The organism is Kluyvera ascorbata (genome assembly GCF_023195735.1).
Classification (GTDB): domain Bacteria; phylum Pseudomonadota; class Gammaproteobacteria; order Enterobacterales; family Enterobacteriaceae; genus Kluyvera; species Kluyvera ascorbata.
Window position 1 is genome coordinate 4,423,077 of record NZ_CP096201.1, and the last position, 228,977, is coordinate 4,652,053.

Annotated in this window: 219 protein-coding genes, 4 tRNA genes and 9 pseudogenes (2 of these 232 cut by a window edge); 124 read left to right on the top strand and 108 right to left on the bottom strand. The window is 54.4% G+C overall.

The window, feature by feature from the left end:
- The 3 genes from MY052_RS21105 to rraB form a co-directional block, all read right to left on the bottom strand.
- On the bottom strand, nt 1–764 hold the 5' portion of the coding sequence (locus MY052_RS21105; protein ID WP_248537820.1) for a topoisomerase II. Its footprint begins 67 nt before the window's first position; only the first 764 of its 831 coding nucleotides appear in the window; it begins with the start codon at nt 762–764; the stop codon falls past the left edge of the window.
- 113 nt (nt 765–877) lie between these two features.
- The gene (gene miaE, locus MY052_RS21110; protein WP_123651197.1) at nt 878–1,636 is read right to left on the bottom strand and encodes a tRNA isopentenyl-2-thiomethyl-A-37 hydroxylase MiaE; all 759 of its coding nucleotides are present in this window, start codon (nt 1,634–1,636) and stop codon (nt 878–880) included.
- A 52-nt stretch (nt 1,637–1,688) separates the two neighbouring features.
- The gene (gene rraB, locus MY052_RS21115; RefSeq protein WP_035892780.1) at nt 1,689–2,111 is read right to left on the bottom strand and encodes a ribonuclease E inhibitor RraB; all 423 of its coding nucleotides are present in this window, start codon (nt 2,109–2,111) and stop codon (nt 1,689–1,691) included.
- A 95-nt stretch (nt 2,112–2,206) separates the two neighbouring features.
- On the opposite strand from rraB, the gene argL reads away from it, so the two are divergent.
- A complete protein-coding gene (gene argL, locus MY052_RS24350; protein ID WP_373995169.1) occupies nt 2,207–2,302 on the top strand; it encodes a putative translational regulatory protein ArgL in 96 nt (31 codons plus the stop codon).
- Nucleotides 2,272–3,276, top strand: coding sequence for an ornithine carbamoyltransferase (gene argF / locus MY052_RS21120; RefSeq protein ID WP_035892779.1), 1,005 nt, complete (start codon nt 2,272–2,274; stop codon nt 3,274–3,276). Before argL ends, argF begins: the two co-directional genes overlap by 31 nt.
- 118 nt (nt 3,277–3,394) lie before the next feature.
- Here argF and MY052_RS21125 read toward each other — a convergent pair whose 3' ends face one another.
- Entirely contained in the window at nt 3,395–3,847 is a 453-nt protein-coding gene (locus tag MY052_RS21125; protein ID WP_035892777.1) for a YhcH/YjgK/YiaL family protein, read from the bottom strand.
- 263 nt (nt 3,848–4,110) lie between these two features.
- On the opposite strand from MY052_RS21125, the gene MY052_RS21130 reads away from it, so the two are divergent.
- The 4 genes from MY052_RS21130 (at nt 4,111) to ridA (ending at nt 6,122) form a co-directional block, all read left to right on the top strand.
- Nucleotides 4,111–4,215, top strand: a complete 105-nt coding sequence (locus tag MY052_RS21130; RefSeq protein WP_072351778.1) for a pyrBI operon leader peptide — start codon at nt 4,111–4,113, stop codon at nt 4,213–4,215.
- Between the two features lie 36 nt (nt 4,216–4,251).
- Complete coding sequence (pyrB, locus tag MY052_RS21135) at nt 4,252–5,187, top strand: aspartate carbamoyltransferase (protein WP_035892776.1); 936 nt, start codon at nt 4,252–4,254, stop codon at nt 5,185–5,187.
- Nucleotides 5,188–5,200: 13 nt separating this feature from the next.
- Nucleotides 5,201–5,662 (top strand): aspartate carbamoyltransferase regulatory subunit, encoded by a 462-nt coding sequence (pyrI, locus tag MY052_RS21140; protein WP_123651198.1) that lies wholly within the window; start codon nt 5,201–5,203, stop codon nt 5,660–5,662.
- A gap of 73 nt (nt 5,663–5,735) precedes the next feature.
- Nucleotides 5,736–6,122: a 2-iminobutanoate/2-iminopropanoate deaminase gene (gene ridA, locus MY052_RS21145; protein ID WP_035892774.1), complete on the top strand. Its 387-nt coding sequence runs from the start codon at nt 5,736–5,738 to the stop codon at nt 6,120–6,122.
- A gap of 114 nt (nt 6,123–6,236) precedes the next feature.
- Here ridA and mgtA read toward each other — a convergent pair whose 3' ends face one another.
- Nucleotides 6,237–8,945 carry a magnesium-translocating P-type ATPase gene (gene mgtA / locus MY052_RS21150; protein ID WP_248537821.1) on the bottom strand — a complete coding sequence of 903 codons (2,709 nt, stop codon included), beginning with the start codon at nt 8,943–8,945 and terminating at the stop codon, nt 6,237–6,239.
- A 354-nt stretch (nt 8,946–9,299) separates the two neighbouring features.
- Between mgtA and treR the strand changes: the two genes are divergently transcribed.
- From treR to nrdG, 6 genes are all read left to right on the top strand, one after another.
- Nucleotides 9,300–10,247: a trehalose operon repressor TreR gene (treR, locus tag MY052_RS21155; RefSeq protein WP_248537822.1), complete on the top strand. Its 948-nt coding sequence runs from the start codon at nt 9,300–9,302 to the stop codon at nt 10,245–10,247.
- Between the two features lie 193 nt (nt 10,248–10,440).
- Nucleotides 10,441–11,862, top strand: a complete 1,422-nt coding sequence (gene treB / locus MY052_RS21160) for a PTS trehalose transporter subunit IIBC (protein ID WP_035892770.1) — start codon at nt 10,441–10,443, stop codon at nt 11,860–11,862.
- Nucleotides 11,863–11,918: 56 nt separating this feature from the next.
- Nucleotides 11,919–13,562, top strand: coding sequence for an alpha,alpha-phosphotrehalase (gene treC / locus MY052_RS21165; protein ID WP_248537823.1), 1,644 nt, complete (start codon nt 11,919–11,921; stop codon nt 13,560–13,562).
- A gap of 396 nt (nt 13,563–13,958) precedes the next feature.
- On the top strand, nt 13,959–16,097 hold the full coding sequence (gene nrdD, locus MY052_RS21170; protein ID WP_248537824.1) for an anaerobic ribonucleoside-triphosphate reductase: 2,139 nt from the start codon (nt 13,959–13,961) through the stop codon (nt 16,095–16,097).
- A 36-nt stretch (nt 16,098–16,133) separates the two neighbouring features.
- Nucleotides 16,134–16,448 carry a hypothetical protein gene (locus MY052_RS21175; protein ID WP_248537825.1) on the top strand — a complete coding sequence of 105 codons (315 nt, stop codon included), beginning with the start codon at nt 16,134–16,136 and terminating at the stop codon, nt 16,446–16,448.
- On the top strand, nt 16,449–16,913 hold the full coding sequence (gene nrdG / locus MY052_RS21180; RefSeq protein ID WP_035892766.1) for an anaerobic ribonucleoside-triphosphate reductase-activating protein: 465 nt from the start codon (nt 16,449–16,451) through the stop codon (nt 16,911–16,913).
- Nucleotides 16,914–16,916: 3 nt separating this feature from the next.
- Here nrdG and MY052_RS21185 read toward each other — a convergent pair whose 3' ends face one another.
- The 14 genes from MY052_RS21185 to pmbA all read right to left on the bottom strand — a co-directional run bounded on the left by MY052_RS21185 (nt 16,917) and on the right by pmbA (nt 28,290).
- Entirely contained in the window at nt 16,917–17,201 is a 285-nt protein-coding gene (locus MY052_RS21185; protein ID WP_202216672.1) for a type II toxin-antitoxin system RelE family toxin, read from the bottom strand.
- Nucleotides 17,191–17,433, bottom strand: a complete 243-nt coding sequence (locus MY052_RS21190) for a type II toxin-antitoxin system RelB/DinJ family antitoxin (RefSeq protein WP_035892763.1) — start codon at nt 17,431–17,433, stop codon at nt 17,191–17,193. Before MY052_RS21190 ends, MY052_RS21185 begins: the two co-directional genes overlap by 11 nt.
- A gap of 77 nt (nt 17,434–17,510) precedes the next feature.
- Complete coding sequence (locus MY052_RS21195) at nt 17,511–19,421, bottom strand: BglG family transcription antiterminator (RefSeq protein WP_248537826.1); 1,911 nt, start codon at nt 19,419–19,421, stop codon at nt 17,511–17,513.
- Between the two features lie 22 nt (nt 19,422–19,443).
- Nucleotides 19,444–20,595 (bottom strand): lactonase family protein, encoded by a 1,152-nt coding sequence (locus MY052_RS21200; protein WP_248537827.1) that lies wholly within the window; start codon nt 20,593–20,595, stop codon nt 19,444–19,446.
- Nucleotides 20,596–20,730: 135 nt separating this feature from the next.
- The gene (gene dagF / locus MY052_RS21205; RefSeq protein ID WP_035892759.1) at nt 20,731–21,471 is read right to left on the bottom strand and encodes a 2-dehydro-3-deoxy-phosphogluconate aldolase; all 741 of its coding nucleotides are present in this window, start codon (nt 21,469–21,471) and stop codon (nt 20,731–20,733) included.
- Nucleotides 21,468–22,586: a DgaE family pyridoxal phosphate-dependent ammonia lyase gene (locus MY052_RS21210; protein WP_123651110.1), complete on the bottom strand. Its 1,119-nt coding sequence runs from the start codon at nt 22,584–22,586 to the stop codon at nt 21,468–21,470. Before MY052_RS21210 ends, dagF begins: the two co-directional genes overlap by 4 nt.
- A complete protein-coding gene (locus tag MY052_RS21215; protein ID WP_035892757.1) occupies nt 22,570–23,703 on the bottom strand; it encodes an amidohydrolase/deacetylase family metallohydrolase in 1,134 nt (377 codons plus the stop codon). Before MY052_RS21215 ends, MY052_RS21210 begins: the two co-directional genes overlap by 17 nt.
- Nucleotides 23,704–23,745: 42 nt before the next feature.
- Nucleotides 23,746–24,390 carry a DUF4310 family protein gene (locus tag MY052_RS21220; RefSeq protein WP_035892755.1) on the bottom strand — a complete coding sequence of 215 codons (645 nt, stop codon included), beginning with the start codon at nt 24,388–24,390 and terminating at the stop codon, nt 23,746–23,748.
- A 12-nt stretch (nt 24,391–24,402) separates the two neighbouring features.
- The gene (locus MY052_RS21225) at nt 24,403–25,179 is read right to left on the bottom strand and encodes a DUF4311 domain-containing protein (protein WP_123651112.1); all 777 of its coding nucleotides are present in this window, start codon (nt 25,177–25,179) and stop codon (nt 24,403–24,405) included.
- A 21-nt stretch (nt 25,180–25,200) separates the two neighbouring features.
- Nucleotides 25,201–25,500 (bottom strand): DUF4312 family protein, encoded by a 300-nt coding sequence (locus tag MY052_RS21230; protein ID WP_035892752.1) that lies wholly within the window; start codon nt 25,498–25,500, stop codon nt 25,201–25,203.
- Nucleotide 25,501: 1 nt separating this feature from the next.
- A complete protein-coding gene (locus tag MY052_RS21235; protein ID WP_004206501.1) occupies nt 25,502–25,864 on the bottom strand; it encodes an SFCGS family glycine-rich protein in 363 nt (120 codons plus the stop codon).
- Between the two features lie 10 nt (nt 25,865–25,874).
- The gene (locus tag MY052_RS21240; RefSeq protein WP_035892751.1) at nt 25,875–26,213 is read right to left on the bottom strand and encodes a glycine dehydrogenase; all 339 of its coding nucleotides are present in this window, start codon (nt 26,211–26,213) and stop codon (nt 25,875–25,877) included.
- Between the two features lie 289 nt (nt 26,214–26,502).
- Nucleotides 26,503–26,889, bottom strand: coding sequence for a cytochrome b562 (cybC, locus tag MY052_RS21245; RefSeq protein ID WP_035892750.1), 387 nt, complete (start codon nt 26,887–26,889; stop codon nt 26,503–26,505).
- A 60-nt stretch (nt 26,890–26,949) separates the two neighbouring features.
- Complete coding sequence (pmbA, locus tag MY052_RS21250) at nt 26,950–28,290, bottom strand: metalloprotease PmbA (RefSeq protein WP_248537828.1); 1,341 nt, start codon at nt 28,288–28,290, stop codon at nt 26,950–26,952.
- A 106-nt stretch (nt 28,291–28,396) separates the two neighbouring features.
- On the opposite strand from pmbA, the gene yjgA reads away from it, so the two are divergent.
- On the top strand, nt 28,397–28,948 hold the full coding sequence (gene yjgA / locus MY052_RS21255) for a ribosome biogenesis factor YjgA (RefSeq protein WP_035892747.1): 552 nt from the start codon (nt 28,397–28,399) through the stop codon (nt 28,946–28,948).
- A 194-nt stretch (nt 28,949–29,142) separates the two neighbouring features.
- Nucleotides 29,143–29,571: a DUF2628 domain-containing protein gene (locus tag MY052_RS21260; protein WP_248537829.1), complete on the top strand. Its 429-nt coding sequence runs from the start codon at nt 29,143–29,145 to the stop codon at nt 29,569–29,571.
- 35 nt (nt 29,572–29,606) lie between these two features.
- Here the strand turns inward: MY052_RS21260 and MY052_RS21265 are convergent, their stop codons facing one another.
- The 3 genes from MY052_RS21265 to mpl form a co-directional block, all read right to left on the bottom strand.
- The gene (locus tag MY052_RS21265) at nt 29,607–29,966 is read right to left on the bottom strand and encodes a hypothetical protein (RefSeq protein ID WP_248537830.1); all 360 of its coding nucleotides are present in this window, start codon (nt 29,964–29,966) and stop codon (nt 29,607–29,609) included.
- 184 nt (nt 29,967–30,150) lie between these two features.
- Entirely contained in the window at nt 30,151–30,672 is a 522-nt protein-coding gene (locus MY052_RS21270) for a GNAT family N-acetyltransferase (protein ID WP_035892745.1), read from the bottom strand.
- Between the two features lie 173 nt (nt 30,673–30,845).
- Nucleotides 30,846–32,216 (bottom strand): UDP-N-acetylmuramate:L-alanyl-gamma-D-glutamyl-meso-diaminopimelate ligase, encoded by a 1,371-nt coding sequence (gene mpl, locus MY052_RS21275; RefSeq protein ID WP_035892744.1) that lies wholly within the window; start codon nt 32,214–32,216, stop codon nt 30,846–30,848.
- 176 nt (nt 32,217–32,392) lie between these two features.
- On the opposite strand from mpl, the gene fbp reads away from it, so the two are divergent.
- Nucleotides 32,393–33,391 carry a class 1 fructose-bisphosphatase gene (fbp, locus tag MY052_RS21280; protein WP_035892743.1) on the top strand — a complete coding sequence of 333 codons (999 nt, stop codon included), beginning with the start codon at nt 32,393–32,395 and terminating at the stop codon, nt 33,389–33,391.
- Nucleotides 33,392–33,506: 115 nt separating this feature from the next.
- Here the strand turns inward: fbp and MY052_RS21285 are convergent, their stop codons facing one another.
- The 5 genes from MY052_RS21285 to ytfQ form a co-directional block, all read right to left on the bottom strand.
- Nucleotides 33,507–35,069: a methyl-accepting chemotaxis protein gene (locus MY052_RS21285; RefSeq protein WP_248538977.1), complete on the bottom strand. Its 1,563-nt coding sequence runs from the start codon at nt 35,067–35,069 to the stop codon at nt 33,507–33,509.
- Between the two features lie 86 nt (nt 35,070–35,155).
- Nucleotides 35,156–36,157, bottom strand: coding sequence for a galactofuranose ABC transporter, permease protein YjfF (yjfF, locus tag MY052_RS21290; RefSeq protein ID WP_035896259.1), 1,002 nt, complete (start codon nt 36,155–36,157; stop codon nt 35,156–35,158).
- Nucleotides 36,144–37,169, bottom strand: coding sequence for a galactofuranose ABC transporter, ATP-binding protein YtfT (ytfT, locus tag MY052_RS21295; protein ID WP_115074784.1), 1,026 nt, complete (start codon nt 37,167–37,169; stop codon nt 36,144–36,146). Before ytfT ends, yjfF begins: the two co-directional genes overlap by 14 nt.
- Nucleotides 37,170–37,179: 10 nt before the next feature.
- Nucleotides 37,180–38,682 carry a galactofuranose ABC transporter, ATP-binding protein YtfR gene (ytfR, locus tag MY052_RS21300; protein ID WP_202216684.1) on the bottom strand — a complete coding sequence of 501 codons (1,503 nt, stop codon included), beginning with the start codon at nt 38,680–38,682 and terminating at the stop codon, nt 37,180–37,182.
- A 103-nt stretch (nt 38,683–38,785) separates the two neighbouring features.
- Nucleotides 38,786–39,742: a galactofuranose ABC transporter, galactofuranose-binding protein YtfQ gene (gene ytfQ / locus MY052_RS21305; RefSeq protein WP_123651118.1), complete on the bottom strand. Its 957-nt coding sequence runs from the start codon at nt 39,740–39,742 to the stop codon at nt 38,786–38,788.
- A 402-nt stretch (nt 39,743–40,144) separates the two neighbouring features.
- Between ytfQ and ppa the strand changes: the two genes are divergently transcribed.
- Nucleotides 40,145–40,672: an inorganic diphosphatase gene (gene ppa / locus MY052_RS21310; protein WP_123651119.1), complete on the top strand. Its 528-nt coding sequence runs from the start codon at nt 40,145–40,147 to the stop codon at nt 40,670–40,672.
- A gap of 145 nt (nt 40,673–40,817) precedes the next feature.
- Here ppa and MY052_RS21315 read toward each other — a convergent pair whose 3' ends face one another.
- From MY052_RS21315 to tamA, 3 genes are read right to left on the bottom strand one after another with little or no spacing between them, the layout of a single operon-like run.
- Entirely contained in the window at nt 40,818–41,162 is a 345-nt protein-coding gene (locus tag MY052_RS21315; RefSeq protein ID WP_035896263.1) for a gamma-glutamylcyclotransferase family protein, read from the bottom strand.
- A gap of 2 nt (nt 41,163–41,164) precedes the next feature.
- Nucleotides 41,165–44,941 carry an autotransporter assembly complex protein TamB gene (gene tamB, locus MY052_RS21320; protein ID WP_248537831.1) on the bottom strand — a complete coding sequence of 1,259 codons (3,777 nt, stop codon included), beginning with the start codon at nt 44,939–44,941 and terminating at the stop codon, nt 41,165–41,167.
- Nucleotides 44,938–46,671, bottom strand: a complete 1,734-nt coding sequence (gene tamA / locus MY052_RS21325) for an autotransporter assembly complex protein TamA (RefSeq protein ID WP_035896265.1) — start codon at nt 46,669–46,671, stop codon at nt 44,938–44,940. The genes tamB and tamA overlap by 4 nt, the downstream gene beginning before the upstream one ends.
- Nucleotides 46,672–46,940: 269 nt before the next feature.
- Between tamA and msrA the strand changes: the two genes are divergently transcribed.
- On the top strand, nt 46,941–47,585 hold the full coding sequence (gene msrA / locus MY052_RS21330; protein ID WP_035896266.1) for a peptide-methionine (S)-S-oxide reductase MsrA: 645 nt from the start codon (nt 46,941–46,943) through the stop codon (nt 47,583–47,585).
- Here msrA and MY052_RS21335 read toward each other — a convergent pair.
- Nucleotides 47,582–48,640, bottom strand: coding sequence for a LacI family DNA-binding transcriptional regulator (locus MY052_RS21335; protein WP_248537832.1), 1,059 nt, complete (start codon nt 48,638–48,640; stop codon nt 47,582–47,584). The genes msrA and MY052_RS21335 overlap by 4 nt on opposite strands.
- A 191-nt stretch (nt 48,641–48,831) precedes the next feature.
- On the opposite strand from MY052_RS21335, the gene MY052_RS21340 reads away from it, so the two are divergent.
- The 6 genes from MY052_RS21340 (at nt 48,832) to paeA (ending at nt 56,494) form a co-directional block, all read left to right on the top strand.
- The gene (locus MY052_RS21340) at nt 48,832–49,986 is read left to right on the top strand and encodes a Gfo/Idh/MocA family protein (protein WP_035896267.1); all 1,155 of its coding nucleotides are present in this window, start codon (nt 48,832–48,834) and stop codon (nt 49,984–49,986) included.
- Between the two features lie 19 nt (nt 49,987–50,005).
- Nucleotides 50,006–51,184, top strand: a complete 1,179-nt coding sequence (locus MY052_RS21345; protein ID WP_035896268.1) for a Gfo/Idh/MocA family protein — start codon at nt 50,006–50,008, stop codon at nt 51,182–51,184.
- 2 nt (nt 51,185–51,186) lie between these two features.
- Nucleotides 51,187–52,254: a Gfo/Idh/MocA family protein gene (locus MY052_RS21350; RefSeq protein ID WP_202216689.1), complete on the top strand. Its 1,068-nt coding sequence runs from the start codon at nt 51,187–51,189 to the stop codon at nt 52,252–52,254.
- A gap of 12 nt (nt 52,255–52,266) precedes the next feature.
- Entirely contained in the window at nt 52,267–53,286 is a 1,020-nt protein-coding gene (locus tag MY052_RS21355; protein WP_248537833.1) for a Gfo/Idh/MocA family protein, read from the top strand.
- Nucleotides 53,287–53,377: 91 nt separating this feature from the next.
- A complete protein-coding gene (locus tag MY052_RS21360) occupies nt 53,378–54,922 on the top strand; it encodes an MFS transporter (protein WP_248537834.1) in 1,545 nt (514 codons plus the stop codon).
- Nucleotides 54,923–55,150: 228 nt separating this feature from the next.
- Entirely contained in the window at nt 55,151–56,494 is a 1,344-nt protein-coding gene (gene paeA / locus MY052_RS21365) for a polyamine export protein PaeA (protein WP_035893244.1), read from the top strand.
- Between the two features lie 70 nt (nt 56,495–56,564).
- On the opposite strand, the gene MY052_RS21370 is transcribed toward paeA, so the two are convergent.
- Nucleotides 56,565–56,771 carry a DUF1107 domain-containing protein gene (locus MY052_RS21370; protein WP_035893246.1) on the bottom strand — a complete coding sequence of 69 codons (207 nt, stop codon included), beginning with the start codon at nt 56,769–56,771 and terminating at the stop codon, nt 56,565–56,567.
- 321 nt (nt 56,772–57,092) lie between these two features.
- Here MY052_RS21370 and MY052_RS21375 point away from each other — a divergent pair, with 321 nt between their 5' ends.
- Nucleotides 57,093–57,647 carry a YtfJ family protein gene (locus MY052_RS21375; protein ID WP_123651128.1) on the top strand — a complete coding sequence of 185 codons (555 nt, stop codon included), beginning with the start codon at nt 57,093–57,095 and terminating at the stop codon, nt 57,645–57,647.
- Here MY052_RS21375 and cysQ read toward each other — a convergent pair.
- Complete coding sequence (gene cysQ / locus MY052_RS21380; protein ID WP_035893252.1) at nt 57,644–58,390, bottom strand: 3'(2'),5'-bisphosphate nucleotidase CysQ; 747 nt, start codon at nt 58,388–58,390, stop codon at nt 57,644–57,646. The genes MY052_RS21375 and cysQ overlap by 4 nt on opposite strands.
- Before the next feature lie 212 nt (nt 58,391–58,602).
- Here cysQ and MY052_RS21385 point away from each other — a divergent pair, with 212 nt between their 5' ends.
- Nucleotides 58,603–60,546, top strand: coding sequence for a bifunctional 2',3'-cyclic-nucleotide 2'-phosphodiesterase/3'-nucleotidase (locus MY052_RS21385; RefSeq protein WP_248537835.1), 1,944 nt, complete (start codon nt 58,603–58,605; stop codon nt 60,544–60,546).
- Between the two features lie 68 nt (nt 60,547–60,614).
- On the opposite strand, the gene MY052_RS21390 is transcribed toward MY052_RS21385, so the two are convergent.
- Nucleotides 60,615–61,001 carry a winged helix-turn-helix transcriptional regulator gene (locus tag MY052_RS21390; RefSeq protein ID WP_035893256.1) on the bottom strand — a complete coding sequence of 129 codons (387 nt, stop codon included), beginning with the start codon at nt 60,999–61,001 and terminating at the stop codon, nt 60,615–60,617.
- 84 nt (nt 61,002–61,085) lie between these two features.
- On the opposite strand from MY052_RS21390, the pseudogene MY052_RS21395 reads away from it, so the two are divergent.
- From MY052_RS21395 to MY052_RS21405, 3 genes and pseudogenes are all read left to right on the top strand, one after another.
- Nucleotides 61,086–61,934: pseudogene (locus tag MY052_RS21395) on the top strand (SDR family oxidoreductase).
- Nucleotides 61,935–62,015: 81 nt separating this feature from the next.
- The gene (locus MY052_RS21400) at nt 62,016–62,840 is read left to right on the top strand and encodes a helix-turn-helix transcriptional regulator (RefSeq protein ID WP_248537836.1); all 825 of its coding nucleotides are present in this window, start codon (nt 62,016–62,018) and stop codon (nt 62,838–62,840) included.
- 76 nt (nt 62,841–62,916) lie between these two features.
- Nucleotides 62,917–63,882: a DMT family transporter gene (locus tag MY052_RS21405; protein WP_248537837.1), complete on the top strand. Its 966-nt coding sequence runs from the start codon at nt 62,917–62,919 to the stop codon at nt 63,880–63,882.
- 3 nt (nt 63,883–63,885) lie between these two features.
- Here MY052_RS21405 and MY052_RS21410 read toward each other — a convergent pair whose 3' ends face one another.
- Nucleotides 63,886–65,535 carry a methyl-accepting chemotaxis protein gene (locus tag MY052_RS21410; protein WP_248537838.1) on the bottom strand — a complete coding sequence of 550 codons (1,650 nt, stop codon included), beginning with the start codon at nt 65,533–65,535 and terminating at the stop codon, nt 63,886–63,888.
- A gap of 230 nt (nt 65,536–65,765) precedes the next feature.
- Here MY052_RS21410 and ytfE point away from each other — a divergent pair, with 230 nt between their 5' ends.
- The gene (gene ytfE / locus MY052_RS21415; RefSeq protein ID WP_035893265.1) at nt 65,766–66,428 is read left to right on the top strand and encodes an iron-sulfur cluster repair protein YtfE; all 663 of its coding nucleotides are present in this window, start codon (nt 65,766–65,768) and stop codon (nt 66,426–66,428) included.
- A gap of 36 nt (nt 66,429–66,464) precedes the next feature.
- On the opposite strand, the gene nudI is transcribed toward ytfE, so the two are convergent.
- From nudI to fklB, 3 genes are all read right to left on the bottom strand, one after another.
- A complete protein-coding gene (gene nudI, locus MY052_RS21420) occupies nt 66,465–66,890 on the bottom strand; it encodes a nucleoside triphosphatase NudI (RefSeq protein WP_248537839.1) in 426 nt (141 codons plus the stop codon).
- A 163-nt stretch (nt 66,891–67,053) separates the two neighbouring features.
- Nucleotides 67,054–68,460, bottom strand: a complete 1,407-nt coding sequence (gene cycA / locus MY052_RS21425; protein ID WP_035893269.1) for a D-serine/D-alanine/glycine transporter — start codon at nt 68,458–68,460, stop codon at nt 67,054–67,056.
- Between the two features lie 302 nt (nt 68,461–68,762).
- Nucleotides 68,763–69,383 carry a BamJ family beta-barrel-assembly machinery protein gene (gene fklB / locus MY052_RS21430; protein WP_035893271.1) on the bottom strand — a complete coding sequence of 207 codons (621 nt, stop codon included), beginning with the start codon at nt 69,381–69,383 and terminating at the stop codon, nt 68,763–68,765.
- A gap of 210 nt (nt 69,384–69,593) precedes the next feature.
- Here fklB and MY052_RS21435 point away from each other — a divergent pair, with 210 nt between their 5' ends.
- Entirely contained in the window at nt 69,594–70,235 is a 642-nt protein-coding gene (locus MY052_RS21435) for an OapA family protein (protein ID WP_035893272.1), read from the top strand.
- 86 nt (nt 70,236–70,321) lie between these two features.
- Here the strand turns inward: MY052_RS21435 and MY052_RS21440 are convergent, their stop codons facing one another.
- The 5 genes from MY052_RS21440 to rpsF all read right to left on the bottom strand — a co-directional run bounded on the left by MY052_RS21440 (nt 70,322) and on the right by rpsF (nt 72,832).
- Complete coding sequence (locus MY052_RS21440) at nt 70,322–71,248, bottom strand: DMT family transporter (RefSeq protein WP_248537840.1); 927 nt, start codon at nt 71,246–71,248, stop codon at nt 70,322–70,324.
- Nucleotides 71,249–71,394: 146 nt separating this feature from the next.
- Nucleotides 71,395–71,844, bottom strand: coding sequence for a 50S ribosomal protein L9 (gene rplI, locus MY052_RS21445; protein ID WP_035893274.1), 450 nt, complete (start codon nt 71,842–71,844; stop codon nt 71,395–71,397).
- Nucleotides 71,845–71,883: 39 nt separating this feature from the next.
- Nucleotides 71,884–72,111: a 30S ribosomal protein S18 gene (gene rpsR, locus MY052_RS21450; protein ID WP_002210155.1), complete on the bottom strand. Its 228-nt coding sequence runs from the start codon at nt 72,109–72,111 to the stop codon at nt 71,884–71,886.
- A gap of 4 nt (nt 72,112–72,115) precedes the next feature.
- Nucleotides 72,116–72,430, bottom strand: coding sequence for a primosomal replication protein N (gene priB, locus MY052_RS21455; protein WP_035893276.1), 315 nt, complete (start codon nt 72,428–72,430; stop codon nt 72,116–72,118).
- A gap of 6 nt (nt 72,431–72,436) precedes the next feature.
- Nucleotides 72,437–72,832 carry a 30S ribosomal protein S6 gene (gene rpsF / locus MY052_RS21460; RefSeq protein WP_035893279.1) on the bottom strand — a complete coding sequence of 132 codons (396 nt, stop codon included), beginning with the start codon at nt 72,830–72,832 and terminating at the stop codon, nt 72,437–72,439.
- Between the two features lie 340 nt (nt 72,833–73,172).
- Here rpsF and MY052_RS21465 point away from each other — a divergent pair, with 340 nt between their 5' ends.
- Nucleotides 73,173–73,448, top strand: a complete 276-nt coding sequence (locus tag MY052_RS21465) for a YdgH/BhsA/McbA family protein (protein WP_248537841.1) — start codon at nt 73,173–73,175, stop codon at nt 73,446–73,448.
- Nucleotides 73,449–73,574: 126 nt separating this feature from the next.
- Here the strand turns inward: MY052_RS21465 and MY052_RS21470 are convergent, their stop codons facing one another.
- Genes MY052_RS21470 through ulaA form a run of 6 tightly spaced genes read right to left on the bottom strand, consistent with a single transcriptional unit; the run spans nt 73,575 to nt 77,985 of the window.
- The gene (locus MY052_RS21470; RefSeq protein WP_248537842.1) at nt 73,575–74,258 is read right to left on the bottom strand and encodes an L-ribulose-5-phosphate 4-epimerase; all 684 of its coding nucleotides are present in this window, start codon (nt 74,256–74,258) and stop codon (nt 73,575–73,577) included.
- Nucleotides 74,258–75,112, bottom strand: a complete 855-nt coding sequence (locus MY052_RS21475; protein ID WP_248537843.1) for an L-ribulose-5-phosphate 3-epimerase — start codon at nt 75,110–75,112, stop codon at nt 74,258–74,260. The genes MY052_RS21470 and MY052_RS21475 overlap by 1 nt, the downstream gene beginning before the upstream one ends.
- Nucleotides 75,113–75,121: 9 nt before the next feature.
- On the bottom strand, nt 75,122–75,772 hold the full coding sequence (ulaD, locus tag MY052_RS21480) for a 3-keto-L-gulonate-6-phosphate decarboxylase UlaD (protein ID WP_035893286.1): 651 nt from the start codon (nt 75,770–75,772) through the stop codon (nt 75,122–75,124).
- A 13-nt stretch (nt 75,773–75,785) separates the two neighbouring features.
- On the bottom strand, nt 75,786–76,256 hold the full coding sequence (gene ulaC / locus MY052_RS21485; RefSeq protein WP_035893289.1) for a PTS ascorbate transporter subunit IIA: 471 nt from the start codon (nt 76,254–76,256) through the stop codon (nt 75,786–75,788).
- 9 nt (nt 76,257–76,265) lie between these two features.
- Nucleotides 76,266–76,571: a PTS ascorbate transporter subunit IIB gene (gene ulaB / locus MY052_RS21490; protein ID WP_035893290.1), complete on the bottom strand. Its 306-nt coding sequence runs from the start codon at nt 76,569–76,571 to the stop codon at nt 76,266–76,268.
- A 13-nt stretch (nt 76,572–76,584) separates the two neighbouring features.
- Nucleotides 76,585–77,985: a PTS ascorbate transporter subunit IIC gene (gene ulaA, locus MY052_RS21495; RefSeq protein ID WP_123651139.1), complete on the bottom strand. Its 1,401-nt coding sequence runs from the start codon at nt 77,983–77,985 to the stop codon at nt 76,585–76,587.
- Between the two features lie 362 nt (nt 77,986–78,347).
- On the opposite strand from ulaA, the gene ulaG reads away from it, so the two are divergent.
- Both ulaG and ulaR read left to right on the top strand, forming a co-directional pair.
- Nucleotides 78,348–79,412 (top strand): L-ascorbate 6-phosphate lactonase, encoded by a 1,065-nt coding sequence (ulaG, locus tag MY052_RS21500; protein ID WP_248537844.1) that lies wholly within the window; start codon nt 78,348–78,350, stop codon nt 79,410–79,412.
- 121 nt (nt 79,413–79,533) lie between these two features.
- The gene (gene ulaR, locus MY052_RS21505) at nt 79,534–80,289 is read left to right on the top strand and encodes an HTH-type transcriptional regulator UlaR (protein ID WP_123651140.1); all 756 of its coding nucleotides are present in this window, start codon (nt 79,534–79,536) and stop codon (nt 80,287–80,289) included.
- Here ulaR and yjfP read toward each other — a convergent pair.
- Nucleotides 80,286–81,023 (bottom strand): esterase, encoded by a 738-nt coding sequence (gene yjfP / locus MY052_RS21510; protein WP_248537845.1) that lies wholly within the window; start codon nt 81,021–81,023, stop codon nt 80,286–80,288. The two genes, ulaR and yjfP, sit on opposite strands and share 4 nt — an antisense overlap.
- 206 nt (nt 81,024–81,229) lie before the next feature.
- Here yjfP and bsmA point away from each other — a divergent pair, with 206 nt between their 5' ends.
- Nucleotides 81,230–81,538 carry a biofilm peroxide resistance protein BsmA gene (gene bsmA, locus MY052_RS21515; protein WP_248537846.1) on the top strand — a complete coding sequence of 103 codons (309 nt, stop codon included), beginning with the start codon at nt 81,230–81,232 and terminating at the stop codon, nt 81,536–81,538.
- A 116-nt stretch (nt 81,539–81,654) separates the two neighbouring features.
- A complete protein-coding gene (gene yjfN, locus MY052_RS21520; protein ID WP_072011369.1) occupies nt 81,655–81,942 on the top strand; it encodes a DUF1471 family protease activator YjfN in 288 nt (95 codons plus the stop codon).
- 61 nt (nt 81,943–82,003) lie between these two features.
- Here the strand turns inward: yjfN and MY052_RS21525 are convergent, their stop codons facing one another.
- From MY052_RS21525 to nnr, 15 genes are all read right to left on the bottom strand, one after another.
- Nucleotides 82,004–83,626, bottom strand: a complete 1,623-nt coding sequence (locus tag MY052_RS21525) for an isovaleryl-CoA dehydrogenase (protein WP_248537847.1) — start codon at nt 83,624–83,626, stop codon at nt 82,004–82,006.
- A gap of 108 nt (nt 83,627–83,734) precedes the next feature.
- Nucleotides 83,735–84,466 carry a 23S rRNA (guanosine(2251)-2'-O)-methyltransferase RlmB gene (gene rlmB / locus MY052_RS21530; RefSeq protein ID WP_035893302.1) on the bottom strand — a complete coding sequence of 244 codons (732 nt, stop codon included), beginning with the start codon at nt 84,464–84,466 and terminating at the stop codon, nt 83,735–83,737.
- Between the two features lie 121 nt (nt 84,467–84,587).
- Nucleotides 84,588–87,044: a ribonuclease R gene (gene rnr / locus MY052_RS21535; RefSeq protein ID WP_202216700.1), complete on the bottom strand. Its 2,457-nt coding sequence runs from the start codon at nt 87,042–87,044 to the stop codon at nt 84,588–84,590.
- Between the two features lie 38 nt (nt 87,045–87,082).
- Entirely contained in the window at nt 87,083–87,508 is a 426-nt protein-coding gene (nsrR, locus tag MY052_RS21540; protein WP_035893314.1) for a nitric oxide-sensing transcriptional repressor NsrR, read from the bottom strand.
- Nucleotides 87,509–87,736: 228 nt separating this feature from the next.
- Nucleotides 87,737–89,035, bottom strand: a complete 1,299-nt coding sequence (gene purA / locus MY052_RS21545) for an adenylosuccinate synthase (protein ID WP_035893315.1) — start codon at nt 89,033–89,035, stop codon at nt 87,737–87,739.
- Nucleotides 89,036–89,137: 102 nt separating this feature from the next.
- The gene (locus tag MY052_RS21550) at nt 89,138–89,335 is read right to left on the bottom strand and encodes a DUF2065 domain-containing protein (RefSeq protein ID WP_035893317.1); all 198 of its coding nucleotides are present in this window, start codon (nt 89,333–89,335) and stop codon (nt 89,138–89,140) included.
- A gap of 71 nt (nt 89,336–89,406) precedes the next feature.
- Nucleotides 89,407–90,411, bottom strand: coding sequence for a protease modulator HflC (gene hflC, locus MY052_RS21555; RefSeq protein ID WP_035893319.1), 1,005 nt, complete (start codon nt 90,409–90,411; stop codon nt 89,407–89,409).
- Nucleotides 90,412–90,413: 2 nt separating this feature from the next.
- Entirely contained in the window at nt 90,414–91,676 is a 1,263-nt protein-coding gene (gene hflK, locus MY052_RS21560) for an FtsH protease activity modulator HflK (RefSeq protein WP_035893322.1), read from the bottom strand.
- A 155-nt stretch (nt 91,677–91,831) separates the two neighbouring features.
- The gene (gene hflX / locus MY052_RS21565; protein WP_035893324.1) at nt 91,832–93,112 is read right to left on the bottom strand and encodes a ribosome rescue GTPase HflX; all 1,281 of its coding nucleotides are present in this window, start codon (nt 93,110–93,112) and stop codon (nt 91,832–91,834) included.
- Between the two features lie 75 nt (nt 93,113–93,187).
- A complete protein-coding gene (hfq, locus tag MY052_RS21570; protein ID WP_035893326.1) occupies nt 93,188–93,493 on the bottom strand; it encodes an RNA chaperone Hfq in 306 nt (101 codons plus the stop codon).
- Between the two features lie 134 nt (nt 93,494–93,627).
- Nucleotides 93,628–94,578, bottom strand: a complete 951-nt coding sequence (gene miaA / locus MY052_RS21575; protein WP_123651144.1) for a tRNA (adenosine(37)-N6)-dimethylallyltransferase MiaA — start codon at nt 94,576–94,578, stop codon at nt 93,628–93,630.
- Nucleotides 94,571–96,436: a DNA mismatch repair endonuclease MutL gene (gene mutL, locus MY052_RS21580; RefSeq protein ID WP_248537848.1), complete on the bottom strand. Its 1,866-nt coding sequence runs from the start codon at nt 96,434–96,436 to the stop codon at nt 94,571–94,573. Before mutL ends, miaA begins: the two co-directional genes overlap by 8 nt.
- A gap of 9 nt (nt 96,437–96,445) precedes the next feature.
- Nucleotides 96,446–97,825 carry an N-acetylmuramoyl-L-alanine amidase AmiB gene (gene amiB / locus MY052_RS21585; RefSeq protein ID WP_202216702.1) on the bottom strand — a complete coding sequence of 460 codons (1,380 nt, stop codon included), beginning with the start codon at nt 97,823–97,825 and terminating at the stop codon, nt 96,446–96,448.
- Between the two features lie 16 nt (nt 97,826–97,841).
- A complete protein-coding gene (gene tsaE / locus MY052_RS21590; RefSeq protein WP_123651147.1) occupies nt 97,842–98,303 on the bottom strand; it encodes a tRNA (adenosine(37)-N6)-threonylcarbamoyltransferase complex ATPase subunit type 1 TsaE in 462 nt (153 codons plus the stop codon).
- Nucleotides 98,296–99,822 (bottom strand): bifunctional ADP-dependent NAD(P)H-hydrate dehydratase/NAD(P)H-hydrate epimerase, encoded by a 1,527-nt coding sequence (nnr, locus tag MY052_RS21595; protein ID WP_248537849.1) that lies wholly within the window; start codon nt 99,820–99,822, stop codon nt 98,296–98,298. The genes tsaE and nnr overlap by 8 nt, the downstream gene beginning before the upstream one ends.
- On the opposite strand from nnr, the gene queG reads away from it, so the two are divergent.
- Nucleotides 99,821–100,960, top strand: coding sequence for a tRNA epoxyqueuosine(34) reductase QueG (gene queG, locus MY052_RS21600; protein ID WP_248537850.1), 1,140 nt, complete (start codon nt 99,821–99,823; stop codon nt 100,958–100,960). The two genes, nnr and queG, sit on opposite strands and share 2 nt — an antisense overlap.
- Before the next feature lie 269 nt (nt 100,961–101,229).
- On the opposite strand, the gene MY052_RS21605 is transcribed toward queG, so the two are convergent.
- From MY052_RS21605 to orn, 4 genes are all read right to left on the bottom strand, one after another.
- Nucleotides 101,230–101,305: transfer RNA gene (locus MY052_RS21605), tRNA-Gly, on the bottom strand.
- A gap of 33 nt (nt 101,306–101,338) precedes the next feature.
- Nucleotides 101,339–101,414, bottom strand: a tRNA-Gly gene (locus MY052_RS21610).
- 34 nt (nt 101,415–101,448) lie between these two features.
- Nucleotides 101,449–101,524: transfer RNA gene (locus tag MY052_RS21615), tRNA-Gly, on the bottom strand.
- A gap of 180 nt (nt 101,525–101,704) precedes the next feature.
- Nucleotides 101,705–102,250 carry an oligoribonuclease gene (gene orn / locus MY052_RS21620; protein ID WP_035894216.1) on the bottom strand — a complete coding sequence of 182 codons (546 nt, stop codon included), beginning with the start codon at nt 102,248–102,250 and terminating at the stop codon, nt 101,705–101,707.
- 106 nt (nt 102,251–102,356) lie between these two features.
- Between orn and rsgA the strand changes: the two genes are divergently transcribed.
- The 3 genes from rsgA to mscM all read left to right on the top strand — a co-directional run bounded on the left by rsgA (nt 102,357) and on the right by mscM (nt 107,900).
- Nucleotides 102,357–103,412 carry a small ribosomal subunit biogenesis GTPase RsgA gene (gene rsgA, locus MY052_RS21625; RefSeq protein ID WP_035894217.1) on the top strand — a complete coding sequence of 352 codons (1,056 nt, stop codon included), beginning with the start codon at nt 102,357–102,359 and terminating at the stop codon, nt 103,410–103,412.
- A 119-nt stretch (nt 103,413–103,531) separates the two neighbouring features.
- Nucleotides 103,532–104,563 carry an archaetidylserine decarboxylase gene (asd, locus tag MY052_RS21630; protein WP_123651150.1) on the top strand — a complete coding sequence of 344 codons (1,032 nt, stop codon included), beginning with the start codon at nt 103,532–103,534 and terminating at the stop codon, nt 104,561–104,563.
- A gap of 19 nt (nt 104,564–104,582) precedes the next feature.
- Nucleotides 104,583–107,900 (top strand): miniconductance mechanosensitive channel MscM, encoded by a 3,318-nt coding sequence (gene mscM / locus MY052_RS21635; protein ID WP_248537851.1) that lies wholly within the window; start codon nt 104,583–104,585, stop codon nt 107,898–107,900.
- Nucleotides 107,901–107,984: 84 nt separating this feature from the next.
- On the opposite strand, the gene yjeM is transcribed toward mscM, so the two are convergent.
- Complete coding sequence (gene yjeM / locus MY052_RS21640) at nt 107,985–109,487, bottom strand: glutamate/gamma-aminobutyrate family transporter YjeM (RefSeq protein WP_248537852.1); 1,503 nt, start codon at nt 109,485–109,487, stop codon at nt 107,985–107,987.
- Between the two features lie 214 nt (nt 109,488–109,701).
- Nucleotides 109,702–110,679: an elongation factor P--(R)-beta-lysine ligase gene (gene epmA, locus MY052_RS21645; RefSeq protein ID WP_202216706.1), complete on the bottom strand. Its 978-nt coding sequence runs from the start codon at nt 110,677–110,679 to the stop codon at nt 109,702–109,704.
- 311 nt (nt 110,680–110,990) lie between these two features.
- Here epmA and frdA point away from each other — a divergent pair, with 311 nt between their 5' ends.
- The 4 genes from frdA to frdD are packed head-to-tail and all read left to right on the top strand — an operon-like array spanning nt 110,991 to nt 114,284.
- Nucleotides 110,991–112,781 carry a fumarate reductase (quinol) flavoprotein subunit gene (gene frdA / locus MY052_RS21650; protein ID WP_248537853.1) on the top strand — a complete coding sequence of 597 codons (1,791 nt, stop codon included), beginning with the start codon at nt 110,991–110,993 and terminating at the stop codon, nt 112,779–112,781.
- A complete protein-coding gene (locus tag MY052_RS21655) occupies nt 112,774–113,508 on the top strand; it encodes a succinate dehydrogenase/fumarate reductase iron-sulfur subunit (RefSeq protein ID WP_115074771.1) in 735 nt (244 codons plus the stop codon). Before frdA ends, MY052_RS21655 begins: the two co-directional genes overlap by 8 nt.
- Nucleotides 113,509–113,518: 10 nt before the next feature.
- Nucleotides 113,519–113,914, top strand: a complete 396-nt coding sequence (gene frdC / locus MY052_RS21660; protein WP_123651200.1) for a fumarate reductase subunit FrdC — start codon at nt 113,519–113,521, stop codon at nt 113,912–113,914.
- A 10-nt stretch (nt 113,915–113,924) separates the two neighbouring features.
- Nucleotides 113,925–114,284, top strand: a complete 360-nt coding sequence (gene frdD, locus MY052_RS21665) for a fumarate reductase subunit FrdD (RefSeq protein WP_035894225.1) — start codon at nt 113,925–113,927, stop codon at nt 114,282–114,284.
- Nucleotides 114,285–114,368: 84 nt separating this feature from the next.
- On the opposite strand, the gene sugE is transcribed toward frdD, so the two are convergent.
- The 3 genes from sugE to efp form a co-directional block, all read right to left on the bottom strand.
- Nucleotides 114,369–114,686 (bottom strand): quaternary ammonium compound efflux SMR transporter SugE, encoded by a 318-nt coding sequence (sugE, locus tag MY052_RS21670; protein WP_035894227.1) that lies wholly within the window; start codon nt 114,684–114,686, stop codon nt 114,369–114,371.
- Between the two features lie 141 nt (nt 114,687–114,827).
- Complete coding sequence (gene ecnB, locus MY052_RS21675) at nt 114,828–114,974, bottom strand: lipoprotein toxin entericidin B (RefSeq protein WP_035894229.1); 147 nt, start codon at nt 114,972–114,974, stop codon at nt 114,828–114,830.
- Between the two features lie 182 nt (nt 114,975–115,156).
- Nucleotides 115,157–115,723, bottom strand: coding sequence for an elongation factor P (efp, locus tag MY052_RS21680; RefSeq protein ID WP_035894230.1), 567 nt, complete (start codon nt 115,721–115,723; stop codon nt 115,157–115,159).
- 40 nt (nt 115,724–115,763) lie between these two features.
- On the opposite strand from efp, the gene epmB reads away from it, so the two are divergent.
- Nucleotides 115,764–116,792 (top strand): EF-P beta-lysylation protein EpmB, encoded by a 1,029-nt coding sequence (epmB, locus tag MY052_RS21685; protein WP_202216708.1) that lies wholly within the window; start codon nt 115,764–115,766, stop codon nt 116,790–116,792.
- A gap of 149 nt (nt 116,793–116,941) precedes the next feature.
- Nucleotides 116,942–117,805 (top strand): YjeJ family protein, encoded by an 864-nt coding sequence (gene yjeJ / locus MY052_RS21690; RefSeq protein ID WP_202216709.1) that lies wholly within the window; start codon nt 116,942–116,944, stop codon nt 117,803–117,805.
- A gap of 43 nt (nt 117,806–117,848) precedes the next feature.
- Here the strand turns inward: yjeJ and MY052_RS21695 are convergent, their stop codons facing one another.
- The 3 genes from MY052_RS21695 to MY052_RS21705 form a co-directional block, all read right to left on the bottom strand.
- The gene (locus MY052_RS21695) at nt 117,849–118,202 is read right to left on the bottom strand and encodes a DUF4156 domain-containing protein (protein ID WP_035894232.1); all 354 of its coding nucleotides are present in this window, start codon (nt 118,200–118,202) and stop codon (nt 117,849–117,851) included.
- Between the two features lie 133 nt (nt 118,203–118,335).
- Complete coding sequence (gene groL, locus MY052_RS21700; protein WP_035894234.1) at nt 118,336–119,982, bottom strand: chaperonin GroEL; 1,647 nt, start codon at nt 119,980–119,982, stop codon at nt 118,336–118,338.
- A 33-nt stretch (nt 119,983–120,015) separates the two neighbouring features.
- Complete coding sequence (locus MY052_RS21705; RefSeq protein ID WP_003855929.1) at nt 120,016–120,309, bottom strand: co-chaperone GroES; 294 nt, start codon at nt 120,307–120,309, stop codon at nt 120,016–120,018.
- A 254-nt stretch (nt 120,310–120,563) separates the two neighbouring features.
- Between MY052_RS21705 and yjeH the strand changes: the two genes are divergently transcribed.
- Nucleotides 120,564–121,799: an L-methionine/branched-chain amino acid transporter gene (gene yjeH, locus MY052_RS21710; RefSeq protein ID WP_123651156.1), complete on the top strand. Its 1,236-nt coding sequence runs from the start codon at nt 120,564–120,566 to the stop codon at nt 121,797–121,799.
- Between the two features lie 62 nt (nt 121,800–121,861).
- Here the strand turns inward: yjeH and MY052_RS21715 are convergent, their stop codons facing one another.
- Nucleotides 121,862–122,338 carry an FxsA family protein gene (locus MY052_RS21715; protein ID WP_248537854.1) on the bottom strand — a complete coding sequence of 159 codons (477 nt, stop codon included), beginning with the start codon at nt 122,336–122,338 and terminating at the stop codon, nt 121,862–121,864.
- Nucleotides 122,339–122,675: 337 nt separating this feature from the next.
- On the opposite strand from MY052_RS21715, the gene aspA reads away from it, so the two are divergent.
- The 23 genes and pseudogenes from aspA (at nt 122,676) to MY052_RS21830 (ending at nt 152,113) form a co-directional block, all read left to right on the top strand.
- Nucleotides 122,676–124,112, top strand: a complete 1,437-nt coding sequence (gene aspA / locus MY052_RS21720; protein ID WP_035894237.1) for an aspartate ammonia-lyase — start codon at nt 122,676–122,678, stop codon at nt 124,110–124,112.
- Nucleotides 124,113–124,222: 110 nt separating this feature from the next.
- A complete protein-coding gene (locus MY052_RS21725) occupies nt 124,223–125,524 on the top strand; it encodes an anaerobic C4-dicarboxylate transporter (RefSeq protein WP_248537855.1) in 1,302 nt (433 codons plus the stop codon).
- A gap of 105 nt (nt 125,525–125,629) precedes the next feature.
- Nucleotides 125,630–125,953: a divalent cation tolerance protein CutA gene (cutA, locus tag MY052_RS21730; protein WP_035894239.1), complete on the top strand. Its 324-nt coding sequence runs from the start codon at nt 125,630–125,632 to the stop codon at nt 125,951–125,953.
- Entirely contained in the window at nt 125,929–127,635 is a 1,707-nt protein-coding gene (locus tag MY052_RS21735) for a protein-disulfide reductase DsbD (protein WP_248537856.1), read from the top strand. Before cutA ends, MY052_RS21735 begins: the two co-directional genes overlap by 25 nt.
- Nucleotides 127,636–127,677: 42 nt before the next feature.
- Nucleotides 127,678–128,253 (top strand): transcriptional regulator, encoded by a 576-nt coding sequence (locus MY052_RS21740; RefSeq protein WP_248537857.1) that lies wholly within the window; start codon nt 127,678–127,680, stop codon nt 128,251–128,253.
- Nucleotides 128,254–128,381: 128 nt separating this feature from the next.
- Nucleotides 128,382–128,457: transfer RNA gene (locus tag MY052_RS21745), tRNA-Phe, on the top strand.
- 195 nt (nt 128,458–128,652) lie between these two features.
- Nucleotides 128,653–129,084: pseudogene (locus MY052_RS21750) on the top strand (tyrosine-type recombinase/integrase); the annotation flags it as partial.
- 91 nt (nt 129,085–129,175) lie between these two features.
- Nucleotides 129,176–130,404, top strand: a protein-coding gene (locus tag MY052_RS21755) for an IS3-like element ISEc36 family transposase (RefSeq protein WP_154298512.1) whose coding sequence is annotated in 2 segments (ribosomal slippage) — nt 129,176–129,491 and nt 129,491–130,404 — 1,230 coding nt in all. Because the reading frame shifts where the segments join, the coding sequence is not laid out codon by codon here.
- 4 nt (nt 130,405–130,408) lie between these two features.
- Nucleotides 130,409–131,242 (top strand): annotated as a pseudogene (locus tag MY052_RS21760) (tyrosine-type recombinase/integrase); the annotation flags it as partial.
- 206 nt (nt 131,243–131,448) lie between these two features.
- Nucleotides 131,449–132,510 (top strand): nucleoid-associated protein, encoded by a 1,062-nt coding sequence (locus MY052_RS21765; RefSeq protein WP_248537858.1) that lies wholly within the window; start codon nt 131,449–131,451, stop codon nt 132,508–132,510.
- Nucleotides 132,482–133,966: a hypothetical protein gene (locus tag MY052_RS21770; RefSeq protein ID WP_040232075.1), complete on the top strand. Its 1,485-nt coding sequence runs from the start codon at nt 132,482–132,484 to the stop codon at nt 133,964–133,966. Before MY052_RS21765 ends, MY052_RS21770 begins: the two co-directional genes overlap by 29 nt.
- 1,294 nt (nt 133,967–135,260) lie before the next feature.
- Entirely contained in the window at nt 135,261–135,998 is a 738-nt protein-coding gene (locus MY052_RS21775; RefSeq protein ID WP_040232073.1) for a coiled-coil domain-containing protein, read from the top strand.
- A 79-nt stretch (nt 135,999–136,077) separates the two neighbouring features.
- Complete coding sequence (locus MY052_RS21780; protein ID WP_023288353.1) at nt 136,078–136,560, top strand: hypothetical protein; 483 nt, start codon at nt 136,078–136,080, stop codon at nt 136,558–136,560.
- A gap of 81 nt (nt 136,561–136,641) precedes the next feature.
- The gene (locus MY052_RS21785) at nt 136,642–137,754 is read left to right on the top strand and encodes a tellurite resistance domain protein (protein WP_073970863.1); all 1,113 of its coding nucleotides are present in this window, start codon (nt 136,642–136,644) and stop codon (nt 137,752–137,754) included.
- 49 nt (nt 137,755–137,803) lie between these two features.
- Complete coding sequence (locus MY052_RS21790; RefSeq protein ID WP_047358976.1) at nt 137,804–139,249, top strand: SrfA family protein; 1,446 nt, start codon at nt 137,804–137,806, stop codon at nt 139,247–139,249.
- Nucleotides 139,250–139,266: 17 nt separating this feature from the next.
- Nucleotides 139,267–142,335, top strand: a complete 3,069-nt coding sequence (locus MY052_RS21795) for a virulence factor SrfB (RefSeq protein WP_040232067.1) — start codon at nt 139,267–139,269, stop codon at nt 142,333–142,335.
- The gene (locus MY052_RS21800) at nt 142,335–145,049 is read left to right on the top strand and encodes a putative virulence factor (protein WP_047358975.1); all 2,715 of its coding nucleotides are present in this window, start codon (nt 142,335–142,337) and stop codon (nt 145,047–145,049) included. The genes MY052_RS21795 and MY052_RS21800 overlap by 1 nt, the downstream gene beginning before the upstream one ends.
- The gene (locus MY052_RS21805) at nt 145,043–146,062 is read left to right on the top strand and encodes a hypothetical protein (RefSeq protein ID WP_040232063.1); all 1,020 of its coding nucleotides are present in this window, start codon (nt 145,043–145,045) and stop codon (nt 146,060–146,062) included. The genes MY052_RS21800 and MY052_RS21805 overlap by 7 nt, the downstream gene beginning before the upstream one ends.
- Nucleotides 146,059–148,026: a vWA domain-containing protein gene (locus MY052_RS21810; RefSeq protein ID WP_040232062.1), complete on the top strand. Its 1,968-nt coding sequence runs from the start codon at nt 146,059–146,061 to the stop codon at nt 148,024–148,026. Before MY052_RS21805 ends, MY052_RS21810 begins: the two co-directional genes overlap by 4 nt.
- The gene (locus tag MY052_RS21815) at nt 148,026–148,751 is read left to right on the top strand and encodes an ABC transporter ATP-binding protein (RefSeq protein WP_047358974.1); all 726 of its coding nucleotides are present in this window, start codon (nt 148,026–148,028) and stop codon (nt 148,749–148,751) included. Before MY052_RS21810 ends, MY052_RS21815 begins: the two co-directional genes overlap by 1 nt.
- Nucleotides 148,741–149,955 (top strand): ABC transporter permease, encoded by a 1,215-nt coding sequence (locus MY052_RS21820; RefSeq protein ID WP_040232058.1) that lies wholly within the window; start codon nt 148,741–148,743, stop codon nt 149,953–149,955. Before MY052_RS21815 ends, MY052_RS21820 begins: the two co-directional genes overlap by 11 nt.
- A 50-nt stretch (nt 149,956–150,005) precedes the next feature.
- Nucleotides 150,006–151,574, top strand: coding sequence for a formylglycine-generating enzyme family protein (locus MY052_RS21825; protein WP_047358973.1), 1,569 nt, complete (start codon nt 150,006–150,008; stop codon nt 151,572–151,574).
- A gap of 35 nt (nt 151,575–151,609) precedes the next feature.
- On the top strand, nt 151,610–152,113 hold the full coding sequence (locus MY052_RS21830; RefSeq protein WP_040232055.1) for a hypothetical protein: 504 nt from the start codon (nt 151,610–151,612) through the stop codon (nt 152,111–152,113).
- Nucleotides 152,114–152,172: 59 nt separating this feature from the next.
- On the opposite strand, the gene MY052_RS21835 is transcribed toward MY052_RS21830, so the two are convergent.
- Nucleotides 152,173–152,628 carry an IrmA family protein gene (locus tag MY052_RS21835; RefSeq protein ID WP_047363966.1) on the bottom strand — a complete coding sequence of 152 codons (456 nt, stop codon included), beginning with the start codon at nt 152,626–152,628 and terminating at the stop codon, nt 152,173–152,175.
- 533 nt (nt 152,629–153,161) lie between these two features.
- On the opposite strand from MY052_RS21835, the pseudogene MY052_RS21840 reads away from it, so the two are divergent.
- Nucleotides 153,162–153,410, top strand: a pseudogene (locus MY052_RS21840) (transposase); the annotation flags it as partial.
- A 9-nt stretch (nt 153,411–153,419) separates the two neighbouring features.
- On the opposite strand, the gene MY052_RS21845 reads toward MY052_RS21840, so the two are convergent.
- A complete protein-coding gene (locus tag MY052_RS21845; protein ID WP_040063370.1) occupies nt 153,420–154,571 on the bottom strand; it encodes an IS30 family transposase in 1,152 nt (383 codons plus the stop codon).
- Nucleotides 154,572–154,635: 64 nt separating this feature from the next.
- Here MY052_RS21845 and MY052_RS21850 point away from each other — a divergent pair.
- Nucleotides 154,636–155,240, top strand: a pseudogene (locus tag MY052_RS21850) (IS3 family transposase); the annotation flags it as partial.
- A 165-nt stretch (nt 155,241–155,405) separates the two neighbouring features.
- Here MY052_RS21850 and MY052_RS21855 read toward each other — a convergent pair.
- The 6 genes and pseudogenes from MY052_RS21855 to MY052_RS21880 form a co-directional block, all read right to left on the bottom strand.
- The gene (locus MY052_RS21855; RefSeq protein ID WP_003029591.1) at nt 155,406–156,410 is read right to left on the bottom strand and encodes a LacI family DNA-binding transcriptional regulator; all 1,005 of its coding nucleotides are present in this window, start codon (nt 156,408–156,410) and stop codon (nt 155,406–155,408) included.
- Between the two features lie 29 nt (nt 156,411–156,439).
- Entirely contained in the window at nt 156,440–157,840 is a 1,401-nt protein-coding gene (locus tag MY052_RS21860) for a sucrose-6-phosphate hydrolase (RefSeq protein ID WP_040232051.1), read from the bottom strand.
- Nucleotides 157,840–159,210, bottom strand: a complete 1,371-nt coding sequence (locus tag MY052_RS21865) for a sucrose-specific PTS transporter subunit IIBC (RefSeq protein WP_181502094.1) — start codon at nt 159,208–159,210, stop codon at nt 157,840–157,842. Before MY052_RS21865 ends, MY052_RS21860 begins: the two co-directional genes overlap by 1 nt.
- Before the next feature lie 137 nt (nt 159,211–159,347).
- Nucleotides 159,348–160,865 carry a carbohydrate porin gene (locus tag MY052_RS21870; protein WP_248537859.1) on the bottom strand — a complete coding sequence of 506 codons (1,518 nt, stop codon included), beginning with the start codon at nt 160,863–160,865 and terminating at the stop codon, nt 159,348–159,350.
- A gap of 165 nt (nt 160,866–161,030) precedes the next feature.
- Nucleotides 161,031–161,954 carry an aminoimidazole riboside kinase gene (locus MY052_RS21875; protein WP_047359077.1) on the bottom strand — a complete coding sequence of 308 codons (924 nt, stop codon included), beginning with the start codon at nt 161,952–161,954 and terminating at the stop codon, nt 161,031–161,033.
- A 249-nt stretch (nt 161,955–162,203) separates the two neighbouring features.
- A pseudogene (locus tag MY052_RS21880) lies at nt 162,204–162,650 on the bottom strand (IS3 family transposase); the annotation flags it as partial.
- An 80-nt stretch (nt 162,651–162,730) separates the two neighbouring features.
- Here MY052_RS21880 and MY052_RS21885 point away from each other — a divergent pair.
- The 5 genes and pseudogenes from MY052_RS21885 (at nt 162,731) to arsC (ending at nt 166,524) form a co-directional block, all read left to right on the top strand.
- Nucleotides 162,731–163,842 (top strand): IS3 family transposase gene (locus MY052_RS21885; protein WP_088569337.1). Its coding sequence is split into 2 segments (ribosomal slippage): nt 162,731–162,992 and nt 162,992–163,842, totalling 1,113 coding nucleotides; the frame shifts between segments, so codons are not numbered across the junction.
- Between the two features lie 210 nt (nt 163,843–164,052).
- A complete protein-coding gene (gene arsR / locus MY052_RS21890; RefSeq protein WP_000060257.1) occupies nt 164,053–164,403 on the top strand; it encodes an As(III)-sensing metalloregulatory transcriptional repressor ArsR in 351 nt (116 codons plus the stop codon).
- Between the two features lie 47 nt (nt 164,404–164,450).
- Nucleotides 164,451–164,675, top strand: a pseudogene (gene arsD / locus MY052_RS21895) (arsenite efflux transporter metallochaperone ArsD); the annotation flags it as partial.
- Between the two features lie 121 nt (nt 164,676–164,796).
- Nucleotides 164,797–166,086, top strand: a complete 1,290-nt coding sequence (gene arsB, locus MY052_RS21900) for an arsenite efflux transporter membrane subunit ArsB (protein WP_040232041.1) — start codon at nt 164,797–164,799, stop codon at nt 166,084–166,086.
- 12 nt (nt 166,087–166,098) lie between these two features.
- A complete protein-coding gene (gene arsC / locus MY052_RS21905) occupies nt 166,099–166,524 on the top strand; it encodes a glutaredoxin-dependent arsenate reductase (RefSeq protein WP_040232040.1) in 426 nt (141 codons plus the stop codon).
- A 151-nt stretch (nt 166,525–166,675) separates the two neighbouring features.
- On the opposite strand, the gene MY052_RS21910 is transcribed toward arsC, so the two are convergent.
- Complete coding sequence (locus tag MY052_RS21910; protein WP_035897671.1) at nt 166,676–167,575, bottom strand: LysR family transcriptional regulator; 900 nt, start codon at nt 167,573–167,575, stop codon at nt 166,676–166,678.
- A gap of 227 nt (nt 167,576–167,802) precedes the next feature.
- Between MY052_RS21910 and MY052_RS21915 the strand changes: the two genes are divergently transcribed.
- The 5 genes from MY052_RS21915 to MY052_RS21935 all read left to right on the top strand — a co-directional run bounded on the left by MY052_RS21915 (nt 167,803) and on the right by MY052_RS21935 (nt 172,618).
- Nucleotides 167,803–168,153: a cyclophilin-like fold protein gene (locus tag MY052_RS21915; RefSeq protein WP_080172362.1), complete on the top strand. Its 351-nt coding sequence runs from the start codon at nt 167,803–167,805 to the stop codon at nt 168,151–168,153.
- Between the two features lie 127 nt (nt 168,154–168,280).
- Nucleotides 168,281–169,498 carry an MFS transporter gene (locus tag MY052_RS21920; RefSeq protein ID WP_073970858.1) on the top strand — a complete coding sequence of 406 codons (1,218 nt, stop codon included), beginning with the start codon at nt 168,281–168,283 and terminating at the stop codon, nt 169,496–169,498.
- Between the two features lie 16 nt (nt 169,499–169,514).
- Nucleotides 169,515–170,561 (top strand): NAD(P)-dependent alcohol dehydrogenase, encoded by a 1,047-nt coding sequence (locus MY052_RS21925; RefSeq protein ID WP_045325187.1) that lies wholly within the window; start codon nt 169,515–169,517, stop codon nt 170,559–170,561.
- A 16-nt stretch (nt 170,562–170,577) separates the two neighbouring features.
- Nucleotides 170,578–171,606, top strand: coding sequence for an alpha/beta hydrolase (locus tag MY052_RS21930; RefSeq protein WP_047359075.1), 1,029 nt, complete (start codon nt 170,578–170,580; stop codon nt 171,604–171,606).
- Nucleotides 171,607–171,631: 25 nt separating this feature from the next.
- Nucleotides 171,632–172,618, top strand: a complete 987-nt coding sequence (locus MY052_RS21935; RefSeq protein ID WP_047359074.1) for an aldo/keto reductase — start codon at nt 171,632–171,634, stop codon at nt 172,616–172,618.
- A gap of 127 nt (nt 172,619–172,745) precedes the next feature.
- On the opposite strand, the gene MY052_RS21940 is transcribed toward MY052_RS21935, so the two are convergent.
- The 5 genes and pseudogenes from MY052_RS21940 to MY052_RS21960 all read right to left on the bottom strand — a co-directional run bounded on the left by MY052_RS21940 (nt 172,746) and on the right by MY052_RS21960 (nt 176,135).
- Nucleotides 172,746–173,906, bottom strand: a complete 1,161-nt coding sequence (locus tag MY052_RS21940; RefSeq protein ID WP_115074693.1) for an IS30 family transposase — start codon at nt 173,904–173,906, stop codon at nt 172,746–172,748.
- 143 nt (nt 173,907–174,049) lie between these two features.
- A pseudogene (locus tag MY052_RS21945) lies at nt 174,050–174,169 on the bottom strand (alpha/beta hydrolase); the annotation flags it as partial.
- Nucleotides 174,169–175,007 (bottom strand): annotated as a pseudogene (locus MY052_RS21950) (multidrug effflux MFS transporter); the annotation flags it as partial. The pseudogenes MY052_RS21945 and MY052_RS21950, both read right to left, overlap by 1 nt.
- 231 nt (nt 175,008–175,238) lie before the next feature.
- Nucleotides 175,239–175,445, bottom strand: coding sequence for a helix-turn-helix transcriptional regulator (locus MY052_RS21955; RefSeq protein WP_047359073.1), 207 nt, complete (start codon nt 175,443–175,445; stop codon nt 175,239–175,241).
- A gap of 102 nt (nt 175,446–175,547) precedes the next feature.
- A complete protein-coding gene (locus MY052_RS21960) occupies nt 175,548–176,135 on the bottom strand; it encodes a YagK/YfjJ domain-containing protein (protein WP_047359072.1) in 588 nt (195 codons plus the stop codon).
- 596 nt (nt 176,136–176,731) lie between these two features.
- Between MY052_RS21960 and MY052_RS21965 the strand changes: the two genes are divergently transcribed.
- The 16 genes from MY052_RS21965 to MY052_RS22040 all read left to right on the top strand — a co-directional run bounded on the left by MY052_RS21965 (nt 176,732) and on the right by MY052_RS22040 (nt 186,861).
- Nucleotides 176,732–177,919 carry a hypothetical protein gene (locus tag MY052_RS21965; RefSeq protein WP_047359071.1) on the top strand — a complete coding sequence of 396 codons (1,188 nt, stop codon included), beginning with the start codon at nt 176,732–176,734 and terminating at the stop codon, nt 177,917–177,919.
- A 104-nt stretch (nt 177,920–178,023) separates the two neighbouring features.
- The gene (locus MY052_RS21970; protein WP_047359070.1) at nt 178,024–178,887 is read left to right on the top strand and encodes a GTPase family protein; all 864 of its coding nucleotides are present in this window, start codon (nt 178,024–178,026) and stop codon (nt 178,885–178,887) included.
- Between the two features lie 91 nt (nt 178,888–178,978).
- Nucleotides 178,979–179,800, top strand: a complete 822-nt coding sequence (locus tag MY052_RS21975) for a DUF932 domain-containing protein (protein ID WP_032751326.1) — start codon at nt 178,979–178,981, stop codon at nt 179,798–179,800.
- 215 nt (nt 179,801–180,015) lie between these two features.
- On the top strand, nt 180,016–180,717 hold the full coding sequence (locus MY052_RS21980) for a DeoR family transcriptional regulator (protein ID WP_047359069.1): 702 nt from the start codon (nt 180,016–180,018) through the stop codon (nt 180,715–180,717).
- Between the two features lie 38 nt (nt 180,718–180,755).
- Nucleotides 180,756–181,595, top strand: coding sequence for a hypothetical protein (locus tag MY052_RS21985; RefSeq protein ID WP_131797571.1), 840 nt, complete (start codon nt 180,756–180,758; stop codon nt 181,593–181,595).
- A 21-nt stretch (nt 181,596–181,616) separates the two neighbouring features.
- Nucleotides 181,617–182,090: a hypothetical protein gene (locus tag MY052_RS21990; protein ID WP_181502091.1), complete on the top strand. Its 474-nt coding sequence runs from the start codon at nt 181,617–181,619 to the stop codon at nt 182,088–182,090.
- Between the two features lie 77 nt (nt 182,091–182,167).
- Nucleotides 182,168–182,407 (top strand): DUF905 domain-containing protein, encoded by a 240-nt coding sequence (locus MY052_RS21995; protein WP_047359067.1) that lies wholly within the window; start codon nt 182,168–182,170, stop codon nt 182,405–182,407.
- A 96-nt stretch (nt 182,408–182,503) separates the two neighbouring features.
- Nucleotides 182,504–182,965, top strand: coding sequence for an antirestriction protein (locus MY052_RS22000; protein ID WP_047359066.1), 462 nt, complete (start codon nt 182,504–182,506; stop codon nt 182,963–182,965).
- 11 nt (nt 182,966–182,976) lie between these two features.
- The gene (gene radC / locus MY052_RS22005) at nt 182,977–183,456 is read left to right on the top strand and encodes a RadC family protein (RefSeq protein ID WP_047359065.1); all 480 of its coding nucleotides are present in this window, start codon (nt 182,977–182,979) and stop codon (nt 183,454–183,456) included.
- Between the two features lie 20 nt (nt 183,457–183,476).
- The gene (locus MY052_RS22010; RefSeq protein ID WP_000691982.1) at nt 183,477–183,698 is read left to right on the top strand and encodes a DUF987 domain-containing protein; all 222 of its coding nucleotides are present in this window, start codon (nt 183,477–183,479) and stop codon (nt 183,696–183,698) included.
- A gap of 23 nt (nt 183,699–183,721) precedes the next feature.
- The gene (locus tag MY052_RS22015; RefSeq protein ID WP_047363950.1) at nt 183,722–184,081 is read left to right on the top strand and encodes a type IV toxin-antitoxin system YeeU family antitoxin; all 360 of its coding nucleotides are present in this window, start codon (nt 183,722–183,724) and stop codon (nt 184,079–184,081) included.
- A gap of 51 nt (nt 184,082–184,132) precedes the next feature.
- A complete protein-coding gene (locus tag MY052_RS22020) occupies nt 184,133–184,510 on the top strand; it encodes a TA system toxin CbtA family protein (protein ID WP_047359063.1) in 378 nt (125 codons plus the stop codon).
- The gene (locus MY052_RS22025; protein ID WP_248537860.1) at nt 184,507–184,998 is read left to right on the top strand and encodes a DUF5983 family protein; all 492 of its coding nucleotides are present in this window, start codon (nt 184,507–184,509) and stop codon (nt 184,996–184,998) included. Before MY052_RS22020 ends, MY052_RS22025 begins: the two co-directional genes overlap by 4 nt.
- Before the next feature lie 28 nt (nt 184,999–185,026).
- The gene (locus tag MY052_RS22030) at nt 185,027–185,230 is read left to right on the top strand and encodes a DUF957 domain-containing protein (protein ID WP_047359061.1); all 204 of its coding nucleotides are present in this window, start codon (nt 185,027–185,029) and stop codon (nt 185,228–185,230) included.
- A 78-nt stretch (nt 185,231–185,308) separates the two neighbouring features.
- Nucleotides 185,309–186,157, top strand: a complete 849-nt coding sequence (locus MY052_RS22035; RefSeq protein WP_088732394.1) for a DUF4942 domain-containing protein — start codon at nt 185,309–185,311, stop codon at nt 186,155–186,157.
- Nucleotides 186,158–186,684: 527 nt separating this feature from the next.
- The gene (locus MY052_RS22040) at nt 186,685–186,861 is read left to right on the top strand and encodes a hypothetical protein (protein WP_202216712.1); all 177 of its coding nucleotides are present in this window, start codon (nt 186,685–186,687) and stop codon (nt 186,859–186,861) included.
- Between the two features lie 100 nt (nt 186,862–186,961).
- Here MY052_RS22040 and MY052_RS22045 read toward each other — a convergent pair whose 3' ends face one another.
- Nucleotides 186,962–188,104 carry a trans-sulfuration enzyme family protein gene (locus MY052_RS22045; protein WP_202216713.1) on the bottom strand — a complete coding sequence of 381 codons (1,143 nt, stop codon included), beginning with the start codon at nt 188,102–188,104 and terminating at the stop codon, nt 186,962–186,964.
- 10 nt (nt 188,105–188,114) lie between these two features.
- Nucleotides 188,115–189,485: a pyridoxal-phosphate dependent enzyme gene (locus MY052_RS22050; RefSeq protein WP_202216714.1), complete on the bottom strand. Its 1,371-nt coding sequence runs from the start codon at nt 189,483–189,485 to the stop codon at nt 188,115–188,117.
- 395 nt (nt 189,486–189,880) lie between these two features.
- On the opposite strand from MY052_RS22050, the gene MY052_RS22055 reads away from it, so the two are divergent.
- The 3 genes from MY052_RS22055 to MY052_RS22065 are packed head-to-tail and all read left to right on the top strand — an operon-like array spanning nt 189,881 to nt 192,394.
- A complete protein-coding gene (locus tag MY052_RS22055; RefSeq protein WP_248537861.1) occupies nt 189,881–190,900 on the top strand; it encodes a methionine ABC transporter ATP-binding protein in 1,020 nt (339 codons plus the stop codon).
- Nucleotides 190,893–191,561 carry a methionine ABC transporter permease gene (locus MY052_RS22060; protein WP_123651164.1) on the top strand — a complete coding sequence of 223 codons (669 nt, stop codon included), beginning with the start codon at nt 190,893–190,895 and terminating at the stop codon, nt 191,559–191,561. The genes MY052_RS22055 and MY052_RS22060 overlap by 8 nt, the downstream gene beginning before the upstream one ends.
- Nucleotides 191,562–191,581: 20 nt before the next feature.
- Nucleotides 191,582–192,394: a MetQ/NlpA family ABC transporter substrate-binding protein gene (locus MY052_RS22065; RefSeq protein WP_039077131.1), complete on the top strand. Its 813-nt coding sequence runs from the start codon at nt 191,582–191,584 to the stop codon at nt 192,392–192,394.
- Between the two features lie 194 nt (nt 192,395–192,588).
- Here MY052_RS22065 and MY052_RS22070 read toward each other — a convergent pair whose 3' ends face one another.
- The 6 genes from MY052_RS22070 to MY052_RS22095 all read right to left on the bottom strand — a co-directional run bounded on the left by MY052_RS22070 (nt 192,589) and on the right by MY052_RS22095 (nt 197,809).
- Nucleotides 192,589–193,218, bottom strand: coding sequence for a DUF1109 domain-containing protein (locus MY052_RS22070; protein WP_248537862.1), 630 nt, complete (start codon nt 193,216–193,218; stop codon nt 192,589–192,591).
- The gene (locus MY052_RS22075) at nt 193,205–193,762 is read right to left on the bottom strand and encodes a sigma-70 family RNA polymerase sigma factor (protein ID WP_202216716.1); all 558 of its coding nucleotides are present in this window, start codon (nt 193,760–193,762) and stop codon (nt 193,205–193,207) included. The genes MY052_RS22070 and MY052_RS22075 overlap by 14 nt, the downstream gene beginning before the upstream one ends.
- A gap of 20 nt (nt 193,763–193,782) precedes the next feature.
- On the bottom strand, nt 193,783–195,015 hold the full coding sequence (locus tag MY052_RS22080; protein WP_202216717.1) for a protein-disulfide reductase DsbD family protein: 1,233 nt from the start codon (nt 195,013–195,015) through the stop codon (nt 193,783–193,785).
- A gap of 20 nt (nt 195,016–195,035) precedes the next feature.
- Nucleotides 195,036–195,587, bottom strand: a complete 552-nt coding sequence (locus MY052_RS22085; protein WP_227675119.1) for a peroxiredoxin — start codon at nt 195,585–195,587, stop codon at nt 195,036–195,038.
- Nucleotides 195,588–195,909: 322 nt separating this feature from the next.
- On the bottom strand, nt 195,910–197,481 hold the full coding sequence (locus MY052_RS22090; protein WP_248537863.1) for a hypothetical protein: 1,572 nt from the start codon (nt 197,479–197,481) through the stop codon (nt 195,910–195,912).
- Nucleotides 197,474–197,809, bottom strand: coding sequence for a DMT family transporter (locus MY052_RS22095; RefSeq protein WP_248537864.1), 336 nt, complete (start codon nt 197,807–197,809; stop codon nt 197,474–197,476). The genes MY052_RS22090 and MY052_RS22095 overlap by 8 nt, the downstream gene beginning before the upstream one ends.
- A gap of 215 nt (nt 197,810–198,024) precedes the next feature.
- Here MY052_RS22095 and MY052_RS22100 point away from each other — a divergent pair, with 215 nt between their 5' ends.
- Nucleotides 198,025–198,543 carry a UbiA family prenyltransferase gene (locus MY052_RS22100; protein ID WP_248537865.1) on the top strand — a complete coding sequence of 173 codons (519 nt, stop codon included), beginning with the start codon at nt 198,025–198,027 and terminating at the stop codon, nt 198,541–198,543.
- Nucleotides 198,544–198,569: 26 nt separating this feature from the next.
- On the opposite strand, the gene MY052_RS22105 is transcribed toward MY052_RS22100, so the two are convergent.
- Nucleotides 198,570–199,690 (bottom strand): IS3-like element ISSen4 family transposase gene (locus MY052_RS22105; protein ID WP_248537866.1). Its coding sequence is split into 2 segments (ribosomal slippage): nt 198,570–199,432 and nt 199,432–199,690, totalling 1,122 coding nucleotides; the frame shifts between segments, so codons are not numbered across the junction.
- Nucleotides 199,691–199,711: 21 nt separating this feature from the next.
- Between MY052_RS22105 and MY052_RS22110 the strand changes: the two genes are divergently transcribed.
- Both MY052_RS22110 and MY052_RS22115 read left to right on the top strand, forming a co-directional pair.
- Nucleotides 199,712–200,149 carry a UbiA prenyltransferase family protein gene (locus tag MY052_RS22110; protein WP_248537867.1) on the top strand — a complete coding sequence of 146 codons (438 nt, stop codon included), beginning with the start codon at nt 199,712–199,714 and terminating at the stop codon, nt 200,147–200,149.
- A gap of 2 nt (nt 200,150–200,151) precedes the next feature.
- On the top strand, nt 200,152–200,574 hold the full coding sequence (locus tag MY052_RS22115) for a divergent PAP2 family protein (RefSeq protein WP_202216721.1): 423 nt from the start codon (nt 200,152–200,154) through the stop codon (nt 200,572–200,574).
- Between the two features lie 41 nt (nt 200,575–200,615).
- Here the strand turns inward: MY052_RS22115 and MY052_RS22120 are convergent, their stop codons facing one another.
- From MY052_RS22120 to MY052_RS22145, 6 genes are all read right to left on the bottom strand, one after another.
- On the bottom strand, nt 200,616–201,995 hold the full coding sequence (locus MY052_RS22120) for an amidohydrolase family protein (protein ID WP_248537868.1): 1,380 nt from the start codon (nt 201,993–201,995) through the stop codon (nt 200,616–200,618).
- A 12-nt stretch (nt 201,996–202,007) separates the two neighbouring features.
- Nucleotides 202,008–202,955 (bottom strand): carbamate kinase family protein, encoded by a 948-nt coding sequence (locus tag MY052_RS22125; protein WP_248537869.1) that lies wholly within the window; start codon nt 202,953–202,955, stop codon nt 202,008–202,010.
- Between the two features lie 126 nt (nt 202,956–203,081).
- Entirely contained in the window at nt 203,082–204,500 is a 1,419-nt protein-coding gene (locus tag MY052_RS22130) for a YlbE family protein (RefSeq protein WP_248537870.1), read from the bottom strand.
- The gene (gene fdrA, locus MY052_RS22135; protein WP_248537871.1) at nt 204,500–206,047 is read right to left on the bottom strand and encodes an acyl-CoA synthetase FdrA; all 1,548 of its coding nucleotides are present in this window, start codon (nt 206,045–206,047) and stop codon (nt 204,500–204,502) included. The genes MY052_RS22130 and fdrA overlap by 1 nt, the downstream gene beginning before the upstream one ends.
- Entirely contained in the window at nt 206,025–206,900 is an 876-nt protein-coding gene (locus MY052_RS22140) for an oxamate carbamoyltransferase subunit AllH family protein (protein WP_248537872.1), read from the bottom strand. Before MY052_RS22140 ends, fdrA begins: the two co-directional genes overlap by 23 nt.
- A 39-nt stretch (nt 206,901–206,939) precedes the next feature.
- Nucleotides 206,940–207,545, bottom strand: a complete 606-nt coding sequence (locus tag MY052_RS22145; protein WP_035891897.1) for an ankyrin repeat domain-containing protein — start codon at nt 207,543–207,545, stop codon at nt 206,940–206,942.
- A gap of 242 nt (nt 207,546–207,787) precedes the next feature.
- On the opposite strand from MY052_RS22145, the gene MY052_RS22150 reads away from it, so the two are divergent.
- From MY052_RS22150 to MY052_RS22185, 8 genes are all read left to right on the top strand, one after another.
- Nucleotides 207,788–208,282, top strand: coding sequence for a DUF1097 domain-containing protein (locus MY052_RS22150; protein WP_123651179.1), 495 nt, complete (start codon nt 207,788–207,790; stop codon nt 208,280–208,282).
- A gap of 106 nt (nt 208,283–208,388) precedes the next feature.
- Nucleotides 208,389–209,336: a LysR substrate-binding domain-containing protein gene (locus tag MY052_RS22155; protein WP_202216727.1), complete on the top strand. Its 948-nt coding sequence runs from the start codon at nt 208,389–208,391 to the stop codon at nt 209,334–209,336.
- A gap of 301 nt (nt 209,337–209,637) precedes the next feature.
- Nucleotides 209,638–210,339, top strand: a complete 702-nt coding sequence (lapG, locus tag MY052_RS22160) for a cysteine protease LapG (RefSeq protein ID WP_081918519.1) — start codon at nt 209,638–209,640, stop codon at nt 210,337–210,339.
- A 9-nt stretch (nt 210,340–210,348) separates the two neighbouring features.
- Nucleotides 210,349–212,322 carry a bifunctional diguanylate cyclase/phosphodiesterase gene (locus tag MY052_RS22165; RefSeq protein ID WP_248537873.1) on the top strand — a complete coding sequence of 658 codons (1,974 nt, stop codon included), beginning with the start codon at nt 210,349–210,351 and terminating at the stop codon, nt 212,320–212,322.
- Nucleotides 212,303–212,644 (top strand): hypothetical protein, encoded by a 342-nt coding sequence (locus MY052_RS22170; RefSeq protein WP_035891901.1) that lies wholly within the window; start codon nt 212,303–212,305, stop codon nt 212,642–212,644. Before MY052_RS22165 ends, MY052_RS22170 begins: the two co-directional genes overlap by 20 nt.
- Before the next feature lie 896 nt (nt 212,645–213,540).
- Nucleotides 213,541–214,893: a TolC family outer membrane protein gene (locus MY052_RS22175; RefSeq protein ID WP_123651201.1), complete on the top strand. Its 1,353-nt coding sequence runs from the start codon at nt 213,541–213,543 to the stop codon at nt 214,891–214,893.
- Nucleotides 214,894–214,988: 95 nt separating this feature from the next.
- Nucleotides 214,989–215,240 carry a cysteine peptidase family C39 domain-containing protein gene (locus MY052_RS22180; protein ID WP_248537874.1) on the top strand — a complete coding sequence of 84 codons (252 nt, stop codon included), beginning with the start codon at nt 214,989–214,991 and terminating at the stop codon, nt 215,238–215,240.
- 69 nt (nt 215,241–215,309) lie between these two features.
- On the top strand, nt 215,310–216,674 hold the full coding sequence (locus MY052_RS22185; RefSeq protein ID WP_248537875.1) for an HlyD family type I secretion periplasmic adaptor subunit: 1,365 nt from the start codon (nt 215,310–215,312) through the stop codon (nt 216,672–216,674).
- A gap of 118 nt (nt 216,675–216,792) precedes the next feature.
- On the opposite strand, the gene proP is transcribed toward MY052_RS22185, so the two are convergent.
- Nucleotides 216,793–218,295: a glycine betaine/L-proline transporter ProP gene (proP, locus tag MY052_RS22190; protein WP_035891904.1), complete on the bottom strand. Its 1,503-nt coding sequence runs from the start codon at nt 218,293–218,295 to the stop codon at nt 216,793–216,795.
- A 736-nt stretch (nt 218,296–219,031) separates the two neighbouring features.
- Here proP and MY052_RS22195 point away from each other — a divergent pair.
- The 13 genes from MY052_RS22195 to phnM form a co-directional block, all read left to right on the top strand.
- The gene (locus MY052_RS22195) at nt 219,032–219,367 is read left to right on the top strand and encodes a zinc ribbon domain-containing protein YjdM (protein WP_035891906.1); all 336 of its coding nucleotides are present in this window, start codon (nt 219,032–219,034) and stop codon (nt 219,365–219,367) included.
- 177 nt (nt 219,368–219,544) lie between these two features.
- On the top strand, nt 219,545–219,991 hold the full coding sequence (gene yjdN, locus MY052_RS22200; RefSeq protein ID WP_035891907.1) for a VOC family metalloprotein YjdN: 447 nt from the start codon (nt 219,545–219,547) through the stop codon (nt 219,989–219,991).
- A gap of 132 nt (nt 219,992–220,123) precedes the next feature.
- Nucleotides 220,124–220,912 carry a phosphonate ABC transporter ATP-binding protein gene (gene phnC, locus MY052_RS22205; protein ID WP_035891908.1) on the top strand — a complete coding sequence of 263 codons (789 nt, stop codon included), beginning with the start codon at nt 220,124–220,126 and terminating at the stop codon, nt 220,910–220,912.
- A 23-nt stretch (nt 220,913–220,935) separates the two neighbouring features.
- Complete coding sequence (gene phnD, locus MY052_RS22210; RefSeq protein ID WP_035891909.1) at nt 220,936–221,952, top strand: phosphonate ABC transporter substrate-binding protein; 1,017 nt, start codon at nt 220,936–220,938, stop codon at nt 221,950–221,952.
- Nucleotides 221,953–222,053: 101 nt separating this feature from the next.
- Nucleotides 222,054–222,836 carry a phosphonate ABC transporter, permease protein PhnE gene (gene phnE / locus MY052_RS22215; RefSeq protein ID WP_123651187.1) on the top strand — a complete coding sequence of 261 codons (783 nt, stop codon included), beginning with the start codon at nt 222,054–222,056 and terminating at the stop codon, nt 222,834–222,836.
- Between the two features lie 20 nt (nt 222,837–222,856).
- Nucleotides 222,857–223,582, top strand: a complete 726-nt coding sequence (phnF, locus tag MY052_RS22220; protein ID WP_248537876.1) for a phosphonate metabolism transcriptional regulator PhnF — start codon at nt 222,857–222,859, stop codon at nt 223,580–223,582.
- Nucleotides 223,583–224,035: a phosphonate C-P lyase system protein PhnG gene (phnG, locus tag MY052_RS22225; RefSeq protein ID WP_248537877.1), complete on the top strand. Its 453-nt coding sequence runs from the start codon at nt 223,583–223,585 to the stop codon at nt 224,033–224,035.
- The gene (phnH, locus tag MY052_RS22230) at nt 224,032–224,616 is read left to right on the top strand and encodes a phosphonate C-P lyase system protein PhnH (RefSeq protein ID WP_035891913.1); all 585 of its coding nucleotides are present in this window, start codon (nt 224,032–224,034) and stop codon (nt 224,614–224,616) included. The genes phnG and phnH overlap by 4 nt, the downstream gene beginning before the upstream one ends.
- A gap of 1 nt (nt 224,617) precedes the next feature.
- Complete coding sequence (locus MY052_RS22235) at nt 224,618–225,682, top strand: carbon-phosphorus lyase complex subunit (protein ID WP_123651190.1); 1,065 nt, start codon at nt 224,618–224,620, stop codon at nt 225,680–225,682.
- Nucleotides 225,675–226,520 (top strand): alpha-D-ribose 1-methylphosphonate 5-phosphate C-P-lyase PhnJ, encoded by an 846-nt coding sequence (gene phnJ, locus MY052_RS22240; protein WP_035896835.1) that lies wholly within the window; start codon nt 225,675–225,677, stop codon nt 226,518–226,520. The genes MY052_RS22235 and phnJ overlap by 8 nt, the downstream gene beginning before the upstream one ends.
- Nucleotides 226,517–227,275, top strand: coding sequence for a phosphonate C-P lyase system protein PhnK (gene phnK / locus MY052_RS22245; protein ID WP_248537878.1), 759 nt, complete (start codon nt 226,517–226,519; stop codon nt 227,273–227,275). The genes phnJ and phnK overlap by 4 nt, the downstream gene beginning before the upstream one ends.
- Nucleotides 227,276–227,317: 42 nt before the next feature.
- Nucleotides 227,318–228,004 (top strand): phosphonate C-P lyase system protein PhnL, encoded by a 687-nt coding sequence (gene phnL, locus MY052_RS22250; protein WP_123651191.1) that lies wholly within the window; start codon nt 227,318–227,320, stop codon nt 228,002–228,004.
- Nucleotides 228,001–228,977, top strand: partial view of an alpha-D-ribose 1-methylphosphonate 5-triphosphate diphosphatase gene (phnM, locus tag MY052_RS22255; protein WP_248537879.1) — the 5' portion only. 160 nt of this gene lie beyond the right edge of the window; 977 of the gene's 1,137 nt are visible here — the first part of the coding sequence; its start codon is at nt 228,001–228,003; its stop codon lies beyond the right edge, outside the window. The genes phnL and phnM overlap by 4 nt, the downstream gene beginning before the upstream one ends.

Consider the following 228,977-nt stretch of genomic DNA (forward strand, 5'->3'; position numbering starts at 1 on the left):
ACCTGATTCCAGAAACTCTGTACCAGATCGCAGGCGATCTTCTCTTTTCCCACCCCTTTACTTGGGTCAGACATAATCTCAACATCCTGGCCGAAGTTCTGCATCAGCGCCGGACCCAGTTTTTGCATATCGAGCAGCGCCTGGTGCTTTTCCTGCGCGGTGACAGTGTGCTTATCAGGGCCATAGGCCGCACGCATCATGCGGGCGTCACTCTCCATCCGGCGTTCGAGGATATCCCGTGATATCAGGTGTACGGGGTTAATTCCCCCTTTAACCGCCGGGAAGAGAAAGCGGAAGCACTCGTCAGCACCGGCCTTTTCCACCGCGGCCATCTGCTCCAGGTTGATCTTCATATACTCCACTACGTTGGCATCAGGTGCCTGCTGTAGTCTCGCCATCTGCAGTTGCAGCACCTGCGGCTGGATGGCATCGATCACCTGTTGTTCGCTGCTGCCTGCTTCTTTCATCTGTACGGCCTGGCCACGAATACGCTCCCAGAATGCGGGATCTTGTTCTTTGATAACCTGGAAGGTTGGCATTTTCAGCATCGCATTTTCAAACTTCTGCGATTCGGTCATGCCGTATTCCGGGCTCTCACGCGGAATAAGGTAGTGCACATCAAACAGGTTCCAGGCGACGACGGCAACGACAAAAATCACCCCGCCCGCGACCTTACCAATCCAGCCTTTTTTACGAAAAACGCCAATGATAATGGCGATAACGACCCCGATATACCCTGCCAGTAATACGTGTGCCCAGTTCATTGATTATCCTTAGCCAAATCGATAAATATGTCGGGAATTATTCTTTCCCGTACTGTATGTCGATTATTGCGGCAAAGGTGAGGTATTTCCAGCCACCAGATTTTTCTGCCGAACTATGCGGGCACGCCGCTATGAAAGCGGAACTCGTCATCCGGTGAAGTGATAAGCGACGCTTCCACTTCACCAAAGAAACGCACCCGCTCGCTGATATCGTCGTCAGCGATTTGCTGCGCTAGCGTCAGATAGTCCTGATAGTGCCGGGCTTCAGAACGCAGCAGCGACAGGTAAAATGTCTGCAGATCGTCATCCAGATACGGTGCCAGCGCGGCAAAGCGTTCGCAGGAGCGGGCTTCGATGTACGCGCCGCAAATCAGCTTATCAATCAGGGTCAGCGGCTCGTGCGTGCGCACCTCTTTGAGCATCCCTTTGGCGTAGCGACTGGCGGTGATTTTCACGTACGGAATATTGCGCTTTAACATCGCCTCACGTACCTGCGAGAAGTGGTGCAGCTCCTCTTTAATCAGCAACACCATGCTGTCGATAAGCTGCCGTCCCCACGGGTCGTCGGTCTGCGGCATCACGCTTTTGTTAATCTGCTTATTCAGCGCGGCGAAATCAGGCTCCTCGCCCTCGCGAAAGGTAAAGGCCTCATACGGTTTCAGCCAGTCGAGCAGCGCCTGCGCGCCGTCTTTATCCGCCACATATTTACGCACCAGCAGCATCGCGGTTTGCGCTGCTTTTAGCTCACAGACTAGATGGTCGGTCAGCAGCAGAGGAAGATTGGTCGGATCGCGGGCTTTATCGAGCCACGTCTGGGGCGTTTTGCAGTGCAGGAAGTTGAGAACCGGAGAGAGTATTTGCGGGTAATCCATACCAAAATCCTTGCCCGACGGCAGCGGGCGCTGCCGTCGGGTATGAGATGACTTAGTGGCGAACGCCGTCGTCTTCTTCGTCGACAAAATCTTCGTCGTCGTCATCGCCTTCTTCACCGTTCGGGTCTTCGTAGTAGGTTCCCCAACCGTCGTATTCCACTTCGAACTTCTCAGCCAGGTTCATCAACTGCTCAACCTGCGCGTCAATCAGCTCCGCATTCAGCGCGCTTTCGCTCAGAATATCGCAGCAGATCACGGTGTCGCCTTCTTCCACTTCCAGCTCTTCCGGTTCCGTTACTTCGTAGCCCAGCTTGAACGCTTCTACCGCCGCTTTCTCCAGACTTTCGAAATCGTCTGCGGAGAGGTGATGTTCGATGGTGTACAGCGCGTCAGGATCGCTGCCGTCTTCCAGCAGCTCTTCAATGATCAGGCGGGTCTCTTCGCGCTGTTCTTCCAGATGTTCAGGGTTTGCCATGGCTCGTTCCTCATAATGTGGCTGATACTCTTATTGTCACATACCGTTGCCATTGCCTCCACCTTTCCGATAAAGATTTGTTATTGGGGTTGCAAATGAATATTCATACATATAAAGTGAATTTTAATTCAATAAGTGGCTTAAGCCAGGTGAGGGAATTATGTCTACTCTGTATAAAAAGAACTTCTTAAAATTACTCGATTTTACCCCAGCAGAAATCACCACCATGCTGCAGCTCGCGGCAAAACTAAAAGCGGATAAAAAAAGCGGCACGGAGTCGCCGAACCTGACCGGTAAAAACATCGCGCTCATCTTCGAAAAAGACTCAACCCGTACACGATGCTCTTTCGAAGTTGCCGCATACGATCAGGGCGCTCGCGTCACTTATCTTGGTTCCAGCGGCAGCCAGATTGGCCACAAAGAATCCATTAAAGACACCGCTCGCGTACTGGGCCGCATGTACGACGGCATCCAGTACCGTGGCTACGGCCAGGAAGTGGTAGAAACGTTAGCAGAGTATTCCGGCGTGCCGGTGTGGAACGGCCTGACTGATGAATTCCACCCAACCCAGCTGCTGGCGGATCTGCTGACCATGCAGGAACACCTGCCGGGCAAAGCGTTCAACGAAATGACGCTGGTTTATGCAGGCGATGCGCGTAACAACATGGGCAACTCGATGCTGGAAGCCGCGGCGCTAACTGGTCTGGATCTGCGTCTGGTGGCACCACAGGAGTGCTGGCCAGAAGCGAGCCTGGTGGCGGAATGCAAAGCGCTGGCGCAGAAGAACGGCGGTAACGTTACCCTGACGGAAGATATCGCCGCTGGCGTCAAAGGCGCAGACTTTATCTACACCGACGTGTGGGTATCGATGGGCGAAGCCAAAGAGAAGTGGGCAGAGCGTATTGCGCTGCTGCGTGGCTATCAGGTGAATAGCGCGATGATGAAGCTGACCGGCAATCCGCAGGTGAAATTCCTGCACTGTCTGCCTGCGTTCCATGATGACCAGACCACGCTGGGCAAGAAAATGGCCGCTGAATACGGCATGCACGGCGGGATGGAAGTGACCGATGAGGTGTTTGAATCTCCAGCCAGCATCGTGTTCGATCAGGCAGAAAACCGGATGCACACCATCAAAGCGGTAATGGTCGCAACGCTGAGCAAGTAAATTCAACACGTAGCCCGGCCGAGCGCAGCGACGCCGGGAAAACCCCGGAGTCGGAGCTATCGCTCCTCGTCCGGGCTACCGATTGGTGTAGGCCGAATACTATCCGCCAATCCGTTCGTTACTCAACCAGCAGCTTAACAACCGCTTTACGCACTTTCGCAGGCTGTCCCACAGCGCACAGCGGCTTGTGGACTTCACCCGGGTAGAACACCACGAAGTCACCTTCGCTCATCACCACCATCTTTTCCTGTACGCCTTCCGGCAAGAACGCGATGTCTTTATCCGCCAGCCAGTCGGTGTCCGGCGCGCCCGCAGGCTGGGTGCTGAACGCCATCCCTTCCTGACCTTTCAACACCACCTGGATATCCAGATAACGCGCATGATACTCCGCACGACGGTCGGCAAACGGCTCGGTCATGTTTTCAGAGATCATATAAAACAGGCGGTTGCCGTCGATGTCATATTTCCCTTCCGGGGTAGCATCGGTAACGTTCGCCATAAGATGGATGATGGCCTGACGCAGCTCTTCCGGCAGCCAGGACTGAAGGTGATGGATGTTGCCAATAATCATGATGACTCCACGAATAAAACAATGTTTCAATTTTCAGTTGTTATACGTAAATTCGCGTTACCATACCAGTACTTTTTATCATGACTCTCCCGCCTTGCCGGTTTAGCGCACACTTTGCATAGCATGCGTAAAAGGCGAATTTAAATTCACAAAAAGCGAATACTCATTCTATGAGAATCGTTTTCGTTGATTAAAATGTGAATCAGGCGCTTGATTGCCGGATAAAGCTGCGTATAATGCCACCCGTTTTGCCGGGAGGAATTATGGTTCAGTGTGTACGACATCGCGTCTTACCGCGTCTGAAAACAGACGCTGGCCTGCCGTTTTTCCTTTCCGTAGCATCCGTATTCGTAAAGCCCCTTATTTAAGGGGCTTTTTTTTTGCGCCGTCGTCAGGAGATAAACATGGCTAATCCGCTGTATCAAAAACACATCATTTCCATAAACGATCTCAGCCGCGAAGACCTTGAACTGGTTCTGGCGACCGCCGCCAGCCTGAAAGCGAACCCACAGCCGGAGCTGCTTAAGCACAAAGTTATCGCCAGCTGTTTCTTCGAGGCCTCGACGCGCACCCGTCTCTCTTTTGAAACCTCGATGCACCGCCTGGGGGCCAGCGTGGTTGGCTTCTCCGACAGCGCCAACACCTCACTTGGTAAGAAAGGTGAAACCCTCGCCGACACCATCTCGGTCATCAGCACCTACGTTGATGCCATCGTAATGCGCCACCCGCAGGAAGGCGCAGCGCGTCTGGCAACCGAGTTCTCCGGCAATATTCCGGTGCTGAACGCCGGTGACGGCGCGAACCAGCACCCTACCCAGACGCTGCTGGATCTGTTCACCATTCAGGAAACTCAGGGCCGCCTGGAGAACCTGAACATCGCCATGGTTGGCGACCTGAAATATGGCCGCACCGTCCACTCGCTGACCCAAGCACTGGCGAAGTTTAATGGCAACCGTTTCTACTTTATCGCTCCGGACGCGCTGGCGATGCCACAGTACATCCTCGATATGCTCGATGAGAAAGGCATCGTCTGGAGCCTGCATAGCGCCATCGACGAAGTGATGGCAGAAGTCGACATTCTCTACATGACTCGCGTACAGAAAGAGCGCCTCGACCCATCCGAATACGCCAACGTCAAAGCGCAGTTTGTTCTGCGCGCGGCGGATCTGGTCGGCGCACGCGACAATATGAAAGTGCTGCACCCGCTGCCACGCATTGATGAGATCACCACCGATGTCGATAAAACGCCGCATGCCTGGTACTTCCAGCAGGCCGGTAACGGCATCTTCGCCCGCCAGGCGTTACTGGCACTGGTACTGAATAGCGAACTGGCTCTGTAAGGGGGAAATGACGATGACACACGATAACAAATTACAAGTAGAAGCCATCAAACGCGGCACCGTAATCGACCATATCCCGGCGCAGGTGGGCTTTAAGCTGCTGACCCTGTTTAAGCTGACCGAAACCGACCAGCGCATCACCATTGGCCTGAACCTGCCATCCGGTGAAATGGGTCGTAAAGACCTGATCAAAATCGAAAACACGTTCCTGACCGACGAGCAGGTCAACCAGCTGTCGCTGTATGCGCCAGAGGCGACCGTTAACCGCATCGATAACTATGAAGTGGTGGGCAAATCTCGCCCGAGCCTGCCGGAGCGCATTGAGAGCGTGCTGGTATGCCCGAACAGCAACTGTATCAGCCATGCGGAACCCGTTTCCTCTAGCTTCGCAGTGAAAAAACGCGCTGATGACGTTGCACTCAAATGCAAATACTGCGAAAAAGAGTTTTCTCATTATGTGGTGCTGGCCAACTAATTGCGGTTGGTATTGAAATGTTGCCTCTCTATAATGGCTAACACCTTAATACTGCAGTTCATCTGGAGATATCATGAGCAAAACTATTGCGACGGAAAATGCACCAGCAGCTATCGGTCCATATGTTCAGGGCGTTGACCTGGGCAGCATGGTAATCACTTCCGGTCAGATCCCGGTAGACCCGAAAACCGGCAGCGTGCCGGAAGACGTATCCGCTCAGGCGCGTCAGTCGCTGGAAAACGTGAAAGCTATCGTTGAGGCCGCTGGCCTGAAAGTTGGCGATATCGTGAAAACCACCGTATTCGTAAAAGATCTCAACGATTTCGCGACCGTTAACGCCACTTACGAAGCGTTCTTTAACGAGCACAATGCCACCTTCCCAGCGCGTTCTTGCGTTGAAGTGGCGCGCCTGCCGAAAGACGTGAAGATTGAAATCGAAGCGATTGCCGTTCGTCGCTGATTGCATGCAGTATGAAGAAAAGGCAGCCGATGGCTGCCTTTTTTGTTTTAGTGTCGTGGGTTTCCCGGCGGCGCTTCGCTTGGCCGGGCTACGCTAGACAGAGCACCTCACCGCTTACTGCCAACCGTAACGGCGAGTGAAGAACCCTTTCACCATCTGCGTGAAGGTCATGTAGCCCACCAGAATCGCCACCAGCCACGGGAAGTAGCTCAGCGGCAGCGCTTCTAATTGCAGATAGCTTGCCAGCGGTGAGAACGGCAGCGCAATACCAATCGCCATCACCAGCAGCGTCATAGCGAACAGTGGCCATGCGGCGCGGCTCTGCACGAACGGGATGCGGCGGGTACGAATCATATGCACAATCAGCGTCTGCGACAGCAGCCCTTCAATAAACCAACCGGACTGGAACAGCGTCTGCATTTCTGGCGTATTGGCCTTAAATACCCACCACATCAGGCAGAAGGTCAGAATGTCAAAGATGGAGCTAATTGGCCCGAAGAACACCATAAAACGGCCCAGATCGGCCGGATTCCAGCGCTGCGGTTTACGAATCTGTTCGTCATCCACGTTATCGAACGGCAGCGCCACCTGGGATACATCGTACAGCAGGTTCTGAATCAGTAAGTGTAACGGCAGCATCGGCAGGAACGGCAGGAAGGCGCTGGCCACCAGCACGCTGAAGACGTTACCGAAGTTAGAACTAGCGGTCATCTTGATGTACTTGAGCATGTTCGAGAAGGTACGACGACCTTCGATCACGCCTTCTTCCAGAACCATCAGGCTCTTTTCCAGCAGGATGATATCGGCCGCTTCACGGGCGATGTCCACCGCGCCGTCCACGGAAATACCAATATCCGCCGCGCGTAGCGCTGGCGCATCGTTGATGCCATCGCCCATAAAGCCCACCACGTGCCCTTCGCGTTTCAGCAGGGTTACGATGCGCTCTTTATGCATCGGCGTCAGGCGAGCAAACAGCGTGGTACGTTGGGCAAGCTTCGCGAGCTCGTCATCGCTCAGGTGCTCAATTTCGCTGCCGACAATCACGTCACCCGCATCCAATCCCACTTCGAGGCACACTTTCGCCGCCACCAGTTCGCTGTCGCCGGTGAGAATTTTCACGGTGATGCCGCTCGCCTTGAGCGCTTTAAGCGCAGGCGCCGTGGTCTCTTTCGGCGGATCGAGGAAGGCGATGTAGCCTTCGAGGATCAGGTCAGACTCATCGATACGCTGATAGTCCCCTTCACGCGCTGGCAGGAATTTGCTTGCCACCGCGACCACGCGCAGCCCCTGACGGTTCAGGGTATCGGTCACGCGTTTGATGCGGCGCAGCATGCTCTCGTCGAGCGGCACAATCTCGCCGTTGTGGTAGACCTGAGTACAGACGTTCAGGATTTCCTGCAGCGCCCCTTTGCAAATCAGCTTATGTACGTCCGGCTTTTCACTCACCACCACCGACATACGGCGGCGTTCGAAATCAAACGGGATCTCATCCACTTTCTGCCAGGCAGTAGACAGCTCGCGGGCCGCCACTTCATCTACCCCTTCCAGTACCGCGGTATCCAGCAGGTTTTTCAGCCCGGTCTGATAGTGGCTGTTGAGCCACGCCGTTTGCAGCACGCGCTCGCTCACCTTGCCGGAGATATCGGTGTGGTTCTCCAGCACGATTTTATCCTGGGTCAGCGTACCGGTTTTGTCGGTGCAGAGGATGTCCATCGCGCCAAAGTTCTGAATCGCGTCGAGGTGCTTAACGATAACTTTCTGTTTTGACAGCTTCACCGCCCCGCGCGCCAGCGTCGAGGTGACGATCATCGGCAGCATTTCCGGCGTCAGGCCAACGGCGACGGAAAGGGCAAACAGCGCCGCTTCCCACCAGTCGCCTTTGGTATAGCCGTTGATAACTAATACAATCGGCGCCATCACCAGCATAAAGCGGATCAGCAGCATGCTGACGCGGCTGATGCCTTTCTGGAAGGCGTTCGGCTCGCTCTCCTGCTCGCTCACGCGACCGGCCAGTTGCCCGAACCAGGTGTTGGCCCCGGTGGCAATGACCATCGCCTGCGCGGTGCCGCTCACCACGTTGGTGCCCATAAAGCACAGGGTGTCGCACTCGAGCGGATTGGTTTGATCCGGCTCGCGGGTCTGCGCCACTTTCTCAACCGGTAAGGATTCGCCGGTCAGCGATGCCTGAGCCACAAACAGATCGCGCGCCTGAATCACGCGCAGGTCAGCCGGGATCATGTCCCCCGCCGCCAGTTTGATAATGTCGCCCGGCACCAGCTGGTCGATAGGCAGTTCCACCCAGCTGCTCTCGCCCTTATCATTGATAACGCGCAGCACCGTCGCGGTGTTGCTCACCATCGCTTTCAAGGTGTCCGCCGCTTTGGTCGAGCGGGCTTCCTGGACAAAGTTCAGCAGTGTGGAAATGCCCACCATCAGCACAATAACGACCGCCGCGAACAGATCTTCAGTGGCGTAAGAGACGGCTGCCAGCACGGTCAACAGGATGTTGAACGGGTTACGGTAACAGAGCCACAGATGCACCCACCACGGCTGCGGCTGCTGCGCGGGCAGTTTGTTTTCGCCGTGCGTAGCGCGCGCCTGCTCAACTTCCGCGGCGTTCAACCCTTCTGGATGGGTGTTAAAGGTTTCCCACAATTCCTGCTCGCTGAGATGCGCCATTTTCAGGCACTGTTCGCTGAGGGATGGCGGAATAGGCGTGTGAGCAACGCTTTGCTGAGAAGGCATTGGATCGCGCTGTACCAGACGGCGCGGCAGATGGCGGCCAAGCTGCGCGAACAGCTGCCGGGTGAAATTTTTCAGCATACAAAAGTCCTCCGCAGTCGCCAGAGACAACCGCAGACAGGCCTGCGGGCACAGTTAATCTGTACCGTATAGGCACTTCATTTTTATTGCAGGGACATTAAGACGTGTCACTGCCTCACATCATCGGCAAGGCAGCGAAAGCTGGCTTACCGGAAAGTTACTCTCCAGTTGGAGAGACGGGTGGGATCGGGATCCATACAGCCTCCGGTAAGATTGATAGTAGAAAACGCCGCGGATTATACGCAGAAATTCATAAGGTTTGTGACAATTAGAGCGATATAATAACGTCAGGCAATTCAACGGTACATCAACCATCAGGTTGGTGGCATAAAATATTCACGCGGGGCAACTATTATGGAAAATCGGCTGACTATTAAAGATATCGCTCGCCTGAGCGGTGTCGGGAAATCAACCGTCTCCCGCGTGCTGAATAATGAAAACGGCGTTAGCGACCGCACCCGCGAACGCGTCGAAGCGGTGATGGCGCAGCACGGCTTCTCCCCTTCTCGTTCAGCGCGCGCCATGCGTGGGCAAAGCGATAAAGTGGTGGCGATTATCGTCACGCGCCTGGACTCACTGTCGGAAAATCTAGCGGTACAAACCATGCTGCCCGCCTTCTACGAGCAGGGCTACGACCCTATCATGATGGAAAGTCAGTTCTCGCCAGAGAAGGTGGTCGAGCATCTGGCAATGCTCAAACGCCGCAATATCGACGGCGTGATCCTGTTCGGCTTTACCGGCGTGACCGAAGCTATTCTGGGCGACTGGCACTCGACGCTGGTGCTGATGGCTCGCGATGCCAAAGGCTTTGCCTCCGTCTGCTACGACGATACCGGCGCGATTACGCAGCTGATGCAGCGCCTGTTCGAACTGGGCCACCGCCACATCAGCTTCCTCGGGGTTCCTCCTGCCGACGTCACCACCGGGCAGCGTCGTCACGATGCCTACCAGGCGTTCTGCAAGCGCCACAAGCTCACACCGGTCGCCGCGCTGCCGGGCCTGGCCATGAAGCAGGGTTACGACTTCGCCAGTCAGGTTATCACGCCGGATACCACCGCGCTTATCTGCGCGACCGACACCCTCGCCCTCGGCGTGAGCAAGTACCTTCAGGAGCAGCGTATTGATAACGTCCAGTTGGCAAGCGTCGGTAACACACCGTTGACCAAGTTCCTGCATCCGGAAATTATCACCGCCGATCCCGGCTATGCCGAGGCCGGACGCCGCGCCGCAGAGCAGCTTATCGCCCAAATCAGTGGTCGAAGCGAACCGCATCAGATCGTGATCCCCGCCATTCTGTCCTAAGCTTAACATCAGCTTTAATGTGATCGCCGCAGCGTTTCGGGAACGTTCCCATTTTCCCGAAACCGCAAACCCGTTACGCTAATATTCAGCATATTAATAACGGTTCGATCCTGTGTCCGTCAGATAGCTCGTTAAAAAGAGCGTCTGAAGTGGCGGTATCGGGGAGATCTCACCTCTGTTTTAAGGCCCTATCATGAGCAAAAAAATAGACCAAAAGAACATCGATAAACTTATCGAACTGGTTGGCGGGCGCGAGAACATCGCCACCGTCAGCCACTGCATCACGCGCCTGCGCTTCGTGCTTAACGATCCGGCCAAGGCCTCCCCGAAAGCCATTGAAGAGCTGCCGATGGTTAAAGGCTGCTTCACCAATGCCGGTCAGTTCCAGGTAGTTATCGGCACGGAAGTGGGCGACTACTATCAGGCGTTGCTCGCCACCACCGGACAGAGCGGTGCGGACAAAGAGCAGGCGAAACTGGCGGCCCGTCAGAACATGAAGTGGCACGAGCAGATGATTTCCCACTTTGCGGAGATCTTCTTCCCGTTGCTGCCTGCGCTTATCAGCGGGGGTTTGATCTTAGGCTTCCGCAACGTGATCGGCGACTTGCCGATGAGCAACGGCCAGACGTTGGCGCAGATGCACCCGTCGCTGCAAACCATCTATGACTTCCTGTGGTTGATTGGCGAGGCTATCTTCTTCTACCTGCCGGTGGGCATCTGCTGGTCTGCGGTGAAGAAAATGGGCGGCACACCGATTCTCGGCATCGTGCTTGGCGTAACGCTGGTTTCCCCACAGCTGATGAACGCCTATCTGTTAGGTCAGCAGGTGCCGGAAGTGTGGAACTTCGGCCTGTTTACCATCGCCAAAGTCGGCTATCAGGCGCAGGTTATCCCGGCGCTGTTGGCGGGTCTGACGCTCGGCTTTATTGAGACGCGCCTCAAGCGCATCGTGCCGGATTACCTGTATCTGGTTATCGTACCGGTATGCTCGCTGATCCTCGCCGTTTTCCTCGCTCACGCGATTATTGGGCCATTCGGTCGCTTGATTGGCGACGGCGTTGCTTTCGCCGTGCGTCACCTGTTGACCGGTAGCTTCGCGCCAATTGGCGCCGCATTGTTCGGCTTCCTGTATGCGCCGCTGGTGATTACCGGTGTGCACCAGACCACGCTGGCTATCGATATGCAGATGATTCAAAGCATGGGCGGCACCCCGGTGTGGCCAATGATTGCCCTGTCGAACATCGCGCAGGCCTCTGCCGTCGTCGGCATCATCATTTGCAGCCGTAAAGCTAACGAGCGTGAAATCTCCGTTCCCGCGGCTATCTCCGCCTACCTCGGCGTAACCGAACCGGCGATGTACGGGATCAACCTGAAGTACCGCTTCCCAATGCTCTGCGCGATGATCGGTTCCGGTATCGCTGGCCTGCTGTGCGGCCTGTACGGCGTGCTGGCGAACGGTATCGGCGTCGGCGGCCTGCCGGGCATTCTGTCGATTAAACCAACTTTCTGGGGCGTCTACAGCATCGCAATGATTATCGCCGTCGTTGTACCGATTATTTTGACCATGATGGTCTACAAGCGCAAAGAGAGTCAGGGCACGCTGCCCGTCATGTAAAGCACACCTTCTTCGGGGCGCAATTGCGCCCCTGATTCTTATTAGAGGACAACCCAATGAATACACTGCCTCACTGGTGGCAAAACGGCGTGATTTACCAGATTTATCCGAAGAGCTTCCAGGACACCACCAGCAGCGGAACGGGAGATCTGCGCGGGGTGACATCACGTCTCGACTATCTGCAAAAGCTCGGCGTTGATGCCATCTGGATAACACCATTCTACGTCTCGCCGCAGGTCGATAACGGCTACGACATTGCCAACTACACCGAGATTGACCCCTCTTACGGCACGCTCGACGATTTCGACAAGCTGGTTGCCGAGGCGCATCAGCGCGGAATTCGTATCGTGCTGGACATGGTGCTCAACCACACCTCCACTCACCACGCGTGGTTTAAGGAGTCGCTGAAGAAAGAGAGCCCATATCGCCAGTTCTATATCTGGCGCGACGGTACGCCGGACGCGCCGCCGAACAACTGGCGCTCTAAGTTTGGCGGCAACGCCTGGCAGCGGGACGCGGCCAGCGGCCAGTACTATCTGCACCTGTTCGCCACCGAGCAGGCGGATCTCAACTGGGAAAACGAGACGGTACGCGCCGAGCTGAAAAAGGTCTGCGAGTTCTGGGCCGATCGCGGTGTAGACGGCCTGCGCCTCGACGTTATCAACCTTATCTCCAAAGATCAGAACTTCCCGGACGACTATCAGGGCGACGGTCGCCGCTTCTATACCGATGGCCCGCGCGCCCACGAGTTCTTGCAGGAGTTCAGCCGCGATGTCTTTACGCCGCGCAACCTGATGACCGTTGGTGAGATGTCTTCCACCTCCCTCGAAAACTGCCAGCAATATGCGTCTCTCGACGGCAAAGAGCTGTCGATGACTTTTAACTTCCATCACCTGAAGGTGGACTATCCCGGCGGCGAGAAGTGGACGCTGGCGCGCCCGGACTTCGTGGCGCTGAAATCACTGTTTAGCCATTGGCAGCAGGGCATGCACAACCGCGCCTGGAACGCATTGTTCTGGTGTAACCACGACCAGCCGCGCATCGTCTCGCGCTTTGGCGACGAAGGTGAACATCGTGTCACGGCGGCGAAGATGCTGGCGATGGTGCTGCACGGTATGCAGGGCACGCCGTATATCTATCAGGGCGAAGAGATTGGCATGACCAACCCGCACTTCTCCACGATAGAGCAGTACCGCGACGTTGAGAGCCACAACATGTACAACGAGCTGCTGGCGCAGGGGCGTGATGCCGACGAGCTGCTGGCGATTCTCGCCAGTAAATCCCGCGACAACAGCCGTACGCCGATGCAGTGGGACGCCAGCCCTAACGCCGGGTTTACCACAGGCAAGCCGTGGATTGGCGTCAGCAATAACTATGCGGAGATTAACGTCGAACGCGCGCTGGCAGAGCCTGATTCGGTGTTCTACACCTACCAGCAGCTGATTGCGCTGCGTAAATCCGAGCCGGTGCTGACCTGGGGCGATTATGAGGATCTGCTGCCCAACCATCCGTCGCTGTGGTGCTACCGCCGTCAGTGGCAGGGTCAAACACTGCTTGTGGCCGCAAACCTCAGCGATGAGCCGCAGGCCTGGGAGCCACCGTCAGGCTCCACCGATGGCGAAGTATTGATGAGTAACTACGACACCCCTGCGGGCATGACGCTACGACCGTTTGAAGCCATCTGGTGGCTTCAGCGTTAACCCTCCGGCCCGGCAGCGCCCTGCTGCTGGGCTTCTTCGCATCACGCTGTTTTTTGGTCCTTTTTCGTACATTTATTGCGCAACAAAATTTACATAATCTATAACGCCTGCCATATGTACTCTCGCATTTTTACTTTGTCCTGAATCAATAAAAGCGCAAACATCTTTGATGCAAATCACTACATATAGAACTTAAAATGCGTCCCGGCCCAACATATGGTATTTATCGTCTATCATTGCAACAACGACAATCACGAAAAAGATAGCCGGTATGTGGATAACCTGGGCCACACACGAGGGAAAGTATTGGTTAATGGAGTGATTACGCCAATCGTCGTTTTCCCGCCTCTGTGGATAACCTGTTCTTATAACGTAATGATAAAAATTGGAGTGATCATGACACCGCATGTGATGAAACGAGATGGCTGTAAAGTGCCGTTCAAGTCAGAGCGCATCAAAGAAGCAATTCTACGTGCAGCTAAAGCAGCGGGAGTCGATGACGCAGACTATTGCGCCACCGTCGCAGCAATCGTTAGCCAACAAATGCAGGGTCAGGCGCAGGTTGATATCAACGTAATTCAGACCGCCGTTGAGAACCAGCTGATGTCCGGGCCGTACAAGCAACTCGCTCGTGCCTATATCGAATATCGCCACGACCGCGACAGCCAGCGCGAAAAACGCGGCCGCCTGAACCAGGAAATTCGCGGCCTGGTTGAGCAGACCAACTCAGCGCTGCTGAACGAGAACGCCAACAAAGACAGTAAAGTGATCCCGACCCAGCGCGACCTGCTGGCCGGTATCGTCGCTAAGCACTACGCTCGCCAGCACCTGCTGCCGCACGACGTGGTGATGGCGCACGAGCGCGGTGTTATCCACTACCACGACCTCGACTACTCGCCGTTCTTCCCGATGTTCAACTGTATGCTGATCGACCTGAAAGGCATGTTGACTCAGGGCTTTAAGATGGGCAACGCGGAAATCGAGCCGCCAAAATCCATCTCTACCGCGACAGCGGTTACCGCACAGATTATCGCGCAGGTTGCCAGCCACATTTACGGCGGCACCACCATCAACCGTATAGATGAAGTACTGGCTCCGTTTGTCGCGGCTAGCTTCAACAAGCATCGTCAGACCGCCGACGAGTGGCAAATTCCGAATGCGGAAGAGTATGCCCGCTCTCGTACCGAGAAAGAGTGCTACGACGCGTTCCAGTCGCTGGAATATGAAGTGAACACGCTGCATACCGCCAACGGCCAGACCCCGTTCGTGACCTTTGGTTTCGGCCTCGGCACCAGCTGGGAATCCCGCCTGATTCAGCAGTCCATTCTACGCAATCGTATCGCGGGCCTTGGCAAAAACCGCAAAACCGCGGTGTTCCCGAAACTGGTCTTCGCCATTCGCGATGGTCTGAACCACAAGCCGGGCGATGCCAACTACGACATCAAACAGCTGGCGCTGGAGTGCGCGAGCAAACGCATGTATCCGGACATCCTCAACTACGATCAGGTAGTGAAAGTCACCGGTTCGTTTAAAACCCCGATGGGCTGCCGCAGCTTCCTCGGCGTGTGGGAAAACGAAGACGGCGAGCAGGTTCACGATGGCCGTAACAACCTCGGCGTTATCAGCCTCAACCTGCCGCGCATCGCGCTGGAAGCGAAGGGGGATGAAGCGGCGTTCTGGTCACTGCTGGACGAACGTCTGGTACTGGCGCGTAAAGCGCTGATGACCCGTATCGCCCGCCTGGAAGGGGTGAAAGCCCGCGTGGCGCCAATCCTCTATATGGAAGGGGCCTGCGGCGTGCGTCTGAAAGCGGACGACGACGTCTCCGAGATCTTCAAAAATGGTCGTGCGTCGATTTCTCTGGGCTATATCGGTATCCACGAGACCATCAACGCGCTGTTCGGCAATAAACATATGTACGATAGCGAAATGCTGCGTGAGAAAGGCGTGGCGATTGTTCAGCGTCTGCGCGATGCCGTTGACCAGTGGAAAGACGAAACCGGCTACGGCTTCAGCCTGTACAGCACGCCAAGTGAAAACCTGTGCGACCGCTTCTGCCGTCTGGATACCGCCGAATTTGGCCTCGTTGAAGGCGTGACCGATAAAGGTTACTACACCAACAGCTTCCACCTCGACGTAGAGAAGAAGGTGAACCCGTACGACAAGATTGATTTTGAAGCGGCCTACCCACCAATCGCCAACGGTGGCTTCATCTGCTACGGCGAGTACCCGAACATTCAGCATAACCTGAAGGCGCTGGAAGACGTGTGGGATTACAGCTATCAGCACGTACCGTATTACGGTACCAACACGCCAATCGACGAATGCTACGAGTGCGGCTTTACCGGTGAGTTCGAGTGCACCAGCAAAGGCTTCACCTGCCCGAAATGTGGCAACCACGATGCGGCCCGCGTGTCGGTCACCCGTCGCGTGTGCGGCTACCTCGGCAGCCCGGACGCTCGTCCGTTCAACGCCGGTAAGCAGGAAGAAGTGAAGCGCCGCGTTAAGCACCTGGGTAACGGGCAGCTCGGTTAAGTTCTTTTCACAGCAAGCAAATCAGGAGATCGCAGTATGAATACTTACGAGTTAATCAAAGATGCAATTCTGAATAAAAAGCAAGTAACTGCTATATATGATGGTTACTATCGTGAAATGTGCCCACATGCCTTAGGGACTAAAAATGGTAAGCAACAAGCACTATTTTTCCAATTTGGTGGCGAAAGTAGTAAAGGGAAAATAGATCCATCATCACCTTATAACTGGCGCTGCTTAAGACTGGTTGATCTTGAAGATGTCCAAATCCGCGACGGAGAATGGTATACCGCGGACAATCACAGCAAGGCTCAAACCTGTGTCGATCATATTGAATATGAAGTGCAATTATAAGTGAATTATCATCAATACTATCCTGTCGACATCGTTAATGGCCCAGGAACCCGATGCACCCTGTTTGTCTCAGGGTGCGTTCACGAATGCCCCGGCTGCTACAACAAAAGCACCTGGCGGGTGAACTCCGGCCAGCCGTTTACCGCCGAGATGGCCGACCGCATCATCGCCGACCTGAACGACACCCGCGTAAAGCGCCAGGGGATTTCACTCTCCGGCGGCGACCCGCTGCACCCACAAAACGTACCGGAAATTCTCAAGCTGGTTCAGCGTATTCACGCCGAATGCCCCGGTAAAGATATCTGGGTCTGGACCGGCTATAAGATTGACGAGCTTAACGCCACGCAGATGGAGGTCGTCGACCTTATCAACGTGCTGGTTGACGGTAAGTTTGTGCAGGACTTAAAAGACCCGGCGCTTATCTGGCGCGGCAGCAGTAATCAGGTGGTGCACCACCTGCGTTAAGCGCTACAGCCGTTTATGCGCGTCCCGATAAACGGCTGACCTTTCTCGTTTTCCCACCGCGATAACAAAGACGACCACGACGTCGTCGCGAACCTGATATACCAGGCGATACCCGGATGATTTGAGCTTTATTTTGTAGCAGTCAGGAAATTCATGCAGCCTGGCTGAGGGTATTCGTGGATTCTCTAACACCTTTGCCAAACGGCTTTTAAACTGTGCTTTTACCGTTTCACCGAGCTTATGCCACTCCCGAAGCGCACGAGGATCAAATTCCAGCTCATAGGTCATCCAGGCTAACCTTAATGCCCTTCTCCGGATTAGCCAGACGCTCGCGAACGCTTTGCAGCAGCGCCTCTTCGCTATCGCTAATGGTCACCGTTTTTACCGGCATGCGCCCATTTTCGGCAACGTACTGAAAGAGAAGACGAACGGCTTCGGTTGGCGTGATATCGAGTTTTTCCAGCACGGCATAAGCCTCTTTTTTGAGATTATCGTCCAGTCGGACGTTGAGCGTGGCCATTATGCCTCCAGAAAACGTAAAGATGTAATGCATTATAGCATTACATCTGAATTACATTACTTTCTGGATAACGCCTCTCAAAACCGGCTGACGCACTCCATCGCCACCGCTTTAAACTCATCAAAGCTGCGGGTTGCCGACAGGCGCGTCATGGCGCGTTCGCGCAGGAAAGTGACGAAGATATCGTAGATAGCCATCGCCTCTTCATACTCGCTTTTACTGATCGCCAGCAGGAAGATGATGTGGGCAGTTTCATCACCCCAGGCGATACCCTGTGGGGCAATGACGGTGTAGACCACGGTTTTTTGCGCCAGCAGCCCCAGGGCGTGCGGCAGCGCGATGCCATCGCCGAGCATGGTACTGACAATGGCTTCACGCTCCACCACCGAGGCGTGAAACGCTTCATCGACAAACCCTTCCTGCTCAAGCTGCTGGCAGAGTTCGGCGAACAGCGTCTGCTGGTCCATCGGCCCGTCAATCACCCGAAAATGCGCGGCGTCGAAGAACTTATTCAGCATCCATGGGCGCGTACGGTCGACCAGCACCAGCTTGCCAATCTGGTCCAGCTGATAATCCGTGGGGAACGGTGAAATGGTGACGACCGGCTTCTCTTTTTCACTGATGCGCACCGTTGAAATGACAAAATCTTCGCTCACGCTCGCCAGCTGTTCGTACTCGCGCTGAGAAAGCGTAGCGGCAATCTCCACCTGCGGATATTTGCGCTGCAAAATGGCTTCAATCACCCGCACCATGGCGTTACCGGCATCGCACACCAGCAGCACTTTTGGCTGGCGCTGGTAGCCGATATTGTAGTGTCGCTCTAGCCCCACGCCGATGTGCAGCACCAGAAAACCGATTTCGTTTTCACTGATGGTATACGGCGTATATTTCCCCCAGCTTGAAACCGCCGCCAGCGTCATATCCCACGCCATCGGGTAATGCTGCTTGATGTTATCGAGCAGCGGGTTGGGGATCATAATCTGGTAGCGCACGCGGGTGATCATGGTTTTGATGTGGGTCAGCAGGTCCGCGTGCAGCTGCGCGTCTTCCAGCAGGTTGTAGTTATACTGCTGATTGATATAGCGCAGGATGTAGTTTACCAGCGCTTCGTCATCGTCAGCGCTGATGGTTTCCGGGTCGACGTCCTGTACCTGGCGAGCGGCAAGATGCACGCACAGCCAGGCTTCCTCGGCCTGAGAGAACGGTTTTCCAGTCAGTTTTTGCAGCGCGTTCGCCACGTCATGAGCCACATCACGCACGTTCTGCGCGACCTCTTCGGCGCTGAAATCCGCCAGCGGATAACCTCCGCTTACGCGACGAGCGGCGACCGCGCCGTACAGGCAGATAAAGCGCTCACCCACGTCGGTAAGGCGCACGCGATGGCGCACCAGCGTCTCTTCCAGTACCGCTTCCAGCGCGGCGGGCACGCTATCATCAAACGCTTCCTGGCGGATCATCGGATTCAGCGGCCCCTGCTGGCTGAGCTCCCACAGCAGGTCGGTAAGACAGGCGCGAATCGACACCTCGCTGCCGAACAGCTTCATGCCGTGACGCGGGCGCGTCTCCAGCGTTAGCTGGTAACGCTGAAAGCGTTCGCGAACGTCGACCATATCGCCCTGTAGCGTCGCCCGGCTGACAAACCATTCGTCGGCGAGATCTTCGAGCTTGATGGAGAATGCCGAAGTCAGAAAACGCACCAGCAGAAAGTGAATGCGATCCTGGGCGGTACGGGGAATGTGCTGCGGCTTGGGCGCGGTTGCTTCAAGCTGCTGATAGCGAGAAGGATCGTCAATCTTCAGTTGATAACCGCTGCCGCGGGCCAGGACAAACTGCGCGCCGTGATGCATCAGCAGCTCGTTTAAAGCGGTGATATCGGCGCGTACGGTGCGGGTCGAAACCGACAATCGCTGCGCCAGTTCGTCCTGCGGCAGCGTTTCGTTTTGCAGCAGAGTAAAGAGTTGCGCTAAACGTTGATTGGGAAATCTCATGTCGGTTCCTTCCTGTTACGGCTTAAGGTTGGGCAGAAATCACCATCTGAGATGGGCTGCCAACCGGGGTGTAGTCCGGGGAGAACGTCAGTTTTCCGTCCTTCGGCGCTACGCTAAATCGGGTGATATTGTCGCTACGCTGATTCATCACATAGAGCCAGTGCCCTTGCTTATCCAGCGTTAACGTTCGCGGATAGTCGCCACGCGTCCAGATGTCATCCTGGTGTTTCAGGCTGCCATCGGCCATCACGGTAAAGTGGGCGATGCTGTTGTGTAAGCGGTTAGCGACGTACAGCTGCTTGCCGTCCTGGCTTAATACCAGACCGGCGGCAAAACTGGTGCCTTTGTACTCTTTCGGCAAGGCAGAGACCGTTTTCCCTTCGCGCAGCAGTCCGCTCTGTTTATCGAGGTGATAAAACGTCAGCGTGGAAGCTTCTTCATTAATCAACCATAGTCCATCCCCGGCAGGGGTGAAGACAAAATGTCGCGGCCCCGCTCCGGCGGACGACGCGGCGATAAACGGCGGGTCGTTCGGCGTCAGTTTGCCGCTGGCGCTGTCCATCCGGTACTGGTAGATCCTGTCGAGCCCCAGATCGGTGGAGAAGACAAACTTCCCGCTCGGATCGGCCGAGATCATATGCGCATGCGGGCCGTTATGATCGCTGACGGCAAAGCTGCCTTCAGCCGCCGCAGCCGGTCGCGCGGCACCTGCGGGCCCTTGATCCTGATGTACATCGACCGCGTCACCCAGGCTGCCGTCCTCTTTCACCGGCAATACGGCAATCGAGCCGCTCACGTAGTTGGCGACCAGTAGATGGCGGCCATCTGGGGTCAGCGAGAGATAGACCGGGCCCGCGCCGCCGGAAGCCACCTGATTCAGCTCGCTAAGCTCGCCGCTGGCGGCAATGCGCCACGCCTGCACCACGCCTTTTTCAACTTCACTGGCGGCATACAGGGTTTTGCCATCCTGGCTGACGGTCAGCTGCGCGACGTTCGGCAGCGAACTGACGAGCGCTTTATCGCGCAGCTCACCGGTTTTTCCATCGACGGTAAAACGGTACAGGCCTTCACCGTTAGGGTTGTAGGTACCCACACAGGCGTACTGGGTTTGCGCGGCGGCGCTGGCGGCAAGCAGAGAGAGTGAAGCAACAAGCAGGTGACGAGCGGTTGGCATGGTGACTCCTTGATGGTTCGGTGGGGGTTTTCCCCCTAACCCCGGCCCTCTCCCCACAGGGCCGGGGTTAGGGGGAAAACCGGGTGGTCCCCTCTCCCCTGTGGGGAGAGGGTTAGGGTGAGGGGGTTAATCGCGCTACTTAACAAGCTGTTTCGTCATATCCAGCAGTTGACGCACATCCGCCGGACGCGTATTCCCGCTCGCCTTATCAATAATCGAGCTATAGATATGGGGGATAATTTTGCTAACTCCAGCATCCAGCGCAATTTTCAGGATTTCGCCGTAGTTGTCGAGGTCAATACCGCCGGTTGGCTCCAGCCAGAAATCATGGCGTGCGCAGGCTTCAGCTACCGCAACAAACTCATCGCGATGCTTCAGGCCGCCCATCGGGAAGTATTTAATCGAGCTGCCGCCCATATCTTTCAGCAGAGCAATCGCCGTTTCCAGCGGCACAATGCCGTCTGGCGCATTGCTGGAGAGCGGGCCGGTGGAGATTTTGACCATGCCGACGGTGCCGGTTGGCGACACCAGGCCGTTGACCACGGTTTCGTTCTGACCCAACAGCGCGCGGCTGGTTGCCACGCCGGTGAAGACCTGGTTAACGTGCTGCGGCTGCACCTGGCGGGAGATTTCGCTAACCATCGCCGACTGGTTCGGGTCGCCCGCGCCCAGGCCTACAGACAGTGCGTTATCAATCAGTTTCGCGTATTCACGCATATCGGCCACCGCGCTGGCGATGTCCGGATAGTTTTTGGAGAGCACACCCACCAGCACATGACCTTCCGCCGCTTCGTAAATCTCGCTGGCGTTCTGCTTGCTGCCTGCCAGAACGTTCAGGCAAACGCGGTCACGGTAAAAGTTTGGGGTCAGTTTCATGCTTTTTTCTCCTGGTTTAAGACTTCAGCAATACGGCGGGAGACAATCTCCAGCTGCTGTGCATCCACGCTGCGGACATCGGCTTCAATAATGCCTTCGTTGGCCTTGTAACCGCGGAAGTAAATGGCGTATTCGCCCTGCTTCAGCGCCGCCACCAGGTCACCGGTGTGCACGCCGGTCACGGCTTCATCAAATTTAATCTCGGCGCGTGCAATGTCACGGCCTGCGCTGTCCCAAACCACGCGAGCGGTCACGCCGTTGAGCGTATTCAGCGCTTCGATGAACGGCGTCATCTTCGCCACCATCTCTTCGCCACTCTCTTTGGTCGCCGTCAGGTAATGTTCAATGGCGCAGGTCAGGCCAAGAATGCCCTCTTTGCCCACCTTCATGGCGCGGCCAATACCGTTCGACTGACGCTTAACCCACTCCACGTACTGGGTTTTACCGATAACCAGCCCGCTGGTTGGCCCTTCAATGGCCTTCGCGCCGCTGTAGATAACCAGATCCGCGCCCGCACGGTAGTAGGCCTGTAGATCTTCTTCCGCCGCCGCATCGACGATCAGCGGCAGATTATGGCTGCGCGCCACCGCCGCGGCCTGCGCCACGTTGAGCATGCTTTTCTGCACACAGTGGTGAGATTTGATGTAAAGAATCGCAGCGGTACGCGGAGTAATCGCCGCCGCTAGCTGATCGGCAGAACATTCGTTGGCGTAGCCCGCTTCCACCAGCTTACCGCCGCCCAACGCTACCATGGTACCGACCGGCGCGCCGAAGTTGACGTTGTGGCCTTTCGGCAGCACGATTTCGTTGTTTTCAATTGGGGTAACGTGCAGGTTTTCCAGCAGCCAGTCGCTGTCTTTCACCAGCACCGCCGCCACCGACTGCGCAATCCCGGCGGAGGCGCAGGAGACGACGGTCGCCCCTTCTACGTCCAGCAGCTTCGCAATGTAGGCGCCGGTTTTATTCACCAGATCTTTCATCTCGAAGTACTGGTTCATGCCGGCCATGGCGGCTTCCACCACTTCCGGACGCGGCGTAGAGACGCCAAGAATCGTCATACGGCCTGAGGTGTTAATCACCTGTTTTAAATCATATTTCTCAAAAATCGAAGGCATTTTCCGCACTCCCTTGTTCGGTCAGATAGCCCTTGCCCGCGCGAATCGCGGCAAGCGGCAGCAAAATTTTGTCAGCCTGAAGGCTCTCTTTTTCGGCATCGACCAGTACCGTTGGGGTCTGGGCCACGGTAAACAGCGTCAGGTCCGCGTCATAGCCCACCGCCAGACGACCTTTGTGCGTCAGGCGTAAGCCCTCGGCGGCGTTCGCCGTGACGCAGTCAATGACCTGCGGCAGCGACATACCAATGGCGAGGAATTTCGACATCACCAGCGCCAGCGAGCGCACCGGGCCGTCGATGCGGTTACGACAGTAGATATCGGAGCTGATGGTGTGCGGCAGAATGCCCATCGCAATCGCCCGGCGGGCCACTTCAAAGCTGAAGCTCGCGGTGCCGTGGCCGACGTCGAGACGTACGCCGCGCTTTAAGGCGCGCACAATGGAGCCGCGCAGTTCGCCTTCCGGCGTCAGAATACGGTTCGGTTTACCGTTGTAACAGTGGGTGATGATGTCGCCAGAGCTCAACAGCTCGGCAATCTCATCGAGGTTTGGCGGGTTGTTGCCAATGTGCACCATCAACGGCAGGTCGCCGTTTTCTTTCTGAATGGCTTTGCCCCGCTCCAGCGGCGTAATGCCGTTTTCGCCGACCACGCTGCTGCTCATGCGCGCTTTCAGGCCCACGATAAAGTCCGGATGGCGCGCCACCGCCTGCTTCACCGCTTCCGCATCGATATTGGCCATATTGGCCAGTTCGTTCTGGGCAATCAGCCCGACGCGGGAAATGTTGAGCAGCGCATAGACGTCGGTCGCGGCTTTGCGGGTCAACTGGTAGAAATCATCCACGTCATCGGCTCCGGTGCTGCCGGCATCAATCACGGTGGTGACACCGGTGGCGATACCGACGCTATCCGGTTCGTCGTGGTAAATCGGGGAATTCGGGTAGCAGTGGACGTGGGAGTCAATCCAGCCCGCGCTGGCGTAGTATTTGCCATCAAGGTCGATGGTTTTAAGGGCAGGCGCGCTAATCTCGCCCAGCGCCGCGATTGAACCGTCCTTCATGGCGATATCAGTCAGGGTATCGTCGACGAGGCGCGCACGGCGCAGGAGTAAATCAAACATGTCTCTCTCCTGTTAAGGCGGGCGCTAAAGCGCCCGCAAGGTTTAGCTAATCGCGACCGGGAAGATAGAGCCCAGCAGCATCGCGCCCAGAATGGCACCGCCGGTAATCGGCTTCTGCCAGACATAGAAAATCAGCGCGCCAATCAGCGAGCCCACGCCGATAGGAATCGAAGCGGTCATGGCGCTGAGGATAATCAACGGGCCAAGGAAGCGGCCGGAGGCGTTACCCGCGCCCATCATCACATCGGCCCCGTAGGTGGAGTCACTCTGGTTGATGGTGAACTTACGCGCCAGGATGATGATGTAGCCAATCGCCAGACCAATCACCAGCCCGGTAATCAGGGAGGCGATAAAGTTGGTCACCGGGAACATGATGCCCGCGCCCAACAGCAGCGCCGGAACGCCGAGGCCTACGCCCGTTTGAATCGCGCCGCCGATGTCGAGAATCCCCACCAGCGAACCTTCGATGATACGGGCGAAAAGGAAGCTCGCGCCGAACGCCGCCACCGCGCCGTAAGCCCCGGTATCAATCCCGGCTTTCAGCATCGCCACGAAGGCCACTTCGTTGAAGGCGCCAATGCCGTAGAGGTAGTACATATGCGTCCCGGCGAACACGCCGGAAGAGAGCAGGCCAACGAAGATCGGGAACGACCAGTCGGCATACCAAAAACCTTTATTTTGTTCCATGTCAGGCTCCCGTTATTTGCCGCTGATTGAGCTGTGGATCAGATCCAGCCAGTTCGGTACGGTCAGGTGGAAGGATTCAATCATCTTCATGTCAAAGCCGCGGAAGAAGGCGCTCAGGACAAACAGCGCAACGATGGCGCCCATCATCACTTTAGTGACGCGATGCCAGCCGCTCTCTTCAACGCCTTTACCAATCAGAATACCCAGCACCAGGCCCGGTACGGCGTTACCCATAATCAGCTGCGCCGCGCCGCCGAAGATGGTGGCCCAGAAGCCTGATTTCTTACCGGCATCAATCGCCGCCAGCCAGAAAATAACCGGCATCACGGTGTTCACCAGCAGGTTGGCTGCCGGAACCAGCACCTTAACGGCAGTCACCTGCAGCGCCTGCGGTACGGAAGAGGCCGTCAGGTTAAGGAAGGCCACCACAATCATGCCGATGATGCCGCAGGCAATCGCCATTTTGCGTGGATCATGCAGCGTCTCACCGACGTTGCGATTTTTCACCATCAGTGCCGCCGCGCCCCAGTTCGGGATAATGCGGTGGTCAACGTCCTGGGTGAAGGAACCTGCTGCGACGGAAGAAGCCCAGGCGTTAAAGAAGAAGCCGAGGCCAAAGGAGAAGTGGGAAGCCGGATCGCCTTCACAGGAGTTCAGCTCGCCCAACGTACGAAACGCCCCCATCCCCTGCGTGGTGGGCGCGTGAAACATGCGTGCCGCTCCGGCGCCCACGCCGACGCCAACCAGGCCGCCGATGATGAGCGATTTTATTAAAATTATCAGGAACATAGTCTGACCCTTTGGTGAAAATCAGGTTTGCGTGACGAAATCCACTTTATCGATATCGATGGCAGTCACGTTGACGGTCACGTCCAGCTCCACGCTGTACGCTCGTCGTTCACGGCGTAAAAAGAAGAATAAGAACGCCTCTTTTCGTACCGCTTCGCGCGCATGAACAACCTGCACATCCTGTGGCTCAATACGCAGTAAGATGCGCGATGATGTTTTCATCACCGCTGCCTGCACGTGGTTCAGAGCATCGGCGAACGCCCGTGTTTTGCTTTCGCCTTTGCCCGTGACCCTCACCGTGGTGGTGAATTGCTCTTTCATATCAAGCGCCGTACTTCTTCTTCCAGGCCTCTACCAGGCGTTCGCCCAGCTCTTCTTTGTCCATAAAGCCGAAGCCCAGCACATTGCAGCCCTCGTTGATGGCGGTGACGCCCTCTTCCACTGAACGCATGCCGTATTTCGCTTTGTAGCCATATTTGGTCTGCGCGGTGATAGCACCCGCGCCGCCGCTACCGCAGAAGGAGATACCGAAGGTCGCGTTCTCGGCCTTCATCATGTCGCCCAGCTTCATGTCGGCGGCGACGCCCGGTACCACAACTGCACGAGCACCGGCTTTTTCCGCGCCAGCGGCAACTTTTTGTCCTTTACCCAGGCGGTCGCCAATTACTACGGTGATCTGTTCCATTTGTTGCTCCTTACAGGTTGTCTTTTGCTACTTCGAAGTGAACGGAGAGCAGCCAGGCCTCTTCATCAGGCAGGTTGCCGAACTCCGCGACCACTTCGCGGGCAAGCATCATTGAATCGTCAGAAATTTCTTCAAACAGGCTTTCATCCACTTCCGGCAGCGGCTCGCCGCTGATAGACCGGTGGGCCATGGCCCGCACGTGGGAGGTCAGCATTTGCTCCTGCACGTCGTTAGGGGTGATACCGCGGCGGCGTAACAGTGCGAACACCTGCTGCAACATCTTGTCGGCCAGCCGTTCGGTCTGTAGCGCCTGCTCCCCTGCGTCGTGTATTACCGCTCCGTTATTCACTCGTGTTACCCCGCTAATGTCTCTGGGGATAAACCTAACGCCGGGGGGTGGGAGTTTGTAGCGAGTTGTTTTCCACTTCGAAGTGGAAAGGTAGACGGCTTGAGTGATCGGATTCACACATTCACCACGAAAATAACGATTTCGATATATTCGCGTGATGAATGTCACGTCTGTGGGACAAGGTCATTGGAAATGCGAATGGCAAGACGGAGGTGAAAAATGTGATATCGGTGAAGTTTTTCGGGGGAGAAAGACGGAAGGTGTCAGGCGACACCTTCCGGAGACAGGATTAGCGGAACTTCTTGTGGTTCTCGTTGCGGGTGGTTTTGAAATCTTCTGCAGCGGCCTGGGCTTCTTTCACTTTGCCCTCGTTCGCCAGCTTCATCGCACCGTCAATCTGACCAATCAGCGTATCCAGACCATGGCGATAGTCTTTCATTTCTGCGCTGTCTGCCGCTTTGCCTTCCAGCTTCGGCGGGGTCTCTTTTTTAGCGTCTTCAGCAGCGGTACGCATTTTCGTCAGTGCTGCTTTCAGTTCACCCGCGTCGGTGGTCTTCTGCACCACCTGCAGATTTTCCGCCAGGGTGTCCATATCTTCGCCCAGGTCAGCAAAGGCAGAAGCCGAACCCAGCGCCAGCGCGGAGACCGCCAGCATAGCTACCAGTTTTTTACGCATTGCTCACTTCCTTTTTATTATTTAAGCGAACGGGCGCAGCAGGATGCGCCCAATACGTGATTACTGTCCGGCGATTTTCATCTCCGGAAGCAGTACGGAACCACATTGAATATTACTGCGTGTCTCAATATCGTCGGCGATGGTGACCATATTGCGCCACATGTCTTTCAGATTGCCAGCGATGGTGATTTCACTCACCGGATACTGAATTTCACCGTTCTCAACCCAGAAGCCGGATGCGCCGCGAGAGTAGTCGCCGGTGATGCCGCTAACACCCTGCCCCATCAGTTCAGTCACGACAAGACCCGTGCCCATCTCTTTAAGCAACTTTTCAAAACTCAGGCCGCGACCGGCAATACGCCAGTTGTGGATGCCGCCCGCGTGGCCGGTGCTCTTCAGGCCCAGTTTACGCGCGGAGTAGTTGGTCAGCAGCCACTGGGTGAGGATGCCGTCTTTAATAATATCGCGACGCTCGGTGCGCACGCCTTCGCTGTCGAACGGCGTGGAGGCCAGCCCTTTCAGCAGATGCGGGTGCTCTTCAATGGTCAGCCATTCAGGCAGAATTTGCTTGCCGAGAGAGTCCAGCAGGAAGGTCGATTTACGATAAACCGAACCACCAGCAATCGCGCCGACCAGATGGCCGAACAGCCCGGTCGCCACTTCATTAGCGAAAATTACCGGCGCTTTCATGGTGGAGAGCTTGCGCGGCTCCAGGCGAGACAGGGTACGACGCGCACACTCTTCACCAACCCATTCCGGTGACTTCAGGTCACCCAGCGCACGGCCGATGGTATAGGCGTAGTCACGCTCCATGTCGCCGTTCACTTCGGCAATCACGCAGCTTGAAAGGGAGTGACGGGTTGAGCAGTAGCTTTGCAACATACCGTGGCTGTTGCCGAAGACTTTAATACCGTAGTGGCTGTTGAAGCTGCCGCCTTCGGTGTTGGTAATACGTTTGTCAGCCTTCAGGGAAGCCTGCTCAGCGCGGGCCGCCATTTCGATGGCTTCATCCGGGGAGACTTCCGCCGGGTGGAACAGGTCAAGATCCGGGGCGTCAAAGGCCAGCAGCTCTTTGTCTGCTACGCCAGCACAGGGGTCCGGCGAGGTGTAGCGCGCGATGTCCAGCGCCGCCTGTACGGTACGGGCGATAGCATCCGGGCTCAGGTCGGTGGACGATGCGCTGCCTTTACGGTTTTGGTGATAAACGGTGATCCCCAGCGCCCCGTCGCTATTGAATTCGACGTTTTCGACTTCACCATAACGGGTGCTTACGCCGATACCGGTGGTCTTGCTGACCGCCACTTCCGCGCCGTCTGATTGACTGGCTGCCAGCTCCAGCGCCGTAGAGACCGCTTTTTCCAGCGCAATACGTTGTTGTGCAACTTGTGTGATCACTTTCATCGTCTAAGCCATAATCTGAGGTAAAGTTAAATGAAGTCTAACAGAGAACCCTTTCTCAGTATGCGCTCAAGCTGTTAGTATTAGCCTCTTTTTTAAGGAGCCTGAAATGACAAAGCAGCCCGAAGACTGGCTCGACGACGTCCCCGGTGATGATATCGAGGACGAAGATGATGAAATTATCTGGGTCAGCAAGAGTGAAATTAAGCGTGATGCCGAAGAGCTGAAAAAGCTTGGGGCAGAGCTGGTTGACCTGGGTAAAAACGCCCTGGATAAAATCCCGCTGGACGCCGACCTGCGCGCCGCCATTGAGCTGGCGCAGCGTATCAAGATGGAAGGCCGCCGCCGCCAGCTGCAGCTGATTGGTAAAATGCTGCGTCAGCGCGACGTAGAACCTTTCCGTCAGGCGCTGGATAAGCTGAAAAACCGTCACAACCAGCAGGTTGTTGTTTTCCATAAACTGGAACAACTGCGTGACCGCATGGTTGACGGTAGCGATGAAGCCATCGAAGAAGTGATGAACCTGTGGCCTGACGCCGACCGTCAGCAGCTGCGTTCGCTGGTGCGTAACGCCAGGAAAGAAAAAGCGGGCAACAAGCCGCCAAAATCTTCCCGCCAGATTTTCCAGTATCTGCGCGAACTGACCGAAAATCAGGATTAAGCCTCTGTAAAATGCCCCGCTTGCGGGGTATTTTTATCCTCTGCAATAACATCTGCTATATATTACCTTCATGGTTCGATAGATATTTTATATTGTATCCTGAACATTCTTTTAAACAACAGCGTAATTGACCTCGTCATTGCCCCAGTGTTAACCTTCCCACCTTCCTCCCAGCATTGAATAAAGGATTAATCATGTCGAGTGATACTATTAGTGAGAAATGGAGTGACCGTTTCAAATTTTTTAATAGATATGGCTTACCGGGCACCGTATCTTACCGAGCAGCACTTAAAGAACTCGGACTTTCGAAAAAAATTCGCATTAACTGTAATTTATATGGTTTTTTCTTTGGCTTTCTTTATTTCTGCATTCTTGGGTTATGGAAGAAAGGGTTGGTATTATTACTTGCAGTTATGATTATCAATATTATCATTGCCATCGTTGAAATTATGGCAGACATAAATTTAGAACTTCTCTCCAGGATTATTAACCTCGGATATAGTTGTCTATGTAGCATGTCAGTTAACTCAGCATACTATCTCCAGCTTGTTAAAGGGATTGATAGCTGGAACCCTCTTCAGGGAATGACACGAGAAAGCGCAGACAGGTTGTCCAGACAGTAACAACCCGCTTCAGACATGACAGAATGAAAACCTTCTCATCCTGTCATGTTTTCAGTAAGAGCCAGAAGAAATAACGCAAAATCTACAGTTATTATCAGCGTTGACATAATAAGCACAAAAAATGATTTTACTCGGAAATACGGTGTAATTACGCCCGCCAAACTCATTGCAAAGCTGACAGTCAGGCATAAAGACACTAACAAAATAAAAATAAAAATAAAAATAAAAAAAATAACCAAAACAGAATCATCACTTAAATCATACTTGGCAGAAATAGAAAAAAATAAAATCATTAGTAGTGATAATAGAATACCTACAATGCCCGCCCAGAGAGCAACATTGACCATCGCAGATTTATTTCTCTCCAGAGACATTCGTCCTGATGATATATTCATTCAACACATCCTTTATATTGAAAAATGAAGTAATGCAATGTGGCATGATATTTACTATTTTGTAAAGACAAAATCAATATGACAAACCTATACAAGTTTTATTTTTTAATAATGCACCAGTGCTGTCGCGAAACCATCCCGTATAGAGTCCCGGTACCGCTACACGCTACCGGGCGACAAACCATCACGCCATCACAACCCGGCACAAATCATGATTGAAACGCTGGTACTGCGCCTCGTCAATCGGCTGCGGGTAGCTCAGCACGATCAGCTCGTGATCGGCGATACCTGCATGATAAGTCGGGTGGGCATGCGGCCACGGGTTGGCGAAGAATCCCATGCTTTCATAGAAGCGCAGACGCTTGTGGGCAATGTCGGTGGTCAGCGGGTCGATTTCCAGAATGGTTTTCGGCGCACGTTCGAGGATCTGCCCCAGCAGACGTTTACCGTAGCCCTGGGAGCGTAGGCTACTGTCGACCGCCAGATGTTCAATGTAGACGTAGCCGTCAAACGCCCAGCATCCGCTCATGCCAATAAACTGCTCACCGTCGAACCACGCTTCCAGCGCGTAGTGCGGGGAGTTGAGTGCTCGCTGTTTAGCGGGGAGTTCGCGCTGTTCGTGCCAGGGGAAGGCTTGAGTGTATAGGGTGTCCAGCGGGGGGAACAGAACGGAGTCGGTTGAGGTGATTTTTTTGGCGGTGAGCATTTTGGGGTTCCGGGAAAAGGACTAGATCGAGCGGGTACCCCCTCACCCCGGCCCTCTCCCCAAAGGGGCGAGGGAGAAAACCAACCGTGCTAGCTGCTCGATCGGTCCCCTCTCCCCCGCGGGGAGAGGGTTAGGGTGAGGGGGGAAAACCCGCTCAGCGCAACATCAGCGAATTACTCCTGCTGCGCTTTCTTCGCCAGCCCATCGAGCAGCTTCTGATGAATGCCGCCGAAGCCGCCATTACTCATCACCAGAATATGGTCGCCAGGTTCGGCGCTCTTCACAATCATATCGGCCAGCGCGTCAACGTCAGCGCTCCAGTGCGCAGGCTGCACGCAGGCTTCCGCCACTTCCGCGACCTGCCACGGAATGTGCTGCGGCTGCAACAGGAACACTTCATCCGCGCGGCCCAGAGACGGCGCCAGGTCGTCTTTGCAGACGCCCATTTTCATGGTGTTCGAGCGTGGTTCCAGCACGGCTATAATTTTCGCCGTACCGCCGACTTTGCCGCGCAGCGCCTGCAGCGTCGCGAGGATAGCCGTTGGGTGATGCGCGAAGTCGTCGTAAACGCAAACGCCGTTAGCTTCGCCACGAAGCTCCAGGCGGCGACGGGCGTTGATAAAGCTGCCCAGCGCGTTGGCGGCATCGGCTGGGGTGACACCGACATGGCGCGCGGCGGCAATCGCCATCAGCCCGTTATGCATATTGTGTTCGCCGACCAGGCCCCACTTCACTTCGCCGACTTTTTCACCGTCGAGCAGCACTTCCCACTCGGAGGCATCGGTATTGAGTTTCTTCGCCTGCCAGTGGCCCTGTTCGCCCACCAGCTCCTGCTCGCTCCAGCAGCCCATCGCCATCACCTGTTTCAGGTTCGCGTCGTTTTCCGGCAGGATAATGCGACCCTGACCCGGAACGATGCGTACCAGGTGGTGGAACTGCTTCTGAATAGCTTTCAGGTCGTCGAAGATGTCCGCGTGATCGAACTCAAGGTTATTGAGGATCAGCGTACGCGGGCAATAATGTACGAATTTAGAACGCTTATCGAAGAACGCGCAGTCGTATTCATCGGCTTCAATCACGAAGAACGGGCTGTCGCCCAGACGCGCGGAAACCTCGAAGTTACCCGGCACGCCGCCGATGACGAAGCCCGGCTTGTAGCCGCACTCTTCGAGGATCCAGGTCGCCATACCGGCGGTGGTGGTTTTGCCGTGGGTACCGGCAACCGCCACAACCCAGCGGTCGCGCAGCACGAAGTCGTGCAGCCACTGCGGGCCGGACATGTACGGAATGTTCTTCTCCAGCACCGCTTCTACGCACGGATTACCGCGCGTCATGGCGTTGCCGATGATCACCAGATCCGGCTGCGGGTCGAGCTGACTTGCGTCATATCCCTGAATTAAATCAATGCCTTGCTTTTCAAGCAGCGTGCTCATCGGGGGATACACATTGGCATCCGAACCCGTGACTTCATGACCCAGCGAACGAGCCAGCATCGCCAGACCGCCCATGAAGGTGCCACAAATACCCAAAATATGAATGCGCATACGTCACTATCCTTTTTTTATCTACCTCACATTTTACCCATATGTTTGCCGTCATAGAAATGCATTTAAGGATATTCCGTAGTTTGCTGGCGCGATTCACCTGTGCGAATTTTTTTTATTCTTTGTTAAGATTGTTGCAGTCGTTTTACTCAACATCCACTGTCAGGGAAAGTGTTATGAAAACGTTAGGTGAATTTATTGTCGAAAAGCAGCACGAGTTCTCTCATGCTACCGGTGAGCTCACTGCTTTGTTGTCGGCAATAAAGTTAGGTGCCAAGATCATCCACCGCGATATCAACAAGGCCGGCCTGGTCGATATCCTGGGTGCCAGCGGCGCAGAAAACGTACAGGGAGAAGTACAACAAAAGCTCGATTTGTTCGCAAACGAGAAGCTGAAAGCCGCGCTGCGCGCCCGTGACATCGTCGCTGGTATCGCCTCCGAAGAAGAAGACGAAATTGTCGTATTCGACGGCTGCGAACATGCGAAGTATGTAGTCCTGATGGACCCGCTGGATGGCTCATCTAATATCGACGTTAACGTCTCTGTCGGTACTATCTTCTCTATCTACCGCCGCGTTACCCCAGTGGGCACGCCTGTCACCGAAGAAGATTTCCTACAGCCGGGTAACCGTCAGGTGGCTGCGGGTTACGTGGTTTACGGTTCCTCCACCATGCTGGTGTACACCACCGGCTGCGGTGTGCATGCCTTTACCTACGACCCGTCGCTGGGCGTGTTCTGTCTGTGCCAGGAGCGTATGCGCTTCCCTCAGCGCGGTAGCACCTATTCCATCAACGAAGGTAACTACATCAAGTTCCCGAACGGGGTGAAGAAGTACATCAAGTTCTGCCAGGAAGAAGATAAGTCCACGCAGCGCCCGTACACCTCACGCTACATCGGTTCTCTGGTGGCCGATTTCCACCGCAACCTGCTGAAAGGCGGGATCTACCTGTACCCAAGCACCGCCAGCCACCCGGAAGGGAAGCTGCGTCTGCTGTATGAGTGCAACCCGATGGCGTTCCTCGCGGAACAGGCAGGCGGTAAAGCCAGCGATGGGAAAGAGCGTATTCTGGATATCGTGCCGGAAACGCTGCACCAGCGTCGTTCGTTCTTCGTCGGTAACGACCATATGGTAGAAGACGTTGAGCGTTTGATTCGCGAGTTCCCGGACGCGTAATTCGTCAGAAGTTGGGTGGCCCCTCACCCCGGCCCTCTCCCCAAAGGGGCGAGGGAGAAAACCGGACGGTCCCCTCTCTCCTATGGGGAGAGGGTTAGGGTGAGGGGAAACCTCGTTACGACACCTGCAACCGGAACGACGACATCGCGGCCACCAGAGCCTGCGACTGTTCTTCCAGCGAGCGGGTTGCCGCCGACGATTGCTGCACCAGCGCGGCGTTCTGCTGCGCCGTCTCATCCATCTGGCTCACCGCAATATTCACCTGCTCAATGCCGCGACTCTGCTCCTGCGACGCGCTGGCAATCTCGCGCATCAGCTTGGTCATGCGCATCACTTCGCTGGCAATCTCATCCATGGTTTCCCCCGCCTGCTGCGCAAGGTCACTGCCTTCGCTGACGTGGGTTTGTGAAGCAGAAATCAGCTGACGAATCTCTTTGGCGGCATCCGCACTGCGGCTTGCCAGATTACGCACTTCGCCAGCCACCACCGCGAATCCGCGCCCCTGCTCGCCCGCACGCGCCGCTTCCACCGAGGCGTTCAGTGCCAGAATGTTAGTCTGGAAGGCAATTCCGTCAATCACGCTGAGGATATCGGCGATGCGGTTGGCGCTGCCGGCAATATCCTGCATTTTTTCAATCACGTAGCAGACCATTTCGCTGCCGCGATCGGCGGTATCGGACACCTCCTGCGCCAGCTTGTGCGCCTGATCGGCGTTATCGGCGTTCTGCTTCACGGTGGCGGTGATCTCTTCCATGCTGGCGGCAGTTTGTTCAAGCGACGTCGCCGTCGACTCGGTGCGCTGCGCCAGATGGTTGTTGCCCGCCGTCAGTTCACGGCTGCCAACGTCAATCTGCGAGCTGGCATCGCGCACGCGCATCACCGAGTTCATCATCGATTCGCGCATGCCGGTAATCGCCACGTTCAGGCGCTTAATCTCCGCGCTGCTCGCCTTCAGCGGTGAATGGGTTAAGTCCCCCGCCGCTACTTGCTCCAATTGACCAATCGCCGCCGCCAGCGGTTTAAGCAGCAGGTGGCGCAGTTGCAGCCAGCCCAGCGCCATCACGCCTGCGGTCAGGAGAATCGCGATAACCATCAGCACCAGCACGCGGTTTTTGGTGCTGTGCACCGCTGCGACTTCAATCTGGCCGCGAGATTCACCCCAGTCCTGGAACGCGTGGATCGCATCGTCAAACTGGCGAGAGACCGGGATCATGGTCTTTTCCAGCAGATCGTAATAGCCGTCGACGTTTTGCTGATTCAGCGCCGCCAGCATTGGCACAATCCCTTGAGTATTGTAGGTCTCAAAGCTTTTCATTACGTTCGCCAACAGCTGCGCGCCGTCGGCGTCATCCATCGAGGAGTGACCCACGTCGGTAATAATCTTCTGCCCCTGGACAACTTCACCGTTGAGGACTTTTACCGCCCTGGTGGCATCATCGAGCATCCCGATTTCCATCAGGCGGACCGCCTGGCTAGCTTCATTACGCGCACGTAATAGCAGCGTGTAACCTTCGTTTAGCTGGGTTATCTGGTCGCTTTGCAGATGGTCAATGCGTTGCAGAGAAGTGGAGCTTTTGGTGAGGGCATAAATGCCGATGCCGCTGACTAAAACCAGCAGCAGGGTCATCACGGCGAGCAGGGACAGCAAGCCGGTACGGATAGAGAGCGTTTTTAGCATCATAGTGTTGTCCGGTAGCAGGGGTACTGTTTGGCGTAAAAATTTAGTATCGGCTGCTACCGGAAAAACATTAGTGTTTCAGGGTGTTAGTCCTTTGTTACTGCCGCGCTTACGCGGGTCACCGCCGCATTCTGGCGGTTCTCCCACAGCACCGTCAGCGCGCGCTGGAGCGCAATGAAAATAAACAGCAGAATGCCGATGGCGATTTTCGTCCACCAGGAGCTCAGCGTGCCGTCGAAATTGATGTAGGTCTGAATCAGCCCCTGAATGCCAACGCCGAACAACGTGCCAAGCACCGTTCCGACGCCGCCGCTCAGCAGCGTGCCGCCAATCACCACCGAGGCAATGGCATCCAGTTCTACCCCAACGCCTGCCAGCGCGTAGCCCGCTTGGGTATAGATGGAGAAGACGATACCGGCGAGCGTCGCCAGCCCGGTCGACAGCATATAGATGCGCACGATGGTGCTGCGGGTCGGAATCCCCATCAGGTTCGCCGAGGTGGCGTTACCGCCGATGGCATACACCTGATTGCCAAAGCGCGTGCGGTGAGCCAGAAAGATCCCCAGAATCACCACCAGCAGCATCAACAGCCCCATCGCGCTCAGGCGACCGCCGCCGGGAATGGTCCACGCCAGCCCGGAGAGGGTGTCGTAGAGCGGATGATCGATAGGAATCGACTCCTCGGAAACCAGATAGCTGACGCCGCGCAGGAAGAACATCCCGGCCAGGGTGATGATAAACGCCGGGATCTTCAGGGCATCAATCAGCCAGCCCATAAAGGCGCCGAAAGCGCAGCCCATCACCAGCACCAGCGGGAATGCCACCAACGGCGACAGCCCCCAGAAGCCAATAGCTTTCGCTAAGAAAACGCCGGTAAAGGCGATCACCGAACCGACGGAGAGATCGATACCGCCGGAGAGGATCACAAAGGTCATCCCCACCGCCACAATGCCCAAAAAGGCGTTGTCGGTCAGAATGTTGCAAATCACCCGCGTTGAAGCGAAGCCGGGAAATTGGGTCAGGCAATAGAGATAGCCGAGGATGAACACGCCCAGGGTGATCATCAACGGTAAATTACGTTTTATCATCGCGACGTACCCTTTTCAGCATCTGAATAAAGCGCGGCGACTGGACGATCAGCACGCACATCACCACCACCGCTTTCACTACCTGATTCAGTTCAGGCGGGAAGCCGGAGAGCAAAATACCGGTGTTCATACCTTGAATAATCAGCGCACCGACCACCGACAGCAGCAGGTTAAAGCGTCCGCCCATCAGCGAGCCGCCGCCGATCACCACCGCCAGAATGGCGTCAAGCTCCAGCCACAGCCCGGCGTTGTTGGCATCGGCACCACGAATGTCTGCCGCTACAATGGTTCCGGCAATGGCCGCGCAGACACCGCTCAGCACGTAGGCCAGCATCACGACGATGCGGGTATTTACCCCGGCGTTTTTCGCCGCGCGGATGTTAATCCCTACCGCTTCGATAAACATGCCGAGAGCGGTTTTACGCGCCAGCAGCCAGAAAATCACCAGCGTTACCAGCGCAATCATCACCGGCGTCGGGAACAGCAGAAACTTGCCGCTGCCAATCCACGCCAGCGACGGCGAGTCGAAGGTGACTATCTGCCCGGAGGTGATGAGCTGCGCCACGCCGCGTCCGGCCACCATCAAAATTAGCGTCGCCACAAAGGGCTGAATTTTGAGGATGGCGACCAGAATGCCGTTCCACAGCCCGGCCAGCACGCCGGAACCTAGCGCCGCCAGCAGTACCACCGGCAGGCTATGCCCGGCCACGGTCATTGAAGCCGCGGTCGCCCCGGCAATCGCCATTACCGCACCCACAGAAAGATCTATCCCGCCGGTGGCAATCACCAGCGTCATGCCAATCGCCAGCAGCGCCACGGGCGCCGCGCGGTTGAGGATATCAATCGGGCTGCCGAACAGGCGGCCATCCTGTAGCGTTATCTGGAAAAAGTGCGGTGCGACAAGACTGTCGACCAGCAGCACCAGAATCAGCGCCGCAATTTGCGGCATGCCCGGCGGCCAGCGAAAACGTCGCGCGGGCTGGCCGGGTTGAGGAACGGATCGAGGCATCACGGTGTACTCCTTAGGCCGCAATAGCGTTCATGATGGCAGGGACGGAGAGCTTATCGAGCGGGATCTCCGCCACCTGTTGGCGATCGCGCATGATGATCACCCGGTCGGCGTAGCCCACCAGCTCTTCCAGTTCAGATGAGATAACCAGCAGCGCCAGACCATCCGCGCAGAGCGTTTCGATCAGGCGAATGATCTCAGCATGGGCGCCCACGTCGATCCCACGGGTCGGTTCGTCGAGGATCAGGAACTGCGGGCGCGTCAGCAGCCAGCGGGAGAGCAGCACTTTCTGCTGGTTGCCGCCGGAGAGAAACTCCACCGGCTGCTCGGCGCTAGGGGTGCGGATCGCCAGCTGGCGGATAAAACGTTCGGCAATGTCGTTCTGCTCTTTGCGCGGAATCGGCCGCAGCCAGCCGCGCTGCGCCTGCAGCGCGAGGATAATATTTTCCCGCACCGACGCGGCGGCAATAATGCCGTCGGTTTTCCTGTCCTCCGGGCAGAATCCGATCCCAAGACAAGAGGCCTGATGCGGCGAGCGCAGAGTTTGCGGTTTGCCTTTGATCGTCGCCTGCCCGCTGTCGGCAGGATGGATACCGAAGATCACTTCGGCGGTTTCGGTACGACCCGATCCCAGGAGTCCTGCCAGGCCGACGATCTCGCCAGGGCGAATGTGCAGATCGAACGGGGCGATGGTGCCTTTTTTGCCGTAACCCTCAAACGAGGCGACCGGTTTATCGCTGAGTAACGTACGCCCGGCGCGCTGAAGCGCCTGATGCTCCAGCTCACGGCCGAGCATCATTTTGACCAGTTCAATCTGCGGCAGCTCGCGGGTTTCCCGGCAGCCAACGAACGATCCGTTGCGCAGTACGGTGATCCTGTCGCTGACCGCATAGACCTGATCGAGGAAGTGGGTGACGAAGATCAGGCTGACGCCCTGATCGCGCAGCTGGCGCATCAGGGTGAAGAGCATCTCCACTTCTTTGGTGTCGAGGCTGGCGGTAGGTTCGTCGAGGATCAGCACTTTTGCCGAGAGATCGATAGCCCGGCAGATAGCGACGATTTGCTGCATCGCGACAGAGAAGCGGTTTAACGGCTCGCGCACGTCGAGAGAGAAGCCATAAGAGGCCATCAGCGCGGTGGCGCGCTTTTCCATCTCTTTGCGCTGGATAAAACCAAAGCGTTTGGGTTCACGGCCAATAAACAGGTTATCCGCCACCGACATGTTCGGCAGCAGGTTCACTTCCTGGTAGACGGTACCAATACCCAACTGCTGGGCATGGGCGGTATTTTTGGGATTGATTTGCTGGCCTTCCAGCCAGATGCTGCCGCTGTTGGCATGGTAGACGCCGGTCAGCGCTTTGATGAGCGTGGATTTTCCCGCGCCGTTTTCGCCGAGCAGCGCCATGATTTCACCGCGCCGCAGGCTGAAGTTGACGTTATCCAGCGCTTTCACGCCGGGAAAGTACTGGCAGAGCCCCTCGGTGCGGAGGATTTCCGGGTTGGTTTCAGTGGTCATGGTGCGCTCCCCCTCACCCAATACATTGTGCCTGACTTGCAACCCGCACCGCTCAGCTCCCTCTCCCTTTCAGGGAGAGGGTTGGGGTGAGGGTACCCGCCGCTTAATAGCCCATATTTTTCTTCTTCTCTAACTCTTCTTTCGCCGTATCCGGCAGATACAGCGTCGATTTGGTCAGCGTCACTTTTTCCGGCATGGTGCCGTCTTTCTTGAATTTCTCCAGCGCATCAAACGCCGGGCCGGCCATATTCGGGGTCAGTTCGACGCTGGCGTTCGCTTCACCGGCGATCATCGCTTTATAAATATCCGGTACGCCGTCAATCGAACCGGTCAGAATGTCTTTGCCCGGCTTCAGCCCGGCCTCTTTAATGGCCTGGATAGCACCGATCACCATGTCATCGTTATGGGCGTAAACCATGCAGATGTTCTTGCCGTTGTTTTCCGCCTTGATAAAGCTTTCCATGACCTCTTTGCCCTTACTACGCGTAAAGTCGCCGGACTGGGAGCGGATAATTTTGATGTTGGACGCTTTAGAAATCGCGTCGGCGAAGCCTTTCTTACGGTCAATCGCCACGCTCGCCCCCACCGTCCCTTGCAGCTCAACGACGTTACACGGTTTGCCGTCGACAGTTTTAATCAGCCATTCGCCAATCAGTTGGCCTTCCAGCACGTTGTTAGCGGTGACCGTGGTCATGTAGAGAGATTTGTCTTTGACATCAATGGAGCGGTCGAGCAGGAAGACCGGGATCTTGGCCTCTTTGGCTTCCTTCAGCACCGGTTCCCAGCCTGTCGCCACAACCGGTGCGATAAAGATGGCATCCACACCCTGAGCGATAAACGAACGCACCGCTTTAATCTGGTTTTCCTGCTTTTGCTGGCCGTCGGCAATCTTCAGGGTGATACCGCGTTTTTCCGCTTCCTGCTTCGCAACGTTGGTTTCCGCCGCGCGCCAGCCGGATTCAGATCCGACCTGCGAAAATCCCACCGTTAATGGAGCAGCCATGACCATAGACGACATGGCTGCGGAAACTGCTGTGACAAGAAGTAAGCGCTTCCACATAGAGATATCCTCGTAGGGTTATTGTTGGTCAAATATTCATCTGCGGAAAAACTATAGACAATAGGGTATGTAACGGAATGCGTTACATCACACTTCAAAAAAGTAAATTATTTGTTAATTAGTAGCGGGCGTCAGAGCACAGGAAGGAGTAGGTGTCGCGCACCCATTGATGGCAATCGATTTTGTGTTTTTTTTGACCGCATCACCGTCATTTTTTATCGTGATGTAAACGCTTTCATGATTTTATTCATGATGCGGCTGTGTTTATGGATTTTTCTGCTTTAAGAAGGCGCTGAAAAGGCTAGGTTCCAGGGAGAGAGACGTAAAACAGGTCAAGACTTTCCCGACGAGTTGGCTATAATACCGGGCACTAGTTTGCCATACATTCTAAAGGAAACAGACATGAGCTTACTCAACGTCCCTGCGGGTAAAGATCTGCCGGAAGATATCTACGTTGTCATCGAAATCCCAGCTAACGCAGATCCTATCAAATACGAAGTCGACAAAGAGAGCGGCGCGCTGTTCGTTGACCGTTTCATGTCCACCGCGATGTTCTATCCGTGCAACTACGGTTACATCAACCACACCCTGTCTCTGGACGGTGACCCGGTAGACGTTCTGGTCCCAACCCCGTACCCACTGGAGCCAGGTTCCGTCATTCGCTGCCGTCCAGTTGGCGTGCTGAAAATGACCGACGAATCCGGTGAAGATGCGAAACTGGTTGCGGTACCGCACACCAAGCTGAGCAAAGAATACGATCACATCAAAGATGTGAACGACCTGCCAGACCTGCTGAAAGCGCAGATCACCCACTTCTTCGAGCACTACAAAGACCTCGAAGCGGGCAAATGGGTTAAAGTTGACGGTTGGGACAATGCTGAAGCGGCTAAAGCTGAAATCATTGCTTCCTTCGAACGTGCGAAAAAATAATATTTTTCGAGCGTGACAAAACACCGCCTTCGGGCGGTGTTTTTGTTTGTGCGAGTCCCGGCGGCGCTTTGCTTGGCCGGGCTACCTGGTTCACGCAGCTCCGGAATAAAAAAACAACGCCACCCCCAGGGTGGCGTTGCCGTATTCAATACTGGTCTTTATCCAACCAGTTACCGCTTTCTATCAGCTTCAGCCCGTCGACCGGGCGCTGATAGACATACATCCAGGCACTACCGTAAGGCGTCTGGATGAGATGACGTGCATATTCACCCGCTTTGGTGCGCAGCGCATCCAGTTCGGCCAGCGTCGATGCGTCAATTCGATAAACTTCACCGTGTACCGTGCCTTCACCTGGCACCGCGCCTGGATAGTGGCCCAGGCTGTACAGTTGATAATCGAAAACGCTGTGATCGCCCAGCCACTGGGCGTTCGTCATCCAGTGGCTGTTGCCTTGTTTGCGCCGTAAACTGCCGTACACAAATATTCGCATTGCTAAAACTCAAACTGATAGAGCAAATCGAGCGCCTGGTCTACGCCAGACACCGCTTCCAGATACAGCTTAGGCATCAGGCGATAGCGTAACGTGAGCGTCGCTAACGAGTCAAAGATCCCAACGCCATATTTCACCTGCAGACCCGGCAATACGTAACCACTGACCACCACCTGGGAGGAATCACCCACCCCTTGTGTATCGAGAGCCAGATTACTTACGCCAAACGTCTCGCCGATTTTACCCACAAGCTGACCACTTTGTGCAACCCCCATACCAATAAGCATAGATGTCATTGCCGCACTGTCACTCTGACCGCTATCCAGCCCCTGTCCACGAACCAGGTAAGAGAGCGCTTCCTGCTGTGACATCGCCGGGTCGGAGAAGACTTCCGCCTTAGGCTGATCGGCGGTACCGGTGACGCGAACGCCAGCGATAACATCGTTTTCCGTCGATTCCGGGTTACGAATCGCTTCGATGTTGAGCAGCGGCTGATCCGGCGGACCGGAGAACAGCAGTTCGCCTTTACGCACGATCAAGTCCTGGCCATAGGCGTGGAAACGCCCTTCCGGAATATTAATCTGGCCGTTCAGGCCCAGCCCCTGTTTATCCTGCGCTACCTTCAGGTCGCCGGTCAGGCGCGCTTTCAGCCCGAAGGCATCAAGACGGACGTTGTTGCCAACGTGGATATTCAGGTTGCTGTTGATAGGAATCGACGCAGACTGCGTTTTCTCCGGCTTGAGGTCGCTGTTGAGCATCACCTCGTCGCTGGAAACGCCCACAGCGCTTTCCGGCACCTCTTTCACCACAATACGCGCCCATGGGATATCGACGTTGCCATCCAACGTAAACAAGCTTGGCGTGGCGTTAAAGACGATATCCGGCGACACATCAAGGCGCACCATCGGCGGCACGGTAATACGCACCCGGCTGCCTTTTGCGGCGATGCGCGCCCGCCAGTTGTCGATTTGCCGCCAGTCCGCATCGCCGTTCAGGCTGATTTGCCCCTGCTGGGTGCGAATATCGCCCTGCAACGTCGAGCTGGCACCGTTGAAGTTCATGGTTATCTGGCTTGGCTGCATATCAAACGGCATAAAGTTGCCGTCGACGTCGATACCGTTCAACTGCATCTGCCCGAAGAGCAGCGGGCTCATCGCATTACCGCCGAGACGCAGGTTCGCGTTGAGCTTACCTTCCGCCTTTTCACCGCGGGAGAAGATAGGGTTAATCATCGCCAGCGAGAAGTTACGGATATTGACGTTACCGCCAAGGTTGCGACGCCCCTGCGGGTCGGTCACCTGCACCTGACCGTCAAGTTGGCCGTTATTGGTCAGACGGATAAGCCAGCCTAGCTCCGCGCGGTTGTTATGCAAGTCTGCGTTCAGGTTCAGCGTGTCAAAGGCCACCGGCAGCGGCGCATTGTTGACGATTTGCGTCACCTTCACGTTGCGCCCGGAGAGCGTCACTTTACCCTGCGGCAGCCCCTCTTTGGTGGTGTCCCAGGTGACGTCCGCATTACCGCTGAACACGCCGCTCGCCTGCGTCTCTTCCGGCATAAACGGTTTGAGCATCGCGAGATCGAAGCGGTTGAGGTTCACTATCGCATGGCCTGCGGCACCGGCATCAATCGTCTGCGGTACGCACAGTTCGGCGTTCGGGTTCACCCAGCAATGCGGCCCGATGCTGATTTTCTGCTCGAGGTTGCGGTAGTCCAGCGCGATATCGCGGTTAACCGACCACGGGCCAACCGGGGTCTGGAAGCGCGTATTGCTAAGCGCCCCCTTCCAGCGTTCTTCTTTGCGGTCAAAACTGCCCGACAGCGCCAGCTGGCCGGAGACCGGCTCGCCCTGAATCTGCAACTGCAAGGTGTGCTGCTTCTCGTTACCTTTGGCCGCCAGATGCACCAGGCCGATATTCACGCCCGGCTGCGCAATGCGTTCCACGCGCACATCGAGGTTCCCGGCAATCTGATCGGTCGACTTGACCTCGCCGTCCACGCGCACCTGAGCAATCGACAGCTCCTGCCAGCGTAGGCCGCGCGCGGTGATATCCGCCAGTAACTGCGGCGCGTCGACGGTGCCACGAATTTTCACCAGCCCTTTCGCTGTGCCGCCAAGACCCGGCAGCATGTTGTCGAGCTTCGGCGCATCAATGTTGGCGTCCAGGTTGAGGTCTTTTACCCCCAGTTCGCCTTTCACGTCGGCGGTGTTATTGCCCAGCGCCACGTGCAGGCCGGGAATGGTCCACTGCATGTAGCTGTTACCGCGTACGGAACCCTCGACGTTCACCTTGTTCTGCTTCACGTTGCCGGTGATTTTCACCTCCGGCACGTTCATCTGCCAGGTGCCGCCGTACAGGCTGCCGTTGGTTTTAATCAGGCCGTCCAGCTTCGACGGCCAGTCCGGTGCCACCTTAGCGGTGTTGATGCCGCGAAGCGCCAGTTCGCCGCGCCAGCTTATCGCCTGCTGCCAGTCAAGCAGCGCGGTCAGTTCGGTTTTGCCTTCCAGCGCCGCTACGGTGAGCTTGTCGAGGCTCACCTGCCGCTCGTTGCCTTTCGCGTCGATGGTGATATCCGCTGGCGGCACGCCCTGCCCTTTCACCGCGGTGCGGAATGACAGCGTATAGTCAGTCATCTTGCCGCCGAGCTTCATTTTCAGGTCATCGGCCTGGAACTGCTTCTCACCGGTAAACGGCCAGTAGAGCTGTTTACTGTTCACTTCAATATTAAACGGCAACCCGGCTTCCGCCAGCTGCGCCTGGGCGCGGAGAGAAACGTCTACCGGGCCGGAGAGATTAACCCCGACCTCAAGCTGTTTACGCACCTCACCGCCCACTTTCAGCTTCACTTTCTCGCCCTTCAGCGGGTCCATGTTCAGCGTACTGTTGAGCGTGATGTCTACCGGCCAGTCATTGATCAACTGCGCGGTACCGCTGGCGTTCACCGTGCCCTGACTGGAATCAACGTCCAGCGCATCGAGCTTCATGTTGCCGTCGATGCTGCTTACCTTCAGCAGCATTTTGTAGACCGTCAGGTCGGTGTCGCCGGTAATACGCAGCTGTTCGCCGCTAAAGGACTCAACGTTCAGGTTCAGCGGCAGATGCACATCGGCCATTTCCGGCAGCACCGGCTTGGAGAACAGCTCGGTCATGGTTTCGCCGAGCGGTTTTTCCTGCGGCTGCGGATTGTCGATTTTCGGCTCAACCACCTCTTTTTGCGCCACGTCGGCTACTTTCGGTAGGGCAATCAGCAGCCCTTGCAGCGTGGTCGGCGTGAGGGTCAGGTTTTTCTCCTGCCACTGAAGGCCGCTGGTGAAATCCATCACCGACACCGTGGTGTCATCAATTTTGATATTGACGTTGTTAAGCGCGAAGCGCTTGAGGCTAATCGGGTACGGCGTGGAGAGGTTCAGCGGGCCGCTGTCCTCCTCTTTGACCGGCGCGGCGGGCGGCATTTTGCTACTGTCGATAGCCACGTTGATGTTGCTGAGCGCGATATCATTCACGCACATGCTGCTGTGCCACAGGCATTTCAGATCCACCGCAAGATGAAACTCCCCCGCGTCCACCGCCACGCCCGGCTGGGTGTAGCGGACGTTTTTCAGCGTCAGATCGCGCCAGCCGCCGGTGACTTTGCCAATTTCCAGCCCCGGCACCCAGCGGTTTGCCGCGTTAAACAGCAGATGTAACCCTGTCGTCGTGCCAACCAGGAATCCGACGATCCCCACCAGCAATACGAGAAAAATCAGCACACCGAGGCTTATTTTCTTCCATAACGTCATAGTTCAGGCCCCAGTCCAATGTAAAACTGCAATCCATGTTCATCTTTATCGCCCACCGGAACGGCGAAATCGAGCTTGATTGGCCCAACCGGCGACTGCCAGCGTACGCCGACGCCCGCGCCTTTTTTCCAGTCGCTCTGGCGAATATCGCTAACCGCTTCACCACCGTCGACAAACACCGCGCCCCACCACTTCCCGGTCACGTTGTACTGATACTCAAGCGAGCCGGTGGCCAGTTTTGATGCACCGATCAGCTTGCCTTTATCGTCGCGCGGGGCGATCGATTTGTATTTATAGCCGCGAATACTGCGGTCGCCACCGGCGAAGAAGCGCAGATCCGGCGGTACGCGGTCGAAGTCACCGGTTTCAATCCAGCCGAGGTTGCCGCGCATCACGAAGCGATGGCGGTCGTAGAGCGTACGGATCCAGACGTTTTGCGCCTGAATAACGGAGAAGTCGACGTCCGAACCCCAGGCGGTGTTGGAGTAGTCGATCGAGTAGCGCTGGGAATCGCCCCAGGTCGGCATCAAACCGCCGCGCGAGCGGGTTCGGCTGATTGAGACGCCTGGATAGAACAGCATGGTGGTGTTGGTGACATCCGCCTGGGTAAAGTGGTCGAGGCTCCAGCGCAGGTTAATGGCGCGCTGCCAGCCGCTCGACAGGTCCCAGAAACGCGAGACCGCAAGCGTGGTGGAGTCGGCTTTGGTGTCGTTGAGGTCGGTGCTTTTGAAACCGCCCTGCACCAGATAATACTGTTCCAGCGGGTTCTTCAGCAGCGGAATTTTATAGCTGAAATCCAGCTGCTGTTCCGGCGCCGACACGCTGACGCTGGTCGTCAGGCTGTGGCCGTAGGAGTTCACCCACGGTTTTCGCCACGAGGCTTTCACTCGTGGCCCGACGTCGGTGGAGTAGCCGCCACCCAGTTCAACGGTGTTTTCGCTGCGCGGCGAGACGACGCCATGCAGCGGTAGCACCTTCGTTTTCCGGGATTTAGCGAACTCCGGCGCGACCACCACCGAGTTAAACCAGCCGGTGGCGGAAAGACGGCGGTTAAGTTCGGCCAGGTCGCTGGACTGGTAGTAATCGCCCTTTTTGAACGGCACCAGACGCTGCAGGTACTCTTCGCGGATCTGCGAGCCTTCAAAGGTGACATCACCAAAGCGGTAGCGCTCGCCGCTATCGTAGTCGATATCCCAGAATGCCTGATGACGGTCGAGCGACACGCCGAGCTGGCTCTTGTTAAACTCGCTATCAAAGTAGCCTTTGCGCAGCGCCACGCTGGTTAACGAACTTTTAAAATGGTCATAGTCGCTGTGATTCAGGACGGTGCCAATTTTAGGCCGGTTTTGCAGCAGCGCCAGATAGTCGCTGTCGGTTCGCGCACCGCCGCGCAAAATCACATCGGTGCCGCCGATAAGTACCGGCTCGCCTGGCGTCACTTTTGCCAGCAGCACCTGACGGCCTTTGGCCGGCGGTGGCTTAAGTTCGAAATCGATGGTCGGCTCATAGTAGCCGAGGGCCTTCAGCCCTTCACGAATAGCATCATCTACGCGCGCGCGAAAGCGACGATCGGGCGTCACCTCATCGCTGTCGATCGTGGAAAGCTGCGCACGTACGTTTTTTTGTAACTCGCCTGAGAGCCCTTCAACCTGCAGACGGATGTTTGCTGCACTGGCAACACCGCTGGTCAGCAGCAAGCTCACCAAACATAACTGGCGGATTTGTCGCACATTTTCTCCTGAATATCCTTGTTCCCACCCCAACGGGAAACGAAAGTCCGCTCCGCGGCCACAACTGCGTTTTCGCCAAAACTACGCTCTGAGGGCGCACGGCATTCAACGTCAGCTTAAAAAACCCACTCTTTGTCGGGTTGAAATAAATACAGAGCCCCAAATTATTCTTATGTTTAAACTTAGACGTATTCGGCGCGTTTATTGTGTTAAAAGACACGCCCGGTTACAACCTTAACGGAAATTACCGTTCACCGGAGGCCTATCTCATGAGTCTAGCTGATAAAAAACACCTTGTATCTCAATCGGATGCATTGCCAGGAAGAAATACGCCGATGCCGGTCGCCACGCTCAATGTCGTGACAGAACACTCAATGACCAACGTTCCGGAGGGGATGGAGGTCGCATTATTCGCCATGGGCTGCTTCTGGGGCGTCGAACGTCTGTACTGGCAGACACCCGGTGTGTACAGCACCGCAGCAGGCTATACCGGCGGCTTTACGCCTAATCCCACCTACCGCGAAGTGTGCAGTGGCCAGACCGGGCATGCCGAAGCCGTGCGCGTGGTTTATGACCCGACGATGGTCAGCTATAGCGACCTGCTGAAAATTTTCTGGGAGAACCACGACCCGGCGCAGGGGATGAGACAAGGAAACGATCAGGGTACGCAGTATCGTTCGGCGATTTACCCCCTCACGCCGGAGCAAGAGCAGGAGGCGCATGCCAGCCTGAAACAGTTCCAGGACGCGATGAAGAGCTCAGGAGATGCGCGAACCATCACCACCGAAATCGCCAACGCCAAGCCGTTCTACTATGCCGAGGATGAGCACCAGCAGTACCTGTACAAAAATCCGCACGGCTACTGCGGCATCGGCGGGATTGGCGTATGCCTGCCTCCACAGTTGCAGGGTTAATCGTCCAACGCCACGCGCGCCGCATGTCGCGTGGCATTCGCCACTGTTCCGTAGTCCATGACTTTTCCCTGTAGTAACAGGTTATAGACCGGCGACTGAGGTCGGTTAAGCCGCGTTTGCAGCAGATGCACGGCCTCAATGCCCAGGTCACGGCAAGGGACGCGAATACCGGTCACCGGCGCGGTCAGGCTATTTTCCAGATTCCACGTAAAATCGGTGGTGATAAGAGAGATATCCTCCGGTACGCGCAGCCCGTGGTGCTGCAACGCCTTCATCACCCCCTCGGTCATGCTCGTGCTGTTGGGGAAAATAACATCCGGCCACTGCGCACGATCGTGCGTCTCCAGCCACGTATTCAGCGCCCGCTCCGCTTCCTCCGCCGTGAACCACTCGGTGACCAGCAGGTCGTGCTGAGGGTTGAAAGGAACGTGGTGATAGCGATAGGCCTCTTTAATCCCATCCAGCCGGGCATAGAGCGTCTCCCTGCGCAGGCAGGTCATCGTCAGCACACGCCGATGCCCTTGTTCAAAGAGATAACGCATCGCGGTAAAGCCGATAGCACGGTGGTCAGGCGAGACGCAATCCAATGCCATTTCCCGGTCAATTGAGTTAATCAACACGCAGGGCTTATTCAGCGTACTGGCCAGCTTGAGGATCGTGGGGTCATCCGTGCCGATGATCACCACGGCATTGATGCTCTTCTGACCGGCTTTTTCGAGGAATAATTTTACGTCTGCGTGTTGCTCTTCCAGCGCGCAGTGGGTGATCCAGACATCATGCGGCGCACTGGCTTCGGCAATCCCTTTGGTGACTTCCAGATAAAAGGTATCGCCTCGCCCCTGGAACGTGCGCTCTGGGGCAAACACGGCGATGCCGTTAATCAGCAGCCGCCCGTTGGCCAGCGAGTCCAGCACTCCTAGCTGGCGAGCGCATTGCACAATCGCCTCTCGCGCCTTTTCGCTGGTATAGGATTTGCCGCTCAGCACCCGGGAAACGGTGCTAATGGAGTAGCCGGTTCGTGCGGCAATTTCATCCATTTTTAGCTTGCCTGGCATTGTGTGACCTCGCTCGCAATCATATTTTGCAAATTTTTGCAGATGCAGTTCGCTGATTTTAAAACCCATTTTCACTTTCCCGCCCATATTCCTGTTCGGCCTGCGAGCATTCTCACAAATTCCGTTTGTCCGCTTTATCCGCCTTCCCTATTTTCAGACTTCAGTCATTCCTATCACGGTTAAGGTGCAACATGGATAAGGTGCGTTTCGGCATTATTGGCGTGGGTAACATTGGTACCCTTCACGCCCGTTACCTGATGGCAGGTACGGTGAAAGAGGCCTGCCTGACGGCAGTGTGCGATAACGATCTCAGCAAGCATCCGGCTATTCGCCAGCTTGTTGGCGGCGGCATAACCCTATTTGACGATGCCGAAACCATGCTGAAAAGCGGGCTGATAGACGCGGTTATCGTCTCCACCCCGCATTACGATCATCCGGGCCTGTCGATGATGGCGATGCGCCACGGCATCCATACCCTTTGCGAAAAACCGGCCGGGGTTTACACCGCCCAGGTGCGTGAAATGAACGAATACGCCCGCGGCTGCAACGTGGTGTTCGGCATGATGTTCAACCAGCGCCCTAACCCGCTGTATCAGAAAGTGAAAGATCTGATCGACAGCGGCGAGCTGGGCGAACTGCGCCGCTCTAACTGGATTATCACCAACTGGTATCGCTCACAGAGCTACTACAACTCCGGCGGCTGGCGCGCCACCTGGAAGGGTGAAGGCGGCGGCGTGCTGCTCAATCAGGACCCGCATCAGCTCGACCTCTGGCAATGGCTGGTCGGCATGCCGGTGCGCATGCGCGCGTTCTGCCAGTTCGGTAAGCATCGCGATATTGAAGTGGAAAACGACGTCACCGCCTACGCCGAGTACGCCAACGGCGCCACCGGGGTCTTTATTACCACCACGGCGGAAGCGCCGGGTACCAACCGCCTGGAAATCACCGGCGATCGCGGCAAGGTGGTAGTAGAAGAAGGTCGCCTGCGCTTCTGGCGTCTGCGCGAGTCCGAACCAGAATTCAACGCCCGCTGGCAGAACGGCTTTGGCGAGCCGGAATGCTGGGAGGTGGTAATCCCCAACCCGCCGGAAAGCAGCGAACACCACGTGGTTACCGCCAACTTCTGCGACGCCGTGCTGCACGGTAAACCGCTGATTGCCCCGGGTACCGACGGCATTCGCGGCCTGACGCTCTCCAACGCCATGCACCTCTCCACCTGGACCGACGACTGGGTCAACCTGCCGTTTGACGAGGCGCTGTTTAAAAAGCTGCTGGACGAGCGCATCGCCACCTCCGTTGAAAAACAGGTCGAAAGTAAAACGCTGGATGCCTCCGGCACCTGGTAATCCGCATCAGGAGAGACACATGTTACGCATTGCTATCGTGGGAACCGGGAACATCTCCCACAACCATATTCAGGGCTATCAGGAATTTGCCGACCGCTGCCAGATAGTCGCGCTGGTCGATATCTACCCGGAAAAGGCGCAGGAGAAGAAAGAGCGCTACGGGCTGACCAACGCCACGGTGTTCAGCAGCCACCAGGCGCTGCTGGAGTCTGGTCTTGAGGTGGATATTGTCGATGTCTGCACGCCGCCGTACGTCCATGCGGAAATCAGCATCGATGCTTTAAACGCCGGTAAGCACGTGCTGTGCGAGAAGCCGATGGCCGCCTCGCTGGAAGAGTGCGACGCGATGATCGCGGCCCAGAAGGCCAGCGGTAAAATCCTCTCTATCATCGCCCAGAACCGCTTTACCGACGCCTTCTGGCGTTTAAAGCAGGTGGTCGATTCCGGAGAACTCGGGAAAATCTGCCACGCGCAGGTGGACTCATTCTGGTGGCGCGGCCACTGCTACTACGACTTGTGGTGGCGCGGCACCTGGGAAAAAGAGGGCGGCGGCTGCACCCTGAACCATGCGGTGCACCATATCGATGCCATCCAGTGGATGCTCGGCTTCCCAACCGAGGTGGTGGCGATGATGACCAACGTCGCCCACGATAACGCCGAAGTTGAAGACCTTTCCGCCGCCATTTTCCGCTACAGCAGCGGCGCGCTGACGCAGTTAACCGCCTCGGTGGTGCATCACGGCGAAGACCAGAAGATCGTGATTCAGGGCGACAAAGCGCGTATTTCCGCGCCGTGGGACGTGTGGGCCAGCGTGTCCGCCGATAACGGCTTCCCACAGGAGCAGCATAACGGCGAGCTGGAAGCGCGGCTCGACGCCCTCTTCCGCAATACGCCGAAGCTCAAATACACGCTGCATACCGGGCAGATTAACGACCTGCTGAATGCGGTGGAGCAGCGCGGCGAACCGCTGATTGACGGCGTGCAGGGTAAACGCTCGCTCGAGCTGATTACCGCTATCTATCAATCTTCCATTACCGGGCGCGTGGTGACGCTGCCCGTCAGCCCGGATGAGCCCTGGTATAAAACCGGTGGTCTGGTCTCCCTCGCCCCGCACTTCTACGAGAAGGCGGCATCGGTCGAGAACTTCAGCGAAGTGGGCGCAATTCCGTTGGGTAAAGATTTGGACAAAGGAGCATAAACATGAGCATCAAAGACGGTATGAACTACGCCCCGGTGGGCAAACCACAGCCAGTTGTTGGCCAGGGTGAGTTTATTATTGCGGCGGCGGCGTTAGACCACGGTCATATCTACGGGATGTGTAATGGCCTGATAGAAGCCGGTGCGACGCTGAAATGGGTTTATGACCCAGACCCAGCGAAGGTCGACAAGTTTGTGCAGCAGTACCCGCAGGCGCAGGTTGCGCCAACGCTGGAAACGATTTTAAACGACGGCAGCGTCCAGCTTGTTGCCGGGGCGGCGATTCCATCCGAGCGCTGCGCGCTGGGGCTGAAAGTGATGGATGCCGGGAAAGACTACTTCACCGATAAAGCCCCGCTGACCACGCTGGCGCAGCTTGAAGCCGCGAAGCGCAAAGTGGCGGAAACCGGCCGCAAATACGCGGTGTACTACAGCGAGCGCCTGCACGTGGAAAGCGCGGTCTTTGCCGGGCAGTTAGTTGCCGAGGGCGCAATTGGCCGCGTCATGCAGACGCTGGGCGTTGGTCCGCACCGCGAAGGTACCGGTCGCCCTGACTGGTTCTACGAGAAAGAATTCTTCGGCGGCATTCTGTGCGACATCGGCAGCCACCAGATTGAGCAGTTCCTGTTTTATACCGGCAACAGCGATGCGCGCATCGTGGCAAGCCAGGTTCGCAACGTAAACCATCCACAGTATCCGCAGTTTGAAGATTTCGGCGATGCCATGCTGGCGGGCGACAACGGCGCCACTGGCTATTTCCGCTGCGACTGGTTTACGCCAGATGGCCTCTCCAGTTGGGGCGACGGCCGCTTAACCCTGCTCGGCACCGACGGCTATATCGAAATCCGTAAATACGTCGACATCACCCACGGCGAGCAGGACGTGGTGTATCTGGTCAACAAAGAGGGCGAATTCCGCTATCCGGTGGCGGGCAAAGTGGGCTTCCCTTATTTCGGTGAGCTTATCCGGGACTGCCTGAACCGCACCGAAAACGCCATGACCCAGGCGCACACCTTTAAAGCGGCCGAGCTATGCGTCAAAGCGCAGATGCTGGCGAACGCGGTGGAATAACGGGAGGCACCAATGAACACACGTCATGTCGCCATTATCGGCTGCGGTGCTATCCATACCTGCCACGTAGACGCGCTGCGCCATGTGCCGGGCGTTGTCCTGCGGGCGATTGTGGATAGTGATAGTGCCAAAGGAAGCCAGCTTGCGGCCAACTACGGCTGTCATTTTTATCAGGACTACCGCGAGATGCTGCTGGATGACGCCATTGACGTGGTGCATATCTGCACGCCGCACTACCTGCATAAACCAATGATCCTTGCCGCGCTGGCGGCCGGAAAACAGGTTTTCTGCGAAAAACCGGTGGTGATGAACCCGCAGGAGGTGATTGAAATACAGGTTGCGGCTGAACGCCACCAGAGCCGCGTCGGCGTCTGCTACCAGAATCGCCTGAACCCCACTAGCCTGGCCATTGAGCGCTGCATTGCCGACGGTACGCTGGGCCGCCTGCGTGCCATCAAGGCGGTGCTCACCTGGTCACGATCCGGGGATTACTATGCCGCCAGCCCGTGGCGCGGGAGCTTTGCCACCGAAGGCGGCAGTTTGTTGATTAATCAGGCGATTCATACGCTGGATCTGATGCAGTGGTTTGGCGAAGGGGTCAAGAGTCTGAAAGGGGTCGTCGACAGCACACTGTTGGCCGACGAGATTGAAACCGAAGACAGCGCCATGGTCACTCTGCGTTTCAATAACGGCGCGCGCGGGCTGTTTTACGCCAGCAACTGCCATATCAGCGACTCGCCGCTGCTGCTGGAGCTGGAGTTTGAACAGGGAATGCTGCGCTTGACGGACAACGTGCTGTGGCAGGTCTGCGGCGATGAACGCACGCAGCTTGCCAGCGACGCTGCGCCCGACGGCATCGGCAAAAGCTACTGGGGAATCGGCCATCGGCTGGCCATTCTCCACTTTTACCAGGCATTAAACGATCCCGCTAGTGCAGACTACTGCGATATTGCTGAGGCGGCCAAATCATTACAGATGGTTAATGCCATTTACCAATCGTCACTATTGAGGAAATGGGTGAATATAGAGTAGCGATCGTCATCCGATTTTTCCTGCTGTCAATAATATACAGTGCGGAGGCAACTCTGCACTGAAACCCTACCAGTACAGGAATAATAATATTATGGTTAAACCAACTGAACGTCGCGTTGGCTATGGCACTGCCATTGGCTACGGCGTCACTGATTTATTTGGCGGCGGCGCATTTGCCGTTATAGGAACCTGGCTTTTATTTTTTTACACCACCTATTGTGGCCTGAGCGTTTTAGAAGCGGGGTCAATCTTTGCTATCGCTCGTATTATTGACGCTATTCTGAGTCCGGTGATGGGCTATATCACGGATAACTTTGGTAATACCTGGCTTGGCCGCAAGTTTGGCCGTCGTCGCTTTTTCCTGTTGATAAGCTCCCCGCTGATGTTTCTCTACGCGCTGGTGTGGATTACCGACATGAACTATTGGTACTACCTGGGCACCTATCTTTCTATCGAACTGCTCTCTGCAATGGTGCTGGTGCCGTGGGAAACCTTGTCCGCCGAAATGACCAACCGCTTTAGCGAGCGTACGCGCCTTTCAGGCGTGCGTATGATGTGCTCCGCGCTCGGCGGTTTTCTGGCGGTTTCCGTGCCGGGTATTATTATGCAGTACACCGGTAAAGATAATTCGTTCACCTACACCTTAACCGGGATTGTTTTTGCGACCATTTATTGCGTCGCGGTATTTACCACCTGGGCTTGTACCTGGGAAGCAAAAGACGTTCGTGAAGAATATGAATTCCAGCCAGATAATCAACGCGGCGGCGGCCTTTTTAACCATTTAAAATATCTGGTTATTGACCTTATATCTTCATTCAAAATCAGAATATTTCGTCAGCACATTCTGATTTATATTTGTTCATTTACCGCCATGGATGTTTTTGGTTCGGTATTTACCTATTACGTGGTTTACGCATTACACCACGATACCGAAATGGTTTCCGGGCTATTAAGTATTGCCGCTTTTGTTTCGATTCCCGGCACCTTCGGCTTTATGATGCTGATGAATAAATTTAACCTCACCCCTTCCGCGGCGCTGAGGCTTTCGTACGGCAGCATTATGGTGGTGCTGGCGTTCCTGTTTATCATCTATATCGGTAATTTACAGGTACCGACGCTGCTGTTCTCCGCCGTGTTTGTGCTGCTGGGGCTGGCGAAGGCCGGGCTGTACTACATTCCCTGGAATATCTACAGCTTTATCCCTGATGTGGATGAGATTGTTACCCGCCAGCGCCGTGAGGGGATTTTCGCGGGCGTAATGGTGCTGACGCGCAAAAGCACCGTCGCGCTGGCGATTATGCTGATTGGTATCGTGCTGGAGGAGAGCGGTTTCGTAAAAGGCGGCAGCGCACAGCCTGCCAGCGCCCTGCATGCAATCATCGGCCTGATGGTGTTTGCCACCGCCGGGATGCTGGCCGTGAGCTTCTACATGACCTATCGCTTTAAGCTGACGCAAAAAACGCACAGCCTGCTGATTAAAGAGGTGGCACGGCGGAAGCTCGGGGGAAACGCGGAGGACTGTGACCCAGAGACGCGTCAGGTGATTATGGCATTGACGGGATATGCGTATAACGAGGTCTGGGGTGCGAAGCCGCAGGGGCACGAGAAAGGCAAATCGCTCGCCACCAGCGGATAACCTCAGGTAACAAACGTCACACCGTAGGCCGGATAAGCGAAGCGCCATCCGGCCTACCGCTCCCACCATCTAAACAAAATGTGACCTCTGGCGGCTTTACAGTGCTTTACGCTATACTAACCGCTGAAATTGTCGCCCCATCACCTACGGGGCGGTTTTCAATGTGTATTCCACACGGATTTATAAACTTCCCCTTCCGAGGATCTGGCCCGACGGGCTGGATAAGATATGTTAAACAGTATATTAATCATACTCTGTCTGATCGCTGTAAGTGCGTTCTTCTCTATCTCTGAGATCTCACTTGCGGCATCACGCAAGATCAAACTGAAACTGCTTTCTGATGAAGGCAATATCAACGCCCTACGTGTTCTAAAAATGCAAGAAAACCCCGGTATGTTCTTTACCGTGGTGCAAATCGGCCTTAACGCCGTTGCCATTCTCGGCGGTATCGTCGGCGACGCAGCTTTCTCTCCCGCGTTCAACTCCTTGTTCTCTCAATATATGTCAGCGGAACTCTCCGAGCAGTTGAGCTTTATTCTCTCCTTCTCGCTGGTGACCGGGATGTTTATCCTGTTCGCGGATTTAACCCCGAAACGCATCGGTATGATTGCGCCTGAAGCCGTGGCTCTGCGTATCATCAACCCGATGCGCTTCTGCCTGGCGGTCTTCCGGCCGCTGGTGTGGTTCTTCAACGGCATGGCTAACATTATCTTCCGCATCTTCAAACTGCCGATGGTGCGTAAAGACGACATTACCTCCGACGATATCTACGCGGTAGTGGAAGCCGGTGCGCTGGCTGGCGTGCTGCGTAAGCAGGAACATGAGCTGATTGAAAACGTCTTCGAGCTGGAATCCCGTACCGTGCCGTCATCCATGACCCCGCGCGAGAACGTTATCTGGTTCGATCTGCACGAAGACGAACAGAGCCTGAAAAACAAAGTCGCCGAACACCCGCACTCCAAGTTCCTGGTGTGTAACGAAGACATTGACCACATCATTGGCTACGTCGACTCCAAAGACCTGCTGAACCGCGTACTGGCTAACCAGAGCATGGCGCTGAACAGCGGCGTGCAGATCCGCAACACGCTGATTGTGCCGGACACCCTCACCCTTTCAGAGGCGCTGGAAAGCTTCAAAACCGCCGGAGAAGACTTCGCGGTTATCATGAACGAATACGCGCTGGTCGTGGGGATCATCACCCTCAACGACGTGATGACCACGCTGATGGGCGACCTGGTTGGTCAGGGGCTGGAAGAGCAAATCGTTGCACGCGACGAGAACTCCTGGCTGATTGACGGCGGTACACCAATCGATGACGTCATGCGCGTGCTGGATATCGACGATTTCCCGCAGTCGGACAACTACGAAACCATCGGCGGCTTCATGATGTTTATGCTGCGCAAAATCCCGAAACGTACCGATGCGGTGAAGTTCTCCGGTTACAAGTTTGAAGTGGTAGATATCGATAACTACCGTATCGACCAACTGCTGGTAACGCGCATTGATAACAAGCCAACGGTACTGGTACCGAAGCAGTCTGATATCGCAGAAAGCGAACAGCACGGCGCGTAAAACGCCAGTGCCAGAAACATCAACGGCTCCCATTGGGAGCCGTTTTTAATTCTGCCGCATCGTGTTCTGATTACGCCATATCAGTCTGTAGGCGTAACACGTGGCGGTTAACTTCAGACATCACAGAAAGGTGCTGAATGTCTCTGACTTTTGGGATAAGAATTTTGCCCTTATCAAATTCAAAAGCGCCAACGTCCTTGATGTACAACCGTCCACGGAACAGGGTTTTAACGTATTTTGCTACCTGAAACGGGTTGTAGCGTTGGAAAATTTTCATTCTAATCTCCTGCAAGTACTACGCCCTTGTTGTCCACATTTGGCTCAACGCTCCGGGGCGCAAAGTGAAGTACTTGTTAACTATAGTCCATAACAACAGAGGTCCTCTATCATAGAGGACCTTATTTACCTTTTTATTACAATAATTCAGAACTTTCTTTTCAGCCATACGATGAACACAGTATAAGGCTTCGATTTCTTGAGATTGTGTGCGTTCCTCCACAAACTGGCACCGCCTTTGCGGGAAAAAAACATAGATCGCACATATGATTAAAGCTATCGGCCAAGTGGTCGGATCACCTGCATATAAAAAGGAAAAACCATGACCCTACGTACCCTTCTGGCGGTTTCATGCCTGTTAATGCCGTTAATGGCAGCCGCACATAACTTTACAAACGGACAGCGCGTTTCCCCGGTTGGCGTGGCGGATCGCGGCGAACTCATTCTCGATAATGATAAGTTTAGCTATAAAAACTGGAACAGCGCGCAGCTGCCTGGAAAAGTGAGAGTGGTGCAACATATTGCCGGTCGTACGTCGGCAAAAGAGAAAAATGCCACGCTGGTCGAGGCGATAAAAGCCGCTCAGTTGCCGCATGACCGCTACCAGACCACCACGATTGTTAACACCGATGATGCGATTCCAGGTTCCTCTATTTTCGTGCGTAGCAGCATTGAGAGTAATAAGAAGCTCTACCCGTGGTCACAGTTTATTGTCGACAGCGATGGTCTGGTGCGCAAAGCCTGGCAGTTGGATGAAGGCAGCTCGGCCATTGTGGTTCTGGATAAAGAGGGACGGGTTCAGTGGGCCAAAGACGGCGCACTGACGCAGGCAGAAGTGCAGCAGGTGGTTGCCCTGCTGCATAAGCTACTGAATTAAAAAATAGACACCCGGAAGCCAGGGTTCAGGAACGATTCACGCGGGGTGTAATCCAGCGTTTTGCCCTGCCAGTCGTTGACGTGTGCACCGGCAGCCGCAGCCACCGCGTGCCCTGCGGCGGTATCCCAGATATTGGTTGGCCCGAAGCGCGGGTAAAGCTGCGCTTCGCCTTCCGCTACCAGGCAGAACTTCAGCGATGAGCCGATAGACGCGGTATCGTGCTCGCCCAACTGCTGCAGATACTCTTTCAACTCATCATCGTTAGCATAGTGGGAGCGGCTCACCACCACCTTCGGCGGGTTCGCGTCACGCACCTGAATCGGCTTACGCACACCACACTCTTCTTTCCACGCTTTGCCGTTTTCCGCGCTGTACATCACCTTGAGTACCGGCGCGAACACCACGCCCAGCACTGCTTTACCGTTTTCAATCAGCGCGATATTAACCGTGAACTCACCGTTGCGTTTGATGAACTCTTTGGTCCCGTCGAGCGGGTCCACCAGCCAGTAGCGCTGCCAGTGCTGGCGTACATCCCAGCCCGGCGGGTCCTCTTCTGAAAGAATCGGCACGTCCGGCGTCAGCGCCTTCAGCCCTTTGATGATGACATGATGTGCCGCGATATCGGCCGCCGTCACCGGGGAATCATCTTTCTTGCTGGTGACGTCCAGCGGCAGCTTTCCATCGTATACCTGCATAATGGCATCGCCTGCGTCGCGCGCAAGCTGACAGACTTGTTCTAACATTCTCCACCTCGTTAAGATTACAGTGGCGTTAACTTATTGTTTTATTTATATCGCATCGCCGTTAATTCTGCTATTCCCATCATCGTCCCGGATATCTGTGAACCGCTGCCGATTTCCTGTCACGCTTTTCTGGCATGATTCACATCCTCGTAAGTAACAGAATACAAATACATTTAAATCTGTGTGTCAGTTCTAAAAAAAGGATGCCTCTGATGATCAAGTTTAGCGCAACGCTTCTGGCGACGCTGATTGCCGCCAGCGTGAATGCCGCCACGGTGGATCTCCGCATTATGGAAACCACTGATTTACATAGCAACATGATGGATTTTGATTACTACAAAGATACCGCCACCGAGAAGTTCGGCCTGGTGCGCACCGCAAGCCTGATTAATGCCGCTCGCGACGAAGTGAAAAACAGCGTACTGGTCGATAACGGTGACGTTATCCAGGGCAGCCCAATGGGCGATTACATGGCGGCCAAAGGGCTGAAACAGGGCGATGTACACCCGGTTTATAAGGCCATGAATCTGCTCGATTACAGCGTCGGCAACCTCGGTAACCACGAATTCAACTACGGGCTGGATTATCTGCACAAAGCGCTGGCTGGTGCCAAATTCCCGTACGTTAACGCCAATATCATCGATGTTAAGACCAAAAAGCCGCTGTTTACGCCCTATCTGATTAAAGAAACTGAGGTTGTCGATAAAGACGGTCATAAGCAAACGCTGAAAATTGGCTATATCGGCTTTGTGCCTCCGCAGATCATGACCTGGGATAAGGCCAATCTGAGCGGTAAAGTGACGGTGAACGACATCACCGAAACCGCGCGTCACTACGTGCCGGAGATGCGTGCCAATGGTGCCGACGTGGTGGTGGTGATTGCCCACTCCGGCCTCTCCGCTGACCCGTATCAGGCCATGGCGGAGAACTCCGTTTATTACTTAAGCCAGGTGCCGGGCGTCGATGCCATTATGTTTGGTCATGCGCACGCGGTTTTCCCGAGCAAAGACTTCGCCAGCATCAAAGGCGCGGATATCGAAAAAGGGACGCTTAACGGTATTCCAGCGGTGATGCCGGGGATGTGGGGCGACCATCTTGGCGTGGTTGACCTGGTGCTGAACAACGACAGCGGCAAATGGCAGGTGACCTCCGCGCAGGCCCAGGCTCGCCCAATCTACGACGCCGTCGCCAAAAAATCACTGGCGGCAGAAGACCACAAGCTGGTTGATGCGCTGAAGACCGACCACGACGCCACCCGCGAATTCGTCAGCAAGCCGATTGGCAAGTCCTCCGACAATATGTACAGCTACCTTGCGCTGGTGCAGGACGACCCAACAGTGCAGGTGGTCAACATGGCGCAGAAAGCCTACGTTGAGCACTTTATTCAGGGCGACCCGGATCTGGCGAAACTGCCGGTGCTCTCCGCTGCCGCGCCGTTTAAAGTTGGCGGACGTAAGAACGATCCAGCAAGCTACGTTGAGGTGGAAAAAGGTCAACTGACCTTCCGCAACGCCGCCGACCTCTATCTCTATCCGAACACCCTGGTGGTGGTGAAAGCCAGCGGTAAAGAGGTGAAAGAATGGCTGGAGTGCTCTGCCGGGCAGTTCAATCAAATTGACCCGCACAGCAGCAAGCCGCAGTCGCTGATTAACTGGGACGGTTTCCGCACCTATAACTTCGACATTATCGACGGCGTGGATTATCAGGTCGACGTGACCCAACCGGCGCGCTACGACGGCGAATGCCAGAGCATTAACCCGAAATCTGAGCGCATCAAGAATCTGACCTTTAACGGCAAGCCTATCGACCCGAATGCCACGTTCCTCGTTGCCACCAACAACTATCGTGCTTACGGCGGTAAGTTCGCGGGCACCGGCGATACGCACATTGCCTTTGCTTCACCGGATGAAAACCGTTCGGTACTGGCTGCGTGGATTGGCGAGCAGTCGAAGAAAGCCGGAGAAATTCACCCGGCGGCGGACAACAACTGGCGTCTGGCGCCGATTCACAGCGATACCAAACTGGATATCCGCTTTGAAACCTCGCCGTCAGAAAAAGCCGCGGCGTTTATCAAAGAGAAAGCGCAGTATCCGATGAAGCAGGTGGCGACGGATGATATTGGGTTTGCGATTTATCAGCTGGATTTGAGTAAGTAAGTTCTGGGCGCTTCCCGGCGTCGCTTTGCTCGGCCGGGCTACGATAGCATGTAGCCCGGCCGAGGCGTTTATGCCGACGCCGGGAGCTGCTGCGCCATCACTACCGGCAAATTCACCTCAATCCAGTCTGCCAGCGCAGCTACCTTTTCGCTCACCTCTTCCCCCAGCGGCGTCAGGCTATACTCAACGTGCGGCGGGACCACCGGGTAGGAAATACGGTTGATAAAACCGTCCTGCTCCAGCGCCTGTAGCGACTGGGCGAGCATTTTTTCGCTGACCCCGCCCATCTTGCGGCGCAGGTCGCTAAAGCGATGCGTCCCTTCACGCAGCGCCACCAGAATCAGTACGCCCCAACGGCTGGTCACGTGTTTGAGCACGTCCCGCGAAGGGCAACTTTCGGCAAACAGGTTGCCGTTGCGCAGCTTTTGCGTCAGCGTCGGATTTATTTCTTTCATACTTACCTTTTTGTACGTACTTACTAAAAGTTAGTTATGGTGATAGCTTACCACAACACCATACGAACACGAAGGAGAAGACCCATGATCGCGATTACCGGAGCCACCGGCCAGCTTGGCCAGCACGTCATTGCTAACCTGCTCAACACGACTGCCGCCAACCAACTGGTTGCCGTTGTCCGCAACCCGGCGAAAGCCGAAGCGCTGAGCCAGAAGGGCGTCGTTGTTCGTCAGGCCGATTACGGCGACGAAGCGGCGCTGACCAAAGCGCTGCAGGGCGTGGACAAGCTGCTGATTATCTCCTCTAGCGAAGTCGGCCAGCGCGCGCCGCAGCACCGTAATATCATCAATGCCGCCAAAGCCGCGGGCGTGAAATTTATCGCTTACACCAGCCTGCTGCACGCCGATAAATCCCCACTGGGCCTGCACGTTGAACACGTTGAAACCGAGAAGATGCTGGCCGACTCTGGCATTCCTTACGCGCTGCTGCGTAACGGCTGGTACACCGAAAACTATCTGGCGAGCGTACCGCCTGCGCTGGAGCATGGCGTGTTTATTGGCGCAGCCGGTGAAGGCAAAATCGCCTCGGCAACCCGCGCAGACTACGCCGCTGCCGCCGCGCGCGTCATCGCTGAAGAGGGTCACGCTGGGAAAGTTTACGAACTGGCGGGCGACCACGGCTGGACGCTCGGTGAACTGGCCGCTGAACTGGCAAAACAGAGCGGTAAAAAGGTGGTTTATCAGAACCTGAGCCAGGCCGATTTTGCCGCCGCGCTCAAAAGCGTCGGCCTGCCTGCCGGGCTGGCTGACATGCTGGCGGACTCTGACGTTGGTGCCTGAAAAGGCGGCCTGTTCGACGACAGTCACACGCTGAGCAAACTGATTGGCCGTCCAACTACGCCGCTGGCTGAGAGCGTCAAAGGCATTCTGTAATCGTTAAAAATCGGTTAAATGTGGTAGCGCCCCCGCGGGCCATCTCTGATAATAAAAGAATGGTCCAGGGGGAAATATCACGTGCAAGGCGTACCAGAACAGTTCAGCGATGAGAAAGATAGCGCCCGCTTTCGCCATCTGGCGCAGGTGCCGGGCGTTGAGCTTTATCATGCCCATATCTCCCGCTACGCCTTTGAACCCCACACCCACGAAGCGTTTGGCATCGGCGTCATTGAAGCCGGAGCCGAGCGTTTCCGCTATCGCGGAACCCAGCACGTTGCACCGGTCCACTCGGTTGTCACCATGAACCCCGACGAACTGCACACCGGCGAGGCGGAAACCGCCGACGGCTGGCGCTACCGGATGATTTACCTTCAGCCCGACCTGCTCGAAGACGTGACCGGCATTCGCCACTGGTGGTTTGACGACGTCACCCGCCACGACCCGCAGCGTTCGTTGTTGATTGGCCGTCAGATCCACGCCCTGTGGCATACCGACGACCCTCTCGCCCAGAAAGGGCTGCTGCTGGATATGATAGACACCTTCCAGCCGCTGGCCTGTCATGCGCCGGTGCTGGCGGAAGGCGCGCACCGCTTTGCCCACGTGCGCGACTATCTCTACGACAACTACATGCACCCCATTACCCTCGACGAGCTGGCGAACGTCGCGGCGCTGAGCCCGTGGCACTTCCAGCGCCAGTTCAAGGCCCATTTCCACGTCACGCCGCATCAGATGCTGATGGCCGTACGCCTTTGGCGTGCCAAAGAATTCCTCACCCACGGTATGCCAGCCGCCGAAGTCGCCGCCGCGACCGGGCTGACCGACCAGTCACACCTCACCCGCGCCTTTACCCAGCGCTACGGCATTACCCCAGCGCGCTACCAAAAACAGGTTGTCCGTCGCTAATCAGCAATCTCATACAATACTGCACGCCTTTCCCCTCCTACACTTTTCAGCATGTTTAACAGAAGTGGAAATCATAATGATTAGCGGTGTGCTGTATGCCCTGTTAGCGGGTTTGATGTGGGGGCTGATTTTTGTCGGGCCGTTAATCGTGCCGGATTACCCGGCGGTGCTGCAGTCGATGGGGCGCTATCTGGCGCTGGGGCTGATTGCCCTGCCGTTGGCGTGGCTGGGCCGCGCGCGTCTGCGTCAGCTTACGCGTCAGGACTGGTGGACGGCGCTGGGGCTGACCATAGTCGGCAACCTTATCTATTACGTCTGCCTTGCCAGCGCTATTCAGCGCACCGGCGCGCCGGTTTCAACGATGATTATCGCCACGCTGCCGGTGGTGATCCCGATTTTCGCTAACCTGCTCTATAGCCAGCGCGACGGCAAACTGTCGTGGATGCGGCTGATGCCGCCACTGGTGCTGATTGGCATTGGCCTGCTGTGCGTGAATATCGCCGAGCTGCGCCAGGGTTTACCGGACTTCAGCGGCTGGCGCTACGGTTCCGGGATTGCGCTGGCGAGCGTTTCGGTCGTGTGCTGGGCATGGTATGCCCTGCGTAACGCCCGCTGGCTGCGAGAAAACCCGCACCAGCCGCCGCTGATGTGGGCCACCGCGCAGGCGTTGGTGACGCTGCCGGTTTCCGTCATCGGCTACGTCGCAGCCTGCCTGTGGCTGCACGCCCAGACGCCGGATTTCTCGCTGCCATTCGGCCCGCGACCGACGGTGTTTATTGAGTTGATGATCGCCATCGCCGTGCTCTGTTCGTGGGTCGGCGCGCTATGCTGGAACGTGGCGAGCCAGCGGCTGCCGACGGTGATCCTTGGACCATTGATTGTCTTTGAAACGCTGGCGGGGCTGCTGTACACCTTCCTGCTGCGCCAGGAAATGCCGCCGATGTTGACGCTGAGCGGGATTACGCTGCTGGTGATGGGCGTGGTGATTGCGGTGCGGTCAAAACCGCAGAAACCGGCGGTGGTGCCGGTTTCTGAGGCCTGAGGCTTAGAACGTTTCCCAGTTCGCTTCGTTAAGCGGCGCGGCTTTCGCCGTTGGCACGAAGGCTTTCTTCATTGGTGCTTTCTGCATGGACTGCTGGCGGGAGATTTTAAAGACCGCCACCGTCTCGTTCAGACGTGCAGCCTGTTCTTCCAGCGCTGACGCGGCGCTGGCGGACTCTTCCACCAGCGAGGCGTTCTGCTGGGTGACGCGGTCCATCTCGGCAACCGCCTGGCCCACCTGGTCAATGCCGCGGCTTTGCTCATCGGAAGCGGAAGCGATTTCGCCCATGATGTCGCTGACGCGAGTAACGGCGTTAACGATCTCAGCCATTGTCTCTCCGGCTTCGTGCACTAGCGCGGAACCGGCGCTGACGCGGTTGCCCGAATCATCAATCAGCCCTTTAATCTCTTTCGCAGCCTGCGCGCTGCGCTGCGCCAGCGTGCGAACTTCACCGGCAACCACGGCAAAGCCGCGTCCCTGTTCACCGGCTCGCGCCGCTTCTACCGCCGCGTTCAGCGCCAGAATATTGGTCTGGAAGGCAATGCCGTCAATGACGTTGGTGATCTGGGCAATTTTGCTGGAGCTCGCGGCAATCTCGTCCATAGTACGCACCACGCCGTCGACGACGTTTCCGCCCTTCTGCGCGGTTTCAGACGCGTTCTGCGCCAGTTGAGTGGCCTGACGCGCGTTATCGGCGTTCTGTTTCACCGTCGCGGTTAACTGCTCCATGCTGGCGGCGGTCTGTTCCAGCGAGGCCGCCTGCTGCTCGGTGCGCGAAGAGAGATCGTTACTGCCAGCAGAAATTTCGCCCGCACCGGTGTAGATGGTGTCTGCGCCTTCGCGAACCACGCCGACCGTCTTCGCCAGCGACTGCTGCATGTCGTTGACGTTACGTGCCAGCAGCGCCATTTCGTTGCTGCCTTCGGTATTGATATTGTTGGTCAGGTCGCCTTCGGCAATATGACGAATGTGGTCCATCACTTGATGCAGCGGCTTGAGCAGTACGCGCTGCATCGCCACCCAGCTCACCACAATAACCGCCAGCGCCAGCGCCAGCATCACCCCAAGGCTCCACAAAATTCGAATGTAGTCGCTCTCATTTTGTTTAACCCCCGCGCTGGTCAGCGATGCCTGCGCCGCACGCCAGTCCTGGTAAACCGCCTGCATCGCCTGCTGTTTCTGCTCGGCGTTTTGCTTGAACATGTCTTCCAGCTTGCCTTCCGCCAGTAGCTCATTCATGCGCGCAAGCGTCGCGGAATAGATGCCATACTGTTTCTCGAGGCTGTCTGAGAGATGGCCGTCCAGCCCAGGCGTTTCCGGCAGCGCGTAATAGGTGTCGTAGTGACGTTTCGCCTCAGCCAACAGATTATTGGCCGTATCCACCAGCGTTTTCAGCTCGCCGCCGTTGACGCTGCTTGCCATGGTCCCCTGCAAACGCAGCATGCCGCGGTTGAGGGTGACACGCGCCTGATTGAGGCTAATCCACGCGTCGGTAAACTCCGCCACGTTCTGGCTGGAGAGTTGAGAGACGGTAAAATTCTGCTTGTCGTGATTCAGCGCACGAACGAATACGCCCGCCGAAATCAGCTGCATCGCGCCCAGCGCGACCAGTACGACAATCAGTACGGTAATCACTTTTATTCTTTTAAACATCTTTTGCCTTTAAGTGCAGGTGGTCTGAAGTCTCACTATCGGCAGCGCCACGCGCTTGTTTAATCGATTCAGGTCTTACCAGAGGCATTCTTAATAAGATTCAGCACGTTAAAGCGTAATAATTTTTTGTGACAAACATCACTGAATTCCCCTGCCTATAAAGGGGTATATCTTCGACTTAAAGATGTATTTAAAATGCATCTTATATTATTGATGACGAGGTAACTGCTATGGCCTTTCGCGACCAACCATTAGGCGAGCTGGCGCTCTCTATCCCACGCGCATCCGCGCTGTTCCGTAAATATGATATGGATTACTGCTGCGGCGGTAAGCAGACGCTGGCCCGTGCGGCGGACCGCAAAGAGCTCGACGTTGCCGTGATTGAAGCTGAACTGGCAAAACTGGCCGAGCAGCCGGTGGAAAAAGACTGGCGCGTAGCGCCGCTGGCCGAAATCATCGACCACATCATCGTGCGTTACCACGACCGTCACCGCGAACAGCTGCCAGAGCTGATTCTGCAGGCCACCAAAGTCGAACGTGTACACGCCGACAAACCGAACGTGCCAAGAGGCCTGGCGAAATATCTGACCATGCTGCATCAGGAGCTTTCCAGCCACATGATGAAAGAGGAGCAGATTCTGTTCCCGATGATCAAACAAGGTATGGGCAGCCAGGCGATGGGGCCAATCAGCGTGATGGAAAGCGAGCATGACGAGGCAGGGGAACTGCTGGAAGTGATCAAGCACACCACTCAAAACGTCACCATTCCGCCAGAAGCCTGCACCACCTGGAAGGCAATGTATAACGGCATCAACGAAATGATCGACGACCTGATGGAGCACATCAGTCTCGAGAATAACGTGCTGTTCCCACGTGCGCTCAAAGGCGAATAAGATGACTAAGCGCCTCCTCTTGCGGGAGGCGTTTTTTTACAGCAGACCTTTCTGGCGGAAGGTTTCTCGCGTCGCGACGTTGAGGTCCATGTCGGCCAGCGCTTCGGGTTTCACCCAGGCGACCTCCTGAAACTCCTCGTTGAAAGTAATATCCCGGTTGGCGCTCACGCAGTCAAAGATGAGATAAATCATGTAGATCTGCTCGGTCGTCCCGTCGGCGTAGGTTTTCACCCGTACGTCATCGCGAAAGGTCCACGGCTTCACTTCGGTAATCTCCAGCGCATCACCCAGCTCTTCACCTATCTCGCGTCTCAGCGCTTCTTCCATGGTTTCCCCCGGCTCCATACCGCCGCCGGAAATCGCCCATTGCCTAGGGAAAACGCCGCGGTCATCGGCCATTTTACACAGCAGGTATTCGCCCTCGTTTTGAATCACCGGGCAGACAATCGTTCTCTGACGCATTTCATCTCCATACGCTTTTCGTTTGTGGCGGGGAAAGTAGCACGTTAAGAATGGGGGGACTACGAGGTGAGGCTCAAAAACGAAGAAAGCGCCACGATGGGCGCTTTGTGTCGTTTCCTCCTCACCCTCTCCTCCAGGGGAGAGGGTGAGGAGCGAAATTCTCTTACTTAGCCAGCTTGTTCTTACGCAGGAACATCCAACCCAGCCCCAGCACGATGAACCAGATTGGCGTCACCATCAGCGCTTCACGGGTATCCGCTTCCAGAGTCAGCAGCACCAGAACGAAGGCGAAGAACGCCATGCAGACCCAGCACATCACTTTGCCCAGCGGCATTTTGTAGATGGATTTTTCATGCAGGTGTGGACGCTTCTTACGGTATACCAGGTAAGAGCACAGGATAATCGTCCAGACGAACATAAACAGAATCGCCGATACGGTGGTGATCATGGTGAAGGCTGCGATCACGCTTGGGTTCACCATCAGCATCACCACGCCGCCCAGCAGGCAGATACAGGAGAAGGTCAGCCCTTTCGCCGGTACCGCACGCTTGGAGAGCTTGGCGAACAGGCTTGGCGCTACGCCGTCCTGCGCCAGACCGAACAGCATGCGGCTGGTTGAGAACACGCCGCTGTTGGCGGAAGAGGTTGCCGAGGTCAGCACCACGAAGTTAATGATGCTCGCCGCCGCCGGCAGACCGACCAGCATGAACAGTTCAACGAACGGGCTCTTGTTCGGTACCACCGAGCTCCACGGGGTCACGGACATAATCACAATCAGTGCGAACACGTAGAACATGATGATACGGATTGGAATCGAGTTAATCGCACGCGGCAGTGATTTCTCAGGATCTTTGGTTTCCGCCGCGGTGGTGCCCACCAGCTCAATCCCCACGAAGGCGAAGACCGCTATCTGGAAGCCCGCAAAGAAGCCGCTGATGCCTTTCGGGAACCAGCCGCCGTCGTTCCACAGATGAGCAAATGAGGCTTCTACGCCGGTTGGTGATTTGAAGTGCATCAGCACCATCACCAGGCCGACAACGATCAGCGCGACGATAGCGACGATTTTGATCATCGCAAACCAGAACTCCATCTCACCGAACATCTTCACGGTGGCAAGGTTGAGGCTCAGCAGCAGGACCACGACCGCCAGCGAAGCCACCCAGTCAGAGAGTCCGGGGAACCAGAACTGCGCGTAGGCGGTAATAGCGACGACGTCCGCCATCCCGGTCACCACCCAACAGAACCAGTAGGTCCAGCCGGTAAAATACCCGGCCCATGGGCCAAGCAGGTCGGCCGCAAAGTCACTAAACGATTTGTACTCGAGGTTGGAGAGCAGCAGCTCGCCCATCGCACGCATCACGAAGAAAAGCATAAAACCGATGATCATATAAACGAAGATGATCGAAGGCCCAGCGAGACTGATAGTTTTGCCCGATCCCATAAACAGCCCGGTGCCGATGGCGCCGCCGATGGCAATAAGCTGAATATGTCGGTTTGTGAGGTTTCGCCGTAGCGATTGTTCAGCCGGCTCCTGCTCTTCGGCAGCAGCGACTTTAATCTGATCAACCATGTGATTTTCTTCCTGTTGTTTCTGTCTGTGTTGTGCGGGCTCTACTGGCCCTTTATGTCGTCATGCAAGACGATCCTATCTATAGGATGTCTCGATATTAGGTAAGAATCGGAGGGATGAATACTATGATTTAAATATAATGTTAATTTTATGTTTAAAGTGAGTGTTATATCACCTCACCTATGGGAAACAGCTCACAAAAATACACGCAATTGCTGTATTTGCAAGATTGAATCCCAACATATATCTAACTTCAGGAGTTTGTATCCTCTCCCCGGACGGAGAGAGGATAAGTGCGAGGATTACAGGATTTCCAGTAACTCGACTTCGAAGACCAGAGTGCTGAACGGAGGGATGGAAGCACCCGCACCGCGCTCGCCGTAGGCCAGGCTATGAGGGATAGTCAGTTCCCACTTAGAGCCAACCGGCATCAGGGTCAGTGCTTCAATCCAGCCAGCGATAACGCCGTTAACCGGGAATTCAGCAGGTTCGCCGCGTGCGACGGAGCTATCGAACACGGTGCCGTCAATCAGTTTGCCGGTGTAGTGTACGCGAACGTGATCGGTACGCGCTGGGATTGCGCCTTCACCCTGGGTCAGAACGCGGAACTGCAGACCGGATTCGGTGCTGTTTACGCCTTCTTTCTCACGGTTTTCTTCCAGATATTTCACGCCGTCTTCGGCCATCGCCGCAAAACGCTCACGACGTACTGCATCAGCACGTTCGTGGATTTCACGCAGCGCGCGATGAACAACGTCTACCGGCACAGCAGGCTGCTTGCCTTCCAGCGCATCGGCGATACCGGCAACCAGTGCTTCCGGCAGTAAACCCTGCAAACCGGACTCGCTCAGTTGCTGCCCTACCTGCAGGCCGATACCGTAGCTTGCCTGTGCTTCAATAGTGTCAAAAGTCGGGGTGGCCATCGTCTTTCCTTTCTTCGGGTATAAAGTAGCGGGCAGCATAGCAGCCACGCCGCACAGGGTAAAACTTTGTGTCAGGAAAGATGACAAATTACCGGGAAAAAGAAACAATACCTTTTGCCTATAGGATATGATGAAAGTGCGCTTTGCCACGTTCATCAGGCAGTTAGCCATCTATACTGGATAGCATCGACACGGAGCAGGAGGAGAGCCATGCCCGGGAGATTTGAAATAAAACCTTTGCTGGTGAAAATCTGGCATGCGCCGGACGATCTTCGCATCCTGGACCCGCTGCCGCCTGCCCACCGTCGCGGCGTGATTGTTGCTGCGCTGGCCATTATCGTCGGCTTCCTGCTGCCTTCCGCTGACGACAGCCCGCCGCCGCAGGTGACCCGCTCCGCGCAGCTGGACTTCCAGTCACAGTCGCAAACGCCGCAGCCAGACGCTCAGCCGTTGCACGCTCAGCTGGTCACACCGTCTAACGATTTAGATCAGGTCGCCCCTGTTGCGCCGGAACCGGTGCAGGAAGAGCAGCCGAGCGAGCAGCAGGCCGCGCCGTCGCGAACGCAGCCCTATCAGGAGAGCCGCAGCAGCAGCGACTGGCATACCTATCAGGTCGAAGCCGGTAAAACGTTGGCGCAGCTTTTCCGCGACAATAACCTGCCGCCAACCGATGTCTATGCTATGGCGCAGGTTGAGGGGGCGGGTAAGCCGCTGAGTAACCTGAAAAACGGCCAGAAAGTGCAGATTCGTAAGAACGCCAACGGTGTGGTTACCGGGTTAACCATCGAATCGGATAACGGTCAGGTGCTGTTCACCCGCCAGCAGGACGGTAGTTTTATTCGCGCGCGTTAAACTTGCAGACTGCCGGATGGCGGCTTTGCCTTATCCGGCCTACAAAACCGTGAACGTAGGCCTGATAAGCGCAGCGCCATCAGGCATTACCGCTTCACCTTGTTCACCCACCAAATCCCCGAACAGACCAGCGCCAGCGCCAGCGCGTATTTCCACTCGAGAATATTTTCCCCGAGAAAAATCGCCGACAGCACCGAACCGGATACCGGGATCAGGAAGTTAAACGGCGCAATCATCCCCACCCGGTTGTACTTGAGCAAAATACTCCACAGCGCAAAAGCCACTGATGACAGTAGCGTCAGATAACCGAGAATCGCCACCGATGAGAAGCCGTGGAAGGTCAGCGTGCCGCCGCTCAGATAGCCGCCGACCACCAGCGCCAGGCCACCGAAAGCCAGCTGGTAACCCGTCATCACCGTAGGATCGACCGTTTGAGAGATACGCTTACCGTAGAGTGACGCCGCTGACAGAATAAACGCCGCCAGCACCACCGAACCATCACCCAGGCTAAAGCTAAAATCCAGCAGCCCGCTGTTGAAGTTCACCACCATCACCCCGACAAAGCCGAGAATACAGCCCAGCGTCTTGTTATAGCTCAGCCGATCGTTCTGGTAGATAAAGTGCGCCAGCAGCACGCTAAAGAAGGTACCCGTGGCGTTCATAATTGACCCCTTCACCCCGGTGGTGAAAGCCAGGCCGATGTAGAAGAAGATGTACTGTAGCGAGGTCTGCGTGAGCCCCAGCAGGGTTAGCTGGCCAAACTGACGCGCGCTCAGGCGAGCAATTGGCTTACGCTGTGCCATCGCCAGCAGGAGCAGCAGCCCTCCGGCAAACAGGAAGCGGTAGCCCGCAAAGACGATTTTGCTCGGAATATCATCAGTGGCAATCTGAAACAGTTCATACCCGCTCTTAATCGCCGGGTAAGCACTTCCCCACAGCAGACAGCAGAACGCGGCACAGAGATAAACGATATTTTTGCGGGAAAACAGAGGATGCTGGCGCAGAGTTTCCATTCTTTTACCAAAAATTAAAATATTGTTTTAATTTTTTGATTATCGCGAAAAGGATGAAAGATAGCCAGTCGAAAAGTGGTGGGCCTAAAAAGCAAAACGCCGGCACAAGGCCGGCGGTTTGTTGTTATCAAAACGTGGGTTGCTGATTAAGCAGCAACAACGTTGATGATAACTTTAGCGAATACTTCGCTGTGAACCTGGAAGTCCACTTCGTGCTCGCCAACAGTACGCAGAACGCCGTTCGGCAGACGAACTTCGCTCTTAGCAACTTTAACGCCAGCTGCAGTAACTGCATCAGCGATGTCGCGAGTACCGATGGAACCGAACAGTTTACCTTCGTCGCCTGCTTTAGACGCGATGGTTACTGATTCCAGTGCTACGATCTGTGCAGCACGAGCTTCTGCAGCGCCCAGAACGTCAGCCAGTTTGGCTTCCAGTTCTGCACGACGTGCTTCGAAGAATTCAACGTTTTTCTTGGTAGCAGGAACAGCTTTGCCCTGTGGTACCAGGAAGTTACGAGCGTAGCCCGCTTTAACGTTAACTTGATCACCCAGGGTGCCCAGGTTTGCTACTTTATCAAGCAGAATAACTTGCATTACCTTATCCTCTTAAAGTCGTTAATAGACGGCGGCCGATTACTGATGACGATCGGTATACGGCAGCAGGGACAGGTAGCGAGCGCGCTTGATGCAGCGAGCCAGCTGACGCTGGTATTTTGCACGAGTACCGGTGATACGGCTCGGGACAATTTTACCGCTTTCGGTAATGTAGTTTTTCAACGTTGCGATGTCTTTGTAATCGATCTCAACAACGCCTTCCGCGGTGAAACGGCAGAACTTGCGACGACGGAAATAACGTGCCATATGGCTAGTCTCCAGAATCTATCAATTCAATCTGCTCGGCATGCAGAACCATTTTGCTCAGGCCATTCTTTGCTTTGTGGCAACAGATAAAACCCTGAACGGTGACTGCACTACCGACCGTTATACTGTGAGTAATGGCTTGGTTCTCTTGTCCGCTAATAATAACGGGCATTTGACACCACGCCTGCCGGTGAAAGCCGGCTTCCTCCTGCACAGAACGATGCTCAAGCACGAACTGGCAATGAGGAATTCCTGATGGGCTGACCTTGCGAAGCGGTGTTCTGCACACTGTGCCGGATAACACCAGACGATTGGTCATCAGAAATTACTCTTCAGAATCCCCAGCTTCAGCATCATCTGAGGTTTCGTTTGCGAAATCATCGCGACGTTCACGACGCTCGTCTTTCGCTTTAACCATCGGAGACGCTTCGGTAACAGCGTGCTTAGTACGCATAACCATGCTGCGGATAACGGCATCGTTGAAGCGGAAGTTAGTTTCCAGCTCATCGATCACTTCCTGCGGTGCTTCAACGTTCAGCAGAACGTAGTGAGCTTTGTGCAGTTTGTTGATCGGGTAAGCCAGCTGACGGCGGCCCCAGTCTTCCAGACGGTGGATCGTGCCTTCTGCTGCAGTGATTGCACCAGTGTAGCGCTCGATCATACCCGGAACCTGTTCGCTCTGGTCAGGATGGACCATAAAAACGATTTCGTAATGACGCATCGAATTGCTCCTTACGGATTATTCAGCCTCCTGTCTGGGTCAGCCGAGGCCCATGGAGGCAAGGAACGTGTTAAAGGTCGGCTGAAAAATGACGCGTAATAATACTTGCCGCCCCCTGGAAACTCAAGTGAATTGCACAAAAAATTCACACAAAAGGCAAAGTCGGTCTAAGTCAGTGATTTAAAATTAAACAGCCACGAATGCGGCAATTTTTTGAACAACAGCATCAGAAAAGGTCGCCATACCGCAGCCAAAAACCGATTACAATTACATCAGTAGTCAACCACAACAAGAGGAGAGCCCCCGCGTTAGCGTCAGGACTGTCAGTAAGGAGTCGAGTATGAAAACTATCGTCATTGCCGTAATGGCTGCGCTACTGGTTAGCGTCAGCGCACAGGCCGCCATTAAGATCGATGGCCATCAGGCACGTAACATGGACGATGTACAGAGCCTGGGGGTTATCTATATCAACCATAATATCGCCACTGAGCAAGAGGCCGATAAGGCGCTCAGTCAGGAGAGCGATGCTCAGGGGGCTAAATACTTCCAGCCTATCCTGATACATGAACCCGGAAGCAACGGTTTGATCCACGCGAGCGCTGCGCTGTATCGCTAACCCCGTGCTTCGTTCTTCGCCTCCTCCACGAGGGCGAAGAACGCCTGCCGTAAAAAGGCTCCGGAATCAGACCAGTAACATCCCGAAGGCGTACAAATCCCGGAGCATATTTTTTGGATAAAACGATCACTGACCGTAATAGGCGTTCGGCCCATGCTTACGCATAAAGTGTTTGTTCATCAGGTAGCTGTCGATCGGGCTTAGCGCCGGGTTGATACCGCGCGCAATCCACGCCATTTTCGCCACTTCTTCCATCACCACCGCGTTACGCACCGCATCGTGCGCATCTTTCCCCCAGGCGAACGGGCCATGCTGGTACACCACAATTCCCGGCGTATGCAGCGGCTCGACGTCACCCAGCGTCTCGATGATCACCTTACCGGTGTTCAGCTCATATTCGCCCTGCACTTCAGCTTCCGTTAACGCACGGGTACAGGGAATATCGCCAAAGAAGTAGTCCGCATGCGTGGTGCCAAGCGCGGGAATCGCCAGACCTGCCTGTGCCCACGATGTGGCATGGGTCGAGTGGGTATGAACCACGCCGCCGAGAGACGGGTAACGGCGGTACATCGCCAGGTGTGTCGCCGTGTCGGAAGAAGGACGATAGCGCCCTTCCACCACATTGCCGTCCATATCCACGACGACCATGTCATCCACGGTCATGGTCTCATAGGCTACGCCGCTCGGCTTAATCACCACCCGACCCCGTTCACGGTCGATAGCGCTGACGTTGCCCCAGGTAAAAGTCACCAGACCGTAGCGCGGTAAATCCATATTGGCGTCAAACACCTGCTGTTTTAGCTGTTGCATTATGCCGCCTCCACCAATCCAGCGCGGGCCATTCTGGCCTTCACCCAGTCGCGTGCTTTTGCCACTTCCCGCGCCGGGTCATCCGAAGTTTCACTCCACATCTCAATCAGATATGGTCCGCAGTAGCCGCTCTCACGCAGCGTTTCAAAGCAGCGTTCGAAATCGACAACGCCTTCACCAAATGGGACGTTTTTAAAGACGCCAGGTTTAGTATCTTTCACGTGCACGGCGACGATATGTCCTATCCCGGCCTGCAATTCCATCTGTACGTCGTTATCCCACGCCGACAGATTGCCGATGTCCGGATAAAGCTGGAACCACGGGTTATTCAGGTAGTGCGCGTAGCCGAGCGCCTTGCTGATGGAGTTCATCAGCGGGTAATCCATTATCTCCATCGCCAGCGTAACCTGCGCGCGGCTGGCCATTTCAACGCTCTCCCTCAGGCCGTCGCGAAAGCGCCGACGCGTTTCGTCATTTGCCTGCTGGTAATAGACGTCGTATCCCGCGAGTTGAATCACCCGGATGCCGATATCCTGCGCGAAGCGGATAGCTTTACGCATGATCTCCAGCCCCTGGTTGCGAACGTCGTCATCTTCGCAGCCTAAAGGAAAGCGGCGATGCGCGCTCAGGCACATCGACGGCACGCGTACGCCGGTCTCCGCAATGGCGCTCACCAGCGCTAAACGCTGCTCGCGACTCCAGTCGAGGCGCGACAGTCGCTCGTCGGTCTCATCCACCGACATCTCAACAAAATCAAAACCCAGCTCTTTTGCCAGACGCAGGCGTTCCAGCCAGCACTCCCCTGCGGGGAGCGCTTTTTCATAGATGCCAAGCGGTGTCTGTTTCGACAACATAACCGCTCCTTAGCCCCAAAGCTGAGCAATAGAGCGCTTGAACTGACGCGCGGCTTCCACCGGAGATGCCGCATCACGAATGCTACGGCCCGCGATAAAGACATGGATTGGGATGCCCGCGAACAGCGGCAGGTCTTCCAGCGCCAGCCCACCGGTAACTGTCACTTTGAAGCCCATATCAGACAAGCGCTTGATCGCGGTAATATCCGCTTCCCCCCACGCCACACCCGCGGCCTGCGCATCGCGGCTACGGTGATAGACCACCTGCCCAATGCCTGCATCGCGCCACTCTTTGGCCTGTTCCCAGGTCCAGTAGCCGGTCAGCTCAATCTGCACGTCACCGTTAAACTCTTTTGCCACGTCCAGCGCGCCTTTGGCGGTGTTGATATCCGCACAGCAGATTACGGTGACCCAGTCAGCGTTGGCTTCAAAGCACATGCGGGAAAGGATTTTACCCGCGTCGGCAATCTTGGCATCTGCCAGCACGATTTTATGCGGATACAGCGCCTTGAGGTCGCGCACCGCGCGCACGCCTTCACCGACACAAAGGATGGTGCCGACTTCAATGATATCAACCTCTTCCGCAATCAAGCGGGTGGTTTCATAGGCGCTGTCCATGGTCTGGTTATCCAGCGCAACCTGCAACATTGGTAATGACATGTTCAATTCCTTCTTAAGCTGTCGCCGCCTGGGTGGCGCTATCGATTAAATCCAGCACTTCCTGCTCGGTACGGCAGGCACGTAAACGGTCGAAATTGGCTTCATCTTCAAACAGGTTGACGATCTGCATGATGCCGTCTTCCTGATGAGTGCGTGCATCCACCGCCGCCAGGGTGATGAGGATATCGACCGGGTCGTTGTCTTCGTGGTTAAACACCATTGGCGTTTTCAGGGTGACTAACGCAAAGCCGTTTTTCTTCACCCCTTCTTCAGGGCGTCCGTGCGGCATCGCCAAGCCAGGGGCAATGACGAAGTAAGGGCCGAAACGTTCAACGCCATCCAGGATTGCCTGGAAGTAGCGCGGCTCGACAACCTCTGCCTCCACCAGCAGGTCAACGCCAAGCTTGACCGCTTCCTGCCAGGTATTGGCTTCCGCCTGCAGGCGGATGGATTTATTTTCCGCCAATGAATCACGTAGCTTCATGGGTTGTCCTTACTTCATGTCTTTCGGGAAATGCGCGCTGATGACTTCCATCAGCTTCGGACCAAAGTCGGCCGCCGAGAGCATATTGCGTACGCCCACCACATATTTGTTGCCGGAGACGGTGATTTCGCTTGCCACATGGGTAGAGGCGATAATGATGTCGGCCCCGCTCAGCTCGCTTTTGTATTCACCCACCGCGCAGCTATTCACCGTGTGATCAACGCCCTGCTCTTTGAGGAACTGGTCGACTTTCATCTTCATAATCATGGAGCTGCCTTGCCCACAACCACATACAGCCAGAATACGTACGGTCATAATCAAACTCTCCTTAATGAGCAGATACTTCTGCCATTTGTTTTTCCGCGTCTTCTTCAGCGCGCAGGGTGCGGCCAGCGAAGAACATATAAGCCAGGGCAATCACGATGATGACGGCCATGAAAATCAGCCCGATGGAGGCAAAGCCCTGCATCATCGGTGGTGCCAGAATTGACCAGTCGGCCATCCCCATCCAGGCGCTCATGCCAGTCAGTTTCACCGCCCATACGCAGCCGAATATTTCGATCATCCCCATCACCAGACAAATCTTGAGCGCCGCACGCCAGCCGCCGAAGTGGTTAGCAAAGACGCCGATGGTGGCGTTAGAGAAGAACATCGGGATAAAGCCCGGGATAATCAGGATGGAAGAGCCGCAGCCGACCAGAATGCCCACAGCAATGAGCTGGCCGATGGTGCCCCACATAAAGCCCCATACCACGGCGTTTGGCGCGAAGCTATAAATCGCAGCGCAGTCAATCGCCAGCACGGCACCGGGAATCAAGCGCTGAGAGATACCGTTAAAAGCTTCTGACAGCTCGGCGACGAACATACGTACGCCCTGAGTGATGATGAAAATCGCCACCGCAAACGAGAAGCCGGTTTGCAGGATGTAGATAGTCCAGTGCGTCTTACCGGCCATTGCCTGTACCACGTCCAGACCGAACGACAGCAGAATCGCACCGAAGAAGACCGTCATGACGATAGCGGTAGAGACGATGTTGTCGTGGAAAATATTGAGCCAACCCGGCAGCTTCAGGTCCTCTACGCTCTCCTCTTTCTTACCGAGGAACGGTGCAACCTTGTAGGCAATCCACGAAGCAAACTGCTGCTGGTGACCGATGGAGAAACCACAGTTGTCCGTCACTTCCTGCGTCGGTTTGTACATCATGTTGGAGGTTATGCCCCAGTAGAGCGACACCAGCACCGCGGTGCAGATAATGGTGGTCCACATGGAGTAGCCGCAGATATAGAAGAACACCGCAATCAGCCCGGCCTGCTGGAACATGATGTGCCCGGTGAGCATGATGGTGCGGATCCCCGTAATGCGCCGTAGCACCACGTAGCAAATGTTCAATGCCAGCGCGAGCAGCACCGCATATCCCACCCAGCTATAGGCATCACCCATGCGTTCGATGGTCGCCATCATAGAGGCGTAGGTGTCGGAGATAGCGCCATTGATGCCGTAAACCTCAGACATCTTCGCCACTACCGGTTTAAAGGTGCTGGTCAGGATGCCCGACCCCGCCTGCAAAAGCATAAAGCCGATAATCGTCTTGATGGTGCCTTTGATAATCACGCTAACGCTTTTGCGCAGCAGGATATAACCGAGACAGGTCACGATACCCAGCAACAGCGGGGCGTTGGTCATCACCTGATTAAAAAAGACGGTAAAGATGTTGTAGAGGATCTCCATAACGCTCTCCGATAAATGAAGTGGCTGAACCAGCAACCCTGCTCAGCGGTGGTGTGACACACTCTAATAATCAAAAGTAATCACAACAAGATTCAATTTGATTAAATGTGACGCGCACCGCAATAATAAGTCCATTTTAAGCATGGATTAAATACCCTTTTAAAGCACACTTAAATAAATCAATAAAATCAACCAATTAAAACAAAAATATAGATTAACAATTATTAATTTATCGTTACCTTGCATTGAGAACGTCCTCTCACATACCAAAATAGATCATTGCAATAATGAAAAAACGGTGACAATATCAATCACAACAAATCACTGCGTGATTACTTATGACTATTTAAGAGGAAAACACGATGAGTAAAGTTGAGACCATTTCGCGAGAATCCTGGATCCTGAGCACCTTTCCAGAGTGGGGCAGCTGGCTGAATGAAGAGATCGAGCAGGAGCAGGTCGCACCGGGTACTTTTGCGATGTGGTGGCTGGGCTGCACCGGTATCTGGCTGAAATCACAAGGCGGCACTAACGTCTGTGTCGATTTCTGGTGCGGCACCGGCAAACAAAGCCACGGCAATCCGCTGATGAAACAAGGTCATCAGATGCAGCGTATGGCGGGGGTGAAAAAGTTACAGCCAAACCTGCGCACCACGCCGTTTGTGCTGGATCCGTTCGCCATCCGTCAGATCGACGCCGTGCTGGCCACTCACGATCATAACGATCATATCGACGTGAACGTCGCGGCGGCCGTCATGCAGAACTGCGCGGACGATGTGCCGTTTATCGGGCCACAAACCTGCGTCGACCTGTGGGTAGGCTGGGGCGTGCCGAAAGAACGCTGCATCGTAGTAAAACCGGGCGACGTGATTAAGGTAAAAGATATTGAAATTCATGCTCTTGATGCTTTCGACCGCACAGCGTTAATTACGCTGCCAGCCGATCAAAAAGCCGCTGGGGTACTGCCGGACGGTATGGACGCGCGCGCGGTAAACTACCTGTTCAAGACGCCGGGCGGCACCCTGTATCACAGCGGTGACTCCCACTACTCTAACTACTACGCCAAACACGGCAACGAGCATCACATCGACGTGGCGCTGGGCTCCTACGGCGAGAACCCGCGCGGGATCACCGACAAAATGACCAGCGCCGATATGCTGCGTATGGCCGAGGCGCTGAACACCAAAGTGGTGATCCCTTTCCATCACGATATCTGGTCAAACTTCCAGGCCGATCCGCAGGAAATTCGCGTTCTGTGGGAGATGAAAAAAGACCGCCTGAAATACGGATTTAAGCCGTTTATCTGGCAGGTTGGCGGCAAGTTTACCTGGCCGCTGGATAAAGATAACTTCGAGTATCACTATCCGCGTGGCTTCGACGATTGCTTTACGATTGAGCCGGATCTGCCGTTTAAATCGTTCTTGTAATTGAGTATTCCCGGCCGAGCGCAGCGACGCCGGGAAACCCACCTTGACCCCTATATAGTTTTAGTATTTTGGCTATTTTTCAAATATCATCTTTAATCATCATTTTTTTTCGGATTAGCTCATGACGGAAGCGCAAAGACATCAGATTCTACTGGACCTGCTGGCGCAAGCGGGTTTTATAACAGTAGAGCAGGTGATTTCCCGTCTGGGGATCTCACCCGCCACGGCCCGCAGGGATATCAACAAGCTTGATGAAAGCGGCAAGCTGAAAAAAGTGCGCAACGGCGCCGAGGCCGTTAACCAGCAGCGCCCGCGCTGGTCCCCGATGAACATTCATCAGGCACAAAATCACGACGAGAAAGTACGCATCGCGAAGGCGGCGTCGCAGCTGGTGATGCCCGGTGAAAGCGTGGTGATCAACTGTGGTTCGACGGCTTTTCTGGTCGGCCAGGAGATCTGCGGCAAACCGGTGCAGATAATCACCAACTACCTGCCACTGGCTAACTACCTTATCGATCAAGAGCACGACAGCGTGATCATTATGGGCGGGCAGTACAACCGCAGCCACGCCATCACGCTCAGCCCACAGGGCAGCGAAAACAGCCTGTACGCCGGGCACTGGATGTTTACCAGCGGCAAAGGGCTGACGGCGGAAGGGTTATATAAAACCGACATGCTCACCGCGATGGCAGAACAAAAAATGCTGAACGTGGTGGGTAAACTTGTCGTACTGGTCGATAGCAGCAAGGTTGGCGAACGGGCAGGAATGCTGTTTAGCCGCGCCGATGAGATCGATCTGCTGATTACCGGCAAACAGGCTGACCCGGAGATCCTCAAGAAGCTTGAGGATCAGGGCGTGAAGGTTATCCGCGTTTAAAGATGCTGGCGGAAAAAGGCCACCGTGCTGTCCAACGCTTCAGGCGTAATACGGTGGCGGACGCCCGACTGCCAGACGCAGGTGAGATGCTCATCCAGTTCAGCCTCCCGCAACGCTTGCTGAAGCCGGAACGTCTCACCCGCCGGTACCACGTCGTCCTCTTCCCCATGCCATAGCAGCAGCGGTCTGTCCGCCAGACGCACCAGTTGATGTCCAACATCCCACTTCGCTAGCGGTGCCAGCAAGCGCGCCTTCTCGATGCCGTTTGCTGCAGACGGTGGGAAGAGTGTCTCAGAAAGTGAAGTGAAATAGCCCGACCCCATCAGGCTCGCCACACATTTCAGCTCCGGATGCTGCGCCATCAGCCCCAGCGCGGTCATGCCGCCCATTGAGGCACCGGCCACCGCTAAGCGCCCTTCGCTCACCAGCCCACTTGCCAGCAGCGCATCGCGCAGCGCCGGGAATTCGGTAAAGTTCTGCACCAGAATCTGCCAGAAGTGCTGAAGACGTTCGGCCCCATCGCCGTTGAAGCGTTCCCCGTGCTCGGCGGCGTTAGGCATCACCACCCGAAAACCTGCCTGCGCCAGCGCCACGGCAAAATAGCTATAAACAACGTTCGACGAGGTAAAACCGTGATAAAACACTATGCTGGGAAGCGCCTTTTCACTACATCCCCTTGGGTAAGCGTGCAAAACTTGCTGTCCTGCCAGGGTGCGCATTTCCAGTTCAATCATGAGTTATCTCCTTTAGCTATGCTGAGATGGCATACGAAAATTGATGCAGTATGATGACGACAATACCCCTGATTTATAACATTGAGAACCTCGTTACGAAATCGTGATATTTTCATTCGAAAATAGCGCTATGGTTAACAAATCAGGAACATTCGCCTAAAGCGAAATGCTTTCCCCACTACACTATGACTATCAGGAAACGGGAAATGGCTAAACGACGGTTTATCCCACTGTTGCTGGCGCTCTTGTTGAGCGGTTGTACCATTCTGGAAGGCACTCCTGAAGCGCCTCCACCGGTCACCGACCATCCACAGGAAATACGCCGCAACCAGACGGCAGGCTTGCAGCGCATAGGCACGGTTAGCTCGCTGGTGTACGGTTCGCCGATGGATGTTGAAGCATCTATCAGAGAGAAAGTTACCGCGCGGAAAGCGGATTACTACGTGATAGTCATGATTGATGACACTGTCGTGCCGGGCCAGTGGTACTCGCAGGCGATTCTCTACCGTAAGTAGTTTTACTAGCTTTACGCAGCTTTGCACCGTTTCACGTTTCCCTGATGCACAATGGCGCCTCTGTCTGGATACAGGATATGCGTCTGCTATGGATTGCCCCCACTGGGTTATGTGAAATGGAGCTGACGATGAAACAAACACTTACCTTATCTACCCTGCTTTTGTCAGGCGGCGGCCATACGGCGGCGGCACAATCTGCAGAGTTCGCCAGCGCAGACTGCGTAACCGGGCTGAATGAGATCGGGCTGATTTCGGTGAATAACATCACCGGAAGCCTGGAAGATGTCGAACAGGTCATCGCACGCAAAGCGGATGAACAAGGCGCATCCTGGTATCGCATCGTTCAGATGTATGAAGAACCTCAGCAGGACAACTGGCGAGCACAGGCGATTCTCTATGCTTGATACTCACCTCTAGTGGAAGAAGCGTTACGCTTGTCGCGCCTCTTCCACCCGTTTCTATTGCTTATCTTCCCCCGCCCGTCGCTCGACACAGCAGGTCATTAATCACCGGTTCACTCAGCAACGCACCGCCTCGCGAGTCCAGCATCATTCGACACCAGGCCTGAGCCATCGGCGGCGACGCATGACGCAGCATCTGCGCACCGACGCCCAGCAGGTAAAGCTGATGCGTTATCTCGCGTCCCTGTGATTCAGAAGGCTTGCGCAGCAGCTGCTGTAACTGCCGCCAATGCCGATCAAAGTGACGATCCTGTCCCTTAACCTCGTTACATTCCGCCAGCAGTAGCGCCACGGCGTCCGGTTGCTTCACCAGCACGCGCAGCACGTCGAGGCACATGATATTGCCTGAGCCCTCCCAGATACTGTTCACCGGCATCTCCCGGTACAGGCGCGGTAGCTCGCTCTCTTCGCAGTAGCCAATCCCGCCCAGCACTTCCATTGCCTCCGCCACGAACGGAATGCCCACCTTACAGATGGCAAACTTGGCCGCAGGGGTGAATAGACGCGCCCACAGTGCTTCCTGCGGCTGGTGATTATGCCCCCAGGCGCTGGCAAGACGAAACATAAACGCGGTCTGCCCTTCCAGCTGCAGCGCCATTTTCCCCAGCACTTGACGCATCAGCGGCAGGTCGACCAGATTATGGCCGAAGGCCTGGCGCTGGAAAGCGTGGTACAGCGCCACCGACAGCGCACGACGCATCAGGCTGTGGCTGCCCAGCGCACAGTCAAAGCGCGTCAGTCCGCCCATTTTGAGGATTTGTCGGATACCGTCTCCCTCCTCACCCAGCGGCCAGCCGAGCGCCTGCTGGAACTCCACTTCGCCGCTGGCGTTGGCGCGGTTGCCGAGTTTGTCTTTCAACCGCTCAAGGCGAATGCCATTACGGGTGCCGTCGGGCAGTAGGCGCGGTACAAAGAAGCAGGTTAACCCGCCGCTGGCCTGCGCCAGCACCAGATGCGCGTCGCTCTGTGGCACCGAATAGAACCATTTATGCCCGGTAAGCTGATAGCTACCGTCTTCCAGCCGTTCAGCTCGCGTGCTGTTGCTCAGCACGTCGGAGCCGCCCTGTTTTTCGGTCATCCCCATGCCAATCAGCAGTCCGCGCTTCTGCGCGCCGGATAGCTGGTGCGGGTCATAACGATCGCTAAGCAACGCCGAGCGCCAGTCGGTAAAAAGCGGCGGCAGCGTTTTTAGCAGCAGCGGCGTGGCGGCAAAAGTCATGGTGATGGGGCACAGCGTGCCGGCTTCTACCTGCGCATGCAGCATGAAGCGCGCGGCACGGGCAACGAATGCGCCGCTACGCGCCTCTTCCCCCCAGGGAAGGTTATGCACCCGGTTGGCGCAAAGCCCCTGCATCAGCAGATGCCAGGCGGGGTGAAAGCGAACGTCGTCGAGCCGCTGCCCCTGCGGGTCGTAGCGTAATAGTTCAGGGGGATGAGCGTTGGCGAGCCTGCCGAGCTCCAGCGATTCGGCGGTGCCGAGCTGTTGGCCGATACTCGCCAGCAGTTCGCTGTCCCAACCGGCGTCATAGCGGGTCACCGCATCACGCAGCGCAACGTCAGATAAAAACAGGTTACTGTTATTTAAGGGAATAGGTTGATTAAAAACGGTGTGTGTTTGCCAGTTCATTGTGTCTCCCTCCGTCAATGGGCAACCTTTTAAGTATGGACGGTCGAGGGAGATGCACAATAAAAAAGCCACCCGAAAGGGTGGCTTAGGTGCAAAACCCGGCGGCGGTTAGCTGCGCTGACGTACCGCTTCAAACAGGCAGATGCCGGTTGCTACGGAGACGTTCAACGACGACACGGTACCCGCCATCGGAATGCTGATCAGTTCATCGCAGTGTTCACGGGTCAGACGGCGCATACCTTCGCCTTCCGCGCCCATCACCAGCGCCATCGCGCCGGTCATTTTGCTCTGATACAGCGTGTGGGTCGCTTCACCAGCGGTACCCACAATCCATACGCTCTCTTCCTGCAGCATACGCATGGTGCGCGCCAGGTTGGTCACGCGGATCAGCGGTACGCTCTCGGCAGCGCCACAGGCCACTTTTTTCGCCGTCGCATTCAGCTGCGCCGAGCGGTCTTTCGGAACGATAACCGCGTGCACGCCAGCAGCATCGGCGCTACGCAGGCAGGCACCGAGGTTGTGCGGGTCGGTCACGCCGTCGAGGATCAGCAAGAACGGGCTGTCGAGTGAAGCGATCAGATCCGGCAGATCGTTTTCCTGATACTGACGGCCCGGCTTCACGCGCGCAATAATGCCCTGGTGCACGGCACCTTCGCTTTTCTCATCCAGGAACTGACGGTTCGCTAACTGAATCACCACGCCCTGCGCTTCAAGCGCATGGATCAGCGGCATCAGGCGCTTATCGTCGCGACCTTTCAGAATAAAAACTTCCTGAAAACGTTCAGGCGCGCGCTCCAGCAGTGCCTGCACTGCGTGGATGCCGTAAATCATTTCACTCATGAATATACTCGTTGTTAATTCTACGTTGTGATTACCCTCACCCTAGCCCTCTCCCTGGAAGGGAGAGGGAACCGTCCTCCCTCGCCCCTAAGCGGAGAGGGTCGGAGTGAAGGGAATGAGGTTATTCCGCCGCTTTCTTCTTCGCGGCGCGCTTAGCTTTGGTCGCTGCGGCGATTTTCTGCGTTTTGGTTGAAGGCTTTTTGGCTTTCTTCGCCGCCCCTTTCTCGGCAGAAGCCGGTTTAGCTTTCGCCTTACCTTTCTTCTCGCCGCGGAAGGCGCTGTCCGGTTCGAAGTTCACGCGCTTGCCAACCTGGCGGCGTTTACCACCCGGTTTAGCGCCCGCTTCTTTTTTCGTTCTTTCGCGCTCGGTTTTACCGACGTTGCGCGGGGCACGTTCGCTGGAAATCAGGGAGAAGTCGATTTTACGCTCGTCCATGTTGACCGCTTCCACGCGAACTTCCACGCGGTCGCCAAGACGGTAGGTCTGGCCGCCGGATTCACCAATCAGACGCTGACCGACCTGGTCAAAGCGATAGTAGTCGTTATCCAGCGAGGAGACGTGGACCAGGCCATCGATGAACAGCTCGTCCAGACGTACGAAGAAGCCAAAGCCGGTCACGCTCGCAATCACGCCTTTAAAGACGTTACCCACCTGATCCTGCATGAAGTCGCACTTCAGCCAGTCAGCAACATCGCGAGTCGCTTCATCAGCGCGGCGTTCGGTCATCGAACAGTGCTGGCCCAGCTGCAGCATCTCTTCCATCGAATAATGGTAGCCGCCGGTGTCGGTGCTGTTACCTTTATGGCCCTGCTCTTTCGCCAACAGATACTTAATGGCGCGGTGCAGCGACAGGTCAGGATAACGACGAATCGGCGAGGTGAAGTGCGCATAGGACTGCAGCGCCAGGCCAAAGTGGCCGCGGTTTTCCGGATCATAGATAGCCTGCTTCATTGAACGCAGCAGCATGGTTTGCAACATTTCGGCGTCAGGACGGTCAGCCACGGATTCCAGAAGCTCAGCGTAGTCGCGCGGCTCCGGTTTGTTGCCGCCTGGCAGTTCAAGACCGAGTTCAGACAGCACCGAACGGAATGCGGTAATCGCTTCGGTCGTTGGCTTGTCGTGAATACGGAACAGCGCAGGCTCCTGAGCTTTCTCGACGAAACGCGCCGCCGAAATGTTCGCCATGATCATGCACTCTTCGATCAGTTTGTGCGCGTCGTTACGCTGGGTCTGTTCGATACGCTCAATACGGCGTTCGGCGTTGAAGATGAACTTCGCTTCTTCGCTCTCAAACGAGATCCCGCCGCGCTCAGCGCGAGCCTGATCCAGCACTTTGTAGAGGTTATGCAGCTCTTCAATGTGTTTAACCAGCGGCGCGTACTGCTCGCGCAGCTCCTGATCGCCCTGCAGCATATGCCAGACCTTAGTGTAGGTCAGACGCGCGTGGGAGCTCATCACCGCTTCGTAGAATTTGAAGCCGGTTAAGCGGCCCTTCGACGAAATGGTCATTTCGCAGACCATACACAGGCGGTCAACCTGCGGGTTCAACGAGCACAGGCCATTGGAGAGCACTTCCGGCAGCATCGGAACAACCTGCGTTGGGAAGTAGACCGAGGTGCCGCGGTTGCGCGCTTCGCCGTCCAGCGGAGTTGGCGGACGCACGTAGTAGCTCACGTCGGCAATGGCAACCCACAGGCGCCAGCCGCCGCCGCGTTTTTTCTCGCAGTAGACCGCATCATCGAAGTCACGGGCGTCTTCGCCATCAATGGTGACGAGCGGCAGATCGCGCAGGTCGACGCGACCCACTTTCGCCTCTTCAGGCACCTGCTCTTTCAGCCCGGCAACCTGCGCTTCAACCGCTGGCGGCCAGACGTATGGAATTTCATGGGTACGCAGCGCCATCTCAACGGCCATGCCGGTACCCATGTTGTCGCCCAGCACTTCAACGATTTTACCAATCGCTTTGGTGCGGCGGGTTGGGCGCTGGGTCAGTTCGACCACCACCACAAAGCCCATGCGCGCGCCCATCACCGACTCAGGCGGGATGAGGATATCAAAGCTCAGGCGGCTGTCGTCCGGAACCACAAAGCCCACGCCAGCATCGGTAAAGTAGCGACCAACGATCTGCGCATTGCGCGGCACCAGTACGCGGACGATACGCGCTTCGCGGCGGCCTTTACGGTCCGCGCCCAGCGGCTGTGCTAGCACTTCATCGCCGTGCATGCACATTTTCATCTGTTCGCTCGACAGATACAGGTCGTCTTTACGACCTTCAACACGCAGGAAGCCGAAGCCATCGCGGTGACCGATAACCATGCCTTTCAGCAGGTCGAGACGTTCCGGCAGCGCATAGCACTGGCGGCGGGTAAAGACTAATTGCCCATCGCGCTCCATGGCGCGCAGGCGACGGCGCAGCGCTTCAATCTGTTCTTCGCCTTCAATATTGAGTTCAACGGCCAGTTCTTCACGGTTAGCCGGTTTTTCGCGTTTTGTTAAGTGTTCGAGGATAAATTCCCGGCTTGGGATAGGATTCGAATATTTCTCTGCTTCGCGTTCCTGGAAAGGATCTTTTGACATGTCGGTTCCTCCGTCATCATCGCTGCTGGCGGGAGTCGTTACTCCACCAGCAATAATTTATATAGCGGTTGATTCTTTTCAACCAAATCAGCCAGTGTGTAGTTATCCAACTCCTTGAGAAAACATTGCACGGCTTGAGCAAGCGCCTGTTTCAAACGACAGGCAGGCGTAATATGGCAAAATTCGCTGCTGCAGTTCACCAGCGATAACGGTTCGAGTTCACGCACCACGTCTCCGACGCGGATATCCTTAGCTGGTTTCCCCAGACGGATCCCGCCGTTTTTTCCCCGCACGGCCATCACGTATCCGGCGCGGCTGAGCTGGTTGATAATTTTAACCATATGGTTACGCGACACGCCGTAGACCTCGGTTACCTCCGAGATACTGGTCATGTTGCCTTCCGGCAGCGACGCCATATAGATCAGCGCACGTAGTCCATAATCGGTAAAACTTGTTAACTGCACATCAACCTCAGGAAAAAGGGGAAAAACAGGGTGAGCCTGTTGATATTAATTATATTGATGATAAACCAGCCAGCGACTGCGCCGCTAATTTATTTCAGTTCGGGAAGGAAAAAGCGAGGATTTAACGCACGATTAAGCCGGATGGTGACGCTTTGCGTCTTATCCGGCCTACAGAGTGAGTAGGCCTGATAAGCGCAGCGCCTGATGGCGCTGCACGACGAACCAGAATTATGCGTCGAACGGGTCGCGCAGGATCATGGTTTCGGTACGGTCTGGGCCAGTCGAGATAATATCGATCGGCACGCCGGTCAGTTCTTCAATACGCTTGATGTAGTCCAGCGCTGCCTGTGGCAGGCCGCTACGTTCCTTCACGCCAAAGGTGGTTTCAGACCAGCCCGGCATGGTTTCATAGATTGGCTCGATACCTTCCCAATCATCAGCTGCCAGCGGAGTGGTCGTCACTTCGCGGCCATCCGGCATGCGGTAGCCCACGCAGATTTTCACTTCTTTCAAGCCGTCCAGAACGTCCAGCTTGGTCAGGCAGAAGCCAGACAGGGAGTTGATCTGTACAGCACGACGCACGGCAACGGAGTCCAGCCAGCCGGTACGACGACGACGGCCGGTAGTGGCGCCGTACTCGTTACCCTGCTTGCACAGGAACTCACCGGTTTCATCAAACAGTTCGGTCGGGAATGGACCGGCACCCACGCGAGTGGAGTACGCTTTGATGATGCCCAGTACGTAGTCAACATAGCGCGGGCCAAGGCCAGAACCGGTTGCTACGCCACCTGCGGTGGTGTTGGAAGAGGTCACGTACGGATAGGTACCGTGGTCGATATCCAGCAGTGTACCCTGCGCGCCTTCGAACATCACGAAGTCACCGCGCTGACGAGCCTGATCCAGCAGGTCAGAAACGTCAACAACCATGCTGGTCAGGATGTCGGCAACCGCCATCACATCGTCCAGCACTTTCTGGTAGTCAACTGCGTCAACCTTGTAGAAGTTCACCAGCTGGAAGTTGTGATATTCCATCACTTCTTTCAGTTTGTCGGCGAAGGTTGCTTTGTCGAAAAGGTCACCTACGCGCAGGCCGCGACGAGCAACTTTATCTTCGTAAGCAGGACCGATACCACGACCGGTAGTACCGATAGCTTTCGCACCGCGCGCTTTCTCGCGAGCGTTATCCAGCGCGACGTGATAGTCGAGGATTAACGGGCATGCTTCGGAAAGCAGCAGACGTTCGCGAACCGGGATACCACGGTCTTCCAGGCCTTTCATCTCTTTCATCAGCGCAGCCGGAGACAGCACAACACCGTTACCGATGATGCTGGTTACATTCTCACGGAGAATACCTGATGGAATAAGATGGAGGACGGTTTTTTCACCGTTGATTACGAGAGTATGGCCTGCGTTGTGACCACCCTGATAGCGAACAACATATTTTGCACGCTCAGTAAGAAGATCGACGATCTTCCCTTTACCTTCGTCACCCCATTGGGTGCCCAGTACGACGACGTTGTTACCCATTTTTCAAAATCACCGATTGCTTAAAAATGGATTCTACCATCGCTTTTTCAGATATACAGCACTTTTTACCCACAAAATCGTGCTTCTGAGTCTGTTTTTTAATCAGCCAATCGTTTTCGTCAACATGTAGTAGATTACGACTCCTGCGACCACAAGACCGCCACCAAATCGACGTAACATCGTATCGGGTAATTGAGTCATCGTAGCAATCATCTTGCGCCAGGCTTTCGGATAAAGCATCGGCCCCAGGCCTTCAAACACTAAAACCAGCGCAAGCGCCAGCCAGATGGTGGAATTCATTCATCGTCCTTATAAAAAGAAAACCACCGGCTCCCTGAGGAGGCGGTGGTTTTATTCAGGCTTTCCCGCGATTAACGTGTCGTGGTACCCGGGTTTTTCATATAGCGGAAGAAGTCGCTATCCGGGCTCAGTACCATCACGTCCTGGTTGCTATCGAAGCTTGCTTCGTACGCACGCAGGCTACGGATGAAGGCATAGAAGTCTGGATCCTGGCTGAAAGCGTCGGCAAACAGCTTAGCGGCTTCAGCATCACCTTCACCGCGCATGATACGACCCTGACGTTCGGCTTCTGCCAGCGTCTTCGTCACTTCATAGTCAGCGGTAGCGCGCAGTTTTTCTGCCTCTTCCTGACCCTGTGAACGGTGACGACGAGCAACGGCTTCACGCTCGGCACGCATACGGTTGTAGATAGCTTCGGAAACCTCAGCAGGCAGGTTGATCTGCTTAATACGCACATCGACCACTTCAATCCCTAACGCCGCCATACTGTTCGGGTTAATGGTTGGCCCTTTGATGTTTGCCTGCTGCTCTACGCGCTCTGCGGCTTCGGCAATCGCGTTATCCGCGGCTGGCGTAGCGACTTCGTCTTCAGCACCGGAAGAACCGGAGTTCAGGGCGTCGCGAACTTCCAGCGTCAGACGACCACGGGAGTCGGTAACGATGTCTTTCACGTCCAGACGACCAATCTCAGAACGCAGACGGTCAGAGAACTTACGTTTCAGCAGTACTTCGGCCTGGGAGACGTCACCGCCGCCGGTCGCCAGGAAGTAACGGCTAAAGTCGCTGATGCGCCACTTGATGTAAGAGTCGACGATCAGGTCTTTTTTCTCTTTGGTCACGAAACGGTCGGCCTGGTTATCCATGGTCTGGATACGGGCATCGAGCATTTTCACCGACTGAATGAACGGCACCTTGAAGTGCAGGCCCGGCTCATAAATCAGCGGCTTCTTATCAGCGTCACGTACGACGCTGCTGAACTGGAACTTGATCCCACGCTCGCCTTCTTTAACCACGAAGATAGAGGTGTAAAGCACTACCAGCACGATGATGATAATCGCAATAACTGACTTACGCATCGTTATTCCCCCTGACGCTGGTAGTCGTTACGCTGCGCGTTAGCGCGGCGTTGGTCCATGATATTGCCCTGACTGGCAGACGACGTGTTGCTTGCGCTGCTGCTGGAAGAGGACGCAGGCGGCAGGCGCAACAGGTTGTTCGCACCACTGCTATCGCTCTTTGCTGCCGGGGCGTTACCGCCTTTCAGCATTTGATCCAGCGGCAGTACCATCAGGTTGCCATTCTTGTTGTCGCTAACCAGCACTTTGCGGGTATGGCTCAGTACTTTTTCCATGGTCTCGATATAGAGACGCTCGCGGGTAATCTGCGGTGCGGCTTTATATTCCGGCAGGATTTTCGCAAAGCGAGCCACTTCACCCTGTGCTTCCAGGACGGTCTGAGTCTTATACGCACGCGCTTCTTCCAGAATACGCTGCGCCTGACCGTTCGCACGTGGCTGAACTTCGTTGGTGTACGCTTCCGCTTCACGGATGTACTGCTGCTCGTTCTCACGTGCGGCAATCGCATCATCGAACGCGGCTTTCACCTCTTCCGGCGGACGAGCGGCCTGGAAGTTGACGTCCAGCAGGGTGATACCCATGTTGTATGGACGAATGGTCTCTTCCAGCTCGCGCTGGGTATCGCTACGAATAACGGTACGACCTTCGGTCAGAATACGGTCCATGGTGTATTTACCGATAACCCCACGCAGGGCGCTGTCGGTGGCCTGACGCAGGCTGTCGTCAGCGCTGGTGACGCTGAACAGGTATTTCTGCGGGTCAGTCACGCGGTACTGCACGTTCATTTCTACGCGCACCACGTTCTCGTCGGAGGTCAGCATCACGCCAGACGCGGCTAGTTCGCGCACGGCTTCAACGTTCACCGGAGTGACTTCGTCAACGAAGGTCGGCTTCCAGTTCAGACCCGGCTCAACCAGGTGGCTGAACTTACCAAAGCGCGTGACTACGCCGCGCTCGGCTTCTTTAATGGTATAGAACCCGCTAGCCGCCCAGATAACCACAACGGCTGCGGCAGCGATACCGACAATGCGTCCGCCCATAGGGCTACGCGGCCCTTGGGTTGAACTACCGTTGCCGGAGCCCCCTTTACCGCCCCCAAATCCACCGAGCTTTTTGCTCAGCTTACGGAAGATATCATCCAAATCCGGCGGCCCCTGATCGCGACCGCCTTTATTTCCATTCCCCCCGGAGTTGCCGCCTTGATTATTGCTGCTTCCCCACGGGTCGCGGTCTTGTCCGTTATTACCGGGCTGATTCCACGCCATGTTTATGCTCCATATTTGTTATGCGGTGATATACCTTTTCCCAGTCCAGATTTTTTCGCGGTTAACCGTCCTACCCTTCCTGGTGGCGACGGTCGCGTTGAGGCAATCTGAACCGCTGGGTGCCCAAAGGGCTAATGTTCAGGCAAGCTGCACGGTCAGACGACGTAGTCTGCCAGTGTCGGTTCTTGTTTACAGAGGCGACGCCAGTCGACAATCGGCATACGAACCTGCAAATTGACGCAGCCGTCCTCCTCCATCCACTCTTTTTCAATTGCCTGAAGCTGATAAAAGCGGCTACGCAAACGCCCTGCCTGCGGAGGTAAACGCAGCGTGTGCTGCGCGACTTCGCCGGCTAAGCGTTCGGTTAACGCCTGAAAAAGGAGTGGTATGCCTACCCCGGTTTGCGCAGACAGCCACACCCGGATAGGTTTGTTCTCTTCATCACGGTCGATACGCGGTTCGAAATCATCCAGCATATCGATTTTGTTCATCACCAGCAGGGTTGGGATCTCGTGCGCGTCGATCTCTTCGAGAACCGTGTTCACCGCGTCGATGTTTTCCTGTACCCGAACGTCCGCTGCATCAATCACGTGAAGCAACAGCGTCGCTTCGCGGGTTTCCTGCAAGGTGGCTTTAAAGGCTGCCACCAGATCGTGCGGCAGGTGACGAATAAAGCCTACGGTATCCGCCAGCACCGTTTCGCCCACGTCAGCCACGTCAATACGGCGCAGCGTCGGGTCAAGGGTCGCAAACAGCTGGTCGGCGGCGTAAACCTCCGCCTGCGTAATATGGTTAAACAGCGTCGATTTGCCGGCGTTGGTGTAACCCACCAGCGAAACCGTTGGCACATCGGCCTTCACGCGGGCACGACGCCCCTGCTCACGCTGTTTCTCCACGCGCTCAATGCGCGAGAGGATCTGCATAATACGGTTACGCAGTAAACGACGGTCGGTTTCGAGCTGGGTTTCACCCGGGCCGCGTAAACCAATACCGCCTTTTTGTCTTTCAAGGTGCGTCCAGCCGCGCACCAGTCGCGTGGCCAGATGGCGCAGCTGCGCCAGCTCAACCTGCAGCTTACCTTCATGGGTACGCGCACGTTGGGCGAAAATATCTAAGATCAGACCGGTACGGTCGATAACCCGGCATTGACACAGGGCTTCAAGGTTTCGCTCCTGCGCTGGGCTAAGTGCATGATCGAACAGCACAACGGAAGCACCTGTCGCTTTGACGGCTTCCGCAATCTCGACAGCCTTACCTTCACCAACAAAATATTTTGGGTGCGGCGCTTTACGGCTACCGGTAATCACCTGCATTGCTTCGACACCGGCGGAAGAGACCAGAGATTCAAACTCCTGGAGGTCTTCCATATCTTTGTCTTGCGTAAAATAGATGTGTACCAGCACCGCCTGCTCACCGGCGTCATAACGGTCAAACAAGCGTTATATCTCCTGAAATACCAGCGGGGAACCTGGATAATCCGGCTCCCCGACATGGATAAACAGCCATCAACCTTATTCGGTTTCTTCGCTGTCTTGCGGCGCAGAACCCTGCGCGTTGCTACCGTGGTGGTAGTTGCTGCCAGTACCGCCGCCAGCGTTATTGCTGTGATGGGAAACTGGACGAGACGGAACTACGGTAGAAATTGCGTGCTTATAGACCATCTGGCTGACCGTGTTTTTCAACAGGATCACGAACTGATCGAAAGACTCAATTTGCCCTTGCAGCTTAATACCATTCACCAAATAAATAGAAACTGGAACACGTTCCCGACGCAATGCGTTCAGGAACGGATCTTGTAAAGATTGCCCCTTAGCCATTCTCTCTTTTCCTTATATGCTTATTTGTACTTATACACTTCGTCTTTCAAGCCGCGTTGCGGCAACTTGAGCGATGTTGCGTATGAACCTTACGATTCTGAAAATTGCGCACGATACGACTCAATTTTACACATTCAGTCTACACTAGCACCCACTACCTGTAATAATTGGCTAAACGCCTGCTCCGGCTGCTCACTATCTAACCAGTGAACTCCTTCCCAACCGCGTAACCACGTCACCTGGCGCTTCGCTAGCTGTCTCGTGGCACAAACTCCTCTATAAACCATTTCATCATATGAAATCTCACCTTCAAGGTATGACCACATCTGGCGGTATCCCACACAACGAATGGAAGGCATATCCGTATGCAAATCTCCACGGGCAAATAGCGCCCGCACTTCTGCTTCAAAACCTGAAGCTAACATCTGATGAAAACGCTGCTCAATGCGCTGATGGAGCAGTTCACGGCTCGCCGGGGCGATGGCGAACTGATGCACCTTGTAGGGCAGAGCGTCTCCTGACGTTTGTGTCAGCTCCGTTAAAGTTTTACCCGAAATGAAAAAAACTTCCAGTGCTCGGGAAAGTCTTTGCGGATCATTCGGATGAATACGCTCGGCCGCGACGGGGTCAATTTCCCGCAGCTGCTGATGCAGCGCCATCCATCCTTGCTCTGCCGCCTGCTGCTCAATCCGCGCCCGAACGTCCGGGTCGGCTGAGGGCAACGGTGATAAACCTTCAAGCAACGCCTTGAAATACAACATCGTCCCACCGACCAGCAGCGGAATTTTCCCTGCGGCGGTGATCTCCGCCATCTGCGCAAGCGCATCGCGGCGGAAGTCCGCCGCAGAGTATGCCTGCGACGGATCGAGAATATCTAACAGTCGATGCGGCGCGGCTTCTAACTCTTCCGCACTCGGCTTAGCGGTGCCGATATCCATTCCTCGATAAATGAGGGCTGAATCAACACTAATCAACTCTACTGGCAAAACTTTACGTAATTCAATCGCCAGCGCCGTCTTGCCCGAAGCGGTTGGCCCCATCAAAAAAATTGCCTTAGGCAGGCTCGCCTCGGTTACTTCACTCATGTCTCAGGGCGTTCATCGCAGAATCTAAATCAACGGGTTGTAACAGACCACCCGGCGGAGCTTTGACCAGCTGTGGGCAAAGACGTTCAACGTCTGCCAGCATGGAAATTGCCTGCGCCATGTTCCACTGCGCGTGATCGCTTGCCAGATTTCGGGCCAGCCACTGCGCAACGTTCCCGGCGTCAACGATACTTTGCTCCACCAGGTAGCCTATCAGTTCAGGAATCAAGATTTGTAAATTTTGTTGTCGTAAGGGTAAAGGCACGGCGCGAATCGTGGCGTGCTGCCCTTCGAGCAGTATTTCAATGCCGAGCAGATTCAGCGCTTCCTGCGCGCGTTCCAGCGTCTGACGCTCGCCGTCGGTCACTTTAAGACGCAGCGGAATCAACAGCGGCTGCGCGCAGATGGTCGCTTCGCCCGGCGTCAGCTGCGCCTGGCGTAACCAGCGTTCCGCCACCGGCAGCGCCAGCAGGCTTAATTTGCCGCCGCGCTCCAGCAACGCGCAGGTATCAGCGACAATCGCCAGCACGCGACCAAAGCTCTGGTTATGCCCGGCAAGATTATCGGCCACTGGCGCTTTCACCGGTTCCGGCGTTTTTTCCGGCGTATTCAGCAATTGGCGATAAAGCGCCCCCTGCTGCTTCTGATATCCCGGCTGGGCGTTCGGCCAGCTGCCGTTGGCACCACCACTGCTCCGACTGGCGCTACCGCCACCGGTTGGCGTTTGATAGCGCGGCATATCAGGTTCGCGCGCCACCGCCGGTTCAGCAAACTGGTTGCGCCCGGCGGCAATACGGTTTTCCGGCAAGGATCGCGGCGCGGGCTCGTCATCTTCCGCCAGCGGCAGAGGCGTATCGAGCTGCTGTTGCAGCACGCTAAGCACTCCTTGATAGATAAAATCATGCACCAGGCGCGACTGATGGAAACGCACCTCGTGCTTCGCCGGATGCACGTTCACATCTACCTGATGCGGGTCTATCTCAAGATAAAGAACAAACGCGGGCTGTTGATCGGCACCGAGTTTATCTTCACACGCCTGACGAATCGCATGGTTGATGAGCCTATCGCGCATCATGCGGCCGTTCACGTAGCAGTACTGAATTTCAGCCAGCGCAGGCGTGGTGTGTTTCGGGTCTGCCACCCAGCCGTGCAGCGCCAGGTCGCCGTGCTGCCACTCAATGGCCAACGCGTGTTCAAGGAAAGGCACACCGCAAATCGCACCCAGCCGACGCTCTTTCGGTGCGCCTTCGGCCACCGCACGATACTGGCGAACCGCTTTGCCGTTATGGGTCAGGTTAATGCTCACATCGAAGCGCGCCAGCGCAATGCGGCGGATAATCTCATCGATATGGTTGAATTCGGTTTTCTCGGTGCGCATAAATTTGCGACGCGCCGGGGTGTTGTAGAACAGGTCCAGCACTTCCAGCGTCGTCCCTACCGGGTGCGCCGCAGGTTTCACCGTGACGTCCTGATTACGGCCTTCCGCGTAGGCCTGCCACGCTTCTTGCTGCTCTGCGGTACGAGAGGTGATAGTCAGACGCGAGACCGAGCTGATGCTCGCCAGCGCTTCGCCGCGAAAACCTAAGCTGATAATCGCCTCAAGGTCGTCAAGCGTGGCGATTTTACTGGTGGCATGACGCGCCAGCGATAGCGCTAGTTCGTCTTTTTTGATGCCGCAGCCGTTATCACGAATGCGGATAAGCTTGGCGCCGCCGCGTTCAATATCAATATCGATGCGGGTTGCCCCCGCATCGAGACTGTTCTCCACCAGCTCTTTCACTACCGATGCAGGCCGCTCAACCACTTCACCCGCGGCAATCTGGTTCGCAAGCTGCGGCGGTAAAACCTGTATCGGCATGATAACTCCTTAGTTAACGAGCGTCCTGGATGATGACGCGGCGCTGGCGGTCTGCGACTGTTCGTCACGAGGGCCGGATTGTATCGGATGCGCCGTGAAATAGTTACGTAAACCGTTATAAATGGCTTCCGCGATCTTCTGTTGATAATCGTCGCTACCCAGCAGGCGCTCTTCGCTGCTGTTACTGATAAAGCCGGTCTCGACCAGAATGGACGGAATATCCGGCGAACGCAGCACGCCAAGGCTGGCATGTTCAGGGCGGCGTTTATGCAGATTCCCTACCTGCTGAAGCTGGCTTATCACGCTGGTTGCAACATCATACCCTACACGCTGGGAATGACCGAACTGCAGATCCAGCACCGCCTGGCTCAGGTACGGGTCGGCCTGGCTGTTGGCCAGTACGTCGCCCGCGCCGCCGAGCAGCTCAGACTGTTTCTCGTGCTGTTCGAGCCAGCCCGCCATTTCGCTATTCGCGCGACGGTTAGAGAGCACCCACACGGATGCACCGGTCGCATCGCGGTTCGGCGCGGCATCCGCGTGAATCGACACCAGGAAAGAAGCGTTCTGCTTACGCGCCACGTCGGAACGGCCCATCACCGAAATAAAGTAGTCTCCGTCACGGGTCAGCACGCCTTTGAACATCGGATCATCATTCAGCAGCGCACGCAGTTTGCGCGCAATGGCAATGGTGACGTTTTTCTCACGCGTGCCGCCAGGGCCAATCGCCCCAGGGTCCTGACCGCCGTGACCGGCATCAATGGCGATAATCACTTTATCACCCGAGACGCTGCGCGCGCGGGAAGACGGACGTGGCGTTGGCGTCACCGTGCTGGCAATCGCTGGCTGGCGCTCGCCGCTGAAGCTGCCGCTGTCGTTTCCGCTAGTCGTGCTGCTGCCGTTACGGCTGCCGCTGAACGGATTGCGTCCAGGCTGCACAGGTACAGGCGTCACCATTGGCGTTTCCACTCGCTTAGCTACAACCGGAGGCGGTGGAGGCGGTGGAACGTCAGCGTTAATGGTGAACACCACGGTGTAGTTGGCACCGTTCTGCTGCTTCACCGCCCGGGTTTTGCCGTTTTCGGTCAGATCGACCACCAGACGTAAGGTCTGATCGTCCTTCGCTGTACCCGAACGAATCGCTTTCACCAGGTTATTACCGCTAAAGCGCAGCGGTAGTCCCTGTAGCACCCCGGTTTGTTTGATATCCAGCACGACGCTACGTTTGTCGTCCTGGCTAAAGCTATACTCCGGATCGCCCATAAAGCTGAACGTGATCCGCGCCTGCGTTTCACCGTTCGCCACCTGAATATCGGACAAACTTGCCGCCATTGCCGGTACGCCGACCAGCATCAGTGCGGCCATTAACCACCCTTTTGCGCGAAAAATCATCCTGGGATCCCTTAAATTAACCGGCAAACCGCGCCAGCAGAGACTCACCTAATGAGGAGACCGCGCTAATGCGCGCCTCACGCCCTTGCGCCTGGTAATCTAAGTGTATTTCGATATCCGGCTCGGGCAGAACACCTGCGCCCTGTTGCGGCCATTCCACCAGGCAAATGGCATCGTTAGCAAAGTAATCGCGGATCCCCATAAATTCGAGCTCCTCGGGATCGGCAAGGCGGTACAGATCAAAGTGATAAACCATCAGGTCGGCGAGCTGATAAGGCTCGACCAGGGTATAAGTTGGGCTTTTGACGTTGCCGTTATGACCTAACGCCTGCAGAAATCCACGGCTAAAGGTGGTTTTCCCGGCACCCAAATCGCCGTACAGATAGATGACGGTTGCGCCGACGCAGGCCTTCGCCACTCGGTTGCCAAGGTCCAGGGTTGCCTGCTCGTCAGATAAAGGAATCACTCGATTAGTCATGGTTTACGTCAATCACATCCGGGTTAACAACACGCCGTAGCGTGGAAAAGAGGTCTGTCGCGAGCATACCGCGGGTGCCATAGCGCGCCGCCAGTTCATCGGCGGCGGCACCGTGGGCGATACACCCTGCGCACGCTGCATCATACGGCGATAATGCCTGCCCCAGCAATGCGCCGATGATGCCCGAAAGCACATCACCCATTCCGCCGCTGGCCATGCCGGCATTTCCCGCATCAATAATTCCGATCGCGCCCTGCTCATCTGCCACGACCGTACCGGCGCCTTTCAGCACCACCGCGCCGCCGTACCGTTTTACCAGACGTTGCGCAGAAAGTAAGCGATCGTGCTCGATATCTGCCACCCGACAATTGAGCAGCCGTGCGGCTTCACCGGGGTGTGGCGTGATCACGCGATTGTGACGTTTATCCGGATTGATTGCCAGCAGGTTCAGCGCATCGGCATCCCAGAGAGTTGGTTTACGGAAATTGTCGATTTTCCGCAGCGCCTGTTTGCCCCATTCGGCCTGCCCCAGACCGGGGCCAATCACCACGACATCCGCCCATTCAAGCGCTTCCTCGAGCGTCTGCGGCGTTAGTTCATGCACCATCAGCTCAGGACGAGCGGTAATAATCGGCGCAACGTTTTCAGCGCGGGTTAATACGCGAACCAGCCCCGCACCGGCTCGCAGCGCCGCTTCACCGGTCATACGAATCGCCCCGGCGGTACCGTGATCGCCACCGATCACCACCAGACGACCGTGATCGCCTTTGTGCGAGGTGGGACGACGCGGCGTGAACCACTGTCCTAGCTGCGAAGCATCAAACCGATGAATATTTGTGTGCTGGGTTGCCAGCCAGGGCTCAAGCCCCAGCGCATCATGATGTAGATGCCCGACAACGTCACGCGCCTTGCCGGTCAGCAAACCGGGCTTGAGGGCGATAAAAGTGATGGTGTGAGCAGCCTGAATAACCGCGCCGGGCGTCGTGCCCGTCTGGGCGTTCAGCCCGGAGGGAATATCCAGCGCGACAACCGGTGCCGGGAAGGCGTTAGCTCGCACAATCAGGTTCGCGACGTTCTCGCGCGGCGCGCTTTGTAGTCCAGTGCCGAGCAGGCCATCGATAATCAGGTCTGCATCCTGTGGCCAATCCGCATCTTCCGGATAAATCTCGCCGCCCGCCACGTGCCACGCCTCACGAGCAGCCTGCGCTTCTTCCGGCAGCAGCTTATCGCTGGCGATTGCCAGCAGCGTCACCTGAATACCGGCAGCCTGCGCCAGACGCGCGACCTCGTAGCCATCGCCGCCGTTATTGCCGTGACCGCACAGAACAATCCAGTGACGGGTGGAAGGATATGCGGCACGCACGAGCTTAAACGCCGCTTCGCCCGCGCGCTGCATTAGCGTGTAAAGGGAAAGCCCAAGGCTCTGCGCCGCCGCTTTTTCAGCGCGACGCAGGTCATCCGCAGGCCAAATGGAGTGTGGTATACTTTGGGGGTTACTCGTCAATGTATGGTCCGTCATGTCACAGCCCCTCGATCTCAATCAATTAGCGCAACAAATCAAACAATGGGGCACCGAACTGGGTTTTCAGCAGGTCGGCATTACCGATACCGATCTCAGCGCCTCCGAGCCCAAACTGCAGGCATGGCTGGATAAACAATACCACGGCGAGATGGAATGGATGGCGCGTCACGGTATGATGCGCGCGCGTCCACACGAACTGCAGCCCGGTACGCTCCGGGTCATCAGCGTTCGCATGAACTATCTTCCCGCCAATGCGGCCTTTGCCAGCACGCTGAAAAATCCCGAGCTAGGTTACGTCAGCCGTTATGCCCTGGGGCGTGATTATCATAAGCTGTTGCGTAACCGCCTTAAAAAGCTCGGCGAAATGATTCAGGAACAGTGTGTCTCGCTGAATTTTAGACCGTTTGTCGACTCTGCGCCTATTCTTGAGCGTCCGCTAGCGGAAAAAGCCGGGATTGGCTGGACGGGGAAGCACTCGCTTATCCTCAACCGCGACGCCGGATCGTTCTTTTTCCTCGGTGAGCTGCTGGTTGATATCCCTCTGCCCATCGATCAACCGGTAGCCGAAGAGTGCGGGCGCTGCGTGGCCTGCATGACCATCTGCCCTACCGGCGCGATTGTCGAACCTTATACTGTCGACGCCCGCCGCTGTATTTCTTATCTGACTATCGAGCTCGAAGGCGCCATTCCGGAAGAATTTCGTCCACTATTGGGCAATCGTATTTATGGCTGCGACGACTGCCAGCTAATCTGCCCGTGGAATCGCTTCTCACAGTTGACCGATGAAGCCGACTTTAGTCCGCGCAAAGCGCTGCATGCGCCTGAACTTATCGAGCTGTTCGCCTGGAATGAAGCGCATTTTCTGAAGGTGACAGAAGGTTCGGCCATTCGCCGTATCGGCCACCGGCGCTGGCTGCGAAATATTGCCGTTGCGCTGGGTAACGCACCGTGGAGCGACGCTACGCTAAACGCGCTGGAGAGTCGCCGGGGTGAGCACCCACTTCTCGATGAACACATTGAATGGGCGATTGCGCAGCAAATTACACGTCGAAATGAGCATGTGGTTGAAGTGCAGTTGCCGAAGAAACAGCGTCTGGTGAGAGTGGTGGAAAAAGGGCTACCGCGCGATGCGTGATATATTCACAGCCTGTGAGTAAAAATAAAAAGACATTGCGTTTCAACACGCCAAAGTTCGTCAAGCGATCTTGCTAACATTTTGAAATGATATATCTCGTTATATTTCAGCAAGTTGACAAAAAGTGTAAAAATCCAGAAAACATTAGCACGCGAAGAACGGGATAACAGCCTGTGGATAACTCTGTTTACAAGAGTATTTCAGAAACGAAAAAAACAACCTCAATGGCTTGATGCATTGTGGAAGTATTTTTGTTTTGGAAGAAAATTTGGAGCGGGAAACGAGACTCGAACTCGCGACCCCGACCTTGGCAAGGTCGTGCTCTACCAACTGAGCTATTCCCGCTTGGGTGTGTCTACTGCGACTACTTTCAAATTTTGGAGCGGGAAACGAGACTCGAACTCGCGACCCCGACCTTGGCAAGGTCGTGCTCTACCAACTGAGCTATTCCCGCTTGGGTGTGTCTACTGCGACTGCTTTCAAATTTTTGGAGCGGGAAACGAGACTCGAACTCGCGACCCCGACCTTGGCAAGGTCGTGCTCTACCAACTGAGCTATTCCCGCAAAATCTGGCAATTTTTGTTGCTGTCGTAATTCGCATTTCTGCTTCGTTACGGGAGGCGCATTATACGAGAATTCTTTCCCCCTGCAACCCCCCCTGAAGCGATTTTTTAAAAAAACCGTTCAAGTGCTGGATAAATCGGCAAGTTGACTATTTTAGCGCCAATTCATCCCTTTAGCACGTTAAAGCTGAATAAAATGTTCGCGGTAGTAGGCCAGTTCCGCCACCGACTCACGAATGTCATCCATCGCCTGGTGAGTGCCCTGCTTTTTAAAGCCCGGCAGAATTTCAGGTTTCCAGCGACGCGCCAGCTCTTTGAGCGTGCTGACATCCAGATAGCGATAGTGGAAGTAGGATTCCAGCTCCGGCATGTATTTAAACAGGAAGCGACGATCCTGACCGATACTGTTGCCGCAAATCGGTGATTTACCTTCGGGCACCCACTGCTTTAAGAATTCCAGCGTCGCCAGCTCCGCTTCGCGATCACCCATGGTACTCGCCTTCACGCGTTCCACCAGCCCGCTGCCGGTGTGGGTGCGCACGTTCCAGTCATCCATCAGCGCCAGCTGCGCGTCAGATTGGTGAACGGCAATGGTCGGCCCTTCCGCCAGAATATTCAGCTGTGCGTCAGTCACCAGCGTGGCGATTTCAATAATGCGATCGTGCTCGGGATTCAGGCCGGTCATCTCCAGATCGATCCAAATCAGGTTGTTTTCATCTGCACTCATGTTATTTTCCACCCTTCTGTCTTACCTGCCGCGGTAGGTTAACTAGTATTAATTAGCGTGTATCATAGAGGTTTTGCCCGATATGGGCGACCAGGAGTCAGCACGATTGAGTAAAAATAAACTCTCCAAGGGGCAGCAGCGCCGCGTAAAAGCAAACCATCAGCGCCGCCTGACAACCACCACGGAGAAGCCAGATTACGACGATAACCTGTTTGGCGAAGCCGCCGAAGGGATCGTCATCAGCCGCTTCGGTATGCATGCCGACGTGGAGTCCGCCGATGGCGACATCCACCGCTGCAATATCCGTCGCACCATTCGTTCACTGGTCACCGGTGACCGCGTTGTCTGGCGTCCAGGCAAGGCCGCTGCGGAAGGCGTGAGAGTCAAAGGTATCGTTGAAGCCGTTCACGAGCGGACCTCCGTTCTGACACGCCCGGACTTTTATGACGGCGTGAAGCCCATTGCCGCCAACATTGACCAGATTGTTATCGTCTCCGCCATTTTGCCCGAGCTGTCGCTGAATATTATCGACCGCTATCTTGTCGCCTGCGAAACGCTCAACGTTGAACCACTGCTGGTGCTCAATAAAATAGACCTGCTGGACGAAGACGGCATGGCGTTCGTCAATGAGCAGATGGATATCTATCGCAATATTGGCTATCGCGTTCTGATGGCATCAAGCCATACTCAGGACGGCTTAAAACCGCTGGAAGAGGCGCTGACCAACCGTATCAGCATCTTTGCCGGGCAGTCTGGCGTCGGAAAATCGAGCCTGCTTAACGCCCTGCTGGGGCTGAACGACGACCGCATTCTGACTAACGACGTTTCCGACGTCTCGGGCCTTGGCCAACACACCACCACCGCCGCGCGCCTGTATCATTTCCCGCACGGCGGCGACGTGATTGACTCCCCTGGGGTCCGTGAATTTGGTCTGTGGCACCTTGAGCCGGAACAAGTCACCAATGGATTTGTCGAATTCCATGACTATCTCGGCCTGTGCAAATACCGCGACTGTAAGCACGATGCCGATCCCGGTTGTGCCATCCGTGAAGCCGTCGATAACGGTAAAATTGCCGAATCACGTTTTGAAAATTATCACCACATTCTGGACAGTATGGCGCAGGTAAAAACGCGTAAAAACTTTTCAGAGACCGATAAATGAGAACTATGATTTTGCCGACTGACATTTTCACTGACAATCGCTAGAATCGGCCGCTTTTCTCATTTAGATCCGACGCGATCGTCGGATCAGGAACGACACATAATGGCCTGGAGGCTACCTTGTTAAACTCGTTTAAACTTTCACTGCAATACATTCTGCCTAAACTGTGGCTTACGCGTCTCGCAGGCTGGGGTGCGAGCAAACGAGCGGGATGGCTGACGAAACTGGTTATCGATCTGTTCGTGAAGTTCTACAAGGTCGATATGAAAGAAGCGCAGAAGCCGGACACCGCCAGCTACCGCACTTTCAACGACTTCTTCGTCCGTCCGCTGCGTGAAGATGCCCGCCCGGTCAACACCGACCCAAGCGTGCTGGTGATGCCGGCCGACGGCGTAATTAGCCAGCTTGGCGCGATTGAAGACGACAAAATTCTGCAGGCCAAAGGCCATAACTACTCGCTCGAAGCGCTGCTCGCGGGTAACTACATCATGGCTGATCTGTTCCGTAACGGCAGCTTCGCCACCACCTATCTGTCGCCGCGCGACTACCACCGCGTGCATATGCCGTGCAACGGTATCCTGCGTGAAATGATTTACGTGCCGGGTGACCTGTTCTCCGTGAACCACCTGACCGCGCAGAACGTACCCAATCTGTTTGCCCGTAACGAACGCGTCATCTGTCTGTTTGATACTGAATTCGGCCCAATGGCGCAAATTCTGGTGGGTGCGACTATCGTGGGTAGCATCGAAACCGTCTGGGCGGGTACCGTCACGCCGCCGCGTGAAGGTGTGATTAAGCGCTGGACCTACCCGGCGGGCGATCAAGAAGGCTCCGTCGCGCTGCTGAAAGGCCAGGAAATGGGCCGCTTCAAGCTGGGCTCAACGGTAATCAACCTATTTGCTGCGGGTAAAGTGACGCTGATGGAGCAGCTGAAAAATCTGTCCGTGACTAAGCTTGGCGAGCCGCTGGCCGTTTCCACCGAGGCCGTTGTCGAACCTGAGGCTGCGCCGGTAGTTGAACCTGCAGTTGAACCTGTAGTAGTTGAGCCGGTTGTTGAACCCGTTGCTGAACCACAGGCCGAAACGGTTGTTGAACCGGTTGTAGAGCAGGATGTCGCCCCAAAGGCTGACAACACGCAAGAAAAAAGTTAACAACGAATAAGGGTCTGACGTGCGCCTGATTATCACTTTACTGATGGCCTGGTGCCTCAGCCAGGGGGCGTACGCAGCGACGGCCCCCAACGCTCGACAAATTACCCAGGAACTGGAACAGGCAAAGGCGGCAAAGCCCGCCCAGCCTGAAACCGTCGAAGCGTTACAAAATGCCCTGACCGCGCTCGAAGAGCAGAAAGGCTCTCTTGAGCGCGCCGCGCAGTACCAGCAGGTCATCGACAACTTCCCCAAACTCTCCCAGACGTTGCGTAATCAGCTCAACAACCTGCGCGATGAACCGCGTCAGGTGCCTGAAAGCATGAGCAGCGATGCGTTGAATCAGGAGATTTTGCAGGTTAGCAGCCAACTGCTGGAAAAAACCCGCCTTGCTCAACAGGAACAAGAGCGCGCCCGCGATATCGCGGACTCCCTGAACCAGCTTCCCCAGCAGCAGACCGACGCACGCCGACAGTTAAACGACGTGGAGCGTCGGATTGGCACACAAGCAGGCAATACGCCGCTGGCACAGGCGCAAAACCTCAATTTGCAGGCTGATTCCAGCAAACTCAAAGCGCTGGTTGATGAACTGGAGCTCGCGCAGCTCTCTGCCAATAACCGCCAGGAACTGGCGCGTATGCGCTCAGAGCTCGCACAAAAGCAAAGTGAGCAGTTGGATGCATATCTGCAAGCCCTGCGAAACCAGCTCAATAGCCAGCGTCAGCGTGAAGCGGAACGCGCGCTGGAAAGCACCGAACTGCTAGCCGAAAACAGCGAAAACCTGCCAGCAGGTATCGTTGACCAGTTTAAGATTAACCGAGAGCTTTCTCAGGCGCTGAACCAGCAGGCTCAGCGTATGGATTTGGTTGCCTCGCAGCAGCGTCAGGCGGCCAATCAGACGCTGCAGGTGCGCCAAGCCCTGAATACGCTGCGCGAGCAGTCACAGTGGCTGGGCTCCTCGAATCTGCTCGGTGAAGCGCTGCGCGCGCAGGTCGCTCGTCTGCCGGAGATGCCAAAACCACAGCAGCTTGATACCGAAATGGCCCAGCTGCGCGTGCATCGTCTGCGCTATGAAGACCTGCTGAACAAGCAGCCGCAGCTACGCCAGATTCGCCAGGCCGACGGCCAGCCGCTCACCAGCGAAGAGAACCGTATTCTTGAAGCCCAGCTGCGCACCCAGCGCGAACTGCTGAATTCACTGCTGCAGGGCGGAGATACGCTCATCCTCGAGCTGACCAAGCTGAAAGTTTCCAACAGCCAGTTGGAAGATGCGCTGAAAGAGGTCAACGAAGCCACCCACCGCTACCTGTTCTGGACCTCCGACGTACGGCCTATCGACTTCAGTTGGCCGCTAGAAATTGTGCAGGACCTGCGCCGCCTGATTTCGCTCGACACGTTCAGCCAGCTCGGCAAAGCCAGCATGATGATGCTTACCAGCCGTCAGACGCTGTTCCCGCTGTTTGGTGCCCTGCTGCTGGTTGGCTTCAGCATCAGCTCACGTAAGCACTTCACGCGCTTCCTGGAGCGTTCCAGCGCCCGTGTGGGCAAGGTCACCCAGGATCACTTCTGGCTGACGCTACGCACGGTCTTCTGGTCAATCCTGGTCGCCTCACCGCTGCCGGTACTGTGGGCAACGCTTGGCTACGGTTTACAGGAAGCCTGGCCCTTCCCGCTCGCCGTCGCCGTCGGTGATGGCGTCACCGCCACCGTACCACTGCTGTGGGTGGTGATGATTTGCGCGGCGTTCGCCCGCACCAACGGTCTGTTTATCGTTCACTTTGGCTGGCCGCAGCACCGCGTGGCGCGCGCAATGCGCTACTACCTGATGAGCATCGGGCTTATCGTGCCGCTGATTATGGCGCTGATCATGTTCGATAATCTTAACGACCGCGAGTTCTCCGCTTCGCTCGGCAGGCTGTGCTTTATCCTGATCTGCGGCGCGCTGGCGATGGTAACGGTGAGCCTGAAACGCGCGGGGATCCCGCTCTATCTCGATAAAAGCGGCAGCGGTGAAAACCGCGTTAACCTGCTGCTGTGGAACCTGATGATTGGTGCGCCGCTGCTGGCGATTTTCACCGCGGCGGTGGGCTATCTTGCCACCTCGCAGGCGCTGCTGGCGCGTCTGGAAACTTCGGTCGCTATCTGGTTCCTGCTGTTAGTGATTTACCACGTCATCCGCCGCTGGATGCTGATTCAGCGCCGCCGTCTGGCCTTTGACCGCGCCAAGCATAAACGTGCCGAAATGCTGGCGCATCGCGCCCGTGGCGAGGAAGAAGCGCACGCCAGCAGTCTGGAAGGGTCTGTCGAGCAGGAGGTGAGCGAAGTCAACCTCGATACCATCAGCGAGCAGTCGCTACGCCTGGTGCGCTCGATTCTGATGCTGATTGCGCTGGTGTCGGTGATTATCCTGTGGTCGGAAATTCACTCGGCGTTTGGCTTCCTTGAGAACATTTCACTGTGGGATGTCACCTCAACGGTACAAGGCGTTGAAAGCATTGAGCCAATTACCCTCGGCGCGGTGCTGATCGCGATTCTGGTGCTGATCATCACCACCCAGTTAGTGCGCAACCTGCCCGCGCTGCTGGAACTGGCCATTCTGCAACACCTGGATTTAACGCCGGGTACCGGCTATGCCATCACCACCATCACCAAATATCTGCTGCTGCTGATAGGCGGGCTGGTTGGATTCTCGATGATTGGTATTGAATGGTCGAAGCTGCAATGGCTGGTCGCCGCACTCGGTGTCGGTCTCGGCTTTGGTTTGCAGGAGATTTTCGCCAACTTCATCTCCGGCCTGATTATTCTGTTTGAGAAGCCGATTCGTATCGGCGATACGGTCACCATCCGCGACCTGACCGGTAGCGTGACCAAAATCAACACCCGCGCCACCACCATCAGTGACTGGGACCGCAAAGAGATTATCGTGCCGAACAAGGCGTTTATCACCGAGCAGTTCATCAACTGGTCGCTGTCGGATTCGGTTACGCGCGTGGTGTTAAGCATTCCTGCGCCGTCAGACGCCAACAGCGAAGAGGTGGCGCAGATCCTGTTAACCGCCGCACACCGTTGCTCGCTGGTGATTGATAACCCGGCACCGGAAGCGTTCCTTGTCGATTTACAGCAGGGGATTCAGATTTTCGAGCTGCGTATCTACGCCGCCGAGATGGGCCACCGTATGCCGCTGCGTCACGAGCTACACCAGTTGATTCTGGCGGGCTTCCGCCAGCACGGTATCGATATGCCGTTCCCACCGTTCCAGATGCGTCTGGAGACCCTGGATGGGCGGAAAACGGGAAGAACGCTGACCTCCGCAGGTAAACGCCAGCCGGGAAGTCTTTAATATCTGAGTAGCCCGGACGAGGTGCGCTAGCACCGACTCCGGGGAAATCCCGGCGTCACTACGTTCGGCCGGGCTACCGCAGGTTTACTCTGCCACCAGTACCGGCTGACGGTTAACGCGGCGATGATAGTTTTCATAAATCGCCATCGCCAGCAGCGAGAAGAAGATCGGCCCGCCAATCATCCACATTGCACTGCTCCAGTCCCCTGCTTCAATCACCGGCTGAATAATGGTGAAAATATTGGCGAAGGTCACCACCAGCACAACCACGCTGGTTGCCAGCAGCGTTGAGACTTTGGTTTTGAAAATCACAAACGGACGTTCGAGATCCATTTTGGCCTTAAAGAACGGGAAGGCCAGCGCCAGGAACAGGTATGGCAGGGTCATCGACACATTCGCCATCAGCGTCAGTTTGTTGTAGAACGCCGACGCGGTATCACCACCAAATGACACCAGCAGGATGAACGCACTCACCAGCAGGCACTGCATCCACATGGCGGTGGACGGCATACCGTTGGCATTCAGGCGGGTCATCGACGCAGGCCACAGCGCTTTTGGCGTACCCTGAATAATCGCTTTCAGCGGCGAGTAGCTCAGAGTGAAGAATGCCCCGGTGTAGGCAAGGAACATCGACAGGCCGGTGATGCGCGCAAACCACACGCCTACGGTCGCCGACGCTTCTGGCGACAGGTGTATGGCATTGCCGAGCGTTGAGCCCAGGCTGGTCATCAGCACATAGGTAATATTGCCGAGGTTCACCGAACGGTCGCTCAGGATCTGCTGCCAGTTGGTACTCACACCCCACAGGAAGATCGCCAGCGAATAACCGATAGAGATAACAATCGCCGCAAAAACAATTCCTTTAGCGAAGTTCTTTTCTGGTTTATCGGTTTTATCCACCAGGCCACCGACGGCTTCAATTCCGCCATAGGCGAAAATAGCAAATACCACAAACGATAATACCGCCAGACCGGATTGATAACCTGGGTTTGGCGAAGTAGTGAAATTAAGTGGTTGTGCAAAGTGGCCGCCATTTAATAACAAAATGGCAATACTCACTAACAATAAAACCAAATTCAGACACATTACCGAAATACCGCCAACCGCGGTAATGCGGGCGATTTTATTAATCCCCTTAGAGGCCACCGTGGTAACCAGCACCATCCAGACAACGGCCAGCAGACCCACAACCTGCGTCGATTGCAGCCCCGCCACGCCCCAGTGCTGCGTCATGTCAGAGCCAAACAGGAAGGTAGAGAACGGTACCCACACCTTGGCGGAGGTACTCACCATCCAGACCACATAAGAGGAGAACCACATAAAGGTGCCGATAAACGCATAACGTGGGCCCACGCTATTATTCATCCAGGAATAGATCCCGCCTTCTTCTTTACGATACGCCGAACCCATTTCAGCCATCATTAAGGCGAATGGGATAAAGAATAAAAGCGCGGAAAATATATACCAGGTTATCGCACTATAGCCCATCAGATAAAAAGCAGAAGGGCTATTAGCAAAGCCAAATACTGACGTAAATATCATAAGGATGAGTCCTATCAGGCTCATCTTTTTAATTGATTGGGTCATATGACCATCCCTTATTTTAGAACATTTTTTTTACACATCGACAGGGCACCGCGCGGCATACTTGCGAGAGCAAGGCAACGGAAAATCGACGCGAGAAATTGCTGGCTGGATGATAGCAAATAACCAGACGAATCTTGTGACCTTAAGAGGGAATTTGAAAATATATGACTAAAAATGGCGCAGAAAGCGCCATTTTATCTTAACGAAGAGAGGGTTACGCGCGATCTACGCTAAAGGCCAGCACCTCGGACAAGGTTTCCACCCCCAGCGCCAGCATGATCAGACGGTCAACGCCCAACGCCACGCCGGAACAGTCCGGCAGGCCAGCGGCCAGCGCGTCCAGCAGGTTTTGATCGATAGGCTGCTGCGGCAGGCCGCGCGCCGCACGTTTACGGTTATCCTGTTCGAAACGCTGCTGCTGTTCGCGAGCATCGGTCAGTTCGTGGAAACCGTTCGCCAGTTCAATTCCCTTAAAGTAAACCTCAAAGCGTTCAGCCACGCGGTGGTCTTCAGCGCTAATCTGCGCCAGCGACGCCTGGCTTGCCGGGAAGTGATAAACAAACGTCGGGCGATCCTTACCGATGTGCGGCTCTACGCCAAAGGCAAACAACAGCTGCAGCAGCGTATCCCTATCTTCTTCGGTATCAGCCACGTTGCTCAAATCGAGCTTCGCCGCCGCTTCACGCAGCTGCGTTTTGTCCGCCGACAGCGGGTCAATTTCCAGATGGCGCTGGAAAGCCTGCTGGTAGGAGAGGCTTTCTGCCGGCTGGGTTTCCAGTACCTGCTGTAGCAGATCGTCCACCTCGTTAATGAGGCGATACATATCGAAGTGAGGGCGATACCACTCCAGCATGGTGAATTCCGGGTTATGGTGGCGGCCCATCTCTTCGTTGCGGAAGCTACGGCAAAGCTGGAACACCGGGCCACAACCAGCCGCCAGCAGGCGCTTCATGTGGTATTCCGGGCTGGTCATCAGATACAGGTTCATTCCGTCGGAATGTCCTGGGCCAACAAAGCGAGTCTCAAACGGAACCAAATGTACGTCAGTCACCGTTGCCTGGCTCATACAAGGCGTCTCCACCTCCAGTACTCCACGGTCAGCAAAGAAACGACGAATTTCCGCCATCAGTGCCGCGCGCTTTAACAGGTTAGGGATGGATGCGCTCGGCTGCCAGGTTGCCGTCTCGCTCATGTTTTTTTCTCCGATTTCAGACAAGGGCACGAAGTCTACCCGCAAGTGATACACGACACAAATATTGCTCAGTAATTTCCAGAATAGCCGGAGAGAAGATTTCTCTAATTAATTCCACAACGTAATTCATCAGCTACAGTGATAAATAAACCGCACATAACAACAAAAAAATCGAACACATCAAATTTCCCCCACAACCCTACGGGTATACTGCTTTACCCATAAAGGAGCAGTGGAAACGTTTTTGCGCAGGCCACGTGATATCCCCCGACGCAGCCTGTTGTGAAATAACAAAAATCTGGAGGAATGTCGTGCAAACCTTTCAAGCCGATCTAGCCATCATTGGCGCAGGCGGAGCCGGATTACGTGCTGCTATCGCAGCCGCCCAGGCCAACCCAAAAGCCAAAATCGCATTGATCTCAAAAGTTTATCCTATGCGCAGCCACACGGTGGCCGCAGAAGGTGGCTCCGCCGCCGTCGCACAGGACCATGATAGCTTCGAATACCATTTTCACGACACCGTCGCCGGCGGCGACTGGCTTTGCGAGCAGGATGTCGTCGATTACTTCGTCCATCATTGCCCAACCGAAATGACCCAGCTCGAACAGTGGGGCTGTCCGTGGAGCCGTCGGCCAGACGGTAGCGTCAACGTTCGCCGCTTCGGCGGTATGAAGATTGAACGCACCTGGTTTGCCGCCGATAAAACCGGCTTCCACATGCTGCATACCCTGTTCCAGACCTCCCTTCAGTTCCCACAAATTCAACGCTTTGACGAGCACTTCGTCCTCGACATTCTGGTCGATGACGGTCAGGCCCGCGGCCTGGTGGCGATGAACATGATGGAAGGCTCGCTGGTGCAAATTCGCGCCAACGCGGTAGTGATGGCTACCGGCGGCGCAGGCCGCGTCTATCGCTACAACACCAACGGCGGCATCGTCACCGGCGACGGCATGGGCATGGCGCTGAGCCACGGCGTTCCATTACGCGACATGGAATTTGTTCAGTATCACCCAACCGGTCTGCCGGGTTCGGGTATCCTGATGACCGAAGGCTGCCGCGGTGAAGGCGGCATTCTGGTCAACAAAAACGGCTATCGCTATCTGCAGGATTACGGCATGGGCCCGGAAACCCCGCTCGGCGAACCGAAAAACAAATACATGGAGCTGGGTCCACGCGACAAAGTCTCCCAGGCCTTCTGGCACGAATGGCGCAAAGGCAATACCGTGCCAACGCCGCGCGGCGACGTGGTCTACCTCGACCTGCGCCACCTCGGCGAGAAAAAACTGCTGGAACGTCTGCCGTTTATCTGCGAACTGGCGAAAGCCTACGTGGGCGTCGACCCGGTGAAAGAGCCGATTCCGGTCCGTCCAACCGCACACTACACCATGGGCGGTATTGAAACCGATCAGCAGTGTGAAACCCGTATTAAAGGTCTGTTTGCCGTCGGTGAATGTTCTTCCGTCGGTCTGCACGGCGCCAACCGTCTGGGCTCCAACTCGCTGGCAGAACTGGTGGTGTTTGGCCGCATGGCCGGTGAACAGGCGATGGCTCGCGCGGCAACCGCCGGTGAAGCCAACGGCAGCGCGCTGGACGCGCAGGTCAGCGATATCGAAAACCGCCTGAAAGCGCTGGTCAATCAGGAAGGTAACGAAAACTGGTCGAAGATTCGTGATGAAATGGGTCTGTCGATGGAAGAAGGCTGCGGCATTTACCGTACGCCAGAGCTAATGCAGAAAACCATCGATAAGCTGGCTGAACTCCAGGAGCGCTTCAAACGCGTACGCGTGACCGATACCTCCAGCGTCTTCAACACCGACCTGCTGTATACCATCGAGCTGGGCCATGGCCTGAACGTTGCCGAATGTATGGCGCATTCCGCCATGGCGCGTAAAGAGTCCCGCGGCGCGCACCAGCGTCTGGACGAAGGCTGCACCGAACGTGACGACATCAATTTCCTCAAGCATACCCTCGCCTTCCGCGACGCCGACGGCACAACTCGCCTCGACTACAGCGATGTGAAGATAACGACCCTGCCACCGGCAAAACGCGTCTACGGCGCGGAAGCCGAAGCGGCCGAGAAGAAGGAGACGGCGAATGGCTGAGATGCAGAATTTAAAAATTGAGATTGTGCGCTACAACCCGGAAGTGGACAGCGCACCGCACAGCGCCTTCTATGAAGTGCCTTACGATGAGCAGACCTCGCTGCTCGATGCCCTGGGCTACATCAAAGATAACCTCGCGCCGGACCTGAGCTATCGCTGGTCCTGCCGTATGGCTATCTGCGGCTCCTGCGGCATGATGGTCAACAAGGTGCCGAAGCTCGCCTGTAAAACCTTCCTGCGTGAATACACCAAAGGAATCAAGGTCGAGGCGCTGGCAAACTTCCCTATCGAGCGCGATCTGGTGGTCGACATGACCCACTTTATCGAAAGTCTGGAAGCGATTAAGCCGTACATCATCGGCAACCCACGCACGCCGGATCAGGGGCCAAATACCCAGACCCCGGCGCAGATGGCGAAGTACCACCAGTTCTCGGGCTGCATCAACTGCGGTCTGTGCTATGCCGCCTGCCCGCAGTTTGGCCTGAACCCAGAGTTCATTGGCCCGGCGGCGATTACCCTGGCGCATCGCTACAATGAAGACAGCCGCGACCACGGTAAGAAAGAACGCATGGCGCAGCTAAACGGCCAGAACGGCGTCTGGACCTGTACGTTTGTTGGCTATTGTTCCGAAGTGTGTCCGAAACACGTCGACCCGGCAGCCGCTATTCAGCAGGGCAAGGTGGAAAGCTCGAAAGACTTTCTTATTGCCACCCTGAAACCACGCTAAGGAGTGCATGATGACGACTAAACGCAAACCCTATGTACGGCCAATGCCGTCCACCTGGTGGAAAAATCTGCCGTTTTATCGCTTCTATATGCTGCGTGAAGGGACGGCGGTACCTACGGTGTGGTTCAGCATCGTGCTGATTTACGGTCTGTTTGCGCTGAAGCACGGCGCGGAAAGCTGGGCGGGCTACGTCGGTTTCCTGCAAAACCCGGTGGTGGTGGTGCTGAACCTGATTACCCTGGTCGCCGCACTGCTGCATACCAAAACCTGGTTTGAGCTGGCGCCGAAGGCTGCCAACATCATCGTTAAAAGCGAAAAAATGGGGCCAGAGCCGATTATCAAAGGGCTTTGGGTGGTTACTGCGCTCGTCAGCGTGGTGATTCTGCTTGTCGCGTTGTTCTGGTAAGGAGACTGGTATGATTAACCCGAACCCAAAACGTTCCGATGAACCGGTATTCTGGGGTCTGTTTGGCGCAGGCGGCATGTGGGGCGCGATTATTGCGCCGGTCATCGTGCTGCTGGTTGGCGTGCTGCTGCCATTAGGCCTGGCACCGGCCGATGCTTTCAGCTACGAACGCGTACTGGGCTTTGCCCACAGCCTGATTGGCCGAGCGTTTATCTTCCTGATGATCGTACTGCCGCTGTGGTGCGGTTTACACCGTATTCACCACGCAATGCATGACCTGAAAATCCACGTTCCGAACGGAAAGTGGGTATTCTACGGGCTGGCAGCGATTCTGACGGTGGTGACGCTGGTCGGCGTGCTGTTTATTTAACGCCGTGCCGCTTCCCGGCGGCGCTAAGCTTGGCCGAGCTACGACATTATACGTAGCCCGGCCAAATCGTTTAGGCCAGCGCCATTAATGCGCGCTCATCTTTAAGCCAATAATCCCCATCACAATCAGCACCAGACTGGCGATGCGCATCGGGCTTGCCGACTCGCCCAGCAACAGAATACCGGTAATCGCCGCGCCTACCGCGCCAATCCCCGTCCATACCGCATAGGCCGTTCCCACCGGCAGGCTTTTCATCGCCCACGACAGCAGCGCCATGCTGGCAATCATCGCCACAATGGTAATCACGCTCGGCACCAGGCGGCTAAAACCGTGAGTGTATTTCAGACCAACGGCCCAGACGACTTCCAGCAGACCAGCAACAAAGAGAATTAACCAGGACATAGCAGGCTCCATAATGATGGGGCCGTCCCCGGGTGAGATACGCCTACGGGTCGTCCCGCAAGGTGTTGGAAGGTGTAACAGAGGGAAGTATAAGCGTTGAAAAACGACGGTACAACCGTGCGTCGTACCGTCAGACTCGATTTATTGCTGCGCTTTGGTTGCTGCCCCAGAAATTGCGCTACCACCGTCGGAAATATCCTCACCGATACCCCGCGTCGTGTTACAGGCCGTCAGTGCAGAGGAGAGAACCAGAACCGTAAAAAATGCTGCGATCGCTTTTTTCACCATAATGTCATCCTTAAGAGCCAGTTATCGTTATCTTGCTTCATAAGCATAGACAACTTCACTCAGGATGTTGGATATCAGCGTTTTTTTTCGGAAGAAGACGAAGCGGGAAAAACAGAAGATTGGGACGGACGGGGTAAAGGCTGGCGCAGCATCGCTGCTGCGCCGGGCGATCAAAGCATGAATTACTTCACGCGAGATACGTATTCGCCGGAGCGGGTATCGACTTTGATCACTTCGCCAATCTGGACGAACAGTGGAACTTTAACCACTGCGCCAGTGGACAGGGTAGCTGGTTTGCCGCCAGTACCTGCGGTATCACCTTTCAGGCCTGGATCGGTTTCAATGATTTCCAGTTCAACGAAGTTCGGTGGGGTCACGGCGATAGGCTGACCGTTCCACAGGGTCACGATGCATTCAGCCTGATCCAGCAGCCATTTAGCGTTGTCGCCAACCGCTTTCTCATCGGCAGCCAGCTGCTCGAAGGTTTCGTTGTTCATGAAGTGCCAGAATTCACCGTCGGTGTACAGGAAGGTGAGGTTCATGTCGGCAACGTCTGCGCCTTCAGCGGAGTCGGTAGACTTGAAGGTTTTCTCTACGCGAGTACCGGTCAGCAGGCGGCGCAGCTTAACGCGTGCGAATGCCTGACCTTTACCCGGTTTAACGAATTCACTGGCTTCAACCGCGTACGGTTCGCCGTCCATCATGATTTTAAGACCAGCACGAAAATCGTTGCTATAGTAAGTCGCCATAAGGCCCTCTGAAATTGTTAAATGGTAGCTAAGCCACAAAATGGCGCATATTGTAACCCTAAATACCCCATCCAGAGAAGATTGGTTGATGCAACTTGCCGATGTTCTCACCGATCCGGATGAACTATTACGTCTTCTGAATATAGACGCTGATGATAATTTGCTCGCTGGCCGTGAGGCTAAGCGCCTGTTTGCTCTACGCGTTCCGCGAGCGTTTGTGGCGCGAATGGAGAAAGGCAATCCGAACGATCCGCTTTTGCGTCAGGTACTTACCTCGCAAGAAGAGTTTATTGCCGCGCCCGGTTTTTCCACCGATCCTCTGGAAGAGCAGCACAGCGTGGTGCCCGGACTGCTGCATAAGTACCGTAATCGTGCGCTATTGCTGGTAAAAGGCGGTTGTGCGGTGAATTGTCGTTATTGCTTCCGCCGTCACTTCCCGTATGCCGACAATCAGGGCAATAAGCGGAACTGGCAGGCTGCGCTGGACTATGTAAGTGCGCATCCGGAACTGGACGAAATCATTTTCTCAGGCGGCGATCCGCTGATGGCAAAAGATCACGAACTCGATTGGCTGCTCACCCAGCTTGAGGCCATTCCGCATATCAAGCGCCTGCGCATTCATAGCCGCTTGCCGATCGTCATTCCAGCGCGCATCACCGACACGCTGACGGCACGCTTTGAACGTTCATCGTTGCAGATCCTGCTGGTGAACCATATCAACCACGCCAATGAGATTGACGATGAGTTCCGTCACGCCATGGCACGCTTACGCCGGGCAGGCGTAACGCTACTCAACCAGAGCGTATTGCTGCGCGGCGTGAACGATAACGCGCAGACCCTGGCGAACCTCAGCAATGCGCTGTTTGATGCCGGCGTGATGCCTTATTACCTGCACGTGCTGGATAAAGTACAGGGCGCAGCACACTTCCTCGTCAGCGATGACGAAGCGCGAGAAATTATGCGCGAACTGCTCACGCTTATCTCCGGTTATATGGTACCGAGACTGGCGCGAGAAATTGGCGGCGAGCCCAGTAAAACACCGCTGGATCTCCAGCTACGTCAGCAATAAACGAAATGAAAAGGCAGACTTCGGTCTGCCTCTTTTTTTGGACATCATAATGGTCTGTGTTATTTTAACCCTTCAGCTTTGTCTAAAAATAATTTAAATCAATAAGTTAAGTAAACACATTTAACCTAAAAATGGTTAAGGAGAACCGTTTGTCTATTTCCATCAAAGGCATTAACGCAGGCGTTATTCGTCAGGAAAATAACTTCATTGCGCTGGCCTTAAAAGTTAAAGAGCCGCGTAACAAAGAGTCGCTCTTTTTCCTGCCCGCTATCGTGCTGAAAGATTTGCTGATTGCCCTCGAATACCGTCTTGCTCAGATCCCGCAGCTCAGCGCCGACGAGCATAGCCGCTACGAAAAGGCGCGCGATAAAGCCACTGCGAAAATGCACCAGAATATCCCAGCTTTGCAGCGCGAAGAGCTGGAGCAAGCCGACGTGAATCTGCGCGTCAACGCCATCGCACTCACGCATGATGACAATGAAACCCAGACGTTCACCCTGACGCTGCATTCCGGCAAAAAGGTCGAACTGGTCGTTGACCTGCTGCAAATCGAGCTGCTGGTGACCGTGATGGTCCATGCCATCAATAACGCGGGGATGAACGAGCTGTCGCTGCGTATCTCTTCCATGCTGGATTTCCTGCCACTGTACGATGTGGACTGCCAGGCAGGCGGTAATCTGGAATACGACACATACGACCATCCGGCCTGGAAACGAAACCTGTTCGTTCACCATCTGGCGGTTATCTATCGTTATACCGATACCGAAGGGAAAACACAGTTTAGCGGGACGGTGATTAAAACGCGCAGCAAACCGGGCACCAAAGACGTCGAAGCCGTCACCCGTCGGCTGTTAGATTGCAGTCCAAGGCTGAAGAAACTCGCGGGCTTACCGTGCCAGGTTTTTGTCAGAGCACTCTCTTCTGACAAACGTAAAACCTTCACGGCTGATGCCTGCATGCAGGCGCTGTATCAACTACAGCAAAGCGTAGAAAAAAACGCAGAAAAAGCCTGACGCACTACGCCCCCGAAATACTAGCGGGGGCGCTACGCGTGAATCAGTTCGGGCACTTATAAACCTGACCGTTCATTTCGCTGTCGGTCGGCACGAAGCTGGACAGTACGCCTTGGGTCGGGCTGCTTACGCCATAAATAACGTTGCCGCCCATCTCTGCGGCGTGGTTACGCAGCGCATTGGCCGCACCGCGCAGAGAGCCACCTTCAGCACCCTGCTGCCCAGAAAGCCAGTTACCCTGAGTCCCGGTAGCGGTACCCAGCAGCTGACACTCCGCACCCGGTTTATCTTCTACAAAGCGTACGTTCTGGCCGCCAGAGGTCAGTTCCGTGGTTGAGCTACAGCCGGCCAGCAGCAGCGCTGCGCCAACGATCCCTGCCAAATATTTTACCTGCATGTTATTCCCCATAATCAATGAGCTGGACGCAAGCCGCCCGTGTGTAAACCTTATACCTAAAAGATGACCAAAAGAAAAACCCCCGAGCATTTCTGCTCGGGGGTTTCTTGATGCTATGGGGTATAGCGCACGATTACATCATGCCGCCCATACCACCCATGCCGCCCATGCCGCCAGCTGCGCCTAAATCAGGAGCGTCGCCTTTTGGCAGGTCGGTAACCATGCACTCGGTGGTGATCATCAGACCAGCAACGGATGCAGCGTACTGCAGAGCAGAACGGGTCACTTTAGTTGGGTCCAGGATACCGAAGTCGATCATGTTGCCGTATTCTTCAGTTGCTGCGTTGTAACCGTAGTTACCTTCGCCCGCTTTCACGTTGTTCGCAACAACAGATGGCTCTTCACCGGCGTTGGAAACGATCTGACGCAGTGGAGCTTCCATTGCGCGCAGCGCAACTTTGATACCGACGTTCTGATCTTCGTTCTGAGCGGTCAGGCCAGCCAGTTTAGCGGCAACGCGAACCAGCGCTACACCACCACCAGCAACCACGCCTTCTTCTACCGCAGCACGGGTCGCGTGCAGGGCATCGTCAACGCGTGCTTTTTTCTCTTTCATTTCAACTTCGGTAGCTGCACCGACTTTGATTACCGCAACGCCGCCAGCCAGTTTCGCTACGCGTTCCTGCAGTTTTTCACGGTCGTAGTCAGAAGTTGCTTCTTCAATCTGTTTGCGGATCTGAGCAACGCGGCCCTGGATCGCAGCTTCTTCACCCACGCCATCGATGATGGTGGTGGTGTCTTTGTTGATCACAACGCGTTTAGCCTGACCCAGGTCTTCCAGGGTTGCTTTTTCCAGCTCCATACCTATCTCTTCAGAGATAACGGTACCGCCGGTCAGGGTTGCGATATCTTGCAGCATAGCTTTACGACGGTCGCCGAAGCCAGGTGCTTTAACAGCAGCGACTTTCACGATACCGCGCATGGTGTTAACCACCAGAGTAGCCAGCGCTTCGCCTTCAACGTCTTCAGCGATGATAACCAGTGGTTTGCCTGCTTTAGCAACGGCTTCCAGAACTGGCAGCATTTCGCGGATGTTGGAAACTTTTTTGTCAGCCAGCAGGATGAACGGGCTTTCCAGCTCAACAGCACCAGTTTCTGGTTTGTTGATGAAGTATGGGGACAGGTAGCCACGGTCGAACTGCATACCTTCAACCACGTCCAGTTCGTCTTCCAGACCGGTACCGTCTTCAACGGTGATCACACCTTCTTTACCGACTTTATCCATCGCTTCAGCGATCAGTTTACCTACGGTTTCGTCGGAGTTAGCGGAGATGGTACCAACCTGAGCAATCGCTTTAGAGTCGGAGCAAGGTACGGACAGCGCTTTCAGTTCTTCGACTGCAGCCAGAACGGCTTTGTCGATACCGCGCTTCAGGTCCATTGGGTTCATGCCCGCAGCAACGGCTTTCAGGCCTTCTGCGATAATAGCCTGAGCCAGTACGGTCGCGGTGGTGGTACCGTCACCTGCAGCGTCGTTCGCTTTAGAGGCAACTTCTTTCACCATCTGTGCACCCATGTTTTCGAACTTGTCTTCCAGTTCGATTTCACGTGCTACAGATACGCCATCTTTGGTGATGGTTGGTGCGCCGAAGGATTTGTCCAGAACAACGTTACGGCCTTTAGGGCCCAGGGTAACTTTAACTGCGTCTGCCAGTACGTTAACGCCGCGCAGCATTTTTACACGAGCGTCGTTACCAAATTTTACGTCTTTAGCTGCCATTTCTTCTATTCCTCAAATTCGTTCGCGCGTTGCTTACGCTTCAACAATTGCCAGGATGTCGCTTTCAGACATGATCAACACTTCTTCATTGTCGATCTTCTCAGATTTCACGCCGTAGCCATCGTTGAAAATCACGATGTCACCAACTTTAACGTCCAGCGGCTGCACGGTCCCGTTTTCCAGGATGCGGCCCTTACCGACAGCGATGATTTCGCCACGAGTTGATTTTGCTGCCGCAGAACCGGTCAGAACGATGCCGCCTGCGGATTTGGTTTCAACTTCTTTGCGTTTGACGATCACACGATCATGTAACGGACGAATACTCATTGATAGCTCTCCTTTGAGAAAGTCATTATCAGTTATGGGTGATGCCGGGCCGTAAACGGTTTTCCGGCTAGTGCCAGAGAGATGGGGATGGTTATTTTGCCCTTCAAGGGGGCACCCTAAAAAAAATTTTGCCCGGCAGCGCAATCACGATAAATCGCTGAATTACCGGCTTAGAACAGCACAATGCCGCGGGGCCGTCGGGAGGGGGGATGTGGTAACATTTTGCTCTTTTTGCAAGGGTGTGGACGAGGGACATGGCGGGACTTAAACAGGAGCTCGGGTTAGCTCAGGGAGTAGGATTACTATCAACGTCACTGCTCGGCACCGGCGTCTTTGCCGTTCCGGCGCTGGGTGCGCTGGTCGCCGGTGATAATAGCCTGTGGGCATGGCCCGCGCTGATTGTACTGGTCTTTCCCGTGGCGATTGTTTTTGCCCTTCTGGGTCGACACTTTCCCAGCGCCGGCGGCGTAGCGCACTTCGTCGAAATGGCCTTTGGCCCTCGCCTCGCCCGCGTGACCGGCTGGCTGTTCCTTTCCGTTATCCCGGTTGGCCTGCCCGCCGCGCTGCATATCGCCTCTGGCTTTACCCAGGCGCTGTTCGGCTGGCATGGCTGGCAGCTGCTGATGGCGGAGATGGCGACGCTGGCGATTGTCTGGTGGCTGGGCTCACGCGGCGCCAGCTCCAGCGCTAATTTGCAGACGCTGGTCGCCATTTTGATTGTTGCCCTGCTGGCCGCCATTTGGGTCTACGGCGATATTTCTGTAAAAGCGATCCCTTTCCCGGCGCTACCGGATGTCGACAGTTCACAGCTTTTCGCCGCGCTATCGGTGATGTTCTGGTGCTTCGTCGGCTTAGAAGCATTCGCCCATATGGCCTCAGAATTCCGCAACCCGGAGCGCGACTTCCCGCGCGCGCTGATTATCGGCCTGCTGTTGGCGGGCGTGGTCTACTGGGCCTGTACAGTACTGGTGCTGCACTTCCACGCCTACGGTGCCGCCAATACCGCGGCGGCCTCGCTGCCGACCATCGTGGTGCAACTGTTTGGCGTGAAAGCGCTGTGGCTGGCGAGCGTGGTCGGCTTCCTCGCCTGCTTCGCCAGCCTCAATATCTATATTCAAAGCTTCGCCCGGCTGGTGTGGTCGCAGGCGCAGTCTAAGCCGGATAGCTATCTGGCGCGCCTCTCGCCGGGGCTGGTGCCGCGCAATGCGCTGAGCGTGGTGATTGGCAGTTGCATGGTGAGCACGCTTGCCAGCTACTGGCTAAACATCAACCTCGATGCGCTGATCGTCTATGCCAACGGCATCTTTATTATGATTTATCTGCTGTGCATGTTGGCGGGCTGCCGGTTGTTAGGCGGGCGCTACCGCGCATTATCCGTCGTGGGCGTGGCGCTGTGCGTGCTGTTGCTGTCAATGGTGGGATGGAAGAGCCTGTACGCGATCGTGATGCTGGCCGCGCTGTGGGTGCTGCTGCCGAAAAGGAAAGCCTAGCACCATCAGGCATAAAAAAGCCGGAGACTCAACGCGCTCCGGCTTTTTATTATCACCCTAACTTACGGGCGATTATCGTCTTTGTTGTCCAACTGGTCCGGACGCTCGTCCTTACGCTGATACTCACCGTCAAACGTCTGCCCACTCGTAGTACCGCCCGCAAACCCGCCGCCCGGCATCCGATTAAAGTGCAGATACGGCATCAGCTTCACGGTGAGATGTTTCTGCACCGGCGGCAGCAACAGCACCAGACCTAAGAAGTCGGTGAAAAACCCTGGCAACAGCAGCAGCAAACCGGCGAGGATCAGCGAAACGCTTTTGACCATCTCGGCCGCCGGGCTTTCGCCCGCCTGCATTTTTTCCTGCATCAGCATCAGGTTTTTGAAGCCCTGATTGCGCACCAGCGACATGCCGATGACGGAGGTAAAAATAACCAGCACTAACGTCAGCAGGACGCCAAACACATGGGCGACCTGGATAAAAATCGATATCTCAATGTAAACATAGAGAAAAATGGCAATTAACGGTATCCAGCGCACTGGCATCTCCTGTTCGAAAAATAACGCGATTCGCGCGTTTGCAGCGATTCACAGCCCGCTACACTACCTTTAGATGGTGGTGATTCATCGTATTTCAATCAGCACCTGTCCATAATTTTGTCAACAATGGTCAAGCGGTGACTCATTTCACAAATCAATAATTCTTATCTGTTCCGTCTGATAATAAGTGATCCAGATTACTGCAATCCGCTATTATCAGCATATGATCATGGACACCGGGCCGATTAAGGAAATAATCTGCGGTCAGAAAACGCATAACCATTCAGATTATGCGTATTTGGTGAAATCATTGGCAGCTCGCAAATAGAAGGTTCACATGCTAAACAACATTCGTATCGAAGAAGATCTGTTGGGTACCAGGGAAGTTCCGGCTGACGCTTATTACGGCGTTCATACTCTGAGAGCGATTGAAAACTTTTACATCAGCAACAGCAAAATCAGCGACATCCCGGAATTTGTTCGTGGGATGGTGATGGTGAAAAAAGCAGCGGCCCTGGCGAACAAAGAACTGCAAACGATCCCTAAAGGCGTGGCGAATGCCATTATTGCTGCCTGTGATGAAGTCCTGAATAACGGCAAATGCATGGACCAGTTCCCGGTAGACGTTTACCAGGGCGGTGCAGGCACCTCCGTTAACATGAACACCAACGAGGTACTGGCAAACATCGGCCTGGAGCTGATGGGCCACCAGAAAGGGGAATACCAGTACCTGAACCCGAACGACCACGTCAACAAATGCCAGTCCACCAACGACGCCTACCCAACCGGTTTCCGCATCGCGGTGTACACCTCTATTCTGAAGCTGATTGATGCGATTAATCAGCTGGGCGAAGGCTTCCAGCGCAAAGCGGCGGAATTCCAGGACATCCTGAAAATGGGCCGTACCCAGCTGCAGGATGCGGTACCGATGACCCTGGGCCAGGAGTTCCACGCGTTCAACGTGCTACTGACCGAAGAGACCAAAAACCTGCTGCGCACCGCAGAACTGCTGCTGGAAGTGAACCTCGGCGCGACCGCTATCGGTACTCGCCTGAACACCCCGGACGGCTATCAACAGCTGGCGGTACAGAAGCTGGCGGAAGTCAGTAATCTGGCGGTTGTCCCGGCAGAAGACCTGATCGAAGCAACCTCCGACTGCGGCGCGTACGTGATGGTACACAGCTCGCTGAAACGCCTGGCGGTGAAAATGTCGAAGATCTGTAACGACCTTCGCCTGCTCTCCTCCGGCCCGCGCGCTGGCCTGAACGAAATCAACCTGCCGGAACTGCAGGCGGGCTCGTCCATCATGCCAGCCAAAGTTAACCCGGTGGTGCCAGAAGTGGTGAACCAGGTGTGCTTCAAGGTTATCGGCAACGACACCACCGTCACCATGGCATCTGAAGCCGGTCAGCTGCAGCTGAACGTGATGGAGCCAGTGATTGGCCAGGCGCTGTTTGAGTCTATCCACATCCTGACCAACGCCTGCTACAACCTGCTGGAAAAATGCATCGACGGGATTACCGCGAACAAAGAAGTGTGCGAAAGCTACGTCTATAACTCGATTGGTATCGTCACCTACCTCAACCCGTTCATCGGCCACCACAACGGCGACATTGTCGGTAAAATTTGTGCCGAAACCGGTAAGAGCGTACGTGAAGTGGTGCTGGAGCGCGGACTGCTGACGGAGGCGGAGCTGGACGATATCTTCTCCCCGCAAAACCTGATGCATCCGGCCTATAAAGCGAAGCGATATACCGATGAAAGCGAACAGTAGTCTTTCTGACTAATAAACTGAGGCATGTCATGATGACATGCCTTTTTTGTTTCTATAATTCACGAAAACACAACAATTACATATCAACTTGTTAAACAAGGAAGGCTATTATGTTTGGAGCAGAACTGGTCATTGTGCTTCTTGCCATTTATCTGGGGGCAAGACTTGGCGGTATCGGCATTGGTTTCGCTGGCGGTTTCGGCGTGCTGGTACTGACGCTCATCTTTCAAATTAAACCCGGTGCGATACCCTTTGACGTTATTGAAATCATCATGGCGGTTATCGCTGCCATTGCCGCGATGCAGATTGCGGGAGGGATGGATTATCTCGTCAGTCTGGCCGAGCGACTGCTCCGCCGTCACCCCAAATACATCACCTTCTTAGCGCCGCTGGTCACCTGGTTTATGACCATTCTGGCGGGCACTGGGCACACCGCGTTCTCCACGCTGCCGGTCATCACTGAAGTCGCCAAAGAGCAGGGGATCCGCCCTTCTCGCCCGCTCTCTATTGCCGTGGTCGCCTCGCAGATTGCGATTACCGCCTCGCCGATTTCCGCGGCGGTGGTGTTCTTCGCCGGCATTCTGGAACCGATGGGCGTGAGCTACCTGACGCTGCTCTCCATCTGTATTCCGGTAACGCTGATTGCCGTTATGCTCACCGCCGTTGTCTGTAACTTCCTCGGCTGCGAGCTGAAAGACGACCCGGTGTATCAGGAACGTCTGGCAAAAGGTGAAGTGCGCCTGCGCGGTAGCAAAGTGTTTGAGCTGAAGCCGCACGCGAAGCGCTCCGTCCTGCTGTTCCTGATTGGTATTGTGGCGGTGATGTTCTACGCCACCGCCATCAGCGACACCGTCGGGCTGATTCAGAACCCAGTACTGCCGCGTAACGAAGCGATTGTGGTGTTTATGCTAACCATCGCCACGCTGATTTGCGTGACCTGTAAAGTGGACACCGGTGAAATTCTCAACGCCAGCACCTTTAAATCCGGTATGAGCGCCTGCGTATGCGTGCTGGGCGTTGCATGGCTGGGCGATACCTTCGTGAAAGCGCATATCACCGACATTCAGGCAGTAGCGGGCGACCTGCTGCACAATTACCCGTGGCTGCTGGCGGTGGTGCTGTTCTTTGCCGCAACCCTGCTTTACTCCCAGGCGGCAACCACCAAAGCGCTGATGCCTGCGGCGCTGATGCTCGGCGTAACCCCGCTGACGGCGATTGCTTCCTTCGCGGCGGTTTCCGCGCTGTTCGTGCTGCCAACCTACCCGACGCTGCTGGCCGCGGTAGAGATGGATGACACCGGCTCTACGCGCATCGGCAAATACGTGTTTAACCACGCCTTCCTGATCCCGGGCGTGATCGCCATTACCCTGTGCGTGATCCTCGGTTTTATCTTCGGCGGCCTGATGCTCTAATCCGCTGTAAAAATCGTTAAAGTCGGGCCGCGCTGCGGCCCGATTCATTCAATCCCCATTACCCGCCGTGCTATAGTGCCTCTTTTCATCGATACGAGGTTTGCAATGAGTACTCCCGACGCTGTTGTGGTTCTCTGTACTGCTCCTGATGAAGCCACCGCCCAGGACCTGGCGGCGAAAGTGCTGGCAGAAAAGCTGGCGGCCTGCGCCACGCTGCTGCCCGGCGCAACATCGCTCTACTACTGGGAGGGGAAACTCGAACAGGAGTATGAAGTGCAGATGCTGCTGAAAACCGACCACGCGCACCAGCAGGCGCTGCTCGACTGTCTGAAGGCTCACCACCCGTATCAAACGCCCGAACTTCTGGTTTTACCCGTTACTCACGCAGATACCGATTACCTCTCATGGCTCAACGCTTCCTTACGCTGATTCTGCTGCTGTGCAGCACCTCGGCCTTTGCCGGGCTGTTCGACGCGCCCGGCCGCTCGCAATTCGTTCCTGCCGACCAGGCTTTCGCCTTTGATTTTCAGCAAAACCAGCACGATGTAAAACTTACCTGGCAGGTGAAAGACGGCTACTACCTGTATCGCAAACAGGTGCAGGTTACCCCCGCTAACGCCAGCATCGCTCCGCTCCAGTTGCCCAACGGCGAATGGCATAGCGACGAGTTCTACGGCAAAAGCGAGATCTATCGCCACAGCCTGACCGTACCGGTGACGCTGACCCAGGCCAACGCAGGTGCGATGCTTACCGTCACCTACCAGGGCTGCGCCGATGCGGGCTTCTGCTACCCGCCGGAAACCAAAACCGTACCATTGAGCGCGGTCGCGCAAGCCGAGCAGACACCTCCCTCTCTCCCCTCCGGGGAGAGGGCCGGGGTGAGGGGCGACACCAGCACCGAACTCCCGTTTAGCGCCCTCTGGGCCTTACTCATCGGCATCGGCATCGCCTTCACCCCCTGCGTGCTGCCAATGTATCCGCTGATCTCCGGCATCGTCCTCGGCGGCAAACAGCGCCTCTCCACCGCCCGCGCGCTGCTGCTGGCCTTTATCTACGTGCAGGGCATGGCGCTGACCTACACCGCGCTCGGCCTGGTGGTAGCCGCCGCCGGAATGCAGTTCCAGGCAGCGCTTCAGCACCCTTACGTGCTCATCGGCCTGTCGGCGGTGTTTATCCTGCTGGCGCTGTCGATGTTTGGTGCCTTCTCGCTGCAATTGCCATCGTCGCTGCAAACTCGCCTTACCCTGATGAGCAACCGCCAACAGGGCGGCTCAATGGGCGGCGTATTTGCAATGGGCGCGATTGCCGGGCTTATCTGTTCGCCGTGTACCACCGCGCCGCTGAGCGCCATCCTGCTGTACATAGCCCAAAGCGGTAATCTATGGCTCGGTGGCGGTACGCTGTACCTCTACGCGTTGGGCATGGGTCTGCCGCTGATTCTGGTGACGGTATTCGGCAACCGACTGCTGCCCAAAAGCGGGCCGTGGATGGCGCACGTCAAAACCGCGTTTGGCTTTGTGATCCTCGCCCTGCCAGTGTTCCTGCTGGAACGTATTATTGGTGACACCTGGGGGCTGCGACTGTGGTCGATGCTCGGCGTGGCATTCTTCGGCTGGGCGTTTATCACCAGTCTTGGTTTGAAAAAGCCGTGGCAGCGCATCGGCCAAATACTCCTGCTCGCCGCCGCGCTGATTAGCGTACGCCCGCTTCAGGATTGGGCCTTTGGTACTACCGTGGCGCAGAGCCAGTCGCACCTCAACTTTACCCGCATCAACAGCGTTGAGACGCTGAACGCCGCGCTGGCCAACGCTCAGGGCAAGCCGGTCATGCTCGACCTTTACGCCGACTGGTGCGTGGCCTGCAAAGAGTTTGAGAAGTACACCTTTAGCGACCCGCAGGTGCAGCAGGCGCTGCAAAATACCGTACTGCTACAGGCGGACGTCACCGCCAACAGTGCGCAGGACGTGGCGCTGCTAAAACATTTACAGGTTCTGGGCCTGCCAACCATTCTCTTCTTTGATGAGAACGGCAACGAGCAGCCCGCACTACGGGTGACCGGCTTTAAGGATGCCGCCGCGTTCCGCGCACATTTGCGCGATCGCCAACCGTAGACAACACTTTTAGACGGATAGCCGTCAACGGAGGAGAGACACGTGCAACGCGAAGACGTACTAGGAGAAGCCCTACAGCTCCTCGAGCAAGAAGGGATTGCGAGCACCACGCTGGAGATGGTTGCCGAACGCGTAGACCGTCCACTGGACGAACTGCGCCGTTTCTGGCCGGACAGCGAAGCGCTGCTGTATGACGCGCTGCGCTACCTGAGCCAGCAGGTTGAGACCTGGCGTCGCCAGTTGATGCTCAACGAAGAACTGACTCCCGAGCAAAAACTGCTGGCCCGCTACAGCGCGCTAACCGACTGCGTGACTAAAAACCGCTACCCCGGCTGCCTGTTTATCGCCGCCTGCACCTTCTACCCAGAAGCAGACCACCCGATTCATCAGCTCGCCGCGCAGCAAAAGCAGGCCGCCTATGACTACAGCCACGAACTGCTGACCCAACTGGAAGTGGACGACCCGGCGATGGTCGCCAAACAGATGCAGTTGGTGCTGGAAGGTTGCCTCAGCCGCATGCTGGTCAGCCGCAGCCAGGCCGACGTGGACACCGCGCACCGTCTCGCTGAAGACATCCTGCGCTTTGCCCAGTGCCGCCAGAACGGTGCGCTGACCTAAGCTCCAGCCGCACAATAGGCGGAAAAAGGAAGAGAAACGCGTAGATTGCCGCAATAGTAAGCAGTTGAACGGCTTTTCGGTGATTTTGGTTGACGCGCGGAGGCGACTACGGTTTAATGCGCCTCGTTGCCCGGATAGCTCAGTCGGTAGAGCAGGGGATTGAAAATCCCCGTGTCCTTGGTTCGATTCCGAGTCCGGGCACCAAATTCATATCAACGGACCTCCACGGAGGTCCGTTTTTGCATTCTGAACCCGCGAAAATCAACACATCCACAATACGTTAACTCCACCCAACTCAATCAAATTCAACCCGCTTCAAGTCCCTTGCGAGGGTACAACTGAGGGTATAGTCTGATTCGATAAAATTTATACCCCTTTTACTATCAGGAGACCCCACCAATGGCGCTCACTGACGCTAAAATCCGGGCAGCTAAACCGGATGAAAAACCTTATAAACTTGCTGACAGCGGCAACATGTTTTTGCTCGTTCACCCTAACGGCTCGCGTTACTGGCGACTCCGCTATCGGTTTCTGGGCAAAGAGAAAACGCTCGCTCTGGGCGTCTATCCTGAAGTCTCATTATCAGAAGCAAGGGAAAAGCGCGATGCGGCAAGGAAACAGATAACGGAGGGAATTGATCCGTGCGAACAGAAACGAGTAAAGAAAGCAGTACAGGAGGCCAGCAATACGTTCGAGCTTGTTGCACGTCAGTGGCACAAGAGCAACAAAAAATGGTCCGAAGCTCACAGCGAGAAGGTGCTCAAAAGTCTTGAGAGTCACGTATTTCCTCTTATCGGCTCACGTGATATTACCACCCTCAGAACTCCCGATTAGACTGGCCCCATGAATCTCCAGACAGTTGGTATCACTTAAGTTAGTGATAGTCTTAATACTAGTTTTTAGACTAGTCGTTGGAGTCCGAATGATTGATGTTTTAGGTCCAGAGAAGCGCAGACGGCGAAGTGTTCAGGAAAAAATCGCCATTGTTCAGCAGAGTTTTGAGCCCGGAATGACCGTGTCGCTGGTCGCCCGTCAGCATGGCGTTGCTGCCAGTCAGCTGTTCCTGTGGCGTAAGCAGTATCAGGAAGGCAGCCTTACAGCCGTTGCCGCAGGAGAACAGGTTGTGCCCGCGTCGGAGCTGGCATCTGCGATGAAGCAAATTAAAGAGCTGCAGCGCCTGTTGGGCAAGAAAACCATGGAAAACGAGCTGCTAAAAGAAGCCGTTGAATATGGCCGACAAAAAAAGTGGATAGCGCACGTGCCCTTGTTACCGGAGGATGGCGAATAAGCCTTGTCAGTCGTTGCCTCCGGGTCTCACGTGCGCAACTGCATGCCATAGCCCGTCGGTCGAAGGACTGGCAGGATCGTCGGTGCAAGCGCAAGCCTGATGATACTGACGCGCTGGCCCGTATCCATACCGTTATCGGCGATCTGCCCACCTATGGTTATCGTCGGGTATGGGCACTGTTGCGCAGACAATCAGAAACTGACGACATGGCGGTGATCAATGCCAAACGCGTATACCGCATCATGCGTCAGAATGCGCTGCTGCTTGAGCGTAAACCGGAAATACCGCCATCGAAGCGGGCGCATACAGGGAAAGTGGCCGTTGGAGAAAGTAACCAGCGGTGGTGCTCTGACGGCTTCGAGTTCAGCTGTGATAACGGTGAAAAACTGCGGGTCACGTTCGCTCTGGACTGTTGCGATCGCGAGGCACTTTACTGGGCGGCCAGTAACGGTGGATATGACAGTGAAACCGTGCAGGACGTCATGCTGGGTGCCGTGGAGCGTCGCTTCGGTAACAGCCTGCCGACATCCCCAGTTGAGTGGCTGACAGACAACGGTTCAGCCTACCGTTCTTATCAGACGCGTCAGTTCGCCAGAATGGTAGGACTGGAGCCTAAACATACGGCGGTACGTAGCCCGGAAAGCAACGGGATGGCAGAGAGCTTCGTGAAAACGATGAAGCGCGATTACATCAGCATCATGCCGAAACCCGACGGGTTAACAGCGGTAAAGAACCTTGCGGAGGCCTTCGAACATTACAACGAATGGCATCCGCATAGTGCACTGGGGTATCGTTCGCCACGGGAATATCTGCGGCGGCGAACCAGTAATGGGTTAAGTGATAAAAAGTGTATGGAAATATAGGGGCCAATCCACCGATTTACTTGTCCCCGTTAAAACAGCCGAATCCAAAGAGATATATGAGATTGCAGCCCGCCTTCAGCAGCGTATCACTGCCATCATGCGCTATGCTGCCCAGTCCGGCATTATCAGCTATAACCCTGCCGTGGATATGGCTGGTGCTTTAACGACGGTGAAGCGCCAGCATCGCCCTGCCCTCGCCTTAAATCGCATTTCAGAGCTGCTTGAACGACTGGACAACTACAGAGGACAACCTCTCACCCGGCTGGCAACCAAACTTACCCTGCTTATCTTCATACGTTCCAGTGAACTACGCTTTGCTAGGTGGTCTGAGATCGACTTCAAGAAAGCCATGTGGACCATTCCTCCCGAGCGGAAACCTATTGAAGGGGTCAAGTACTCGCATCGAGGCTCTAAAATGCGTACAGAGCATCTGGTCCCGCTATCAACTCAGGCACTGGATATTCTCAAACAAATCCAAGCCATCAGCGGGGAATATGAACTGATTTTCACTGGCGATCACAATCCATGGAAACCCATGAGTGAAAATACAGTGAATAACGCACTACGTCTTATGGGCTACGATACAAAGGTCGATGTCTGTGGTCACGGCTTCCGGGCAATGGCCTGTAGTTCGTTGATTGAGTCAGGATTATGGTCGAGAGATGCTGTGGAGCGCCAGATGAGCCATCAGGAACGTAATGGCGTACGTGCGGCCTACATTCATAAAGCTGAGTTCTTAGATGAACGCAAATTGATGCTGCAATGGTGGGCAGATTTTCTCGATGCGAATAGTGAAAATCCGGTCTCACCTTTCGATTACGCCAGACAACAATTATAATCTATTCTCCCGGCAGAAATGCCGGGAGAATGTTTACTTATTCTTTCCCTGTATACATTTATTCACAGAGGGGTTGATGGCAAGCTGCCGCCTGTCCTTGTGATGAACTATTTTACGTAGGTACAGGTGATTACCTATACTACCCGCTTTAAAGCATGTCACAGCAATTAACGATAAAATAAGACACGAAATAACGGGGTGTCACTATGAGTTTTTTAACGGATGAAGAAATTAATGCACTGACAATAAAACGAATGATTTTTCATGTCGTTGGTGGGGAACTGGAGATCCCAGTGCTGCTCAGCGAAATATCACCACCTGAACACGTCGATTTTTTTCTGGAACGGATTAAGTCTGCATTAAGCGGTAACATGTTCCGGTTTACGGAATTGTCCAATACCGAGCGTATTCTGCGGCTCATAAGGAACAATGCCGATACCGACGCTAGTTGCTTCACCGAACAGTCCACCTTTCTGGCAAACGATTTTCAGTCTCATCACCACACAAAAAATGCCAGCATGGGGGTATTTTTTCTTTTTGAGCTTCACACCCTCAATGATGAAAAACTGTTTGCCCTCATTAAATATGATAACGAGGACGTGGTACGTTACGTGCTGGATGCGGAGGGAGACGAGTTTCAGGTTCCCAGACTCGAACGTTTCCGCGAAAGCTTCGTCAAGAAAGCTGAAGCCATGCAGAAAATTGCTCTGGTCCGCCTGACGGCAGATGCTCAGGGTGGGCGGGTTGTCGTTCGGGATCGCAGCAAACGAACCAATATCTCCGTTTATTTTGAGCGTTTTTTACAGGTACAGCGCGTCAACAGTACAACCGATCTCAGCGACAAACTGGTTGCCGCACTCAAGGATGTCTTCAAAAAGCATCGAGACCTGTTACCGGACGACATCAGACGCAGCGGTGTTAACAAGATTTATGAAACGTTACATCACGGGGCGCAGGATTTTAACACCGATGAACCCCTTTCCCTGCTTAACCAGATTTTTGGACCAATGGAAGAAGATCATCCGCTGGTCAAATCCTTTACCCGTAAAATAAAAGACCTGGGAATTTCAGGTGAATCTTTCCGGCTCACCCCTGAGAACATTCCTAAGCCACGGAAAAGAAAACTGGTAACTCTGGAAGATGTTATTGTTATCTACGATGAGGATAATGCACCGGATATCCAAACGATGGAAGACGGGCGAAAACGTATAGTGATAGTGACTGCAGGGCTGGTGACAGATGACATCGATACTGGAAAAAATCGGTAAGGCAATTGACTGCTCACGCCGCACATCTGATCTGGTGATCACTGAAGATCAGCAAACCACCACCCGGAAATTGTTCATTTCTGGAACCATGGATAATGACACCCTTCAGTTATGGGGGGAAGTAATGGATACCGATGCCGAAAATCTCAGGATCACCTTTGTTGATGATAGTCGAGATGATATCCACCCCGCACAAGGTATCCCCGGTCAGAAGCACTTTATCACCATCATCAGCGATGAACTCCCCGGAATTTTGCGCCTCTTCACCTTGGAAGGTTGGCGTTCGTTTTTACTCCAGGATCCCAGGCTCTGTCAGTATCACCGCATCTACGCCCTGTTTATCAACGAAGCATTTGAAACACAACAATGGAAGGTCGCGCCGTGGAAAAAAATGCTCCCGGATGAGAGTGAAAGCGACGTCCCAACTCAGACGGCCTCCGTCACAAAAAGCATTATCCGTTGTTTTTCAACTGACTTTCTTCCCCCAGATACCATTGCACCTTGGATCCTGATATCCGGCGATACAGTGATCGACGAATCAATGAGACTCTGGGAGTCACTCGCTTGTCGGGAGTTGTTGAAATGTTTCGTCAATGAGCTTTTTGCTGCCGAAATAAAAAAGGTCGGACTGTCAGGAAAACCGCCGCGGAAAATCCCTTTCGGGGAAGAACATGCGGCTCTGCCCGCCTTTGACGTCATTCAGGAAACAGCAAAATGGATTTTTCTGGAAGGAAACGAAACCGAGCTTAAACATACCTTTTTGTCCAGTGAACTGGCCAGAGAATGGCCTGAGGGCGTTACGTTTTGTGAAGGCATTGTGTATCGACTCTCCCCGGCACTGGAGTCAGCCCGACTTCTCTACAAGGCCCATATCCGGACAGGGGGAAAAGACACCCTGAAATCGCTGGGCGATTTGCGAAAAAGTCTGACAGAGGACACACAAAAAATTCTGCAGCAGTCGCGTGACCTGTCTTCCACGTTGTGGAAAGATATGGCCCTGGTTATCAGCACTCTGATCCTTCGCTACAGTCTGGAGGCCCTAAAGGCAAGTGGTCCGCAAAAAGTGTATGCTCTGGCATTTTGTGCACTGGCCCTGTATATCGCCATCTCATACGGGATGTCGGTCTATATCAACCGGAATGCCCTTTCACTGCTGGAACAAAACAGAATAACCTGGAGAAGTAAGTTATATGGTTTTCTGGATGAACAAGATTATCAGGAGCTTGCGGGTCTTCCCATTAATACCGCAATGTGGTCATATCGCCGGGTTGAGCGAATAACGTCGGCCATTATGCTCGTACTGGTTACGCTATTACTCACGGCAGCAGCAAGTGAATTCTGGTCGCTAAGTATGATCATGCATTCTGGATACACTTGGGTTATGAGTGCGCTGCAGTTTCTGACATCCACGGCCCTGCGAGGCCCGAACGATTTCCAGTGTGTCCTTCAAGGCTGAAATGAAACAATCAGAGATCATAGCAGGCTCTGGTAATGAGCAACTCTCATGGTTATCTGCTTTCAGGTAACTAAACAGAAATTCATTTTGCCCTGTCGGTCATCTCGCAACTGCTTTCCCCATCGCGTCATGGTAGAAAGAACCACCCCCATAGCACTGTCCGCAGTTGCAATGGTGTAGTTCTACTCAAGGACCATTTGTGCGGATTCGTATTTAAATTCAGCACTGAAATTTCTTTTTTTTCATTGGGATGCCTGTATTGTTCTGAGATGAGCGTATCACCTTTGTTCAGGTGGTAAAATTCTGTAAACCACTACAGTTATCGCTGAAGCTAATCCTGAGTAAAACGGTGGATCAATATTAGAATGTAGGTGGAGATGTAAGTGGATCACTTTTCACCCGTAGTTGACATCCTAACCCTGTACTAAAAAGTCTTCCAATTTAATCGTGCGCGGAATCGATTCATAAAATGATTTTAACAAACATTGATGGATGAACAAAACCACATTGTATATTCCGTTAGAAAAAATTCACTACACCCTTTTTTAGATTCATAGATACTTGCATCAGATCACGGACATATAATCAAGAAGGTGATAGTAAATGAAAATTTCATGCATATTAAATTAAAAACCCCCCTATCTCCCAAAAGTATATTTCAAGGTTTCCATTAACATTCCCGCCTGCCACTTTACGTACACTCATCCTTCCACGCATACACAAAACACTGCAACTAATAAACAACTACATTAAGGTATCAAATACAGATTACATCGGCGAAAACAAGAACTGTAACCCTACCTACATCACAAGCAAAGACGGCAGCATACTTGTGATTTATCGGCATTTCTGGCATGATCTTTAGTGTGTTTAATACAGATTAATCAGTTGAATCAACATCCTAATTGTACACACTGGAAAAATGTCAGACGTTGAGATACATTCACGGAATGTATGTTTTATGTGGAGATATCCTCCCATGTTTCATGGTAAGGCCTACGAATTCGAAAATGTCGATTATTTTTAAAAAAGATGTGTTTCAGCAGCAAGGCCAACATAAAGTGATACGAAAACACAAAATTGCATAAGCTGTCAGTGCGGGATACCTACGAACACATAATAACGCATTGCAATTAATTTATTGCTTATTATTTAAATACTCTTTGAATAGCTCTTTTGACATCTTATAACTAATACAATAATCAGTAATGTCGGACAAAATCATTACTAATTCTAAATTTTTAGTTGATACAGCTTGCTTGTCGTTACTTAATTATTTTTAAGGAAAAAGATTGTGAATACATTTAACCGAACTACCACATGCATCGTGATTTCCGCAGCATTGTTACTTGGAGGCTGTGCCAATACAGGAAGCTCTCTCCTGTCTGGGACAAAGCCGGATCCTCGCCTTACCACCACAGAACAATCACAGTTCTTTAGCGCTTCTGGTGCACAAGGTTGTGGCGTAGGCGCCGTATCCGGCGCAGCTCTCGGCGCGTTAGTAGGGGCGTTAGCAGGTGACTCGAAGAAAGCGCTTGCCGGCGCTGCAATTGGTGGCGCAGCTGGCTGTGCTGCAGGTATGACCGCTAACTACTATCTTGATGGCCTGAAAAAAGATTATGCCTCTACAGCCGATCGTCTGCAGGCTATGGATAATGACATCAGCAAAGATACCGCAGCGGTTGAAAAATCGACGCTGGCGATGAAACAAGTTATTAGCGAAAACCAGGCCACCTTAACCAAAATCAGCATCCAAAAAGATAAAGCTGGATTTGATAAAGTCGGTGCGAAAACCCAGCTGGCGCAAATTGATGCCAACATCAGCAAGATGAAAGAGACCATGAAAGGCATGAAGGATAAAGAATCTGCCTATAAGGTCGCTTTACAAGGTCAAACGACCACCACAAGTGCAGAGAAAAGCAAGCTGGCAAATTTGAACAAAGAATATGCCAATCTCAATAGCAAGATTGCTGCTCTGGAACAAGAAACCAACGAGCTGTATGAACAGCGCCAGGCGATCTCCCTTGGTTAACCCTTTCGGCCGATAGCATTATCGGCCGGTTTAAGACTGCTTAAAGCAGCGTTATTCGACGCTAATGATGGATTATTTGATGAGAAAATACGCACTTCTTGCCGCCCTTGTCCTTACGGGTTGTACTACGTCCCCCCAGGACTGTGATTTACACGCACAAGATCCAAGCTTTATTACCAAACTGAGCTGCGCCACGTCGGGTGGTTATCGTCAGCAGGTTGATCAAAAAGAACAGCAGGTTCGTCTGAGCCAATATCAAAATGAATCGGCCAGGCAACAGCAGGATTATACCCAAAACAGACAGCAGACCTTAAATCAAAAGCTGGCAGATGAACAAGCAAGGCTAAATGCCGTGCGTTCGGATCTGTCGCAGACTCTCGCAAAACTGAAATCAAGCAAGATTCAAAGCCGCGAACGCCAGCAGGAAATTGCCAAATTGCAGGAGCTGCAGCGCCAGTCACAAACGGCAACGAGCGCCAGCGAAATTTCAGCGATTGAGAAAAAGGTCGCCGAAGCCAAGCACAAAATTAAAGTTCTCGAAGAAGCAAATACGCTCCGCTAAAAGCGCAGAAAACGTTCCGGCTGTCTGAGATGCGATGATACACATCTCATGCATATCACCCACAACAATAATGATTTGCTTATGCAACGATTAACAACTGCCGCGCCGATTGATGAAGCAACGCTGACAACCTATGAAGAGACGGTCGGTATCATACATCGTCATCTTCCTCCTTCACTGGCGCTGCTGTATGCCACCGCGCGTCGCAATGCTGAAGGACGCCTGGAGTGGTGGACAGCACGTCAGGGGCTGGCTAAACCTTTTTCCGCACTGAATGACGCCGAACGGCTGACTGTTGAGAATAAACGTCAGCAATATCAGGACATTCTGGCGGGGTTAATCAGCCAGCTGGCCGCGCGCGGCGAAGATAAGTCAGCACATGCGTTGCAAACGCTGCTCACCCAATCACACCACCTCGACGGCTATAGCGTCGGCGGCGAACCGGTGTTGGTCAATTGGGCCACAGCCAGCACAGCGGCCCCCCTCCATACAGTAGTGGTTATCCCCTGGTGGCGCGGTTTTCTTCCTTGGCTGGCATTATTGCTACTGCTGCTCCTGCTCGTCGGTGTCTGGTGGTGGTTTACACATCGCCCGGCCGTGAAGCTCCCCGTTGTTACACCAACCCATACCGAATTAACTGACACCAATCCCAGCGTGAAACTTGAGAAACGTCAGGATTTTGGCCGGATAAAAATCAATCTGCAGTGGAAGCAGGGGGACCACAAAGAGCCTGTCGATCTCGATATTGCCGCCTTTGTGCGCTTAAAAAACGGTGAAATCAGCGGCGCTGAGGCGCTGAGTCATTTGCCCGGCAACTATGACCAGCCACCGTATCTGCTGCTGCAGGAAGATCTGCGTGAAGGCAATGACGTGGATGGCGAATGGCTTTTCGTCAACGGCAGCCACTGGCAGGACATTGATGAGGTGTTGATTTATAGCTTCATTTACGCTGGCACCGATAACTGGCAAGGGACAAACGCCTCCGTCACCCTCTATGTCCCCGAACAGCAGCCGATTACATCCATGCTCACGGATAGCGACCAGCGTAATAATGTCGCCGCCATCGCCAGGCTCAAAAATGTCGATGGCAATATTCAGGTTGAACGCCTTGACCGTTTCTTCCCCGACCGCGAGTCGATGGATAAGCACTATGGCTGGGGTTTCAAATGGACGCCCGGCGCGACCAAAAATTAGCCTGTACCACTGTGGCTTTAGTCAAATTACAGCCTTTAAGGGTTAGATAATGCGAAATTCGATTCAGGGACCACTACTTCGTACCGGAAATAACTCTTCATTCAAGGCGCTGGGTGAAACGGGCTATCCTGTTTTCAAGATGGCCTTCCAGCTACGCGAAGCCATCTATCGTCTTGATGCAGGGCGCGATCTGGCCCGTCATCTGGCTATCCCGCAAAACGATCAGGGCGGTGACAGAACCGACTGGTACAGCAGTTTTCCCGGCGATGTTATCCCGTGGAGCGGCGCAAGCGAAGCGGAGCGAGAATCGGCGCGCCAGCAATTTAATGCGTTTCAAATGGCAGTGCAGTCACTAAGCGAACAGCTGCTCAACGCGGAGCAAAGCGGAACCGGCGGCGATCGTCGGGTCTTTGCCCAGTTGCTTAAATCTGTGACCCATTTCCCCGATTATGAGTTTGTCTATCTCGTTAATGGAACGCTGGTGATCACCTTTTGGGGGTTTGTCCACCCGGAAGGGGAACAACGTCACCCGATGCATTGGCTGAGTTCATCGTCCGTTCCCGCCGCCGCCCTCGCGGCCGTTCCGCCTCAGGCCAGCGCCACGGAAAAAACCGTCGAACCCGCTCCCGCGCCCTTTGTTGATATTCGAACGCGCCGCTGGCGCTGGCGTTGGTTGCTATGGCTACTTTTGGCGTTACTGCTGCTGGCGCTGCTGTTAGGGCTGCTCCGCGGCTGCGCTCCTTCTCTTTCCCTGCCGGGCCTCCCTGGTCTTTCTGCGGATAAAACCACGGTCACCGCTGAACCTGTGGCTACGCACCCGGCCGCCAGCACCCATGACGTGGCGATCAGGGGGTCAGAAACCGCCGTTGGCGCTCGCGCCGTACCCGGCATTGTGGAAGGGTCAACCGCGGACGCGCATCCTGCGCTGGATTCAACGGTGCCCGCGATGCCTGCCGACACATCTGACAGAGCGGTAGACGGCGATGCGCCGCCGCCGGCTAACGCAAATGAAGCCAGCGTAGAACCGCCACTGCCGCCCGGCGTACAGGATACCCACGACGAGCAGACGCCTCCGGGCGTGACTCCGGTAACCGCCCCGCCGCTCGTTGCGCCGCAGGGCGAACCGTTAACCCTCCCGGCCACGCTGCCGGACGGCCCGGCGAAGTTTCTTAACGGCGAATGGCGCGTGAATGGCGGTATTCAGGACAAGCACACCGGACGCCCGCTCCAGCTGCAATATAATTTTGACCAGGGCAACGGCACCGTCAGCGTCCGCCAGTCCAGCGGCGTAACGTGCCGTGGCCCAGCCAACGGTAACGTGCAGCAGGGGGCGCTCAACATTACCAACCCTGAGCAAATGACCTGCAGCGATGGCTCAAACTTTATTGTGCCGACCATCGAGTGCAAATCACCTTCCGCGGGTCATGCCGATTGTATTGGCAGCAACGATGGGGAAAAAACCTTCCCGATTCGTATGCTTCAACCTAATTCCTGAACAGGGACGAGATAACTATGTTGCCCGAGATTGTATCTTTTGATCGTCAAGTAACCCTGGTAGGCGACTCCGGGATCCAGTTTATGGATTTTGGTTTGTCTCCAGGACGTTTGCCCGCCGGTGAATTTGTTAAATTAGCCAATGGCGTATTGACCCGTTTAATCTACAACGAACAGCGTGATTACTATTTTTATCAGCCCAGCCCGGCAAATATCGAGAAGGCTAAAAGCCAGTACGATATTCCCGTTGAGCAGAGTCTTAAGCTGTTTGACGGGACATGGTTGCCGCTTCCCCTACTCCGTTTTAGCCCGCCTGACGTCTATCAGGAAGGGCCGCTAAACTGGGCGCGTTTTCGTATCGTCAAGCTGGACAAGCCTGATATGGATGGGCATAGCCATCGAATGACGTTGGCTATCGATACTCGCGTAATGGCCAAACAGCAGGCCGCCGCCGACCTCAGCCCGAACCAGGAAGATGTCAATGCCGGGGCAACCTTTGCGGTGGCGACAGCCACCTATGCCCTTAACTGGTATCTCACGCAAGAGTGGATTGTCGACTGGCTGAAAGAGGTATTTAAAGAGGCGAGCAAAGGCCGGGATATCGACGAACGCGAGCAGGAGCTTAACCAGCAGTATCCGCTGGCGCACTACCTTAACCTTCTTTCACTGATGGCGATTCCCGTCGAAGGTTTGCAAAGTCAGACCGCCCCCATCATTGAATTGCCGCATTTCAGGGTCATCGCCAATCGGGAAACTAACGCTATCAAGCCTATTCCCGTTGATTTGATCCTCGATGTCGGTAACTCACGCACCTGCGGTATTCTCATTGAAGATCATGGGCAATCAGGTTCAGGTATGCAGCACAACTATGTGCTCAAATTGCGCGATCTTAGCGCGCCGGAACATGTTTATACCGAACCCTTTGAAAGCCGGGTCGAATTTTCACAGGCCTTCTTCGGCAAAGATCACTGCTCGGTGCGTAGCGGCCGCCACGATGCCTTCCAGTGGCCGACGATCGCTCGTATCGGCGGAGAAGCGGGTCGTTTAGCGGCGCGCCGAAAAGGCAGCGAAGGTTCAACCGGCCTCTCCAGCCCTAAACGTTATCTTTGGGATGAAAAATATTACGGTCAGGGCTGGCGATTTAACGGTAGCTACGTGCAGGACAGTAATCCACTCGCCACCGCTGCGCCGTTCGCGAATCTGATCGATGAACGGGGCGAGGCGTTACACACCATCGAAGATGAGATGGATCGCATCCCGGTCTTTACGCCACGCTATTCTCGCAGTTCTCTGATGACCTTTATGCTCGCGGAAGTATTAACCCAGGCGATTAGTCAGATTAATAGCCCGGAACAGCGCATACGTCAGGGACACGCAGGTATTCCGCGTCAGCTACGCCATATTATTCTGACCGTGCCGCCCGGTATGCCGATGGCTGAACGTTGCGTACTGGATGACCGTATGCGTCAGGCGGTCGGTTTAGTCTGGAAAGCGCTACGCTGGCACAACGGCGAAAACGATCCTTATGAGGATGAGCAAGAAGATCATAGTCAGACAAACATTAAAATTCCGCTGCCAAAAATCAGGGTCGAGTGGGATGAAGCGTCCTGCGCGCAGTTGGTTTATCTCTACACCGAGATAAACCAAAACTTTGCCGGTCACCCGGAGTCGTTTTTCGACGCCCTTAGCCGACCCGACAGCACGCAACGTGAAAGAATATCCATCGCATCTATCGATATCGGCGGCGGCACCACCGATCTGGTCATCACCGATTATCATCTCGATCGCAATGGTCATAGTGGGGGCGGCGCTAACGTCCATATCATCCCGCAGCAGCGTTTTCGCGACAGTTTTAAAATTGCCGGCGACGATATTCTGCTAGATGTCATCCAGTCCTATGTGCTTCCAGCCTTTGAGCAGGCGCTGCGTGAAACGGGGGTCATATCCGTTGAGACGCTGATGTCTCAACTGTGCGGCTCGCAAAATATTAGCGCGGCGGAATCCGTGCTGCGCCAGCAGCTCACCCTGCAACTCTTCGTTCCCCTCGCGTTGCACATTCTGGGTAAATACGAGCAATTCGATCCGCTGGACGAGCAAACGCATATCGTGATTAACCAACGTGTCGGCGATCTACTGCCGGTAGGTTCTCTGCGTGATGAAGTCGAGGGCTTTGTTCGCCGCGAAGTACAAAAAGCTGGTGGCCCGACCGATTTCAAACTGGCTGAGGTAATGCTCACTCTGCCGCTCGCCAGAGTGCATAACGATTTGTGCTCGGGTAAGTTCAACATTGATAAAGTGCTAACCGCGCTGTGCGAAGTGCTGAGCTATTATCATTGCGACCTGCTACTGCTGACGGGCCGCCCTTCGCAGCTGCCGGGCATTCAGGCAATTATCCGTCGCAACCTGCCATTGCCGCCGGGGCGTATTTTACCGCTGCACGGTTATCAGACCGGCACCTGGTATCCGTTCCATAAAAATGGCCATATCGACGATCCGAAGAGCACCGCCTCCGTTGGCGCGATGCTCACACAGCTGTGCGCAAATCACAGCATTCCTAACTTCCATTTCCGTACCTCGGCGCTGAAGCCTTACTCAACGATTCGCCATATTGGCACCATTGATATGGATAACCTGATTCGCAGTGCCGATATCGTTTATCGCCATATCGAATCGGAGAACGGGCAGATAAAACTGCCGACATTCACCGACGAAAATGGCGAGAACACCACGCAAAGTATCATCATGCGTGGCGATTTGCGGCTGGGTTATCGTCAACTGGATGCCGAACGTTGGGCCGCCGCACCGCTTTATACCTTACGTTTTAGCGAAGAAGGCCGTAAGAAGTTTTCCGCCGCCTTCTCCGTGGATAACGGTTCACCGTACCTGAAAGTGAGACTGGCTATCGACAAAGGCAAACGGGCGCGCCAACTGGGCTTAATCAGCGATCGGCTGATGATTGCGGATATCACCAGCAACACCGATAAGTCATTCAGCAAGCGTGATGTAGATCTGGAACTCAATACTATGCCCGATACGGGGCTCATTGATAGCCGACACTGGCTCGATAGCGGGAGTGTTAAAAAATAATGAATAGCGATCAAAAATCTCTCACTCAGGGTTGGGCAGCTATCGCTCAGGGCTGTCAGGACGCACTTGGCTGGGTTGATGCAGTGCGTTCCGGTTCACGTCGCCTCGACAACGAGGCGGATAAACTCAACCTTAGCTTGCTCCGCACGCGTAACCAGGCCAATAGCCTGACGTTGGTCGCCAGAACGCCAATGACCGTCGGTTTTTTTGGCATTTCTCAGGCCGGGAAATCCTATCTCATCTCCGCGCTGGCAGCGGGCAGCAATGGTTCACTGGAAGCCCTTTATGGCGAACGGCGCGTCGACTTTATCAAAGAAGTGAATCCCGTCGGCGGCGGTAAAGAGGCCACCGGCCTGGTCACCCGCTTCACCCGCCAGGCCCCCGCTGCGCCTGCGGGCTATCCTGTGCCTCTGCGCCTGTTCAGTGAAATCGATCTGGCCAAAATTCTTGCAAACGCCTGGTTTAATGATTTCAACCACGAGCAGCTGAGCTTTCAACTTGATGAAGCCAGGGTTGAAGAGCGACTGCGCCCCTTCCTACAACTCGCCACACAAGCAAAAAGCTATAACGGCGTGAGCCAGGAAGATGTGGTTGCCTTATGGGATTACCTGAACGCCTCGTTCAGAAAATCGGTTGAAAAACTTGAACACGCCTATTGGCCGCAGGTGTTGAAAATTGCCCCTGCGCTGAGTCCTGGTGAACGCGCAGAGCTATTTTCTTTATTGTGGGGAGAACTGCCGGCCCTCACCGAGACCTATCGTTCATTAGCCAATGTGCTGACCAAACTCAATCATGCCCGGACGGTGTTCGCCCCGCTGGAGACGCTGATCGATCACAGTAATGGCAGCATTATGAACGTCGACAGCCTTAACCGGCTAGGCTCCAGCCAGGATCGCCACGTGGAGATCCGCTACTGGAAAGAGGAACAGCAAATCGGCAGCGCCAGCTTAACCCAGGCGGAACTGGCAGCGTTAACCACCGAGCTTATCTTCCCGTTAGCGGAAGTCGAGGCCGACAGCGTCGTGGAGCAGGTCGATCTGCTTGACTTCCCTGGGTATCGCGGGCGTCTTAAAATTACCGCACTGGAAGAGGCCGGTAGAGAGGGGCTTAATCCCATTTGCCAGCTTCTGCTGCGCGGTAAAGTCGCCTATCTGTTTGAACGTTACACCGATAATCAAGAGATGAACGCGCTGGTCGTGTGCGCCAGCTCCGCCAAACAGAGCGATGTTGCTGACGTCGGTCCGGTATTAAACCGCTGGGTAGAAAAAACGCAGGGTAAAAGCGCCGAAGAACGTCAGGGCCGTAACCCTGGGCTGTTCTGGGCCATCACCATGTGCGATATGCGCATCAACAGCAGTCTGCAACTCACCACCGAACAGTTAAAAGAAGGCTGGGAAGGTATGCTGCACATGACCTTGCTGGAGCGTTTCGCCCAATATGATTGGCTGCAGCAATGGGCGCCCGGCCAGGCGTTTAATAACTGTTTCCTGGTGCGAAAACCGGGGCTGGATAATCCGTTCATCGACCTAAAAGACGGTACAGAACAGGAGCGAAACAAGGAAGCGTGCATCACCGAGCGCTATCGCCAGAAGCTCGACGAAATGGGCAGCACCTTCATTAGCGCTAAAAACGTGCTGCAACACGTCACCGAGCCGAGCAAAGCCTGGCACGCGATGCTCGAGCTCAACGATGGCGGCATGGGACGCTTAACCAAAGCGCTGCGCGGCGTCGCGCATCTGGAATTCAAGCTGGCACGTTTGCAGCAACAACTTGAGCAGTGTCGCGAGGAGACCGGCAATCGCCGCCTGGGCCGCTGGTACGAAAAAGACGGCGACGGGCAGCTCGTGAAAAAACAGGCCATCGCGAAAGAGCTATGGCAGGGGCTGTCCGCCTGCTCCCACAGTATGGGAGAGCTAATTAATCGTCTGGATCTGCCGACGCAGGAGCTTAATAACATCTATTTAAGCATTCGCGACCGCAACCCGGAACCGTCAAGCGATGGCGACAGCCTGGCGGCAAACGCGTTTACCGCCAGCCCATTTGGCAACAACCCCTTCGGTGATAACCCGTTTGGCAGCGATCCATTCGCCGCCGCACCGGCTGAAATCGCCGTGGTTGACGCGCCAGCGTCAACTGCCCAGGAAAGAGTCGGCCAGGACGATGATTTCGCCCATCAGGCGTTTAAAGCCTGGGTCGCGCATCTGCGTGAACTGCCGCAGCAAGCGCCGCAGTGGCATCAGTTGGGGATGAACAGCGAACTGATTAATCATCTCAGCGAAGAATTGATCACCGCAGCCACGCGCCTCGATCTGGAAGGCACGCTGAAACGCGCGCTGGCGGGTCAGGAGCAAGCGGGTACGCGGCGTGAACATCTTATGGCACGCCAGGTTCTGCGAGCCCAACTGACTATGCGTGATTTTATCGCCTGGTTTGGTTATCTCACTCTACCGCCTGAAAAGGTGCCCAACAGCTACGTTGGCGATAAAAATAAAGTCTTCCTGCGCCAGAAACCGCTGATGAACGACGAGCTGCCGCAGCTCGCCGCCGTTGCGCCGCAGCCGGGTGTCTCTTATCTGGGAGACTGGCTATCCGCCCTGATGAGCGTCGTACTTGATAACGCTGGTCATAGCGCCACGCGCGATATTTCCGTCGAACATAATCGCCAACTTGGTCAGATTATCAGCCAATTAAAACAAGAGAACATGCCATGCTAGCTAAAATCATCGCCTGCCAACCGGCAGAGCCGGGTACCGCACAATTGATGGTTCGCCTGCGCGGCGAAACTGCGGTGCTGCCCGATCTGACCTTTACGCTTTGTAATAACGAGCAGAACTATCTGCAGCCCGATGGCAGCTGGAGCCCTGCACAGCACTGGTTTACTGTCAACGGCGGTTACTCCCTGGCCAACGGCAGCGGCTTTCGTATCGGCCCTACTCTACTTGACCCTTTGCTGGCAAACGCAAGCCAGGTCCAGATTCAGATCAAGCTGGCTTCAGGAGAAGTGCGCAATACCACCCTCCAATTGGTGCGTGATGAGTTGCTCTCTTCTGAAGCCAGGGGCGCGACGGGTAATTACAGCAGCAGCAGTATGCTGGCAACCCCAGAAACCGACTCCGCACCAGTGGCCATCGTAGAAGCGCCCGTCGCAGAATCTGAAACCATTGCGCCGACCATTCATGCCGAGCCGCAGCCGCAACAAAAACCTGCGGCTTCCCGCCTCCCGCTCATCATCGCCGCCATCCTGCTTTTAGTGGTGATTGCTGGCGCGCTTTGGTGGTTCATGGGCCGGGACAAAGGTCAGGAGGTGGTCCCGGCGGTACAAGCTCAGCAAGCCCCCGCCGCCGCCGCCCCTGAAGCGACGAACACCGAGCCTAAAGCCCCGGCTGGCTGTTCCGCACAGAGTTTAGACACGCTGAGCGAGCTTGAATTCGTGCAGACGTGCGTTCAGGAAAAACTCGATAGCGATAAACTGCTGGCCATTATCCAGTCAGCGAAAGAGGCGAAGAAATGCGGCGTCGCCCAGCGCCTGTACGCAAATCGCGCGCAGGGCGGCGATACCAAAATCGCCCTGATTTACGCCGGTGAGTATGATCCGAAATACCATCAGGCAAGCGAATGTTTCAAAGAGGCGGATAAAGATACCGCGGCCTATTGGTACGAAACGGTACTACAATCAGAACCCGAGAACCAAACGGCTAAGCAGCACCTTGAGGAGCTAGCAAAATGACCCGGACTTTTTTTTGCCGTCTGGCGCTGCCATTATGCGGCCTGTTGTTCAGCGGGCACCTCTTTGCCGCCGAGGGCGATAAACCGCTGCTTCAGGAAGGGAAGAAAACGCTATACCAGCGCATCCTGACGACGCCAGGCTGTAAGCTTAGCGACAACGCCGGGGATGAAAATGGGCAGCTTCAGCCTGCCTTTAGCAGCCTTTATGTTTATCAAAAGGAAGAGGCTAAGGGGCAAAGCTGGCTTAAAGTCGGGCCGGATAGCTATGGCAAAACCCTTGGCTGGTTGCCGAAATCCTGTACCGTAGACTGGAAAATGCAGCTGACGCTGGCGTTTACCAACCCGGCCAACCGCGATCGGTTACTCTTTTTCAAAGAGAAAGAAAGTCTGGATAACATTCTTTCTGCCCCCGATCCTGTCTCTCTGGTGGCGCCGCTGCGCGCCAAATTGAAGCGTGACGGCCACGCTGAAGGTATTCAGGCCCAGGAGCCGGAATATTTTGTCGATCTGCAAAAGCAATTTTATCTGCTGCCAATCCTGAGCGGCGAAGAGGTCATGACCGAAGATGGCTTCTATACGCGCCTGCTCAACGTGGCCTCCGTCAGCAAGGCGGATGATAACGCAGCGGCAAAACAAGATAACGACGTAAACCAGTTGAAAGGCTTTAACGCTTCGGTGGTGTTCGTTATCGATTCAACCATTTCAATGGGGCCGTATATTGAGCGCACTAAAGAGGCGGTCAATAAGATCTACGACAAAATTAAACAAGAGCATCTGGATGGGCAGGTCAAGTTTGGTTTGGTCTCTTATCGTTCAAATACCAAAGCCGTACCGGGACTTGAATATAACACCCGCATTTTCGCCGACCCTAACCAGGTCAAGGACGGCGCGGATTTTCTGCAGAAAGTCGCCGATCTTAAAGAAGCGAAGGTCTCAAGCTCTTTATACGACGAGGATGCCTATTCCGGCGTGTTATCAGCTATTGATGACATTGACTGGAGTCCATTCGGCGCCCGCTATATGGTGCTGATTACCGATGCTGGCGCGATTGAGGGCAGCAATAAACTTTCAGGAACCGGCCTTGATGCCAGCCAGCTCCGTCTGGAAGCCGGTAACCGCGGCATTGCTATTTATACGTTGCACCTGAAAACCGCCAGCGGCAAAGCAAACCATACCAAAGCCGAGGGCCAGTACCGCGATCTCTCCAATTTTGATAGCACGCAATCTAACCTTTATCAGGCGGTGAATGCAGGCGATATCAAAATGTTCGGTCAGCAGGTTGATGCCCTGGCGTCAGCCATTACGGAACAGGTGAAAGCCGCCTATATGGGGGATGCCGCCATTGGCAGCGCGCTGTATGCCAAAGATGAGGGGCAAAAGCTCACGGCGGAGCAGAAATTGCTCCAGGATACGGCGTTAATCGGGCATGCGATGCAGTTAGCCTATTTGGGCAAACGCAACAGCACCCAAGCCCCGTTGGTGTTCCAGGCCTGGATTAGCGATCGCGATCTGATTAAGCAGAACATCCCCACAACAGATGTTCGCGTGCTCTTAACCAAGGGACAGCTGAGCGATTTAAGCGATGCCGTCAGCCAGATTCTGAAAGCCGCTAATGAAGGGATGATCTCGCCCACTAAGATGTTTGAACAACTGCGCACCGTTGCGGCAACAATGGGGACCGATCCTAACCAGTTGAAACAGCAAGACAGCGCGAGCATCGGCGATCTTGGCGTGCTGGGCGAGTATCTGGCCGATCTTCCCTACAAAAGCGATGTGCTGAATCTCGATGAAGAAACGTGGAAAAGCTGGGATGGGCTGTCACAGGAGAAATTTATCCGCACACTGTCATCCAAGCTGCGTCACTATCAAAAATATAATGCAGATGTCGACCGTTGGGTCGAGCTGGCGCAAGGTAGCGATCCGCGCGATCGCGTGTATCCCATCCCACTGGAAATGATGCCCTGATGCTGCACATTGAAGACTTGTGCGTGGTTCGTGGTCAGGATCATCAGGCTCACCGTGTTTACCTGCCGCAGCTTTCGCTGCGGCCAGGCGAGGTGGTGGCGGTAACGGGTGAAAGCGGCTGCGGTAAAAGCACGCTTCTGGAAGCCATTGGTTTAGTGTTGCATCCCAGCAAAATTGGGCGTTTCACGCTCAGCAAAGGGGCACAGCAGCAGGATATTGCCGCGTTGCTTCTGGGCGAGCGACATAATACACTCGCTGCGATTCGGGCACGCGAACTTGGCTTTGTATTACAAAACGGTGGCCTCCTTCCCTACCTGAACGTCAAAGATAATATTCTCTTGCCGTGCCAGCTGCTGGGAGCCCGCCCTGACAGCACCATGCTGGATAGGGTCATCGACACGCTAAAACTGTCGCCACTACTGGCAAAATATCCTACCCAGCTCTCCTTTGGCGAACGGCAGCGCACCGCTTTTGCGCGCGCGATATTACATCGCCCGGCGCTGGTACTGGCAGATGAACCGACGGCGGCGCTCGATCCCTACAATGCCCAGAAATTATTTAGCCTGTTTATCGAACTAGTCCGTCAGGAAGACATGATGGCGCTGGTCGTTTGCCATGACTGGCCTCTGGTCAAACACTTCAATTTACCCTGTTTAGCTGCGCAGCCAGAATCGCTGACGGCGTCATCACAGAGCGAACGGGGAGGTACTTACTTTGTCCTTTAATCGTGCAAGACTGCTCGGTCGCCTTGCAATGCAAGACCTGTGGCACGATCGCATCATCTCTTTTTGCATCGTCTCCTCTCTTGTTGCGGTCATCGCCCCTTTACTGCTCCTTTTTGGCCTGCGCTTTGGCATTGTGAACCAGTTACAAAACGATCTGGCCAACGATCCCCGCAATCTGGAGATCCGCATGTTGAGCAGCGGAAGCTACGATCAGCACTGGATCACGCAGCTACGGCAGCGGCCTGATGTCGGCTTCGCCATCGGGCAAACGCGCTCGCTCAATACGCTGACTGACTTGCAGACGGACAGCACACATTTTATTGAAAATGCGGAAGTCATTCCGACAGAGGCTGGCGATCCTTTGCTCGGCACGCAGGTGCTCCATCATGACCATGAAGTTGTTATTACTCAGGAAGCGGCACGCAAGCTGGCGGTGAAAACCGGTGATACGCTCACGCTACGCGTGAGTCGTATGCTCGATGAACGCCGCGAATGGGGACGTAAGCGCGTGACCGTGGTGGGGATTTTGCCAGCCACCTATTTTAATCGCCCCGCTATCTTTACCCGCCCCGCGTTATTAATGGCTCTTGAACATTTTCGCGATGGCTATGCGGTAACAGCGTTAGGGGTCGCCAGCGGCGCTCAGCTTAACGGTAACGCGCCGCGCTACGCCCGCGCAAGGTTGTACGCACGCGATATTGACCATGTCGCCAGCCTTGAACGCGATTTGCGCGCCCAACGCATCGAAACTACCAGTCGGCTGGCGGATATTGAGAATGTAAAAAGCATTAACCGTGTGTTGGGCATCATCTTTAACACGATCGCCATCACCGCGCTCATTGGCTGTATCGCCTCGTTAATCGGCTCGTTTATCGCCAATGTCGATCGTAAACGTAAGCATATTGCTGTACTTCGTCTGCTGGGCTTCACGCGACCAGCCGTAGGCGTTTACGTCATTAGTCAGGGCACTTTGCTCAGCCTGATGGCCTATATAGGCGGTTTTGGCATCTATTTTTTAGCCAGCCAGATATTTAACCGGGCGCTGTCCACAAGCCAGGCCACCGGTCAGATGATTTGCAAGATAACGCCCTTACACGGCCTTATCGCCCTCTTACTGACGCTGGTTGTGGCGACGCTGGTTGCCGGTATCGGTGCCTGGCGCGCGATCCATATTGAACCTGCGCAGAGCCTGCGCGAGGCATAACCCTTATTTTTTTAATTTGCCCTAAGCATCTATTTTAGCGGAGATCGTTCATGGCCTTTACTCCTTCCACATTATCGCGCTGCCTGGCGCTAGCCCTGCTGGTGAAGATCTCCCCCGCGCTGGCAGAACCGTGGGCAGAGAAAACCTATAATCCGAAGCCGGATAGCGATGACGTGATTTTGCCTATGCCCTGCGAAGGTTCGATGGTATTTCGTCGGGTAGAAATTCCAGTAGCCGGTCCTCTGGATGATATTCCCATCACCTTAGGGGAAGATGGCAGTGAATGGGGCTTTGTGGAACACAGTTATCCCACGTTTATCGCCGGTAGCTTTACTGAAACGCCCCAAAATAAAGGCCGTTATTATTTAATGGCGAAATATGAGCTGACGGCATTGCAATATCAGGCATTAACTTCCGATACTTGCCCGACACCATCGCGTAAACTTAGCCTCCCTCAAACCAGCATCAGTTGGTTTGAGGCCGTTAATTTCTCCGATAAATATAACCAGTGGTTACGCGCAAACGCGCTCGACAAGCTGCCGAAAGAAGATAACAAGCCAGGTTTTTTACGACTGCCCACCGAAGTAGAGTGGGAGTTTGCCGCGCGCGGCGGTCTGAAAGTGGATACCGCACAGTTTCGTGATTCCCGTTATCCGATGGACGACATCAAAAATTATGAGTGGTATTCCGGTTCGCAGTCCTCAAACGGGAAACTTCAGCTCATCGGTCTGTTAAATCCTAACCCGCTCGGCCTGTACGATATGTTAGGCAACGTCTCTGAGATGATGTTTACCCCCTTCTACCTCAATAAAATTAATCGATTGCATGGCCAGGCTGGCGGTTTTGTGGTGCGTGGCGGCAGCGTGATGTCCAGTGAGTCGGATATCCGCAGCGCTAGCCGTAAAGAAATTAACTATTACGATAATGCCCAGCCTTTTACCAGTAAAACAATGGGCCTGCGGTTGGTGCTGGTTTCCCAGGCAATTACCTCAACGGACCGGGTCAAACTTCTTGAGAAAAACTGGTCGACTCTCGGTGATGATAAAACGGGCGCAGAGAGCAGCAAATCCGGGTCCAATGATACGGCGAAAGCGTTAGGTAGCCTGGCTTCTGGCGTTGAAGACGGCGAGCTGAAGAAAAAGCTGAAAGATCTGGAAAACCAACTTCGTGCCAGCAACCAGCAGCAGCAAGAAGAAAGAGCACAGTCTATCCGCGCCAGCCTGAATCTGGGCTCTTTTCTCTGTACCAAATTACAGGACGATGGTCGTTTCCTTGACTTCCTCAATCACAATTATGAGCTGCTGTGCAAAGATAAAGACAGCAGCGATGCCAACTGTGCCATCCGCAAAAATAAGCTGGCGGAACAAACCGATCGTCTACAGCAGCTAACGAGCTACTACGCCAGCAGTCTGGTGGATTCCGGCACCCTGTATGGGCAAGCAGGGCTAAAAGGCGAAGTGAACGTGTTCAATCAGATGCTGACGCTGAATAAACGTCTTTCCGGTCTTAAGCCGTTCCTCGCTGCTCATTGGCAGAATCAGCAAAAATACCTAGCGAACGGCAAAATTGATACAGCTGGCTGGCTGGATACCTGCAAACAAGTAAAGAACGGCCACTAATCTTAAACATGTCAGTTTATAAAGGAGTAAGGAACGTGAAATTAACTCTACGAATTGCAGCGTTGACCATTGTCTGTATGTCACTCAGCCAGACAGCTTTAGCTGCGTCTTACAGTGCGGAGGATCAGGAACAATTAACGCTGGAATGCCTGCTCACCAATAATAAATACGCCAGCGCCTTTATTGCGCAGGATAGCGCGGGATATGCCCTGGGAACCCAGTCTGCTCCGACTGCTGAGCTGAATCTTGTCACTAATCAACCGGGGGTTAACGCCTACTATAATTCTCAGATGATCGCCGGTGGCTCGCTTTACTGGATACGTGTCGTCAAAGGCCCCTATGAATATATTGTTTACGATAAAGAGCAGCACGGCGATATGTCAGGTGTGGTTGTCACAAAAAAAGGGAAAAGAATCTTCCACAAAGATTGCAAGGAACCTATCAAGGTGGGTACACAAAACGATGGCAGCATCTTTAGCCGAGTTGCGCAAGAAGATACAGAAGGCGATCGTATTATCGATTTAATCAACAAAGCATAAACGCTTATTTCGTCGTAATGGGGATGTATATCTATCATCCCCATAGAAGGCAGCTAAAGCTATCCGCTTTTTTGTACGCTCATTTTTAATGGTTGATAATATTGCGGATCAAACATCGACAGTGGCAGAGCATGGACTGAACCATCCGAAGACGTTTCCTCAACGTGGGTAATCACGATGTTGGCTGTATTTTCAACCGCATCACAGCTGAATTCAGTTGCCGAAAGGGTTGAGCGAGTTGCACTGCTATCGCCAAACGGCTGAACATCAAGAGTTCCTTTTTCCAGAACGGCTCCCGATTTATCAGTTAATTGTAAGCTGACTGTCAGGTTATTGAATGTCCCATCACCGCCGTTACCCAGCCGGAATACCAAAGAACACACGCCCTGCACCCAACTGCTATCCGTATTACGAATACTAATATACCGATGGTCATTCTCCGCACTCACTGCGGGGCCAACCATGCCGCCACAAAGTACGGCCAGCAATAAGCTGCATAATGTTTTCTTAATCATAATCTTCTACGCCCTCATTCCTCACGCCGCCTCACAAAATTCTGTTCTCTTCCCCGATACGTATGTCGGTTTTAGCCTATTTCAGTGCCAACTCAATCTGTTCTATTGCTTTCTAAGCATATTGTAATGAGCTATATGGTTAAAAAATAGTAATACACTAAACAAACTAGCACTTCAATTTAAAAGCGTTACTCACGAAAAAAAATTAGAGCGATAATTAGTTCGTTAAAAATAATAACATTACAAAATTAGTAATATCTATTCTTTCTTGTTGCTTGTAGAAAAAACAGCCTAATCAATAGACCCTATGCAAAATTCATTGAGATGGACCATTTTAGTATATGAACGGTTTTGCTAACGTCATTAATCGTTATTATATAAAACGTTGTTTTGTTTTCCTACGTATACCTAATGCGGAATATAAGGAAATAGCATTCTATAAAGATATTGGTGAAGAATAATTAATGAGTTGAATCGCCACGGGTTTAACAGACACCTCAGAGTCATTTAAGATGGCTTAAAGAGAGGTGCCCATGAGCGGTAAGCGTTATCCCGAAGAGTTTAAAACTGAAGCAGTCAAACAGGTTGTCGATCGCGGTTATTCTGTTGCCAGCGTTGCAACACGTCTCGATATCACCACTCACAGCCTTTACGCCTGGATAAAGAAGTACGGTCCGGATTCTTCCGCTAATAAAGAACAGTCAGTTGCTCAGACCGAGATCCGCCGTCTCCAGAAAGAGCTGAAGCGGGTTACCGACGAACGGGACATATTAAAAAAAGCCGTTGTAGATTCAATCTGTCAACGCAACACTCCTTTCAATTATCTCTTTCGGTGTTTTGAACTTCAGTGTCTTTCTTGGCCTGTTGTTTAGCTGAGTTGCGACTTTATCCAGCTCATGTTGAGTATATTGGGCAAGGCAGGTTTTTTTGGGAAAGTACTGTCGGATTAATCCATTAGTGTTTTCGTTTGTTCCTCGCTGCCAGGGACTCTGAGGATCGCAGAAGTAAACTTTAACGCCCGTGCTACCAGTAAATTCCAGATGCCTAGCCAGCTCCATTCCTCTGTCCCATGTCAGTGATTGCCGGAGTTCAGGTGGCAAGCTCAGGAATTTTTCTGTAAGAGCCTGATTCACTGAGAAAGCGTCTTTTCCTCTGAGTTTCAGGATGATCGTATAACGTGATTTTCGGTCTACAAGTGTGGCGATATGCGAGTTTTTTGTACCTGACACCAAATCGCCTTCCCAGTGCCCCAGAGAGCGTCTGTTATCGATATGCCGCGAACGTTCGTGGATTGGCGTTCCGTTTACTATGTTGATGGTGCCTCTTTCACCTTTACGAGTATGGCGTCTGCCATGACGTAGGCTGTGCGATCGGCGCAGATGCTGTACATTCAGGTGGTGTAGCGCTTCACGACTACGAAAATACAGCGTTTTATAAATTGTCTCTGGCGATATTCTCAGTGTTTTTTGACGCGGCTTCGTTCGTCTTAACCATCCTGATATTTGCTCTGGCGACCACTTCATCTCCAGCTTTTCCAGAACAAGCTCTCGCAACGGTAAATTCTGATCCAGTAAGCACGGTTTTGGTCTTCTCGCCATCCTGTTGGCCCGGTTATTAGCATCTACAGCTTTGTAATAGCGCCTGCCTCGATTGCGCTGAACTTCACGTGAGATCGTCGAAGGACTACGATTTAGTGCAGTAGCTATCGCACGAATGCTCATTTTGGCTGACAAACCGGCTCGTATTTCTTCGCGCTCAGATAGCGTCAGGTGAGCCACAGCCCGCTTGCGCTCATTGGGTTTTATACCGCCAGTATCCCTTAACATAGTGAAGATGGTTCCTGGTTTCGAACCCAGGATATTAGCTATCTCGCTGAAGCCTGTTCCGTTCTTCCACAGTTCAAAAACAGATGCTTTTTCCTTTGCTGTAAATGTCCGTCTCATCCAAAGATCCTCCGCAACCTCATGTTTTCACATAACTGTTGCGCTGACCAATTGAATCTACAACCGCGCTCTTGATGTCAGACTCCCTGAACAGTTCTCATTAATCAGGAAACTCAGAGCGCAGTATCCTGTGATCACACTTTGCCACGTGTTCGGGGTTCATCGCAGCAGCTACAAATACTGGGGAAAAAGCCCCGAAAAGCCAGACGGCATGCGAGCTGTGTTACGCAGTCAGGTTCTGGAACTGCATAACATCAGCCATGGCTCTGCTGGCGCAAGAAGTATCGCGATTATGGCAACCCTGAAAGGCTTCAGAATGGGACGCTGGCTTGCCGGAAGGCTCATGAAAGAACCGGGTCTGGTGAGTTGTCAGCAGCCTACCCACCGGTATAAACGTGGTGGTCATGAACACACCGCTATCCCGAATCGCCTTGAGCGACAGTTTGCAGTGACAGAACCGAATCAGGTGTGGTGCGGCGATGTGACGTATATCTGGACAGGCAAGCGTTGGGCTTACCTTGCTGTTGTTCTCGATCTGTTCGCAAGGAAACCTGAGGGTTGGGCAATGTCATTCTCACCGGACAGCAAGCTGACATCAAAGCGCTGGAAATTGCGTGGGAAGCTCGCGGTAAACCCGCCGGAGTGATGTTCCACAGTGACAGTAATAATGCCGGTGTCAGTCTTTACCACCACTCAGTTTGCCGTTTAAACCGATTGGTGTGATTACTGATGCAGTGAAGACCTATCCGCATCACATCACTACAAATATTGATTTTTGATTGTTGGATTCGCACCAGATTTCACCTCTGTAGGGTATTCAAAAATGCTCAGTTATTACTGATGCCTAAACTGCAGCGTTGCGGGCAGGTAGCGTTGTAGCGTTTCGGGCGTATCGCCCTCGATCAATTGGCTTATCAGATCATAGCAGTGCCAGGCCAACTGGCGGTTATCCTGCTGTACGGTATCGATACGCAGCGACAGCGAATCATAAAGATAGTGATCGTCAAAGCTCGTCAGATGGATATCTGAGTCGAGTAAATGGTGCTGGCTCATATAGCGCAGTACCCCTTCGAGCAGTCCACAGGCGGCAGTGAACAGCGCCTTAGGCGGCCGCCCAAGTCGCGCGCAGAGTGCGGCGAACATCTCATAGCCTGAGCTCGGGTGGTAGTTACCGTTAATCACCCATTCCGGGCGCAGTGCAATACCCGCCTGAGCCAAACCCTGCGTGAAGCCGGTCAGACGATCGCGTGAAGGCGACAGACGCGACTGACCGCCTAAAAACCAGAACTCATCGCTATGCTTAGGTGCAATGCGGGAAATCAGTTCCGCCGTTGGGGTAATCGAATCAGTCATCACCAGCGGCAGCAGGCTTTCATTAGGACAACGGTCAAACAGCACTACTGGCAGTTGTTGGCTGAGCTTAAGATAGTCGGCATCGTTGTGCATACATGAAGCGACGATCAGACCGTCAACCTGGCGGGAAATCATGTTATTGACCACCACGCTCTCCTGACCGGGGTTTTCATCAGTACAAGAGATCAATAGCTGGACGCCTGCTTCGCGGCACAGCATTTCCAGCTCATGTGAAAAGACCGCAAAGCCGTGGTTGGTGATCTCCGGCACCACCAGTCCGATGGTGTGGCTGCGGTTGTCGCGCAGCGAGCGGGCGTGAATGCTTGGCTGATAGTGCTGCTCACGGGCAATCGCCAGTACTCGCTCACGCGTTTCCTGCGCCACACGCAGCTCCTTACCACGACCGTTCAGTACTAGGCTGGCGGTCGCTTTTGAGACGCCAGCCTGTTCGGCGATATCTTTAATGGTTACGCGTTTAGTTTTCATTACGACGCCATGAGCTTGAGGCAAAACGCTTATTCTACCATGCAAGTTCGCAGCGGCCAGTAGCAGAATGCGTCCGGTGTGATGCCGGAGAACATTAGCTGCCCTGAACAGGCCGGGAAGTAGCGGCAGCTCATCACTCCTTCGCCGCCGTTGATGAAAATCTCCACGCTAGACTGGTCGATGAAAATATGCAGCGAGCGGACGTCTCCGCGCCAGTAACGATAATGCTTCTCGTCGCTGGCCAGACTGGGTCGGGCCAGGCGGATCCCGCTGGCATCGCGTTCAAGGGTTAATGCGCCGTCAAAATCGAGGCTCAAAATATCGTCCCCAGTGGTTTGTAGAACGATTTCCATCGGTGCCAGCGGCAGGGAGTTCCCTGCCCAGCCGTGCGCTTCGCCGCGCAGGGCGCTCAGCTCTCGTAGAGGACGTTGGTATAGCTGACCATCGATAAACTCCAGCTCACGCAGGCAGGTCATCTGATGGATCCAGCCGTTGGTGAGGGTCGGTTGAAGCATCTCTTCGCCCTCCGGCACGCCCATCCAGCCGACCAGCAGACGGCGGCCATCACTGGTAAGCATGGTTTGCGGGGCGTAGAACTCAAACCCTGCGTCCAATTCGTGCAGTTCGCCATGCTCGAAGGCCGCGCGGTGGTAGTCGAAATCGCCGCTCATCCACACTGCCGGGTAGGTGTTGAGATAGCGCTCTTTCTCACGAGGCACGCCCTGCGGGCAGCAAATCAGGACATGCTGGTCGCCGAGGGCAAACAGGTCCGGGCATTCCCACATATAGCCCGCGTCGTCCAGGCCATTGATGCCATAACCGGCGATTTCGCCCTGACTCGTCCACTCATGAAGGTCCGCTGAGCTGAATAACAACACCTTGCCACGCTTTTGCAAATCCTGTGCGCCCAGCACCATGTACCAGCGACCTTCGTGCTGCCAGACTTTCGGGTCACGCACGTGGCCGGTATAGCCCTCCGGCAGCGGTAATACCGGGCCGAGTTTGGTAAACGTGCCGTCGGCATTTTCCGTCGCCAGGCACTGCCACGCGGTTCGGCTGCCGTCGTCAAATTTTACGTTGCCGGTATAGCACAGGGTGAGCGTGCCCTGACTATCCACGGCGCTGCCGGAGTAGCAGCCGTTGCGGTCATACTCTTCATCCGGCATGAGCGCGATCGGCTCATGTTGCCAGTGCAGCAGGTCGGCAGAGCTCCAGTGCCCCCAGCACTTGAACTTATGATCGCAGGCGAGCGGGTTCCACTGATAAAACAGGTGATAACGTCCGGCAAATTCAATAAAGCCGTTGGGATCGTTCATCAGCCCGGTCACCGGCGCATGGTGCCAGCGGGGATAGTGGCTGTCGGTCAGCGCGCGCGGCTGGCCCTGCATAACAGCCTGCAAAATCGCAGGCAGGCGTGATGGATGTGACATTATTCAGCGTCCGTTTTGTATTTCAGTACCAGGGAGACGACAAAGGCGACGCCAAAGGCGATAACCATCCCGATAATGTAGTTCAGCAGCGAGCTGGCCTGCACGATAGCCATGCCAGGGATAGCCGTCAGGCCCACCGCGGTCATGTAAACATGCATGGATACCACCCACGCGCCGCCCACCGCGCCGCCAATCAGGGCTGCGATAAACGGTTTTACAAAGCGTAAGTTAATACCAAAAATCGCCGCTTCGGTGATGCCGAGCATGGCAGAAAACGCCGAGGGCAGGGTAATGGCTTTGATTTTGGCATCTTTCGTTTTGAACCACACCGCCAGACAAGCACCGCCCTGAGCGACGTTGGCCATCGCCCAAATCGGCAGCAGGAAGTTGACGCCGATGGATGGGGTGCCCAGCAGTCCCGCTTCGATGGCGTGGAAGCTGTGGTGAATACCGGTAATGACGATAACCGAATAGAGACCGCCAAACAGCAGTCCGGCCAGCCAACCGGCGTGGGTAATCAGGGTGCTGAGGACAAACGAAATACCGTCGCCAAGCGCGCGACCAGCCGGGCCGATAATCAGCAGGGCGATAAAACCGGAAATGATCACCGTCAGGAACGGCGTCAGGATCAGATCCAGTGCATCGGGGATCACGCGACGTAGCTGTTTCTCAACGATGCTCATAAACCACACCGCCAGCAGCACCGGGAACACCGTGCCCTGATAGCCGATCATGGCAATCTCAAGGCCGAAGAAGTTCATGGTGTGGAAACCGGCGGCCACACCCCAGGCGTTGGTGAGCGCCGGGTGAGTCAGGATGCCGCCAAGCGTCGCGCCAAGATAAGGATTACCACCGAACTCGCGGGCGGCGGTGAAGCCAATCAGAATCGGCAGAATAATAAACGCCGCTGAGCTGCACATATCCAGCATGATGTAGATGGCGTTACCCGGGTCGACCCAGCCGTACGTTTTAACCATCCCCAGAAGGCCCATCAACAGGCCGGAGGCGACGATAGCCGGGATGATCGGCACAAAGATGTTCGACAACAGGCGGGCAATGCGCTGGAAAGGATTCAGTTTTTTCGCCGCAATGTCGGCAGCTTCCGATTTGCTGGATTCGCCAATCCCTGCCGCCTGGATAAAGGCGGCGTAGACTTTGTTCACCACCCCGGTGCCGAAGATAATCTGCATCTGTCCGGCGTTACGGAAACAGCCCTTCACCCCATCAATTTTGCCGATGGCCTGCTGATCGGCCAGTGAGTCATCGACCAGCACCAGGCGCAGGCGTGTGGCACAGTGCGCGGCGCTGGCGATATTTTCCTTGCCTCCCAGAAGCGGAAGTAGCGAGCGGGAAATCTGTTCAAAATCCATAGTACCCTCTGAATGCGTATTGATTTTCGAGTTGTCGTCCCGTGGTAGCCGGGGCGCATTCTCTTCGTTGTTATTGTGTCCGGGGCGACGAAACGTATTTTGTCGCCCCGGCGGTTACTGTCGCCAGGTGTTAACCATCAAAACCAGGTTTCCATCTGCATCCCGAACGACCATTCGCCGCCCGATTTAAAACCACTGCTGCCCAGCGCGTCATCGCTGGCGTAATTATTGAGTTTTTTGCTCCAGTCCATCCACGAGGTGTAAAGACGGATTTCAGGACGGCTGAAGAAATCGCCGATGTCGCCAACCTTAAAGGTCGGGGCGAAGGTGAGCTTGTAGAAGCTGCCGTTTACCGCATGGCGATCGTTATAACCTTCAGGTTTGAGATCCATATACTGGTAACTGCCTTCATAAGCGAGGGAGAAGTTTTGATTGATCTCCTGGATCAGACGCATGTTGAGGGTTGCCCACTGGTAGCTGTCGCCATCGACATAACGGTCTTTACTGGTTTGTGCCAGTATCGCCGGGGCGATAAACCAGTTCTTGCTCAGTGGCGTGGTGCCGTAGCTGGCGAAGCGCCAGGTGTTAGCCCCCGAGCGTAACGCGCCGTCAGAGCCGACACCTTTAACTTCGGCACCCAGTCCGTGACCGTAGAGCAGGGCGGTTTTGCTGGCACCTTCACGCAGGCCGTAAAAACTGTCGTTGTGCAACCCGAGCAGCGCATGTACACCGGTATTTGCCGCATCGCCTTTGACCGGATTACCGTTGGTATCCTGGCGTTCGTCGTTGTCTTTTGCCCGCATCCCGCTGACCATCATCTGCACCGGCCCGATGAAATTGTTCATGCTGACGATGTAGTTCTGCACACTGTTGCTGGTATCAGCAATATCGCCGAAGTTACGCCCGTAAAGAGAGAAGTTGCTGCGAACGCTGTCGTTCCACCTGACATCATAAATACCGCCGCCGGTACCGGCGAGGAACACGACATCCGAGTCGATCCAGTGAATGTCAAAGTTATCCCGGTCAAAGCGTTTCCCGGCCCACAGGGTGGAGCCTTTAAACGGCCCGTCGAAGGTGGGCAAGTTGCCCAGTTCAACAAAGGCCTGACGCACGTTCAAATCACTGGTGCTCGCCGTCCAGTCGTTATAAGTGGTTTGACCGTCGGCGACCATGACTTTGAAGCGGGTCGTTGCCCCGTTATCCAGGGTCTGCTTATGTTCAAGATTCATTTCAACATAGGTATCGGCCTGGTTTCCCAGGCGGCCAATAGCCCCACCGGTTTCCCCTGCTGGCGTCATGTAGGCTCCGGATTTGGTGCTGGCGCCGGAGTCATTCATTATCACGCCGGAGCGGGCGTAGCCGTGGAACTCAAACCCGCTTTTCTCATCGGCTTTTTTCTCCAGTTTGGCGGTACGCTGAGCCACTTCCTGAGTGCTGTCCTGGGTTTTTTGTTGCTGTGTCGTGAGCTGCTGTACTTTCTTCTCTGCCGACTCTGCGCGGGTTTCTGCCGTTTGCGCTCTGTTTTCGGCATCCTGTAAGCGTTTTTCCAGCGCAATTAAACGGGCTTCGATACTGCTGAGATCCGTTTGTGCATGGGCTGAGGCGGCGCCGGTTAGCAAAGCGATAAGAACCGCGAGTGTGCTTTTTCTGAACATATTGATTGCATCCCAAAAGGAAAATAAAACATTGTGTGTTTTTGCTAAACCGGTTTAGTTGCTATGTTAAGCACGACATTTAACATTTTGAAATTGATTTTGCTAAACCGGTTTAATAAGTGTGATGGATGCAACAAAGTGGACCGCGTACGACGGTATTTAGGATCAAATCTGGCGGTGTAGATCGCGCTGGTATGGCAGGGCAGTCATCGCGCCTTTCGCCAGGGTTGCCAGGGCACCGCAGGTTTGCGCCAGAGCGAGCGTTGGCTCCAGGGCATTGATATCCGCCGGCATCCCGTTGGCAGCAAGGCTGGCAAGCAGTCCGGCGACAAACGCATCGCCCGCACCGGTGGTATCCACGCTGACAACCGGTTTAGCGCTGAAATGGGTACACTTCTGCTGAAAAGCGGCAAGCACCCCCGCTTTGCCCCGCGTCACCAGTAGCAATTCCGGCTGATAGCGCTCTGTTACGCTGGCGATTCCGTATGCTAAATCTTTACTGCCGCTGATGAAGACCAGCTCCTCTTCCGATAGCTTTACCACGTTTGCCATGGACAAAGCGCGATCGAGGCAGGCTTGCAGCAAAGCCTGATCCTGCCAGAGATCAGGACGAATATTAGGGTCAAAGCTGATCCGACCGCCGACAGACTTGATGTTCTCCATAGCCGCGAAGGTAGCACTGCGGCTGGGCTCGGCGCTGAGCGCGATGGAGCAGACGTGCAACCACTGTCCGGCGGCAAACTGTGGCAGGTCTTCTTCAGCCAGGAACAGGTCAGCGCTGGGGCGTACCATAAAGGTAAAGGTGCGTTCACCTTGGTCATCAAGGTCGACCACCACAGTGGACGTGCGGTGATGATCGTCAAGATACATATGGCTGACGTCGACCTGCTCCTGTTGCAGGGTATGACGCATGTAGCGGCCAAACGGGTCACCGCCGACGCGGCCGATAAATCCGCTGTTGCCGCCAAGGCGGGCAACCCCTACCGCCACGTTAGCCGGCGCGCCTCCAGGGCACTGTAGCAAGCGCCCTTCACTCTCCGGTAGCAGGTCCACCACTGCGTCGCCCAGAACCCAAACTTTTGCTTTCATGCTAAAACCCTCCAAGGCTAAACTTAATTAAACCGGTTTAGCATATTAAATCACAATGAATGAGTGGGTGGAAAGTTCCAGCCGGAAAAGCGCTGCTCAGGGCATAAAAACGTGAGCCGCCTTACGAAATAGAATTGATTCGACAGCTGTGAAGACTTACGTCCTGGACACAAATGGATCCTGGATAAATTACCATGCAACTTGATGAAATTATTATGTTTTATCTTATTTTGAATAGACCTCAGTTTCCTAGACGGTTCCGTGCCTCATGAACCAGGCACTTTCATAAATTGCAGGGGGTTGATCCTCACAGGCACTGTGGCGGCGTTTAGCATTATAAAACATCTCTACATAATCGAAGATATCTGCCTTCGCTTCTTCCCTGTTTTTATAGATCCGTCTCTTTATGCGTTCCCGTTTTAGCAACTGGAAAAAGCTTTCTGCCACTGCGTTGTCATGGCAATTACCCCGACGACTCATGCTGCTTTTCAAATTGTGAGATGCCATAAAATGCTGGCACCTTTCGCTGGTATATTGAGAACCCTGATCTGAATGGATTAATACTTCTGCTGTCGGTTTACGTCGCCATTCCGCCATCAATAATGCATCCATCACTAATTCAGCGGTCATTCGTCCTCCCATGCTCCAGCCTATAACCCGACGTGAGAAGAGATCGAGAACAACAGCCAGATATAACTGTAAGTATCCCGCATAATCGTGCCATTCACATTTAGAGACCCTCCGGCATAATCACTCTGCCAACAAAGGAGATCGCTATGCGTAAAGCCCGTTTTACTGAGCATCAGATCATTGCTGTAATTAAATCGGTTGAAGCCGGACGAACCGTTAAAGATGTCTGCCGGGAGGCCGGTATCTCTGAAGCCACCTACTACAACTGGAAGTCCAGATACGGCGGCATGGAGGCTTCTGATATTAAAAAGATCAAGGATCTTGAGGACGAGAATCGACGTCTCAAACAGATGTTTGCCGACCTGAGCCTTGAGAACCGGGCGCTGAAAGACGTTATCGAAAAAAAGCTTTAAAACCAGCCTTTAAGCGTGAGCTGGTCACTCATCTGATAACGACATTTGGACTCAGTATCCGTCAGGCCTGCCGGAGTCTGAACCTGAGCAGAACGGTTTACCATTACCGTCCGGATACCACGCGTGACGAACCCGTTATTGTCGCGTTACAGGCAGTGGCAGAGCGATACCCACGGTACGGTTTTCCAAAACTTTTCCAGGTTCTGCGGCGGCAGGGATACCCGTGGAATCACAAAAGGATCCATCGTATTTATTGTCTGCTGAAGCTGAATTTTCGCCGTAAAGGCAAACAACGGTTGCCGGTGCGTAATCCCTCGCCACTGGCCACACCGGAAGCGCTGAACCAGAGCTGGTCTGTCGATTTTATGCATGATGCTCTGGTCTGTGGCCGTCGTTTTCGCACGTTCAATGTCGTTGATGACTTTAACCGTGAGGCATTGTCGATTGAAATCGATCTGAATCTGCCAGCTTTGCGCGTGGTCCGTGTACTCGACAGGATCGCGGCAAATCGCGGCTATACGGTCATGCTACGCATGGATAATGGTCCGGAATTTATCTCACTTGCACTGGCTGAATGGGCAGAGCAACATGCAGTAAAACTGGAATTTATTCAGCCGGGTAAGCCGACGCAGAACGCTTTTATTGAGCGCTTTAACCGAACATATCGTACAGAAATACTCGATTTTTATCTGTTCAGAACGCTGAATGAAGTGCGGGAAATCACGGAAAGATGGGTGTCAGAATATAACTGTGAACGCCCGCATGAATCACTGAACAATATGACGCCGGAGGAATATCGGCAACACAATCATTTGGCCGGGATCTCAAAAAATGCCTGGAACTAAAACGGGTCTATTTACACCAGCTAAACCAATAATGAAGTGTGTATTCTAGGAACTGTATAACACTTTAATTCACTAGATTTTAGTGTGTTAGTCGTAATTATTGATCGTTAGTAAAAAAATCCTTCTAAATAACACATATGTTTTTTCGAATGTAAATATTGATTTTGGTCCTTATGGGAGTATCCTAGCTTCAATAGGACAGGAGGCCAGATGTCACTAACATCCTTACAACTCTTCAAAAACCTTTCCGATGAAACCCGTCTGGGCATCGTGCTGCTGCTCAGGGAGATGGGAGAGCTGTGCGTGTGCGATCTCTGTACGGCGCTGGAACAGTCGCAGCCAAAGATCTCCCGTCATCTGGCAATGCTCCGGGAAAGTGGTCTATTGCTGGATCGCAAGCAGGGCAAGTGGGTTCACTATCGCTTATCTCCGCATATTCCTTCCTGGGCTGCTCAGGTGATTGAACAGGCTTGGTTAAGCCAACAGGACGACGTACAGGCCATCGCCCGTAAGCTGGCATCGGCAAACTGCTCTGGTAGCGGTAAGGCTGTTTGCATCTAAAAAATTTGCCTGAACATATATGATTTTTCGAATGTGATGTATTTGGAGTGAAAACGTTAACGGTGTTTGACCCGGCAATGTGCTGCAGTACCGGCGTATGTGGTTCAGATATCGATCAGGTTCTGGTTCATTTCTCTGCTGATGTGCAGTGGCTGAAAGGACGTGGCGTACAGGTTGAACGTTACAAACTGGCGCAGCAGCCCATGAGCTTTGTTCAGAATGAGAAAGCGAAAGTATTCGTCGAAGCATCTGGAACAGAAGGGCATCCGCTGACCGTATAGCGCTTGTTCCTGTGCTGGCGTCAGAGCCCGCCGGTATTGAAAAGCTCAGAGAGTTGATGAGTTAATTTTTTGGCATATACAGGGCGACAAAGTCGCCCTGTCAGGAGGTTTTATGTTACTGGCAAGCGCTATTTTTGTCCTGACCATCGTGTTGGTTATCTGGCAACCGAAGGGATTAGGGATCGGCTGGAGTGCGACATTGGGCGCAGTACTGGCGTTGATCTCTGGCGTAGTCCATTTTGGTGATATCTCTGTTGTATGGAATATCGTCTGGAATGCGACGGCGACCTTTATTGCCGTGATTATTATCAGCCTGCTGCTCGATGAATCCGGCTTTTTCGAATGGGCGGCGCTGCACGTTTCACGTTGGGGTAACGGTCGGGGGCGTTTGCTGTTTACCTATATCGTCTTGCTAGGCGCAGCGGTGGCGGCATTGTTTGCCAACGATGGTGCGGCATTGATTCTTACTCCAATTGTCATCGCCATGCTGCTTACATTAGGTTTCAGTAAAGGTACTACGCTGGCATTTGTCATGGCCGCCGGGTTTATTGCCGATACGGCCAGCCTGCCGCTTATCGTGTCCAACCTGGTTAATATCGTTTCTGCAGACTTCTTTGGGCTGGGTTTCACTGAGTATGCGTCGGTAATGGTGCCGGTGGATATCGCCGCCATTATCGCCACGCTGGTGATGCTGCATCTGTTCTTCCGCAAAGATATTCCATCAACTTACGACCTGGATCTCCTTAAAGCACCGGCAAAAGCGATTAAAGATCTGGCAACCTTCAGAACCGGATGGATAGTGTTGATCCTTCTTCTGGTTGGCTTTTTCGTCCTTGAGCCGTTGGGTATCCCGGTCAGCGCGATTGCTGCTGTTGGGGCTGTCATTCTGTTTGCGGTGGCGAAACGAGGCCATGCCATTAACACTGGCAAAGTGCTTCGCGGTGCGCCATGGCAGATCGTCATCTTCTCTCTGGGGATGTATCTGGTGGTCTATGGCCTGCGTAACGCCGGTCTAACAGAATATCTCTCTGGCGTACTGAACGTGCTGGCAGATAAAGGGCTTTGGGCTGCGTCGTTTGGTACCGGCTTCCTGACGGCTCTCCTGTCTTCCATTATGAACAACATGCCTACCGTGCTGGTTGGCGCTCTATCTATTGATGGCAGCACCGCAACAGGTGTTATCAAAGAGGCGATGCTTTATGCCAATGTGATTGGCTGCGATCTGGGACCGAAAATTACACCTATTGGTAGCCTGGCAACGCTGCTCTGGCTGCATGTCCTTTCACAGAAGAACATGACCATCACTTGGGGATACTATTTCCGCACCGGGATCGTCATGACTCTGCCTGTGCTGTTTGTAACGCTGGCCGCGCTGGCGTTACGTCTCTCTTTCACTTTGTAATGAGATACTGATATGAGCAACATCACCATTTATCACAACCCAGCCTGCGGCACGTCGCGTAATACGCTGGAGATGATCCGCAACAGCGGTACTGAACCGACCGTTATTCTTTACCTCGAAAACCCACCTTCACGCGATGAGCTGGTCAAACTCATTGTGGATATGGGCATTTCCGTCCGTGCTTTGCTACGTAAGAACGTCGAGTCGTATGAGGAACTGGGTCTTGCAGAAGATAAATTTACTGACGACCAGCTAATCGACTTTATGCTGCAACATCCGATTCTGATTAATCGCCCGATTGTGGTTACATCTTTGGGAACGCGTCTGTGCCGCCCTTCCGAAGAGGTACTGGATATTCTTCCGGAACGTCAGAAAGGAGCGTTTACCAAAGAGGATGGCGAGAAGGTCATTGGCGAAACGGGGAAGTGGGTTAAGTAATCTGCCAGTTCAAAATATCGGACGCCTGTTAACGCTATGAGGGTGCCCGCCTTTCGCTCATAGCAGGCCTCGCAACACTTCAGGCGGTCCGCTTTGTGCCAAAAGCGGAAGTTCACGTCCGTTCTTGAAATATTGGCCCGATAATTCAGGGTTAAATTTTCCGGTTAATACGCAACGCATCCACAACGAGTGAAAACGCTGGGGAAGGCTGTTTACGGCTGGGATAATAAAGATAGTAGCCGGGAAAAGGACGGCACCATTCTTCAAGCACGCGGATCAGTTTTCCTTCCTGCAGATGTGTGCCGAACTCCTCTTCAGGTAAAAAGGCAATGCCCAGTCCGGCAAGAGCTGCGTCAACGACGTGTTCCGATGTGTTAAACGTCAGTTGCCCTTCAACCCGAACGTGAAATTTACCGTTTTCCTGCTCAAACTCCCAGGCGTAAATTTTCCCCGATTGAACCATGCGCTCATTAATACAGCAGTGTTGCATCAGATCGCGTGGCGTCTGAGGGGCGGCGCACCGGGCGAAATACTCAGGGGAAGCTACAGCCGCCATGCGCAGTTTCGGGCCAATGGGTACGGCTATCATATCTTTGTCGATAGTGTCTCCGAGCCGCACGCCGGCATCAAAACGATCCGCAACGATATCCCGGAAGCCGTGGTTGGCATCAAACTCAATATGAATATCAGGATATTCGCGTAACAGTGGTGTCAGCTTTGGCAGCAGTGTGGTCTTCAGAACATTAGGTCCACATGTAATACGGACGGTCCCGGCAGGTTTATCACGCAGTGCTGTCAGCATGTCCAGCTCGGCTTCAATCTCATCAATACGATGTCCCACAGACTGCAGCAGGCGCTCCCCGGCAGCCGTCACTGACACACTGCGCGTGGTCCTTGTCAGCAGGCGGATTTGCATCCGTTCTTCCAGCCCGGAAATCGCCTGGCTCAGTGCGGGCTGGGTCACGCCGAGCTGGGCGGCAGCGCGCGTAAAGCTGCCCTCACGCGCCACGGTGACGAAAGAGAGTAAGTCGTTAAGATTGCGTCTGGCCATGCTCGTTTCCGGTCCATTTATAAATTTTACTTATAAGGGTATTAAGTATTCATTAGCTAGTTAACCCGCTGCATATTGGTAACAATAATGCGATGAAAAAGTCAACGCTAACCCTTATGCAAAACGCTTACCGCAGAACATCACTGCTGCTCCTTGCCGGCCTGCTTTTCGTCACGCAGTCCGCTATGGCGGGTGACAACGACCGGGGAGTGGCGCAGGAGACGCTTATGAAAATTGAGATCATTGTGGAGGGAGAAACCGCCACCGCCACCCTCTTTGATACGCCGACAGGCCGGGACTTTGCGTCTTTGCTTCCCCTCAGCCTGACGCTGGAAGACTATGACGATATTGAGCGTATTAGCGACCTGCCGCGCAGGCTTTCCACGGTGCAGGCACCGGACGGCATAACGCCGGAAGCCGGAGATATCACTTACTACGCGCCCTGGGGCAACCTGGCGATTTTTGCCCGGGGCAGGGCTTACGCCCGTTCACTGATCCCGTTAGGGAAAGTGGATTCCGGACTGCCGGTCCTGCAGCGCCACGGACCTCTTGCGGTGCAGATCAGGGTCGCCAACTGACCCGCAGCACCTTCCGTACCGCGATTATCCCTCTTATCCCGTCCCCGTATGCCGTTTCAGCTCTTCCTGCAGCGCTGAAGGCTCCGGGGCACAGACTTCATGTTATCTACTGAAAAGAAATCCCTGAATGAGTAATAAGACAGACAAAAACAGAAAAAAAAACACCGGAAGCGGGAAACAGCCTGCGCACTGGAGTGGTGTCTTTGCCATGACGCTGTGCGTCTTCGCCCTGATCGCCTCCGAATTCATGCCGGTCAGCCTGCTGACACCGATGGCGCAGACCCTTCGTGTCACCGAAGGCATGGCCGGACAGGGCATCGCCATTTCCGGGGCATTTGCAGTGGTAACCAGCCTGTTTATTTCCGTGCTGGCAGGCACGCTTAACCGGAAAACGCTGCTTCTCGGCCTGACCTGCATTATGGCAATTTCCGGTGCTTTTATTGCGATGGCACCCAATTACCTGACCTATATGGCGGGCAGGGCCCTGATTGGCATTGTGGTCGGCGGGTTCTGGTCGATGTCGGCCGCGACGGCAATGCGTCTGGTCCCGGTGCATCGCGTTCCGCTGGCGCTGGCTATTTTCAACAGCGGCAATGCCCTGGCTACCGTCGTGGCTGCCCCTCTGGGCAGCTGGCTCGGATCGGTTGTTGGCTGGCGGGGCGCCTTCTTCTGCCTGGTGCCGGTCGCCATCATCGCGTTTGTCTGGCAATTACTCAGTCTGCCTTCCATGTCGGTCACCCGTCAGGCGGCGGCTTCCCGCAACGTTTTCATGCTGTTTCGTCGCCGGGTGGTCACGCTGGGCATGCTGGGTGTGGGGATCTTCTTTATGGGGCAATTCACGCTCTTTACCTACATCAGGCCTTTCCTTGAGACGGTGACGCGGGTGGATGACGCAACAGTGACCCTGGTCCTGCTGGTTATTGGTGTCGCGGGTTTCATCGGCACTACGCTGATTGGCCGGGTGTTAAAACGCGGGTTCTACCCGACCCTGATGGCCATCCCGGTACTGATGGCCATCACCGCGCTGGCACTGATTGCCTTCGGCAGTCAGGTAGCCATCGTGACGGCGCTGCTTGGGCTGTGGGGGCTGATTTCCACAGCCGCACCGGTGGGATGGTGGGCATGGGTTCCGCGTACCTTCCCTCAGAATGCCGAAGCGGGCGGCGGACTGATGGTGGCGATGGTGCAGCTGTCCATTGCTCTCGGTTCGACGGTGGGCGGCCTGCTTTTCGACCATCACGGCTACCAGAGCACCTTCCTGGCCAGCGCCGCGATGCTGATTATCGCAACCGTACTGATCTTCCTGACCTCGCGGGCAGACACTTCTGCCGCAGACCATTCATAAACCCAGGAGTAATGCCATGACAGTTAAAGCTTACGGTGCCCATGCGGGCACACTGCCGCTGGAGCCGATGGATATCACCCGTCGCGCCCCCGGTGCCCATGATGTGCAGATTAATATCGCGTACTGCGGAGTCTGCCATTCGGATATCCACCAGGTACGCGCTGAATGGGCTGGAACGCTCTATCCCTGCGTACCGGGACATGAAATTGTCGGTCGTGTCGTGGCCGTTGGCGATCACGTCTCCGGTTTTTGTGCAGGGGACCTGGTGGGGGTCGGCTGCATTGTCGACAGCTGCCGGCACTGCAGTGACTGTGACGACGGACTGGAGAACTACTGCGACCATATGACAGGGACATACAATTTCCCGACGCCGGATGCGCCGGGCCACACGCTGGGCGGATATTCGCAGCAGATTGTGGTGCATGAGCGCTATGTCCTGCGCGTCACTCACCCAGAAGCGCAACTGGCCGCCGTGGCTCCGCTGCTGTGCGCAGGGATCACAACGTACTCACCGCTGCGTCACTGGCAGGCGGGCCCCGGCAAAAAGGTCGGCGTGGTCGGTATCGGTGGACTGGGGCATATGGGGATCAAGCTTGCGCACGCCATGGGCGCGCATGTCGTGGCCTTTACCACGTCTGAGTCCAAACGTGACGCCGCCAGAGCGCTTGGTGCAGATGAGGTGGTGGTCTCCCGTCATGCCAGCGAAATGGAAGCCCATGCAAAGAGCTTCGATTTTATCCTCAACACCGTTGCTGCGCCGCATAACCTCGACGTGTTCACTGCGCTGCTGAAACGCGATGGCACGATGACCCTGGTGGGTGCGCCAGCCACGCCGCATGGCTCGCCAGAAGTGTTCAGCCTCATCATGAAGCGCAGATCGATTGCCGGGTCGATGATTGGCGGCATTCCTGAAACGCAGGAGATGCTCGATTTCTGCGCCCAACACGGCATTGTCGCCGACATTGAGCTTATCCGCGCCGACCAGATTAACGATGCCTATGAGCGCATGCTCAGGGGCGATGTGCATTACCGGTTTGTCATTGATAACGCCACCCTGGCTTAATGATAAGGAGACCATCATGAAAAAATTTACGTTAGCGCTGGGGCTGTTGATCAGTGCATTTGCTTCCTCTGCGGCGGATATGTCCCGTGGGGCCGATAATTTTTATAAAAGCGATAAGGTGACGCAGCAAAAAGTCACCTTTAAAAACCAGTATCAGATGGCCGTGGTCGGCAACCTGTTTATCCCGAAAACGATGAGCCAGAACACCCGACACCCGGCGATCGTCGTTGGTCACCCGATGGGAGCCGTTAAGGAACAGAGTTCAAATCTCTATGCGCAGAAGCTGGCGGAGCAGGGTTTTGTCACGCTGGCTATCGATCTCTCTTTCTGGGGAGAAAGCGAGGGCAAACCGGGGCACCTGATTTCACCGGAAATCTACACAGATGATTTCAGCGCGGCGGTTGATTATCTGAGCACACAGCCGTTTGTCAATCCAGAAAACATTGGCGTGCTGGGTATCTGCGGCAGCGGAAGTTTTGTTATCAGTGCCGCCAAGATTGACCCGCGTATGAAAGCCATTGCCACGGTCAGCATGTATGACATGGGGAGCGCGTTCCGTAATGGCCTTAATCATTCCCAGACGGGAGAACAACGTAAGGCCTTTATCCAGTCAGCCATTGAGCAACGGTTAGCCGAGTTTAAGGGCGGCGAGACGGCTTATATCCCTGGCACCGTGAACAAACTGGATGACTCCACACCGGATATTCAGCGCGAGTTCTTTGATTTCTACCGCACCGAACGCGGCGGCTATACCCCACAGGGTCAGAAAGAGGAACTGACGACGAAACCGATGCTGAGCAGTATTGGCAAGTTTATGAACTTCTATCCGTTCAACGATATTGAAACCATCTCGCCGCGCCCGATGCTGTTTATTACCGGTGATCGGGCTCACTCAAAAGAGTTCAGCGAGGACGCTTTCAAACGCGCCGGTCAGCCTAAAGAACTGTACATCGTACCGGGCGCAGGGCATGTCGATCTGTATGACCGTACCGACGTCATCCCTTTTGACAAGCTGAAAGACTTTTTCCGTAAAAATCTGCAATAACACGTTCAGTTAAGGAGCATTTGACATGAACTACAAACATCTGGGGCGTACCGGTCTGCGGGTGAGCCGCATCGGTCTCGGTACCATGAATTTCGGTGAGCTGACGGATGAGTCTGCCAGCTTCAGGATCATGGATGAAGCCGTGGATGCAGGTATCAACTTTTTCGATACCGCTGACGTCTATGGCGGGCCGCAGTCACCGGATATGGCAAAGGGTTACGGAACATCCGAAGAAATCATCGGTAACTGGCTGGCGCGTAGTGGTCAGCGTGACCGGATAGTGCTGGCCACGAAAGTTTACCAGCCGATGGACACGGGGCCGAACGACAAATACCTGTCTGCCTACCATATCCGCCGGGCCTGTGAGGCCAGCCTGAAAAGGCTGAAAACGGACCATATCGATCTCTATCAGATGCACCATATCGACCGGAACACGCCCTGGGAGGAGATCTGGCAGGCCATGGAACAGCTGATCCGTGAGGGTAAAATCAGCTACGTTGGCAGCAGTAACTTTGCTGGCTGGGATATTGCCACTGCACAGTGCAAGGCTGACGCGCGCAACCTGCTGGGGCTGGTATCGGAACAGAGCCTGTACAATCTGACCCAACGCACGATTGAGCTAGAAATCATTCCGGCGCTGCGTCATTACGGCATTGGCCTGATCCCCTGGAGTCCGGTCGGGATGGGGATGCTGGGCGGTGTTCTGAAGAAAATTGCCGGTGGCCGCCGGGCATCACCGCAGTTGCAGGCACAAATCAACCGCCTGCGGCCACAACTGGAGGCCTGGGAAACACTGTGTGATGAGCTGGGGGAAACACCATCAGACGTCGCGCTGGCCTGGCTACTGCAGAACCCGGTGGTTAGCGCCGTGCTCAGTGGTCCGCGTACAGTTGAACAGCTCCGTCAGAATCTCAATGCCCTGACGCTGTCTCTTTCAGATGATACGCTCAAAAGGCTGGATACCATCTGGCCGGGGCCAGGCGGAGAGGCACCTGAAGCTTACGCGTGGTAAAAGGTTATCAGCGTTAACAATTACCGGCCTTCGGGTCGGTAATTACATTATTTCGGCGAAATTTATTTATTACCTGAAGATGTTGTACTTTTCATCAATTCTTGGATGTCCGCTTTTCGCTGTGAGTTCAACCGATGGATGCAACACATTGATTGAACCGCTCTGCGGGTGATTCATAGTCTAGCGTTTTTCTCGGCCTCTCGTTGAGCTGTCTGGCAACACTGTTTAGTCTTTGCTGGCTGTGAACCGATAAGTCAGTTCCTTTTGGAAAATACTGTCTGAGTAATCTGTTTGTATTTTCATTTGAGCCGCGTTGCCAGGGGGATTGAGGATCGCAGAAGTAAACCTGAATATCTGTAGCTACGGTAAACCGGGTATGGCTGGTCATTTCAGCACCCCGGTCCCATGTTAATGTTTTATAAAGCTCAGCAGGTAATTCACGGGCTTGTTTGATGAGTGCAGATATAACCGTTATGGTCTTGTTGTCCCTGACTTTGGCCAACATAACAAAACGGGAATGACGCTCTACGAGGGTGACGATATAGGAGTTTTTAGAGCCCTGGATCAGATCACCTTCCCAGTGACCTGGTATGGCTCTGTCAGCTGCTTCAGGTGGCCTTTCGCTGATAGAGATCGTATCCGGGATTGACCCTAATCCTTTCCCTTTAAGCGATGATGTTCTGGATCTACGCACGACTCTTCCGCTTCTGAGGCATTGCTGCAGTTCTTTTTTTAATGCACCCCGGGTTTGTATAAAAAGCGTTTTATATATCGTTTCGTGTGACACATGCATTTCCTGACTATCCGGATAACAGCGTTTCAGCCAGCCGGCGATCTGTTCCGGCGACCAGTCCTGATGCATCTTCTCTGCAATGATTTTACACAATGCGGGGCTTTGAATTAGCTTGCAAGGTTTTGGTCTCAGAGCATTTTCCCACGCAGCAGTATCGGCTTTTGCTGCACGGTATTGTTTTGCACCACCGTGTCTCCTAATCTCGCGGCTAATCGTTGAAGGAGCTCTTGATAATTTGGCAGCGATGTCCCTGATGCTGCGTTTTGCTACCAATCCTCTGGATATTTCCTCTCTTTCATCAAGCGAGAGCGCTAACCGGTGCCGCCTTCGCACGGGAGGACGGTAGCCACCTGTCTGGTGGATTGTAGGCATAATAGAAGAGTGAAATCTGTCGAACATTCTGGCGATATCGTGCAGGGAATCACCTTGCTTATATCGGTCCCAGATAATCGCTTTCTGTTCTGGCGTGTAGTAAATGCGCGTTCTTCGTTTCATGGCAACGTCCCCCCTTGATTAAGGATAGCGTTGCATCGACCCGTTGAACTCACAGCTCTTAGCAGACCGTCACGTTCCCATTTTTTAATAAAACTGATGTTTGTATTGAGCCTTCTTTATTGAAGGCTCAATACTACCGCTTCCTATTGCAGATCTTTTTCCTTCAGGAATTTACTCACCAGGTCAGCAATCTGCACATTATTTAAATCAGAGAACGGGAAGTGGGTATTCCCTTTGATTCCCACTTCAGGCAGATGCGTTAGCGGTGAACCAGGCGTCTGTTGACCATGCTCACCGCCATCAGTCCAATAATGTTTACTGCAAACAGCCAACCGTAATGCTGCGGGTCGACGCCGAAGTACGTGATGTACACAAACGGAGAACCGGTGATAAAGGCGTAGGCTGCAACATAGTAGAAGATCAGGCACAGAGTAAACCGCATGTATCTGGCGTTGGTGAGCAAGGCATAGTAGTTGTGAAATGCTCTGGTTACGGAGGCTTGCAAGCGTTTATCAGCAGGTAATGTCTCCGGTAACCAGAATAAAGACATCAGCATTAATGTCCCGATAATCGCCAGCAGCCGGAAAATGGCATGCCATGAGGTAACTTTAATCATCTGCCCGCCGATCAGGGGCCCGGCAATCGGCGCGATGGCCATGATGATCATCAGAGTCGAAAGCATTTGTGCTGCACGAGTACGGCTAAACAGGTCACGGATCATTGCTCGTGCCAACATCGGCCCGGTACAGGCACCTAACGCCTGAAAAACACGCCAGAAGACTATTTGCACGATATCTGTTGATAACGCGCCGCCCACTGAGCCGATGATGAATAGACCTAAACCAATAAACAGCGACAGTCGACGTCCATAACGATCGCTAATGGGTCCCCAAATCAGTTGTGCAATGCAAAAGCAGATAAGGAACCCCGTGATTGTCAGCTCCGCATCACCCTGTAAATCCTTTGCCATGACGGGCATAGCTGGAAGATAGATGTCGGTTGATAAAGAGGTAACAGCCATCAGAGCGCTGAGAATGAGCAGAAACGAGTGGCCGTTTTTTTAGCTGTAGCCGACTGTGTACGTGCCTGTTGATTAAGCATGGTGATCCGTTGGACATGAAAAGATAAACGCATATTAACAGGTATTTAGAATACTGATAATCCTAGGCAAGAGGATAGAGACTATGAGTGGAATTCATTAATGCTGAGTGTAAGCAGATTCATGCATCTCTGATCCTCAGGGAATACTCTTAGGAGATATTAATTTGTGGATAATCAAAGTGAGCTTACTTTTTGGTAAAGATGATTTTATGTGCAGTTTAGCCGGTGGAATTATTTCCTGGATTCGCAAATACGATAATGCAACCACTCTTCCACATCGCTTTTTAACCATCGGGAAGCTCTGCCCAACTTAATTGGCTTCGGGAATAAGCCATCCTGTATTAGCTTATAGAACCATTTATCGCTAAGGCCAGTAAGTTGAGTGATGAATTTCATGTCAATAAACTGATCGTCCAGTAAAGCAGGTTTAGTTAGCATGTCGATGTTTCCCGGTAATATCTGTTAACCGGAGCGGGTGTTAGTAATTATTACTACTCGCTCCTCCACATCAACTGTTGGCTCTGTAAAAAATAAACCACGCTAAAGACTATCGCTATTTCTGGGTCTGCCTAACCCACTTGGCGGAGGAACCTCATTACTTCCCCAGATATACATCCCATTTTTTTGTTCCTCTTTAGCAAGATAGCTGATGATGTATCTTAATTCATTAATGCTCTTGATATCCGAATGGTTAATTTTTCGGTTAATATCAGCCTGATAATTTTTCTTGTAATTGCTCCAGTTATAATAACCCTCTGCATTTGTTATCTCTCTCCAGAACTCACTAACTCTCTGTACCAGCGGAAATGGTTTTTGTGTATGATGACCATCGAGATAGAATATAACATGTGCATGAAAACCATGATCTGGTGTACGTTCAATGACCCAGAAGTAACCAGTTACGAACGAACAGGATTCTGTTTTTTTCATTAATTTCCGCACGTCTGACTCAATTGTTCTGTAAGTGCTCTGACGAAATCTGGAAGTCGACTTTATATAGAATAAATCAATCCTTACACCCAGTACCCTTGAGTATCGGTGTAGCATATCATTCAGATGACTGTTAATGAGAGAGTATAAAAACCAGTTAATATCATAACGGGTGTTACTGGGATAGGGGAAATGCATGGCTCAATCCTCGCTGTTTATGCTCAGAGGATTTGCGTTGTATGTAAATTATCACCCTTTTACAAGTTTGAATATATGCAGTGGTGAGAGTGAGGCAGAAGATTATGGAACAGAGTAAAGATGTAGTATATTTCAGGTGACGTCATTATTAATTATACTAATTAACCCAAATTAATAGCCAACATTAATCAACACCTGTTTACCTCTCATTTTTATTCACCTGTCTGAGTGAAGTCGCTGTGCGACACGCAGCTGCCCCCGGCAAGTCTCTGCCCGTTTCATCACCTTCCGGATACATCATCACTTGCGATACGACAGTGTCACTTATCAGGGCAAATGAAAGGTTTTTCCTGTAAAAAATCGCCATTTCTGTAATCAGGATAGTTTACTGACATTGTGTAAATTTGTCATACTCTTCAGATAACCTAATTAACCCCATTAAAACGCACTTATGCTGTAAAAAACAGCCTGATTATCATTACTAAATAATTATGCTTTTAAAGCATTTTTATTACTGTTAAATTATGTTTTTCATGGTTGATTGACGGGTGATTTTGATACATCAGGATGCACGATAAACGTGACAGGGGAACGGTATGGCATTGATGGACTACAGGCGTTTGAGGAGATACAACCAGTACTTGGGGTACCTGGCTGTTAGGTATGGGATATGGATTGACACCAATACAACAAAAAGTTACCACTCTGCTGCTCAGTATGCTGATGAAATTAACACAGCTTTAAACTCTCTCTGTAAAAATCTTAAAGAGCGAAAAAAAATAATCAGAGAGATGAAAAAGCATGCTGCTATCAATATTGTTCCTGATAAGTATTTTGACTGGATGAAATCAAGCAGACGTGCTGCATGTTATTCATACTTTTGGCTTGTCAGTAACGATATATTACTTACCTCCAGGTTAAATAATTCAGACATCAATTTCGCAGAGGGTTTATTGATATCAACTCCGATCATCAAAGATGATGTACTTATAACTCAGTCAACGAGTCAATGGGAAATTGATGTTGATTCAAAAAATGATAAGGCAGGCGTGGAAGATGTTAAAGGCGTTAAAAAGTTGATTGCAGACTTAAACAGAGAAAAAGCAATAAATACAATTAACGCTCAGGATTTTACTCTTGATAATGGCCCTTCAGCCATAAAAAATGTAGTTTCTCACGTAGCTAACGGTGTTAATTTCCAATCGCTAAGTCCATTATACGACTCTGAAGAAAGCTATATTTCTTCAAGCATGACTTTCGTTGATAATCTGGCTATGAGCGTTAATGACAAAATAGAAGTCATCGATCGCCTTTATAAATCATGGCGTACTGAGTTTGGCAATTACCCTCAACCTTTTTCATGGATTGATCTTGATGATGAGGATAATCTCCTCTGGCTGTGGGATTATATGCAAAAGAGCTTTATTGGTTGCGATGTATCTCCTGCCACCAGAAAACAAATGAATGATTTTCTTCTGGCGACATTTGATAACTGGGCTGGCTGGAGCAAAGAACAGCACGCTTTCATCAAAAATGAATCATATAGTTTCGAACTGGATGCAGACAAAAATAAGCAACACTTTCTGGCTCGAGCCCGAAACGCCTGGATCCAAAAACGCCACAGGGATAAAAAAGCCAAAGACAGCTCAGGTATTAAACTGACAGCACAGTCTAAAAAGAAATTACTTGCGTTGCAGGATGCGACAGGCATTGAACCAAATGCCTTACTTAAAGCATATATTGATGATGCTTATAAGAAAATGAGATCTGTAAAAAACGATTAATCAAAAAAATATTCAGATATATATCATCCTCGTGAACAGCCCTGATGTGACGGCAGAACTTTCGGGTACTGCCGTTTTCATTTTAATTCTTCAGAGGAATGACGATGCACGAAAAAGAAGGTCTGCAGACCTTTATACAATCACTTTCTGGCCTGCCGCAGTGGACATCAGAGCGGATTCTGCAGCAGATAAACCAGCTTACTCACTATGAGCCAGTGATCGGAATTATGGGCAAAACCGGTGCAGGTAAATCCAGTCTGTGCAATGCCCTGTTTGCCGGTGAGGTATCGCCGGTCAGCGATGTTGCTGCCTGTACCCGTGAGCCACTGCGCTTTCGTCTGCAGGTGGGAGAACGTGTGATGACCCTCGTGGATTTACCCGGTGTCGGGGAAAGTAGTTCACGCGATGCGGAATATGCTGCGCTGTACCGCGAACAACTACACCAGCTCGACCTGGTGCTGTGGCTGATTAAGGCTGATGACCGCGCGCTGGCGGTGGATGAGCATTTTTACCGACAGGTTATTGGTGAAGCATATCGGCATAAAGTGCTGTTTGTTATCAGCCAGTCGGACAAGGTCGAGCCCACCAGCAGTAACAGTCAATTATCCACAGCACAGAAGCTGAATATCAGTCGCAAAATCTGCCTGCTGCATGAACTGTTCCAGCCGGTGCATCCGGTATGTGCCGTATCGGTCCGGGCCAGGTGGGGATTACGGATAATGGCCGAACGGATGATCCGCTGCCTGCCTCGTGAAGCTAGCAGCCCGGTAGTGGCGCAACTGCAGTCTCCCTTTCGCACAGCGACAGTCCAGGAAAAAGCGCGTAACGATTTTGGTGAAACCGTCGGCGCGACGCTGGATGCGGTGAGCGCTCTACCGCTGATACCGGCCCCGGTGCGGGCAGTTATCAGGGCGGTACGCGATACAGTGGTGTCGGTTGCCCGTAGCGTCTGGAATTTCTTCTTCTGAGTATTTAATCCTGCCAGTTGTTTTCCGAGCCCCGTCGCCTGTGCGACGGGGCTTTCTTTTATTAGTTTTCCCCATTATGAGGAATCTGCTTATGACCCGTCTGGCTTCGCGCTTTGGCGCTGCAAATCTTATTCGTCGTGACCGTCCGTTAACCCGTGAAGAACTGTTCCGCGTGGTACCCAGTGTATTCAGCGAAGACAAACACGAATCCCGTAGTGAACGTTACACATATATTCCCACCATCTCTCTGCTGGACAGTCTGCAGCGGGAGGGCTTTCAGCCGTTCTTTGCCTGTCAGACCCGTGTACGTGATCCTGGTCGTCGCGAACACACAAAGCACATGCTGCGTCTGCGCCGGGAGGGGCAGATTACCGGTAAGCAGGTACCGGAAATTATTCTTCTTAATTCACATGACGGCACCAGCTCGTACCAGATGCTGCCGGGGTTATTCAGAGCTGTGTGTCAGAACGGTCTTGTCTGTGGCGAATCCTTTGGCGAGGTACGGGTGCCACACAAGGGGGACGTGGTGAGTCAGGTTATTGACGGGGCCTATGAGGTGTTGGGGATTTTTGACCGTGTGGAAGAAAAGCGGGATGCCATGCAGTCGTTGCTGTTGCCGCCACCTGCGCAGCAGGCACTGGCAAAAGCCGCGCTGACGTATCGTTTTGGTGAGGACCATCAGCCGGTTACTGAATCGCAGATACTCTCCCCGCGCCGCTGGCAGGATGAGAGCAATGACCTGTGGACTACTTATCAACGTGTGCAGGAAAACCTGATTAAGGGCGGACTCAGTGGGCGTAATGCTAAAGGTGGACGGACACATACCCGTGCCGTGCGCGGCATTGACGGGGACGTGAAGCTTAACCGTGCGCTGTGGGTGATGGCAGAAACACTGCTCACACAACTGCAGTAGACGTTTCATGTTGCCACGTTGTTAATATCGGACACCACCTGTCCGCATTGCGACGTGCTGGCGGTCCTCACTCCCCGGAGATTGTCTGTAACCCCCGCCACAACTGACATTTGCAGAAATGAAAAATAGTTACTGTGGTGTCCATACCCTGACCGCGCCCCTCTTTAAAGTAATCACATCATTTTCAGTCAGTTAACTTTCCCGGAGAACCTCTCATGACACAGGCAGAACGCCGCCATGACCGGCTGGCTGTCAGGCTGTCACTGATAATCAGCCGCCTGGTGGCGGGTGAAACGTTGAGTGTGCGCAAACTGGCCGCTGAGTTTGGCGTATCGGTTCGCACGCTGCGGCGGGATTTTCGTGAACGTCTGATGTACCTGGACCTTGAGTATCAGTCCGGCTACTGCCGTCTGCGCACCGCTGGCAGTGAGATGCAGATGGTACCTGATGTGCTTATCTTTGCCCACCGCAGCGGGCTGGCCGGGCTTTTTCCGGGCCTTGACCGCCGACTGGTGAATACGTTGTTGATGTGTGATGAAGCCCCCTGCGTTATACCACCTGCCAGTCCGGCATCCTCACCGTCAGTGCCTCTGTCATTCTGGCGACTGGTTCAGGCAATTACTGACCGCAGAAAAGTCACACTGCTTGCTGACGGGCAGCGCTGCGAGCGACTGGCTCCGTGCCGGTTACTCATCCACCAGCAGACCTGGTATCTGATTGCCGAGCATAACGGACATATTGCCGTTTTCACGCTGGATGAAATTCATCTGGTTCAACCCCTGCAGGAGTCTTTCCGGCGTAACGACAGTTTATGTCGTCTGGCTGAAGACCCGGTGTTCATTCAGGCCTTACCCCATTTTCGATTTATTCAGCAGTCACTGCTTGCGTTTGTTCCGGCTGATAACAGGCCGGAATAGTGCAGTTTTTTATCCACCTGGCAGCAAAGAGGAGCCCGATGCTGTTATCACCAGTATCGTCAAAAATCGGGGTATTCAGCCGACTCCTTGCCCTGACACTACCCACTGATGTACCGGTGGGTATTATCCGGGGCATTTATGTATTCACAAAAACTATTCATCTGATTTCAGTAAGGAAAAAAATGAAACTGATTAAATTATTACCTCTGCTGGCAATGATTGCTGGCTCCAGCTTTGCTGCATCACCAGAGAGTACGGTCAAAGCATCAGGCTGTCTGGCAGTAAACGATATGCTTGAGAACCTCAATTCGCGGGAGTCCTGTGTTTCAGTCGATATCACCAGAACCTTATCTGAAGGCCGTTATCTGGCGGTTGCTAACCTGAGTAATGGCAATATCTACCCGGTCCGCATGACCCTCAGTGACGGTGTCATTACGGCACGTCCGGACACGGATGAGATTGATAAGCTCAATCAGCAGCAGGCGCAAAAGCGCCGGGAAGAGCAGTTACAGAAAAAGCGCGATTATTATAAAGCCCACCCGCAAAAAGAGAGCGAGTTCGATAAAGCGAAAAAGGCACATCTGAACCTTACTCAATATCACTCAGCCGCCTGCGGGGCCATTGGTCAAAAAGTATGGGATTCCATTCAGGAAAATGTTTCATGCCTGATGATTGAGAATGCGCAGCAGGTCGGTGATAACACTCAAACAGGAACGGCTATTCTGCGAGGACCGGGTGCCAGTACATTTAAAATTCCGGTCAGGTTCAGCGTGATTCAGGAGGATTTTATCCGTGTTGACGCCGATATCGCTTCGGCTGCGCTGGCACAGCTAAAGGCACAGATAGACGCGTATAAAGAAAAACTGAATCAGCGCTAATGAACTGAAAAGGATAACAGTATGAAAATTAAACCCTGTTTACCTGTCCTGCTGTCTCTTCTGGCCCCGGCCTTCACTCATGCAACAGTGACCGAACAACAGTGGGGTGAATGGTACGGCAATACGGGCGGTATGGAGTTTGCACTCAGCAGCGACAATCAGGCCGGAGAGAAGCTGACCATCAGTTGCAGCAATAAAAAGATGGTTGTGGCCTGGCAGCTCCCGAAGGAGGATTACCGCGCCACCTCTGATGAAGGAATGAGCGAGGTGTATCTTCTGATAAACAATGAAAAATACTCGCTTGAGAATGAAATACTGCTTCCGGGCGAGGCTGTTCCGGCTAAGGTGGCTTTTGAAGCACTGAAGCACACAGGAGCAAAAGACAAAGTGGCTTTCACCGCCTTTCAGTCAGGGGAATCGAAACCGTTCAGTGCCCGTGGCTTGCACGATGCGCTGAAAGATATCACCTGGCAGGATTGTCTCGATCAACCCTGACGGATTTTCACATAAGTGATTCGACCAGCCCTGTTGCCCATGTGCAACAGGGCTTTTTACTTTTTAAGGCCATCATCATGCCTGAATCCCTGTTACTACCACCTGGCTCTTTTACCCGGCAGCAGGCCGAAGCCATTATCAGTCGTTACCACAACGTCACCATCGAAGATGACCAGACCACGCATTTTCGTCTGGTTGTGCGCGACGATGATGGCAGCATGGTCTGGCGTGCCTGGAATTTTGAGCCCGATGCCGGTGCAGGACTTACCCCATATATCCGGCGCTATGGCATCCGCAGGTCGTTACTCACCGACTGACAACCCCCATTCCCGACAACCATCTCCCGGACCATCCTTTATTACCCCATACGCCAGCCATCGCCGCTGGCGTTTTTTATTGACGGAGACATACCCATGACAACCGCGACACAAAGCAACCTCGCATCTGCTGCTAACGAACCTGATTTTGAACTGACCGTAACGCAGGTACCTGACGAACAGCGTATCTGCTTCTGGCCGCAGCACTTCGGCAGCATACCACAGTGGATTACCCTGGAGCCGCAGATCTTCGCCTGGATGGACCGTCTGTGTGCTGATTACTGCGGGGGTATCTGGAATTTTTATTCACTCAGCAACGGCGGCGCATTTATGGCACCGGAACCGGACACCGATGAGCCGTGGACGCTGTACAACCCGATGAACGGTAACGGCGGTGAACTCAGTGCCGAAGCTGCAGGGATTGCGGTCTGTCTGATGACTTACAGCCACCACGCCATGCGTACCGAATGCGATGCCATGACAGAGCACTATTACCGCCTGCGGGATTACGCGCTCAACCACGCGGAATGTAACACCATCATGCACATCATCGACTGAGGTCAGCAGCTATGGAACAACAGTTACCACTGTTTGCCCGTGAATTAGCCCCTGCCGACCAGCAGACGGTCAGGGAAGCCTTAACCCTGCTGGCGTGCCAGCTACGCGAGCCCGGCGCGTCATTTACCTCCAGCCATGCCGTCCGCGACTGGCTGCGTCTGCAGCTTGCTTCACTGGAGCGTGAAGAATTTACCGCCCTCTTCCTCGATAACCAGCATCGCCTGATAGCCCATGAAACGCTCTTTACCGGCACCATCAACCATACGCAGGTCCATGCCCGCGAAGTGGTGAAATCCGGTCTGAAGCATAACTGCGCCGCTGTCATTGTCGCGCATTGCCACCCGTCAACACATGCCGAACCCAGTGATTCCGACAAACGAATCACAGAACGCCTGAAACAGGCCCTGGACCTGGTAGATATCCGCCTGCTGGACCACCTGGTGGTCGGCGGTATGGAAATCGCCTCGTTTGCAGAACGTGGCTGGCTGTAGCACAACAGGAAAATAACCCTATGAAGATTATTAGCAAACGCCAGGCAATGGCGATATACCGCCAGCATCCGCAGTCCCGCCTGTTTCGCTTCTGTACCGGGCGGTATCAGTGGTCCGGCAGCATCTGCCACTATGCCGGGCGGGAAGTCCAGGATATCAGCGGTGTGCTCGCGGTCTTCGCAGAACGTCGTCAGGACCGCAACGGCCCCTATGTTGTATTACGCAGCGTCACGTTGAATTAATTCACGTTTAAGGAAGGCTAAAATTGTCGAATAAAATACCGGCAGAAAACCACGATATCACTGAACCCTGGTGGGGGCTTAAACGCAGTATCACGCCCTGTTTTGGTGCCCGTCTGGTGCAGGAGGGCAACCGGCTGCACTATCTCGCCGACCGCGCGAGTATCGCCGGCACGTTCAGCGACGCGGATTTACGCCATCTTGACCAGGCGTTTCCGGTACAGCTCAAACAGCTTGAGCTGATGCTGGTTTCCGGTGAACTCAATCCCCGCCATCAGCACTGCGTCACATTATACTCAAAAGGGCTGACCTGCGAGGCCGACAGCCTCGGCTCGCATGGATACGTGTACATCGCGATTTACCCGACACCTGCAGCAACCGCGTAAACCTTCTCACAGCTTTTCCTCATTTTAACCCATCATCAAAGAGATCCAGTTGTGCAAACCCAACCACTATCCTCCACGCATGAGACCTCACCACGTCCGTCCCCCGTGGATATCTGGCAGCACCTCCTGAACCATCTGCTGGATCGTCACTACGGTCTGACGCTAAACGACACGCCATTTGGCAACGATGGCGTGATCCAGGAGCATATCGACGCCGGTATCTCACTGTGCGACGCGGTGAACTTTATCGTGGAAAAGTACGACCTGGTCCGTACTGACAGACGCGGCTTTAGCGCAGACACACAGTCACCGCTTATCGGCAGTATTGATATCCTCCGAGCCCGGAAGGCGACCGGGCTGATGACCCGTCATGGCTACAGACCTGTGACAGATCTCATTACCGGCAAATACAAAAAGGAACAACAATGAAGCTGTCCCTCACAGTGGAAGCCGATGCCATCAACATTCTGGCCCTCAATATGGGCCGGATCGCCATAGATATTGATGGGATTGAGCTGGCCGACCTGATTAACGTGGTCTGTGACAACGGTTATTCCCTTCGCGTTGCTGACTCCCCCGGAAAGCTGGTCGTTGAAGATCCGCTTCCGCCCATCGCCCGCGTTAACAGCATTCAGTGCAGCACCGCACATATCACCGAGGAAGACAATTCGCTGCTGTATGCCCTGTCGCACCAGCATGAAGACTTTGGCGAGTCGGAATGGATTAGCTATACCGGCTCAGGTTATCTGCTCTACCTGAATGCGTGGTCATTTCCAGTGCTGCGGCTAAAACGCCTTGGTTTGTCGAAAGCCTGTCGCCGCCTGGTGGTGACTATTATGCGTCGTTACTCCGCTGGCATTGTTCATCTTGATGCCTGTGGCGAAGTGCTGCCCGGCTCTGCCACCTTTGACTGGTAGCCCACTTCAATCACCACAAGGTTTTCACATGCCAGAATTAACCACCGAAGCCGCTCTCACCATTCTGATTGACTGGCTTCAGGGCAACATCGATTGCGACACCGACATTATTTTCGACAACGACGAAGACAACACCGATTCAGCAACACTGTTACCCCATATCACCCAGGCATTGCAGGACGTTCGCGATTTCCATCATCTGCAGCTTCTGCAACAGGCCGGAACTGTTTAGCCGCCTGACAAGACCCATCACTCATGTATAAGCGCCAGCCTTACCGGCTGGCGCTTTGCTTTATATAAAGGAAAAATGATGTCAGAACTTACTCTCACCGAACCCGAAGTGTTAACCGACCACACCGGCATGATTTGCTCCACCAGCATTGAGCGTATTGTCAGCGGACGGAATGCCGCGCTGGCGCAGATTGAAGTGCTCATGCAACAACTTGACGATGTTTCGACGCTGACCCGCAGCATCGGCGGAAAAACCGCCGTGGACTGGGCTATGAAGCAGAATTTTCGCTGCGGCTGCTGGTTGATGGAAAAAAGAGAAACGGCAATAAAAGCCATTACCCGTAATCTCGATCGCGATATATGGCGGGATTTGATGCAACGCTCCGGAATGCTCAGCCTGATGGACGCAAAGGCCCGCGACGAGTGGTACCACAGCCTGGAGAAAGACGATATTCCCGCTGTCTGTGAAGAAAACATCCTTAGCACATTTAAACAATTGCACCAGAGCAAAGGCGAGGTGTTTGAGCGTGGTGTGATTAACGTGTTTAAGGGCCTGAGCTGGAATTACAAGAGTAATTGCCCGTATAAGTTTGGAAAGAAGATCATCGTGAACGGGCTGGTTAAATATGATCGGTGGGGGTATGGGCTTAACTGGGGCTGGCAGCGCGATCGGTTAGCTGACCTTGAGCGGATGCTGATGATACTTGACGGAAAACCTGTTCCTGACAACCGCGCTGATGTCACCCGTCGTCTCAGCGACCATATTCATGAAAACAGGCACAGCACCAGTTATGAGGATGAGATGTTTACTGTTAAGTACTTTCAGAAGGGAACAGCGCATATCACATTTAAGCGACCAGAATTGGTTGATAAGCTGAATGACATTATCGCCCGTCATTACCCTGGCACGCTGGCATCCAGACAGTAGTCAGGATGATTTACCTGTCTGGACGTAAGTGGAATTGCTTTATCAGCACAGGGTCTAAACAAACTCCTTGCCAGGCTTTTCTACTTAAGGTCAAAATAATACTGACGTACCTGGTGCTTTTCTTCTGGTGGTTTGTTACTGGATCCTTGTGACGCACCAGGTGCGTCGCCAGACAAAACACCACCATGAAGTGTCAACACACTATCCTCAGATGACCATTCCATTGTCGTCCCCGATTTGGGTTTTAAATTCGTATCTGACGGGAGCGAGGGTATAAATGAGGGTACAAAAATAACCACATTAAAAATAAATCAAATATATCAGCAAGTTAAAAAGAAACATCGATTCCGAGTCCGGCACCACTATTTTTGTTTTGGGACGTCACTATACGTCCGGGAACATAGAAAAATCAGTAGGTTGATGAAAATCTGGAACACCGAAAGGTGCTGCCAGATTTTTTTATATCCGTAGTTTCTGGTGGCTTAATTGAGGGCCTGCCGGTTCGATAAACTACGGAGCCCCCCACCATGTCTCTGACTGATGCCGCCATCCGCAACGCCAAATCGCTCGATAAACCTTACAAACTCATTTACCCTTTCGGCCTTTTTACTTTGGCTGCATCAGAGACAAGAATAACCCCCTTCGTTTCAACGCCCACAGCGGTTCGTATCCAGCGCGAAGCTTTCAATTCAGCGGCAAATTAATCAACCAGTTCCGCCGATGTGCTGGATATCCTCAACGGTATTGATAAGCGCTAAACCTAAGGCCCGGTCTTCGCAGCGCCACCGGGGAAGATCAATGCCGTTATGCCAGCGCCTGTTGCCAGTCGGCAATCAAATCGTCCGAGGCTTCAATTCCCACCGACAGCCTAATTAGCTGCGGCGTAATGCCGTTCGCCAGCCGTTGCTCCAGCGGGATTGAGGCGTGCGTCATGCTATAGGGTTGGCTCACCAGACTTTCCACACCGCCCAGACTCTCAGCCAGCGTAAATAGTTTCAGCTTGCTAATAACCTGCGCCGCGTAGTGGTCGTCGCCTTTCACTACCACTGAAATCATCCCGCCGGGCAGCGCCATCTGCTTACGCGCCAGCGCATGATGCGGGTGCGACGGCAGCCATGGGTACCACACTTTTTCCACCCGCGGCTGCTGCTCCAGCCACTGGGCCAGCGCCAGTGCGTTACTGCTGTGGCGCTCAAGGCGCAATGACAGCGTGCGGATCCCGCGCAGCGTCAGGAAACTGCTGAACGGATCGAGCACGCCGCCCACGGCGTTATGCAAATAGGCCAGTTTTTCCGCCAGCGCGGGGTTATCGCCCACCACCGCCAGCCCGGCCACTACGTCAGAGTGGCCGTTCAGATATTTGGTGGCGGAGTGCACTACGATATCGAAACCGAGCTCAATCGGGCGATGGATAACCGGCGAGGCAAAGGTGTTATCCGCCACGCTCAGGACCTTGTGCCGCTGCGCGATCGCCGCGATCGCCTCCAGATCCGCCAGCTTAAGCAGCGGGTTGGTCGGCGTCTCAACCCAGATCATACGCGTATCTGGATGAATGGCCGCTTCCAGCCCCGCCAGGTCGTCGGGCTTCACCCAGCTCACCCGTAGGCCAGTACTGCGCTTGCGAACATTTTCAATCAGGCGATACGTGCCGCCGTAAACATCATCCACCGCAACGATATGGCTGTCTTTATCAAGCAGCTCCAGCACCGTAGAGATGGCCGCCAGTCCGGAGGCAAAGGCGTAGCCGCGTGTGCCTCCTTCGAGTTCCGCAATCGCCGTTTCCAGCGCATGGCGGGTCGGATTTCCGCTGCGGGAATATTCATAGCCGGAATGCTGACCAGGGGCAGGCTGCGCAAAGGTGGATGTGGCGTAAATCGGTGGCATCACCGCGCCGTGCTGGTCGGTGAAGGTGCCGCTGTGCACGCTCAAAGTATTCAACGTTTTCATAAGTACTCCTTTATTGTTCCAGTCGGTTACGCCAGGTGGTCAGCACATCGCTGCGTGTAATCAGGCCAAGAAAGCGGTTGTTGTCCGTAATCACTGCCACCAGGCCCCGGTCAAAAATGGCTCTCAGGTCGCTTTCCGACGCGTGCTTGTCAAGGGTTTCCACGTTGCGGGTCATCGCCTCTTTCACCGGTGATGAAAAACGCGCGCTATCGCCCTGCACGTGGCTTATCAGGTCCCACTCATCGACGATGCCGACTACGTGGCCGTTTTCCAGCACCGGCAACTGCGAGAAGTCGTACAGCCGCATACGCGCCAGCACGGCGGCGAGGGTGTCATCCGGGGCTGCGGTGACGGTGGCCCCTTCGTCGTGGCGTAGGGCAATGAAATCGGTCAGATCGCCGCGCGTCGGGCGGCTTAATAATCCCTGCTGACGCATCCAGTCATCGTTGAACATTTTGGAGAGGTATTTGTTGCCGCTATCGCAGGCGAGCGTCACCACGCGTTTAGCGGTGGTCTGCGTCTGGCAGTAACGCAATGCGGCACTGAGCAGTGTCCCGGTGGACGAACCGGCCAGCACCCCTTCGGTTTGTAGCAAGGCGCGGGCGGTGGCAAACGCCTCGGCATCGCTCACGCGATAGGCCGTATGAACGCCGTCGATATGGGCCAGCGGCGGGATAAAATCCTCACCGATCCCTTCGACTAGCCAGGAGCCCGGCTCGCCGTACTGTCCGGTTTCAACCTGATCGGCAAGAATCGAACCGGCCGGGTCGGCAAGGATAAATTCGGTTTTCGGCGAGTGTTCGGCAAACCACGCCTGCAATCCCCCCAGCGTCCCGCCGGAACCGACACCGACCACAATCGCGTCGATATCGCCGTCAAGCTGGGCGTAAATTTCCGGCGCGGTGGTACTAAAGTGCGCCAGCGGATTGGCCTCGTTATTAAACTGGTCGATGTAAAACGCCCCCGGCGTCTCCTGCGCCAGGCGATGAGCATAATCCTGATAATAGGCCGGGTGACCTTTGTTGACGTCTGAGCGCGTTAGCACCACTTTTGCCCCCAGCGCCCGCAGGTGGAAAATCTTCTCCCGGCTCATTTTGTCCGGCACCACCAGAATCAAAGCGTAGCCTTTTTGCGCGGCAATCAGCGCCAGCCCAAGGCCGGTATTGCCCGCGGTCGCCTCTATGATGGTCCCGCCTGGCTGTAAATGGCCCAGCCGTTCGGCTTCGGTAATCATCGACAGCGCAACGCGGTCTTTGATGGAACCACCCGGGTTCTGGTTTTCCAGTTTTAAGAACAGGCTGCAGGGGCCGGTCTCCAGTTTATGCAGTTGGAGAAGCGGCGTCTGGCCGATAAGTTCACTAATCGAATGCAACACTGACATGGTTAATCACCCACAGATAAACGTGATGAGCGGATGATAGGTCTGTCAATTTGCCTGTTTAAAGAACGTTTATCCGGCAATTAGAACGAAAAGAAATATGAACTGCTATTTAGACATCAGGAGGGAAAGGCGCTTAGCCGTCCGGAAGTGTTGATTGCCGTAATTTGGCATTTTTGCTGTGTTTTTAGCCATTTTACCGGAAGTCTGTCTGTGGTTTATGCATCTCGCAGATAACCATTGCTGAATTAAGTCATTAGGCAAAACAGTGTGACGGGGCGCTACTTAGTGCCAGAAGTTATATCTAATGTCTATTTAGTTATTTGAATTATATTCATGACTGATTATTATCTTTTGGACTTCCATACTGCTAAACCGCCAAACGGATAAGTAATGCAATGATCATTCTCAGGAATATTTCTAAGATTTTCGACCAGGGAAAGGCGTCGATTACCGCCGTGGACAGCGTCAATCTGTCGGTTGAGCAGGGGCAAATTTACGGGATTATTGGCTACAGCGGCGCCGGGAAAAGTACGCTGATTCGTCTGCTGAACGGTCTGGAAAAACCGACCTCCGGCAGCGTTGTGATAAACGGTCAGGACATCTCGGCGGCAAAGGGCGAGCAACTGCGCCAGGCCCGGCTGAAAATCAGCATGGTCTTCCAGCACTTCAACCTGTTGTGGTCGCGTACGGTGGCAGAAAACATCGCCTTTTCCATGCAGATCGCCGGTGCGCCAAAAGCGAAAATCAAAACTCGCGTGGCGGAACTGATCGATCTGGTCGGGCTGAAAGGCCGCGAAGGGGCTTATCCGTCGCAGCTGAGCGGCGGGCAGAAACAGCGCGTGGGGATTGCCCGTGCGCTGGCGAATAACCCGGATGTGCTGCTGTGCGATGAAGCGACGTCTGCGTTGGATCCGCAAACAACCGATCAGATCCTCGATCTGCTGTTGGATATTAACCGTCGTTTCAAACTGACGATCGTGCTGATCACCCATGAAATGCATGTGGTACGCAAAATCTGTGACCGCGTGGCGGTAATGGAAAACGGCAGCGTGGTGGAAGAAGGCGATGTTATCAGCGTCTTCACGCACCCACAGCAGCCGATCACGCGCCAGTTTGTTCGCCAGATTGGTCAGTATCAGGAAGAGGAATTTAACCCTGATCTGAACGCAGATCTCGACGGCACCGTGATCAAACTGACCTTCACCAGGCATAACACGCATCAGCCGGTGGTGGGTGAAATGACGCTGCGCTACGGACTGCCGTTCAATATTTTGCATGGAAAAATGACGCAAACCGCCCACGGCGTGTTTGGTCAACTGTGGGTGCACGTCGTGGCCACAGAGGAACAAGTGAACAATATCCTCGCGGATTTACGCCATAGCGATATTGAAGGCGAGGTGATTAAACATGCTTGAGACATTATTTCCGCATCTGAAACTGGCCCAGTTATGGGCGGCAACGCAGGAGACGCTGTACATGACGGCGCTCTCCGGCGCGGCAACTTTTGTATTAGGGATCATTCTGGGGCTGGCGCTGTTTTTGACTGCCCGTGGCGGGTTATTTCAAAACCGCGCGCTCTATAGCGTGATTTCGATTGTGGTGAACGTGTTCCGCTCGATCCCGTTCATCATCCTGATTGTTCTGCTGATTCCGTTCACCAAAACAATTGTCGGCACCATCCTCGGGGCGAATGCCGCACTGCCGGCGCTGATTGTTGGGGCTGCGCCGTTTTATGCCCGCCTGGTGGAGATTGCTCTGCGTGAGGTGGACAAAGGGGTAATCGAGGCGACCCGCTCAATGGGCGCGCGTCTTAGTACACTGATTTTTCGGGTACTACTGCCTGAATCATCACCTGCACTGGTTTCCGGAATCACGGTGACGCTGATTGCTCTGGTGAGTTACAGCGCCATGGCCGGAGTTATCGGTGCGGGCGGCTTAGGAAATCTGGCTTATCTGGAAGGATTCCAGCGCAACCACGGCGACGTCACGCTGGTGGCGACAGCGACCATTTTGATCATTGTCTTCATCATCCAGTTCTTTGGCGACGCAATTACTTCTCTGTTAGATAAACGCTAATAAAATTAGGGAACCATATCATGAAAAAAACACTGACACTGATTGCCGCCATGACTTTAGGTGCGATGAGCTTTTCCTCCTGGGCTGACAAGCTGACCGTGGGCGCGTCCAACGTACCGCATGCTGAAATTCTGGAGCAGGCGAAACCGATTCTGGCAAAACAGGGGATCGATCTGGAGATCAAACCGTTTCAGGACTACATCCTGCCGAACACCGCACTGGCTGGCCGTGAAATCGACGCCAACTATTTCCAGCACATCCCGTACCTTAACAGCGTACTGAAAGACCACGCGGGCGACAAAACCTATGATTTCGTCAGCGCTGGCGCAATCCACATTGAGCCGATTGGTATTTACTCCAAAAAATACAAGTCGCTGAAAGACCTGCCGCAGGGTGGCAAAATCATTATGCGTGACGCGGTATCCGAAGAAGGCCGTATTCTCTCTATCTTTGAAAAAGAGGGAGTGATCAAGCTGAAACCGGGCGTGGATAAAGTTTCTGCACGTATCAGCGATATCGTTGAGAACCCGAAAAAGTTGCAGTTCCAGCCAAACGTAGAAGCAGCGCTGCTGCCGCAGATGTATAACAACGACGAAGGTGATGCGGTGGTGATCAATGCCAACTACGCCATCGACGCGGGTCTTGACCCAGTACACGATCCGATCGCAGTTGAGAGCGGTGAGAACAACCCGTACGCCAACATCATTACCGTACATCGTGGCGATGAGAAGAAAAAAGATATCGTCGCGCTGGTGAACGTACTGCACTCTAAAGAGATTCAGGACTGGATCCGCACTAAATATAAAGGTGCTGTTATTCCGGTAAACAACTGATTTTCTGCTGTCCTGGTGCGACGGGTTAGCCTGTCGCACTGCCCCACAGCAGCATGATATTCATCCCCGCAATAGGCCACCACAGAGGCGTAATTATCGGGCAGACCCGGCGTCGGCGCGTTGCGTCTCGGACGAGCTACGTCCAGATGAAGGACAGATAAGCGCAGCGCCATCCGGCAATGCCACAGCGCGAATCACCCAATCCTCACCCACCGCCACCCTACCGCCATCATCACCAGCACAATCGTCACTCCCACCGCCATATGCAGCAGAAAATCCAGCGGATGCACCTCCACCGGGTGGCAAAACGACAGCATCGTCAGCGCCATACAGGCGATTCCCACCCCTGACGTCGCCAGCGTGCGCAGCGGGTACAGCGCCCGGGTCCGGCGCAGGTAGCCCATCATAATGGCCATCATCGGCGTGCTCACCGCCATCATAAACGCGTAGCAGTTCACTTCGTCGGGATGGCTTTCCGGGGCGTGTGTCGTCCCGAGGCTGAAGATAACGCCGCCGAGCCAGAGCGCAATTAGCGGCACAAACCAGCGCCAGCCCAGCGGTTTACGCCCGGCGATGCTCAGCAGGAAGGCGTTGCGTATCGCTAGTATGCCCATCACAAAGGCCACGGTCAGTTGCAGTACTGCCAGCAACGCGCCGGCTTGCGTCCAGTCCGTCGCTACCCGGTGAAACACCAGGCTACTAAGCCAGCCGCACGGCAGCGCCATCAGCAGCCAGGCGGCGACCCGTCGGTTGCTGGCCCAGGGGCGGCGTATCGGCCCGGCGTCGCGGCTGAGCTTCGCAATAAAAAGATCATGATCGGTCATGGTTCGCTCCCATCCGGCGAAGGTTGGTTAGTGCTCTGTGTAATAGTGATTTCACCGCCGAAACGCTTAAATTATGGCGGGCGGCGGCCTCGGCGAGGCTCATCTCCTGCAGGTGGATATGCTCCACAATCTGCCGCTGGCGCGAGGGGAGCTGGTCGAGGATTAGCGCCAGCGTTGCTTCTCGTTCATCCTCTTCCGGGATGTGTTCAGCGGCGGGCTCAACGACCTCTTCCTCATCGGCTTCACGTAGCCAGTGGCGACCGCGTTTACGCAGCGCGTCAACGGTGCGGGCCTGAGTGATGGCCATCAGCCACGGTAAAAACGGACAGGCGGGATCGTAGGTGTGGCGCACCCGATGGACAGCCAGCAGCACGTCCTGGATAACATCGTCAACCAGCACGCTGTCGGCAATCTGCTTGCGGACCATCGCCCGAATCACCGGCACGATGGCCCGCAGCAGTTGGGTATAGGCATCGCGATCCCCCACCTGCGCGCTTGCCATCAGCGCAGGCCATGCTTCACGCGGCGCTAAACCGTTATCCATATTCCGCCATGCCCGTTACCTCATGCTTTTTTACCGGATGCCTGATTCAGGGCGTCGACCACAATCATCGGGGTCAGCACCTGCGGCAGCACTTTCGGCGCGCTGCCGTCCGCCGGGTAGACCACGTAGAGCGGCAAACCACCCTGCCCGAACGCGGTCATCGCGTCATCGATATCGGCGTTAAATTTAGTGGAATCCGCCACCATGTAGATCGTATTTGTGCTCGCCAGAGCCTGTTTCACCGCCGCCGTTGAGAGCGATGTGCGCTCGTTCACCTGGCAGGTAATGCACCAGGACGCGGTGAAGTCGACAAAGATAGCTTTGCCATGCCCGCGCATCTCCTCCACCGTCTGCGGCGACCACTTCACCTGCGTGATGTTCTCCACGCGCGCGAGTTCCGGCTGCGACGGCTGGACGTGCATCACGCCAGGCAGCGGGCTGACCGCGGCGATAAACAGCACCACCGTCACCGCCAGCAGCGCTTTGTAGGATTGGCCGATATAGCGTCGGCGCTGGGCCATACCGTACAGCCACGCGGCAAAGCTCACCACCACCGCACAAATCAGCATCGCTAACAGCGCGGTGGTCCCCGCCTGCTGGGTCAGCACCCACACCAGCCAGGCAAACGCTCCGAGCATCGGGAACGCCAGGCCGCGTTTGAGGATATCCATCCATGCGCCTGGTCGCGGCAGACGTTTGGCGATGGCCGGGAATAGCGAGACCAGCGTAAACGGTGCGGCAAAGCCTATCGCCAGCGACAGGAAAATCGATAGCGAGGCCACCGGAGGTTGAACCAGCGCGTAGCCCACCGCGCCCGCCATAAAGGGTGCCGAGCAGGGTGTTGCCACCACAATCGCCAGCGCGCCGGTTAACGCCGAGCGCACAAAAGCCCCGCTTCCTACCGAAATCTCCCCGGCGCGTTGCAGCGATAAACCCACTTCAAACACGCCGAGCAGATTCAGCGCCGCGCCCAGAATGATTAACGCCAGCACGGCAATGACCATCGGCGACTGAAGCTGGAACCCCCAGCCGACGGCGGTGCCGCCAGCACGCAGCGCCAGCAGTATGCCAGCCAGCACCAGCATGGTAAAAATCACGCCGAGCAAAAAGCCCAACCCTTCGGTGCGCGCACTTTTGGCATCGCCCTCATGGCGCAGAATGCCCAGCGCCTTCAGCGAGATGACCGGGAACACGCAGGGCATCAGGTTGAGGATAATGCCGCCCACAAAGGCGGCCAGAATGGCAGTTAACATAGCGAACCCCGGCGGCTAAATTACGAGTGCGATTGCGCGTATTGCTTCACGGCATCCATCGCTTTCTGGATGTGCTCATCAGGGTTACGGTCGGTGTAGCTCATCAGAATTTTGCCGTCCGGTGCAATCACAAACGAGGTGCGGTCCGACAGCGTTTTGCCATTCATCTGCATCAGCGTCTGGTACTGCGCCGCCACTTTCGCGCCCGGGTCTGCCGCCACGGCAAATTTATCCCGGCACTCCAGTTTTGAGAACTCATCCACCTGGTCAACGTTACCGGCAGTCACGCCCACCACGGTTGCGCCGAGCTTTTTGAAATCATCGGTGGCTTCGGCAAAAGCGTGCGCCTCAAGGGTGCAGCCTTTGGTGAACGCGGCTGGGAAGAAATAGAGCACCACTGGCCCTTTCTGCAATGCCTGTTGCAGGGAGAAGGTCAGCGGTTTGCCGCCGAGCGCGCCTTGCAGGCTGAAGTCTGGTGCTTTTGCGCCGGGTTCAAGGGCAGCGTTCGCATTCACGGCGAACAGAGAAAGGCTGAGTACGGCGGCGGCTGACAAGGTTTTCAAACGATTCATGGTCGACTCCATCAGGGGGATAAAGGTGCTCTGTACATAATAGTTCGCACGCTAAGGCCTGAAGGTTTCGGTCAATAGAAAAAAATATCAGTGCCAATTGAAAAAATCAGTTTACAGCCAATAAAGGCGGAGGTTGTTATATGAAGCGAAGATGCTGAGAGAAGGCGTTGCAGAATGAGTAAAAATGTTTAATGAACCGCTTACCTACGAGGATTCTTGTACACTATCCGCTGACAATGTTTAGAGAATAAAATGGCCCATATAATAACTGAGCCATATTCTTATTTGTAAGAACACATCTATAGATGTTTAATAAATAACATCATGGATATGTAATTATAGCATTCACATTACCATCAAATAGTTTACATTGATCCTTAAACGTCCAGTACTTAACGTTCTCTACCTCGTTTGAGAGTACTGGCTTGCATCCGTTACTATCAATAGGCATATTTCCTATTTGTTTAACCACATTACCGTCATTAATCAATAGAACACTATTACCACTTTTAAAAAACGAAAGAGTATCACCTTCTCTATGCAATGTTCTTTCCAGTATTATCTCTGGGTGTGGGTTATAAAGATTCGGGTAATTCTCAAGCACAAATGTACTTACAGGTGACAAATATGTATAGTCTTTCGCATACCACAAATTATTAGCCTGCATATATGCAACAATTGTCTGAGAAGCCAATACAAATACAGAAATTGAATTTACTAACCATTTCCTATCAAACGAATAAATTAATTCAGATATTGCGAAAATAATAAAAACAGAGTTCCAGTATGTATATCTAAGTATTCCAAACGTTCCTGGATTCCAGTTTGTCGTCTGTGTGCTGGGTATTGCAGAAACAATACTTAAAAAAATCAAAAACAAAGATAAAACAATTCTACCAACATTCTTTTCTTTTTTAAACAAAGAAAAACAAAATAAAGGAAGACATATAAAGAAAGCAGGAATGAGTAAAACCATACCTTGATTAAGATCAAGGTAAAACCCAATAACCCTCTCTATTGAAATTAAATTATAATCTGCACTCCCCTTTGACAATATAAGGTTTGGAGCATTGAAATTATATAGATAAAATATAGATGGAGCTAATATCAGTAAAGCACAAACTATTGCAAATGGTATATCTCGATATATCGAACGAGCAAGCACTTTAATTTTACTATCATTATCATCCTTAGCCATTGTTAACAAGCCAAAGATATATACAGCCAATGAAGAAAAAGCTATCGGTGGATTTTGCATTGAGCAAACAGCGAGAATAAGAGCAGATTTTTTATACTTCCTATTCTTTAAGAGCACCAGTGATATAACAATTAAACTTAGAGTAACTGATTCTGGATGATTCCATTTTAAGTATTGAATCGTTGCTATTGTTATTAGCCCAGAAAGAACTACTGCTTTATATATTAACCCCTCACTTAATTTAAATATTAAAAAATACATAGCCAATAAGAAAAATATCATATTTGTAAATACAAATGATACTGTTGGACTAGATTTTATAAAACTAAAAACTACATATGAAGGTAAATTAAGTAAAGAATAGCCAAAAAAATGCCAAGGAAAATACTCATTCTTCGTCGATTTAAAAAAAGGCACAGACTCTTCGCTAAGACAGCCAGGGTCTTTTAGGCAATTAAGCGTCTGGTCATTAAAATCATCGGACTTAGCTTTAAATTTTGATATCACATCGTTAACATCTTCAACTCTCAATGCTGGTGAACCGTGATTCATCAGACTTTGTGACATCAGTATATACTCATGGCCATCGCCTGTTATGGGAAAATCTCTCCCCTTCAAATAGAAAAATAGCGCCACAATAATCACAGTTAATACTATCGCCAATTTTTTTCTTAATTTCATTTTTAATTTAAACATTTATGATGATAATCCCACACAATATAACAACGATTCCAACTATTAGCTTTGCACTAATTTGCTCACCAAATAAAAATCCGAAAAACAATAACTGAAGTACAGCAAACGCTACCATTAAAGGATATGCTTTTGAAACAAGAGAATGTTTTAATGCCATAGAATAAAAGACAAACCCAATACCATAAAAAAACAATGCAGGTGTTTTAGAAATAATACTGTCACCTAAATTATTTAGTATATAGATCCTATCCTGGTATTTTATGACCACACTTGCCAACGCACTAAATGTCGCGCTAATGAAAAGAAATATGACGCTTAAAAACTCCACATGGAACTCCAATTGATGTATTTAAAGCCTAGGATAATCATCACCATTGCAATGGTTATGGAAGTATAGATTGAAGTTCTTCGTATGTGTCGATTATTATCACACCGCCACCAATAGAGAACAATGATAAAATTTTGGTCACCGGGGTTTTCCGCGCTTGTAATTAGTGTGAAAATCGTAGGATTGATTACCATTTGAGATGAGACAAAATTTTAATGAGATCACAAAGAAAAAATAATAACGAAGCCCTTGCAAAATTTCTATCACAAAGTTGGGGGTTGTGCAAGCTGATGCGGCCAAAGCAGTGGGTTAAGAACGGATTTGTTCTAGCTCCACTGATGTTCTCCGGGGAGTTTATGGACCTCGAAGCAGTGAGTCGCGCTATGTTTGCTATGTTTTTGTTCTGTGTCGCTTCATCAGCCGTCTACATAATCAACGATATACACGATATTGAGAATGACCGCCGGCATCCAAGAAAATCAAAGACTCGCCCTCTGGCAGCAGGCATCATTTCTATACCAGCGGCCCTTACACTACTTGCGGTTCTTTATACTGTACTTGTACTAAGTTGGTTTATCGCACCAAAAGTTATGCTGGTCATCATAGCCTATTCGGTTTTGAACCTAGCCTATACTTTTAAACTTAAATATCTGCCCGTGATAGACATATTCGTTATTGCCATTGGTTTCGTTTTACGCGTCTATGCTGGGGCCATGGCAGTAGGGGCACCGTGACCTGCCCCCACGATTAGATACAACACTCAGTTAGTAACGTCGGAATCTTCATTCCCAGAATGACCCTTTCTCCAGCCCGCTGCAAATTCAGACGGTGTCTGATAATTCAGCGTGGAGTGCGGGCGGCATTCGTTATAATCCTGCCGCCAGTCATTAATAATTTTCCTGGCATGAACGATATCGCTGAACCAGTGCTCATTCAAACATTCATCGCGAAATCGTCCGTTAAAGCTCTCAATAAATCCGTTCTGCGTTGGCTTGCCCGGCTGGATTAAGCGCAACTCAACACCATGCTCAAAGGCCCATTGATCCAGTGCACGGCAAGTGAACTCCGGCCCCTGGTCAGTTCTTATCGTCGCCGGATAGCCTCGAAACAGTGCAATGCTGTCCAGAATACGCGTGACCTGAACGCCTGAAATCCCAAAGGCAACAGTGACCGTCAGGCATTCCTTTGTGAAATCATCGACGCAGGTAAGACACTTGATCCTGCGACCGGTGGAAAGTGCGTCCATGACGAAATCCATCGACCAGGTCAGATTGGGCGCCGCCGGACGGAGCAGCGGCAGACGTTCTGTTGCCAGCCCTTTACGACGTCTTCTGCGTTTTACGCCCAGGCCACTGAGGTGATAAAGCCGGTACACGCGCTTATGATTAACATGAAGCCCTTCACGGCGCAGCAACTGCCAAATACGACGGTAGCCAAAACGCCTGCGCTCCAGTGCCAGCTCAGTGATGCGCCCTGATAAATGCGCATCAGCAGCCGGACGGTGAGCCTCATAGCGGCAGGTCGACAGGGATAAACCTGTAAGCCTGCAGGCACGACGTTGCGACAGACCGGTCGCATCACACATCAACATCACGGCTTCCCGCTTCTGGTCTGTCGTCAGTACTTTCGCCCAAGAGCCACCTGAAGCGCCTCTTTATCCAGCATGGCTTCGGCAAGCAGCTTCTTGAGTCTGGTGTTCTCTTCCTCAAGCGACTTCAGGCGCTTAACTTCAGGCACCTCCATACCGCCATACTTCTTACGCCAGGTGTAAAACGTGGCATCGGAAATGGCATGCTTGCGGCAGAGTTCACGGGCGGGTACCCCAGCTTCGGCTTCGCGGAGAATACTGATGATCTGTTCGTCGGAAAAACGCTTCTTCATGGGGATGTCCTCATGTGGCTTATGAAGACATTACTAACATCGGGGTGTACTAATCAACGGGGAGCAGGTCAACCGGTTTCATCATGGATGTTTATCACAACCCTATGTTTAGCTTTATATTTAGCATCTGTTAAACGCCAGCAAGAACTAAAACAAAGCGGTAGTGAGGGGCGAAAGACGCTTGAAAAGTATACAGTTGCGTTGGTGGATCGCTATGCTGAAATGTCCGCAACAGGGGCATTGTTGTTCTACAGCATGTTTGTTATGTCTGCCAGACCTGAGCTAGTCATCACCATTCCATTGGTGCTTTTTGGATTATTTCGTTATTGGTTTGTTGTAGAGGCTCTTGAGGGTGGTGAATCGCCCACTGATGCGCTATTCGCGGACTGGCCATTGTTACTTACAGTGATATTGTGGGTTAGTGCTTGTATTTGGTCATTGTGGCCGGGGCAGGGGTAATTATGGACTTCTCTTATTTATTGACTCCGTTTCTGGCTTGGCTTGTTGCGGGTATCTCCAAGTTTATTATCAACAGCGTAAAAGCCGGTAAACCTGCTTTTTCTCTTATCGGTTACGGTGGACTGCCTAGTAACCACAGTGCGATTGTTAGCAGCATGACCATGCTTATTGCCTTGAAGGAAGGTATCGGAAATCCCGCTTTTGGTGTTGCGCTCACACTCGCTTTTATCGTTATGCTTGACGCTAGCAGTCTCCGTCGGCAGGTAGGAAAACATGCTGAAGCGATCAATAAGTTGTTTGCTGATCAATCCGAGAACAAAATACTACGCGAACGTATGGGTCACACCCGAATTGAAATTTTAGCCGGTATCATCGTTGGCATTGTGGTTGCTGCCATAGTAAATGCGGCTTTTCTAGCATTTTAGTCACGTAGGCCGAATAAGCTTGCCTTATCCGACCTATAGAATTATGCCACGCTGCCGAATACCAGCCGCCCCTTATGGAACGTCGCAGCGCGCGGAGAAATTCGCGCCACGGCTTCTGCCGAGCACGAGGCGTCCACCAGCACAAAGCTGGCGTCATCCTGCGCCTTCGGCCACACGCGCTCGCCCTGGTCGTTCAGCGGCAGCACGTCGCCGGTGGCGAGGAACAGCGAGCGGGAAAGATTCTGCTCGTTCGGGCGGATATAGAGCTGGGCGTAGAGGTTGGCTTTTTCGAACATATCGCCAAGGCCGTACGGCGACCAGTGGTCAATCACGCTGTCGGTGCCGGTCATCAGCGTCACGCCTTTGTCACGCAGCTGTTTCAGCGGCATATGCAGCGTGCCGATGGGGACCGTTGAAGCGATGGAAATCTGCTGCGCGGCCATACGGGTGGCAATCTCATCCACCTGCCCTTCGTTCATTGTTGCCAGCGCGAAGGCGTGGCTGATGGTCAGTTTGCCCTTCAGCGCCGGCGTTTTCTCCACGGTTTCCACCATATATTTCACCGCCGCCACGCCCGCCGGGCTGGTTTCATGCAGGTGAATATCCACCCCTTTGTGGTAGTCGATGGCAATCTGGAACATGGTGTCGAGGGACTTCTCCATCGCACCGTCGACGTTGGTCGGGTCCAGCCCGCCGACGTAGTGCGCCCCGGCCTGCATCGCTTCGCGCATCAGCGGTTCAGATTTCGATAACAGCAGCCCATGCTGCGGGAAGGCGACGATTTCACAGTCGAAACCGGCTTTGCGCCGCGCCAGCACCGCCTGTAAATTTTCGAGGTTTTTCAGCCCGGAGACCGGCTCGATATTGCAGTGGCTGCGGGCGATGGTGGTGCCTTTTGATTGCAGCAGGTCAATCAGCTTTTCGGCGCGCTCCTGCGTGTAGGGTTGGAGTTCAGGCAGCAGCTTTTGCTCAAGCTTGATCATATCCTGAATCGTGGTGCCTGCCGGGCGGTTGAGCGAGCGCCACGGGCCGCCGTAGAAGGTTTTGTCGAGGTGGATATGCATGTCGCGGGTGGTCGGCAACATCAGCTTGCCGCCCGCGTCATAGTGCGGCAGCGCGGCGTCCGGGTGGCTGTTGTTATCGCGCAGGGCCACGATTTTGCCGTCCTGAATTTCCACGGTCTGTTGCGCAGTGCGGGTGTGCACGACGACGGCCCCCTCGTACTCAAAACCCGTTTCAAGCAACACGTTATCAAGATAGTAGTGGCTGTCGGTAATGTTCATGGTTCCCTTCGTCTCGCAGACGGCAGCGCCGGAAGTCGCCGCATAGGCCATCGGCGCGGTCGCGCCAAACAGCGCGGCGGCGGTGACCATTTTGCCGCTGTTGCTTAAAAACTCACGGCGACTGTTATTCTCTTTCATCGTCGTTCCTTATCAATGGACAATATGAGTGCCCGTTTCGCCGCGCAGGGCGGCAGGCAGACATTCCGGCGTGGTGATAATCACTCGTTTACCGCCGTGTTGTAAAAATTGCAGGCTAGCGACAATCTTCGGCAGCATGCTGCCCGCCGGGAAGTGGCCTTCGTGCATGTAGCGGGTCATGGTGGCGATATCCACCTGCCCCAGCGTCTGCTGTTCCGGTTTGCCAAAGTGAATGCAGACCTTCTCCACCCCGGTGGTGATCACCAGAATATCAGCGGCGATCTCGCGCGCCAGCAACGCGGTGGAGAGATCTTTGTCGATCACCGCATCGACGCTGTGATAATCGCCCTCTTCCCCCAGCACCACCGGAATGCCGCCGCCGCCCGCGCCGATCACCAGGAAGCCTTTCTGCGCCAGCGCCTGAATGGCTTCAGACTCGACGATGCGTTTCGGCTCCGGCGAGGCCACCACGCGGCGATAGCCGCGCCCGGAATCTTCGACGAAGCGCCAGGTCGGGTTGGCTTTTAGCAGTTCGTCGCGCTGCTCGGCGCTGAAGAACGCGCCGATGGGTTTGGTCGGGTTGACGAAGCCGGGGTCGTTTTTATCGACCTCCACCTGAGTCACCACCGTCACCGCTTTTTGTTCGCCACGTTTTGCCAGCCGGTTATTCAGCGCCTGCTGAATAAGGTAGCCGATACCGCCCTGGGTGTCGGCGACGCAGTTGGCGAGCGGAGTGAGCGGCAGCCCTTCGCGCTCATGGGCAATCTCCGCACGACGCAGATCCAGCCCCACCTGCGGGCCATTGCCGTGGGTCAGTACGATGTTGTAATCCGATGCCAGCATCTCCAGCACCGTGTCCGCGACCGCTTTCACCGCCTCTGCCTGATGTTCAATCGACTGGCTGGCGTTGTCTTTGATTATGCTGTTGCCGCCAATGGCAACGACCACAAGTTCTTTCATCGTGTAGGTTCCAGTGCAGAAGGTGATGTGATTATTGTTGTTGGGGTAGCCGTTGTAGCCCGGCCAAGCGAAGCGCCGCCGGGAGAAACCCGGGGTCGGCGTAAACGCCTCGCCCGGGCTACAACGTTATGCGCAGTAACGTTCGCACCAGCGTAAAATGGCTTTTTCGAAGCAGGCGAACGGCGGGTGCACAATCCCGGCGCCAATCATGCCGATGCCGGCATCTTTATGGGCAATGGCGGTATTGATCACCGGCAGAATGCCACTGCTGCCGACGCGGGTGATGTCGATAGCCGTTGGCACGCCCATAAAGCCGAGCAGCGGGATGGTGACGTTCGGGTTCTCGCCGAGCGTGATTTCGCGCATCTGGCGGGAGAAGTCGATAGCCTCTTCCACCGTGCCGCCCACCAGCGCCACAATCGCCGGGGCCGTTGCCATCGCAAAGCCGCCGATACCGTAGGTTTCGGTAATCGCGCTATCGCCGATATCAAGCCCGGAGTCTTCCGGTTTATAGCCAGCAAACATCGGGCCGATAACCTGCTGCGCCGGGCCGGTGAACCACTGCCCCGGCAGGCCGCTGACCCGCAGGCCGAACTCGACGCCGTTACGCGCCATGGTGGTGACCACGGTGCTGTATTCGATGCCGTGCGCCGCGTCCATCGCCGCTTTACACATCGCCATCCACGTCGGGCCAGAGAAGTAGTCGCTGCTGGCGACAAACTCGAACACTTCGCGCTGCTGCTCAACGGAATAACCCGCCTGAATAATCCCCGGCGTCAGCGCCTGAATCAGCAGCGTAGTGCCCGCGTTGTTACGGTTGTGGCACTCATCGCCCATGTGCAGCGCCTGGGCCAGCATTAAGCGCAGATCAATCTCGCCGATGATCTTCATTGCCTCGCGCAGCATCGGGCCCTGCACGTCGCGCATCCAGTTCAGACGGTCGATCACGCTCTGATCGTTGGCTCCCATGCGCAGGATCTTCGCCATCTGCTCGCTCATGTTGGTATAAGCGATGTTGCCGTAGGTTTTGTTCTCAACGATGTGCATAAACATCGAGGCTGAAGTCACGCCCGCCATCGACCCTACGCAGTCGTGCTCATGGCACGGCGAGAAGGTGATTTCACCGGAAGCCGCGAGCACCGCCGCGTCATCGATATCCTTCGCCAGCCCTTCAAACACCAGCGCCCCGGTCACCGCGCCTTTCATCGCGCCGCACATTTTCTCCCAGGTAACCGGCGGGCCCGCGTGGAGGATGGTTTTCGGCGTCATGCCCGGCACCACGTTGATAGCCTGGTCAAAGCCAATCAGCACCGGGTGAGACTGGATAATGCGCTCCAGCGCCTGCTGGTTAGCGGCGGCAATTTTCTCCGCCAGCGGGGAATCGGCGATGCTGTCCAGCGCATTCACCACCTGCATATTGCCCTGCCCCGGCGGCGTCCAGTCGAGCTGGGTGACGGCGACGTGCTGCTTTTTCAGGTCATCGCTAAACATGGCGATGCCGACGTTAATGACGTTCAGCGGTTGGGTAAATAGTGACTGGCTCATCAGACTTCCTCCCCTTTGCAGATAAATTCACGCGCCAGCAAACCGGTATTGGTGCTGCTGCTGGCGAGGACAACGCCCGCGTCGGTCAGCATCTGGCGCTGTTTTTCCAGCGACGGCGCGTCGAGATCGGTCCCCAGAACGTAGGCGAGGATCACCAGCTCACGGCCATCGGCGGCGGCGATCGCTTTCGCCTCTTTGATGGCTTCGATCGTTGAACCCACCGGATCTTCATGCGATCCAAAGCCCAGCACGAAATCCATCACGATCACGCCCACTTGCGGATCGCGCGCTTCCTGAATCAGGCGGCTGATGCGGTTGGTCGGGTCGATCATCGGGTGCGGCTTGCCGTTGGTGAAGTCGTCATCGCCGAAGTCGAGGAAGGTGTGTTTCACGCTGCGGTTGATGTCCGCCAGGCGGAAGGCCGGGTCAGGCTGAATGTTGCTATAGACGTCACCGTGTTTTTCCATCACCGCGAACATGGTTTCGTCGCACAGCGTGCCGCCGCAGAACAGGCCGCGAATGTACTTCTGCTGCGGGGTCAGGCGTGAACGCACGTCAGCGATTAACGTCTCGTTCAGCGGATGCAGGTCTAACGATGCTTTCTTCACGCCGCTCAGTAACACCGCTTTCAGCGCTGCGTCTTTGGTGCCGCGAGCGAACTGTAAGCCCTGCTCGTCAGCCGGTGGCTCAGCGCGACCGAGGAAGCAGACCACGACCGGTTTACGGCACGCGCGAGCACGCTCCAGCACTTTGCGCGCCACGGCTGGAGCCGGTGGCTTAGAGACCAGCGCGATAATTTCGGTTTCCGGGTCGTTTTCCAGCATGCCGATCGCGTCGAGCATCATCAGCCCGCCAATCTTCTCGCTGAGATCGCGCCCGCCGGTGCCGATAAGCTGCGAAATGCCGCCGCCAAAATCATGGATACGCACGCTCAGCTCCTGGCTGCCGGTGCCTGACGCGCCAATAATGCCGATGTTGCCGCGGCGTACCGCGTTGCCAAAGCACAGCGCCGCGCCGTTGATAATCGCGGTGCCGCAGTCCGGCCCCATCATCAGCAGCCCTTTTTCGTGCGCCAGCTGTTTCAGCGCCAGTTCGTCTTCAATGGTGACGTTGTCGGAGAACAGCATCACGTTGAGGTCGTTTTGCAGCGCCTGACGCGCTTCGCGGGCGGCAAACAGGCCGTTGACCGAAATCACCGCCAGGTTGCTGTCCGCTACGTGTTTTTTCGCGCTGGCAAGCGTGGCGTAGCGTGCTTCGTGCGAACCGCTTTCCGCTTTTTTGGAGAACAATTCTTCAATGGCCGCCAGCGTCTGCTCGTTGTCCGCACCGTCTTTGCCGTTAATGACGATCATCAGGTCGCCATTTTTCGCTTCATCCAGCTCGGCGGTTAACAAACCGAGATTTTTCAGCACGCCCTTGTTCATCTCGGTGGCCATGGCCACGAACGCCTGCTCAACGCCGTCTATCTTATTCGCGCGAGTGGAAATCGACATCAGCGAGACCGAATCAAAATACGTATTCTGCTTAATCACTATTTTGACTGACATAACTCCCTCCATAGGCTTGGCTCAGCGCGCAGGCATCCGCCATGCCATAAAGCATGTCGCAGCCGGAACTGGAGCCAATATTTTTAATACTGGCGATAGTCTGGGTAGAAATATGTTGCGGTTCATTAACCATGCCGTTAATAAACCCGAAAATCGTTTCGCGATAGCGCTGGGAAAAAGCGGCTTCCAGCGTAATAGCGCTTAATAAAGTGGTATTGTTACGCGCCACGCTTAGCGCGGAATCAAATGCATCGCGATATTTTTTCGCCGGGTGTCCGTCGATAAATAAAACGGTGCTTAATCCCACTAAATAATCATCTGCCGACGGCGTCAGGCCAATGCCTAATCCCACCATATTAGCCACCGCCGAGGTTATTTCCCGTCCCTGTAATAACGCGTTAAATAATGTTTTTCGCCGCTGCTGTAATGCCTGAGAGATAGCCTGATAAAACGGGTTATCGCCGCGCCAGAGAAACAGCGTCTGGTTATCCTGTAATTGTTGATGAATCTCGTCGTGCCACCGCAGCCAGGGAATCTGCCGGAACCGTTCGGCGTTAAGCTGCGGTATTGTTGGCTGCCAACGCTGGCAGGAGGCGGTATTCAGCCATTTATCCTCGCCAACCGTTATTCCTGTTGGGTGAAACTGAGCCGTCTCACCGGGCCGGAACAGCCCGTCGAAGTGAGTGAGTGCTAACCTACAGCTATTCGGGGCGTTGTCGTACTCTTCGCACAATAGCGTCAACAACCGCCGCTGCGCCGGGAGATAAAGGTTTACCGCCCGGGAAAAGACCTGTTCGACACGTCCAGCACCACGTTCCGAAAGAAAGTGCTCATCCGCAGTTAGCGCTTGCACACACCGCCGTATTGGGGTGTCGATAGCGCGTCTCCTCTGTTACGCTCCGGCGGCAATCAGCAGCTGGGCTATCTCTTCGTAACCCTTCTCCCGCGCCAGTTCCAGCGGGGTTTTGCCGTATTTGTCGGTCATGTGCGGGCTGGCACCATGCTCCAGCAGCAGGCCGACAATGGTCTGCTGGGTTTCACCGCCGTCGTTGAGCACGATGGCCTCCAGCAGCGGCGTCCAGCCGACAAAGTTAGTGTGGTTGACGTTAATGTGAGTGCGGTGCAATAGCTCTTTGACGATTTCAAGGTGCCCTTTTTCGCAGGCGGGCGTTAGCCCCACGCCGCCAAAACGGGTTAAACGATTTAAATCCGGACGAGCCGGTAACAGTAAACGCAGCAGCGTTAAATCATTATTCAGACAGCTAATTAAAAATGGGTTTAAACAGGTCTGGTCTTGTTTATTAATATCCGCACCGGCGTCCAGTAAGGCCACTACGCAATCATATTTTTTATTCAGGCTCGCCAGCGTAATGGCCGTTTGCCCCTGACGATTACAGGCATTAATATCAACGCCCTGATGCAGGCAAGATTTTAATTTCGTTAGTTCGCCTTGTTGCGCAGCCAATAGATAGTCAGCAATCAGATTGTTGTTGGTCATGTCAAATTCCCTGATTTTTGTGGCTGTTTTCGATGAAATGAGAATAGCAACGAAATAATCAGAAAAGAACCCGCTTAAATTTTATTCGCCATAAGCTGCTTGATTAGTGAATTTTATTTAATAATCGATACAGACTGTGCGGTAGTGCACCGTTTATTTCTTTGCCGCTATGCCCCTTAACTCAATCGGGTTTTCTTTCTATATAGTTTCAGTGCGTAACCACTACATGAGAGGAAACAACGATGAACGGACTCACCGCTACGGGCATTACCGTTGGAGTGTGTGCAGGTCTCTGGCAGATGGTGTCCTCGCAGGTTGGGCTGGCCCCAGGCTGGGAATTATTAGGTACGATTGGCTTTGTGGCGTTCTGCAGTTTCTATGCGGCAGGCGGCGGCAAGGCGGGATTTGTGAAGAGCCTTTTTGTCAATTACTCCGGCGCCGTCTGGGCGTTTCTCGCGGCGGCGGCCTCCGGCTGGCTGGCGGCGGTTAGCGGGCTATCGCCCTTCTGGGCGGGCGTGGTGATGACGGTACCGTTCTCCGCCGTGGTGGTCTGGCAGGGCCGATTCTGGCTCACCTCATTTATCCCCGGCGGCTTTCTTGGCATGACGCTGTTTTTCGCCACCGGGATGAACTGGTGGGTCACGTTGCTGGGCTTTTTTGCCGGAAACTGCGTCGGGATTATCTCGGAATATACCGGGCGCAAGCTGAGCGAAGCCACCTCGAAAGAGGTCGCGTAGGCGGTTTTTAAAAGTTATTCAAAAATGGTTGCCCAACAATCACTTCAACCAATACATTCATCTTATTAAAGAGGCCCAGTAAATAGCTGAACCGAGGAGCAGGTGAATGAACTCAATTTTTACCGAAGAGAACCTGCTGGCATTCACTACCGCCGCGCGGTTTGGCAGCTTCAGTAAGGCCGCGGAGGAGCTGGGCCTCACCACCTCCGCCATCAGCTATACCATCAAACGCATGGAGACGGGCCTCGATGTGGTGCTGTTTACCCGCAGCACCCGCAGCATTGAGCTGACCGAATCCGGGCGCTACTTCTTTCGCAAAGCCAGCGACCTGCTCAATGACTTCCACGCGATTAAGCGCAGCATCGACACCATTTCCCAGGGCATTGAAGCGCGGGTGCGCATCTGTATTAATCAGCTGCTCTATACGCCGAAGCACACCGCCCGGCTGCTGCAGGTGCTGAAAAAGCAGTTTCCTACCTGCCAGATAACCGTCACCACCGAGGTCTACAACGGCGTCTGGGATTCGATTATCAATAATCAGGCCAGTATCGCCATCGGCGCGCCGGATACCCTGCTCGACGGCGGCGGCATTGATTACACCGAGATTGGCGCCATCCGCTGGGCCTTTGCCATCGCGCCGTCCCACCCGCTGGCGTTTATGCCAGAGCCCATTGCCGAAAGCCAGCTGCGCCTCTACCCCAACATCATGGTTGAAGACACCGCGCACACCATTAATAAAAAGGTCGGTTGGCTACTGCACGGACAAGAATCAATTCTGGTGCCGGATTTCAACACCAAGCGCGAATGCCAGATCCTCGGCGAAGGGATTGGTTTTCTGCCGGACTACATGGTGCGCGATGCCGAAGCGCAATCTCAGCTGGTCACCCGGCAGATCAACAACCCGCGCCAGGACTCCCGCATGCTGCTCGCGACTCAGCACTCGGCCAATGGACAGGTGACGCAGTGGATCAAACGGCAGTTTAGCCCGCAAGGGGTATTAACGGATATTTACGCAGACCTACTACATCGAGACGTAGAAAACGCCAATAAATAAAAAAGCACTACGCAATTTATGAAAATTGCCGATAACTCAGATATTACGCTTAGTATTTTTTATCCGTTTAAAAAATACTAAAAAATAATTAATGAATAATAAATACCTGTACATTCACTATGATAGCTGGAACCTCGCTTAATCCGTTTCGGTGATATCACCAAATCCACAAACATAATGTTATTCTGGCTAAAGCGACGTTTTACAGGGATCTCATCGCGCAGCAAGGAGAATAAATGTCACTGCATCATTTAATTGCGCACATTCAACAGGCCTTCCAGCAGCCTGCAGGCATGACGTAATGACATGGCGTCCAGCCGGCGTTAATCCTTTCAGTCTCCAGAAACGATGGCTTTCATCGCTACTGGCGCTGTTGCTTTTGGTCGCGCCAAATCTGGGCGCAGGCTGGGATTTTAATACTATTAATTCACGTACCCAGCGGCTTTATGGCCCGACTACGCCCACCGCACAGCGCAACATTGATGCCTGGGAAGCTCTGCTTAAGCAGCCGCCGTCGAGCGATATTCATGCCACGCTGAACCGCGTGAACCAGTTTTTTAATTCCCGTATTAGGTTTACCGATGATATTTCGGTATGGGGTCAGCAGGATTATTGGGCGACACCGGTTGAGGCATTACGCAAAGGGGCTGGTGATTGCGAAGACTACGCCATCGCCAAATATTTTACGCTGCGGCAACTGGGCGTTCCCGCCAGCCAGTTAAGAATCACCTATGTTAAAGCACTACAGCTTAACCAGGCCCATATGGTCTTAACCTGGTATTCCGCGCCCGATGCCGTTCCGCTCGTGCTCGATAATCTTAAACCCAACATATTACCCGCCTCCGCACGCAGCGACCTGCTTCCCGTCTATTCCTTTAACGGTGAAGGTCTCTGGATCCCGCAGGCGAGCGGCAGCAAACGTGTCGGCGACAGTAAAAAACTCTCTCGCTGGCAGGATCTTCTCACCAGGATGCGTGCAGAAGGATTTGTCATTAATGAATAGGATTCAGCCATGTCCCTTTATAAACAGCTACTAATTGGCATCTGTCTGTTTACCTTCACCATATTCTGCGGCAATTTTTTTGCCACGCTGGAGAGCTCACGCGAGCAGTATTACAACCAGCTCAGCGCCCATGCCCAGGATGCCGCCACCGCCCTTGGGCTGTCGCTGACGGCGCATATCGACGATCCGGTGATGACGGAGCTGATGGTTAACTCCATTTTTGATAGCGGCTATTTCTACCGCATCCAGGTCGTTGATATTAAAAGCGGCCAACCGATTATCGAGCGTCAGAACGTGCCGCCAAGCGCCAACGTTCCGGCCTGGTTTGTCCGCCTGGTGCATCTGGACCCGGGACAAGGTGAAGCCATTGTGATGCGTGGCTGGAGCCAGGCCGCGCGCGTGGAAGTGGTCAGCCATCCGATGTTTGCGCTGTCACGTTTGTGGAGCAGCCTGGTTGCCAGCCTGCTATGGCTCAGCGGCTGTAGCGTGCTGTGCATTCTGGGCGCGATGTTCTTGTTGCGAAATCGCCTGCGTCCGCTGAATTACATCGTCGAACAGGCGACGGCCATCAGCCGTCGTGAATTTTTAAGTATCCCCGCCCTGCCGAAAACGCCGGAACTCCGCCGGGTGGTTGAAGCCACCAACATGATGGTTACGCAGCTCAAAGCGCTGTTCAGCGAGCAAGCCAAACGTACCGAAACGCTGCGTCAGGAAGCCTATAACGACAGCCTGACCGGGCTGAATAACCGCCGGGCTTTTGATATTAAATTCCAGACCCGCTTGAGCGACGAAGAAAACGCGGACGGGAATCTTATCTTACTGCGCGTGCAGGACCTGATGGGCCTCAACCAACGCCTCGGCGGCGTCAATACCGATAAGCTATTGAAGAATATCAGTGAGATTCTTATCACGCTGCAGCAACGCTTTTTCCTTAATGAAGGCTTTGTCGCTCGCGTGCGCGGCGGCGAATTTGCCATTCTCACCGACCCGGTGTTGCCAACCGAGATGGAACATTTCGCCAGCTCACTCAACACTCAACTCAAAGCGCTGTATGAAACAGGCCTGAGCGACGTTGATCCCGTCGCCCACTTTGTCGATGTTGCCTTCCACTATGGCGATTCACCGCAAACCCTGCTGCGCCAGGCAGATAGGATACTGGTCGCAACCGAAACGGATATGCACGCCTTCGCCGATCCAGAGGCCGCCGCGAAGCAGGCAGATGAGGACCACCATCAGTGGCATCATCGTTTGACCACCGTTCTGGATAAAGAAGCCTTTGAGCTTTACGCGCAGCCGGTATACCAGTGCAACAACCAGCACATTGTTTTGCATAACAAAATTCTGGCTCGTATCCAGACAGATGAAGGCGAAATTATCCCGGCGGGGCGCTTTATTCCCTGGGTTCGCCGCCTGTCTCTCAGCCGCAAAATGGATATCGTCATGCTTAAGCAGACGTTGCGCGCCATGGAAAACAGCCGACATGAGTTTGCCCTCAGCATTAGCGGTGAAAGCGTGGCCGATGATGAAAGCCTGAATGCACTGCTTAAGCCGCTGAAAGGTCTACGCCATCTGACGCCACGGTTAACGCTGGAGCTGGATGAAAACGAACTGCCGGATCCCGATCGCGTCAGCATCCTGGTGAAAAAATTGCAGGATCTGGGCTGCGGCCTGGGGATCCAGCACTTTGGCGGCCGCTTCCATCTGATTGGCAACCTGCCGCAGTGGGGGCTCGCCTGGATCAAAGTTGACGGTGGATACATTCACCGCATCAACGAAGAAGAAGATAAGAAGCTGTTTATCGAAGCCATTTACTGGGCTACGCGGCAAATTGACCTGCCGCTCATCGCCGAGCGCGTCGAAACCGAAGGCGAACTGGCGGTACTGGAAAACATCGGCCTGTATGGCGCAATGGGGCGTTATTTTAGCGACGCCAGCACACTACAAAAAACTCAGGAGAGCAGCCATGCATTTTATAGAACGTGATAGCGAAGGGCGGATAGTTCGGGTCGAGACCGCGGAATTCAGCGGCATGACCGAAATAAGCGAAGTGACCACGGGAGAAATCAGCGACTGGATTAAGGTGAGCGAGCTTCGCGCCTCGACGATCCAACAGTTGCAGCAGAGCGACCTGAACATGGTGCGCGTACTGGAAGATCTTATCGAAGTGTTGATGAGCAAAGGCGTTATCAGCATTACCGACCTCCCGGCCGCCGCGCAAAGCAAGCTGCTCAATCGCGCGGCAGCTCGCCAAACGCTAGGCGGCCTGGAAGGGCTTATCAGCGATGATGACGAGCGATTAATATAAGCAACAATTATCCTTATTTGTTCAGGCACATCATGTATGTGCCTGACATCTCTCCCGCCACGCAAAAATATTCACCAATACATCCATGACGTTGACCTGTATAAAGTGATGCACCTTATCTGTTGTGTCTTCCACATTGCAGGTTTAAATAACAAACACAGTTACCACGCCGATAAAACAAATTTACGACGAATACGAAATGTTCATGCTATTAATATATTCACATACTAACCCAGTAAAAACAATTAACTTATCTAATACATTGACGCACTACCAGACTATTAACAGGAAAATTAAACCATAAAACAAAAATAAGTAATACAAAACTATCAGCATTAATACCACACGGGTGAACGCGTCAAAACTACGTATAACAATCAATTAATTACAGATGAATGGCATAGTCCACATAGCAGAAAAAATAAAATCACAGGGCTATCAATCACTATAAATCGATATCAAACATTGATATTACTCTACAGATATACTTCTGACTGGCCATTTCATTTACCTTTTAAAAACAACACAATATAGAAAGCCAAGAAACTATCTTTATAGTTTTCATCTTTAGCCAATAATTTCTTTACAGAAAATTCTCACAAAATCGACATTAAAATCAAAGAAAGCGTTTATTTTGCGTATTACCTTATAAACATAGCCAAAGTCTTTATTTACCAGACCTCATCTTCATGAGATGCCTGGAATACTATCAGCACACACACAAATGTATGAGATATCCGTTTTGCTGTGTTTTGTATGGAAGGCGTTCGCTATTTCTCCTGATGGAAACAGGAGATTGCTGATGTAAGACAGCAACAATTTTGTTTTTTGTCTCAACCTCGCCTCTGGTGGTCCCCCACCGGCCAGGGAAATGAACACAAGAAAAGGATGACATGATGAAAAAACACATTCGGGTATTAACCAGCCTCTCTCTGCCGCTGCTGTTCGTCAATAACGTCAGCGCGGCAACGTTAGAACAGGCGGTCAAAGACAGTTTGCTGTGGCACCCACAGGTCAGCGCCTCCGTTAACAGCCGTTACTCCGCCGACGAAGATCTCCGTGCGGCAAAAGGGGGATACTTACCTACGTTAAACCTGTCCGCCGGTACCGGTTGGGAGCAGACCGATAACTCCAGCACCCGAGCGGCAAACGACCACCACCGTAACCTGAATCGCAGTGAATCCAGCCTCAATCTGCGCCAGAACGTGTTTAACGGCTTTGCCACCACCAGCGAAGTCGCCCGGCAAAAAGCGACCGTCAACTCCCGTGCGTTCTCGGTGATGAACACCAGTGAAGTCACCGCGCTGAACGCCATTCAAAGCTACCTCGACGTGCTGATGCGTCAAAAAATGGTACAGCTGGCGCAAAATAACCTCACCAGCCACGAGCGCGTCTTCGATCAGATTCGCCTACGCACCGAGCAGGGCGTTGGCCGTAAGGCCGACTATGAGCAGGCACAGGCGCGTCTGGCACAAGCCCGCAACAACCTGCTGACCGAGCAGACCAATCTTGAAGATGCTCAGGCCAACTACTACAGCGTGGTGGGCAAAGAGGCCTCCGGTCTGTCGATGCCGATGACCACCAAAGTCCCGGCTTCACAGGCCGACGCGCGCAAGCAGATGCTGGAAAACAGCCCGTTGCTGAAACAGGCCGATGCCGATGTTGAAGCCACCCGCCAACAGTACGAAGCGGCGAAATCTCGCTTCTATCCAAGCGTGGATATCGACCTCGGTCGCCGTATGGACAACAACGTCGATGGCACTCGCGGCCACGATCAGGAATGGCAGGCCATGGTTCGGATGAACTACAACCTGTTCAACGGCGGCAGCGATAAGGCCCAGCTCTCATCCTATGCCTACAAAATGCAGGAAGCACAGGACGTGAAGCGTAATGCGCTGCGCCAGCTCGATGAAGAACTTCGCCTGTCCTGGAACGCCTGGCAGAACGCCAAACAGCAGGTGCCGATCGCCAAAGATTACGCTGACCGCAGTGCCGTCGTGCGCACCGCCTATCAGGAGCAGTTCAGCATCGGCGAGCGTAGCCTGCTCGATATGCTGGACAGCGAAAACGAAGTGTTCAACGCCCAGCGCCGCTACGTCGAAATGCAGTTTGTGGAAATGTTCACCACCTACCGCATCAACGCCCGCATTGGCGACCTGTTAAAACAGCTCAATATTCAGGCACCAACGGCAGCACAGCCCGTTGAGGAGCAGCAAAGCGCACACGCCAATTTACCCGAACTGAAGTAACGATTTAGACCTACGGGCTACCCCACTCTCCGGCGGGGTAGCCCCTTATAGGCTTTGAGCAATACGAACATTTTGATGGCTTATGAGGTCTGATTATGGCGTCTTATACTGATTCACTTGAACATGTGACCTCCTCGCCTGATGACACCATCAGGCTCGACCCATGCCAGAATCACGATGATCCCCTGCTCGATGCGCTGATGATCATCTGCAAACTGCATAACATTATTTTCAGCCGTAACGTCTTAACCGCCGGACTCCCCCTCCAGGAAAGCCTGCTCACTCAGGGCACTTTCCCACGCGCCGCCACACGTGCTGGCCCGAAAACATGTGGCGGTGCTGATTAGCTGGGATGGATTGAATCGCGCCCGGCCCAAAAGAGAGCGTCATGAACGCACTGAAAAAAGGACAAATTCATGCGCAACGCTAACCGAATCAACCGCCTGAAAGCCTGGCTTTTGGGTGATAAAAATACCTCAACCCTGGCCGCCAACGAAGTAAACAAAGCGCTGATCGACGACTCCCCGCGAGTGGTGCGTATCACGCTGTGGGCCATCCTCGGCTTCTTTATCATCATGATTGCCTGGGCCGCGCTTGCCGAAATTGACGAAGTGACGCGCGGTGATGGTAAAGCGATTCCCTCCTCACGGCTGCAAAAAATCCAGAACCTGGAAGGGGGGATTGTCGCAGAAGTCTGCGTTCATGAAGGGGAAGTGGTCAACGCAGGCGCGCCGCTGCTGCGCCTGGATGATACCCGATTCCGTTCTAACGCCGGGGAATCGGAAGCCGACCGGCTGGCGCTGGAGGCGCGTATTCAGCGTCTGACCGCCCAGGTCGAGGGCAAAGACACCCTAACGCTATCGCCCACTATTATGGCGAAATCCCCGGATATCGCGAACGGCGAACTGGCGCTTTTTGCCAGCGTAAACAAACGCATTCAGAGCGAACTATCCGGCCTCAATGAACAGCTGGTGCAGAAAAAACAGGAGCTGCTGGACTACCAGGCTAAAGCCGAACAGTACCGTCGTAGCCTGAGTTTGCTACAACAGGAAATCAGCATGTCTGAGCCGCTGGTTGCCAAGGGGGCCATCTCAAAGGTTGAGTTGCTGCGTCTGCGTCGCTCTGAAGTCGACACCCGCGGGCAGCTGGAATCGGTGACGCTGGCGGTGCCACGAGCGCAGGCGGCGCTTAAAGAGATTGAGAGTAAAATGGGTGAAGCGCGTGGCCGCTACCGCAGCGAGGCGCTGTCGCAGCTCAATGAAGCACGTACCGATCTCAGTAAAACTGAGGCTTCCGGAAAAGCGATTGAGGACCGGGTTAACCGTACGTTAGTCACCTCGCCGGTTCGCGGTATCGTTCAGCAACTGATGGTCAACACTATCGGCGGCGTTATCCAGCCGGGTAACGATATTGTGGAAATTGTGCCTCTGGATGACACCCTGCTGGTCGAAGCTAAGATCCGTCCGCAGGACATCGCCTTTCTGCGCCCCGGCCAGGAAGCCATCGTGAAGTTCACCGCGTACGACTACACCATCTACGGCGGGCTGAAGGCCAAACTCGAGCAGATAAGCCCGGATACGGTGACGGATAAAGAGGGGAAAAGTTTTTACGTGATTCGTCTGCGTACCGAGAAAAACCATCTCGGCAGCGATAAAAATCCGCTGATTATTATTCCTGGCATGGTGGCCTCGGTGGATATTATTACCGGCAAGAAAACCATTCTTACCTATCTGTTAAAGCCGATTCTGCGCGCCCGCGCGGAGGCGTTCCGCGAACGATAAGCATAAAAAAACCCCGGCATTACAATAATGTCGGGGTTTTTATTTGTAGGCCTGATAAGCGCAGCGCCATCAGGCAGTTCGATATACATTGCCGGATGGCGGCTTTGCCTTATCCGGCCTACTCGTTAATTTTCGGATGCTGCATCACCAGCTGCGAACGTTTTTCCTGCAGCGCGGCAATCTCGGCATCGATATCTTCAATCTTATGCTCGATATGGTCGTGATGCTCCTGGAGGATCTCCTTCGCTTCAGCCATATCCGACGCCGCAGGGGTTGCACCTTTCAGCGGTCGGTTGGCGGTCTCTTTCATCATCACGCCGGTCATCAGACCGATCACCGCGACCACCATCAGATAGTAAGCTGGCATCATCAGGTTCTGCGTCGACTCCACCAGCCAGGCGGCCAGCGTCGGCGTTACACCGGCAACCAGCACCGAGATGTTAAAGGCACTCGCCAGCGCGCTGTAGCGAATATGGGTTGGGAACATCGCCGGTAACGACGACGCCATCACCCCGGTGAAGCAGTTCAGAATCACCGCCAACAGCAGCAGACCGGAGAAAATCAGGCCAATCGAGTTGCTGTTAATCAGCACGAAGGCTGGAATCGAGAACACCAGCAGCGCGATACTCCCCACAACCACAAACGGACGACGGCCAAATCGGTCGCTCAGCAGACCCATCACCGGCTGCACGAACAGCATACCGATCATAATGGCGATGATAATCAGCACGCCGTGGTCTTCCGAATAGTGCAGGTTATGCGACAGGTAGCTCGGCATGTAGGTCAGCAGCATGTAGTAGGTCACGTTGGTCGAGATAACCAGACCGATACACGCCAGCAGGCTGCGCCAGTGCTTGGTAGCAATCTCTTTAAACGATACCTTTGGACCATCCTGCAGACCCTGACGATCGCCCTGCTCCAGCTTATCCACGTGCTGCTGGAACGCAGGGGTCTCTTCCAACGCGTGACGCAGATAGAGACCGATAATCCCTAACGGCAGCGCGACGAAGAACGGAATACGCCAGCCCCACTCAAGGAAGTTCGCCTCACCCACCGCAGTGGAGAGTAGAACTACCAGACCCGCCCCCATCACGAACCCGGCAATAGAACCAAAGTCCAGCCAGCTGCCCATGAAACCGCGCTTACGGTCAGGGGAATATTCGGCCACAAAGATAGACGCCCCGGTATATTCACCGCCGACCGAGAAGCCCTGCGCCATTTTACACAGCAGCAGCAGGATTGGTGCCCAAATACCGATGGTCTCGTACGACGGAATAAGACCAATACAGAATGTACTGAGCGACATAATAATAATGGTGATGGAAAGAATCTTCTGGCGACCATATTTATCCCCGAGCATCCCGAAGAACAAACCGCCCAGCGGACGAATCAGGAAGGGAACGGAGAAGGTACCCAGTGCGGCAATCATCTGCACGCTCGGGTCGGCATCCGGGAAGAAGACTTTACCTAGCGCATAGGCAACAAACCCATAAACCCCGAAGTCAAACCACTCCATCGCGTTACCCAGTGAAGCAGCGGTAATCGCTTTGCGCAGCTTGGTATCGTCGATGATAGTGACGTCACGAATCGTGATCGGTTTTACTTTTTTCCTTTTAAGCATGGTTTTCCTCGTTCAATTTCGCCTTGAACGCACACCCAGTGGCGACAAACACACGATGTGTTTGCGAGGGCGCGTAAAGGGAGCCGTGGAGATGCTGGTCCCTTTTATCCAAGCGTAGCAGGTTTGCATGTCTGCGTGAGTCGATGTTTGCGGACAATCAAACCTGTTGGGCCTGCTGGCGAGTCAGTTAAAAAGCCGCCCCTCTGAAAATGACCGTGTGAGGGACAATCCTATTTACCCTAACAGCGATTAATATTGTGATCAACTTAACAAAAGCTTGAATCATGCTACTAACGCGAAATATTCCGCTCACATTTGCCTGCTTATTTCCCGCTCAACGCTAGTGATGCCGCACCGTTCACGCCGTTTTTTCACCTCAATTTTGAAATGAGTTTTTTCAGAATTTGTCACATTAGCTTCACACCGTTTTTATCTTTCCAATCCCCTCGGTATCAATATTTGAAATATGTGTTCCATATATAAAATGCTGCTTTATTTTTATTGAGTCGCTATTTCCATAAAACCAGAGCGCGCTCAACAGCCCGCGCATCACTAATCAGACCCCTCTCCCTACAAGGGAGAGGGGAAAACCACCCTTCGTTTTCTGACCATTCGTCAACCAATTCCTCGATACCACCGACAAATGCAGGGTTTTATTGTATAATCAGGGCCATTTTCGGCGATTTGCCGTTTTACAGGCCTTTGCCTTTCGCACTGCACATTTGAGGATATATCCATGTCATTACCCCACTGCCCACAATGCAACTCCGAATACACCTACGAAGACAACGGCATGTTCATCTGCCCGGAGTGCGCGCATGAGTGGAACGATGCTGAACCGGCACACGACAGCGACGAGCTGATCGTAAAAGATGCCAACGGCAACCTGCTGGTCGACGGCGACAGCGTGACCGTAGTGAAAGACCTGAAGGTCAAAGGCAGCTCTTCGATGCTGAAAATCGGCACCAAAGTGAAGAACATCCGTCTTGTTGAAGGCGACCACAACATCGATTGCAAAATCGACGGTTTCGGCCAGATGAAGCTGAAATCTGAGTTTGTGAAAAAGAACTGATTTAACTCGCAGCATTGCCGGATGGCGATGCTACGCATCTTATCCGGCCTACAAATTGCACTGTCCCGTAGGCCGGATAAGCGAAGCGCCATCCGGCAATACGCTCCCCGCCCCGCTTCGCCCCCAGAACCGACACGCACTACACTTAATGAGCACTTCTTACCTGAGGTAACGATCATGCCGTTAAGTCCCTATCTCGCCTTTTCCGGAAACTGCGCCGATGCCATTGCCTATTATCAGCAGGCGCTGGGTGCGGAACTGCGCTACAAAATCACCTTCGGCGAAATGCCGCCCTCCGCCATGGACGACGAAGGCGGCTGCCCGTCCGGCCTGAAGTTTCCCGATAGCGCCATCGCCCACGCCAACGTCCACATCGCGGGTAGCGATATCATGATGAGTGACGGCACCTCGCCGGATGCCGCAGGCTACTCTGGCTTTACGCTGGTGCTCGACACCCAGGATGTGAAAGAGGGTAAACGCTGGTTCGACAATCTCGCCGCCAACGGCAAGGTTGAAATGGCCTGGCAGGAGACCTTCTGGGCACACGGTTTTGGCCGCGTCGTCGACCGCTACGGCGTGCCGTGGATGATTAACGTGGTCAAACAACAAGAGCCCACGCTCTAACAACGCGGGAGGCCACGGCCTCCCGTCCTGTCATCAAATCCCTGCCAATTATTCATCGCCGAGTCATCCCGCCTTAACCCAAATGTCACACTACTTCGCCACGATGAGGCCACCTTAATTGAGGGTCTCAACATGCAAACGATTATTCGCGTTGAAAAGCTCAACAAGACGTTCAATCAGAATCAGGTACTCCACGCCATTGACCTGAACGTCCACGCCGGTGAGATGGTGGCTCTGCTTGGCCCGTCCGGTTCTGGCAAATCCACCCTTTTACGTCATCTGAGCGGCCTTATCGTCGGCGATAAAACGCCGGGCAGCCGCATCGAACTGTTGGGCAACACCGTACAGCAGTCGGGCCGTCTGGCGCGCGACATCCGCAAGAGCCGCGCCCACACCGGCTACATCTTCCAGCAGTTCAACCTCGTAAACCGCCTGAGCGTGATGGAGAACGTGCTGATTGGCGCGCTCGGCAGCACGCCGTTCTGGCGCACCTGCTTTAGCTGGTTCACCCGCGAGCAAAAACAGCGTGCATTACAGGCGCTCACTCGCGTGGGCATGGCGCATATGGCCCACCAGCGCGTCTCGACGCTCTCCGGCGGCCAGCAGCAGCGCGTGGCGATTGCCCGTGCGCTGATGCAGCAGGCGAAGGTGATCCTCGCCGACGAACCTATCGCCTCGCTGGACCCAGAATCCGCGCGCATCGTGATGGACACGCTGCGCGACATTAACCAGACCGACGGCATCACCGTGGTGGTGACGCTGCATCAGGTCGACTATGCGCTGCGCTACTGCGAACGCATCGTCGCGCTGCGTCAGGGACACGTGTTCTACGACGGCAGCAGCCAGCAGTTTGATAACGAACGATTTGACCATCTCTACCGCAGCATTAATCGCGTCGAAGAGAACGCGCAGGCTGCTTAACGTCCCCACAATGAGGAATGGAAATGAGTTATAAAGCCGTTGCCGCGCTGGCTTTTACCAGCATGTTTAGCCTCAGCACCCTGTTAACCCCAGCCCACGCGGAAGAGCAGGAAAAGGCGCTGAACTTCGGCATTATTTCGACGGAATCACAGCAGAACTTAAAGCCGCAATGGGAACCGTTCCTGAAGGACATGGAAAAGTCGCTGGGCGTAAAGGTTAACGCCTTCTTCGCACCGGACTACGCGGGGATTATCCAGGGGATGCGCTTTAACAAGGTCGATATCGCCTGGTACGGCAACCTCTCCGCCATGGAAGCGGTGGACCGCGCTAACGGTCAGGTATTCGCTCAAACCGTGGCCGCCGACGGCTCCCCAGGTTACTGGAGCGTGCTAATCGTCAACAAAGACAGCCCAATCAACAACCTCAACGACCTGCTCGCCAAGCGTAAAGAGCTGACCTTCGGCAACGGTGACCCGAACTCCACCTCCGGCTTCCTGGTCCCAGGCTACTACGTCTTCGCCAAGAACAACGCTTCCGCCAGCGACTTCAAGCGCACGGTCAACGCCAGCCATGAAACCAACGCTCTGGCCGTTGCCAACAAGCAGGTAGATGTCGCCACTAACAACACCGAAAACCTCGACAAGCTGAAGGTCTCCGCGCCGGACAAGCTGAAAGAGCTGAAGGTTATCTGGAAGTCACCGCTGATCCCAGGCGACCCAATTGTGTGGCGTAAAAACCTGTCTGAGTCCACCAAGGACAAGGTGTACAGCTTCTTTATGAACTACGGCAAAACGCCGGAAGAGAAAGCGGTGCTGGAACGTCTGGGCTGGGCGCCGTTCCGCGCGTCTAGCGACCTGCAACTGCTGCCGATTCGCCAGCTGACGCTGTTTAAAGAGATGCAGACCGTGAAGGGCAACGGCACGCTGAACGACGCCGAGAAGGCCACGAAGACCGCCGATATCCAGGCGCGTCTGAACGACCTTGACCGTACCACGGCGGCGATTGGCGCGATGACATCAGTGACCAAAGCGGTGCAGTAATGCTTTTCACCCTCTCCCCTATGGGGAGAGGGAACCAGATGGTAGGCCGGATAAGGCGCTTGCGCTGCCATCCGGCAATAACACACGCACGGAGACCAACCATGCAACACACCATCACCGTTCCCCCGCCCAAGCGCAGTTGGTTTTCGCTTATCAGCTGGGCCATTCTGCTGGCGGTGCTTGTCGTCTCCTGGAAAGGGGCGGAAATGAACCCGGTCACGCTGTTCAAAGACGCGGGCAACATGGCAACCTTCGCCGCCGACTTCTTCCCGCCGGACTTTAGCCTGTGGCAGGACTACCTCAAAGAGATGGCCGTTACCCTGCAAATCGCCGTCTGGGGCACCGCGCTGGCGGTCGTACTCTCCATTCCCTGCGGCCTGATGAGCGCCGAAAACCTGGTACCGTGGTGGGTTTACCAACCGATGCGTCGCCTGATGGACGCCTGCCGTGCCATCAACGAAATGGTTTTCGCCATGCTGTTCGTTGTCGCCGTCGGCTTAGGTCCGTTTGCCGGGGTGCTGGCGCTATTTATTCATACCACCGGCGTGCTCTCCAAGCTGCTTTCTGAAGCGGTGGAAGCCATTGAACCCGGCCCGGTTGAAGGCATTCGCGCCACCGGCGCTAACAAAATCGAAGAGATCCTCTACGGCGTCCTGCCGCAGGTCATGCCGCTCTTAATCTCCTACTCGCTCTACCGCTTCGAGTCCAACGTCCGCTCCGCCACGGTGGTCGGGATGGTTGGCGCAGGCGGCATCGGCGTGACGCTGTGGGAGGCGATTCGCGGTTTCCAGTTCCAGCAAACCTGCGCACTGATGGTGCTTATCATCATCACCGTCAGCCTGCTGGATTTCCTCTCTCAGCGTTTGCGTAAGCACTTCATCTGATTAGCGAGGTTTTGTTGACTATGCACCTGTCTACACATCCGACCAGTTATCCGACGCGTTATCAAGAGATTGCCGCTCGCCTGGAGCAAGAGCTGCGTCAGAACTACCGCTGCGGCGACTATTTGCCCGCCGAGCACCAGCTCGCGGCGCGCTTTGAAGTGAACCGTCACACTCTGCGTCGCGCCATCGACCAACTGGTGGAAAAAGGCTGGGTTCAGCGCCGCCAGGGAATTGGCGTGCTGGTGCTGATGCGCCCGTTCGACTACCCGCTGAACGCTCAGGCGCGCTTTAGCCAGAACCTGCTCGACCAGGGCAGCCACCCCACCAGCGAAAAGCTGCTGTCGGTGCTGCGCCCGGCCTCTGGTCATATCGCCGAAGCGCTGGGGATAGCCGAAGGCGACAACGTCATTCACCTGCGCACGCTGAGCCGGGTTAACGGCGTGGCGCTGTGCCTTATCGACCACTACTTTGCCGACCTGCAGCTCTGGCCTACGTTGCAAAGCTTCAGCAGCGGTTCGCTGCATGACTTCCTGCGTGAGCAAACCGGCATTGCGCTCAAACGCAGCCAGACCCGCATCAGCGCGCGCCGGGCGCAGGCCAAAGAGAGCCAGCGCTTAGAAATCCCCAACATGGCCCCCCTGCTGTGCGTGCGCACTCTGAACCATCGTGAAGGCGATGACCAGGCAATGGAGTACTCCGTCAGCCTGACCCGCGCCGACATGATCGAATTTATTATGGAGCACTGAATGCATCTTGATACCGCGACCCGTCAGCACTGGATGTCGGTGCTGTCCCACAGCGACCCCGCCAATCTTGCGGAAAAAATGATCGCGCTGAACATTACCGCCGACTACGAGACGATTCGCGCCCCGGAAACCGGCCTGGTCCAACTTCAGGGCCGCATGGGCGGCACCGGAGAACGTTTTTTTGCCGGCGATGCCACGCTGACCCGCGCCGCCGTGCGCTTGAGCAACGGCACCGTGGGCTACAGCTGGGTGCTGGGGCGCGATAAACCGCACGCCGAGCGCTGCGCGGTGATTGACGCGCTAATGCAGCAACCCACCCATTTTCAAACCTTATTAGAAACCCTGATTACCCCGCTGGAAGCCGACCGTACCGCACGCATTGCCGCACGTCAGGCTGAAATCAACGCCAGCCGGGTCGACTTCTTTACTCTGGTTCGCGGAGATAACGCATGACCCTGGAAACCGCTTTTACCCTTCCCGTGCAGGATGCCCAGCACAGCTTTCGTCGCCTGTTAAAAGCCATGAGTGAGCCGGGCGTGATCGTCGCGCTGCATCAGCTCAAACACGGCTGGCAGCCGCTGAACGTCGCCACCACCAGCGTGCTGCTGACCCTTGCCGACAACGACACGCCGGTGTGGCTATCCAACGCACTGCATAACGATATCGTCAGCCAGAGCCTGCGGTTTCACACCAACGCACCGCTGGTTGAGCAGCCGCAGCAGGCAACCTTCGCGGTGTCGAGCGACACCATCAGCAGCGAGCAGCTAAACGCCCTGTGTGAAGGCAGCGCCGTGGCACCGGAAACCAGCGCCACGCTGATTGTGCAGGTCTCAAGCCTCAGCGGCGGTCGCATGCTGCGCCTGACCGGCGCAGGTATTGCCGAAGAACGCATGATCGCCCCGCAGTTACCGAGCTGCATTCTGCATGAACTGACCGAACGCCCGCACCCGTTCCCGCTTGGCGTGGATTTAATCCTCACCTGCGGCGAGCGTCTGCTGGCTATTCCGCGCACCACTCACGTCGAGGTTTGCTGATATGTACGTTGCCGTCAAAGGGGGCGAGAAGGCGATAGCCGCCGCCCATGCGCTACAGGAACATCGACGTCGGGGCGATACCGCGCTGCCGGAACTCAGCGTCGCCCAGATTGAACAGCAGCTTAACCTGGCGGTGGACCGGGTGATGACCGAAGGCGGCATCGCCGACCGCGAACTGGCCGCGCTAGCGCTGAAGCAGGCGAGCGGCGATAACGTTGAAGCGATTTTCCTGCTGCGCGCCTACCGCACTACGCTTGCCAGGCTGGCGGTGAGCGAGCCGCTGGCAACCAGCAACATGCGCCTTGAGCGCCGTATCTCCGCCGTCTACAAAGACGTGCCCGGCGGCCAACTGCTCGGCCCTACCTACGATTACACCCACCGCCTGCTGGACTTTACGCTGCTGGCAAACGGCGAAGCGCCAACCCTGAAAACCGATGACGGCGAGCCGTCTGCCGCACCGCACGTCTTTAGTCTGCTGGCTAAGCAAGGGCTGGCGAAAGCGGAAGAGGATAACGGCGCGACGCCGGATGACATCACCCGCACGCCGCCGGTTTACCCCTGCTCACGCTCCTCACGCCTCCAGCAGTTGATGCGCGGCGACGAAGGCTATCTGCTGGCGCTGGCCTACTCCACCCAGCGCGGCTACGGGCGCAACCATCCCTTCGCAGGGGAAATTCGCAGCGGCCATATTGATGTCGAAATTGTGCCCGAAGAGCTGGGTTTTGCGGTGAACGTCGGCGAACTGCTGATGACCGAATGCGAAATGGTTAACGGCTTCGTGGACCCGGCGGACGAACCGCCGCACTTCACCCGCGGCTATGGCCTGGTGTTCGGCATGAGCGAGCGCAAGGCGATGGCAATGGCGCTGGTCGACCGCGCGTTGCAGGCACCGGAGTATGACGAACACGCCGTCGGCCCGGCACAGGACGAAGAGTTTGTCCTCGCCCACGCCGATAACGTTGAAGCCGCCGGTTTCGTCTCGCACCTGAAACTCCCCCACTACGTCGATTTCCAGGCCGAACTGGAACTGTTGAAACGCCTGCAACGGGAGCAGAAAAATGGCTAATCTCAGCGGCTATAACTTCGCTTATCTCGATGAACAGACCAAGCGCATGATCCGCCGCGCCATCCTCAAAGCGGTGGCCATTCCCGGCTATCAGGTGCCGTTCGGCGGCCGCGAAATGCCGATGCCGTACGGCTGGGGCACCGGCGGCATTCAGCTCACCGCCAGCGTGATTGGCGAAGCGGACGTGCTGAAGGTGATTGACCAGGGCGCGGATGACACCACCAACGCCGTATCTATTCGCCAGTTCTTTCAGCGCGTGACCGGGGTGAACACCACCGAGCGCACCGAGGACGCCACCTTGATCCAAACGCGTCACCGGATCCCGGAAACGCCGCTGCTTGAGGATCAGATCCTGATCTTCCAGGTGCCGATCCCCGAGCCGCTACGCTTTATCGAACCCCGCGAAACCGAAACCCGCACCATGCACGCGCTGGAAGAGTACGGCGTGATGCAGGTGAAACTGTATGAAGATATCGCCCGTTTCGGCCATATCGCCACCACCTATGCCTACCCGGTGAAGGTGAATGGCCGCTACGTGATGGACCCGTCGCCGATCCCGAAATTCGATAACCCGAAGATGGACATGATGCCCGCGCTGCAGCTGTTCGGTGCCGGGCGCGAGAAGCGCATCTACGCCGTGCCGCCGTTTACCCGCGTTGAGAGCCTCGATTTTGACGACCATCCGTTCACCATCCAGAGCTGGGACGAGCCGTGCGCCATCTGCGGTTCACAGCACAGCTATCTCGATGAAGTGGTGCTCGATGACAGCGGCAAACGAATGTTTGTCTGCTCCGACACCGATTTCTGCCGCCAACAGCGCGAGGCGAAAAACGCATGACGCAACCATTACTCTCCGTTGATCGCTTGACCCATCTCTACGCGCCGGGCAAGGGCTTCAGCAATGTTTCTTTTGACCTGTGGCCGGGCGAAGTGCTGGGCATCGTCGGTGAATCCGGCTCCGGTAAAACCACGCTGCTGAAATCCATTTCGGCGCGTCTGACGCCGCAGGAAGGGGATATTCGCTACGAGGACCGTTCGCTATACGCCATGACCGAAGCCGACCGTCGCCGTCTGCTGCGCACCGAATGGGGCGTGGTACATCAGCACCCGATGGACGGCCTGCGTCGCCAGGTGTCGGCGGGCGGCAATATCGGCGAACGGCTGATGGCGATCGGCGCGCGCCATTACGGCGATATCCGCGCCACCGCCAAGCGCTGGCTGATCGATGTGGAGATCCCGGCCTCGCGCATCGACGACCTGCCGACCACCTTCTCTGGCGGGATGCAGCAGCGCTTACAGATTGCCCGCAACCTCGTCACCCACCCGAAGCTGGTGTTTATGGATGAGCCCACCGGCGGCCTGGACGTGTCGGTGCAGGCGCGCCTGCTCGACCTGCTTCGCGGCCTGGTGGTGGAGCTGAACCTGGCGGTGGTGATTGTCACCCATGATTTGGGCGTCGCGCGTCTGCTCGCCGACCGTCTGCTGGTGATGAAGCAGGGTCAGGTGGTGGAAAGTGGGCTTACCGACCGGGTGCTCGACGATCCGCACCATCCGTATACCCAGCTGTTGGTGTCGTCGGTGTTGCAGAACTAATTCCCGGCGCCGGGAAGGCTCAAATGCTTAAAGAGGCTAAAAATGAACGCGATCCGCGTCGAAAACGTCAGTAAAACCTTTGTTCTGCACCAACAAAACGGTGTCCAGCTTCCGGTGCTGCGCGATGCCTCGCTCACCGTCAACGCCGGAGAATGCGTGGTGCTGCACGGCCATTCCGGCAGCGGTAAATCCACCCTGCTGCGCTCGCTGTACGCCAACTATCTGCCAGATGAAGGCCATATTCATATTAAACACGGCGGCGAATGGGTCGACCTGGTGAGTGCCCCGGCGCGCAAAGTGGTGGAAGTGCGTAAGACCACCGTTGGCTGGGTCAGCCAGTTTCTGCGCGTGATCCCACGTATCTCCACGCTGGAAGTGGTGATGCAGCCGCTGCTCAACATTGGCGTACCGCGTGAAGTCTGCGCCGCGAAAGCCGCTCAGTTGCTGACACGCCTCAACGTGCCAGAGCGCCTGTGGCACCTCGCGCCGTCGACCTTCTCCGGTGGCGAACAGCAGCGCGTCAACATCGCCCGTGGCTTTATCGTCGACTACCCGATTTTGCTGCTCGACGAACCCACCGCCTCGCTGGACGCCAAAAACAGCGCTGCCGTGGTCAGCCTGATTACCGAAGCCAAAGCCCGCGGCGCGGCCATCGTCGGCATTTTTCATGACGAAGCCGTCCGTAACCAGGTCGCCGACCGCCTCCACCCAATGGGTACACCTGCATGATTATCAATAACGTAAAGCTGGTTCTTGAGAACGACGTGGTTCATGGTTCCCTTGAGGTTCAGGATGGCGAAATTCGCGCCTTTGCCGAAAGCCAGAGCCGCCTGCCGGAAGCGATGGACGGCGAAGGCGGCTGGCTGCTGCCGGGGCTGATTGAGCTGCATACCGATAATCTGGATAAATTTTTCACCCCGCGCCCGAAGGTTGACTGGCCCGCCCACTCGGCGATGAGCAGCCACGATGCGCTGATGGTCGCCAGCGGCATCACCACCGTGCTGGACGCGGTAGCGATTGGCGATGTGCGCGACGGCGGCGACCGTCTGGAAAACCTTGAGAAGATGATCAATGCCGTTGAGGAGACGCAAAAACGCGGCCTCAACCGCGCCGAGCACCGCCTGCATCTGCGCTGCGAACTGCCGCATCACACGACCCTGCCGCTCTTTGAAAAGCTGGTTCGCCGCGAGCCGGTCTCGCTGGTCTCCCTGATGGACCACTCGCCGGGGCAGCGCCAGTTCGCCAACCGCGAAAAGTACCGCGAATACTACCAGGGCAAATACTCGCTGACCGATGCGCAGATGCGTCAGTATGAAGAAGAGCAGCTTCAGCTTGCCGCACGCTGGTCGCAGCCGAACCGCGCCGCCATCGCCGGGATGTGCCGCGATCGCCATATCGCGCTGGCAAGCCACGACGATGCCACCCATGAACACGTGGTCGAATCGCACCAGTTGGGCAGCGTCATCGCCGAATTCCCTACCACCTTTGAAGCCGCGGAATCCTCACGCCGCCACGGCATGAACGTGTTGATGGGCGCGCCGAACATCGTGCGCGGCGGCTCACACTCCGGCAACGTCGCCGCGCGTGAATTAGCTCAGCTCGGCCTGCTGGATATTCTCTCCTCTGATTACTACCCAGCCAGTCTGCTGGACGCCGCCTTCCGCGTGGCGGATGACGACAGCAATACCTTTAGCCTCCCTCA

What these genes read in the sequence shown, in the direction of transcription:
- miaE (WP_123651197.1), bottom strand. Translation starts at nt 1,636, where the DNA reads ATGGATTACCCGCAAATACTCTCTCCGGTTCTCAACTTCCTGCACTGC.
- rraB (WP_035892780.1), bottom strand. Translation starts at nt 2,111, where the DNA reads ATGGCAAACCCTGAACATCTGGAAGAACAGCGCGAAGAGACCCGCCTG.
- argL (WP_373995169.1), top strand. Translation starts at nt 2,207, where the DNA reads ATGAATATTCATACATATAAAGTGAATTTTAATTCAATAAGTGGCTTA.
- argF (WP_035892779.1), top strand. Translation starts at nt 2,272, where the DNA reads ATGTCTACTCTGTATAAAAAGAACTTCTTAAAATTACTCGATTTTACC.
- MY052_RS21125 (WP_035892777.1), bottom strand. Translation starts at nt 3,847, where the DNA reads ATGATTATTGGCAACATCCATCACCTTCAGTCCTGGCTGCCGGAAGAG.
- MY052_RS21130 (WP_072351778.1), top strand. Translation starts at nt 4,111, where the DNA reads ATGGTTCAGTGTGTACGACATCGCGTCTTACCGCGTCTGAAAACAGAC.
- pyrB (WP_035892776.1), top strand. Translation starts at nt 4,252, where the DNA reads ATGGCTAATCCGCTGTATCAAAAACACATCATTTCCATAAACGATCTC.
- pyrI (WP_123651198.1), top strand. Translation starts at nt 5,201, where the DNA reads ATGACACACGATAACAAATTACAAGTAGAAGCCATCAAACGCGGCACC.
- ridA (WP_035892774.1), top strand. Translation starts at nt 5,736, where the DNA reads ATGAGCAAAACTATTGCGACGGAAAATGCACCAGCAGCTATCGGTCCA.
- mgtA (WP_248537821.1), bottom strand. Translation starts at nt 8,945, where the DNA reads ATGCTGAAAAATTTCACCCGGCAGCTGTTCGCGCAGCTTGGCCGCCAT.
- treR (WP_248537822.1), top strand. Translation starts at nt 9,300, where the DNA reads ATGGAAAATCGGCTGACTATTAAAGATATCGCTCGCCTGAGCGGTGTC.
- treB (WP_035892770.1), top strand. Translation starts at nt 10,441, where the DNA reads ATGAGCAAAAAAATAGACCAAAAGAACATCGATAAACTTATCGAACTG.
- treC (WP_248537823.1), top strand. Translation starts at nt 11,919, where the DNA reads ATGAATACACTGCCTCACTGGTGGCAAAACGGCGTGATTTACCAGATT.
- nrdD (WP_248537824.1), top strand. Translation starts at nt 13,959, where the DNA reads ATGACACCGCATGTGATGAAACGAGATGGCTGTAAAGTGCCGTTCAAG.
- MY052_RS21175 (WP_248537825.1), top strand. Translation starts at nt 16,134, where the DNA reads ATGAATACTTACGAGTTAATCAAAGATGCAATTCTGAATAAAAAGCAA.
- MY052_RS21185 (WP_202216672.1), bottom strand. Translation starts at nt 17,201, where the DNA reads ATGACCTATGAGCTGGAATTTGATCCTCGTGCGCTTCGGGAGTGGCAT.
- MY052_RS21190 (WP_035892763.1), bottom strand. Translation starts at nt 17,433, where the DNA reads ATGGCCACGCTCAACGTCCGACTGGACGATAATCTCAAAAAAGAGGCT.
- MY052_RS21195 (WP_248537826.1), bottom strand. Translation starts at nt 19,421, where the DNA reads ATGAGATTTCCCAATCAACGTTTAGCGCAACTCTTTACTCTGCTGCAA.
- MY052_RS21200 (WP_248537827.1), bottom strand. Translation starts at nt 20,595, where the DNA reads ATGCCAACCGCTCGTCACCTGCTTGTTGCTTCACTCTCTCTGCTTGCC.
- dagF (WP_035892759.1), bottom strand. Translation starts at nt 21,471, where the DNA reads ATGAAACTGACCCCAAACTTTTACCGTGACCGCGTTTGCCTGAACGTT.
- MY052_RS21210 (WP_123651110.1), bottom strand. Translation starts at nt 22,586, where the DNA reads ATGCCTTCGATTTTTGAGAAATATGATTTAAAACAGGTGATTAACACC.
- MY052_RS21215 (WP_035892757.1), bottom strand. Translation starts at nt 23,703, where the DNA reads ATGTTTGATTTACTCCTGCGCCGTGCGCGCCTCGTCGACGATACCCTG.
- MY052_RS21220 (WP_035892755.1), bottom strand. Translation starts at nt 24,390, where the DNA reads ATGGAACAAAATAAAGGTTTTTGGTATGCCGACTGGTCGTTCCCGATC.
- MY052_RS21225 (WP_123651112.1), bottom strand. Translation starts at nt 25,179, where the DNA reads ATGTTCCTGATAATTTTAATAAAATCGCTCATCATCGGCGGCCTGGTT.
- MY052_RS21230 (WP_035892752.1), bottom strand. Translation starts at nt 25,500, where the DNA reads ATGAAAGAGCAATTCACCACCACGGTGAGGGTCACGGGCAAAGGCGAA.
- MY052_RS21235 (WP_004206501.1), bottom strand. Translation starts at nt 25,864, where the DNA reads ATGGAACAGATCACCGTAGTAATTGGCGACCGCCTGGGTAAAGGACAA.
- cybC (WP_035892750.1), bottom strand. Translation starts at nt 26,889, where the DNA reads ATGCGTAAAAAACTGGTAGCTATGCTGGCGGTCTCCGCGCTGGCGCTG.
- pmbA (WP_248537828.1), bottom strand. Translation starts at nt 28,290, where the DNA reads ATGAAAGTGATCACACAAGTTGCACAACAACGTATTGCGCTGGAAAAA.
- yjgA (WP_035892747.1), top strand. Translation starts at nt 28,397, where the DNA reads ATGACAAAGCAGCCCGAAGACTGGCTCGACGACGTCCCCGGTGATGAT.
- MY052_RS21260 (WP_248537829.1), top strand. Translation starts at nt 29,143, where the DNA reads ATGTCGAGTGATACTATTAGTGAGAAATGGAGTGACCGTTTCAAATTT.
- MY052_RS21265 (WP_248537830.1), bottom strand. Translation starts at nt 29,966, where the DNA reads ATGAATATATCATCAGGACGAATGTCTCTGGAGAGAAATAAATCTGCG.
- MY052_RS21270 (WP_035892745.1), bottom strand. Translation starts at nt 30,672, where the DNA reads ATGCTCACCGCCAAAAAAATCACCTCAACCGACTCCGTTCTGTTCCCC.
- mpl (WP_035892744.1), bottom strand. Translation starts at nt 32,216, where the DNA reads ATGCGCATTCATATTTTGGGTATTTGTGGCACCTTCATGGGCGGTCTG.
- fbp (WP_035892743.1), top strand. Translation starts at nt 32,393, where the DNA reads ATGAAAACGTTAGGTGAATTTATTGTCGAAAAGCAGCACGAGTTCTCT.
- MY052_RS21285 (WP_248538977.1), bottom strand. Translation starts at nt 35,069, where the DNA reads ATGCTAAAAACGCTCTCTATCCGTACCGGCTTGCTGTCCCTGCTCGCC.
- yjfF (WP_035896259.1), bottom strand. Translation starts at nt 36,157, where the DNA reads ATGATAAAACGTAATTTACCGTTGATGATCACCCTGGGCGTGTTCATC.
- ytfR (WP_202216684.1), bottom strand. Translation starts at nt 38,682, where the DNA reads ATGACCACTGAAACCAACCCGGAAATCCTCCGCACCGAGGGGCTCTGC.
- ytfQ (WP_123651118.1), bottom strand. Translation starts at nt 39,742, where the DNA reads ATGTGGAAGCGCTTACTTCTTGTCACAGCAGTTTCCGCAGCCATGTCG.
- ppa (WP_123651119.1), top strand. Translation starts at nt 40,145, where the DNA reads ATGAGCTTACTCAACGTCCCTGCGGGTAAAGATCTGCCGGAAGATATC.
- MY052_RS21315 (WP_035896263.1), bottom strand. Translation starts at nt 41,162, where the DNA reads ATGCGAATATTTGTGTACGGCAGTTTACGGCGCAAACAAGGCAACAGC.
- tamB (WP_248537831.1), bottom strand. Translation starts at nt 44,941, where the DNA reads ATGACGTTATGGAAGAAAATAAGCCTCGGTGTGCTGATTTTTCTCGTA.
- msrA (WP_035896266.1), top strand. Translation starts at nt 46,941, where the DNA reads ATGAGTCTAGCTGATAAAAAACACCTTGTATCTCAATCGGATGCATTG.
- MY052_RS21335 (WP_248537832.1), bottom strand. Translation starts at nt 48,640, where the DNA reads ATGCCAGGCAAGCTAAAAATGGATGAAATTGCCGCACGAACCGGCTAC.
- MY052_RS21340 (WP_035896267.1), top strand. Translation starts at nt 48,832, where the DNA reads ATGGATAAGGTGCGTTTCGGCATTATTGGCGTGGGTAACATTGGTACC.
- MY052_RS21345 (WP_035896268.1), top strand. Translation starts at nt 50,006, where the DNA reads ATGTTACGCATTGCTATCGTGGGAACCGGGAACATCTCCCACAACCAT.
- MY052_RS21350 (WP_202216689.1), top strand. Translation starts at nt 51,187, where the DNA reads ATGAGCATCAAAGACGGTATGAACTACGCCCCGGTGGGCAAACCACAG.
- MY052_RS21355 (WP_248537833.1), top strand. Translation starts at nt 52,267, where the DNA reads ATGAACACACGTCATGTCGCCATTATCGGCTGCGGTGCTATCCATACC.
- MY052_RS21360 (WP_248537834.1), top strand. Translation starts at nt 53,378, where the DNA reads ATGGTTAAACCAACTGAACGTCGCGTTGGCTATGGCACTGCCATTGGC.
- paeA (WP_035893244.1), top strand. Translation starts at nt 55,151, where the DNA reads ATGTTAAACAGTATATTAATCATACTCTGTCTGATCGCTGTAAGTGCG.
- MY052_RS21370 (WP_035893246.1), bottom strand. Translation starts at nt 56,771, where the DNA reads ATGAAAATTTTCCAACGCTACAACCCGTTTCAGGTAGCAAAATACGTT.
- MY052_RS21375 (WP_123651128.1), top strand. Translation starts at nt 57,093, where the DNA reads ATGACCCTACGTACCCTTCTGGCGGTTTCATGCCTGTTAATGCCGTTA.
- cysQ (WP_035893252.1), bottom strand. Translation starts at nt 58,390, where the DNA reads ATGTTAGAACAAGTCTGTCAGCTTGCGCGCGACGCAGGCGATGCCATT.
- MY052_RS21385 (WP_248537835.1), top strand. Translation starts at nt 58,603, where the DNA reads ATGATCAAGTTTAGCGCAACGCTTCTGGCGACGCTGATTGCCGCCAGC.
- MY052_RS21390 (WP_035893256.1), bottom strand. Translation starts at nt 61,001, where the DNA reads ATGAAAGAAATAAATCCGACGCTGACGCAAAAGCTGCGCAACGGCAAC.
- MY052_RS21405 (WP_248537837.1), top strand. Translation starts at nt 62,917, where the DNA reads ATGATTAGCGGTGTGCTGTATGCCCTGTTAGCGGGTTTGATGTGGGGG.
- MY052_RS21410 (WP_248537838.1), bottom strand. Translation starts at nt 65,535, where the DNA reads ATGTTTAAAAGAATAAAAGTGATTACCGTACTGATTGTCGTACTGGTC.
- ytfE (WP_035893265.1), top strand. Translation starts at nt 65,766, where the DNA reads ATGGCCTTTCGCGACCAACCATTAGGCGAGCTGGCGCTCTCTATCCCA.
- nudI (WP_248537839.1), bottom strand. Translation starts at nt 66,890, where the DNA reads ATGCGTCAGAGAACGATTGTCTGCCCGGTGATTCAAAACGAGGGCGAA.
- cycA (WP_035893269.1), bottom strand. Translation starts at nt 68,460, where the DNA reads ATGGTTGATCAGATTAAAGTCGCTGCTGCCGAAGAGCAGGAGCCGGCT.
- fklB (WP_035893271.1), bottom strand. Translation starts at nt 69,383, where the DNA reads ATGGCCACCCCGACTTTTGACACTATTGAAGCACAGGCAAGCTACGGT.
- MY052_RS21435 (WP_035893272.1), top strand. Translation starts at nt 69,594, where the DNA reads ATGCCCGGGAGATTTGAAATAAAACCTTTGCTGGTGAAAATCTGGCAT.
- MY052_RS21440 (WP_248537840.1), bottom strand. Translation starts at nt 71,248, where the DNA reads ATGGAAACTCTGCGCCAGCATCCTCTGTTTTCCCGCAAAAATATCGTT.
- rplI (WP_035893274.1), bottom strand. Translation starts at nt 71,844, where the DNA reads ATGCAAGTTATTCTGCTTGATAAAGTAGCAAACCTGGGCACCCTGGGT.
- rpsR (WP_002210155.1), bottom strand. Translation starts at nt 72,111, where the DNA reads ATGGCACGTTATTTCCGTCGTCGCAAGTTCTGCCGTTTCACCGCGGAA.
- priB (WP_035893276.1), bottom strand. Translation starts at nt 72,430, where the DNA reads ATGACCAATCGTCTGGTGTTATCCGGCACAGTGTGCAGAACACCGCTT.
- rpsF (WP_035893279.1), bottom strand. Translation starts at nt 72,832, where the DNA reads ATGCGTCATTACGAAATCGTTTTTATGGTCCATCCTGACCAGAGCGAA.
- MY052_RS21465 (WP_248537841.1), top strand. Translation starts at nt 73,173, where the DNA reads ATGAAAACTATCGTCATTGCCGTAATGGCTGCGCTACTGGTTAGCGTC.
- MY052_RS21470 (WP_248537842.1), bottom strand. Translation starts at nt 74,258, where the DNA reads ATGCAACAGCTAAAACAGCAGGTGTTTGACGCCAATATGGATTTACCG.
- MY052_RS21475 (WP_248537843.1), bottom strand. Translation starts at nt 75,112, where the DNA reads ATGTTGTCGAAACAGACACCGCTTGGCATCTATGAAAAAGCGCTCCCC.
- ulaD (WP_035893286.1), bottom strand. Translation starts at nt 75,772, where the DNA reads ATGTCATTACCAATGTTGCAGGTTGCGCTGGATAACCAGACCATGGAC.
- ulaC (WP_035893289.1), bottom strand. Translation starts at nt 76,256, where the DNA reads ATGAAGCTACGTGATTCATTGGCGGAAAATAAATCCATCCGCCTGCAG.
- ulaB (WP_035893290.1), bottom strand. Translation starts at nt 76,571, where the DNA reads ATGACCGTACGTATTCTGGCTGTATGTGGTTGTGGGCAAGGCAGCTCC.
- ulaA (WP_123651139.1), bottom strand. Translation starts at nt 77,985, where the DNA reads ATGGAGATCCTCTACAACATCTTTACCGTCTTTTTTAATCAGGTGATG.
- ulaG (WP_248537844.1), top strand. Translation starts at nt 78,348, where the DNA reads ATGAGTAAAGTTGAGACCATTTCGCGAGAATCCTGGATCCTGAGCACC.
- ulaR (WP_123651140.1), top strand. Translation starts at nt 79,534, where the DNA reads ATGACGGAAGCGCAAAGACATCAGATTCTACTGGACCTGCTGGCGCAA.
- yjfP (WP_248537845.1), bottom strand. Translation starts at nt 81,023, where the DNA reads ATGATTGAACTGGAAATGCGCACCCTGGCAGGACAGCAAGTTTTGCAC.
- bsmA (WP_248537846.1), top strand. Translation starts at nt 81,230, where the DNA reads ATGGCTAAACGACGGTTTATCCCACTGTTGCTGGCGCTCTTGTTGAGC.
- yjfN (WP_072011369.1), top strand. Translation starts at nt 81,655, where the DNA reads ATGGAGCTGACGATGAAACAAACACTTACCTTATCTACCCTGCTTTTG.
- MY052_RS21525 (WP_248537847.1), bottom strand. Translation starts at nt 83,626, where the DNA reads ATGAACTGGCAAACACACACCGTTTTTAATCAACCTATTCCCTTAAAT.
- rlmB (WP_035893302.1), bottom strand. Translation starts at nt 84,466, where the DNA reads ATGAGTGAAATGATTTACGGCATCCACGCAGTGCAGGCACTGCTGGAG.
- rnr (WP_202216700.1), bottom strand. Translation starts at nt 87,044, where the DNA reads ATGTCAAAAGATCCTTTCCAGGAACGCGAAGCAGAGAAATATTCGAAT.
- purA (WP_035893315.1), bottom strand. Translation starts at nt 89,035, where the DNA reads ATGGGTAACAACGTCGTCGTACTGGGCACCCAATGGGGTGACGAAGGT.
- MY052_RS21550 (WP_035893317.1), bottom strand. Translation starts at nt 89,335, where the DNA reads ATGAATTCCACCATCTGGCTGGCGCTTGCGCTGGTTTTAGTGTTTGAA.
- hflC (WP_035893319.1), bottom strand. Translation starts at nt 90,411, where the DNA reads ATGCGTAAGTCAGTTATTGCGATTATCATCATCGTGCTGGTAGTGCTT.
- hflK (WP_035893322.1), bottom strand. Translation starts at nt 91,676, where the DNA reads ATGGCGTGGAATCAGCCCGGTAATAACGGACAAGACCGCGACCCGTGG.
- hfq (WP_035893326.1), bottom strand. Translation starts at nt 93,493, where the DNA reads ATGGCTAAGGGGCAATCTTTACAAGATCCGTTCCTGAACGCATTGCGT.
- miaA (WP_123651144.1), bottom strand. Translation starts at nt 94,578, where the DNA reads ATGAGTGAAGTAACCGAGGCGAGCCTGCCTAAGGCAATTTTTTTGATG.
- mutL (WP_248537848.1), bottom strand. Translation starts at nt 96,436, where the DNA reads ATGCCGATACAGGTTTTACCGCCGCAGCTTGCGAACCAGATTGCCGCG.
- amiB (WP_202216702.1), bottom strand. Translation starts at nt 97,825, where the DNA reads ATGATTTTTCGCGCAAAAGGGTGGTTAATGGCCGCACTGATGCTGGTC.
- tsaE (WP_123651147.1), bottom strand. Translation starts at nt 98,303, where the DNA reads ATGACTAATCGAGTGATTCCTTTATCTGACGAGCAGGCAACCCTGGAC.
- queG (WP_248537850.1), top strand. Translation starts at nt 99,821, where the DNA reads ATGTCACAGCCCCTCGATCTCAATCAATTAGCGCAACAAATCAAACAA.
- nnr (WP_248537849.1), bottom strand. Translation starts at nt 99,822, where the DNA reads ATGACGGACCATACATTGACGAGTAACCCCCAAAGTATACCACACTCC.
- orn (WP_035894216.1), bottom strand. Translation starts at nt 102,250, where the DNA reads ATGAGTGCAGATGAAAACAACCTGATTTGGATCGATCTGGAGATGACC.
- yjeM (WP_248537852.1), bottom strand. Translation starts at nt 109,487, where the DNA reads ATGACCCAATCAATTAAAAAGATGAGCCTGATAGGACTCATCCTTATG.
- epmA (WP_202216706.1), bottom strand. Translation starts at nt 110,679, where the DNA reads ATGAGCGAGACGGCAACCTGGCAGCCGAGCGCATCCATCCCTAACCTG.
- MY052_RS21655 (WP_115074771.1), top strand. Translation starts at nt 112,774, where the DNA reads ATGGCTGAGATGCAGAATTTAAAAATTGAGATTGTGCGCTACAACCCG.
- frdC (WP_123651200.1), top strand. Translation starts at nt 113,519, where the DNA reads ATGACGACTAAACGCAAACCCTATGTACGGCCAATGCCGTCCACCTGG.
- frdD (WP_035894225.1), top strand. Translation starts at nt 113,925, where the DNA reads ATGATTAACCCGAACCCAAAACGTTCCGATGAACCGGTATTCTGGGGT.
- sugE (WP_035894227.1), bottom strand. Translation starts at nt 114,686, where the DNA reads ATGTCCTGGTTAATTCTCTTTGTTGCTGGTCTGCTGGAAGTCGTCTGG.
- ecnB (WP_035894229.1), bottom strand. Translation starts at nt 114,974, where the DNA reads ATGGTGAAAAAAGCGATCGCAGCATTTTTTACGGTTCTGGTTCTCTCC.
- efp (WP_035894230.1), bottom strand. Translation starts at nt 115,723, where the DNA reads ATGGCGACTTACTATAGCAACGATTTTCGTGCTGGTCTTAAAATCATG.
- epmB (WP_202216708.1), top strand. Translation starts at nt 115,764, where the DNA reads ATGGCGCATATTGTAACCCTAAATACCCCATCCAGAGAAGATTGGTTG.
- MY052_RS21695 (WP_035894232.1), bottom strand. Translation starts at nt 118,202, where the DNA reads ATGCAGGTAAAATATTTGGCAGGGATCGTTGGCGCAGCGCTGCTGCTG.
- groL (WP_035894234.1), bottom strand. Translation starts at nt 119,982, where the DNA reads ATGGCAGCTAAAGACGTAAAATTTGGTAACGACGCTCGTGTAAAAATG.
- MY052_RS21705 (WP_003855929.1), bottom strand. Translation starts at nt 120,309, where the DNA reads ATGAGTATTCGTCCGTTACATGATCGTGTGATCGTCAAACGCAAAGAA.
- yjeH (WP_123651156.1), top strand. Translation starts at nt 120,564, where the DNA reads ATGGCGGGACTTAAACAGGAGCTCGGGTTAGCTCAGGGAGTAGGATTA.
- aspA (WP_035894237.1), top strand. Translation starts at nt 122,676, where the DNA reads ATGCTAAACAACATTCGTATCGAAGAAGATCTGTTGGGTACCAGGGAA.
- MY052_RS21725 (WP_248537855.1), top strand. Translation starts at nt 124,223, where the DNA reads ATGTTTGGAGCAGAACTGGTCATTGTGCTTCTTGCCATTTATCTGGGG.
- cutA (WP_035894239.1), top strand. Translation starts at nt 125,630, where the DNA reads ATGAGTACTCCCGACGCTGTTGTGGTTCTCTGTACTGCTCCTGATGAA.
- MY052_RS21735 (WP_248537856.1), top strand. Translation starts at nt 125,929, where the DNA reads ATGGCTCAACGCTTCCTTACGCTGATTCTGCTGCTGTGCAGCACCTCG.
- MY052_RS21765 (WP_248537858.1), top strand. Translation starts at nt 131,449, where the DNA reads ATGAGTTTTTTAACGGATGAAGAAATTAATGCACTGACAATAAAACGA.
- MY052_RS21770 (WP_040232075.1), top strand. Translation starts at nt 132,482, where the DNA reads ATGACATCGATACTGGAAAAAATCGGTAAGGCAATTGACTGCTCACGC.
- MY052_RS21780 (WP_023288353.1), top strand. Translation starts at nt 136,078, where the DNA reads ATGAGAAAATACGCACTTCTTGCCGCCCTTGTCCTTACGGGTTGTACT.
- MY052_RS21785 (WP_073970863.1), top strand. Translation starts at nt 136,642, where the DNA reads ATGCAACGATTAACAACTGCCGCGCCGATTGATGAAGCAACGCTGACA.
- MY052_RS21790 (WP_047358976.1), top strand. Translation starts at nt 137,804, where the DNA reads ATGCGAAATTCGATTCAGGGACCACTACTTCGTACCGGAAATAACTCT.
- MY052_RS21795 (WP_040232067.1), top strand. Translation starts at nt 139,267, where the DNA reads ATGTTGCCCGAGATTGTATCTTTTGATCGTCAAGTAACCCTGGTAGGC.
- MY052_RS21800 (WP_047358975.1), top strand. Translation starts at nt 142,335, where the DNA reads ATGAATAGCGATCAAAAATCTCTCACTCAGGGTTGGGCAGCTATCGCT.
- MY052_RS21805 (WP_040232063.1), top strand. Translation starts at nt 145,043, where the DNA reads ATGCTAGCTAAAATCATCGCCTGCCAACCGGCAGAGCCGGGTACCGCA.
- MY052_RS21810 (WP_040232062.1), top strand. Translation starts at nt 146,059, where the DNA reads ATGACCCGGACTTTTTTTTGCCGTCTGGCGCTGCCATTATGCGGCCTG.
- MY052_RS21815 (WP_047358974.1), top strand. Translation starts at nt 148,026, where the DNA reads ATGCTGCACATTGAAGACTTGTGCGTGGTTCGTGGTCAGGATCATCAG.
- MY052_RS21825 (WP_047358973.1), top strand. Translation starts at nt 150,006, where the DNA reads ATGGCCTTTACTCCTTCCACATTATCGCGCTGCCTGGCGCTAGCCCTG.
- MY052_RS21835 (WP_047363966.1), bottom strand. Translation starts at nt 152,628, where the DNA reads ATGATTAAGAAAACATTATGCAGCTTATTGCTGGCCGTACTTTGTGGC.
- MY052_RS21845 (WP_040063370.1), bottom strand. Translation starts at nt 154,571, where the DNA reads ATGAGACGGACATTTACAGCAAAGGAAAAAGCATCTGTTTTTGAACTG.
- MY052_RS21855 (WP_003029591.1), bottom strand. Translation starts at nt 156,410, where the DNA reads ATGAAAACTAAACGCGTAACCATTAAAGATATCGCCGAACAGGCTGGC.
- MY052_RS21860 (WP_040232051.1), bottom strand. Translation starts at nt 157,840, where the DNA reads ATGTCACATCCATCACGCCTGCCTGCGATTTTGCAGGCTGTTATGCAG.
- MY052_RS21865 (WP_181502094.1), bottom strand. Translation starts at nt 159,210, where the DNA reads ATGGATTTTGAACAGATTTCCCGCTCGCTACTTCCGCTTCTGGGAGGC.
- MY052_RS21870 (WP_248537859.1), bottom strand. Translation starts at nt 160,865, where the DNA reads ATGTTCAGAAAAAGCACACTCGCGGTTCTTATCGCTTTGCTAACCGGC.
- MY052_RS21875 (WP_047359077.1), bottom strand. Translation starts at nt 161,954, where the DNA reads ATGAAAGCAAAAGTTTGGGTTCTGGGCGACGCAGTGGTGGACCTGCTA.
- arsR (WP_000060257.1), top strand. Translation starts at nt 164,053, where the DNA reads ATGTCACTAACATCCTTACAACTCTTCAAAAACCTTTCCGATGAAACC.
- arsB (WP_040232041.1), top strand. Translation starts at nt 164,797, where the DNA reads ATGTTACTGGCAAGCGCTATTTTTGTCCTGACCATCGTGTTGGTTATC.
- arsC (WP_040232040.1), top strand. Translation starts at nt 166,099, where the DNA reads ATGAGCAACATCACCATTTATCACAACCCAGCCTGCGGCACGTCGCGT.
- MY052_RS21910 (WP_035897671.1), bottom strand. Translation starts at nt 167,575, where the DNA reads ATGGCCAGACGCAATCTTAACGACTTACTCTCTTTCGTCACCGTGGCG.
- MY052_RS21915 (WP_080172362.1), top strand. Translation starts at nt 167,803, where the DNA reads ATGAAAATTGAGATCATTGTGGAGGGAGAAACCGCCACCGCCACCCTC.
- MY052_RS21920 (WP_073970858.1), top strand. Translation starts at nt 168,281, where the DNA reads ATGAGTAATAAGACAGACAAAAACAGAAAAAAAAACACCGGAAGCGGG.
- MY052_RS21925 (WP_045325187.1), top strand. Translation starts at nt 169,515, where the DNA reads ATGACAGTTAAAGCTTACGGTGCCCATGCGGGCACACTGCCGCTGGAG.
- MY052_RS21930 (WP_047359075.1), top strand. Translation starts at nt 170,578, where the DNA reads ATGAAAAAATTTACGTTAGCGCTGGGGCTGTTGATCAGTGCATTTGCT.
- MY052_RS21935 (WP_047359074.1), top strand. Translation starts at nt 171,632, where the DNA reads ATGAACTACAAACATCTGGGGCGTACCGGTCTGCGGGTGAGCCGCATC.
- MY052_RS21940 (WP_115074693.1), bottom strand. Translation starts at nt 173,906, where the DNA reads ATGAAACGAAGAACGCGCATTTACTACACGCCAGAACAGAAAGCGATT.
- MY052_RS21955 (WP_047359073.1), bottom strand. Translation starts at nt 175,445, where the DNA reads ATGCTAACTAAACCTGCTTTACTGGACGATCAGTTTATTGACATGAAA.
- MY052_RS21960 (WP_047359072.1), bottom strand. Translation starts at nt 176,135, where the DNA reads ATGCATTTCCCCTATCCCAGTAACACCCGTTATGATATTAACTGGTTT.
- MY052_RS21965 (WP_047359071.1), top strand. Translation starts at nt 176,732, where the DNA reads ATGGCATTGATGGACTACAGGCGTTTGAGGAGATACAACCAGTACTTG.
- MY052_RS21970 (WP_047359070.1), top strand. Translation starts at nt 178,024, where the DNA reads ATGCACGAAAAAGAAGGTCTGCAGACCTTTATACAATCACTTTCTGGC.
- MY052_RS21975 (WP_032751326.1), top strand. Translation starts at nt 178,979, where the DNA reads ATGACCCGTCTGGCTTCGCGCTTTGGCGCTGCAAATCTTATTCGTCGT.
- MY052_RS21980 (WP_047359069.1), top strand. Translation starts at nt 180,016, where the DNA reads ATGACACAGGCAGAACGCCGCCATGACCGGCTGGCTGTCAGGCTGTCA.
- MY052_RS21985 (WP_131797571.1), top strand. Translation starts at nt 180,756, where the DNA reads ATGCTGTTATCACCAGTATCGTCAAAAATCGGGGTATTCAGCCGACTC.
- MY052_RS21990 (WP_181502091.1), top strand. Translation starts at nt 181,617, where the DNA reads ATGAAAATTAAACCCTGTTTACCTGTCCTGCTGTCTCTTCTGGCCCCG.
- MY052_RS21995 (WP_047359067.1), top strand. Translation starts at nt 182,168, where the DNA reads ATGCCTGAATCCCTGTTACTACCACCTGGCTCTTTTACCCGGCAGCAG.
- MY052_RS22000 (WP_047359066.1), top strand. Translation starts at nt 182,504, where the DNA reads ATGACAACCGCGACACAAAGCAACCTCGCATCTGCTGCTAACGAACCT.
- radC (WP_047359065.1), top strand. Translation starts at nt 182,977, where the DNA reads ATGGAACAACAGTTACCACTGTTTGCCCGTGAATTAGCCCCTGCCGAC.
- MY052_RS22010 (WP_000691982.1), top strand. Translation starts at nt 183,477, where the DNA reads ATGAAGATTATTAGCAAACGCCAGGCAATGGCGATATACCGCCAGCAT.
- MY052_RS22025 (WP_248537860.1), top strand. Translation starts at nt 184,507, where the DNA reads ATGAAGCTGTCCCTCACAGTGGAAGCCGATGCCATCAACATTCTGGCC.
- MY052_RS22030 (WP_047359061.1), top strand. Translation starts at nt 185,027, where the DNA reads ATGCCAGAATTAACCACCGAAGCCGCTCTCACCATTCTGATTGACTGG.
- MY052_RS22035 (WP_088732394.1), top strand. Translation starts at nt 185,309, where the DNA reads ATGTCAGAACTTACTCTCACCGAACCCGAAGTGTTAACCGACCACACC.
- MY052_RS22040 (WP_202216712.1), top strand. Translation starts at nt 186,685, where the DNA reads ATGTCTCTGACTGATGCCGCCATCCGCAACGCCAAATCGCTCGATAAA.
- MY052_RS22045 (WP_202216713.1), bottom strand. Translation starts at nt 188,104, where the DNA reads ATGAAAACGTTGAATACTTTGAGCGTGCACAGCGGCACCTTCACCGAC.
- MY052_RS22050 (WP_202216714.1), bottom strand. Translation starts at nt 189,485, where the DNA reads ATGTCAGTGTTGCATTCGATTAGTGAACTTATCGGCCAGACGCCGCTT.
- MY052_RS22055 (WP_248537861.1), top strand. Translation starts at nt 189,881, where the DNA reads ATGATCATTCTCAGGAATATTTCTAAGATTTTCGACCAGGGAAAGGCG.
- MY052_RS22060 (WP_123651164.1), top strand. Translation starts at nt 190,893, where the DNA reads ATGCTTGAGACATTATTTCCGCATCTGAAACTGGCCCAGTTATGGGCG.
- MY052_RS22065 (WP_039077131.1), top strand. Translation starts at nt 191,582, where the DNA reads ATGAAAAAAACACTGACACTGATTGCCGCCATGACTTTAGGTGCGATG.
- MY052_RS22070 (WP_248537862.1), bottom strand. Translation starts at nt 193,218, where the DNA reads ATGACCGATCATGATCTTTTTATTGCGAAGCTCAGCCGCGACGCCGGG.
- MY052_RS22075 (WP_202216716.1), bottom strand. Translation starts at nt 193,762, where the DNA reads ATGGATAACGGTTTAGCGCCGCGTGAAGCATGGCCTGCGCTGATGGCA.
- MY052_RS22080 (WP_202216717.1), bottom strand. Translation starts at nt 195,015, where the DNA reads ATGTTAACTGCCATTCTGGCCGCCTTTGTGGGCGGCATTATCCTCAAC.
- MY052_RS22085 (WP_227675119.1), bottom strand. Translation starts at nt 195,587, where the DNA reads ATGAATCGTTTGAAAACCTTGTCAGCCGCCGCCGTACTCAGCCTTTCT.
- MY052_RS22090 (WP_248537863.1), bottom strand. Translation starts at nt 197,481, where the DNA reads ATGTTTAAATTAAAAATGAAATTAAGAAAAAAATTGGCGATAGTATTA.
- MY052_RS22100 (WP_248537865.1), top strand. Translation starts at nt 198,025, where the DNA reads ATGAGATCACAAAGAAAAAATAATAACGAAGCCCTTGCAAAATTTCTA.
- MY052_RS22110 (WP_248537867.1), top strand. Translation starts at nt 199,712, where the DNA reads ATGAAGACATTACTAACATCGGGGTGTACTAATCAACGGGGAGCAGGT.
- MY052_RS22115 (WP_202216721.1), top strand. Translation starts at nt 200,152, where the DNA reads ATGGACTTCTCTTATTTATTGACTCCGTTTCTGGCTTGGCTTGTTGCG.
- MY052_RS22120 (WP_248537868.1), bottom strand. Translation starts at nt 201,995, where the DNA reads ATGAAAGAGAATAACAGTCGCCGTGAGTTTTTAAGCAACAGCGGCAAA.
- MY052_RS22125 (WP_248537869.1), bottom strand. Translation starts at nt 202,955, where the DNA reads ATGAAAGAACTTGTGGTCGTTGCCATTGGCGGCAACAGCATAATCAAA.
- MY052_RS22130 (WP_248537870.1), bottom strand. Translation starts at nt 204,500, where the DNA reads ATGAGCCAGTCACTATTTACCCAACCGCTGAACGTCATTAACGTCGGC.
- fdrA (WP_248537871.1), bottom strand. Translation starts at nt 206,047, where the DNA reads ATGTCAGTCAAAATAGTGATTAAGCAGAATACGTATTTTGATTCGGTC.
- MY052_RS22145 (WP_035891897.1), bottom strand. Translation starts at nt 207,545, where the DNA reads ATGACCAACAACAATCTGATTGCTGACTATCTATTGGCTGCGCAACAA.
- MY052_RS22150 (WP_123651179.1), top strand. Translation starts at nt 207,788, where the DNA reads ATGAACGGACTCACCGCTACGGGCATTACCGTTGGAGTGTGTGCAGGT.
- MY052_RS22155 (WP_202216727.1), top strand. Translation starts at nt 208,389, where the DNA reads ATGAACTCAATTTTTACCGAAGAGAACCTGCTGGCATTCACTACCGCC.
- lapG (WP_081918519.1), top strand. Translation starts at nt 209,638, where the DNA reads ATGACATGGCGTCCAGCCGGCGTTAATCCTTTCAGTCTCCAGAAACGA.
- MY052_RS22165 (WP_248537873.1), top strand. Translation starts at nt 210,349, where the DNA reads ATGTCCCTTTATAAACAGCTACTAATTGGCATCTGTCTGTTTACCTTC.
- MY052_RS22170 (WP_035891901.1), top strand. Translation starts at nt 212,303, where the DNA reads ATGCATTTTATAGAACGTGATAGCGAAGGGCGGATAGTTCGGGTCGAG.
- MY052_RS22175 (WP_123651201.1), top strand. Translation starts at nt 213,541, where the DNA reads ATGAAAAAACACATTCGGGTATTAACCAGCCTCTCTCTGCCGCTGCTG.
- MY052_RS22180 (WP_248537874.1), top strand. Translation starts at nt 214,989, where the DNA reads ATGGCGTCTTATACTGATTCACTTGAACATGTGACCTCCTCGCCTGAT.
- MY052_RS22185 (WP_248537875.1), top strand. Translation starts at nt 215,310, where the DNA reads ATGCGCAACGCTAACCGAATCAACCGCCTGAAAGCCTGGCTTTTGGGT.
- proP (WP_035891904.1), bottom strand. Translation starts at nt 218,295, where the DNA reads ATGCTTAAAAGGAAAAAAGTAAAACCGATCACGATTCGTGACGTCACT.
- MY052_RS22195 (WP_035891906.1), top strand. Translation starts at nt 219,032, where the DNA reads ATGTCATTACCCCACTGCCCACAATGCAACTCCGAATACACCTACGAA.
- yjdN (WP_035891907.1), top strand. Translation starts at nt 219,545, where the DNA reads ATGCCGTTAAGTCCCTATCTCGCCTTTTCCGGAAACTGCGCCGATGCC.
- phnC (WP_035891908.1), top strand. Translation starts at nt 220,124, where the DNA reads ATGCAAACGATTATTCGCGTTGAAAAGCTCAACAAGACGTTCAATCAG.
- phnD (WP_035891909.1), top strand. Translation starts at nt 220,936, where the DNA reads ATGAGTTATAAAGCCGTTGCCGCGCTGGCTTTTACCAGCATGTTTAGC.
- phnE (WP_123651187.1), top strand. Translation starts at nt 222,054, where the DNA reads ATGCAACACACCATCACCGTTCCCCCGCCCAAGCGCAGTTGGTTTTCG.
- phnF (WP_248537876.1), top strand. Translation starts at nt 222,857, where the DNA reads ATGCACCTGTCTACACATCCGACCAGTTATCCGACGCGTTATCAAGAG.
- phnG (WP_248537877.1), top strand. Translation starts at nt 223,583, where the DNA reads ATGCATCTTGATACCGCGACCCGTCAGCACTGGATGTCGGTGCTGTCC.
- phnH (WP_035891913.1), top strand. Translation starts at nt 224,032, where the DNA reads ATGACCCTGGAAACCGCTTTTACCCTTCCCGTGCAGGATGCCCAGCAC.
- MY052_RS22235 (WP_123651190.1), top strand. Translation starts at nt 224,618, where the DNA reads ATGTACGTTGCCGTCAAAGGGGGCGAGAAGGCGATAGCCGCCGCCCAT.
- phnJ (WP_035896835.1), top strand. Translation starts at nt 225,675, where the DNA reads ATGGCTAATCTCAGCGGCTATAACTTCGCTTATCTCGATGAACAGACC.
- phnK (WP_248537878.1), top strand. Translation starts at nt 226,517, where the DNA reads ATGACGCAACCATTACTCTCCGTTGATCGCTTGACCCATCTCTACGCG.
- phnL (WP_123651191.1), top strand. Translation starts at nt 227,318, where the DNA reads ATGAACGCGATCCGCGTCGAAAACGTCAGTAAAACCTTTGTTCTGCAC.